Annotated in this window: 185 protein-coding genes, 1 tRNA gene, 2 pseudogenes and 1 riboswitch (2 of these 189 only partly in view); of the genes and pseudogenes, 96 read left to right on the top strand and 92 right to left on the bottom strand. The window is 66.7% G+C overall.

The window, feature by feature from the left end; genetic code table 11:
* The 12 genes from ACFFGN_RS02765 to ACFFGN_RS02710 all read left to right on the top strand — a co-directional run.
* On the top strand, positions 1-775 hold a 775-nt coding region (locus ACFFGN_RS02765), incomplete at its 5' end, for a hypothetical protein (protein ID WP_380043643.1).
* 4 nt (positions 776-779) lie between these two features.
* Positions 780-1,649: a phage tail family protein gene (locus ACFFGN_RS02760; RefSeq protein ID WP_380043642.1), complete on the top strand. Its 870-nt coding sequence runs from the start codon at positions 780-782 to the stop codon at positions 1,647-1,649.
* A gap of 13 nt (positions 1,650-1,662) precedes the next feature.
* Positions 1,663-2,697 carry a hypothetical protein gene (locus ACFFGN_RS02755; RefSeq protein ID WP_380043641.1) on the top strand — a complete coding sequence of 345 codons (1,035 nt, stop codon included), beginning with the start codon at positions 1,663-1,665 and terminating at the stop codon, positions 2,695-2,697.
* Positions 2,697-3,851, top strand: coding sequence for a hypothetical protein (locus tag ACFFGN_RS02750; RefSeq protein WP_380043640.1), 1,155 nt, complete (start codon positions 2,697-2,699; stop codon positions 3,849-3,851). The genes ACFFGN_RS02755 and ACFFGN_RS02750 overlap by 1 nt, the downstream gene beginning before the upstream one ends.
* Position 3,852: 1 nt before the next feature.
* Positions 3,853-4,386, top strand: coding sequence for a hypothetical protein (locus ACFFGN_RS02745; RefSeq protein ID WP_380043639.1), 534 nt, complete (start codon positions 3,853-3,855; stop codon positions 4,384-4,386).
* 3 nt (positions 4,387-4,389) lie between these two features.
* Positions 4,390-4,857, top strand: a complete 468-nt coding sequence (locus ACFFGN_RS02740; RefSeq protein ID WP_380043638.1) for a hypothetical protein — start codon at positions 4,390-4,392, stop codon at positions 4,855-4,857.
* A complete protein-coding gene (locus ACFFGN_RS02735; protein ID WP_380043637.1) occupies positions 4,854-5,312 on the top strand; it encodes a hypothetical protein in 459 nt (152 codons plus the stop codon). Before ACFFGN_RS02740 ends, ACFFGN_RS02735 begins: the two co-directional genes overlap by 4 nt.
* A gap of 71 nt (positions 5,313-5,383) precedes the next feature.
* Positions 5,384-6,184, top strand: a complete 801-nt coding sequence (locus ACFFGN_RS02730; RefSeq protein ID WP_380043636.1) for a hypothetical protein — start codon at positions 5,384-5,386, stop codon at positions 6,182-6,184.
* A 20-nt stretch (positions 6,185-6,204) separates the two neighbouring features.
* Positions 6,205-7,053, top strand: coding sequence for a hypothetical protein (locus ACFFGN_RS02725; RefSeq protein ID WP_380043635.1), 849 nt, complete (start codon positions 6,205-6,207; stop codon positions 7,051-7,053).
* 20 nt (positions 7,054-7,073) lie between these two features.
* Positions 7,074-7,574 carry a glycoside hydrolase family 19 protein gene (locus ACFFGN_RS02720; protein WP_380043634.1) on the top strand — a complete coding sequence of 167 codons (501 nt, stop codon included), beginning with the start codon at positions 7,074-7,076 and terminating at the stop codon, positions 7,572-7,574.
* Between the two features lie 34 nt (positions 7,575-7,608).
* Complete coding sequence (locus ACFFGN_RS02715; RefSeq protein WP_380043633.1) at positions 7,609-7,908, top strand: hypothetical protein; 300 nt, start codon at positions 7,609-7,611, stop codon at positions 7,906-7,908.
* Positions 7,908-8,060, top strand: coding sequence for a hypothetical protein (locus ACFFGN_RS02710; protein WP_380043632.1), 153 nt, complete (start codon positions 7,908-7,910; stop codon positions 8,058-8,060). Before ACFFGN_RS02715 ends, ACFFGN_RS02710 begins: the two co-directional genes overlap by 1 nt.
* Positions 8,061-8,139: 79 nt before the next feature.
* Here the strand turns inward: ACFFGN_RS02710 and ACFFGN_RS02705 are convergent, their stop codons facing one another.
* Together ACFFGN_RS02705 and ACFFGN_RS02700 are read right to left on the bottom strand one after the other, a co-directional pair.
* Positions 8,140-8,340, bottom strand: coding sequence for a hypothetical protein (locus ACFFGN_RS02705; RefSeq protein ID WP_380043631.1), 201 nt, complete (start codon positions 8,338-8,340; stop codon positions 8,140-8,142).
* 413 nt (positions 8,341-8,753) lie between these two features.
* The gene (locus ACFFGN_RS02700; RefSeq protein ID WP_380043630.1) at positions 8,754-8,993 is read right to left on the bottom strand and encodes a hypothetical protein; all 240 of its coding nucleotides are present in this window, start codon (positions 8,991-8,993) and stop codon (positions 8,754-8,756) included.
* Positions 8,994-9,248: 255 nt separating this feature from the next.
* On the opposite strand from ACFFGN_RS02700, the gene ACFFGN_RS02695 reads away from it, so the two are divergent.
* Positions 9,249-10,472, top strand: a complete 1,224-nt coding sequence (locus tag ACFFGN_RS02695) for a helix-turn-helix domain-containing protein (protein WP_380043629.1) — start codon at positions 9,249-9,251, stop codon at positions 10,470-10,472.
* A gap of 149 nt (positions 10,473-10,621) precedes the next feature.
* Here ACFFGN_RS02695 and ACFFGN_RS02690 read toward each other — a convergent pair whose 3' ends face one another.
* On the bottom strand, positions 10,622-11,104 hold the full coding sequence (locus ACFFGN_RS02690) for a GNAT family N-acetyltransferase (RefSeq protein ID WP_380043628.1): 483 nt from the start codon (positions 11,102-11,104) through the stop codon (positions 10,622-10,624).
* 56 nt (positions 11,105-11,160) lie between these two features.
* Between ACFFGN_RS02690 and ACFFGN_RS02685 the strand changes: the two genes are divergently transcribed.
* The gene (locus ACFFGN_RS02685) at positions 11,161-11,730 is read left to right on the top strand and encodes a TetR/AcrR family transcriptional regulator (RefSeq protein WP_380043627.1); all 570 of its coding nucleotides are present in this window, start codon (positions 11,161-11,163) and stop codon (positions 11,728-11,730) included.
* Here ACFFGN_RS02685 and ACFFGN_RS02680 read toward each other — a convergent pair.
* The 10 genes from ACFFGN_RS02680 to nagZ all read right to left on the bottom strand — a co-directional run bounded on the left by ACFFGN_RS02680 (position 11,716) and on the right by nagZ (position 27,997).
* On the bottom strand, positions 11,716-13,152 hold the full coding sequence (locus tag ACFFGN_RS02680) for an RNB domain-containing ribonuclease (protein ID WP_380043626.1): 1,437 nt from the start codon (positions 13,150-13,152) through the stop codon (positions 11,716-11,718). The genes ACFFGN_RS02685 and ACFFGN_RS02680 overlap by 15 nt on opposite strands.
* Before the next feature lie 51 nt (positions 13,153-13,203).
* Positions 13,204-14,334: a bifunctional RNase H/acid phosphatase gene (locus ACFFGN_RS02675; RefSeq protein ID WP_380043625.1), complete on the bottom strand. Its 1,131-nt coding sequence runs from the start codon at positions 14,332-14,334 to the stop codon at positions 13,204-13,206.
* Positions 14,331-15,035: a zinc ribbon domain-containing protein gene (locus tag ACFFGN_RS02670; RefSeq protein ID WP_446685161.1), complete on the bottom strand. Its 705-nt coding sequence runs from the start codon at positions 15,033-15,035 to the stop codon at positions 14,331-14,333. Before ACFFGN_RS02670 ends, ACFFGN_RS02675 begins: the two co-directional genes overlap by 4 nt.
* 86 nt (positions 15,036-15,121) lie before the next feature.
* Entirely contained in the window at positions 15,122-16,264 is a 1,143-nt protein-coding gene (locus ACFFGN_RS02665) for a Nif3-like dinuclear metal center hexameric protein (protein ID WP_446685159.1), read from the bottom strand.
* A gap of 221 nt (positions 16,265-16,485) precedes the next feature.
* Positions 16,486-16,647 (bottom strand): hypothetical protein, encoded by a 162-nt coding sequence (locus tag ACFFGN_RS02660; protein ID WP_380043622.1) that lies wholly within the window; start codon positions 16,645-16,647, stop codon positions 16,486-16,488.
* Positions 16,648-17,392: 745 nt separating this feature from the next.
* Complete coding sequence (locus tag ACFFGN_RS02655; protein ID WP_380043621.1) at positions 17,393-18,517, bottom strand: alkaline phosphatase PhoX; 1,125 nt, start codon at positions 18,515-18,517, stop codon at positions 17,393-17,395.
* 231 nt (positions 18,518-18,748) lie between these two features.
* Positions 18,749-19,111, bottom strand: coding sequence for a Nif3-like dinuclear metal center hexameric protein (locus ACFFGN_RS02650; protein WP_380043655.1), 363 nt, complete (start codon positions 19,109-19,111; stop codon positions 18,749-18,751).
* Positions 19,112-19,407: 296 nt separating this feature from the next.
* A complete protein-coding gene (locus ACFFGN_RS02645) occupies positions 19,408-19,728 on the bottom strand; it encodes a hypothetical protein (protein WP_380043620.1) in 321 nt (106 codons plus the stop codon).
* A 21-nt stretch (positions 19,729-19,749) separates the two neighbouring features.
* Positions 19,750-26,355, bottom strand: coding sequence for an RHS repeat-associated core domain-containing protein (locus ACFFGN_RS02640; RefSeq protein ID WP_380043619.1), 6,606 nt, complete (start codon positions 26,353-26,355; stop codon positions 19,750-19,752).
* Positions 26,356-26,551: 196 nt separating this feature from the next.
* Positions 26,552-27,997, bottom strand: coding sequence for a beta-N-acetylhexosaminidase (gene nagZ / locus ACFFGN_RS02635; protein ID WP_380043618.1), 1,446 nt, complete (start codon positions 27,995-27,997; stop codon positions 26,552-26,554).
* Positions 27,998-28,275: 278 nt separating this feature from the next.
* On the opposite strand from nagZ, the gene ACFFGN_RS02630 reads away from it, so the two are divergent.
* The 4 genes from ACFFGN_RS02630 (at position 28,276) to ACFFGN_RS02615 (ending at position 35,683) form a co-directional block, all read left to right on the top strand.
* Entirely contained in the window at positions 28,276-32,568 is a 4,293-nt protein-coding gene (locus ACFFGN_RS02630; RefSeq protein ID WP_380043617.1) for a glycoside hydrolase family 38 N-terminal domain-containing protein, read from the top strand.
* Positions 32,565-33,257, top strand: a complete 693-nt coding sequence (locus ACFFGN_RS02625) for a DUF7158 domain-containing protein (RefSeq protein WP_380043616.1) — start codon at positions 32,565-32,567, stop codon at positions 33,255-33,257. The genes ACFFGN_RS02630 and ACFFGN_RS02625 overlap by 4 nt, the downstream gene beginning before the upstream one ends.
* Before the next feature lie 8 nt (positions 33,258-33,265).
* Positions 33,266-34,180: an ROK family protein gene (locus ACFFGN_RS02620; RefSeq protein WP_380043615.1), complete on the top strand. Its 915-nt coding sequence runs from the start codon at positions 33,266-33,268 to the stop codon at positions 34,178-34,180.
* A gap of 825 nt (positions 34,181-35,005) precedes the next feature.
* On the top strand, positions 35,006-35,683 hold the full coding sequence (locus ACFFGN_RS02615) for a hypothetical protein (protein WP_380043614.1): 678 nt from the start codon (positions 35,006-35,008) through the stop codon (positions 35,681-35,683).
* Positions 35,684-35,854: 171 nt separating this feature from the next.
* Here ACFFGN_RS02615 and ACFFGN_RS02610 read toward each other — a convergent pair whose 3' ends face one another.
* The 4 genes from ACFFGN_RS02610 to ACFFGN_RS02595 all read right to left on the bottom strand — a co-directional run bounded on the left by ACFFGN_RS02610 (position 35,855) and on the right by ACFFGN_RS02595 (position 50,904).
* Positions 35,855-48,664, bottom strand: a complete 12,810-nt coding sequence (locus ACFFGN_RS02610; protein ID WP_380043613.1) for a non-ribosomal peptide synthetase — start codon at positions 48,662-48,664, stop codon at positions 35,855-35,857.
* 1,219 nt (positions 48,665-49,883) lie between these two features.
* Positions 49,884-49,955, bottom strand: a tRNA-Val gene (locus tag ACFFGN_RS02605).
* A gap of 35 nt (positions 49,956-49,990) precedes the next feature.
* Positions 49,991-50,452, bottom strand: coding sequence for a peroxiredoxin (locus ACFFGN_RS02600; RefSeq protein WP_380043612.1), 462 nt, complete (start codon positions 50,450-50,452; stop codon positions 49,991-49,993).
* A gap of 17 nt (positions 50,453-50,469) precedes the next feature.
* Positions 50,470-50,904, bottom strand: coding sequence for a DUF3052 domain-containing protein (locus ACFFGN_RS02595; protein WP_380043611.1), 435 nt, complete (start codon positions 50,902-50,904; stop codon positions 50,470-50,472).
* Between the two features lie 329 nt (positions 50,905-51,233).
* Here ACFFGN_RS02595 and aceE point away from each other — a divergent pair, with 329 nt between their 5' ends.
* The 3 genes from aceE (at position 51,234) to ACFFGN_RS02580 (ending at position 56,271) form a co-directional block, all read left to right on the top strand.
* Positions 51,234-53,963, top strand: a complete 2,730-nt coding sequence (gene aceE / locus ACFFGN_RS02590; protein ID WP_380043610.1) for a pyruvate dehydrogenase (acetyl-transferring), homodimeric type — start codon at positions 51,234-51,236, stop codon at positions 53,961-53,963.
* 145 nt (positions 53,964-54,108) lie between these two features.
* Positions 54,109-55,599: a peptide MFS transporter gene (locus ACFFGN_RS02585; RefSeq protein WP_380043609.1), complete on the top strand. Its 1,491-nt coding sequence runs from the start codon at positions 54,109-54,111 to the stop codon at positions 55,597-55,599.
* 39 nt (positions 55,600-55,638) lie between these two features.
* Positions 55,639-56,271: a hypothetical protein gene (locus tag ACFFGN_RS02580; protein WP_380043608.1), complete on the top strand. Its 633-nt coding sequence runs from the start codon at positions 55,639-55,641 to the stop codon at positions 56,269-56,271.
* Here the strand turns inward: ACFFGN_RS02580 and ACFFGN_RS02575 are convergent.
* From ACFFGN_RS02575 to ACFFGN_RS02565, 3 genes are all read right to left on the bottom strand, one after another.
* Complete coding sequence (locus ACFFGN_RS02575; RefSeq protein ID WP_380043607.1) at positions 56,223-57,197, bottom strand: winged helix-turn-helix domain-containing protein; 975 nt, start codon at positions 57,195-57,197, stop codon at positions 56,223-56,225. The genes ACFFGN_RS02580 and ACFFGN_RS02575 overlap by 49 nt on opposite strands.
* Positions 57,198-57,332: 135 nt before the next feature.
* Complete coding sequence (locus tag ACFFGN_RS02570) at positions 57,333-58,352, bottom strand: pirin family protein (RefSeq protein ID WP_380043606.1); 1,020 nt, start codon at positions 58,350-58,352, stop codon at positions 57,333-57,335.
* Positions 58,349-59,392, bottom strand: a complete 1,044-nt coding sequence (locus tag ACFFGN_RS02565) for a PHP domain-containing protein (protein WP_380043605.1) — start codon at positions 59,390-59,392, stop codon at positions 58,349-58,351. The genes ACFFGN_RS02570 and ACFFGN_RS02565 overlap by 4 nt, the downstream gene beginning before the upstream one ends.
* 367 nt (positions 59,393-59,759) lie before the next feature.
* Between ACFFGN_RS02565 and ACFFGN_RS02560 the strand changes: the two genes are divergently transcribed.
* The 6 genes from ACFFGN_RS02560 to ACFFGN_RS02535 all read left to right on the top strand — a co-directional run bounded on the left by ACFFGN_RS02560 (position 59,760) and on the right by ACFFGN_RS02535 (position 66,458).
* Entirely contained in the window at positions 59,760-61,037 is a 1,278-nt protein-coding gene (locus ACFFGN_RS02560) for a PucR family transcriptional regulator (protein WP_380043604.1), read from the top strand.
* Between the two features lie 78 nt (positions 61,038-61,115).
* Positions 61,116-62,309: an acyltransferase domain-containing protein gene (locus tag ACFFGN_RS02555; protein ID WP_380043603.1), complete on the top strand. Its 1,194-nt coding sequence runs from the start codon at positions 61,116-61,118 to the stop codon at positions 62,307-62,309.
* Entirely contained in the window at positions 62,306-63,304 is a 999-nt protein-coding gene (locus ACFFGN_RS02550; RefSeq protein ID WP_380043601.1) for a beta-ketoacyl-ACP synthase III, read from the top strand. The genes ACFFGN_RS02555 and ACFFGN_RS02550 overlap by 4 nt, the downstream gene beginning before the upstream one ends.
* 110 nt (positions 63,305-63,414) lie before the next feature.
* Positions 63,415-63,663: an acyl carrier protein gene (locus ACFFGN_RS02545; RefSeq protein WP_380043600.1), complete on the top strand. Its 249-nt coding sequence runs from the start codon at positions 63,415-63,417 to the stop codon at positions 63,661-63,663.
* A gap of 107 nt (positions 63,664-63,770) precedes the next feature.
* Positions 63,771-65,006: a beta-ketoacyl-[acyl-carrier-protein] synthase family protein gene (locus ACFFGN_RS02540; RefSeq protein ID WP_380043599.1), complete on the top strand. Its 1,236-nt coding sequence runs from the start codon at positions 63,771-63,773 to the stop codon at positions 65,004-65,006.
* 15 nt (positions 65,007-65,021) lie between these two features.
* The gene (locus ACFFGN_RS02535; protein WP_380043598.1) at positions 65,022-66,458 is read left to right on the top strand and encodes a carboxyl transferase domain-containing protein; all 1,437 of its coding nucleotides are present in this window, start codon (positions 65,022-65,024) and stop codon (positions 66,456-66,458) included.
* Between the two features lie 533 nt (positions 66,459-66,991).
* Here the strand turns inward: ACFFGN_RS02535 and ACFFGN_RS02530 are convergent.
* The 4 genes from ACFFGN_RS02530 to ACFFGN_RS02515 form a co-directional block, all read right to left on the bottom strand.
* A complete protein-coding gene (locus tag ACFFGN_RS02530; protein WP_380043597.1) occupies positions 66,992-67,489 on the bottom strand; it encodes a DUF3145 domain-containing protein in 498 nt (165 codons plus the stop codon).
* Between the two features lie 398 nt (positions 67,490-67,887).
* A complete protein-coding gene (locus ACFFGN_RS02525) occupies positions 67,888-68,841 on the bottom strand; it encodes a VWA domain-containing protein (protein ID WP_380043596.1) in 954 nt (317 codons plus the stop codon).
* Entirely contained in the window at positions 68,841-69,836 is a 996-nt protein-coding gene (locus ACFFGN_RS02520; RefSeq protein ID WP_380043595.1) for a DUF58 domain-containing protein, read from the bottom strand. Before ACFFGN_RS02520 ends, ACFFGN_RS02525 begins: the two co-directional genes overlap by 1 nt.
* Position 69,837: 1 nt before the next feature.
* Positions 69,838-70,872 carry an AAA family ATPase gene (locus ACFFGN_RS02515; RefSeq protein ID WP_380043594.1) on the bottom strand — a complete coding sequence of 345 codons (1,035 nt, stop codon included), beginning with the start codon at positions 70,870-70,872 and terminating at the stop codon, positions 69,838-69,840.
* A 197-nt stretch (positions 70,873-71,069) separates the two neighbouring features.
* On the opposite strand from ACFFGN_RS02515, the gene ACFFGN_RS02510 reads away from it, so the two are divergent.
* Positions 71,070-71,927 carry a hypothetical protein gene (locus tag ACFFGN_RS02510; RefSeq protein ID WP_380043593.1) on the top strand — a complete coding sequence of 286 codons (858 nt, stop codon included), beginning with the start codon at positions 71,070-71,072 and terminating at the stop codon, positions 71,925-71,927.
* A gap of 101 nt (positions 71,928-72,028) precedes the next feature.
* On the opposite strand, the gene ACFFGN_RS02505 is transcribed toward ACFFGN_RS02510, so the two are convergent.
* The 11 genes from ACFFGN_RS02505 to ACFFGN_RS02455 all read right to left on the bottom strand — a co-directional run bounded on the left by ACFFGN_RS02505 (position 72,029) and on the right by ACFFGN_RS02455 (position 83,877).
* Positions 72,029-72,277 carry a CBU_0592 family membrane protein gene (locus tag ACFFGN_RS02505; RefSeq protein WP_380043592.1) on the bottom strand — a complete coding sequence of 83 codons (249 nt, stop codon included), beginning with the start codon at positions 72,275-72,277 and terminating at the stop codon, positions 72,029-72,031.
* A 22-nt stretch (positions 72,278-72,299) separates the two neighbouring features.
* Positions 72,300-72,368: riboswitch (guanidine-III (ykkC-III) riboswitch) on the bottom strand.
* Between the two features lie 102 nt (positions 72,369-72,470).
* Positions 72,471-74,738 carry a right-handed parallel beta-helix repeat-containing protein gene (locus ACFFGN_RS02500; protein WP_380043591.1) on the bottom strand — a complete coding sequence of 756 codons (2,268 nt, stop codon included), beginning with the start codon at positions 74,736-74,738 and terminating at the stop codon, positions 72,471-72,473.
* Positions 74,739-74,871: 133 nt separating this feature from the next.
* Positions 74,872-75,717, bottom strand: coding sequence for an aldo/keto reductase (locus tag ACFFGN_RS02495; protein ID WP_380043590.1), 846 nt, complete (start codon positions 75,715-75,717; stop codon positions 74,872-74,874).
* 164 nt (positions 75,718-75,881) lie between these two features.
* Positions 75,882-76,073, bottom strand: a complete 192-nt coding sequence (locus ACFFGN_RS02490; protein ID WP_380043589.1) for a hypothetical protein — start codon at positions 76,071-76,073, stop codon at positions 75,882-75,884.
* 66 nt (positions 76,074-76,139) lie between these two features.
* Entirely contained in the window at positions 76,140-76,760 is a 621-nt protein-coding gene (locus ACFFGN_RS02485) for a hypothetical protein (RefSeq protein WP_380043588.1), read from the bottom strand.
* Positions 76,761-76,783: 23 nt separating this feature from the next.
* Positions 76,784-77,257, bottom strand: coding sequence for a hypothetical protein (locus ACFFGN_RS02480; RefSeq protein WP_380043587.1), 474 nt, complete (start codon positions 77,255-77,257; stop codon positions 76,784-76,786).
* A gap of 142 nt (positions 77,258-77,399) precedes the next feature.
* Positions 77,400-78,497 carry a lactonase family protein gene (locus ACFFGN_RS02475; protein WP_380043586.1) on the bottom strand — a complete coding sequence of 366 codons (1,098 nt, stop codon included), beginning with the start codon at positions 78,495-78,497 and terminating at the stop codon, positions 77,400-77,402.
* An 85-nt stretch (positions 78,498-78,582) separates the two neighbouring features.
* Positions 78,583-80,175 (bottom strand): CocE/NonD family hydrolase, encoded by a 1,593-nt coding sequence (locus ACFFGN_RS02470; protein WP_380043585.1) that lies wholly within the window; start codon positions 80,173-80,175, stop codon positions 78,583-78,585.
* Positions 80,176-80,308: 133 nt separating this feature from the next.
* The gene (locus ACFFGN_RS02465; protein WP_380043584.1) at positions 80,309-81,223 is read right to left on the bottom strand and encodes an oxidoreductase; all 915 of its coding nucleotides are present in this window, start codon (positions 81,221-81,223) and stop codon (positions 80,309-80,311) included.
* A 71-nt stretch (positions 81,224-81,294) separates the two neighbouring features.
* Positions 81,295-82,785 (bottom strand): M36 family metallopeptidase, encoded by a 1,491-nt coding sequence (locus tag ACFFGN_RS02460; protein ID WP_380043583.1) that lies wholly within the window; start codon positions 82,783-82,785, stop codon positions 81,295-81,297.
* 138 nt (positions 82,786-82,923) lie between these two features.
* Positions 82,924-83,877, bottom strand: a complete 954-nt coding sequence (locus tag ACFFGN_RS02455; RefSeq protein ID WP_380043582.1) for a helix-turn-helix transcriptional regulator — start codon at positions 83,875-83,877, stop codon at positions 82,924-82,926.
* Positions 83,878-83,940: 63 nt separating this feature from the next.
* Here ACFFGN_RS02455 and ACFFGN_RS02450 point away from each other — a divergent pair, with 63 nt between their 5' ends.
* The 3 genes from ACFFGN_RS02450 to ACFFGN_RS02440 are packed head-to-tail and all read left to right on the top strand — an operon-like array spanning position 83,941 to position 87,507.
* Positions 83,941-85,191, top strand: coding sequence for an epoxide hydrolase family protein (locus ACFFGN_RS02450; protein WP_380043581.1), 1,251 nt, complete (start codon positions 83,941-83,943; stop codon positions 85,189-85,191).
* 13 nt (positions 85,192-85,204) lie between these two features.
* Positions 85,205-86,302 (top strand): winged helix DNA-binding domain-containing protein, encoded by a 1,098-nt coding sequence (locus ACFFGN_RS02445; RefSeq protein ID WP_380043580.1) that lies wholly within the window; start codon positions 85,205-85,207, stop codon positions 86,300-86,302.
* The gene (locus ACFFGN_RS02440; RefSeq protein WP_380043579.1) at positions 86,299-87,507 is read left to right on the top strand and encodes a winged helix DNA-binding domain-containing protein; all 1,209 of its coding nucleotides are present in this window, start codon (positions 86,299-86,301) and stop codon (positions 87,505-87,507) included. The genes ACFFGN_RS02445 and ACFFGN_RS02440 overlap by 4 nt, the downstream gene beginning before the upstream one ends.
* Positions 87,508-87,666: 159 nt before the next feature.
* On the opposite strand, the gene ACFFGN_RS02435 is transcribed toward ACFFGN_RS02440, so the two are convergent.
* The 8 genes from ACFFGN_RS02435 to ACFFGN_RS02400 all read right to left on the bottom strand — a co-directional run bounded on the left by ACFFGN_RS02435 (position 87,667) and on the right by ACFFGN_RS02400 (position 98,074).
* Complete coding sequence (locus ACFFGN_RS02435) at positions 87,667-88,491, bottom strand: M48 family metalloprotease (RefSeq protein WP_380043578.1); 825 nt, start codon at positions 88,489-88,491, stop codon at positions 87,667-87,669.
* Positions 88,492-88,804: 313 nt separating this feature from the next.
* Positions 88,805-89,950, bottom strand: coding sequence for a VldE C-terminal domain-containing protein (locus tag ACFFGN_RS02430; RefSeq protein WP_380043577.1), 1,146 nt, complete (start codon positions 89,948-89,950; stop codon positions 88,805-88,807).
* An 18-nt stretch (positions 89,951-89,968) separates the two neighbouring features.
* On the bottom strand, positions 89,969-90,847 hold the full coding sequence (locus tag ACFFGN_RS02425) for a hypothetical protein (RefSeq protein WP_380043576.1): 879 nt from the start codon (positions 90,845-90,847) through the stop codon (positions 89,969-89,971).
* Between the two features lie 4 nt (positions 90,848-90,851).
* Positions 90,852-92,879 carry a hypothetical protein gene (locus ACFFGN_RS02420; RefSeq protein ID WP_380043575.1) on the bottom strand — a complete coding sequence of 676 codons (2,028 nt, stop codon included), beginning with the start codon at positions 92,877-92,879 and terminating at the stop codon, positions 90,852-90,854.
* Positions 92,876-96,028 (bottom strand): ATP-binding protein, encoded by a 3,153-nt coding sequence (locus ACFFGN_RS02415; protein ID WP_380043574.1) that lies wholly within the window; start codon positions 96,026-96,028, stop codon positions 92,876-92,878. The genes ACFFGN_RS02420 and ACFFGN_RS02415 overlap by 4 nt, the downstream gene beginning before the upstream one ends.
* Complete coding sequence (locus ACFFGN_RS02410) at positions 96,028-96,585, bottom strand: hypothetical protein (protein WP_380043573.1); 558 nt, start codon at positions 96,583-96,585, stop codon at positions 96,028-96,030. The genes ACFFGN_RS02415 and ACFFGN_RS02410 overlap by 1 nt, the downstream gene beginning before the upstream one ends.
* On the bottom strand, positions 96,586-96,873 hold the full coding sequence (locus tag ACFFGN_RS02405; RefSeq protein WP_380043572.1) for a hypothetical protein: 288 nt from the start codon (positions 96,871-96,873) through the stop codon (positions 96,586-96,588). It lies immediately after the preceding gene.
* 25 nt (positions 96,874-96,898) lie between these two features.
* Positions 96,899-98,074: a hypothetical protein gene (locus tag ACFFGN_RS02400; protein WP_380043571.1), complete on the bottom strand. Its 1,176-nt coding sequence runs from the start codon at positions 98,072-98,074 to the stop codon at positions 96,899-96,901.
* Between the two features lie 485 nt (positions 98,075-98,559).
* Between ACFFGN_RS02400 and ACFFGN_RS02395 the strand changes: the two genes are divergently transcribed.
* Together ACFFGN_RS02395 and trxA are read left to right on the top strand one after the other, a co-directional pair.
* Positions 98,560-99,435, top strand: a complete 876-nt coding sequence (locus ACFFGN_RS02395; protein ID WP_380043570.1) for an aldo/keto reductase — start codon at positions 98,560-98,562, stop codon at positions 99,433-99,435.
* A 746-nt stretch (positions 99,436-100,181) separates the two neighbouring features.
* On the top strand, positions 100,182-100,607 hold the full coding sequence (gene trxA, locus ACFFGN_RS02390; protein ID WP_380043569.1) for a thioredoxin: 426 nt from the start codon (positions 100,182-100,184) through the stop codon (positions 100,605-100,607).
* An 83-nt stretch (positions 100,608-100,690) separates the two neighbouring features.
* Here the strand turns inward: trxA and ACFFGN_RS02385 are convergent, their stop codons facing one another.
* Complete coding sequence (locus tag ACFFGN_RS02385) at positions 100,691-102,343, bottom strand: phospholipase D family protein (protein ID WP_380043568.1); 1,653 nt, start codon at positions 102,341-102,343, stop codon at positions 100,691-100,693.
* Positions 102,344-102,526: 183 nt separating this feature from the next.
* A complete protein-coding gene (locus tag ACFFGN_RS02380; protein WP_380043567.1) occupies positions 102,527-103,789 on the bottom strand; it encodes an NAD(P)/FAD-dependent oxidoreductase in 1,263 nt (420 codons plus the stop codon).
* A 91-nt stretch (positions 103,790-103,880) separates the two neighbouring features.
* On the opposite strand from ACFFGN_RS02380, the gene ACFFGN_RS02375 reads away from it, so the two are divergent.
* Together ACFFGN_RS02375 and ACFFGN_RS02370 are read left to right on the top strand one after the other, a co-directional pair.
* A complete protein-coding gene (locus ACFFGN_RS02375) occupies positions 103,881-105,425 on the top strand; it encodes a helix-turn-helix domain-containing protein (RefSeq protein WP_380043566.1) in 1,545 nt (514 codons plus the stop codon).
* Between the two features lie 63 nt (positions 105,426-105,488).
* Positions 105,489-105,959: an SRPBCC family protein gene (locus ACFFGN_RS02370; protein WP_380043565.1), complete on the top strand. Its 471-nt coding sequence runs from the start codon at positions 105,489-105,491 to the stop codon at positions 105,957-105,959.
* 349 nt (positions 105,960-106,308) lie between these two features.
* Here the strand turns inward: ACFFGN_RS02370 and ACFFGN_RS02365 are convergent, their stop codons facing one another.
* From ACFFGN_RS02365 to ACFFGN_RS02350, 4 genes are all read right to left on the bottom strand, one after another.
* Positions 106,309-107,166, bottom strand: a complete 858-nt coding sequence (locus ACFFGN_RS02365; protein WP_380043564.1) for an endonuclease/exonuclease/phosphatase family protein — start codon at positions 107,164-107,166, stop codon at positions 106,309-106,311.
* A 199-nt stretch (positions 107,167-107,365) separates the two neighbouring features.
* Positions 107,366-108,379 carry an NAD(P)/FAD-dependent oxidoreductase gene (locus ACFFGN_RS02360; RefSeq protein WP_380043563.1) on the bottom strand — a complete coding sequence of 338 codons (1,014 nt, stop codon included), beginning with the start codon at positions 108,377-108,379 and terminating at the stop codon, positions 107,366-107,368.
* Positions 108,376-108,909 carry an isoprenylcysteine carboxyl methyltransferase family protein gene (locus tag ACFFGN_RS02355; protein WP_380043562.1) on the bottom strand — a complete coding sequence of 178 codons (534 nt, stop codon included), beginning with the start codon at positions 108,907-108,909 and terminating at the stop codon, positions 108,376-108,378. The genes ACFFGN_RS02360 and ACFFGN_RS02355 overlap by 4 nt, the downstream gene beginning before the upstream one ends.
* Position 108,910: 1 nt before the next feature.
* Entirely contained in the window at positions 108,911-109,963 is a 1,053-nt protein-coding gene (locus tag ACFFGN_RS02350; protein ID WP_380043561.1) for a type III polyketide synthase, read from the bottom strand.
* An 18-nt stretch (positions 109,964-109,981) separates the two neighbouring features.
* Here ACFFGN_RS02350 and ACFFGN_RS02345 point away from each other — a divergent pair, with 18 nt between their 5' ends.
* Positions 109,982-110,824, top strand: coding sequence for a UbiA family prenyltransferase (locus ACFFGN_RS02345; RefSeq protein ID WP_380043560.1), 843 nt, complete (start codon positions 109,982-109,984; stop codon positions 110,822-110,824).
* Between the two features lie 9 nt (positions 110,825-110,833).
* Here ACFFGN_RS02345 and ACFFGN_RS02340 read toward each other — a convergent pair whose 3' ends face one another.
* On the bottom strand, positions 110,834-111,715 hold the full coding sequence (locus tag ACFFGN_RS02340; protein WP_380043559.1) for a LysR family transcriptional regulator: 882 nt from the start codon (positions 111,713-111,715) through the stop codon (positions 110,834-110,836).
* Between the two features lie 167 nt (positions 111,716-111,882).
* Here ACFFGN_RS02340 and ACFFGN_RS02335 point away from each other — a divergent pair, with 167 nt between their 5' ends.
* The gene (locus ACFFGN_RS02335; protein WP_380043558.1) at positions 111,883-113,403 is read left to right on the top strand and encodes an MFS transporter; all 1,521 of its coding nucleotides are present in this window, start codon (positions 111,883-111,885) and stop codon (positions 113,401-113,403) included.
* A 47-nt stretch (positions 113,404-113,450) separates the two neighbouring features.
* Here ACFFGN_RS02335 and ACFFGN_RS02330 read toward each other — a convergent pair whose 3' ends face one another.
* On the bottom strand, positions 113,451-114,896 hold the full coding sequence (locus tag ACFFGN_RS02330; protein WP_380043557.1) for a lysyl oxidase family protein: 1,446 nt from the start codon (positions 114,894-114,896) through the stop codon (positions 113,451-113,453).
* A 348-nt stretch (positions 114,897-115,244) separates the two neighbouring features.
* On the opposite strand from ACFFGN_RS02330, the gene ACFFGN_RS02325 reads away from it, so the two are divergent.
* Positions 115,245-117,449 carry a fibronectin type III domain-containing protein gene (locus tag ACFFGN_RS02325; RefSeq protein WP_380043556.1) on the top strand — a complete coding sequence of 735 codons (2,205 nt, stop codon included), beginning with the start codon at positions 115,245-115,247 and terminating at the stop codon, positions 117,447-117,449.
* Positions 117,450-117,495: 46 nt separating this feature from the next.
* Here the strand turns inward: ACFFGN_RS02325 and ACFFGN_RS02320 are convergent, their stop codons facing one another.
* Complete coding sequence (locus ACFFGN_RS02320) at positions 117,496-118,269, bottom strand: SDR family NAD(P)-dependent oxidoreductase (RefSeq protein ID WP_380043555.1); 774 nt, start codon at positions 118,267-118,269, stop codon at positions 117,496-117,498.
* A gap of 174 nt (positions 118,270-118,443) precedes the next feature.
* Here ACFFGN_RS02320 and ACFFGN_RS02315 point away from each other — a divergent pair, with 174 nt between their 5' ends.
* The 3 genes from ACFFGN_RS02315 to ACFFGN_RS02305 all read left to right on the top strand — a co-directional run bounded on the left by ACFFGN_RS02315 (position 118,444) and on the right by ACFFGN_RS02305 (position 126,871).
* Positions 118,444-124,659: an RHS repeat domain-containing protein gene (locus ACFFGN_RS02315; RefSeq protein ID WP_380043554.1), complete on the top strand. Its 6,216-nt coding sequence runs from the start codon at positions 118,444-118,446 to the stop codon at positions 124,657-124,659.
* Positions 124,660-124,848: 189 nt separating this feature from the next.
* On the top strand, positions 124,849-126,051 hold the full coding sequence (locus ACFFGN_RS02310) for a hypothetical protein (RefSeq protein ID WP_380043553.1): 1,203 nt from the start codon (positions 124,849-124,851) through the stop codon (positions 126,049-126,051).
* 352 nt (positions 126,052-126,403) lie between these two features.
* A complete protein-coding gene (locus tag ACFFGN_RS02305) occupies positions 126,404-126,871 on the top strand; it encodes a YdcF family protein (RefSeq protein WP_380043552.1) in 468 nt (155 codons plus the stop codon).
* Here the strand turns inward: ACFFGN_RS02305 and ACFFGN_RS02300 are convergent.
* Entirely contained in the window at positions 126,773-128,827 is a 2,055-nt protein-coding gene (locus ACFFGN_RS02300) for a S41 family peptidase (protein ID WP_380043551.1), read from the bottom strand. The genes ACFFGN_RS02305 and ACFFGN_RS02300 overlap by 99 nt on opposite strands.
* A 157-nt stretch (positions 128,828-128,984) precedes the next feature.
* Between ACFFGN_RS02300 and ACFFGN_RS02295 the strand changes: the two genes are divergently transcribed.
* Both ACFFGN_RS02295 and ACFFGN_RS02290 read left to right on the top strand, forming a co-directional pair.
* The gene (locus tag ACFFGN_RS02295) at positions 128,985-129,485 is read left to right on the top strand and encodes a mycothiol transferase (protein ID WP_380043550.1); all 501 of its coding nucleotides are present in this window, start codon (positions 128,985-128,987) and stop codon (positions 129,483-129,485) included.
* Positions 129,486-129,488: 3 nt separating this feature from the next.
* Positions 129,489-129,935, top strand: coding sequence for a cupin domain-containing protein (locus ACFFGN_RS02290; protein ID WP_380043549.1), 447 nt, complete (start codon positions 129,489-129,491; stop codon positions 129,933-129,935).
* A 4-nt stretch (positions 129,936-129,939) separates the two neighbouring features.
* Here the strand turns inward: ACFFGN_RS02290 and ACFFGN_RS02285 are convergent, their stop codons facing one another.
* Positions 129,940-130,794 (bottom strand): helix-turn-helix transcriptional regulator, encoded by an 855-nt coding sequence (locus ACFFGN_RS02285; RefSeq protein WP_380043548.1) that lies wholly within the window; start codon positions 130,792-130,794, stop codon positions 129,940-129,942.
* A gap of 93 nt (positions 130,795-130,887) precedes the next feature.
* On the opposite strand from ACFFGN_RS02285, the gene ACFFGN_RS02280 reads away from it, so the two are divergent.
* The 3 genes from ACFFGN_RS02280 to ACFFGN_RS02270 all read left to right on the top strand — a co-directional run bounded on the left by ACFFGN_RS02280 (position 130,888) and on the right by ACFFGN_RS02270 (position 134,133).
* A complete protein-coding gene (locus ACFFGN_RS02280) occupies positions 130,888-131,643 on the top strand; it encodes a phytanoyl-CoA dioxygenase family protein (RefSeq protein ID WP_380043547.1) in 756 nt (251 codons plus the stop codon).
* 113 nt (positions 131,644-131,756) lie between these two features.
* Entirely contained in the window at positions 131,757-132,317 is a 561-nt protein-coding gene (locus tag ACFFGN_RS02275; protein ID WP_380043546.1) for a GNAT family N-acetyltransferase, read from the top strand.
* Positions 132,318-132,771: 454 nt separating this feature from the next.
* Positions 132,772-134,133 carry a glycosyl hydrolase family 18 protein gene (locus tag ACFFGN_RS02270; RefSeq protein ID WP_380043544.1) on the top strand — a complete coding sequence of 454 codons (1,362 nt, stop codon included), beginning with the start codon at positions 132,772-132,774 and terminating at the stop codon, positions 134,131-134,133.
* 60 nt (positions 134,134-134,193) lie between these two features.
* Here the strand turns inward: ACFFGN_RS02270 and ACFFGN_RS02265 are convergent, their stop codons facing one another.
* Positions 134,194-135,048, bottom strand: coding sequence for a class I SAM-dependent methyltransferase (locus ACFFGN_RS02265; protein ID WP_380043543.1), 855 nt, complete (start codon positions 135,046-135,048; stop codon positions 134,194-134,196).
* Positions 135,049-135,159: 111 nt separating this feature from the next.
* Between ACFFGN_RS02265 and ACFFGN_RS02260 the strand changes: the two genes are divergently transcribed.
* Positions 135,160-135,837, top strand: a complete 678-nt coding sequence (locus ACFFGN_RS02260) for a winged helix-turn-helix transcriptional regulator (protein ID WP_380043542.1) — start codon at positions 135,160-135,162, stop codon at positions 135,835-135,837.
* Between the two features lie 114 nt (positions 135,838-135,951).
* Here the strand turns inward: ACFFGN_RS02260 and ACFFGN_RS02255 are convergent, their stop codons facing one another.
* Positions 135,952-136,584, bottom strand: a complete 633-nt coding sequence (locus ACFFGN_RS02255) for an AMIN-like domain-containing (lipo)protein (protein ID WP_380043541.1) — start codon at positions 136,582-136,584, stop codon at positions 135,952-135,954.
* A gap of 192 nt (positions 136,585-136,776) precedes the next feature.
* Between ACFFGN_RS02255 and ACFFGN_RS02250 the strand changes: the two genes are divergently transcribed.
* The 6 genes from ACFFGN_RS02250 to ACFFGN_RS02225 all read left to right on the top strand — a co-directional run bounded on the left by ACFFGN_RS02250 (position 136,777) and on the right by ACFFGN_RS02225 (position 141,885).
* Positions 136,777-137,214: a VOC family protein gene (locus ACFFGN_RS02250; RefSeq protein ID WP_380043540.1), complete on the top strand. Its 438-nt coding sequence runs from the start codon at positions 136,777-136,779 to the stop codon at positions 137,212-137,214.
* 89 nt (positions 137,215-137,303) lie between these two features.
* A complete protein-coding gene (locus tag ACFFGN_RS02245; protein WP_380043539.1) occupies positions 137,304-137,903 on the top strand; it encodes a dihydrofolate reductase family protein in 600 nt (199 codons plus the stop codon).
* Positions 137,904-137,930: 27 nt separating this feature from the next.
* On the top strand, positions 137,931-138,770 hold the full coding sequence (locus tag ACFFGN_RS02240; protein WP_380043538.1) for an alpha/beta fold hydrolase: 840 nt from the start codon (positions 137,931-137,933) through the stop codon (positions 138,768-138,770).
* Positions 138,771-138,772: 2 nt separating this feature from the next.
* Positions 138,773-139,882, top strand: a complete 1,110-nt coding sequence (locus ACFFGN_RS02235) for an epoxide hydrolase family protein (protein ID WP_380043537.1) — start codon at positions 138,773-138,775, stop codon at positions 139,880-139,882.
* A 339-nt stretch (positions 139,883-140,221) separates the two neighbouring features.
* Positions 140,222-140,641, top strand: a complete 420-nt coding sequence (locus tag ACFFGN_RS02230) for a MarR family transcriptional regulator (RefSeq protein WP_380043536.1) — start codon at positions 140,222-140,224, stop codon at positions 140,639-140,641.
* Entirely contained in the window at positions 140,638-141,885 is a 1,248-nt protein-coding gene (locus tag ACFFGN_RS02225) for an epoxide hydrolase family protein (RefSeq protein ID WP_380043535.1), read from the top strand. The genes ACFFGN_RS02230 and ACFFGN_RS02225 overlap by 4 nt, the downstream gene beginning before the upstream one ends.
* Here ACFFGN_RS02225 and ACFFGN_RS02220 read toward each other — a convergent pair.
* Positions 141,873-142,436, bottom strand: a complete 564-nt coding sequence (locus ACFFGN_RS02220; protein WP_380043534.1) for a dihydrofolate reductase family protein — start codon at positions 142,434-142,436, stop codon at positions 141,873-141,875. The genes ACFFGN_RS02225 and ACFFGN_RS02220 overlap by 13 nt on opposite strands.
* A 143-nt stretch (positions 142,437-142,579) precedes the next feature.
* Positions 142,580-143,224 carry a winged helix-turn-helix transcriptional regulator gene (locus ACFFGN_RS02215; RefSeq protein ID WP_380043533.1) on the bottom strand — a complete coding sequence of 215 codons (645 nt, stop codon included), beginning with the start codon at positions 143,222-143,224 and terminating at the stop codon, positions 142,580-142,582.
* A 78-nt stretch (positions 143,225-143,302) separates the two neighbouring features.
* On the opposite strand from ACFFGN_RS02215, the gene ACFFGN_RS02210 reads away from it, so the two are divergent.
* Positions 143,303-143,707: a DUF1761 domain-containing protein gene (locus ACFFGN_RS02210; protein WP_380043532.1), complete on the top strand. Its 405-nt coding sequence runs from the start codon at positions 143,303-143,305 to the stop codon at positions 143,705-143,707.
* Between the two features lie 115 nt (positions 143,708-143,822).
* On the opposite strand, the gene ACFFGN_RS02205 is transcribed toward ACFFGN_RS02210, so the two are convergent.
* The 3 genes from ACFFGN_RS02205 to ACFFGN_RS02195 form a co-directional block, all read right to left on the bottom strand.
* A complete protein-coding gene (locus tag ACFFGN_RS02205) occupies positions 143,823-144,044 on the bottom strand; it encodes a hypothetical protein (protein ID WP_380043531.1) in 222 nt (73 codons plus the stop codon).
* Between the two features lie 279 nt (positions 144,045-144,323).
* Positions 144,324-145,037: an alpha/beta fold hydrolase gene (locus ACFFGN_RS02200; RefSeq protein ID WP_380043530.1), complete on the bottom strand. Its 714-nt coding sequence runs from the start codon at positions 145,035-145,037 to the stop codon at positions 144,324-144,326.
* A 161-nt stretch (positions 145,038-145,198) separates the two neighbouring features.
* Complete coding sequence (locus ACFFGN_RS02195; protein ID WP_380043529.1) at positions 145,199-145,720, bottom strand: hypothetical protein; 522 nt, start codon at positions 145,718-145,720, stop codon at positions 145,199-145,201.
* Positions 145,721-146,014: 294 nt separating this feature from the next.
* Between ACFFGN_RS02195 and ACFFGN_RS02190 the strand changes: the two genes are divergently transcribed.
* Entirely contained in the window at positions 146,015-146,212 is a 198-nt protein-coding gene (locus ACFFGN_RS02190; protein WP_380043528.1) for a hypothetical protein, read from the top strand.
* A 73-nt stretch (positions 146,213-146,285) separates the two neighbouring features.
* Here ACFFGN_RS02190 and ACFFGN_RS02185 read toward each other — a convergent pair whose 3' ends face one another.
* From ACFFGN_RS02185 to ACFFGN_RS02145, 9 genes are all read right to left on the bottom strand, one after another.
* The gene (locus ACFFGN_RS02185) at positions 146,286-147,074 is read right to left on the bottom strand and encodes a class I SAM-dependent methyltransferase (protein ID WP_380043527.1); all 789 of its coding nucleotides are present in this window, start codon (positions 147,072-147,074) and stop codon (positions 146,286-146,288) included.
* A gap of 446 nt (positions 147,075-147,520) precedes the next feature.
* Positions 147,521-148,729 (bottom strand): tyrosine-type recombinase/integrase, encoded by a 1,209-nt coding sequence (locus ACFFGN_RS02180; RefSeq protein ID WP_380043526.1) that lies wholly within the window; start codon positions 148,727-148,729, stop codon positions 147,521-147,523.
* Positions 148,730-148,986: 257 nt separating this feature from the next.
* Positions 148,987-149,166, bottom strand: coding sequence for a hypothetical protein (locus ACFFGN_RS02175; protein WP_380043525.1), 180 nt, complete (start codon positions 149,164-149,166; stop codon positions 148,987-148,989).
* Positions 149,163-149,666 (bottom strand): hypothetical protein, encoded by a 504-nt coding sequence (locus ACFFGN_RS02170; RefSeq protein ID WP_380043524.1) that lies wholly within the window; start codon positions 149,664-149,666, stop codon positions 149,163-149,165. Before ACFFGN_RS02170 ends, ACFFGN_RS02175 begins: the two co-directional genes overlap by 4 nt.
* Positions 149,666-150,043, bottom strand: a complete 378-nt coding sequence (locus ACFFGN_RS02165; protein WP_380043523.1) for a hypothetical protein — start codon at positions 150,041-150,043, stop codon at positions 149,666-149,668. The genes ACFFGN_RS02170 and ACFFGN_RS02165 overlap by 1 nt, the downstream gene beginning before the upstream one ends.
* Positions 150,044-150,119: 76 nt before the next feature.
* Entirely contained in the window at positions 150,120-150,449 is a 330-nt protein-coding gene (locus ACFFGN_RS02160) for a hypothetical protein (protein WP_380043522.1), read from the bottom strand.
* Between the two features lie 3 nt (positions 150,450-150,452).
* Positions 150,453-150,902 carry a hypothetical protein gene (locus ACFFGN_RS02155; RefSeq protein WP_380043521.1) on the bottom strand — a complete coding sequence of 150 codons (450 nt, stop codon included), beginning with the start codon at positions 150,900-150,902 and terminating at the stop codon, positions 150,453-150,455.
* Entirely contained in the window at positions 150,893-151,108 is a 216-nt protein-coding gene (locus tag ACFFGN_RS02150) for a hypothetical protein (RefSeq protein ID WP_380043520.1), read from the bottom strand. The genes ACFFGN_RS02155 and ACFFGN_RS02150 overlap by 10 nt, the downstream gene beginning before the upstream one ends.
* Complete coding sequence (locus ACFFGN_RS02145) at positions 151,105-151,239, bottom strand: hypothetical protein (RefSeq protein WP_380043519.1); 135 nt, start codon at positions 151,237-151,239, stop codon at positions 151,105-151,107. Before ACFFGN_RS02145 ends, ACFFGN_RS02150 begins: the two co-directional genes overlap by 4 nt.
* 170 nt (positions 151,240-151,409) lie before the next feature.
* On the opposite strand from ACFFGN_RS02145, the gene ACFFGN_RS02140 reads away from it, so the two are divergent.
* On the top strand, positions 151,410-151,733 hold the full coding sequence (locus ACFFGN_RS02140) for a hypothetical protein (RefSeq protein ID WP_380043518.1): 324 nt from the start codon (positions 151,410-151,412) through the stop codon (positions 151,731-151,733).
* A 51-nt stretch (positions 151,734-151,784) separates the two neighbouring features.
* Here the strand turns inward: ACFFGN_RS02140 and ACFFGN_RS02135 are convergent, their stop codons facing one another.
* From ACFFGN_RS02135 to ACFFGN_RS02085, 11 genes are all read right to left on the bottom strand, one after another.
* Positions 151,785-152,096, bottom strand: a complete 312-nt coding sequence (locus ACFFGN_RS02135) for a helix-turn-helix domain-containing protein (protein WP_380043517.1) — start codon at positions 152,094-152,096, stop codon at positions 151,785-151,787.
* 6 nt (positions 152,097-152,102) lie between these two features.
* Complete coding sequence (locus ACFFGN_RS02130; RefSeq protein ID WP_380043516.1) at positions 152,103-152,690, bottom strand: hypothetical protein; 588 nt, start codon at positions 152,688-152,690, stop codon at positions 152,103-152,105.
* Positions 152,687-153,091, bottom strand: a complete 405-nt coding sequence (locus tag ACFFGN_RS02125) for a hypothetical protein (protein WP_380043515.1) — start codon at positions 153,089-153,091, stop codon at positions 152,687-152,689. Before ACFFGN_RS02125 ends, ACFFGN_RS02130 begins: the two co-directional genes overlap by 4 nt.
* Before the next feature lie 226 nt (positions 153,092-153,317).
* On the bottom strand, positions 153,318-153,725 hold the full coding sequence (locus tag ACFFGN_RS02120) for a hypothetical protein (RefSeq protein WP_380043514.1): 408 nt from the start codon (positions 153,723-153,725) through the stop codon (positions 153,318-153,320).
* Positions 153,722-154,063: a hypothetical protein gene (locus tag ACFFGN_RS02115; RefSeq protein ID WP_380043513.1), complete on the bottom strand. Its 342-nt coding sequence runs from the start codon at positions 154,061-154,063 to the stop codon at positions 153,722-153,724. Before ACFFGN_RS02115 ends, ACFFGN_RS02120 begins: the two co-directional genes overlap by 4 nt.
* 23 nt (positions 154,064-154,086) lie before the next feature.
* Positions 154,087-154,488, bottom strand: a complete 402-nt coding sequence (locus ACFFGN_RS02110) for a hypothetical protein (RefSeq protein ID WP_380043512.1) — start codon at positions 154,486-154,488, stop codon at positions 154,087-154,089.
* Between the two features lie 245 nt (positions 154,489-154,733).
* Entirely contained in the window at positions 154,734-155,300 is a 567-nt protein-coding gene (locus ACFFGN_RS02105) for an antirestriction protein ArdA (RefSeq protein ID WP_380043510.1), read from the bottom strand.
* The gene (locus ACFFGN_RS02100; RefSeq protein ID WP_380043509.1) at positions 155,297-155,860 is read right to left on the bottom strand and encodes a hypothetical protein; all 564 of its coding nucleotides are present in this window, start codon (positions 155,858-155,860) and stop codon (positions 155,297-155,299) included. Before ACFFGN_RS02100 ends, ACFFGN_RS02105 begins: the two co-directional genes overlap by 4 nt.
* A gap of 26 nt (positions 155,861-155,886) precedes the next feature.
* Positions 155,887-156,585 carry a hypothetical protein gene (locus ACFFGN_RS02095; RefSeq protein WP_380043508.1) on the bottom strand — a complete coding sequence of 233 codons (699 nt, stop codon included), beginning with the start codon at positions 156,583-156,585 and terminating at the stop codon, positions 155,887-155,889.
* Between the two features lie 2,383 nt (positions 156,586-158,968).
* Positions 158,969-159,667 (bottom strand): DUF8453 domain-containing protein, encoded by a 699-nt coding sequence (locus ACFFGN_RS02090; protein WP_380043507.1) that lies wholly within the window; start codon positions 159,665-159,667, stop codon positions 158,969-158,971.
* Positions 159,664-160,206 carry a hypothetical protein gene (locus tag ACFFGN_RS02085; RefSeq protein WP_380043506.1) on the bottom strand — a complete coding sequence of 181 codons (543 nt, stop codon included), beginning with the start codon at positions 160,204-160,206 and terminating at the stop codon, positions 159,664-159,666. Before ACFFGN_RS02085 ends, ACFFGN_RS02090 begins: the two co-directional genes overlap by 4 nt.
* Positions 160,207-160,361: 155 nt before the next feature.
* On the opposite strand from ACFFGN_RS02085, the gene ACFFGN_RS02080 reads away from it, so the two are divergent.
* The 15 genes from ACFFGN_RS02080 to ACFFGN_RS02010 all read left to right on the top strand — a co-directional run bounded on the left by ACFFGN_RS02080 (position 160,362) and on the right by ACFFGN_RS02010 (position 172,225).
* Positions 160,362-160,799 (top strand): phage terminase small subunit, encoded by a 438-nt coding sequence (locus tag ACFFGN_RS02080; RefSeq protein ID WP_380043505.1) that lies wholly within the window; start codon positions 160,362-160,364, stop codon positions 160,797-160,799.
* A 68-nt stretch (positions 160,800-160,867) separates the two neighbouring features.
* Positions 160,868-161,536 (top strand): hypothetical protein, encoded by a 669-nt coding sequence (locus tag ACFFGN_RS02075; RefSeq protein ID WP_380043504.1) that lies wholly within the window; start codon positions 160,868-160,870, stop codon positions 161,534-161,536.
* Between the two features lie 285 nt (positions 161,537-161,821).
* Entirely contained in the window at positions 161,822-163,264 is a 1,443-nt protein-coding gene (locus ACFFGN_RS02070; RefSeq protein ID WP_380043503.1) for a terminase large subunit domain-containing protein, read from the top strand.
* A gap of 23 nt (positions 163,265-163,287) precedes the next feature.
* Positions 163,288-164,742, top strand: a complete 1,455-nt coding sequence (locus ACFFGN_RS02065; protein WP_380043654.1) for a phage portal protein — start codon at positions 163,288-163,290, stop codon at positions 164,740-164,742.
* A gap of 56 nt (positions 164,743-164,798) precedes the next feature.
* Complete coding sequence (locus tag ACFFGN_RS02060) at positions 164,799-165,794, top strand: VG15 protein (RefSeq protein WP_380043502.1); 996 nt, start codon at positions 164,799-164,801, stop codon at positions 165,792-165,794.
* On the top strand, positions 165,791-166,288 hold the full coding sequence (locus ACFFGN_RS02055) for a hypothetical protein (protein WP_380043501.1): 498 nt from the start codon (positions 165,791-165,793) through the stop codon (positions 166,286-166,288). Before ACFFGN_RS02060 ends, ACFFGN_RS02055 begins: the two co-directional genes overlap by 4 nt.
* Positions 166,289-166,308: 20 nt before the next feature.
* Positions 166,309-166,854: a hypothetical protein gene (locus ACFFGN_RS02050; RefSeq protein WP_380043500.1), complete on the top strand. Its 546-nt coding sequence runs from the start codon at positions 166,309-166,311 to the stop codon at positions 166,852-166,854.
* A 72-nt stretch (positions 166,855-166,926) separates the two neighbouring features.
* A complete protein-coding gene (locus tag ACFFGN_RS02045) occupies positions 166,927-167,982 on the top strand; it encodes a phage major capsid protein (protein ID WP_380043499.1) in 1,056 nt (351 codons plus the stop codon).
* A gap of 53 nt (positions 167,983-168,035) precedes the next feature.
* Positions 168,036-168,512: a hypothetical protein gene (locus ACFFGN_RS02040; protein ID WP_380043498.1), complete on the top strand. Its 477-nt coding sequence runs from the start codon at positions 168,036-168,038 to the stop codon at positions 168,510-168,512.
* Positions 168,509-168,844: a hypothetical protein gene (locus ACFFGN_RS02035; RefSeq protein WP_380043497.1), complete on the top strand. Its 336-nt coding sequence runs from the start codon at positions 168,509-168,511 to the stop codon at positions 168,842-168,844. Before ACFFGN_RS02040 ends, ACFFGN_RS02035 begins: the two co-directional genes overlap by 4 nt.
* Before the next feature lie 43 nt (positions 168,845-168,887).
* Positions 168,888-169,709, top strand: coding sequence for a hypothetical protein (locus tag ACFFGN_RS02030; protein ID WP_380043496.1), 822 nt, complete (start codon positions 168,888-168,890; stop codon positions 169,707-169,709).
* Between the two features lie 9 nt (positions 169,710-169,718).
* Positions 169,719-170,108, top strand: a complete 390-nt coding sequence (locus ACFFGN_RS02025; RefSeq protein WP_380043495.1) for a DUF5403 family protein — start codon at positions 169,719-169,721, stop codon at positions 170,106-170,108.
* Complete coding sequence (locus ACFFGN_RS02020) at positions 170,105-170,602, top strand: hypothetical protein (protein WP_380043494.1); 498 nt, start codon at positions 170,105-170,107, stop codon at positions 170,600-170,602. Before ACFFGN_RS02025 ends, ACFFGN_RS02020 begins: the two co-directional genes overlap by 4 nt.
* A gap of 15 nt (positions 170,603-170,617) precedes the next feature.
* Entirely contained in the window at positions 170,618-171,370 is a 753-nt protein-coding gene (locus ACFFGN_RS02015) for a phage tail tube protein (RefSeq protein WP_446685160.1), read from the top strand.
* A gap of 426 nt (positions 171,371-171,796) precedes the next feature.
* Complete coding sequence (locus ACFFGN_RS02010; protein WP_380043492.1) at positions 171,797-172,225, top strand: phage tail assembly protein; 429 nt, start codon at positions 171,797-171,799, stop codon at positions 172,223-172,225.
* Here ACFFGN_RS02010 and ACFFGN_RS02005 read toward each other — a convergent pair.
* Positions 172,192-172,419, bottom strand: coding sequence for a hypothetical protein (locus ACFFGN_RS02005; RefSeq protein ID WP_380043491.1), 228 nt, complete (start codon positions 172,417-172,419; stop codon positions 172,192-172,194). The two genes, ACFFGN_RS02010 and ACFFGN_RS02005, sit on opposite strands and share 34 nt — an antisense overlap.
* Positions 172,420-172,679: 260 nt before the next feature.
* On the opposite strand from ACFFGN_RS02005, the gene ACFFGN_RS02000 reads away from it, so the two are divergent.
* Positions 172,680-176,495: a phage tail protein gene (locus tag ACFFGN_RS02000; protein ID WP_380043490.1), complete on the top strand. Its 3,816-nt coding sequence runs from the start codon at positions 172,680-172,682 to the stop codon at positions 176,493-176,495.
* A gap of 126 nt (positions 176,496-176,621) precedes the next feature.
* Positions 176,622-177,914: a phage tail family protein gene (locus ACFFGN_RS01995; protein WP_380043489.1), complete on the top strand. Its 1,293-nt coding sequence runs from the start codon at positions 176,622-176,624 to the stop codon at positions 177,912-177,914.
* Between the two features lie 69 nt (positions 177,915-177,983).
* Here the strand turns inward: ACFFGN_RS01995 and ACFFGN_RS01990 are convergent, their stop codons facing one another.
* On the bottom strand, positions 177,984-178,718 hold the full coding sequence (locus tag ACFFGN_RS01990; protein ID WP_380043488.1) for a hypothetical protein: 735 nt from the start codon (positions 178,716-178,718) through the stop codon (positions 177,984-177,986).
* 95 nt (positions 178,719-178,813) lie between these two features.
* Between ACFFGN_RS01990 and ACFFGN_RS01985 the strand changes: the two genes are divergently transcribed.
* Complete coding sequence (locus tag ACFFGN_RS01985; RefSeq protein ID WP_380043487.1) at positions 178,814-180,325, top strand: siphovirus ReqiPepy6 Gp37-like family protein; 1,512 nt, start codon at positions 178,814-178,816, stop codon at positions 180,323-180,325.
* 24 nt (positions 180,326-180,349) lie between these two features.
* Here the strand turns inward: ACFFGN_RS01985 and ACFFGN_RS01980 are convergent, their stop codons facing one another.
* On the bottom strand, positions 180,350-180,925 hold the full coding sequence (locus ACFFGN_RS01980; protein ID WP_380043486.1) for a Swt1 family HEPN domain-containing protein: 576 nt from the start codon (positions 180,923-180,925) through the stop codon (positions 180,350-180,352).
* A gap of 3 nt (positions 180,926-180,928) precedes the next feature.
* The gene (locus tag ACFFGN_RS01975; protein ID WP_380043485.1) at positions 180,929-181,564 is read right to left on the bottom strand and encodes a DUF5343 domain-containing protein; all 636 of its coding nucleotides are present in this window, start codon (positions 181,562-181,564) and stop codon (positions 180,929-180,931) included.
* Between the two features lie 162 nt (positions 181,565-181,726).
* Between ACFFGN_RS01975 and ACFFGN_RS01970 the strand changes: the two genes are divergently transcribed.
* The 17 genes and pseudogenes from ACFFGN_RS01970 to ACFFGN_RS01890 all read left to right on the top strand — a co-directional run bounded on the left by ACFFGN_RS01970 (position 181,727) and on the right by ACFFGN_RS01890 (position 191,331).
* On the top strand, positions 181,727-182,758 hold the full coding sequence (locus ACFFGN_RS01970; protein WP_380043484.1) for a hypothetical protein: 1,032 nt from the start codon (positions 181,727-181,729) through the stop codon (positions 182,756-182,758).
* Positions 182,755-183,132, top strand: coding sequence for a hypothetical protein (locus ACFFGN_RS01965; protein WP_380043483.1), 378 nt, complete (start codon positions 182,755-182,757; stop codon positions 183,130-183,132). The genes ACFFGN_RS01970 and ACFFGN_RS01965 overlap by 4 nt, the downstream gene beginning before the upstream one ends.
* Before the next feature lie 70 nt (positions 183,133-183,202).
* Positions 183,203-183,997 carry a M15 family metallopeptidase gene (locus ACFFGN_RS01960; RefSeq protein ID WP_380043482.1) on the top strand — a complete coding sequence of 265 codons (795 nt, stop codon included), beginning with the start codon at positions 183,203-183,205 and terminating at the stop codon, positions 183,995-183,997.
* A 54-nt stretch (positions 183,998-184,051) separates the two neighbouring features.
* Positions 184,052-184,294: a hypothetical protein gene (locus ACFFGN_RS01955; protein WP_380043481.1), complete on the top strand. Its 243-nt coding sequence runs from the start codon at positions 184,052-184,054 to the stop codon at positions 184,292-184,294.
* A gap of 131 nt (positions 184,295-184,425) precedes the next feature.
* Entirely contained in the window at positions 184,426-184,968 is a 543-nt protein-coding gene (locus ACFFGN_RS01950) for a hypothetical protein (RefSeq protein ID WP_380043480.1), read from the top strand.
* A 443-nt stretch (positions 184,969-185,411) separates the two neighbouring features.
* Positions 185,412-185,738: a hypothetical protein gene (locus ACFFGN_RS01945; protein WP_380043479.1), complete on the top strand. Its 327-nt coding sequence runs from the start codon at positions 185,412-185,414 to the stop codon at positions 185,736-185,738.
* A gap of 71 nt (positions 185,739-185,809) precedes the next feature.
* Positions 185,810-186,703, top strand: a complete 894-nt coding sequence (locus ACFFGN_RS01940) for a DnaJ-like cysteine-rich domain-containing protein (protein WP_380043478.1) — start codon at positions 185,810-185,812, stop codon at positions 186,701-186,703.
* An 83-nt stretch (positions 186,704-186,786) separates the two neighbouring features.
* Positions 186,787-187,278: a hypothetical protein gene (locus ACFFGN_RS01935; RefSeq protein ID WP_380043477.1), complete on the top strand. Its 492-nt coding sequence runs from the start codon at positions 186,787-186,789 to the stop codon at positions 187,276-187,278.
* Positions 187,279-187,393: 115 nt separating this feature from the next.
* Positions 187,394-187,771 carry a hypothetical protein gene (locus tag ACFFGN_RS01930; RefSeq protein ID WP_380043476.1) on the top strand — a complete coding sequence of 126 codons (378 nt, stop codon included), beginning with the start codon at positions 187,394-187,396 and terminating at the stop codon, positions 187,769-187,771.
* Positions 187,772-187,786: 15 nt separating this feature from the next.
* The gene (locus ACFFGN_RS01925) at positions 187,787-188,611 is read left to right on the top strand and encodes an AAA family ATPase (protein ID WP_380043475.1); all 825 of its coding nucleotides are present in this window, start codon (positions 187,787-187,789) and stop codon (positions 188,609-188,611) included.
* Positions 188,612-188,626: 15 nt separating this feature from the next.
* Positions 188,627-189,103, top strand: a complete 477-nt coding sequence (locus tag ACFFGN_RS01920; RefSeq protein ID WP_380043474.1) for a hypothetical protein — start codon at positions 188,627-188,629, stop codon at positions 189,101-189,103.
* Positions 189,104-189,105: 2 nt separating this feature from the next.
* The gene (locus tag ACFFGN_RS01915; RefSeq protein ID WP_380043473.1) at positions 189,106-189,306 is read left to right on the top strand and encodes a hypothetical protein; all 201 of its coding nucleotides are present in this window, start codon (positions 189,106-189,108) and stop codon (positions 189,304-189,306) included.
* Positions 189,303-189,491, top strand: a pseudogene (locus ACFFGN_RS01910) (CHC2 zinc finger domain-containing protein); the annotation flags it as partial. The gene ACFFGN_RS01915 and the pseudogene ACFFGN_RS01910, both read left to right, overlap by 4 nt.
* 25 nt (positions 189,492-189,516) lie before the next feature.
* On the top strand, positions 189,517-190,188 hold the full coding sequence (locus tag ACFFGN_RS01905; protein ID WP_380043472.1) for a hypothetical protein: 672 nt from the start codon (positions 189,517-189,519) through the stop codon (positions 190,186-190,188).
* Positions 190,185-190,580, top strand: a complete 396-nt coding sequence (locus ACFFGN_RS01900; RefSeq protein ID WP_380043471.1) for a hypothetical protein — start codon at positions 190,185-190,187, stop codon at positions 190,578-190,580. Before ACFFGN_RS01905 ends, ACFFGN_RS01900 begins: the two co-directional genes overlap by 4 nt.
* On the top strand, positions 190,577-190,927 hold the full coding sequence (locus ACFFGN_RS01895; protein WP_380043470.1) for a hypothetical protein: 351 nt from the start codon (positions 190,577-190,579) through the stop codon (positions 190,925-190,927). The genes ACFFGN_RS01900 and ACFFGN_RS01895 overlap by 4 nt, the downstream gene beginning before the upstream one ends.
* Entirely contained in the window at positions 190,924-191,331 is a 408-nt protein-coding gene (locus tag ACFFGN_RS01890) for a sigma factor-like helix-turn-helix DNA-binding protein (RefSeq protein WP_380043469.1), read from the top strand. The genes ACFFGN_RS01895 and ACFFGN_RS01890 overlap by 4 nt, the downstream gene beginning before the upstream one ends.
* Here the strand turns inward: ACFFGN_RS01890 and ACFFGN_RS01885 are convergent.
* The 3 genes from ACFFGN_RS01885 to ACFFGN_RS01875 form a co-directional block, all read right to left on the bottom strand.
* Positions 191,309-193,111: an AAA family ATPase gene (locus ACFFGN_RS01885; protein WP_380043468.1), complete on the bottom strand. Its 1,803-nt coding sequence runs from the start codon at positions 193,109-193,111 to the stop codon at positions 191,309-191,311. The genes ACFFGN_RS01890 and ACFFGN_RS01885 overlap by 23 nt on opposite strands.
* A gap of 218 nt (positions 193,112-193,329) precedes the next feature.
* Positions 193,330-193,782 (bottom strand): Imm1 family immunity protein, encoded by a 453-nt coding sequence (locus tag ACFFGN_RS01880; RefSeq protein WP_380043467.1) that lies wholly within the window; start codon positions 193,780-193,782, stop codon positions 193,330-193,332.
* On the bottom strand, positions 193,779-194,678 hold the full coding sequence (locus ACFFGN_RS01875) for a DddA-like double-stranded DNA deaminase toxin (RefSeq protein WP_380043466.1): 900 nt from the start codon (positions 194,676-194,678) through the stop codon (positions 193,779-193,781). The genes ACFFGN_RS01880 and ACFFGN_RS01875 overlap by 4 nt, the downstream gene beginning before the upstream one ends.
* Positions 194,679-194,943: 265 nt before the next feature.
* Between ACFFGN_RS01875 and ACFFGN_RS01870 the strand changes: the two genes are divergently transcribed.
* The gene (locus ACFFGN_RS01870; RefSeq protein WP_380043465.1) at positions 194,944-195,498 is read left to right on the top strand and encodes a hypothetical protein; all 555 of its coding nucleotides are present in this window, start codon (positions 194,944-194,946) and stop codon (positions 195,496-195,498) included.
* A gap of 47 nt (positions 195,499-195,545) precedes the next feature.
* Here the strand turns inward: ACFFGN_RS01870 and ACFFGN_RS01865 are convergent, their stop codons facing one another.
* Positions 195,546-196,007 (bottom strand): hypothetical protein, encoded by a 462-nt coding sequence (locus tag ACFFGN_RS01865; RefSeq protein ID WP_380043464.1) that lies wholly within the window; start codon positions 196,005-196,007, stop codon positions 195,546-195,548.
* A 259-nt stretch (positions 196,008-196,266) separates the two neighbouring features.
* Here ACFFGN_RS01865 and ACFFGN_RS01860 point away from each other — a divergent pair, with 259 nt between their 5' ends.
* Entirely contained in the window at positions 196,267-196,833 is a 567-nt protein-coding gene (locus ACFFGN_RS01860) for a bifunctional DNA primase/polymerase (protein WP_380043463.1), read from the top strand.
* A 142-nt stretch (positions 196,834-196,975) separates the two neighbouring features.
* Here ACFFGN_RS01860 and ACFFGN_RS01855 read toward each other — a convergent pair.
* Together ACFFGN_RS01855 and ACFFGN_RS01850 are read right to left on the bottom strand one after the other, a co-directional pair.
* Positions 196,976-197,449 (bottom strand): annotated as a pseudogene (locus ACFFGN_RS01855) (bifunctional DNA primase/polymerase); the annotation flags it as partial.
* 7 nt (positions 197,450-197,456) lie between these two features.
* The gene (locus ACFFGN_RS01850) at positions 197,457-198,329 is read right to left on the bottom strand and encodes a class I SAM-dependent methyltransferase (protein ID WP_380043462.1); all 873 of its coding nucleotides are present in this window, start codon (positions 198,327-198,329) and stop codon (positions 197,457-197,459) included.
* Between the two features lie 286 nt (positions 198,330-198,615).
* Here ACFFGN_RS01850 and ACFFGN_RS01845 point away from each other — a divergent pair, with 286 nt between their 5' ends.
* Positions 198,616-198,744 (top strand): hypothetical protein, encoded by a 129-nt coding sequence (locus ACFFGN_RS01845; RefSeq protein WP_380043460.1) that lies wholly within the window; start codon positions 198,616-198,618, stop codon positions 198,742-198,744.
* A 677-nt stretch (positions 198,745-199,421) separates the two neighbouring features.
* Here ACFFGN_RS01845 and ACFFGN_RS01840 read toward each other — a convergent pair.
* The gene (locus ACFFGN_RS01840; RefSeq protein ID WP_380043459.1) at positions 199,422-199,913 is read right to left on the bottom strand and encodes a hypothetical protein; all 492 of its coding nucleotides are present in this window, start codon (positions 199,911-199,913) and stop codon (positions 199,422-199,424) included.
* A gap of 521 nt (positions 199,914-200,434) precedes the next feature.
* Between ACFFGN_RS01840 and ACFFGN_RS01835 the strand changes: the two genes are divergently transcribed.
* Positions 200,435-201,813 carry the 5' portion of an NsdA family TPR-like regulatory protein gene (locus ACFFGN_RS01835; protein WP_380043458.1) on the top strand. 13 nt of this gene lie beyond the right edge of the window, so only the first 1,379 of its 1,392 coding nucleotides appear in the window; the start codon lies at positions 200,435-200,437; the stop codon falls past the right edge of the window.
* Positions 201,777-201,813 carry the 5' portion of an SAM-dependent methyltransferase gene (locus tag ACFFGN_RS01830; protein WP_380043457.1) on the top strand. Its footprint extends 518 nt past the window's final position, so only the first 37 of its 555 coding nucleotides appear in the window; it begins with the start codon at positions 201,777-201,779; the stop codon falls past the right edge of the window. Before ACFFGN_RS01835 ends, ACFFGN_RS01830 begins: the two co-directional genes overlap by 50 nt.

The following is a 201,813-nucleotide window of genomic DNA, read 5'->3' as shown; positions in this document are numbered from 1 at the left end:
CAAGGCCTCGGCCGACCAGCTCGCCAAGGCCGAGCGTGGCGTCAAGGACGCCATGGACCGGGTCGCGAAAGCCAGCGACGCGCAACGGGACGCGATCCAGGACCTCCTCGACCAGAAGCAGGCCGCGATCGACATGGCCCGCCAAATCTCCGAGGGCCTGCAGCAAGGCGGCAACATCGGCGACCTGTTCGGCCGGTCCGGAACCGCCAAGGGCACGCTGTTCGACCTGCAGCAGCAAGGCCGAGACGTGGCCCAGTTCGGGTCCCGGATCTCCCGGCTGCGCGCGGCCGGGCTGGACGAGGACCTGATCCAGCAGCTGATCGGCAAGGGCGCCACTGAGGGCGGCGAGGCAGCCCAGTCGATCCTCGACGCAGGCAAGGGCATGGTCGACGCGTTGAACAAGGCGCAGGCCGAGCTGGAAAAGCAGGCCAACGCGATCGGCGCGAACTCGGCTGACGTGCTGTACGGCAAGACGATCCCGAAGCTGCAGGCCCGCGCGAAGGGCGGCCCGACCGCGCCGTACACCGACTACCTGGTGGGCGAGGAAGGCCCGGAGGTGCTGCGCATGGGGCGCCGCCCAGGCTGGGTGATCCCGAACCAGTCCAAGCAGTACATCCGCGGCTGGGCCGGCTCGAACAGCGGCGGCGGTGGTGGCGTGACCCGCATCGTCGAGAACCACCAGACACTCGAGTTCCACGGCATGTCCATGAACGAAGCGGACCGGATCGCTCAGCGCGCCAACAGCAAGCTGCAGCTCATGGGGAAGACGTGGTGATCTGATGCCGTACCCCGACGAACGAGAGATCCACCTGCCAGGCGGCATCATCCTCAACGGCGGCCCCAACGCCGACGGTGTCGAGTTCACCCTCGCCACCCTCGACGGATGGGGCTCGCCCGGCGGGACAGGAGGCGGCCAGCAACGCTCCGGCGCCCACGGCCGCACCGCCCCCAAGCAGTGGCTGAAACCGCGGGTGATGACCGCGACCGGGCTGATTAAGGCCCCGACGCATCTACTCAGGCAGCAGGCCGAGCATCAACTCGAAGGTGTCCTCGGCCTCGACCTGTTCGACCTCACCGTGGTCGACGCCATCCCGTTGAAGGTCCAGGCCCAACGCGTCGGCGACATGTCCCGCAGCGACGACACCGACCTGCGCACCACGTGGCAGGCCGAACTCGAAGCCCCGGACCCGCGCCGGTACGGCGTGACCCCGAAGTCGCTGCTGTTGTCGTTGCCGCAGTCCATGGGCGGGAACACGTGGCCGGGCGAGACGTGGCCGGAGACGTTCCTGGGGTCGACTGTGTCCGGCGACGGCGGCGCCGACAACGACGGCAACATCACCGCGCCAGTCACGGTCCGGTTCACCGGCCCGTTGGTGGTCCCGCAGCTCCTGAACGTCACCACTGGCCAGTCGGTGTCGTATGTCGCGACGCTCGCGGCCGGGGAGTTCGTCGACATCTACATGACGACGCCGATGGTCGCGCTGCTCATGGGCACCGCCGACCGCACGGGCTACGTGTCGACCGCCGGCGGTGGACCGTGGGGACTCCAGGGCGCCGTCGGCGAGCAGACCGGCCAGAACCACATCGCGTTCCGTGCCGCCTCAGGCACAGGCACTGCCCTCTTGCAGTGGTCGGACACATTCCAATGAAGGGGACGGGCCGATGAAGGACGTCATCGCGATCACGTACGACGCAGGCACCGGCGGCCCGTCGCTCACCGCGCAAGAACGCCGCCAGATCGACAGTGCCCTGTTCCAGGGCGCGTCCGGCACCCGGGTGTTCTCCGGGATCCGTGGCGGCAACGTGTCCAACACGGGGTTCGCTGTCACGATCCAGCCACTCACCGCCGTGATCGAGGGCGCCACGTCCCCGACCACGCAGGGCGTCTACCGGGGTGCGTTCCCCGCCGGGTCCACCGAGCTCAGCAAAACCATCGCAGCCGCGCACGCCACCCTGCCACGCATCGACGCCCTTGACGTGAAGCTGTACGACCACGAGGCCGATGGGTCCGGGCTACGCGGCATCGACATTGTCCTGACCGCAGGCACCGCGAACGGGTCACCGTCCGCCCCGGCACTGACTGGCGCATCGATCCGGCTGGGCACATTCGCCGTACCGGCCGCGGGCGGCGGGAACCCCGTGTTCACCCCGAACCCGGCCCTGATCAAGTACGCCGCCGCCGGCGGCATCCTCACGGTCGCGCAACGGCCAGCGTTCGAAACGCAAGGCCTGCGGATCTACCGCACCGACGTCGACCGCACCGAGATCTGGACCGGGTCAGCGTGGCGCAATGAGCTCGCTGCTCCGTGGGTGGACTACAACCCGGTGATGTCGAGCCCCGGCGGGAACATGGCCATCAACAACGGTCAGCTGACCGGCCGGTGGCGCGACGAAGGCAACATGGCCGACTGGAAACTGAAACTGGTCCGCGGCTCCACCACCAACTTCGGCACCGGGGTCTACGCCTGGACGCTGCCGTTCAACGTCGCCGACTACGACACCGACGCCGGAACCGGGTACTACATCCTCGCCGCCGCGCCCGCCAACCGGATCCCCGTCCAGTGGTACACGGTTTCGTCGAACCAGGTCGGCGCTTCACGCACCACCGACGGTCTCCGGCTCGGTAACGGCACCATCGCCTGGGACACCGGCGCCATCATCGTCCTCAACGGCCGCTTCCAGAAGAACCAGCCCTGATGGTCACGCGCCCCCGCGCCGAGTACCGGTACTGGGCCTGCGATCTCACCACCGGCCGGAAACTGATCCAGGTCCCGGCCAAACCACAAGGTCCACTGCAGGAACGCCTGTCCATGGTGTCGTCGATGCAATTCACCGTCGACCTCGCCGAGTACGAGAACCTCGGTATTGACCCGCGCGCCATCGACTTCTTCGGCTGCACCCTGCCCTACCGGTCCATGCTGATCTGCGAACGCCAATACGACGGCGTCGACGGCAGCGACATCCCCTGGCACGGCATCATCACCTTCGTCGACGGCGGAAGCGACAGCGACGCCACCATCTCGGCCGCTACAGGCGGCGCCTACCTCGACGTCCGCCACGTGTCGACCCGCACCTACACCGGCCAGGTCGGCGAAACAGACGCCCAAATCCTCACCGACCTGGTCGGCACCGACGCCGGCGTGGAAGGCGTCAACTTCATCCTCGACGTCGAGGGCACGGCTCTGCGGGACCAGCGGTACCAGGAGTCGAACCGCACCACGGTGCTGCAGGCCGTGAACGGCCTAGCGAAACTCGAAGGCGGCCCCGAGTGGACCGTGCGCGCGTCGTGGCGCGACGAGAACCGGCAACACGTCGACCTCACCTTCTACGCCCGGCCCCGCATCGGCACCACCGCCATCAACACCGTGTTCGACTACCCCGGCGCTGTCCGCTCCTACCGCGACACCCTCGACTTCACCGCCGGTCACGGCGCGAACCACATCATCGGTGTCGGGTCCAGCGGCGTCGCGTCACCGCCCGCGAGGGACACCGCCGCCATCACCACCGGTGGCTACCCCCGGGTCGAGCACATCGCCCAGCAAGACGGCGCCGACAACGTCGTAGAGGTCACCGGCCTCGCCCGGGCCGAACTCGCGCGGATGCGCCGCGGCGAACGGATCCTGTCGCTGCAAATCGACGCCACCGCCGCACCGCAGGTGTACCGCGACTGGTGGCCAGGCGACGACGTCCGGTTCACCGTCTACGACGCCGACAGCGAAGGCCGCCCCGCCCCGTCATACCGGCACCCGAACGGCCACACCGAAACCATCCGCGTCATCGGCTTCGACCTCGACATCGCCAGCGACGTCCTGGTCCCGGTGCTGTGGTCCCCCTACGCGGAGGTGTCCTGAGATGGGTGTACCGACCAGCGACAACTCCCCCATGGGACGCATCAAAGCCTTGGAGCAGCAGGTCAAACGGCTGCTGCTGCAGTTCCCTGACCAGTTCGACCCCGACGACCAGGTCCACGACGCGCAGGGCAACCTGGTCATGGGCAGCGACATCGACGCCGGCGTCGGTTTGCTGCGGCCCCGCCTGGCCTGGTCCACATCCACACCGGCATCAGCGACCGTGGTCACGTCCACCACATGGGTTGAGGCCTACACGGTGACCGGTCGCCGGCAGAACAACCGTCTCGAGATCAGGCTGTCCGCGGCAGCGTCCGGTTCAGGTGTGACCGGGCAGGTCCGCGCCATCATCGCCGGGACCGCGACGGTGCTGCCGGACACCCTGACTGAAGTTCCGGACGGTGACACGGTCACTCCCTTCTGGGTGATCGACGTGCCTGGGGCGTACGACGAATGGGTCTCGATCGAGGTCCAGGCGCAACGCACGTCGGTGAGCGGCAGCATCACCGTGCGGCCCTACGGCGCCCAGGGGGACTAGCCCATGTCACTGCAAGACTTCGCGGCCAGGCTAGCCAGAACCGAGATCCCCTGGTGGCTGGCCCGCACGATGTCGGCCGTGTTGGCGCTCCACACCATCGTCTGCGGCCTCGACTACATCAACACCCCCACCGGTGCTATCTGGTTGCCGTCGCTGACGATCGTGGAAGAGATCGCGACACTGCGCGCGTGGGGCATCGTGTTCCTCGTCGCCGGCATCACGCTGGCCATCGGACTTATCGCCCGCCTGCACCTGATCGTTTGGGTCGGCCATCTCCTCGGCGCGGGGCTGTTCTTCGCCTTCACCATCGCAAGCGCTCAAGCAGTCTGGATGTATTTCCACAGCCCCGCCGTGGACACCCAAGGCTGGATCCTTCGTGCGGTCACCCAGTCGCTCCTGGGCCTGACGGGTCACCTGATCCTGCTCTACATCAGGAAGGGCCCTGTGCCCAGGAAGGCAGTCGAGCGGTGATCCCGTCCCTGATCGCGGCCATGGAGGTCACGACCACCACGCTCGCCGCACCCACCGGCGGACTCGCATTGGTCGCCACCCTCCTCGCGTACGCCGCCAAGCAGTACAAGGAAGGCCGGCAGATCGATGTCGACGGCTACAAAAAGCGAGCCGATGAAGCCGAAGCGCGTGAGACCGGTACCGAGGCTGAACTTCGCACCGACATTCAGGAACTGAGGGGTGAGGTCGAGGGGCTGCGCAAAGAGCTGCGCGAGGCGGCCAAGGCCCGCGATAACGAGTTCCGGGAAATGCAGGATGCCCACGCGTCCGAGGTCCGGCAGATGCGGCAACTGCATGCTTCCGAGATCAAGGCGCTCGAGCGGCTGCTCGACGAGGAACGTCGGCGTACGTACGTGCTCCGGATGGCGCTCGCCGACCACAACATCCCCCTGCCGGAGGGCGTTGATCCGACGTGAATGCAAAGACCCGCAGCGCTGTCCGCTACGGGCTGGGGGCGCTGGCTGTTTTTGTCCTTACCTTCGGGTACATGTTCGCTCAGCTGTTCAACCTGACTGGTCAGGTGAGCGAAACCGGTGACACTGCAGCACGTGCGCTGAATGTCGCGTCCTCTGCGCAGCTGCAGGCTCGGGAGAACGAGAAGGCGCTCGCCAGGGCCAACCGGGACCTCGTCGCCGCAGGTAAGCAGCCCGTCCCGGTGCCAACGGTCACGGTCCAACCGCCTGCGGCGGGTGACCGGTTGACCGTTGAAGACCTGGCCACGATCCGCCTGGTCGCGGCCGAGGAAGTAGCCCGGGCCAAGTCGCCGATCAGCCAGGCTGAGATCACGCAGATCGCGCGGGTGGCGGCAACGCTGGTGCCGAAACCGAAGGACGGCAAATCGGTCACCGCCGAGGACGTGGCGCCGCTGATCACTGTCGCGGTCGCGACGTACTGCGCCAACGACCGGTGCACCGGCAAACGCGGCGACGACGGCACTGACGGCACGAAAGGCGCCGACGGTGTGGACGGAATAGACGGGGCACCCGGCAAAGACGCCCCGAAAGTCACCGACGAACAGCTGCGCCCTCTCATTGCCGCGTCACTGGCCAGCTACTGCGCCCAGGAAAGCAAGCCTTGCCGTGGCCAGGACGGCCGAGACGGCACCGACGGCAAGGACGGCAAAGACGCCCCGCCTCCCGTCAGCATCGCCGACACCGACTGTGTCGGCGACGACGCCGCATCGTACTGGCGGATCCACTACACCAACGGCACCGAAGGCACCGCACGCGGCCCCTGCCGCATCGGCCCGGAATCCCCGGCGCCCACGAACGCCCGCAGAACCAAATAGCCCCCTGAGGGAGCCTACTCATGGCCAAGTCCCGCATCTACCCACCCGCCGACCGCACAAAGCAGTGGTGGGAGACGAAGTTTGACCGGGTCACCATGCCCGGAATAGACAAGCTCCTGCTGCACACGACCGAGTCTGGCAAGTCCTGGCCGTCGTACACCAACGACGGCGTCTCCGGCAGCAACGCGCCGACGCTGACGTACAACCCGTGGGTCGCGGCCAAGGACCGGTGGCGGCAACACAACTTCCTGAACCGCTCCGCGCGGGCACTGCGCGACTCGGCCAACACGACCGTCCGAGAGAACCGCGACAGCGTCGTGCAGGTCGAGATCGTCGCCTACTGCGACCCCAAGTCGTACAAAGTGCACGGCTACTCCGTGCACGACATGCCCGCCGACGCCTGGGAAGACCTCGGCGAACTTCTCGCCTTCCTGCACAAGGAGTGGGGCGTCCCCATCGTCGCGGCCGGCGAGTGGCTGACCTACCCCGCTTCCGGCCGGGCCGACTCCCCCATCCGGATGTCCGGCCCCGAGTACGACCGGTTCCGCGGGATGCTCGGCCACCAGCACGCCTCGGGCAACACCCACGGCGACCCCGGCATCACCAACGCTGAGGTCGACCGCATGATCACCGTCGCCAAACGGCTCACCGCGAAACCCACCACCACCCCACCACCCGTAGGAGACGACGACATGGAACTCACCGACACCCTCGGCATGAACGACTACCAGGGACGGCCGCTCACTGTCGCGCAGGCGCTGCGCGAGGCCCACGCCGTGTTCGAGATGCTCCGCGAAGGCGGTGCCCTGAACGCTCAACTCGACCGCATCGAGGCCGACACCGACGACGGCACCGCGGGAAAAGCCTGACCGTCGCTGACCTGCAGGCGATGTTCGGGGCCCGCGTCCGGCGCCCCGAACTCGTAGCCGTGGGACTCCCCGGCCTGCTGGCGGCGATGGAGCAAGGCCAGATCAACACCCCGCGCAGGGTCGCGGCGTTCCTCGCAACCCTCTCGCACGAGTCGTACCACGAGTACAACATCCGCGAAATCGGCGACACCCGCACCTACGGCGGGCGGGGTTACATCCAGTTGACCGGCGTCTACAACTACACCGAAGCAGGTGAAGACCTCGGCGTAGACCTGATCGCTGATCCAGATGCGGCCATGTCGCTGCAGTGGTCCGCAAGAATCGCCGTCTGGTACTGGACCGTGGCCCGGCCCCGCTGCAACGAGTACGCCGACACGCTCCAGTTCGGGAAGATCTGCGCCGCGATCGGCTACCCCCTCGGCAACGGCTCCGAAGACACACGCCGTACCGACTCGTTCAAGAGCGCCCTGCGCTACCTGACCGGCGCCGTGCCGGACGGCATCACCATCAACCGCAAGTAGCCGGCCACCTGGCCGAGAACGGAGGGCGGCCCCGATGGCTGCTACCCAGACGAAGTACCCGTGGCGCGCAATGGCCCGGACGGTCTTCCAGGCCGCGGTCGGTCTCGCCGTGCTCGCGCCAGTGATCTACTCGGCCGCCGCCCAAAGCGACCCCGCGCAAGCCGGCGGCTGGGTCGGCGTCGCGCTGGTCATCTCGGCCGCCATCACGCGCGTGATGGCGATCCCTGGCGTGAACGAGTTCCTGCAGACGTACCTGCCGTTCCTCGCCGCCGAGCCGAAGTCTGCCGTCGAGACACCTGACGGCGCGCACGACGTGACGAGCGGGGACCTGTGATGGTCGCCGTCTACCTCGTGTTCCTGATCCTTGGCGCGGCCTGCTTCGCTGGCGCGTTCTTCGGCCTCGGCGGCCGGTTGAACCTGCTGGCGGCTGGGCTCTTGTGCTGGATTCTCGTACCGATCGTGCAGACCATGAACGCCATGGGCTAGCGCCTACCAGGCTCCAACACGAATAGCGCCCCACCTCTTCGGAGGTGGGGCGCTATTCGTGCGTTCGGCGACTTGCGTGTCAGTCCCGGTCGTCGTAGATCGGATGGCCACGTTGGGGGCCCTGTTCCTCGACTGCCCTATCGCTGTAGCTCACACTGGCTACCTCGTGCTGGCACGGCACCAGCACCACGAAACTGTCGACCGCGATCAGCCGCTCGACCCGGGCTAGGCATTCGGGGCATCGCACGTCGTACGGGTTGCGGATGATCAGGTCCTGCACTGAGGGGCTCCCTGCAATCAGTCGGCGTACGCGAAGGACCCGGCGAGGTCAGAGGTTTTGTGACGATGAGACCTTGCACAATGGCCTCACCCCTCGACCCCGCCGGGCCTCGAATGACTCCCACCCCGGCGCATAACCGAGGCCGCTACATCGAGAGCCACCCGCTTTCGGGGCGGCCAGGGCGCCGAGACCGGGGGGAACCGTCCTCGGGGACGGCACTGATGCCTCGGCGCCCTGACCTGATGGTGGTGGAGGCAGGTTCCCTGCTGTGAGGCGAAGGACACCTGGTAGGGGCCAGAAACCTGCGCTCCACCGGTGGATCGGCCAGGGCACCGGGTCAGGGGACACACGCCCGTCTCATCCTCAGGTGGGAGATGAGACGGAAGCGCAGTAACACCGGCGCCCTGACCTGTCTACGGGGTGAGCGTCTGCCAGAGACGCTCGGCCGGCGGCGCCGGCAGGTCACGCGGCAACACCACGGGCAGCGGGTCGTTGGTGACTCGGCACCCGGCGAACCTGCGGCTCATCGCTGCGGCGTACCGCTCCGCGAGCGGGGCGAGTGCGGTGTAGTCGGCGATGGTGTGTTCGCCGAACCAGACCCGTATGCGACGGCGCTCGGTACTGGCCTGGTCCGGCTGCTCGATTTCGTCCATTACTTCTTCCCCACCTCGGGCTCGATGAGCTCACCGTCGAGGCGATGGGTGCGACGCAGCCAGCCTGCGAACAGGCGACGTTGCGGGGGCGGGCAGCGGCGGACGGCTGCCTGGATTTCGGCCTCCGTCAGTGCTGGAGGCGCGGTGCCCTCGTGAACTAGCGTGTGCATCTAAGTCCCCACTCGATGACGCTCAGTTGCGGTTCCGTCTGTTGTGGATACCGCCTTGGTTTGATCCTCCCGCTGTGCTTCACTCGTGAGTGACAAGGAAGTGACAAAAATTGTGGGGAGTTCCCTGATGAATCAGCCAAGCGTCGCCGCACGCGTCAAAACCCTCCGGAAACTGCGAGGCCTGACGCAAGAACAGCTGGCGGCCGCCTCGAGTTTCTCGGTCTCCCTCGTACGACAGGTGGAGCGGGGAACCGTGCCGGCCTCGGCCCAGTTCGTGGCCGCCGCAGCTAAAGCCCTCGGCGTCACACCGCCCTACCTGTGGGGCACCGAGCAGCGCGAGATCGAGGACCAGCCCAGCGTCGAAGACGCAGGCATCGCGGCCCTACGACGCGCAATCGACGCATTCGACGACCCACGGCCTGAGGGCGACCCACTGCCGCTGCCCTTCATCAACGACCGCTTGACCATCGTGGCCGGCGACGTGTTCCGCCTGAAGTACGGCGAGGCGGCCACCGAGCTGTCGAGCCTGCTGCACCACCTGTACGTGCACACCGGCGATCCGGACCCCGACCGGGTCCTCGCGTACGCCTACCTCCACGACGCCTACCGACTGGCCGCGTCGGTGGCCGGCCGTTTCCGGCAGGCGGACCTCGCCGCGATCGCGAGCGAACGCCACGTTCAGCTTGCTCCGCTGACCGGCGACCCTGCCCGGATCGCGGTGTCGGCATTCCACCGGTCGTCCCGCCACTTGCAGTCGGGCGACTACGCGGCCGGTCTGCGCCTCCTGGACCGTGCCCGCACCGACCTGGGCGACGACCCGGCCAGCAAGGGCGTGCGTGCCCAGATCGACCTGCGCTCCGGGGTGCTGTCCGCGCGAGGCGGCGACCGTTCGCAGGCTGACGAGTACATCCAGGACGCGCGGGCCATGATCGAAGAGGGCGCGGAGACGGTTCCGTTCCACGGCATTGACGCCTCAGCGACCAACGTGGCCGCGCACTACTGCGCGGCGCCGGTGGAATCGGGCGACCCCGACGGCTCGGTGCAACGTGGCGCCGAGATCAACCTTGTTGATCCGAACCGGCCAGAGCGGGTGGGCCACCACCACATGACCCTCGCGCTGGCGAACGCGCAGAACAACAACCGGCAGCAGGCCGTCTCCGAGCTCAACGCGGCGCGCCACGCTGACCCGGTGAACAGCCGCCGCCACCCGGTGATGCGCGAGACCATCCTCGCCATCGCGGAGAACGCCCGCGCGGTGCCGGGCGACCTGCCGGAACTAGCCCGCTGGGCTGGTGTCGAGGGCATCTAGCCAGGTGCGCTGACGGAACAGCGACGGAACAGGCCTCCTTTCTCAGGCGTGAGAGAGGGGGCCTGTCATGTATCCGGCTTAAAGGCCGGCCCGCTCACCCACCCACCGCGGCCCGCGACGAACCCCGGCCGCCTCGAGGCTCCCGCCCGCTAAGCCGTCAGGTCCAGTTCGTAGAAGAGATCAACAACCGGCGTGCCCAGGGTGTCGTTGGGGTGTTTGGCCGTCAGGGTGAAGCCGCGGTCGGTGTAGATCTTCTGGGCGACTACCTGCTGGTCGGTGGTCCAGAGTTTCATTCGGCGGTAGCCGGCGGAACGGGCGAATTCGAGGCACGCGTCGACCAGGCGGGCGCCTAGGCCGTGACCGCGGCCGGCCGGGTGGACCAGCAGGACACGGAGTTTGGCCGTTTCGTCGTCGTCGCCTCGCACGCAGAGCACGCAGCCCACCCGCTGGCCGTCGAGTTCGGCGATCCAGCCGGCCTCGCGTTCCGGGTCGTGGCGCGCGAACGAGGCCATCACCTCCAGGACCACCGCCTCGAAACGGCCGTCGAAGCCGAACTCGCGGGCGTAGAGCTCGCCGTGCGCCTGAACCACCCAGCCGAGGTCTCCAGGGCGGCCGATCCGCCGGATCTGCATCTCTTCCTCCGAACGTCTTACTGACACACTCGTTTCAGTGAGGTAAGAATAGCCTTGTGACGACGACCGGAACACCCCCGTCCGCCCGGGAGACCGAACTGCTCGAGCGGGCCTATGCCTACTCGCTCGAACACGGCCTCGCGGATCTGTCCCTGCGCCCGCTCGCCGCGGCGATCGGGTCGAGTCCGCGCGTGCTGTTGTTCTTGTTCGGCAGCAAGGACGGCCTGATCCGCGCTCTGCTCAACCGGGCCCGCGCCGACGAACTCGCGCTGCTCGACCGCATCACCGGTCAGCAGCTCGCGCCCGGCCTGGAGGTGGTCGCGCGCGAACTGTGGAAGTGGCTCTCGGCGCCGGAGCGCCGGGCCTTGATGCAGCTGTGGGTCGAGGCGTACGGGCGATCGCTGGTGGACCCGGACGGGCCGTGGGCGGACTACGCGCGTACGTCGGTAGAGGTCTGGCTCGAACTCCTCGCCAAGGCACAACCCGCAGCGGAGCGTCGTACGGCCCGGGGGCGCGCACGACGTACCGCAGTGCTGGCGATGTTGCGCGGCGGGCTGCTCGACCTGCTCGCGACCGGCGACCTCAAACGAACCACCGCCGCTGTAGAAGCCCTACTGGACCAGTGAGAAGGCGACTAGGCGCTTGGCGATGTCGGCCTCGGTGAGCCTTACCCGCACCGGCTGGCCGAGCGGCAGCGGGTTGTCCCCGGTGACCCTGCCCTCGACCGCCACATCGGACAGTACGACGATGCCGCGGCGCGAATCTCGCTCGTCCACGTCCGTGATGACACCGTCGAACTCCTGGCCGACCTGGTCCGCGACCAGGCCCGCCTCGACCATGCCGACGATGGCGCGTTCGTAGGCGTTGGCCTTGCGGTCGCACTCCTCCATGATCTTGGGCAGGTCGTTCATCGACTCGCGCACCCACGCGGGCACTTCCTCACCGGCGCACAGCGCGAGGCAGATCTCCCCCGTCCAGCGATCCACCAGCCGGCGCAGCGGTGCCGTGACGTGGGCGTACGGCGCCTTCATCGCGGCGTGCTCGGGCTGTTCCGGCACGGTATCCGCGAACGCGGTATAGCCCGCGCCCCGGAACAACACCGTGCAGGCGGCCAGCATCGCCGCGTGCGCCGGGATCTTCGCGTCGAGCGTGTGAATGAACTCCGCGTACGACATGCCGTCCGGCCACGGGATGCTGAGGGCCTTCGCCGTGTTCTCCAGGCGATGCCGTACGCCGTCCTGGGAATCCGGCAGCGTACGGAGAATGCCGATCTTGCCGTTCATCATCAAGTGCGCGGCGGCCATGCCGGTGAGCAGGGAGATCTGCGCGTTCCAGCCCTCGACCGGAAGTTGCGCGCGGAATTCGAGGGTCCATTCGCCGTTGCTCGTGACAACTTCCTGGTCCGGGATGGGCAGGTTGACGCCGCCACGCTCGCGTTCGCGCTGTTCCCGCAGCAGGCCGACCTCGCGCAGCAGTTGCAGCGATTCCGGCGCCGTACCGGCGTCCAGGTCCTTCTGCACCCCGGCGTAGTTCAGCTTGGCGCGCGACCGGACCAGTGCGCGCCGTACGTCGACCTCGGTGCCTTCGCCACTTGAATCCACCTGCAGCGTCCACAACAACGCCGGCACGACCTTGTCCGGCAACAGCGAGGCAGCGCCTTCGGACAGCTCCGGCGGGTGCAACGGCGTCCGCTTGTCCGGCGCGTAGAGGGTCTCCCCGCGCTTGCGGGCCTCCACGTCGATCGGATCGCCCGGCTGGACCCACGCGGCTACGTCGGCGATCGCGTAGTGCACGGTGAAACCGTCCCCGGCACGCTCGATGTGCAACGCCTGATCCAGGTCCATCGAGTCCGGCGGATCGATCGTGACGAACTCGATGTCGGTCCGATCCAGCTCAGGCAACCGTGGGTTCGCCGCGGCCCGTACGGCGGCCTCGACCACCTCCGCCGGGAACTCGGCCGGTACCTCGAGCTCCCGCCTGATCGCCTGCAAGGACGCGCGGAACACCTCGGGAACTTCCTCGGCGAAATGCACCTTCTGCAACGGCACGCGCGTCCTCCGTCCATCCAGCGACCCGGCCTCGTTGCCGGGCTGCTGTGGTCAGACTAGCGAGGGGATGGTGTTGAAGCTTTTAAGGGAGGCGAGGCCGTCGGCGTACCAGTGGATCTCGGTGATGGTCGCGGGGCGCAGCTCCATCCGGAACAGGGACGACATCGGGGCCTGCAGCACCGCCCGCACCATCAGCTTGATCGGGGTCACGTGGGTCACCACGATCACGGTCTTGCCCGGATACGTCGACAGGATGCCGTCGCGCGCGGCGCGGATCCGGCGTCCGCACATCTCGAACGACTCCCCGTTCGGCGGCGATACCGCGGTCGAGGCGAGCCACGAGTTCATCTGCTCCGGCCACTTCTGCTGCACCTCGGCAAAGGTGTAACCGTCCCAGTCACCGAACGAGCACTCGCGCCATTCGTCCGCCACGGCCACCTCGAGATCGAGCGCGGCCCCGAGCGCAGCCGCCGTCTCACGGGTCCGGCGCATCGGCGAACTGACGATCGCGTCGATCTTGGCCACCCGGGACAGGTACGCCGCGGCGGCTCGGGCCTGCGCCTGACCGTTCGGGCTCAGACCCGGGTCATCCCCGCCCGAACCCGAGAACCGCTTGTCGACCGTGTGCGGCGTCTCGCCGTGGCGCAGGAAGATGACCTGCGTCGGCGGTTCGGTCTGGCTGCCCCATCCCTGCAGGGCCTTCTGCAGATCCGACGGCTCCTCGTCGACCGCTTTCGCGGGTGCCACCTCGCTAGGGCGCAGCGGCACGGTCTTACCGTCGAGGGCCATGTTCGCGAGGGCGTCGGCGGCGGAGTTCTGCGCGCGCGGCACCCAGGTCCACTCGGTGCCGAGCGGCGCCAGCGACTGGGCCTTCGCGGCCAGCGGCTTCATGTCCGGGTGCTTGACCTTCCAGCGCCCGGCCATCTGCTCGACCACCAGCTTGGAGTCCATCCGGACCTCGATCGAGGCGTCCGGCGCGTACTCCCGGGCCAGTTCGAGCCCGGCGATCAACCCGCTGTACTCCGCGACGTTGTTGGTCGCGATACCGATCGTCACCCCGGCCTGGGCGATCACCTCGCCGGTGGCCGGGTCACGCACCAGCGCGCCGTACGCCGCGGGGCCGGGGTTGCCCCGGGAACCACCGTCGGCCTCGACGATGACGTGGTCGGGCACTCCACTCACTGCGCGGTCTCTCCGGTCCGTACGAGGATCCGCCCGCACTCCTCACAACGCACCACCGAGTCGGCCGGTGCGGCCTTGATCCGGTTCAGGTCGGACGGCGTGAGCTCCATCCGGCAGCCCATACAGCGCTTGCCGACGAGCGGCGCCGCGCCGATACCGCCGTTGCGCTCGCGCAGCTTCTCGTACGTCGTGACGAGCTCGACGGGCAGTTCCGCCGACACCTTGGCCCGCTCATCGCCAAGCGAGGCACGCTGCTCGTCAAGTTCCTTGAAGGCGTCGTCCCGGGCGGTCTCCAGCTCGGCCTGACGCCCGGCGAACGCCTGCGCACGGATCCGCAGCTCGTTCTGCACGGCCTCGGCCGCCTCCAGCCGCTCCATCACCTCGAGCTCGGCGTCCTCCAGGTCGGAGATCCGGCGGTCGAGCGAAACGATCTCGTGCTGCAGGCTCTCCAGGTCGCGCGGCGAACCGACCTGACCGGAGTCCATCCGCTGCTGGTTGCGGCTCCGGCGCAGCTTGACCTGCTCGACATCGGAGTCGGCCTTCTTCTGCTCGCGCTGCAGGTCGCTGACCTCGGTCTCGGCCGCGACGAGCTCGGAGTCGACCACGCTCTTCTCCTTGCCGAGCTCGGCCAGGGTGGCCAGCTCGGGCAGGACCTTGCGCTTGTGGGCGACCTGATCCAGCTGCAGGTCGAGATCCTGCAGGTCCAGTAACCGGCGTTGGACAGCGGGCTCGGCGTTCAGGGTCGGCTCCTAGTGGTCTGCATTGTGCGTTCAGTTGTTACTCCGCGTCAGAGCCTCAGGTCCCAGGCGTCCGTGCAGAGGGTGGAGATGTGAGTGTCTACGCTACTGCCCCCCGCCGCCAGCGCCGAGGTCAGGAGGCGTTCGGCGTCCACGAGCCACGGCCATTCGCTCGCCCAGTGCGCCACATCCACCAGCGCCGGCCCTTCGTCGTACGCCCGCGCCTCGGTCGCCGGGTGGTGCCGCAGATCGGCCGTCACGTACGCGTCGACCCCGGCCGCGCGGACCCGGGCGAACTCCGAATCCCCCGCGCCGCCGACCACCGCGACCGACTCGATCAACCGCTCTGGATCACCCGAGACCCGTACGCCGTGCTCGGTCCGGGGCAACCGCGTGGCGACCCGCGCTGCGAATTCCCGCAGCGGCAGCGGCTCGTCCAGTACGCCGACGCGCCCGCCGCCGCGTTGCCCGGGCAGTTCCGCGAGTTCCAGTACGTCGAACGCGGGCTCCTCGTACGAATGGGCGGCCCGCAGCGCCTCGACCACCTGGCGCCGGCGATACCGCGGCAGCACCATCTCGATCCGAGTCTCCGCGACCCGCTCGATCCGGCCCACCTCACCCACGGTCGGGTTAGCTCCGTCGAGCGGCCGGAAGGTACCTTCGCCCGTCGCGGTCCACGCAGCCCGGTCGTAGTCCCCGATCGTCCCAGCCCCGGCAGCGGTCAACGCGTCGATCATCGCGTCGGCCTCCGCCACCGGAACCTGAACGCCGATCTTGTCCATCGGATCAACCGGCATCGCATTGAGCGGTCTCGTCTCGGTGAGTCCGAGGGCGTTCGCGAGGGCGTCACTCACACCGGGATTCGCGTTGTCGGCGTTGGTATGACACACGTGCAGGGCCGTCCCGGACCGAATCAGGTCATGCACAACCCGCCCCTTCGGCGTGGTCGCCGCGACACTACTCACGCCCTTCAGATATAGCGGGTGATGCGTCACCAGCAGGTCAAACTCCCCCGCAATAGCCTCATCCACCACCACCCGCATCGGATCCACCGCAAACAGCACCCGCTTCACCGGCTGCCCGGGATCCCCCGTCACCAACCCCACCGCATCCCAGCTCTCAGCCCACGACGGGTCGTAGAGGCGGTCCAGCACGGCCAGCACATCAGCAAGAGTCGGCGTCACCCGTCCCATCCTGCCAACCCCTCACCTCGAACCACCGCAAGGCCCTACCGGTCAGCTGAAATGCTTCGCCACGATGTCGGTTACGAGCGGCCGGGGTCCCAAGTGCTTACGCACGGCCTTGACCGCTATCGCGCAGTTGATGTTTGGATCCGCCTTTAGTCGCCGCTGGACCTCTCGAGTTCCAGTAGGCGCTTGTACTGGCTTGTACGGTTCGCAACTCCCAGGACCAACTAGTCCGCGCAGGCGCCTGCAGCGGGAACATCCGGTTCACCGGGCTTGTAGATCAGCGGATGCTGCGCAGGAACTCGGGTAGGCGCTGGGCCGGCTAGCAGCTTCATGAGCGCCAGCACGATCTTGGCGCCCTCAACGCACGTCGTCGCACGCAATGTCACCTGACGCATGCTCACTCGCCGTTAGGTGCGACGGGGCATGCGTCTCCACTCGCGAGTCGGGGCGAGTCGGGGCGAGCCGTCGCGAGTCGGGGCGAGTCGGGGCGCGGTTCGTTGCGAGTGGTCGCGTGTGCGTTGCGTCCGCTCGCGGAGGCAGGGGTTTCCCGGTGGTCACTCGTCCCCCTGATGAGTCGCGAATTGTCAGGCGGCTATCAAGGGGGCGGGTGAGGTATGGCCGGTCGACTCAGGTGGTTCCGTACCGCTCCGCGCCGGGACCGCGTCAGCACGCCGGCCTCGCGTCAGCACGCCGGGCTGGCGCGACATTCTGGGTTCGCGCGGCGTGGCCCCGGGTTCGCGCGGGGTTGTCGCGGTCACTGAACGAGGTGGAACCCGTGGCGGGGTCGAGGTCGACGGTGGTAAAGGTGGCTCCGGCAGTCGAGGAGGCCCCGAGGGTCGGCTACCGAGTTTTGGTGCGGCTACCCGGCTGCAACCGGGTAGCCGCACACGAACTCGGTAGTGGGCACACCACAACCCGGTAGCCGCCCTACAACCCGGTAGCCGGCCCGGACACACGCCCTACAGAGGCCGCCCTAGGGACCGCTCGACGGATCCAGCTAAGCCAAAGGCGAACCGGGCCGAACCAGCGACCTCCGGCGGACAGACGGGGCCGAAACGGGCGCGAAAAACGAGGCGCCCACGGGATCGGGCGGCAAGTGTGGATGTCCTCGCCGACCTCAGCTCATCACTGTCAGCGGGTGGTGCGGAAGGGGCCGGTGACCTCGTAGGTGATACCGCCGCTGCTCGAGCCGGTGGTGCCGCGCTGCGACGAGAAGTACATGCGGTTACCGGCGGGGTTGAAGGCGACGCCGCACAGTTCCGAGCCGGACTGGCCGGTCACCCGGAGGAAGGGCGCCACCACGTCGTTCGGGGTGATGACACAGATCTCCATGTTGCCGCCGTCCTCGGCGACGTACAGGTCACCGACGGCGGTACCGGTGATGTTGTCGACACCGGTCAGCGGCGGGTTGCTGGTCAGGTTGTCGTCGTACGCGATCGCGATGGTGTTGTTCACCGCGTTGTAGGCCCAGACGCGGTTGTCGCCCTTGGTGGTGAAGAAGCAGGTGCCGTTGCGGTAGTAGCAACCTTCGCCGCCGTTGAAGATCTTCATGCCGGACACCTGCCGGCGGGTGGCGGTCGGGCTGCCGTCGGGGTCGGGAACCGTGACCCAGGACAGCGCTCCGCCGGACTCGCGGAGTACCTGCAGGGTGCCGGCGGACAGGTCGCCCCAGGTGGTCGGGACGAACCGGTAGAACCCGCCGTCGGACACGTCCTCGGTGAGGTACACGACCCGCCGGTCGGGATCGACCGCGGCGGCCTCGTGGGAGAAACGGCCCATCGCCGGACGGCGTACCGCGGCCTTGGTGCCGAGCGGGTCGGTCTCCCAGATGTAGCCCGTGCTGGTTTCCTCACCGGACAGCCAGGTGCCCCACGGGGTCGCGCCACCGGAGCAGTTGCGGGTGGTGCCGGACAGGATGCGGTACGCGCCGGTGATCGCTCCGCTGCTGTCGAACCGCAGAGCGCTCGCACCGCCGCTCCCGCTGCCCATCTCCGAGTTGGACACGTAGATCCAGCCGGTTCCGTTGGCAAAGCAGTCACCGCCGTCGGGCGCGCTGTGCCAGGTGTAGCTCGTACCGCTCACCACCCGGGTCGACCTGGCCAGCACCCGGCTGGTGAAACCCTGCGGCAGCATGATCCCGTTCGCGTCGGCGGCTCCCAGACCGCCGTACGGGCTGGGGCCGGTCTGGGCCGGAAACGCCAGCGCCTGCGGCGCCACGCTGAACCCGAAGGCGACCGAGGCCGACGAACCGATCACTGCCGCACGAAGAAACTCCGACGATCCACGACTGACTCCTCACAGTGACAAGAGCGGAGCCGACAGTGAACCGCGCCGACATGAACACCACCCGAAGCCCACTTGCCACCCACCCATACGGCGCCCATCCGCCGGGCAGCGCCCACGCCCGCGACGCCGTCCGCCGTGGCCGGGCATCGCCGCCCAACCGGACGAGGACAAGGGTTTCTCGAAGACACCACCGGTGGTGGGCTATCGCGCTCCGCACGCCTCCGCGACCGGAACGCCGGTCGTGTCCATCGGATCAACCGGCATCGCCCTGAGCCTCGTCCAGGTCAAACCGAGGGCGTCGCTGACACCGGGATTCGCGTGGTCGGCATAGGTATGACAAACGTGCAACGCCGTCCCAGACCGAATCAGGTCATGCACAACCCGCCCTTTCGGGGTGGTCGCCGCGACACTACTCACGCCCTTCAGATATAGCGGGTGATGCGTCACCAGCAGGTCAAACTCCCCCGCAATAGCCTCATCCACCACCCGCATCGGCTCCACCGCTAACAAGATCCGCGTCACAGGCTGGGCCAGGTCCCCGCCAGCAGCCCAACCGCATCCCAGCTCTCAGCACGACGGGTCGTAGAGGCGGTCCAGCACGGCCAGCACATCAGCAAGGGTCGGAATCACCCACCCCATCCTGCCAACCCCCACCCCAAACCCCACAGCCCCTCCCATCGACGGACTGCAACCACCGGCCACTCGCTGAGATGTGGCTCCGCGTTCACCTGGAGGCCTCGGGCGCCCGGCCAAGGGCCTTCAGAATCGAGTCGACGCACTCCCACAATCTTGATTTCCCATGACGTAGCGCCGGGTGACCGGACGGCACCTTTCACCGTCCGGCCACCCCTCTTAGGGACCTACTCCTCTTCAGCGCCCCGAGACACATCCCTTGCAGACCGGTTTCGCTTCCGCGTTTTGCGACTGCCAACTTGGACTGCATCGCCAAGCCGTTTGACATCAGCAAAGCTGACTTCGTCGCTCCGCTGATAGATGAATTCACCTACAGCGAAGAGTGCAAACCCGAGAGCGAACGGCCACGTTTGATCAATCAGCAGCCCGAAGAGCGCGACCGGACCTGCTGCAGCGCTGATCCACGCCGAATGCTTCCGGTGGGCCAAGGATTTCCAGCTGGCCCGAGCCAGCAGGAAGACACCTAGCCCAACGAGGAGGATGTCCATGATTCAACTCTCTTCAGGGGCCTAGTCGGTCCAGAGATGATTCCGCGAGGTCCACGCTCTATAAACACCATAGCTCTGGCGGGCAACCCGGAACACAGTCACTCTGCGCTGGTTTCTGTAAGCGTCCCTGAAACTGCTGAAGTCCATATTCCGCCGCCAACGGTACTTGACCCTCTTGCGATTGAATCGACGCGCACCGTACTTTCCGAACGAACGCACTGCCTTGAATCTGCCTGCGACAACGTCCAGAGCGCTGTTCTTGTAGAACCTTCGATCGCGAAGACCGTACTTCCTGTAATTACTGTGAATACTAATTCCGGCCGCCACTGCACCGATCACCGCACACGCGCCCGCGGTAGCGAAGACGCAGGCGCCGAAGGCAATGGTGCCGGCAATGCCCACCTTGTTCTTCCATGCCCACTTCCCGGCGTTCTTCGCGGCGTTCGTCACGCCATCCTTGATCTTTTTGAAGAAACGACCATCGACATCTTCGTTGTTGATGGGATCACTCGGGTAGGTATAGGCGTTGGCGTTGCCGCCGGCGACTGGGTCGATGCTGGTGAAGAGGCCGGTAACGCGGTTATAGAGGCGGACACCCATGAGGATGAGGCCTGCGCCTGAGACGGCCCGTTGTTTGGCGCCGAGCCAGCCGTAGTCGACGGTTCCTGTCTTGGCAGTGTTGTCTGCCGGGTTGCCATACTCGTCATAGCCATTCCAGCCTGCAATGGAGGTGGCGGAGCCTCCTCCAGCTGGCAGATCGACCGTGGTGACGACGTCGCCGCGGAAGTTGGCCAATGTCAGATCAGCAGCTCCCGCTTGATCCACGGTGAGGGAGAGGTCGTCGGCGATCAACTCCACATAACGCGTGGACTCGGTGCCGTTGGTTACCCAAGTCGGGTTGTCGCCGGTGTCGGTGTAGTGGCGGACCTTTTGGGTTGTGGTGGTGCCTGCGGTGATGGTTTCGACCGAGCGACGGTCGGCGGCGTCGAGGGTGAAGGTGGTGGTGGTTCCGCCCTGGGCGATCGATCGGGCCAGGTCGTTGTGGTAGTAGCCGAGGGTGATGTTGCCCCCGGCCGGGTTGGGCGCGTCGGACGCCGGCAGGGTGGTCGTACGACCCAGGCTGTCGTAGACGTACGTGCCGGAGCCCCCCGCACCCGTGACCGGGCGGTCGGCGCTGTCGTAGGCGCGAGTGACCGTGGTTCCGCCCGCATCCGTACAAGCCCCGTCCGGACCGCTCGTGGCGGTGGACTTAGTGAGACGGTTGTCGTTGCGGTCGAAGCCATAGGTGCGGGTCACGCACGGAGTGGCTGTCGGGTCGGTGATGTCAACGCCGGTCGCGGACGCGGTGCGGTCCTTGACCGAAGTGAGTCGTCCCGCGTTGTCGTAGGTGTAGCCGCGGTCGTACGGAACGGCATCGCCCGGGTCTGTTGCGGTACCACCCGTGAAGGCTGCACCGTCCGGCGTCCACTCGCGCGCTACCCGGCCGGTGACGTCGTTCTCGATGGACCAGGACAACCAAGGGCCGTTGGGCTCGATGGTTGTGCTGCCGTCTTCCGCAACTGTTGTGACCTGGCCGGTGTAGCGAAGGCCCGTCGGCTCTCCGGCGTTGTCGGACTCGTTGATCTGCGTGATACCACCGGGCAGCTTTTGCACAGTCATCGAGCCATCGGCGTCGTATGCGCCGGTGGACGACCAGGTCTTACCGCCGGTCGTGACCTCTACCTTGGTGGCCATACCCCGGCGTTCGGCGAGACCGTTGGCGTCGTTCCCGTCGTAGGTATAACGGGTGGTGCCGTTCGGATCGGTGACCGTGGCGGCTCGCCCGGCGGCGTCGTACACCGTGGTGGTGGCCACCTCGCCGTGGGGCTTGTAGCTGATCGGCCGGCCCCAGGCGTCGTACCCGGTGGTGATGGTGGTGGAGGTGCCATCAGCCGCGGTCGCGGTGATCGCCGTGGCAGCGCCCGTGACCGCGTCGTACGTGGTCTTCTTCGCTGTGTTCGGCGTCGAACTGCTCAGACCGGCGACGGTGGTCCTGGTCGTGTCGACGCGACCGTCAGGCTTGTACTCCGTGATGTTGGTGCGGGTAACCGGGCCGGACGTCTCGACCACGGTGGTCGGGGCGAGCAGGTAGGTGAACCCGGTGGTGGTTGTCGACGGCAACGAAGGTGTACCGGACGTCGGTGCGGCGGCCGGGTAGGTCTTGCAGCTTAGGCCTGCCCAGTGGGGCTTTGTGCCGCATTCTGGGAAGGTGCTGTTGGCGGCGGTCGTGTAGTAGACCGTTTTGGTGGTGCCGGCGTCGTTGCCGTTCGAGGCAGGCTGCCGGGACTCTATGACGCGGCCTTCGGCGTCGTAACGCGTGAGCTTGACGATGTCGCCGGCGCTGTTCGTGCCGTCGAGATCCACGTCGGTGATGGCCTTGCCGACCTGGCCTAGAGCCCAGCCGTCGGCGTCACCCGTGACCGGTGCGGCGTAGTCGGTCAACGACTGGCCGGTCACCTCCAGGTCCGTGCCCGTACCCGGATCGTTCACATAAGACGTGTCCGTCGTCGGGAGGCGGTACGGCAACGAGGTCGCAGGGTTGATGCCGTTGTTCGGCGCGTTCTGGTCGAACTTGGTGTGCGTGTGCGGGCGGACCCACGCGACGGACCCGTCCTTCAACGTGGCGTAGCGCGCCGGGCCGTAGGTGTCGGTCACGAGCGTGCCCGCCGGAGTGAGAACCGTATCCCCCGCAGCGTTCTTGATGTCCGGGTTGTACACGGTCAGCGTGGCGAGTTGGTCGACCGACGCACCCGCCGGGATCTGACCGTCGATGACCGCGCGAATGGCCGTTTCATCGAGCTGCCGGACGACGTTGCCCAGCTCGTTGTAGTCGCTGGAGGTGTACTGCCAACCACCAGCGCCGAACTTCGCGGTGTTGACCGTATAACCGGCCGCGTCGGTGTACTGCAGATCGGCGTACTGCCAGTCATCCGTACCCGGCGCACCCGTCAACGGGTGGTCCGGACCGAAGACCGCGAAGCCACGAGTCGGTGCGGCCTTCTGGTTCCAACGAGCCACCGAGGTGTCCGTCAGGTCAGGCAGACCAGCACCCGACAGCGGGATTTCGTAGACGTACTTGCCGAGCGTCGCGACGCCACCCGCCGGGTCACCGGCCGGACGGGCCCGGGTCACCGAGTCCAGCTTCTCGCGCTGGTCCACGGTCACGTAGTTGAACTCGAACGGCACCTGCCCCGGCTGCTTCATCGTCTTGACGGCATTCGACGCGGTGTAGGTGTATTCCGTCGACAGCCCCGAGCGCGGGTCCGTCACCTTGGTCAGCAAGGCGTTGACGTCGTAGGTGTAGGCGGCGACCTTGGTGGAGGTCATTCCGGCGCCACCCGTCTTGGCCGGATCGTAAATGTCGAGCCAGGCCTCACTCAGCCGGTACCGGCTCGCGCCGATCAGGATGTAGTTGAAGCGCAGCGCACGGCAGCCCGGGTTCATCCCCGTCAGCGGAGCCGCGGCGTTGTAGGCGCCACAGGTCACACCCGGCGCCGCCGGAGCGAGAATCCGGACAACCCGGCCATTCCCGTCGTACGAGAACGTCGTCTTGCCAGCGATTCCGGGCTCCGAGATGCCGGTGGCCCGGAACGAGGCGGCTGCCGTCGCGACCGGTGCCGCGCTGGGCGACCAGGTCGTGGTCGTGCCGTCGTCCTCGATGTAGGAGATCACGGTGTTGATGCCGGTGCCGGACACCTTCAGCCGCGAGCCGTCCTGCTCGGTCTCCTCGTCGACCGGAATCCAGTCACCAAGTTCGAACGCGGCGGTCGTACGACGTGCTGCCGTCGGCGATTCGTAGGTCAGCGCGGTGCCGTCACCGTCGAGCAGCGTGATCGTGCCGTCGATCTTGGTCGAGTCGATCACCTGCAATCCGGCGGCACCGGCATCGGCACCATCGAACTGCGCGATCCAGCCCTGACCGAAAGCTCCGTTGATCTGGTTGGTCGGCGTTTCGTAGGTCATGTGCGAACGCGAGATCGACAGATCACCGGTGTAGCCCGGTACGGAGATGTCGGTCCCGGACACGTTGAATTCGCCGGTCCACAGCGCCACCTGACCCGGGCCCGCGTCCGCGGTGGGGAAGCCGTCGCCGAAGGCGTGGGGCAGGCGCTGCACGGTGGTATCGGGCGACTGCGACCAGGTGCACTGCTCGGTCGAGCCGTACTTGAAGCAGACCTGGATGTCGAGCTTGACCGGCACCCGGTCGTTCAGCACCGTCGGCTCGATGACCGTAGTGCTCGGGTCGGAGTCGAGGAACGCGTCGGATTTGGCGTTGTCGGTGTTCCACAAGGTGTTGACCGCGACGCCACCGGCGCCGTTGTCCGTCACCGGGAGAACCGCGGCATCCTCGTTCCAGCCGACCAGGTCGTCGTTACCGCCGTATCCGGACACGCGCCACTTCACCCGTGCGGTCACCGTCGAGGCGGTTCCCCGCGGCGGGCCCGAGGCCGCGACGCGGATGTTGTCCGCGGTAGTGATGCGCGGCGTCGAGGTCGGCGAGGTCAGCGACGCGTCGCCCCAGCCGAACTTGTGCGTCTTGTTCGGCGACAGCTTCCCGGCCGGAGTCTGAGCCTGTACGACGATCGTGTGCAGGCCCGCCTTGCCCTTCGGGAAGGTCACGTTCCACTTGGCCACGGCCGGGTCGCTCGACGGAGTGATCCGGATCTGGCCCGGGGCGCCACCGGGCACGTTGGTCGCGGGCTGCTTGCCGTCGACGATCAGGCGAAGGTAGCCCGGAGCGTTGTACCCGGTGCCGGTCGCGGTGATCGTGCAGACGACGTCCGCGGTCGGCGCGGTGTCGTGCCATTTGTCGTACTGATCGTACGGCGGCGGGCAGCTCACCACCGGCTCCGCCGGAGTGAGGGCGCCGGTGCGCAGCCGCTGGTTGTAGTTGACCCACGGACCATCGACGCGGCCGTCGTTGGCCTTGGCACGGATGTACAGCAGCGTGTTGTCGGGCAGGTCCGTGGCCGGGCGGCAGCCTGCCGTCGTACCGGAGGCGTAGACCGAGGAGGTGCAGGTGCCCTTCAGGCTGAAGGTCGGGCCCGAACCGGTGTAGAACTCGAAGATGTACTTGAGCGTGTTGCCGTCGGGATCGGTGGCCTTGGTACGGACCCACGGCCGCAGGCTCGGCGAGTACAGCCACGAGGTGGTCTCACCCTCGGCGGCGTAGGCGACGGCCTCGCTGGGCTGAACCGTGTCGGGTGCGTTCGGCTTGCGGTTCCAGGTGAACGACACGAACGGGTCGGTGCCGGATTCGCTGGAGCCGAAGCGCTTCCAGTGGTTCACGTCCGACTCGTTGCCCGCCTTGAGGGCCAGGCCCTCCGTCGCGTCGCTTGAGGTGGCCCACTGCTTGGCCAGAGCGGTCATCGGAATGCTGATCCGGCCGGACGCGCAGGCGCTGGAGAATCCCTTCGCGACCGTTGCCGTACCCAGCACCGTGGTGCCGGTGACCGGCTGGTTGGTCCAGGTGGTCGACGTCGACGCCGGGTCCGCGGAGTGCACGTTGATCGCGGTCGGCGTACACGTCATCGCGCCGTACTGGAAGAGCGACAGATGAGCGCTGACGATGTCCTTGCCGGCGAACGGCGCGGTCGCGAAGTTCAGGAACGACCGCTCGATGTGCGTGCCGTTCTTGCCCGCGCGCAGGTCCACCCACGACGACAGGTCGCTGGTGACGCTCGTCTGCACGAACGTATCGAAGGTCGGGAGCGCGGTGACGGCCACGTACGTCGGGTCGACGGTCACCGGGAAGACCCGCGCCGGATCCAGCAGCCATTGCTTGTCGGGGGCAACGACCAGGGTCGCCTTACCCGGGGACACCTGCTCGACCGTCACCTTGACGATCGCCTTGTTCAGCGGGTCACCAGTGGCCTTGTTGACCGCCGAGTCCCACATGTACGCGACCGGAATGCGCGAGCGCACGACGTTCTTCGCGTCGACGAACTCGATCACGCCGTTCTTGCCCTGCCGTGCCGTCAGCCCCTTGGTCCGCAACGGGAAACGCCAGACCGGCGCCGTGGTGGGACGGGTCTTGACGATGACGTCGGTCTCGAAACCGCTGCGGCGCGCGTCCACCGTCAGGTCGATACCGGGCTCGACCTCGGCGTAGGTCGCCTTGGTTCCAGCGAGGCTCGGCTCGGGCAGCTTCCAGGGAGCCAGCCACTCGACCTGCCGGCCGGAACCCGCCACTGCCGAGGCGAAGACCCCGCCTGCCGCGGCGTTCCGCTGGCCCAGGCGCAGGTCCAGGCTGTGGCTCTTCGGTGCGATCAGGCCGTCCTGCTCCTTGGCCAGATTCAGGTCAACCGACTGCCAGTCACCTGACGCGTCCTTGAACCGCACGGGCGACATGTGCGTCTCGGTGGTCATCGTGCCGTCGGGGTTCGCCCAGGTCGTGGACGTCTCGGACCGCAGCGACTCCACCTCGACCTTGGCGCCCTGCGACCGCGCCGTCAGCGCCGCTGAAATGACGTCAGGCTTGGAGACTGCCTTCGGCGCGACAGGCGCCGCCTCCGCCGCGGGAACGGCGACGGCGGACGGCCCTTGCAGGGTTCCTGCCAGCAGGGCCATCGAGACGACCGCTGCCACAAACTTGGGAACTTTTCGTATCTGTGCGGGCTGTGGACGATCCAGCGCGAACATCGGGACCTGCTTCCTGCCGGCCCTGGGGGGACGGTAGCCGAGGACCTCGGAGTCATCGGCAGGCCGGCACCGCCCACATCGCGACCGTTTCAGGCGCTGTTACGAGAATTGCAGGTTCCTGCAAATCTCCTACTGCTCGGCCTCAGCGTGTTAATGCCTTGGCTACGGCTTCGAGGACTACGCGGTTGCGGCCGGAGGTGGTGACGGAGGCGGTGGCAGCGGGGACTAGGGCGCGGTCTTCGGGGATTCCGGTGCAGAGAACGAAGGCGTCGCGGGACTTGAGGATGTTCGCGAGGGCTTCGGCCATCCACGGCGTACGGACTGCGTCCTGGATCGCTACGACCAGCGCCCGGCCTTCCGAAGCCGCTAGGGCGGTTGCGAGGGCCTCGGGGTCGCTGTTCCGGAGTACGACGCCGTCAGAGCCTGGGGCAATTCCGGCGAACACCTCGGGCAGACCGCTGAAGTACGGGTTCCAGGCGGGGTGGAGGCCTTGCGTGAGGTCGATGACGTACGGCGTACCGCCGAGCGCGGGAAGCTCTTGACCGGCCAAGAGGCGTTCGGCCACTTCACGTACGGGTGCTCCATCCAGCCCGGGCAGCCGCTTCCGCCCGGCAAGATCCGCGGCAAGGCCGCGAACCCGTGCAGCCGCGTCGGCCAGGCGGGACGCGTCTAGACGGCCACTACCGACGGCCTCGACTAGATGAGCGGTGAGGCCTCTCGGGTCGGCATCACCGATTGCCACCATGGCGAGATCCGCGCCGGCCTGAATCGAGGCGACGGCCGCTTGCTCGATCGACTGGTGCTTGGTGATCGCCTGCATCTCCAGGGCGTCGGTGGTGATCACGCCGGTGAAACCGAGTTCCTCGCGCAGGAGGCCTGTGAGGATCCGGTGGGACATCGTCGCGGGCTTGTCGTCATACGCCGAGAACACGATGTGCGCGCTCATCACCACGTCGGCGCCGGCCGCGATCGTGGCGGCGAACGGAGCCAGTTCGACGGCCGTGACCTCCTCGATCGAACGGTCGACCCGCGGCAGCGCGAGGTGCGAGTCCACCGCGACGTCGCCGTGGCCGGGGAAATGCTTGGGGCAGGCGGCGATGCCCGCGTCGCGTACGCCCTCGACGAAGGCGACACCGTGACGCGAAACCACCTCGGCCGTCGTACCGAACGAGCGGGTCGAGATGATCGGGTTGGCGGGATTGCTGTTCACGTCGACCGAGGGCGCGAGCATCACGTCGATACCGAGTTCGGCCAGCGTGGCGGCGGCGTCGCGCGCCGAGGCCCGGGTCAGCGCGGGGTCGTCCACATCGCCGAGTGAGCGCGGCGACGCCAACGGCCAGGGGTTGGCCGGCGCGAGGTGGCTGAACTCGCCGCCCTCGTGATCGATCGCGATCAGCAGGTCCGGCCGCTCGGCTCGCAACGCAGTGGTCAGGGCGGAGACCTGGTCTGCGTTTTCGACGTTGCGGGTGAACAAGATCACCGCGCCCAGTCCGGCCGCGACTGCGCGGCGTAACTCAGCGGAGGCGGTCGTTCCGGTGAAGCCGACGATCAGGGCGCCCGCGGCGTCGCGGTCCAAGTGGTCACTCATAAGAAAACTCTCTCCTAAAGTCGGCCGCGCCGCCAGAGGCGTGCATCCGGCGGCGCGTCGCAGCGCCCTCAAGCCGTGCTGCAGTCGCTCCCGGTAAGCCCTGTCCGAGGTCGTCGAGGCTGACGTTGTCAGCTGGTTCGCGTACCGCCTGACGGGACGACGCCGGGTAGTCTCACGCGTGATTAGCAAGAAGTTCCGCAACTTACCTCTCGCTGTATTGGTCAGTTGCAGATAACGTTGTCTCGACCTAGCCCCGCTCTCGACGGAGCCACATCACCGTGACCGTGCAGATCACCCGCGTCTCCTCCCCCGAACTCTTTGTTGGCTCTGACAACGACCCGCGCCAGATTCTGCGGATCGAGCTGGACCGGCCGGCCGCCACGACCGCGCTCACCGTGCGTGTCGAAGGGCGCGATATCGCGGGCCACTTCGACCTGCCCGCCGGCGATGGCCCGGTCCGGCTGGAGGTTCCGCTGGACGTCGCCGACGGCCTGCGTACGGCGTACGGCTCGGCCGTCGACTGCACGGTGACCGTCGCGGACGCGGACGGCGCCGTCGTCGCGACCGACAGCGGTCAGGTCGTCATCGCCGAGCCCGGCTGGACGATGGTGATGGTCTCGCACTTCCACTACGACCCGGTCTGGTGGAACACCCAAGCGGCGTACACGACGAGCTGGGATCTCCAGGGCGCCGACGGGACCACCCGGCCGGTCTACACGCACAACGCGTTCTACCTGGTCGACGCGCATCTACGGCTGGCGCTGCGCGATCCGGCGTACTGCTTCGTGCTGTCGGAGCTGGACTACCTCAAGCCGTACTTCGACACGTTCCCCGAGCACCGGCAGGTACTACGCCGGCTGATCGCGGAAGGCCGGGTAGAGATCATCGGCGGCACGTACAACGAGCCGAACACGAACCTCACCGGCGCCGAAACCACCATTCGCAACATCGTCTACGGCATCGGCTACCAGCGGGACATCCTCGGCGGTGATCCCCAGAATGCCTGGCAGCTGGACGTATTCGGGCATGACCCGCAGTTCCCGGGATACCTCGCCAAGGCGGGTTTGACCGGTAGTGCCTGGGCGCGCGGGCCGCACCACCAGTGGGGACCGCTGCGGCAGGCGTGGGGTGATCCCAAGAGTGGAACCGCCGCGGTCATGCAGTTCGCCAGCGAGTTCGAGTGGATCAGCCCGAGTGGTGACGGCGTACTCACGCACTACATGCCGGACCACTACGGACCCGGCTGGGACATGCAGCACGCGCCTACTGTCGAGGCGGCGGGCGATACGGCGTACAACCTGTTCGTGACGCTCAAAAGCGTTGCGGCCACTAAGAACACCTTGTTGCCGGTAGGAGGCGATTACGCCCCGCCAAACAACTGGATCACGGCACTGCACCACGACTGGGCCGATCGCTATGCGTGGCCCAAGTTCGTCTGCGGCACCACTAAGCACTTCATGGACCGGGTGCGGGCCGAACTGGCAGAAGAAGGCCGCAAGCCTTCACCTCAGTCGCGGGACATGAACCCGATCTACACCGGCAAGGACGTCTCCTACATCGACACCAAGCAGGCCCAGCGTGCTGCCGAAGTAGCCGCTGTAGACGCTGAGAAGCTCGGGACCTTCGCAGACCTACTTGGGCTCGGTACGTACGCCGACGCCGCCTTGGACAAGGTCTGGCGGCAACTGGCGTACGGCGCCCACCACGACGCCATTACCGGCTCGGAGTCGGACCAGGTCTACATCGACCTCGTGACGGGTTGGCGCGAGGCGCACGACCTGTCGGCCGACGCGCGCGATGCCGCCCTGCAGGCTTTTGCAGCCCGTATCGACACTTCCGCTTTCGGCTCACAGGCTGTGGTGGTCACCAACACGCTCTCGTTCGACCGGACCGACCTGGTCACGGTCGCCGTGGATTCGCCGCTCGCGGTGCTCGACGAGAACGGCGCCGAGGTCCCGTCCGTACTGGAGGGTGGCTCGCTCACCTTCCTTGCGACGGACGTGCCGTCGATGGGCTGGCGCAGCTACCAGCTTGTTGCCGCCAGCAACGGTACGGCGAACTGGGACGCGGGTGACGCCGAAACCTCGGTGGGCAACGAGTTCTTCACCGTGACGGTCGACCCCGCGCGCGGTGGCGGAATTTCCAGCATCGTGGACAAGCGGACCGGCCGGGAGATGCTGACCGGCCTCGGCAACGAACTGCGGGTCTACGAGGAGTATCCGGACCACCCGCGGTTCGGCGAAGGCCCTTGGCACCTCACGCCGTCCGGCCCGGTGGTCGGGTCGTCCGCTCAGCCCGCGAAGGTGTTCACTCAGACGAGTCCGCTCGGTAGCCGGGTGGTCAGCCGCGGCGAGGTGGACGGCATCGCGTACGAATCGGTCGTCACCGCGTACGCCGGGCTCGACCGGATCGAGTTCACCACGCGGATCCTCGATCACGCCCAGTCCGACCGGTTGGTGCGGGTCAAGTTCCCGGCCGACGTGCCGGGCGCCCTGCCGCTGAGCGAGGTCGCCGGCGCGGTGGTGGGACGCGGGTTCGGCCTGATCGACGTGGACAGCGCGACCGCCCCCTGGACGCTGGACAACCCGGCGAACACCTGGTTCGGCCTCGGCACGACCGCGCGGATCGACCTGGTCGATGCCGCCGGCAATCAGGTGGGCACGCGCCCGATGGCCGTCGCCGAGATCGTCGTACCGGATGGGTCCGAGCCGTCGGACGTGCGCGAACTGGTGGTCGCGTTGGCCCGGGTGGGCGTGACTGCGACGACCTCGCTCGCGAGCGGGTCGCGGTACGGCTCACTGGCGGTCGACTCGAACCTGCCGGACCTCCGGATCCTCATCGGTACGCCGGAGAACAACCCGCTGATCGCATCGCTCGGCGCCCTGCTTGGTTCCTCGACTCGCGGCCCGGTGCTGGTTCCGCCGAAGACCGCGCTCGCCGAGGTGTGGCAACCGAACGCGGATGTGCGCGACGTCCGGGCCATTCCCGCGCTGGTGTTGCCGACCGAGGACGCCGTTCAGGCCGCGATCGACGGGCTTGCCGCTGCGCGCATCACCGCCTCGGTCTCAGGCGACGGCGTGGTCGAGGAGTTCGAGGACTACACCGTCGCGCTGCTGACGTACGGTCTGCCGGGCTTCGCAGTGGATGCCACTGGCGCCTTGCACGCGTCGCTGCTGCGCTCGTGTACGGGTTGGCCGTCGGGACTCTGGATCGACCCACCGCGCCGTACGACGCCGGATGGTTCGGCGTTCCAGTTGCAGCACTGGACGCACGAGTTCCGGTATGCCCTCGTCACGGGCGCGGGTGATTGGCGCTCGCTGCAGCTTCCGGCTCGGGGCCAGGAGTTCTCGTCACCGTTGCTCGCGGCAACCACTGACGCGCACCCGGGCGGATTGCCCGCGACGCATTCGTTGCTGCGGGTCTCCCCTGCGCGCGACGTCCTGCTGTCCACGGCAAAGCCCGCGGGCAACCCGATCGCCCACGGCGCCTCGCGGCCTTCGGATCCGCGCGACGGCGTGATGCTCCGGTTGATCGAGGCGACCGGCCTTGGCGCGACCGCCCGGGTGACCTCCGCGCTGCCGATCGCCGGCGCGGCCCACGCGGATCTGCTGGAGAACCGGGGCGCTCCGCTGGTTACGGCCGACGGCGCGCTGGAGGTGGAACTGGCCGGGTCCGCGGTCGACAGCTTCATCGTCGATCTCGCTTCCGTGGCCGATCTGCCTCGCGACGCCGCCGTACTCGGCCCTGCCGGCGAGGTGGCCCAGCCGTCGTACGCGCGGTACTGGCTGCACAACCGAGGCCCTGCGCAGATGGGATTCCTGCCGGTCAGCGTCTCCGTCTCGCCCACGCTCGCCACCACGGTCACGAATCCGGTCGACCTGACCCTGGTGATCACCAGCCAGTACGTCGACTCGGCCGTCGCGGGCCGGGTGGTTCTCGACCTACCGGACGGCTGGACCGTTGACCTGCAGGAACAGCGGATCAGCCTCGCCCCAGGTGGACACGTGAAGTTCGAGGCACGCGTCACTCCATCCGCGGATTGCGTGCCCGGGCAGTACTTCCTCGCCGCGCAGGTTCATACCGACACGGACGACCTCGCGGGTGGTGCCGGGGTCCAGGTGGTTGAGGATGTGGTCACGGTCTTCGTCGGCGACAGCCCGGAGGCCGACGCAACGATCGGCTTCGGCCGGCCGCCGGCGCAGGGGCCCGACCACGGATCCGGCGCCGTTGACGGTCGGCCCGGACGGGCGACGGGCCTCGAGATCGAGCCGTCGACGACGTCGATCCGCCTCGCGCCGGGCGAACGGACAACCCTCGATCTGACGCTGACGAACAACGCACGCTCGGAGATCCGCGCCGAGTTGCAACTGGCCTCGCCGTACGGGACGTGGTCCTGGTTGCCCGAACCCCTCCGGGCGGTCGTCGTACCATCCAGGTCGACGGTGGTCGTCCAGGTGCCGGTGGTCGCTCCGGCCGACGCCACTCCGGCGCATGCGTGGGTGATGCCGAAGGTGATGTGGTTCGGCCGCGCGCAGTACGCGCCAACCGTTCGGCTTGAGGTGACCGGGTGACGGCCGTGATCGCCCACGGGCACGGTCATGGCCATTCGTTGCCGGGGGCACCTGGTCACGGTCATTCGTTGCCGGAGGCACCTGAAGGTGTGATGGGCTATGTCAGCACAACGCCGGTCGACCGGGCTCTGCTGGACGAACGGATGGCCGCACTACGAGCCGGGGACGAGGCCGGCGTACTGCCTCGGGCCGAGACCCGCGACGGCCGCCAGCTCACCCGATGGGTCGCGCAGGTGGTTCTCACCGAGGAGCTGTGCGCCGACGAGCTCCGCCGCCGCGGCCACACCGACGCCGACGGGGCCACCGGTGGGCATGCGGGTGAAGACGCCAATGGAGACGCCGGTGGGGACGCCGGGCCGCTGGATGTGTCGACGGCGATCGCGATCGGGTCGATCACGGCCGCGGCGCTCGCCGGTTCGGCCGTCGTACGGCGGGTCGCGGAACTCGTGAGCGCGGACGTGCGCATACCCGCGGCGCAGCTCGCGTACGCCGCCGACATGCTCGGCGAGGAACCACCCGGCGACCCGGATGTGCCGACACGGCAGTGGCACGCCGATCTGCTCACCAGTGCCCGGCTGGAGGCGTTCTCGCGCTGGCTCAACAAGGCGCGGCACGAGCGCCTACAGCTGGTGCGCGGGCTGGAGCATCCCGGCGACAGCAATCAACCCGACAACCTGCATCGGCACTGAGGGGGACTGTGAACGACAAGACCGTGCTCGGTATCGATATCGGCGGTACCAAGCTGGCCGCCGCGATCGTCAGTACCGATGGCGAAATCCTCACTCAGAACCGCATCCCGACCCCGACAGGTGATGCCGACGAGATCTTCGCGGCGCTGCGCGAACTGATCGACACTGTTCGGGGCGACGCCTCCCCCGCGGCCGTCGGCATCGGCTCGGCCGGACCACTGGACCAGCAGCTCGGACTCGTCTCGCCGGTGAACATCGCCGGCTGGCGCAACTTCCCGCTGGTGGATCGCGTTCGCGCCCTGGTGGACGACGTACCGGTGACGCTCGGGGTGGACGGGCACTGCTTCGCGCTCGGCGAATTCTGGACCGGCGCCGGCCGGGGCGAACGCAACCTGCTCGGCATCGTCGTCTCAACCGGCGTCGGCGCGGGCATCGTGAACGACGGCCGGCCCCTGCTCGGCCAGTCCGGCAACGCGGCCCACCTCGGCCACATGGTGGTCGACCTCGACGGCGAACCGTGTGCATGCGGGTCGTTCGGCTGCGTCGAGACGTACGCGAGTGGTCCGCGCATGGTCGCCCGGGCCCAACGTCGCGGCTGGCGCCCGGGCGAATCCGTCGACGCCGCGGTGCTCTCCGCCGACGCTGCCGCAGGCAACGAACTCGCCCTGGCCGCCTTCGACGACGGCGCTCAGGCCCTCGCCGCGGGCATCGTCGCCACGGCGGTCACGGTCGACCTCACCACCGTAGTCATCGGCGGAGGTGTAGCCAAAGCCGGGCCGATCCTGTTCGACCCGGTCCAGCGCTGGGTCAAACGCTTCGCCCAACTGCCGTACGTCACCGACCTCTCGGTCCGCCCAGCCCAACTAGAAAACGCCGGCCTCCTAGGCGCCGCCCGCCTAGCCCTAAACACCCTCCACCCCTAACTCCTCCCCCCCGGCGTGTCGCCACCCCCATCATCGGACGCTAGTGACCAGGCGTGTCGCCCTTCATCGGACGCTTCTGACGAGGTCTCGGCGTGTCATCGGGCGCTTGTGACCGGGTGTGTCGCCGTTCATCGGACGCTTGTGACCGGGCGTGTCGCCGTTCATCGGGCGCTTGTGACCAGCCTCGGTCGGGCGCAGCGGCGCTCTGATGCTCAGGACACTCGCTCCTGCACTGATGGGCGCGGCCGCGAGCTCGGTTTCACGTTCGGGCCGCAGTTCGGGTAGGGCATGTTCGGACCGATGAACACCAAGAGGTGGGCCATATGCCGCACCGTGCGATGGCGAGGAGTGCAGCCAACCAGTCGCGAAATGGTCAGGAGCGTCCGATGAACGCCGACACGCCCGGTCACAAGCGCCCGATGACACGCCGGGGGCTGGTCAGAAGCGTCCGATGAAGGGCGACACGCCTGGTTAGAAGGGTCCGATGACACGCCGTCGGGCCCGGTCGACGGGTGGGTGGGCGGAAGTGAGGTTGTTTCGGCATTTGGGGTGCTTGGGAGAGGGCTTTCGTGAGCACTTTTGCGCAATTCACCCTCAGTTACCAAAAACCCTGTAACGCGGCGGCCCGCTTACGCGATGCAACCAATGGATGGGGTGGGGGCACCGTATCCGGACAATCAGGGGGACCTGCTTGTCAGGGATTGTCGATCCGTGGATGTGGCGAGGGAGACCTCGCCGCATCCACGGATTGTCGGACTATCCGCCAATCAGACAGCACGTCCACCCAGCGTCACTCGGGGCGCTTGAGCGCAGGGTAGGTAGGTCATGGACGTCCTTGTACTTCTGATCTTCGCCGGGTTCTTCGCCACGCTCACCGTGGCCGCGACGGCAAACGGCGGTCTGCTCCGCGCTTCCATGCGCAGAACCAAACTCTTCCAGGGCGTCGCGCTCGTCGCTGGAACCGTGCTGGTGCCGCTCGATCTTTCGGTCGCGGCCTACGGCACGATCGGTGGCGGACAGTCCACCTTGGCCGATATCGCCGCGCGTCTGCTGCTGCTGAACGTCGCCGCGTCGTGCGGAATCGCCGCGCTGCACAGCTACCTGCGCCGCCCGGGCTTCGCGTCCGAAGACGATATGGACCTGCCCACGCGCGGCCTAGCGTCGGGAAATGACGGGCGCGGCCTCGCGTCGGATCTGCCTGCGACCGGTGGCGTCGGTACGAACACGGTGGTCATGGCGCGCGTTTCGGCCACTGCTACGAATCACGTTTCGGCCCGCGCTACGGAACCGGCCTTACGGCTCGGCGTACTGGGTTGGGTTGGTCCGCTGGTGGCGCTGGTCGCGGTCGCCGGCATGGTGCTGCTCGACCAAATGCGGAACCACGCGGACATCGCGGCCGTCCGACCGGTCTGGGCCGTGTACTCGGTCCTGATCTGCGTCATCAGTGCCTACGCCCTGCTCCGGCAGCGCGCAAGGGGAGCGATCGATCCTCAGGAGGGATGAGGATCGACGCGGGTTCTGCACCGCGGACGGTGGATCGCCGGAGCCAGGCGGAGGGGCTCGGCACCGGATACCGGCCACCCGTCCGCGGTGCAGAACGCTAAACCGCAGAACGCAAAACCAGCCGTCCCGACCTCAGCCGGGCCGAGGACTCACCAGAACGTCCGACTACGGCTAGATGATGCCGCCGGGGCTGCGGGTCAACTCGTCCAGTACGTCGAGGAACGCGGCCCGCCAACCGTCGATCGTCTTCTCCTCGAACAGGTCCGTCGAGTACTCGAACCGCCCGCTGATCCCAGACGTGCCCGACGTGAGTACGACGTACAGCTCGGTGCGGGCCGTTCCGGGCGCCTCCAGCTGCTGCAGATCCGCTGACAGTCCGGGCAGTTCCACCCGCGGATGCGGCGTCGTCGCCACGGTGAACAACACCTGCGGCGATTCCACCGGACGCTCTGGATCGACCAGCCGGTAGACCTCGGCGAGGCCCAGCGCGTGATGGTCGAGCGCCTTGAACACCCGCGAACCGACCTGCGCGACCAGATCCGCGAATCGGATCTCCGTGCCCAGGCTCAACCGGACCAGCAGCGCCTCGCCCACCGGGCCGACGGTCTTCGCGTGCTCGGGACGAACCCGGCTCGGGCTCGACAACGCCACCACCAGGTCGCGTTCGCCGGACAGCCTGGCCATCCAGACGGCATACGCCGCGGTGAGTACGGATGCCCGGGTACTACCGAGCTTCTCCGCCACCCGGTCGAGCAGCATCACGGTCCGCTCGGGTACGTCGAACCGGACCGAGTCGCCATTGCCGGACAACCGCTCGGGCCTCGGCCGGTCGTACGGCAAGGCCAGTCGCAGCGGAGCGCCCGCCAGCTCCGTACGCCAGAACCGCTCGAGTTCCGTACGACGCGTTGACGCCTCGGCGAGCCGCCAGCGGGTGTAGTCGGTGTACGACGCGGCCGGGCCGAGCGGGTTCGGCATACCCGCAAGGACTTCGGCGTACAACGAGGACAGGTCCGACCAGATCAGCGCGGTGGACCAGGCATCCGTGACCAGGTGATGCACCACCAGCACGAGCACCCAACGGTCATCCGCCAGGCGGCCCAGGTGTGCGCGCCATAACGGTGCCTCGCCGGGTTCCAGGCCTTCGGACGCGAGCGCCTCGCTCCACGCTTCGCCGTCGTCGGTCGCCAGGCCGAGATCCTCGACCGGCAACCGGACCGGCACCTGGTCGAGCACTTCCTGTACGACGCCGCCCGGGCGGTCGACGAACCGGGTCCGCAGCGCGGGGTGGCGGTCGACCAGCATCCAGAAGGCGTGGTCGAGCGCTGCCGGGTCGAGCTTGCCGGCCAACAGGACGCGGTGCGCCACGTTGTAGACCGCGGGCCGCTCGCCCAGCTTGTGCAGATCGAGCAACCGGGCCTGCGTACTGCTCACGGGCGCCGAATCGACAACCACACTCGCGACGCCGTGTCCGTCCGACAACGCCCCGATCAGCAAACCGTCGCCGATCACCACGTCATCGTCGTCGTCATCGACAAGATCCGCCGCGGGCAACCCCGCCGCCAACGCCTCAGCCTCAACCGCTTCCGCCTCAGCCGACCGCACCTCTGCCGACTCCGTTCCAGCAGGTTGCACCTCAGCCATTTCTGTTCCGGCCGACTGCACCTCAGTCGATTCCGGGTCAGCCGCTTGCAGGTCAACTGCTTCGGTGTCAGCCGATTCCGCATCAACCGCCGCGCTCTCAGCCGCGTCGCCGGAGTCCACGTCCGCAGTGGAAGCCTCAGCCTCGGCCACCTCGGCCACTTCGGACCCCGACCGCCCGACGTCTCCGGTGGGCGCCTCGACGAGGGCCGGCTTCACCTCGCCTTGTTCAGCGCCGTTCAACTGGGCTTCGGAAACCTCGGTCCCGTTGACCATCAACTCCGACTCAGGCGTCACCTCACCACCCGCCGAATCGCCGGCAGCCGCCCCAGCGGCAGACGCAACGGCAGGCGGCGCAGCGGCGGGAGACGCAACGGCAGCAGCGGCCGCAGCAGCGTCACCAGCTGCGTCCGGAGCAGCGGCCTCAGTCGCGGCAGGACCAGCAGGAGCGGAGTCGGTGCGGGACGGCTTGGCACGGTTGCCCTTGGCGTTGAACTTCTTCGCCGGGGTCTTGCCGGTCGGCGCCGCGTTCTGCTCGACCGGGACCTCGATCTCGATCACCTCGATCGGCGGCGATACCACCTCCACCAACTCGTTGCCCTCAGCAACCGAGGCAGGATCGATCAACCCGGCCAACGTACGAATCGTCTGCGCCTGGAACAGCATCGCCACGTCCAGCCGCAAACCAACCGCGCGCATCCGCTCGACCAGCCGGACCGCGGCCATCGAGTTTCCGCCCAGCTCGAAGTACGAGCGATCCACCGGCACCTGGCGGGCACCCAGCTCCGCCGCCCAGATCTCCTGCAGCCCACGCTCGAGTGCGGTCCGCGGCTCACCATCACCCTCGACCGGTGAATCCCAAGCGGGCAAGGGCAAACGCGCGCGATCCAGCTTGCCACCCGGCGTCAACGGCAGGGCCTCGATCGGCATCAGCAAGGCCGGCACCAGGTACTCCGGCAGGACCTTGCGCAGTTCGCCGATAACCTCCGCCGGACCGGACACACCCTCCGCGAGCACGACGTACGCGATCAAGCAGGTCTCGCCCGCCGGGTCGTTGCCAACGACAACCACCGCATCCGTGACCTGCGGGAGTTCGGTCAGCACATGCTGGGTCTCCCCCGGCTCGACCCGATTGCCGCGGATCTTGACCTGGTCGTCCAGCCGACCGAGGTACTGCAGCGTGCCGTCCGGACGCCAGCGACCGAGATCGCGGGTGCGGTAGAGCCTCGCGCCGGGCTGTTCCGGGTCCGTCACGAAGGCGGCGGCGGTCTCGTCCGGCCGGCCGATGTAACCGCGGGCAACCGACGTACCACCCAAGTGGATCTCACCGACAGCGCCGACCGGCACCGGCCGGGACCGCTCGTCGAGCAACCGAACCAGCACGCCCTCGATCGGACGGCCGATGGCGGGACGATCCTCAGCGCCGTACACGGGCTGGGCCGTCGCGATGATCGAGGCCTCGGTCGGTCCGTACTCGTTGGAGAGCAGACAGTCCGGGTGCGAAGCGAAGAACTGGCGAACCTCGTCCGTGACGACCAGTTCCTCGCCCACCGAGACGATCTCGCGCAGACCGGGCAGCGACGGCCCGGTCGCGAGGAACCGGGTCAGCGGCGTGTAGGTCATGAACAGCCGCTCGACGCCGGCCTCGTTGATGACGGCCTCGATCGCCGCCGGGTCGAACCGCGATTCCTCGGGCAGCAGGACCAGCGCCGAGCCCGAGGCCAGCGTGGTGAACAGCTCCTGCACGCTCACGTCGAACCCGAACGACGTCCACTGCAACGTACGCAGGGCCGCGCGCTCGCGCTGGTAGTGCCGGATGACCGCGACCGGGCCGCGATGCGGTACGGCGACACCCTTCGGCCGACCGGTCGAGCCGGACGTATAGGCGCAGTACGCGATCCGGGCCGGATCAGCCGGTACGCCGGGGCCTTTGCCCGCGCGCGGGTCATCGCCCGCCGAGCCCTCCGAGCTCCCCGAGCTCCCCGAGCCCGCCGCATTCGCCGCGTTGGCCGGGAGCAGCCGCAGGCCGAGGCGATCCGCCAGCGCGGCGTCATCGCCGACCAGCGCGACCGCGCCCGCGTCGGCCGTCATGAAGGCCCAGCGCGCCTCGGGCAGGCCCGGGTCCAGCGGCAGGTAGGCTGCTCCGGCCTTGAGCACTGCCAGTACGGCGACGACCAGTTCGACGCCGCGGTCCTGGCGGATCGCCACCAGCTGGTCGGGCTCGACGCCGAGGTCGACCAACTGCCAGGCGATCGCGTTCGCGCGGCGATCGAGTTCGGCGTAGGTCAGTTCGCGCTCGCCGTCGAGCAGGGCGATCGCGTCGGGCGTCCGGGCGGCCTGCTCCTCGAACAACGTGTGCAGCCCGGCCGTGTCATCACTCGCCTGCGTGCCGGACCAGCGATCCAGTACGGCGCGATCCGCGGCGGTCGGCGCCGTCAGCACCGCGAGCGGGGTATCACCCGAACTCGTTGCCCTGCGCAACACGGCCTCGACGTACTCGAGCAGGCGGCGCACGGTCACCTCGTCGTACAAGGCGGTGCTGTACTCCGCGGTGCAGCGAATTCCGTCGGCGTGCTGCACCAGGTAGAGCGTCAGATCGAGCGGCGCGCGGTCAGCGGGCACGTCGACCACGGTGGCCCGCAAGCCGGGCGGATCGAACGCTACGTCCGGGGTGTGCCCGTACTCCACGAGCACCTGGAAGATCGGATTGCGCGCGGGATCGCGAACCGGGTTCAGCGCCTCGACCAGTTCGTCGAAGCCGGCGCCGGTGTGATCAACGGCCTCCATCGTTGCCTCGCGCACCCGAACGGCCAGGTCGGCCAAGGTCGGTTCGCCGGTCAGGTCCATCCGCAGCGGCACGGGCTCGATGAACAGGCCGACGAGTTCCTCGGTACCAGCCGGGCGGTTCGAGAGCGCCGTACCGATGACGAGGTCCTGCTGTCCGGCAAACCGGCCGAGCACGGCGCCAACGGCCGCGAGCAGGGTCATGAACGGCGTGACCCGGTTCTGCCGGCTGAAGGCGGCGACCTCTTCGCGCAAGCCGGCATCCAGCTCGTGCACCAGTGAGGCGCCTTCGACGGTTGCGTGGGACGGCCGCGGCCGGTCGGTCGGCAGCCGCAACGGGACCAGGTCGGACAGGGTTTCACGCCAGTAACCGAGGTCCTCGGCCTTGCGCGCGAGGTCCACCGAACGGCTAGCGGCGTACGCCGGATAGCTGGTCGTCAGCGCGGCCGGTTCGTCACCGCGGTAGTACGCGGCGAGGTCCTGCAGGAACACCTGGGTGGAGTACGAGTCGAAGACCAGGTGGTGGACCAGCAGGATCAGCAGATGCCGGTCATCGGCCAGCCGCACCAAACGGGCCCTGAGCAACGGGCCACCGGCGAGATCGAACGGCCCGGCCAGTTCGTCCAGCACGGCCCAGGCCGCATCGTCCTCATCATTGCCCTCGGCAACGGCCAACGGAAGCTCGACCCGGCTCGCGTGCACCTGCTGGGCGGGTGATCCCTCGAGGACCGGGAAGGACGTACGCAACGGGGCGTGCCGGTCCACCACTCGCTCGAACGCCCAGCGCAGGCGGCCGACGTCGAGCGGTCCGTCCAGGCGGATCACCTTGGACTCGTGGTACGCGTCGCGATCCGGGCGCAGTTGTTCGAGGAACCAGATCCCGCGCTGGCCCGGTGTGAGCGGCGCCTGCACCGGAGCCTCGTCCGCCGCCGGGCGCGAAACGACTGGTGCCACCGGCAACGATTCGGCCGGGGTTTCCGCCGTACGGCTTGACTGCGCGGGCGTCGCGCGGCCGAGCAACGTGAGCTGATCGCGCATCATGCCGGTGATCTGCTCGACCAGGGCCGCGGCGACCTTGAGCTGTTCGGTCATCAACGCGGCGATCGCCGGGTCCTCCGGGCCGATCGGCGCCGACTCGACCCGGGCCACCAGCTCGGCCAGGCCGTCTCCGAGCACGCTCAACGCGGTCTGGGCCTCGCTCACACCCGCAGGCAGAACCGAAGGCTCGGGTGCCGGCTCGGTGGTCGCCTCCGGCATCGAAGGCGGCGCGGCCGCGGCCACGGCGGTGGCCAGCCGGTGCGGGGTGTCGAGACCGCTGAACAGGTCCCGCACCTCCAGCTCGGCCGAGAAGCGCTGGCGGACCTCCTGGACCACCCGCAGCATCGACAGCGATTCCGCGCCGAGCTCCAGGAACGTGTGGTCCGAGGTGATGTCGAGCGGATCCAGCCCGAGCTGTTCCGCGGTCAGGTCGAGAATGATCTCGAGAGCCGACTGGTACCGCGCGGCGACCGCATCCGCGTCGGTCGGCGCCGGCGCGGGCTCGAACCCACCCGGTACGCCGCTGTCGAGGTCGATTCGCGTGGCGCGAGTGGCCGCGGCGGTCTCCACCTCGGTCCGCGCGGGCCTGGCGGGACGCCCGGCCTCCTCCACACGGTGGTTGATCTTGCGGAACGGGTACGGCGGGAGGGGAACGCGCCCGCTGGTCTCGAAGACCTTGTCCCAGTTGATCTCGGCGCCCTGGCGGTACAACTCGGCCAGCGCGTTCATCGTGGCGAGCACCGGGTCCTGGCCCAGCCGCTGGGTCGGGATCCACGTGCTGTTGGGCGCGATCCGGCGACCGGCCGGGCTGAGTACGGCGTCGGGGCCGAGCTCGAGGAACCGGCGGCAACCGGCTGCGGTCAACGCCTCCACGGCCGCACCGAACAGCACGGGCTCTCGCAACTGCCCCACCAGGTAGTCGACGTCGAGCACGGTGTCGGTCTCGAGCAGATCGCCGGACCAGGTGCTGACCATCGGCGTACGCAAAGGCCGCAGCGTCACCTCTGCCGCGACGGCGGCGAAGTCGCCCAGGATCGGGTCGAGCAACGAACTGTGGAACGCCCGATCCACGTCGATCCGCTGCCAGGCAACGTCTTCCAGCAGGTCGAGCTTTTCCGCGAGTTGGCCGACCACGACCTCCGCGCCGGTCAGCACGAACGAGTGCGGACCGTTGCCCGCGGCAATCTCCACGCCCGGGGTCTGAACGAGCTCACGCACACGATCCGCGTTGGCCCGTACGGCGACCATCGCGCCAGGCTCGGTGCCCTGCTGCAGCAACTTCCCGCGGCGCGTGGTGAGCCGGACGCCGTCCGGCACCGACAGGGCCCCGGCCACGCAGAGCGCGGCGTACTCCCCCACGCTGTGGCCGACCACCAGGGCCGGCTCCACGCCGAACGAGCGCCACAACTTGGCTAGAGCCACCTCGAAGGCGAATAGCGCGGGCTGCGCCGTCTCAGTCGGCCAGGCCTCGTCGGCGCCGTCGGACGACATGAGCAAGGCAAGAAGACTTCCACCCGTCTCATCGGCGTAGACCGCGTCGCACTCTTCCAAGGTCTTACGGAAGACCGGGAAGCGCGCAGCCAGGCCTGCGGCCATACCGCGCCTGGCGGCACCTTGACCGGTGAAGGCGAAGCCGAGAGGGCCCGGGCCGCCGCGCGGCAGTTCGCCCTGCTCGGGTCGTTCGAGCGCGGCCGCGAGGTCCTTGGCCGAGGAACCAGTCACCGCGAGGCGATACCGCAAGGCCGGACGACCCAGGGCCGCCGTGCCGGCGAGATCGATCAGGCGACGCTCGGGATGGGCCAGCAGGTCCTCGCGAACCAGGCCGGCGAGTTCCTCGAGGGCCTCGGGCTCGGCGGCCGACAAAGCCAGCACGACCGGACCGTCCGCGCCACGGCGAACCGCGGCCGGAGGCTCTTCGAGAATGACGTGGGCGCTGCTGCCGTCGTTGCCGACGGCATTCACTCCGGCGCGGAGCGGGCCTTCGCTCGCGGTCCACTCGACGGGCTCGCTGTCCGGGCTGCGGAAGGGACCAGCGAGGTCGGGGCCACCGCCGAGCGTCGGTACCAGCGTGCGGTGCTGCAGCATCAGCACGGTCTTGAGCAGACCCGCCATGCCGGCGGCGTTGTCCAGGTAGCCGATATTCGGCTGGACGGATCCCAACGTGCAGAAGGCGGTCTTGTCCGTACGCCGGCCGAGCGCTTCGGCCAGAGCGCGGTACTCCACCTCGTCGTCATCGGGCGCGCCGATGCCGTCCACCTCGATATAGCCGAGGGTGTCCGCGTCGAGCCCGGCCTGTTGCAGCGCCTGCTCGATCACCTCGATCCGGCTCTCCAGCGCGGGCGCGCCAGCACCCTCGTTGTTGACCGCAGAACCGCGGATGACCGCGTGAATGGTGTCGCCGTCGGCCAGCGCCTTGTCGAGCCGCTTCAGCAGTACTGCCGCGACACCGTGGCCCGCGACGGTTCCGCCGTACTCGTTGCTGCGGGCCCTTAAAGCGGTTGCCTGCGGCACCTGAACCGCGGCCGCACCGGCCAGCGCGAGGTCGGTATCACCGCTGCGCAAGGCCTGGCAGGCGAGATGTACCGCGACGAGGGAGGACGAACCAGCGGTCTGTACGCCGATGGCGGGACCGGTGAGACCGAGGCGATAGGCGACGCGGGTCGCCAGGAAGTCGGGCTGGGTGGCGCCCGAACCGGCGAACAGGCCGATCCGCCCACTGCCCGGACCGGCATAACCGCCATGCTCGAGCGCGTGCTGCGCCACCTCGAGGAAATGCCGCTGCGCCGGGTCGGTCAGCTCGGCCTCGCGCGGGCTGATCCCGAAGAACTCCGCATCAAACGCCTCCACCTCGGCCAACACCCCGCCCACGCCGTCCACCGGCGAGTCGGTACTGCCGGCCGCCGTGTCAGCGTCAGTGTCCGGGCCAGTGGTGCTGTCGATGGCGCTAGTGAGGTTCTGCCAGAACCGGTCGAGGCTAGTTGCTCCGGGCAACCGCGCAGCCATGCCGATGATCGCGATCGGATCGACAGCGACTGGCCGGGCTGCGCGCTCCACCGGGTCCATATTCAGCTGGGCGTGAAGGTAGTTGCCGAGAGCAAGTACAGTCGCGTGGTCGAACATGGCCGTCCGCGGGAACTCGAACCCAAGCTCCCGCTGCAACCGCCCATGCACCTGCACCATCGACACCGAGTCCACGCCAAGCTGATGCAACGGCGCCTGCACGTCGACGTCCTGCCCCAGCACGGCCCCGAACACCCGCGCCACGACCGCAACCGTCCCAGCGGATTCCTCGACAACGTCTCCGCCGCGAACGCCGCCCTGCGCCGCCACCTCCGACTCAGCCTTACCCGGTCGGCCGGCCTCGTCCTTCGCGGCGGACTCCGCAGCAGCCGACTTGTTCGACGCAGCAGACCCATACGGCGCGGTGATCCCGTTGACCACCGCCCCCGCGACCCCGTTCGAAGCCTTCCCCTTGGAGCCGTTCGCCTCATTGGGCACGGCGTTCCCATTGGGCGCGGCGTTCCCATTGGGCGCGGCGTTCCCATCGGGCGCAGCGTTCCCATCGGGCGCAGCGTTCCCATCGGGCGCAGCGTTCCCATCAGCTGCAGCGCTGCCCTGCGACGCGGCACTCCCCTGCGAGGCAGCACTCCCGTTAGGCGCGGTGCTCCCGTTAGGCGCGGTGCTCTGGCCGGACCCCTCGGCCGCCTTCGCGGCGATCCCGTCGTTTCCGGCCGCTTCCTCGGGCGCCGTACTCCCGTTCAACCCGGTCGACGCCGTGCTGCGGTTTGACGCGCTCGCCTCATTCGGCGCGGTGGCGCCGTTCGGGGCTGCGGTCCCGTTCGGCGCGGCGGTGCCGTTCGGGGCGCTCGTCCCGATCGGTGCGGGCTTGCTACTGGACTCGGCTGCAGCGCTCGATGGCGTCTTGCCATTCGAGTTGACTGTCCCGTTGGCCGAACCCACGAAGTCGGCCCCGGACACCACCGGAATCGACTGAATCACCGGCGCCGCGGACGCTACCTGCTGCCCACCACCCGCCGCCTTCTCACCGGCTCCAGCACCCTCGCCCGCGACGCCAGCACCAGTCGCCGCAGCCAACTCGACCTCAACAGCACCCTCACCACCGGCAGCACTCTCGCCCTGGGCCGCACTCTCACCCTGAGCGGCGCTCTCGGCGACGGCAACGGATGGCTCGACATCGCCTTCGGCGGTCACAACCTCCGCCTCGCTCGCCACGACGGCGCCTTCGGCGGAGTCCGCCGCACCAGCTTTGCTCGCGACGGCTGCAGCGGCTGCCGTGTCTGACTCGGTGGGTACGGCGGCGGTCTTGGTGCCGGCTTCCGCCTCGGGGTCGGCATCGCTTGCAGAGACGCTTCCGGCTGCGGGCGCGACTTCGCCGGCTGCGGCGGTGTCTACCTCCTCGGCGGCCGAGGTGGCGTTGGCGTCGCCGGCCGAGCTGGCGTTGGCGTCGCCGGCCGAATTGGTGTCGCCGGCCGAGTTTGCCTGAGTGGCCGCGTTTGCCTGAATGGCCGCGATGGTCTGCTTGGTCGAGTCGTTCTTGGCGGTCGGTTGTTCGGCGGACTCGGTGACGCTGGGGGCGTTTTGCTTAGAGCCGATAGCCGGTAGTACGACGGTCTGCTCGGACTCGGATTCGTCACCTTCGAGGAATTCGGCCTTGCCAGCTGGTTCGACGCCTTCGCCGCTCGTGCCGGACTCACTCGTCGCCTGCTCGTCGCGGTCATGCGTCGTGGCGGCCGTGGTCGTACCGGGCAGCGTGGGATCGCTGAGCTCCGCAGCGGCCTCGCTGGCCTCCACGTCCGCGTTGGGCACGTCGGCCTCCACGGCCGCGTTGGGTACGTCGGTCCCCGCGGCCGCGTTGGGCACGTCGGTCCCCACGGCCGCGTGGGGTATGTCGGCCGCGGACTCTTCGGCTGCGGGTCCGGCGCTCGCGTTGTCGGACGGTGCCGATTCGCTGGCGGCGCTTTGCTCGATCGAGGCTTCCTCGGCCGTAGCTGCGCCGGCGTCTTCGATGGCGTCGGCATCGGATGCCGCCCGCCCGGCGTCCTCCACGCCAGCAGACTTAGCGGCTTCCGACTGAGTGACGGCCGTTTGCTCGGCGGTGTCCGCGACGGCGGGATGTGGCGCGATTGCGGCTGCCGGGAGGTTGGGGCTGGTTGGCTCGACCGCCTCTCGCTCAGTAGCGGGCTGCTCGGCGACGGCCGGAGCGGCTGTCGGGCGGGTCGGGGCGACGGTGCGGCCGGGGTTTGCGGTCAGGGTGGGATCGGCGTTCGCCGCCGGGGTGTGGAGGGTGTGGATTGTGGGGGCCTGCGGGCGTTGCGCCTTGGCTGCCGGGGACTTCTGTTGGCGATCGGCCTTCACCCTCGGGAGGACGATCGTTGCGTCGCCCTCGTCCGCTCCACCCGGCTGTACGGCGGTCTCCTGGGCTTCAGCGGACTTGTCGGCCGTCAAGGCGTCAGTAGCGTCCGAAGGCGCCTGCTGATGGGTCTCCTGCGGAGTTCCCACAGAAGCAGCACCAAGCTCGTCCTCGGCATCAGCGTCCGTCACGGCACCACCGACCGGCCCGACACTCGCGTCCACGTCGACGCCACGGACCACCTCAGCGCCAGCGGTCGGCTCGGCGTTCAGAGTCGACTCGACGTCAGCGGTCGGCTCGGCGGAAGCGGTGGACTCGAGGTCAGCAGTCGGCTCGGCGGAAGCGGTCGGAGCCGGTTCGGCGGCGAGGGGCGTACTGGGGTCTTGGGTTGGGGTGGGGGGCAGGAGGGTGTTGTCGAGCCAGCGGTCGCGGAGGGTGGGGCGGAGGAGCTTGCCGCCGGTGGTGAGGGGGAAACGATGGCGAGGTACGGGGACTACCTCGGCCGGAAGGCCTAGGCGTTCGAAGAGAACCGCCTGGACGGCGTCCGTCGTACTGGCGGCTGGTTCGGTCTCTGTGGCGTAGAAGACGACCAGGCGGTCCGTACCCAGGGCGGCGTCGGGGATGCCGCATGCGGCGACGAGGCCCGGCTGCACGCCGTCCACTGTCGCGGCGAGGGCCTCGATGTCCTGGGCCTGGTGGTTCTGGCCGTTGATGATGATGCGGTCGCTGTCCCGGCCGGTGATGACCACCTGGCCGCCGGTCATGAAGGCCTGGTCGCCGGTGGCGAGCCACTTGCGCGCGGGCCAGTTTCCGATCGGGAACGCCGCGCGGTCGGCCTGGGGGTCACTGAGGTAGCCAGGAGTCACCCGGGCCGAGGCGACCTGCAGCTCGCCGACCCAGCCTTCGGGCAGTACGCGGCCGTTGGCCCCGACGATCCGCACGGTCACACCCGGCGCGGGCGCACCAGCCGAAACCAGGCTCAGCGCGGGCGGTGCCGTCGTACCGGAGCGGTGGGCGACGGTGACCGGGGCCGTGGCCGGGACGCGGTTGTCGAGCCACTCCACGGTGCCGCCCGGGCCGATCCGGACGCGGTGCACGTTCGCGGCGAGGCCCGGCCGGGCGAAGGTGATACCGGTGACCGTCTCGGTCATGCCCCAGGACGGTACGAACGTCTCCGGCACGATCCCGAACCGGCTGGTGACCCGCAGGAACTCGGCCACCACCGGCACGGTGATCTGCTCGCCACCACTCACCAGCGAGCGCAGCGTCGACAGGTCCCAGTGCCGGTCGGGATCGGCCTGCACGGCGGCGGTGACGAGGCGGTACGCGAAGTTCGGCGCCCACGAGTGGTTCACCCGGTGCGCCGCCATCAGGTCGAACCAGCGCAGCGGATCGGCCAGCACCCAGTTGGTCGAGGCGTGGATATTCGTACAGCCGATGAACACCGGCAGCAGGTGGTAGAGCAGGAAGGCGCCGCTGTGATCGAGCGGCAGCCAGTTCAGCGTGATCTGGCCGGGCCGGATCGGCAGCATAGCCGGCGTGCCCGCGGCGAACTCCACCAGGCCGCGATGCGTCAGCTGGATCACCTTCGGCGCGCCCGTCGTACCGGACGACATCATCAGTACGGCGACCTCGTCCGGCGCGGGCCGGTGGAACTCCGTGGCGGGCTCATGCCCGGCGAGCGCGTCCGGGTCGAGCACCAGCAGGCCGAGATCCGTCGGCAGATCCGACGGCCGGCCGATCAGAACGGGATTGCCGAGTACGGCGGCGATCCGGCGCAACCGCTCCCGGCCCTCACCGGCGGAGTCGCCGGCGATCGCGGGTGAGGCCAGCAGCGGGCGGATACCACCGAGGCTGCAGGCCCAGAACGACGCGAGGAAGCCGATCGGCTCGGTGCAGTGCACGATCGCGGCGTCACCCGGGGCCACGCCGTTCGCGCGCAGGCCGGACAGGATGCGCGCGGCCAGTTCCAGCAGGATCGGGTTGTCCAGGCGCGTCGAACGGCCGTCGGGTCCCACCTCGACGACGCCGGCCTCGGGAAAGTTGCGGGCGGCGTGCACGAGTGCCGACGGAAGGTCGCGCGGGTATCCGGCCGGAATCATCAACGCCGGACCCGAGCTGATCGCTGATCGCTCCACGGTGCTCCTCATCGCGGCCTCACCCCCAGCCACCGGGCGACCGGCGTACCACGGACACGTGCCTCCCCAACGGATGGACCAGGCGAGAAGTCACGCCCAGCCCCACGACAGAACCGGCCCCGTCTGTTCGCCCAGGCCTCACGCCAAGACAACGAGCGTGAACCTTATCAGTCAGCAGACTCGGCTCTCGAAACCGTCGGACCACCCTGTCCGAACCTCATTCGTCAAGGTGTTAACTCAGGCGAATGCGGCCCGACCGAGACCGGATCAATGGCCCACCGCACCACACCCGCGGCCCCCGGAAAAGGCCCATCGGTCTCCCCCGCCGACTTCTTACCAAGATTTGGTAAGCGATCCGCCGCCTGCCGCTCCAACGAGCGAAGGCCCCCGCGACTACCGGACGCCACCCAAGGCCCCCGCGCGGTCGCCGGGCATCGTGCGAGGCGTACGCCTTGCGGCTTTCAGCGCGAGTCATGCACTGCTCTGGCGTGCGGCCCGTTCCGGGCTGAAAATTGGGGCGGGTGGCCGTGGACTCCGTGTCGCTGTGGTTCGTTTGGGGCGGGTGGCCGTGGACTCCGTGTCGCTGTGGTTCGTTTGGGCCGTCTTGCGAGTGGTCGTGCCGGTGCTCAATGGGGCTGCCGGGTTGTGGTGTGGCTACCTGGTTGCAGCCGGGTAGCCGGCACAAAACTCGGTAGTGGGCTCGCGGGAAGCCGGTAGCCGCGCTGAAACCCGGTAGTCAGGCCCAGCGGAGGCAGCGCGGTGGGGGTGGTGGCCGAAGGGTTCCCGCGAGTGGTCGCGTGTGCGCCCCTAGCCGGGCGCCCGGCACCCACACACCAACCGCGCGGCTTCCCCGGCCCTGGCTAGCGGCTTTCAGCGCGACTAACGGCTTTCCGCAAGCCTGCTACCAGGTTTTGTACCGACTACCCGGCTGCAACCAGGTAGCCACACCACAATCCGGCACCCGCGCAAAACCCGGCACCAGACGCTCCGAGCCACCCAAAGCACAACTGGTCGAATCCGGTGTCGAATCGCGACGGTCAACCCATGAGACGGGCGGTCAACCCACCGAGTCTTGGACGTTGACCTGCCATCTCGCAGGTCAACCACCACGATTCCTCGGCGATCGACCCGCATTGGAACCGCGCCAGCAGGGACCGCGGACGAGGGGCCGCGGTACGGAAGGGCCGCGGTACGACGGCCGGAGTGGCCGTGGGTGCGGTGGAAGTGGAGGTGGGCGCAGAGGGGATCGAACCCCCGACATCTTCCTTGTAAGGGAAGCGCTCTACCGCTGAGCTATGCGCCCGTTTCGCCGTTCCGGGAAGAACAGCGCGCCGAAGTCTAACCGAGGCCGGAGCCCAGTGCGGCCAGGGCCTCGGCATAGTCGTTCAAGTCGCGTGGTTGCGGGATCGGGTTCACCACCGACCAGCGGATCAGGCCGGCCTGGTCGATCACGAAGGTGCCGCGAACCGAGCAACCCCGGTCCGCGTCGAACACGCCGTACGACGACGCGACCGCGCCGTGCGGCCAGAAGTCGCTGAGCAGGCTGAAGCCGAGCCGTTCGGTGTCGGCGAAGATCCGCAGGCTGTACATGGCGTCACACGACACGCCCAGCACGACGGCATCACCCGACTCGAACAGCTCGGGATTGTCCCGGATCGCGCCCAGCTCGCCCGTGCACGGGCCGCTGAACGCGTACGGATAGAACACCAGGACGACGTTCGACCGCCCCCGATAGGAGGAGAGCCGGATTTCCTCGCCGTGCTGATCGCGCAGCACGAAGTCCGGCGCCTCGCTGCCCACCTGGGGGATGGTCGCGGTCACCGCTTGGTGCGCGGCGACTTCGGCATCACCAGCTTGGTCGCGGACCAGTCACCGGTCACGCTCAGGCTGCTGGTGGTGGCAAGGCCCGCGGAGGGCGCCGCCTCGGCGATGTCACTGGCGTCGACGTACCCGTCCCGGCCGACCTTGGGCGTCATCAGCCAGACCACACCACCGGCCTTCAGGTCGGTCAGGGCGTTCAGCAGGCCGTCGAACAGGTCGCCGTCTTCTTCTCGCCACCAGAGCAGGACGACGTCGACAACGTCTTCCGTGTCGTCGCCCACGAGGGCTTCGCCGGTGATGTCGCTGATGGCGGCGCGGAACGCGTCGTCACAGTCGTCGTCGTAGCCGAGTTCCTGCACGATCATGCCGCTCTCGAAGCCAAGGCGGCTAGCCAGGCCCTCGCCGTCCGCGTGGTCCGCGGTCGCGCTCACGTGTCCTCCTCCGTGTACCCGGTGTTCCGGGCTTAGGCGTCAGTAGCAGTAGTCCATCGTGGCCTACCGCGTCGCGCAAGTATGCACGAGGGCCACCTTCCGTGTCCGGTACCCGCGCGCCGCGGTGTGGATAACGTGTCCGGTATGTGAGGCCCACGGGTGGGTGGCGTCCGGAAAAACCGTCCTGGGCCGGAACAGAACCTGAGTCTTGGGGACGCAAAGTAGAACGGACTCCGGACAGGTGACAGGATTGCCGAGAGGACCGACCTAGAGAACGGCAGGACACCGTGGCTTCCGGACACGAACCACCAGCCATCATCACCGAGGGGATGCCCACCCAGCTTCCCGACATCGACCCCGACGAAACACGCGAGTGGGTCGAATCACTGGACGCCGTGCTGGACGAGCGCGGCAAGTCCCGGGCGCGTTACCTCATGCTCAAGCTGATCGAGCGTGCGCGCGAGCGGCAGGTCGGCGTGCCGGCCCTGCGCAGCACCGACTACATCAACTCGATCCCACCGGAGCGCGAACCCTGGTTCCCCGGTGACGAGCACATCGAGCGGCGGATCCGCGCGTTCATCCGCTGGAACGCCGCCGTGATGGTGAGCAAGGCCAACCGCAAGGGCCTGGAGGTCGGCGGTCACATCGCCACCTACCAGTCGGCCGCCAGCCTGTACGAGGTCGGTTTCAACCACTTCTTCCGCGGCAAGGACCACCCGGGCGGTGGCGACCAGGTCTTCATCCAGGGCCACGCCTCCCCCGGTATCTACGCGCGCGCCTTCCTCGAGGGCCGGCTGACGACCGACCAGCTGGACGGTTTCCGCCAGGAGGTCAGCCGCGGTCCGCACCAGGGCCTGTCGTCGTACCCGCACCCCCGGCTGATGCCGGACTTCTGGGAGTACCCGACGGTCTCGATGGGTCTGGCCGCGCTGGACTCGATCTACCAGGCGCGCTTCAACCGGTACCTGCACCACCGCGGCATCAAGGACACCAGCCAGCAGCACACCTGGGCGTTCCTCGGCGACGGCGAAATGGGCGAGCCGGAGTCGCTCGGCGCGATCGGCCTGGCCGCGCGCGAGGAGCTCGACAACCTCACGTTCGTCATCAACTGCAACCTGCAGCAGCTCGACGGGCCCGTGCGCGGTAACGGCAAGGTCATCCAGGAGCTCGAGGCCTTCTTCCGTGGCGCCGGCTGGAACGTCGTCAAGGTGATCTGGGGCCGCGAGTGGGACAACCTGCTCGCGCAGGACCACGACGGTGTGCTCGTCAACAAGATGAACACCACGCCCGACGGTCAGTTCCAGACCTACGCGGTGGAGTCCGGGGAGTACATCCGGAACAACTTCTTCGGTGGTGACCAGCGACTCCAGGCGATGGTGCGCAACCTGTCCGACGAGGACCTGCGCAGGCTGCCGCGTGGTGGTCACGACTACCGCAAGGTGTATGCCGCCTTCAAGACCGCCTCCGAGCACGTCGGCCAGCCGACCGTGATCCTGGCCCAGACCGTCAAGGGCTGGACGATCGAGTCCCTGGAGGGCAAGAACGCCACCCACCAGATGAAGAAGCTCACCTCGAACGACCTGAAGGCCTTCCGCGACCGGCTCTACCTGCCGATCGAGGACAAGGACCTCGAGGACGCGTACAACCCGCCGTACTTCCACCCTGGCAAGGACTCGCCGGAGTACCAGTACATGATCGAGCGGCGCCAGCAGCTCGGCGGGTTCCTGCCCGAGCGGCGGGTCAAGCCCAAGACGCTGAAGCTGCCCGGCGACGACGTCTACAAGCCGCTCAGCAAGGGCAACGAGAAGACCCCGGTCGCCACCACGATGGCGCTGGTCCGGCTGTTCCGCGACCTGATGAAGGACCCGGAGATCGGGCACCGGATCGTACCGATCGCGCCCGACGAGTACCGCACCTTCGGCATGGACTCGATGTTCCCGACGGCGAAGATCTACTCGCCGCACGGCCAGACCTACGAGGCGGTCGACCGCAACCTGCTGCTGGCCTACAAGGAGTCCGAGAAGGGCCAGCTGCTGCACGAGGGCATCAGCGAGGCCGGCGCGATGGGCTCGATGATCGCCGCCGGTACGGCGTATGCCACCCACGGCGAGCCGATGATCCCGTTCTACATCTTCTATTCGATGTTCGGGTTCCAGCGCACCGGCGACAGCCTGTGGGCGTTCGGCGACCAGCTCGGCCGGGGCTTCCTGATCGGCGCCACCGCGGGCCGTACGACGCTGACCGGTGAGGGCCTGCAGCACGCTGACGGGCACTCGCCGCTGCTCGCCTCGACGAACCCGGCCGTCGTGCACTACGACCCGGCCTTCGCCTACGAGGTCGCGCACATCGTCAAGGACGGCCTGCGCCGGATGTACGGCTACGGGCTGGACAAGGACAAGCCGTACGGCGAGGACGTGTTCTTCTACCTCACCGTGTACAACGAGCCCGTGGCCCAGCCGGCCGAACCGGCGGACCTGGACGTGGCCTCGCTGCTCAAGGGCATGTACCGCTTCGCGGAGTACCCGACGGCCGCCGGAGACGACGTGCCGCGGGTGCAGCTGCTGGGCTCCGGCGTGGCGCTGCCGTGGATCCGCAAGGCACAGCAGATCCTCGCCGAGGAGTACTCGGTCGCCGCCGACATCTGGTCGGTGACGTCGTGGAACGAGCTGCGCCGGGACGCCGTCGCCGCCGAGCAGTACAACCTGCTGCACCCGGACGAGGACGAGCGCGTCCCGTTCGTCACCCAGCAGCTGAAGGACACCAAGGGCCCGGTCGTCGCGGTGAGCGACTTCATGCGCTCGGTGCAGGACCAGATCTCCCGCTGGGTCCCGAACGACTACACCTCGCTCGGTACCGACGGCTGGGGTCTGGCCGACACCCGCGCGGCCGCCCGTCGCCACTTCCAGGTGGACGCCGAGTCGATCGTCGTCGCGGCCCTGGAGATCCTGGCCAAGCGCGGTGACGTCAAGCGCGAGGTGGCCGCCGAGGCCGCTCGCAAGTACCGCATCGACGACCCGACCGCGGTCGCCGGCGTAAAGCAGGAAGGCGCCGGCGCCTAACCCGGTACCTGACAGCGGCCGTTCACCCTCGCGGTGGGCGGCCGCTGTGTTTTCCAGGCTCATTTCGGACCCGGTGAATGGTTGACGGACGCAACCAACTACGGTCGAGGGGATTTGTCGGGTCCTCACGGGGAGTATGCGCGCTGTGTCTTCGAGTAATCAGGTCACGTCCGAAAAGACCTTCTTCGGTCATCCCCGTGGCCTGGCGACACTGTTCACCACGGAACTGTGGGAGCGGTTCAGCTACTACGGGATGCGCGCCATCCTGCTGCTGTACCTGACTGACCAGGCGCACGGCCTCGGGCTCGGCCAGTCGCTGGGCGAGGCGGTCGTCTCGATCTACGGCGCCTCGGTCTACCTGCTGTCAGTGCTCGGCGGCTGGTTCGCCGACCGGGTGATCGGCGCCCGCAAGACCGTGCTGTACGGCGGTGCCATCATCGTGGCGGGCCACCTGTCGCTCACCCTGCCGGCCCACGCCACGGCGTACCTCGGTATCGCTTTGGTTGCCCTGGGCACCGGTCTGCTGAAGCCGAACGTGTCCACCATGGTCGGCAACCTGTACGAGCGCGACGACACCCGCCGCGATTCGGCGTTCTCGATCTTCTACATGGGCATCAACATCGGCTCGTTCAGCGCGCCGTTCGTGGTGGGCTTCCTGCGCGAGCACTTCGGCTTCCACGTGGCCTTCGGCGCGGCCGCGGTCGGTATGACGCTGGCCTTGTTCTCGTACGTGCTCGGCCGCCGTACGTTGCAGGGCCGCGGCGACACCCCGCCGAATCCGCTCACCGCCGCCGACCGGCCGGGCATGATCCGGGTCGTGCTCGCGGTGGCCATTCTGCTCGGCGCGGTCTTCACCTGGTCGGCCTGGCGGTCCGGTGGCGTCGGCCCGAAACCGGTCGTGGACGCGATCTCCTACCTGTGCTTCCTGGCGCCGATCGCCTACTTCACGATGTTGCTGCGCAGTCCGCTGGTCACGCCGGTCGAGCGCCGGCGGGTCCGCGCGTACATCCCGCTGTTCATCGCCGCGATGCTGTTCTTCATGGTGTTCGAGCAGGCCGCGACCACGCTGACCTCGTTCGCCGCCAACCGGACCGAGCTCTCGGTCTTCGGCCTCGGCATCACGCCCGAGTTCTTCCAGTCGGTGAACCCGTTCTCGATCATCGTGCTCGCGCCGGTGTTCGCGGTGGTGTGGATCAAGCTCGGCGATCGCGGACCGGGCATCGGCCACAAGTTCGCGACCGGTCTGCTGCTCGCGGGCATCTCCTTCGGCGTGATGGCGCTGGCCTCGTCCGTCGCCGGTGAAGGCCTGGCGTCGCCGCTGTGGCTGGTGCTGGTGTACGTGATCCAGACGCTGGGCGAGTTGTTCCTGTCGCCGGTGGGCCTGGCCGCGACGACTCTGCTGGCGCCGAAGGCCTTCAACAGCCAGATGATGGCGCTGTGGTTCCTCGCGCCGGCCGCGGGTCAGGCCATCACGGCACAGCTCGTGCAGGCGACCGAGGGCGCGTCCGATACGGCGTACTTCGGTGGGCTGGCCATCGTCACCGTCGCCGTTGCGATCGTGCTGTACTTCCTCTCGCCGTGGATCCGGCGCCACGCGGATCAACGCGACCAGCGAGGGATCACGGTCACCCACTAGAGGGAGGCCCGCGCGGGCCGAACTGGCGATGCTCGAACCATGACCGAACATCCCGTACCGCGCTGGGCCGATCGTCTCGCCCACGCCATTGTGTTGATGACCCTGCCGTCCGGCCTGTGGCGGATCGGCCTGGCCCTCGGCTTCTCGATGGGCGCGCTCGATCTGCAGGGCAATCCGGTGCACGTCGAAGGCTGGGGCATTCCGTACGTGCTGGGACTCAGCGTGCTGGCCGAGGCGCTCGCGTTGCTGTCGTTCGGCCTGGTTCGCCCGTGGGGTGAGGTGGTGCCGCGGTGGATCCCGTGGCTGGGAGGGCGCCGCGTGGCGCCGTACGCGGCGGTGATTCCGGCGGCGTTGGGGTCGATCGCGTTGATGCTGGTCTGGGGGTATGGCTTCCGGAATCTGTTCGCCGGAATCGAACTTCCGTTCGCGAACGACTGGTGGGCCGCGCTGATGATCGCGTGCTACGCGCCGTTGCTGTTGTGGGGTCCGGCGCTGGCCGTACTCACCTGGGCCTACCACCGCCGCCGCTCGGCTCCTGATCGCGCCGGCTCCGGCGGTGAGCGGCGCGCGGCTGGTCGCTTCGGCTCCGGCGGTGAGCGGCGCGCGGCTGGTCGCTCGGGTGGTCAGGCCATTGTTGTTGACAGGGAGCGGCCGAGATCGCTGCAGGTGTAGACGGTCAGCTGGTCCTCCGGGCGACTGACCGCCAGACCGGCCTCCTGCAGCACCTGGAGGTCGGTCGTGACCTCGGTCAGCGACAGCCCCAGTCGGTCCGCGACCTCGCCGGCCGTCAGCGGCGTGTCCAGTACGGCGAGCACCCGCGCCCGCGCCTCCCCCATCAGCTGCACCAACTGCGGGGACGGTCCGGCCCGCCAGAACCCGACCGGGACCTTCGTCTGGTACCACATGAACAGCGGCATCCCGGGCCGGACCAGGAACGCGGGCGACCCGGCCAAGAAGACACTCGGCGCCATCGACAGACCCGCGGCGGCGATGCTGAAGTCCACGTCGCAGCGATTGTCCATCTCCAGCTCGCCGTCGTTCCAGCGCAGCTTCGGATGGATCTCGGCGAACATCTGGGCCGGCCCGTACTCCGCCAGCGTCCGGACCCGCTCGGCGATGTCGGCCTCCAGCAGCGCACGCAGCTGCGGCCAGGCCGGTTCGATCGCGAGGTGCCACCAGGCGTTCAAGGCCTCGACAAACTCGGGCAGGTACCGCTCGGGATCGTCGTAGATGCGCTTGCCGAGACCGGTCAGCGGCGTCCGGACGTGGGTCTGCTCGAGATCGGCCCGCAACACCTCAGCCGGCGTCTCCGCCAGGGCGGTCAGCTCGCCATGGAACTCGACCGGTCCGTCGGGTGGTGCCGGGGTGAGGAAATCCGGGATCCAGGTGCCGATCCGGATCAGCGCGTCGAGCATCTGGCGGTACGGCTCGAAGTCCTCTGCCCGGTCGATCTGCCGCGCGGTTCGCACCCAGGGCAGGTGCACGGCATGGCCGGCCGGGTCCTGCAGAATCCATCGACTGGTCACCGTCTCCCACAACGGGGAGATCGCGAACCGGGTGGTGGCGAGGTCGTCGGGACCGAGCCGGGTGATCAGCACCGCCCAAGGTTAACGGCCGCGCGGATGCGCATTAACCATTGGCATCAGCGTCGAAACGCGCGAGGAAATCGATAACTCACGCGTTATGGCCGACCGCCACCGGATGGCGTGGGGATCCGGTGGCCGACGGTCGCGTCAGCGGGACCGGCCGCGTGGCTTCAGCTCGGTGGCGGGCAAACCGGGCGCGGGCAGCGGATCGCCCGGATATCCGGGCACCTTGGCGAACCGATCGTTGCCCCCGGCATCGATCGACGCCTGCCAGTCGGCCCGGGCCGCGACGATGTCGGCATGGGACCGGCCGATGAAGTTCCACCACATCACCAGCCGCTCCTCGAACGGCGCACCACCCAGCAGCAGACAGCGCGATCCTTCGATCTCCATCGAAAGGTCATCCGCGAGCGCTACGGAGGAACGCCCTGCGCCGAGATAGACCATCTCGCCGTGAGCAGCCGTCAGCTCGCCGATCCGCAGCCGCCCCGCGACCACCAGTACGCCGTACTCGTACTCAGGGGTGAGCGGCAGCGCCAGCGCCTGGCCCGGATCGATCGTGAGGTCCGCCCCGACCAATGGCGTGTACGACGGTGCCGGCGAAGTGACTCCCGCGACCGTACCGAGCAAGACCGTCGCCCGGGCGCCGTCGAACCGCGCGACGGGCAGATCGACGTACTGCGCGAAGGCCGGTGGCACCGTCGTACGGGCCTCGTCGGGCAGGGCCACCCACAGCTGGGCGCCATGCAGCGTGGCCGGGCCGTCCGGCACGGAGACCTCGGAATGCGCGATGCCGTTGCCCGAGGTCATGATGTTGAGCTCACCCGGGCGGACGATGGCGTGCGATCCGACGCTGTCGCGGTGCTCGATCTCGCCCTCGAACAACCAGCTGACCGTCTGCAGGCCCGTATGCGGATGCGGCGGTACGAGCATGCCCGTCGCGCCGGGGGCGTCGTACGAGTCGACGCGCGCGGTCAGGTCGTCCGGGCCGTAGTGGTCGACGAAGCACCAGGCGCCGATCATGCGGCGGGTCTTGTTCGGCAGCAGGCGGCGGACCTCGGTACTCCGGCCGAGCACGACCTTGCGTGGTTCGAGGAACTCCAGCGCGGTTTCGACGGCCTCGGCGCCGCAGGCCGACTCGGCCGGATCGGTCTCGATATTGCTCATGCCGCGGCCCACTGCAGCAGGGTCTCCGCGCCCCAGGTGTTGATCACCCGGTCCGAGGTGACGCCGCATTCCTCGGCCCGCTCGCAGCCGTAGACCTGCCAGTCGAGTTGGCCCGGCGCATGCGCGTCCGTGTCGATCGAGAACAGGCAACCGGTTTCGACCGCCATCGACAGCAACCGCCTCGGCGGATCGAGTCGCTCCGGGCGCGAGTTGATCTCCACCGCCGTACCGAACTGGCGGCAGGCCTCGAACACCACGTCGGCCTCGAACTCCGACTCCGGCCGCTTGCCGCGATTCCCGGTGATGAGCCGGCCGGTGCAATGGCCGAGCACGTCGACATGGGGATTCGCGATGGCCCGCACCATTCGCTCGGTCATCGGCCCCGAGGCCATCCGCAACTTGGAATGCACGCTAGCCACGACCAGGTCGAGCCGCTCGAGGATGTCGTCATCGCAGTCGAGCGAGCCGTCGTCGAGGATGTCGACCTCGATCCCGTTGAGGATGCGAAAGCCCTCCAGCTCGTTCTCGAGTTCGGCGTTGAGCTTGGCGACCACGTCGAGCTGTTCCAACCGCCTGGCCCGGCTCAAGCCGTTCGCGACGGTCAACCTGGGCGAGTGGTCGGTCAGCACCATGTAGTCGTGCCCGAGCCGCTTCGCCGTACGCGCCATCTCCTCGATCGGGCTGCCGCCGTCGGACCAGTCCGAATGCAGGTGCAGATCCGCCTTCAACGCGGCCCGCAACGTCTTACCGCCTTCGGTCAGACTGGCCGCGCCCGACTCCAGCTTCGTCAGGTACGCCGGGGTCTGGCCGTCCAGCGCCGCCACGATGACGGCCTCGGTCTTCGGCCCGATCCCGGCCAGTTCGGTCATCGTCCCGGCCCGATGGCGAGCCCGGATCTCCACCACGGGCAACGCCGCGATCGTGTCCGCCGCCTGCCGATAGGCCCGCACCCGGTACGTCGGCTGCCGGTCCCGCTCGAGGTAGTACGCGATCGACCGCAACGCGTCGACCGCCGCCGCCACACCCGCCTTGTCCACCATCCCCCCATCATGCCGCCTCCCACCCCCATTCCCCCCGCCCGCTGCACGAATCGCCCACCCGTTCCCCGCCGCCCATCCAACCCGCCACCTCCGGCCACCCCGAGAGAACCGCAGGCTGTGGAAAACCCTGCGACGGTCGGACGCCGCAAACCGCGTCCGACCGTGGCAAGAGAATCCACAGGGGGGCGGTGGAGGCGTACGGCGCGGGCTGGAGTGGCCCAGCGGAGACCGCAGGCTGTGGAAAACCCTGCGACGGTCGGACGCCGCAAACCACGTCCGACCGTCACAACAAAATCCACAGGGGGGCGGTGGGGGCGTACGGCGCCGGACAGGGTGGTTCGTGGGGGTGGGGACGTATGGTCGGGGGGTGGCGCGGCGGGTGGTTGGTGAGGGTGAGGCCGGTTCCAAGACACGGCGGAGGCGGCGTGCGGCGGAGGAGGTCGCGCATCAGGCGCGGGCCGACCGGCTGCAGGGGGCGACCGGGGCGCTGTCGACCGCCGCGACGGCCGCGATGGACGAGAAGCTGCCGTGGTTCCGGCAGTTGTCGGCGCAGGACCGTTCTTGGATCGGGCTGGTCGCGCAGTCGGGTATCACCGCTTTCGTGGACTGGTTCCACGACCCGGACGCGCATTCGTCGATGCCGACGCGGATGTTCGGATCAGCCCCGCGGGAGTTCACCCGGGTCATCTCGTTGCATCAGACCGTCGACCTGGTTCGTACCACCATCGAGATGATCGAGAACACGATCGGCGACATCCTGCCGCCGGACGACGTACCGGTCGTGCGCGAGGCGATCCACCGGTACGCACGGGAAGTGGCGTTCGCGGCGGCGACGGTTTACGCGCAGGCGGCGGAGATGCGGGGCGCGTGGGACGCCCGGCTCGAGGCCCTGGTGGTCGACTCGGTGATTCGCGGTGAGGCGGACGAATCCGTGCGATCGAGGGCTTCGGCGCTGGGCTGGACCGGGTCGTCGATGGGCCCGCACGCGAGTGGTCAGGGCTCGTCGCAGGTGGCGGTCGTGGTGGGCCGTGCGCCCGATTCGGACAGCGGTAACACCAACGTCGCGGATGCCGTGCGGCACGCGGCTCGCCAGCACGGCGTGGACGCGTTGTGCGCGATGCAGGGCGACCGGCTGGTGATAGTACTCGGGGGTACGAACAAACCTGTCGAGATCGTACAAAAGCTGGCTGATCGCTTCGGGCCTGGTCCGATCGTTGTCGGGCCGGTGGTGAAGGACCTGATGTCGGCCGTGACGTCGGCCCGGGCCGCCGTCGCCGGACTGCGCGCGGCGCCCGCGTGGCCGGACGCGCCCCGGCCGGTTCAGGCCGACGAACTGCTGCCGGAACGGTCGTTATCGGGTGACGGTCACGCACGGCGACAACTGGCCGCTGATGTGTACGGGCCTTTGACCATTGGTGACGGAGTGTTGTTGGACACAGTGTCGAGATACCTGAACACCGGTGGTTCTATCGAGGCGACGGCCCGTGAGATGTTCATCCATCCGAATACCGTCCGGTACAGGCTGCGCCGCGCGGGCGAGATCACCGGCTACTCGCCGACGAACCCCCGAGACGCTTTTACACTGCGTGTCGCACTCGCGCTGGGCAGACTGCTGGCACCGGATACAACGAGCCCCGTTTTGTAGGATAGTGACAAAACAGGCCCGGCAGAATTCGTGCGCATTCCAGGCCCACGAAGCGCCGGGCTCAGGGAGAGTTGTTACGTGCTCGTCATCGTCGCGCCTGGTCAAGGCGCCCAGACCCCAGGATTCCTCGAACCGTGGCTGGCCGACCCCGCCTTCGCCAGCCGGCTGGACTGGCTGTCCGCGGTCGCCGGGATCGACCTCGCCCACTACGGCACGAAGGCCGACGCGGACACGATCCGCGACACCGCGATCGCGCAGCCGCTACTGGTCGCGTCCAGCCTGCTGGCGGCGCTCGCCGTGTTCCCGCATCCGTCCGACGCCTTCCGCACCATGGGTGCTGCCGCCGGCCACAGCGTCGGTGAGATCGCCGCCGCCGTCGGTGTCGGCGTACTGAGCGCCGAGCAGGCGATGGTGCTGGTCCGCGAGCGTGGCAAGGCGATGGCCGCTGCCGCGAAGCAGACCGCGACCTCGATGACCGCGGTGCTCGGTGGCGACCGCGACGAGGTACTGGCCAAGATCGCCGAACACGGCCTCGTCGCCGCGAACGACAACGGCCCCGGCCAGGTCGTCGCCGCCGGTACGGTCGAGCAGCTCGCCGCCTTCAGCGCGGACGGTCCGGCCAAGGCCCGGCTGATTCCGCTGTCCGTGGCCGGCGCCTTCCACACCGAGCACATGGAACCGGCCGTGCAGGTGCTCGGGCACTACGCCCAGGCCATCACCACGCACGACCCGCGCTCGCGGCTGATCTCGAACCGCGACGGCCAGATCGTGCACGACGGCCGCGAGGTGTTGCATCGCCTGGTCAAGCAGGTCAGCGCGCCGGTTCGCTGGGACCTGTGCATGCAGACCATGGCCGATCTCAATGTCACCGGCATTCTCGAGATGCCCCCCGCGGGCACGCTGACGGGTATCGCGAAGCGCGCGCTCAAGGGTGTCGAGACCTTCGCGCTGAAGACGCCGGACCAGCTGGATGACGCCCGCGCGTTCGTCGAGAAGCACGGCAGTCCGTCCGAGATCGACGCCTCGCCGACGTGGCGGCTGCTGGTCTCGCCGATGAAGGGCATCTTCACCCGCGGTGAGCAGGAGCGCCGCGAGACCGGCGACGTGGTCGAACCCGGCGAGACCGTCGCGATCGTGAAGAGCCTGCGCGACTCGCTCGAGGTCAAGGCGCCGCACGGCGGCATCGTGGTCGAGTGGCTCGTCGAAGAGGGCGACCCGGTCTCCCCCGGTCAACCGCTCGTCCGACTACACCCCCAGGCAGGCAGCCGATGACCGGCACGATCACGTCCACGAACGGCGCGCAGCACGCGGCGATTCTCGGCATGGGCGCCTACCGCCCGCGCCGGGTGGTCAGCAACGCCGAGATCCTCGAGCACATCGATTCGTCCGACGAGTGGATCCAGACCCGTTCCGGGATCAAGGAACGGCGCTGGGCCGAGCCGGACGAGACCGTGCTGATGATGTCGGTATCGGCCGCGAAGGAGGCGCTGACCGACTCGGGGATCGATCCGGCCCAGATCGGCTGCGTCATCGTCGCCACCGTCACGCATCTCTACCAGACCCCCGCGATCGCGACCCAGATCGCCGTCGCGGTCGGTGCGCCGACGGCCGCCGCCTTCGACGTTTCGGCCGCCTGCGCCGGATTCTGCTACGGCGTCGCGCTGGGCAACGACCTGGTCCGCGCCGGCTCCGCGCCGTACGTGCTGGTGATCGGGGTCGAGCGGCTCAGCGACATCACCGATCCCACCGACCGCGGTACGGCGTTCATCTTCGCCGACGGCGCGGGTGCGGCCGTGATCGGGCCTTCCGACCAGACGGGTATCGGCCCGGTCGTGTGGGGCTCCGACGGCACCCAGCACCACGTGATCGCGCAGAAGGAGTCCTGGCAGGAGGCGGCCGCCAGCGCGAACTGGCCGAACCTCACGATGGAGGGCAACCCGGTCTTCCGCTGGGCGTCGTACGAGATGGCCAAGGTGGCTCAGCAGGCGCTCGACGTGGCCGGGGTCAAGGTCGAGGACCTCGACGCGTTCGTGCCGCACCAGGCGAACAACCGGATCACCGACGCGATGATCCGCGCGCTGAAACTACCCGAGCATGTCCTGGTCGCGCGGGACGTCGTTCGCCAGGGCAATACCTCGGCCGCCTCGGTACCGCTCGCGATCGACGCGATGCGCGAGTCCGGCGAGCTCAAGAGCGGTGATACCGCCCTCATCATCGGCTTCGGCGCCGGGCTGGTGTACGCCGCCCAGGTGATCCGGATGCCGTAGTCCGCTTGCCTTAGGCAATCATGTTGTCCGTCCCGGCTCAGGTGGACCGGGACGGCGCACGGCCCCTCCACCAGCACTTGTCAGTAGTAAATCCGAAAGGGAATGCACAGATGGCCAGCACCGAAGAGATCCGTTCCAGCCTTGCCGACATCGTGAACGAGATCGCCGGCATCCCGGTCGAGGACGTCCAGCTGGACAAGTCCTTCACCGACGACCTCGACGTCGACTCGCTCTCCATGGTGGAGGTCGTTGTCGCGGCCGAGGAGAAGTTCGACGTGAAGATCCCCGACGAAGAGGTCAAGAACCTGAAGACCGTCGGCGACGCGGTCGCGTTCATCGAGCGCGCCCAGAACGGCTGATTCAGCCCTAGCTGTGCTGGCGGTGGTGGCTCGCCGGACCTCGGGTCCGGCGGGCCGCAGCCGCCTATCCGTTGCTCGCCATCAACCAGTCGAAGGATGAGGTAACCATGTCGAAGACCCGAGTCGTCGTCACCGGGCTCGGAGCGTCGACCCCGGTCGGGGGCGACGTCCCCAGCACCTGGGACGCACTGCTGGCCGGCCGGTCCGGAGCCAAGCGGCTCACCGCCGACTGGGTGGACGAACTGGCCGTGCAGATCGCGGCACCGGCCCTCGTCGAACCGACCGAGAAGCTCGAGCGCGTCAAGGCCCGCCGCCTCGACCGCAACGCCCAGTTCGCCGTTGTCGCCGCGAACGAGGCCTGGGCCGACTCCGGCCTGGACGGCTCCGACCTGCCCAAGGAACGTCTCGGCGTGGCGATCGCCTCCGGTATCGGCGGCCTGCTCACCACGCTGGCGAACTACGACGCGCTGAAGAACAGCCCGCGCCGGGTCTCGCCGCTGGCCATCCCGATGCTGATGCCGAACTCCGCCGCCGCGAACGTGAGCCTGACGCTCGGCGCCCGCGCCGGTGTGCACACCCCCGTCTCGGCCTGCGCCTCCGGCAACGAGGCCATCTCGCTCGCCGCCGACCAGATCCGCCTTGGCCGCGCCGACGTCGTGATCGCCGGTGGTACCGAAGGCTCGATCACCGCGCTGCCGCTGGCCGCGTTCAGCCAAATGATGGCGCTGAGCAAGCGGAACGACGAGCCCGAGCGCGCCTCGCGGCCGTGGGACCTCGACCGGGACGGCTTCCTGCTCGGCGAAGGCGCCGGCATTCTCGTCCTTGAGTCGTACGAGCACGCCGTCGCGCGTGGCGCCCGGATCTACGCCGAGTTCGCCGGCGCCGGCCTGACCGCCGACGGCCACGACATCGCGCAGCCCGAGCCGACCGGTGCCGGGGCCACCCGCGCCATCCAGCGGGCCCTGCTCGAGGGTGACCTCGCGGCCGGCGACATCGTGCACATCAACGCGCACGCGACCTCCACCCCGCAAGGCGATATCGCCGAGTCGCTGGCCATCCGGGCCGCCCTCGGCAGCGCCGCCGACCGGGCCGTGGCGACCGCGCCGAAGTCGATGTTCGGCCACCTGCTCGGTGCCGCCGGCGCGGTTGAGTCGATCGCGACCGTGCTGGCCATTCACCACCGGGTGGTACCGCCGACGATCAACCTGGACAAGCCGGACGACGCGATCAACCTGGACATCGCGACCGAGCAGCGCAAGCTGGGCGACGGGGACATCGCCGCGCTGAACAACTCCTTCGGTTTCGGCGGCCACAACGTCGCGCTGGCCTTCAAGTCCCTCTGATTCGGGAGATCCTCGATGACCACAGCCCCCGCCGCCCCCGCGAAACCCGTCAAGCTACCGCGCGAACAGGACCCGCGTAATCCGGTCACCCGGCTTACCAACCTGCTGGACGAGGGCTCGCTGGAGCTGATCACCCCGGACAACCTGTCGGGCATGTTGGCCGTCCGTGGCACGATCCACGGCGCCCGGGTGATCGCGTTCTGCTCCGACGCCACCGTGATGGGTGGCGCGATGGGCGACGAGGGCTGTGACGTCGTGGTGCAGGCCTACCAGGCCGCCCGCGCCGAGGAACTACCGATCATCGGCCTGTGGCACTCCGGTGGTGCCCGGCTGGCCGAGGGCGTGCTCAGCCTGCATGCCGTCGGCAAGATCTTCTACGAGATGACCCAGGCCTCGGGCAAGATCCCGCAGATCTCGGTTGTTCTCGGCCCGGCTGCGGGTGGCGCGGCGTACGGGCCCGCGCTGACCGACATCGTCATCCTCGGGCCCGAAGGCCGGATCTTCGTGACCGGCCCGGACGTGGTCCGCTCGGTCACCGGCGAGGACGTCGACATGCTGCGCCTCGGTGGTCCAGAGCCGCACGGCCGCCGCTCGGGCGTCGTGCACATCACCACCGATTCCGAGGCCGCCGCCATCGCGGAGGCGCGTCGGCTGGCTGACCTGTTCGGGAACCAGGGCGTCGTCTCGCCCGACGTGCCCGATACCGATCTGTCCGGACTGCTGCCGGAATCGGCCCGCCGGGCGTACGACGTACACCCGCTGGTCGGCGGCGTACTGGACGAGGGTTCCGGCGTCGAGTTGCACCAGCGCTGGGCGCCGAACATCGTCACCACGATGGGCCGCCTCGGCGGACGTACCGTCGGAGTGATCGCGAACAACCCGCTCCGCCTGGGTGGTTGTCTCGACGCGTTATCGGCCGAGAAAGCCTCGCGGTTCGTGCGGATGTGCGACGCGTTCGGCGTACCGCTGGTGGTACTCGTGGATGTGCCGGGCTATCTGCCGGGGGTCGGGCAGGAGTGGGATGGCGTCGTACGACGTGGGGCGAAGCTGCTGCACGCTTTCGCGGAGGCGGTCGTACCGCGGGTGACGCTGGTGACTCGGAAGACCTACGGCGGCGCGTATATCGCGATGAACGCTCGCTCACTGGGGGCCACTCGGGTGTTCGCGTGGCCGCGGGCTGAGGTTGCCGTGATGGGGGCGGTGGCGGCGGTACGGATTCTGCATCGGCGAAAGCTGGCCGAGGTCGCGCCGGAACTCCGCGCCCAGGTCGAAGCGGAACTGGCCGCGGAGCACGAGAAGATCGCCGGTGGTATCCAGCGCGCCCAGGAGATCGGCGTGGTAGACGAGATCGTTGAGCCGTCCGGCACCCGCTCGGCGCTTGCCGCGGCTATCGCGACGGCCGAGGCAACCAACGGCCGGCGGCGCGGGTTGCACGGAAATATCCCGCTGTAAGGCCTTCCGGCTTCGGTGGTTCGAGAGTTTCGGAATCACCTGCGGTGACGCTGCGCGCCGGGCCCTGCCGTCCCGGTTCGGCGCCGGGTTTGCCGTCACTTTGGCCGGGTGGTTGGCGGCGAGGTGGTCCAGACGGTCGACTGCCGGCTTTTTGCACGACTACCTGGCTGCAACCGGGTAGCGGCCATAAAAGTCGGCAGCGGGCACACCAAAACCCGGCGCTCGCGCAGAAACCCGGCATCCAGCCTGTCGAGGCCAGCCGTAGCAGGACTCATCGGCCCGAGACGACCGGACCAACGGAGCTGCAGGAAAAGGCGAAAGCGGGATCCGTGGGGGATCCCGCTTTCGCTTTCAGGTGGTGCGGCCGCTGTGGTCGGTCACCGGGGTGTCCCTGCACCCGGTAGCCCAGCGGCCACGGCCCCTCCCGCCCTAGTGATTAGTAAGACTCGCCAGGTCCGGGAAAAGTTGCGCCGGTTCTTTAACTCTTTGGAAGTTCTCAGGAATCGCGGCGATCCGCCTGCGTTGCGTGATCACTAGACCACTTGGTGCAGCCAGCGAACCGGTGCACCGTCGCCGGCGTAGCGGAACGGCTCGAGTTCGTCGTCCCAAGGCCGACCGAGCAAACGATCGATTTCGTCGTGCAGATCGACCTCGCCCGTTGCAGCCTTGAGCATCGCGGCTTTCAGGCGGTCCTCCGGCACCATGATGTCGCCGTGTACGCCGGTGGTCGCGTGGAAGATGCCGAGAGTCGGGGTGAACGAATAGCGCTCGCCTTCGTTACCGCCCGCTGGTTCCTCGGTCACCTCGAAGCGAAGTTTGGCCCAGCCGCGCAACGCGGACGCCAACTTCGACGCGGTTCCGGACTCGGCCTGCCAGGACAGTTCGGAGCGATAGTTGCCCTGGGCAGCTGGTTGGGGCGTCCAGTCGAGTTTGACGGGCACGCCGAGTACGCCGCCGGCCGCCCACTCGACATGTGGGCACAGCGCTGACGGCACTGTGTGGACGTAAAGCACGCCACGGGTCGTCGCCACCGGGACCTCCTGTGTTCGAGGGGCGCCTTCCCCAGCGTTCTCGAACAACTCGTGTCTCGACAGACGACAGCTAGTACATCTTGCACCACCACTACCAACGACACCAGCAACCGGGCCGTTCCCGCACATCACGGTCCGGTTGCTACCCGCGGAATGGCCCGGTCTCCGTCAGCCAGTACCCCGCCCCAAACCCACGGGCCGCGGAACCCGGCCCTGAGATCAGGTGGGCGCCGGCATCCCGAGCAGCGCCAACGCCCGACGCCTCCCTGTGAACGACCAGTCCGTTGTCCGGATTGCAGACAGACCGGACCGCGCACGGCGCATGGACGTTGCCCTAGGCATCGACCTGGCCGCACCCGAACCGCCACTGCAACAAGCGGAATCAGCCGCGAACCGGCCTACGGGAAACGCGAGGCCATGGCTACGGCGGCGCCGGCGGTGGCGAGGGTGAACAGCATCGCGATACCGGCGAAGCGGGAGGTGACCTCCTTGTCGACCTCGTCGAAGCCGACCGAAGAGCCGATGTCCTTGTAGACGTCCTCGAGCTCACCCGCGGATTCGGCCGTGTAGGCCTCTCCCCCGGTGATCTCCGCGACGCTGCGCAGCTCGGCCCGGTCCGGGGGTACGCGCTGGCGGATGCCGTCCATCTCGATGAAGCCCGAGTCGGTACCGAAGGTGATCGTGTAGACCGGGGTGTTCTTCTCCTTGGCGGCCTGCGCCCCTTCCTGGGCCGTCCGCCCGACTGTCCGCTTCCCGTCGGACAGCAGCACGATCCTGGCCGGGGCCGGGTCGTTCGGGTGGTTCGGGTCCGGCGGGACCTGGGTGAGCGCCTGCAGCGAGGTGAAGATGCCCTCGCCGGTAGCGGTCGACTCGGCCAGCTCCAGGCCGTCGATCGACCTCTGCACGGTGGCTCGGTCGGTGGTCGGCGGCACGATGATGGACGCCGTACCGGCGAAGCTGACCAGGGAGATGTTGAACTTGGTCGGCAGCTGGTTCACGAAGTTCTTCGCGGAGCGCTTCGCGGCCTCGAGCCGGTTCGGGTCGACGTCGGTGGCCATCATCGACAGCGAGACGTCGATCGCGACCACGATGGTGGCCCGCTCGCGCGGCACCTTGACCTCGTCCTTGGGTTGGGCGAACGCGACGATGCAGGACGTCGCCGCGAGCAGCGCCATCACCACCGCGACGTGCCGGCGCCACTGCGGGCGGCGCGGCGCGACCCGGTCGAGCAGGGCGATGTTGGTGAAGCGAACGGCGTACTGCGCGCGGCGGTGCTGCAGCAGCAGGTAGGCCGCGATGACGATCGGGATCAGTAGCAGGAACCAGAGCCGTCCCGGTGAGATGAACTCCATCAGCGGGCCACTCCCTTCGGCGGTTGGTGCAGGCGCTGGGCCACCCGCCGGTAGGTCAGCACAAAACGCACGGTGTCGGCCACCCAGTCCCGGTCGGTGCGGAGCACAAGATGTCCTGCTCCTACCCTACGGAGTGCGGCGCGGGTCCGTTCCCGCTGGGCCAGCGCGGCGGCGGCGTACTCCTGCCGGACGCGGCGCTTGCGGGTGTCGATCTCGCGGATGGCGCCGGTCTCGGGATCGCCGATCATGACGACACCTACGTTCGGCAGTTCCATCTCGCGCGGGTCGACGATCTCCACCGCGAGCACCTGGTGCTGGACGGTGAGCTTGCGCATGGGGCGTTCCCAGGACGGTTCGAGCCGTTGGTCGGTCTCGCCGTCGTCCGGGGTGAGGAAGTCCGACACGATGACGCGCAGACCCCGTTTCCGCTGGGTCCGGGCCATCGACTCCAGCGCACCGGCCAGATCGCTGCGGGACTGGTGCTCCCCGGTGTCCTGCTCGGCCAGCAACGCGCGCAACAGGCCGTACAACGCGAGGCGACCCGAGCGGGCCGGCCACCGGCGCAGGGCCGAGTCGCGCAGCATCAGACCGCCGAACCGGTCGCCCAGGCGGTGCGTCAGGAACCCGACGGTGGCGACGGCCGCGACGGCCAGCTCGCGCTTCTCCAACTGCGACGTACCGAAGTCCATCGAGGCCGAGAGGTCCACCAGGGCCCAGGTTTCCAGCTCGCGGTCGGCGATCAGGTCCCGCACGTGCGGCATCGTCGTCCGCGCGGTGACAGCCCAGTCCATGCGCCGTACGTCGTCGCCGACCTGGTACTCGCGGGCCTCGGCCAGTTCGGTGCCCGGGCCGGGCAGCAGGCCGAGGTGCTCGCCGTGCAGGTATCCCTCCAGGCGGCGGACGACGGTCAGCTCGAGCCGGCGCAGCGCGCGCTCCGGAGCGAGCTGCGAGATCGTCATCGCCGCCCGGGGATCGCGGGACTTGTGCGGGCTCATATCAGACGAATTCGGGCCGGCCACCGGTCTCGGCGCCATCGCGCCAGACCGGCTGGGGCGGCGGCACGGTGGCGAGAATGCGTTCGACAACGGCGCGCGGGTCGATGTTGTCGGCAACGGCGTCGAAGGTCAGGCCGAGCCGGTGACCCATCACGTCCAGCGCGACGGACTGGATGTCACTGGGCAGCAGGTAGTCGCGGCCGTGGATCAGGGCGAGCGCCCGGCCGGCCGAGACCAGGCCGAGGGTGGCGCGCGGACTGACGCCGAGCTCGATGATCGGGGCCAGGTCGGGCAGGTGGAAGTCGGCCGGGGTGCGGGTCGCCATCACCAGACGGACCGCATACTCCGCGACGAGGTTGTGCACGAAGACCTTCTCGGCCGAGCGCTGCAGCTCCATGATCGTCTCGGGCCGCAGCACCTGGCGGGACTCGGGCGGGTCGACGCTCATCCGGCGCAGGATCTCGAACTCCTCGTGCCCACGCGGATGCGGTACGTCGATCTTGACCAGGAACCGGTCGCGCTGCGCCTCGGGCAGCGGGTAGACGCCCTCGGACTCGATCGGGTTCTGCGTCGCGATCACGATGAACGGCTTCGGCATCGGGAAGGTCTGGCCGCCGATCGAGACCTGGCGCTCGGCCATCAGCTCGAGCATCGCGGACTGGACCTTGGCCGGGGCCCGGTTCACCTCGTCCGCGAGCACGAAGTTCACGAACGTCGGGCCGAGCTCGATGTCGAAGGTCTCCCGGGTCTGCCGGTAGATCCGGGTACCGACGATGTCGGACGGCACCAGGTCGGGCGTGAACTGGATCCGCGCGAACGTGCCACCGACCACCTGGGCGAAGGTCCGCACCGCCAGCGTCTTCGCGACCCCGGGCACGCCTTCGAGCAGACAGTGCCCCTTGGCCAGCAGGGACACCATCAACGACTCGACCATGTGCTCCTGGCCGACGATGACGCGCTTGACCTCGTTGATGGCTTCGCCGACCAACTGGGACTGCTGGGCCACCGACCCTGCCAGAGCCGTGGTTTCAGTCATAGAACGTCGTCCTTCCGCGGTCCATCCAGGACCGGTGCATTCGCGGGAACCTGCCGCCATTCCATCAGATGCCCGGGTCCGGTGACGACTTCTCCCACCCGCGAGCCCGTGCCGCTGGTCCCCATCCTGCCTCCTGCCGCAAACCCGACGTCGTGCCGGGCGGGCGCTGCTACCACCGATGTGGTGGGATTGTCCCGATGACCGCGACCGAGTCCCGCCCCGCCGTACCCGCGCAGGAGGTCCCGACCGCGCTGCCGCTGCAGCCGGAGGACCCACCCCGCGTCGGGGATTTCTGGCTGCGCGGACGACTGTCGGTCACCCCGGCCGGGTTCCTGTACGCCGCCCGCAACGAGGACGGCAAGCACGCGGTCGTCGCGATGATGGCCGAGGGTTCGGCCGACGACGCCGCGGCGCGCGAGCGGTTCCAGCGCGCGGTCGACCAGGTGCCGGCCGACCTGATCGTCGGGCGGAACACCGAGGACGACGACGATCTCGCGCTCTGGGCGGCGATCGGCCCGGTCGTCGCGGACAATGGCAGCAGTTCGAGCGCGGACTCCCGGGCCATCGCCGAACGGCACGGCGGCGAGATCCTGTCCGCCGTACTGATGGACCGCATTCCGCACATCGGCAAGCTGCGCGGACCCGACTTCCGGCACTACTGGGAGTCGCGGCGCCGGCCCGGCCTGTTCCGGCTGTGGCCGCTGCCCTGGCCGGCCGCCCTGAAGTCCGCCTCGTGGTTGGCGATCTTGCTGTCGCTGGTGACGATGCTGGTACTGATGCTGGCCGCGCTGCTGATCGCCTGGTTGTTGTTCAAGGACAAGCCGAACGTCGATCCCGAGCCGCTGATCCCGCCGCCGAGCAGCACGGTGACGGTCACGATCACGCCGACAACGCCGCCGCCGGCGAGTCCCTCGCCGACCGGGACCGGCAGCCCGACACCGAGCGGCAGCCCGACCACCAGCAGTTCGCCGACCCCTGGCGGTACGGAAGGCACGATCCCGACCAACGTGCCCAGCTCCGGCACCGTGCCCACCAACCCGGCCGACCGCTACTGACGCTCGCGCGCTTCGGGTTCTGCAGCCCCGCTCTGCCCTGAGCTAGGGCGCGTGGGGTTTGCGGCTTAGCGCTAGGCCGCGTCGGGTTTTGCTGCTCTGCGCTAGGCCGCGTGGGGTTTGCGGAGTACGGCGATCAGGCCGAACAGGCTGACGACCGCCCAGCTGCCCTCCAGCAGCAGAAAGCCCCAGGACTGATGCATCCCGGCCAGTACGGCGAGAATGGCCGACCCGATCAGGTTCAGCAGCTGGTAGGTCCGCGTGCGTTGCTCGAGGCGCCCGGCCTGGGAGGCGGCAAAAGCGGCCAGGATGGTCAGGGCACCGGCGATCTCGATGACGTCGACGAGCTGCATGGGACGACCCCCTCCTCAGGGGCAGGCGTCGTCTTGACCGTTCCGGGTACGGCGCCATCTCGTCCGGGACACCACCTCAACGCGGCGCCACCCCCACGATAGCAACTCGTACGCCGTTGCCGCCGCGGGGCAGCTCTCCACCCCACCTTTGCGTTCGATCGTCGGAACGAACGCAAAGGTGGGGTGGACTGGTTTACAAGGAGTTGCGGATGGCGGTGGCCTTGGTCATCCAAGAGGTGGCAGTGGCAGCAGGGATCTTCTTGCCGGACTGGGACTTGACCTCGAGGATGAAGGCATTGAGGAACACCTTGGCGGCCGGCTTGTGGCCTTGTTTCAGGGCCAGCCGGGCCAGGTCCAGCTTGAGCACGAGACTTGCCTCCAGCCACGACGGCAGGTTCTTCGCCTTGACCTCGGCGATGAGGTCCTTGATCTTCGCATCCGGTGAGGCCGGCGCCTCGACGATCTCGAGCGCGCCCGCGTCGCAGTTCGGCCCAGCCGGACGGCTCTGCGTGCGCTGGTCCTGGGTGATCGGGCAGTTCGCCACCGGCACCCGGCCGCCCAGCGGGCTCGTTGCCGCTGGCAATCGAGTGAGCCGGCCACTGTTCAGCGCCAGCGGCCCGAGCTGTGGGTCGGCAGCCGTCACCAGGTCCGAGGCAACACTCCCGCACGTCGCGTCGCGCAGAACAGAGAAACCTTCGGAGACGCCACCGAACACACCACCGATACCCGCGCACGACGTACCGGTGATCGGCAGCACCAGAGCGCTGCGGGAGACTCGCACGGTCGCCGAAGGCACCGCCGCGATGTGCGCGCCGGTGGTCGCGGTGCCGTCGGCCATCGTGACGTGAGTCAGCTTCACCAGCGTTGCCGTGGTCACCGCCAAACCGCCGCCGGTCGCTGCCGTGTTGTGGCTGAAGGTGCTGTTGACAGCGTCCGCGGCGATGGCTGAGACGCGAACGCCACCGCCGGCACCAGTGGCGGTGTTGCCGGCGACGGTGGTCCGATCGAGGCGCAGCACCTCGGACGCGACGTCGAGGCCACCGCCGTTCGCGCCCGCGTTTGCACTGACCTCGAGATCGGTGAAGTCGGCGGAGTACGACATGCCGAGCTTGAGTCCGCCGCCGTCGCCCGTCGCGGTGTTCTCGCTCAGGGCCGAACCGCTGTGCACGAAGGCCGTCGCCGCATGGGCGTACACACCGCCACCCATGCCTCCCGCGGTGTTGCCGCGGACCTCGGTCGCGTCCAGCGTCAGATCGTACGGCCCGGTGGCGTCGGTGTAGTTGAGGCCGCCGCCGTTACCCGTGGTCGAGTTGTTGCGCAGGGCACCGAGGTGGCCGCGGAACTTGCCGATAGCAACATGTACGCCGCCACCGCCGCCGGTCGACTCGTTGTCCTCGACAACCACCTGGTCGAGAGCGGTGTCCGCCACCGACCCGCCCGGCTCGACGAGTACCGGAGTGACGGACAGTCCGCCGCCCGGGCCCACGCTGCGGTTTCCGCCGATCGTCGACTGGGCGATCGACACGCTCGCCGCGCCGACCCCATCGCGTTGGGAGACCGAGAAGTAGATTCCGCCAGAGGCGTCCACCGCGGTCTGGCCGTTGCCACTCACGGTGCTCTGCGTCATCGCCAGCGTGCCGCAGTTGACGCAACGCACGCCGCCGCGGCCGTTGTTCTGAATCGTGGAGGTGTCGATCGTGATCCGATTGCCTGGAAAGCCCTGCCCGGAGCTTCCGACCCCAATCCGGGTGTTGTTCGAGATCGTGGAGCCGACGACTTCGAGCGGATACCCGTCGACGGTCGAGATGCCCGATCCGGTGTTGTCGGTGATCGTGCTGTTGACCACCCGCATCGAGCAGTTGTCACACGTCAGCACAGTGCCGGTGTTGTGATGCAGCGAGCTGTCCGTGATCGCCACCCGGTACGGCGTCACGCCGTGGTCGAAGCTGGACCAGACCACGCTGCCCCCCGGCGAGAGCACGTTGCGGATCTCGACCGAGGTGAGCGCGAGTTCGCTCTCCGACCGGATCGCGGCACCCTCCAGGCCGGTCGCGGTGGTGTTCGGCCCGCCGTCGATGGTCAGGTCGATCAGTTCGAGCCGGCCGTCGTGATCGGAGCTATCGATGATCGCCGTCGCATCGCAGCTCTGCTCGATGACGGAGTCGTTGCCATCGACAACCAAGGTGTGATTGTCGGAATGAACGAGCGGCCCGGTGGCGCACTCGTCCAGCGTGTAGAGACCGGCCAGGGCCAGCACGATGGTGTCGTCGGCGCCGTTGGCGCCGGCGATCGTGAAGGCCTCACGCAGCGAGGTGAGTCCGTCACCGCCGTTCACGACATCGGCCGTCGTGGTCACGGTTATCGTCGCCGCGGAGGCCGGCAACGGCGCCGCCACCAGCCCTGCTCCGATCAGACCGGCCAGCACGGCCGCACGTACACATGACGCGGTAGAGCTCAGCATGTTTCCCCCCACAGGAACCCGAGAGGACTAGAATTGCCTACCGCCTCGGACCTGGCAAGGCTTGGTCTCCGGGCCGGGCCACTCGCCGGTGATCAGCCCCGGCCTACGTCGCCCGGCAACCGAACTCGTGCGGCTATTCCGTGCTGAGTAGGCCCTGGTCGGTGAGCTCGCGCCACAGATCGGGTGGTACCGGCTGGCGCACCAACGCCGCGTCGGCCCGGATCTCCGCCGGACTCGCCGCTCCGACCAGGATCGAGGTGACGCCGGGATGGCGCAGTGGGAAGGCTAGCGCGGCCTGCGGTAGGGAAACGGCGTACCGCTCGCAGACGGCCGCGATCCGCCGGCTTCGAATGAGGAGGTCCTGCCCGGCCGAGGCGTCAGCCTGTCCCGACAACAGGCCCGAACCGAACACTCCACCAGCGATCACGGCGACACCACGTTCGCGACACAGATGCACCAATGGCGCCGCCGACTGGTCGAGCAGCGTGTACCGCCCGGACAGCAGTACGGCGTCCAGGTCGGTCTCGCGTACCAGCGGAGCCACCTCGTCGGGTCTGCTCGTCACCACGCCGAAGGCCTTGATCGCGCCTTGGTCGCGGAGTTCGCGCAGCACCGGGTAGACCTTCTCCCAGCACGCCTCGTGCTCGTCCACAACGACCAGGTCGACCGCCTCCAGCGCGAACCGGTCGAGGCTTTCCGCGAGCGAACGCAACACGCCGTCGGCCGAGTAGTCGTACTGCAGTCTCCCGTCGACGACGAGTTCGGCTGCACCGAGGCCGTGGCGTGGTGCCGTGGCGAAAAAGCGGATACCCGCGCCGTACGCCGAATCGACCGTGGCGCGGGCGAGTACGTCTCCCTCGGGCTCGGGCAGTTGCCCGATCGGGCCCCCGCCGAAGCCGTAACGCGGCGGCCGGAAGCGCAACCACGAGCCACCCGTGGCGGTGGCTCGTGGGCCGGGCGGCCGGCCGGTTGCGGTCACCGGTCTCCTCCCCTGGTCGGGTCTGCGTCCCTTCCAGCATCAGGGAGGAGAGCGGGTACCGCATCTCGAACTACCTACCGGACGTGTACAAAGCGTTGACTTCTGCGGGCGTCAGGGCCCGATCAAACAGATGAACTTGATCGACTGTGCCGTCGAGTTCAGTTTCACCCAGGCGGATGCGTGTAGTTGCCTCCTGTGTTGAGCAGGTTGGCGCCGGTGTCGATGAATTGGCCGTTGCCGTTGAGCGCGACGCCGTTGCCGTTCTTGCCAGGCGGCGGAGGCGGCACGTTCGTACCGCTGCCGTCGGCCGAGCCGATGATGGCCTGGTTGACCGCACGGACCTGCGGCACGTCCATCTTGGTGACCTGACGGTCGTAGCTGAAGAAGCCGTTGAGTTCACCCTCGACGTCGGTGATCTGCGTCTAGACCGACGCGCTGATGCCGCACGTGTTGGCCGAGCGGATCACGTCACGCTGGTTCTCGACGTACCGGCGGGTGAGCGGCGCCTTGTCCGGCGTCATCTCGTAGGCGAAGCCGTCACCGAACCACATGTGGTCAGGCGTTTTCAGGCCGAATCCGCCGTGCTCACCGTCGACCGCGACCCGGTTCTCGTCCGGCGAAGGCGTTGCCGGGCCGAGGTAGGCGTGGTGGTCGACCATGTCGCCGCGGCCGGAATCGCCCTTGGAGTTGCAGCAATTGACGCCGGAATGCGCATTGACCAGACGGGACGGGTCCTGCGCCTTCACGGCGTCGGCGATCTGCCCGGTCTCCTCGCGGTTCCACTCGCCCCAGCCCTCGTTGAACGGGACCCACGCGGTGATCGAGGTGAAGCCCTTGTGCTCTTCGATCATCTCGCGCAACTCGGCCTTGAACTGCGCGCGCCACGGTTCCGGCATCGCGTCGGTCTTCGACGACGGCATGTCCTGCCAGACCATCAGCCCGAGCTTGTCGGCCCAGTAGAACCAGCGATCCGGCTCCACCTTGATGTGCTTGCGAACCGTGTTGAAGCCGAGCGCCTTGTGCTGCTCGAGGTCGAACCGCAACGCCTCGTCGGTTGGTGCCGTGTTCAGTCCGTCCGGCCAGAACCCCTGATCCAGCGTGGAAAGGTTGACAGGATCTTGCCGTTCAGCGTGAGCCGAAGCTTGCCGTCGGCCCCTTTCGCCTTACCGACCGAGCGCATACCGAAGTACGAGCCGACCTGGTCGACGGCCTTGCCGTTGTCGATCACCCGCACCTTCAACGTGTAGAGGAAAGGGTTGCCGGGCGACCAGAGCTTCGGATTCGGGACCGGCAGGCTGAGTTGGGTGTTGGCCTTGCCCCGCACCTTGCCGATCGCCTTGGTTCCGTCGTACGCCGTAGCCTCGACGTCAACGCCGGCCGGACCGTCCGTGTCCGCGGTCAGCCGAAGCGCCTGCCCGGGCACGTCGGGAGTGAGCTGCAGGCGTTCGATCGAGGCGGTGGCGAGAGCGGTCGCGGCCAGGGCTCCGGCAGCGGCCAGCGCGGTGACGCGCGAGCGCCACGGTCGGGTCGATCGCTTCATGGCACGTTCCTTCATCTGGGCGGAAAGCGTCAGCCGAAGCCCCAGCGCCCTCACGCCGTACGGCCCGCGCGGCCCACGCCGTATCACCGGCACAAGCCACACGGGCCACCCCAACTGCGGGATCAACTCCCCCACAGACCGGCTAAACCGGCAGCACGCAAACCGGCATCGGCGTCGCAGAAGTCGGGCCCGGCGTCAACAACCCCGTCTGCGCATCAACCTGGAACGACGCGATCCCGTTCGACCGCTGGTTCGCGACGAAGAGCAGCTTGCCCGTCGGGTCGAAGGCGAGATGCCGGGGCCAGTTGCCACCACACGAAGGCGTGGCGATACGCCGCAACGACGCTCCCTCGTTCTCCACCGCGAAGATCGCGACACTGTTGTGCCCGCGGTTGGTCAAGTACACGAACCGCCCGTCCGGCGACACGATCACCTCAGCCGGATAGTTCGTCGTACCAGCCGGAGCCGTCGGCTGGACCGCGCCCGGCGTGAGCCTGCCCGTGGTGCCGTCGTAGGCACAGACCACGATCGTGCTGTCGAGCTCGTTCGCCACATAGCCGAACCGCCCGCCCGGGTGGAACGCCATATGCCGGGGCCCAGCGCCATCCGCGAACCCCGCCTGCGACTTCAGCGAAAGCCGGCCGGTGGTGCTCAGCGTGTAGGTGTAGACCGAGTCGGTACCGAGATCGACCGCGAGCACGAACTTGCCGGCCGGATCGGCCAGCACCTGATGGGCGTGCGGCTCGCTGCCGGCGTGCTTCACCAGGTGGGTACGACTCCCCAGGCTGCCGTCGCTGCGCACCGGATGAACCGCGACATCTCCGGAGCTGTAGTTGGCGCTCAGCAGGAACTTGCCGCCAGCAACCAACGCCAGGTGGCAAGGCGCGGATCCACCCGTGGACTGGCGGTTCAGCACGCGCAGCCTGCCGGAGGTCTCGATCGCGATGGCCGTCACGCCGCCGCTCGTCTGCTCGTTCACCGCGTAGAGGAAGCGGCCGTTCCGGATCACGAACGACGGATCCGCCACACCCGTAAGCGATCCGGTCGAGGTGATCGCCCCGGTGGTGGTGTCGTAACTGGCGAGACCAAGCCCGCTGCCACCACCGGACTGCGACGTGTACGTCCCGACGTACATCGTCGAAGTGGCGCGATGACCAGCCCGCGCGATCTCAGCGTGGGTGAGACCGGCCGCGGCGGCGGCAGCGGTCAGACCAAGGAAACGACGGCGGCTCGTGACCATGGAAATCCTCCGAGTTGTGATCGTCCGACCACACACAGTGGCTTAGACGATCACAAATCGCAAGAGATACAACTGAGGTTGCATATCACGCAGCGATTGGTACCCGGAACCACGCGGGATCGCTCGCGGGCGAGGTGAACGTGACCGAGCTGCCGACCTTGCTCAAACCTCGATACCGCGGGTCGACCGTATCGAGCACAAGCACCAGCCGATGCCCAGCCGGAACCTCCCAGCTCGTGGCCTCCAGCCGGAAGTCGATCGTCTTCGGCTGACCGGGAACGGCGTCCACCAGGCCGTACGGCTTGTGCGCCATCAACGACCCGAAGCCGAGGGCGTCCACGTCATACAGATAGGCGAACAACGTGGTGTCGGCCGCGCTCGGCGTCACCGTGACATGGACCTGCGGCGAGCCGTTCACCACCGTCTTCGACGAGTACGTCGGCCCGGCCCAAACCCCTGCGAAACTGCGATCGACCAGCGGTGTCGCGACGCCCGTCGGGATCGACAACAACCCCTGCAAAGCCCCAGAAACAAGGACGATCCCGCTGTCCGCCACGGTTGGAACACCCGCGCCGATCCGGTTCGACCAACCGCTCACGGGCGCCCCGGCCAACCCGCCCGTGCGGCTCAACCCGGCCGGCTTCGTCAGGTACGACGTACGCGGGGTGCCGACGCTCGCCCAGTCGGGATAGCCGCGCCACGTTCCACGCTGGGACTTCAGCTGTACGGGCGGTTTCGCGTCGGCGCCGTTGGCCGCGCCGGTGAGGTGATGCCGCAGCCAGCCGGCCAGCTCGTCCCACGTCTCGTTCGGCAGGCCGATCGCGCCGGTCACCTCGGGGGTCGCGTGGTCGCCGTGGGCGAAATGCAACCGCTTCGGCACCGTCAGGCGAGTGAAGAAGTCGGTGTACTGCGTGGGCGGGAAGATCGAGTCCTCGAAGGCGTTCGCGAGGAACACCGCGGTGCCGTTCGCGTTGATCTTGTCCACCATCGTCGAGGCGGAACGGATCGGCGCGATGGCCTTGGCCTCCGCGATCGCGGCATCGATCTGGCCGGTGACGAATTTCTTTTGCAGTGAAGCCATTTCCGGTCCCGGCCGGCCCGTGATGTTGCCCAGCGCAAGCAACGCCGCGACCGCCTGGAAGTTCACCGTGTCGTGGGGATTCAGCGAGGCGATCAGATCGGCCCAGCCGCTCAACGCGCCGACGGCCTTGATCCGAGGATCACGCGCGGCGGCCAGCAGCGAGGCGCCCGCGCCGTACGAGATGCCGACCGCGGCGACGCGCGTGGTGTCCGCCGGAGTGTTGGTATCGGCCCAGTCGATGACGGCACTGACGTCCGCGATGGTCGGTGGCCCGGCGATGTCGATACCGCCTGCGGAGTCCCAAAAGCCGCGGCTGGAATACGAGATGACCTGGAATCCCGCCTTCGCGAGCTTGGCGCCCTGGCCGACGTACTCGACGTTCGGAACGCCCCAGCTCGACGGCATCACCACCAGCGGGAACGGACCGCTGCCCTGCCCGGTCGGCGTCAGCACCACCGCGCCGATCGCCGTACCGCTCCAGCCGGGAATGCGCTCGTACTGCACGGCGAAGCCCGCCGCCTGAGTGCGCGCGGTTGCGGGAGGCGCAACGCCGACGGAGGTGAGGACCAGCAGTAGAACGACGAGAACCCTGCGCATGGACAACCTCCGGCCGACGGGACCGCCTGAGCGATTACCGCAGAGTAGCCAGGGGGTTACCCGACTGTCACTAGTTCATTACCCATGAGTTCTACTGGCGGGTCATTCGGGCGGCCGGGTGCATAGGTCTCGATCAGGACGTCGGCAGATCGATCTCTGTGGCCTCGGCGGACCAGGACCACAGCCGGCGAGCCAGTTCAGGATCGCGAGCGGCCCGGGACGCCTGGACCACCTTGGGCTTGCCGCGCCACTCCATCAGGCGTGGGCCGATGAGTGAGCCCGGGGCGAGATCGCGCTTGGTGGCGGCGTACAGACTCGGCCAGGCGCCAGCCGCGGCTGACTGGGCTACGAGCCGGGTGCCGAGGCTGAGCACTCGGGCCTCGAGGTTGGCGCCGCCAAGGCGTGGACCGGACGACTGCAGCTCGGTCGCGGCGAAGCCGGGGTGAGCGCCGACGCTGGTCAACTGATCGCCGGCCCGCCGGTTCAGCTCGTACATGAACAGGAGGTTCGCCAGCTTGGACTTGCCGTAGGCGTCCCAGCGGCCGTAAGGCCCTTCGCCGCGTAGATCGCCCTCACTGATCCTCGGCACGGTCCGATGCATGAACGAGGTAACCGTCACCACTCGCGGCCCGGGCGCCTTAACCAGCAACGGCATCAGTCGCAGCGTGAGCGCGAAATGCCCGAGGTGGTTCGTACCAACCTGCAATTCGAACCCGTCGGCGGTCCGGCGCAGAGGCGTGGCCATGACGCCTGCGTTGTTGATCAGCAGGTCGAGCTGCTCGTACGACGCAATGGCCTTCTCGGCGGCAGCACGAACACTAGTGAGGTCTGCCAGGTCGAGATCCAGTACGTCCGGCTGGCGGCCGGTCTCGCTGCTGAGGCGTCGAGCGGCCTCAGCGACCCGATCGGGGTTGCGCCCGGCGATGACCACTTCAGCGCCCTTACGCAACAGGGCGAGTGCGGTCTGGTAGCCCAACCCACTCGTGGCGCCCGTGACCAGGGCACGCCGTCCGGTCAGATCCGGTATCAGCCCAACGCTCCACCTCATGCCCGTCAGCCTATCCACAGACGTTCGAAAGGCCCGCGCCGAGCGGCACGGGCCCTTCGTCGTACAGGTGACTACAGGATCTTGCGGGCCTTGAAGGCGGTGGTCACCTTCTCGGCGGCCGCCTTGCCATAGAGCAGGCGGGCGGACTGCACGGTGACGCGGGCGGCGTCAGCCATCGAAGTGTCCGGGGCGTAGAAGAACGTGCCCTGGAGGATCACCTTGTTGGCCTTGTCGCGGCCGAGTGCGCCGTGGATATCCCACAACGCGTGCGACCAGATCTCACCGTCGGCGTGTACCTGGCCGACCAGGTCGTCCATGGTCTTGCCGGTGTCGGTACGGCGCAGGCAGTGCGGCTCCTCGGTCGTGTACGAGGTGGCGTCCCAGTCCATGACGCACGGCAGGTCGAACCCGCGGCTGACCGGCACGGACATCGTCACGGCCCAGTAGTCGCCGAAGCCCTCGCCCATCGCTCCGGCCTGTAGCGACTCGCCGTACCCGGGCACGATGTCGTCCTGGATGGCGTGGCCGTACTCGTGCCAGATGACCTCCGCGTCCTCGGCGTCGTCGACACCGCCCGAGCCCATCGTGATGGTGTCGGTGGACGGGTCGTAGAACGAGTTGTCGCCGGTGAACGTGTTGATCTCGAAGTCCTGGGACGCGTTGTTCACCTCGGTAAAGCCGAGCTTGTGGATGTACTCCTGGGTCTGGTTGACGTGGTAGTACGCCATTACCTGCTCGAAGCGGTCGTCGTCGCGCTCGTACAGGAACCGGTGGTTCGCGCTCTGGGCGACGCCACCCTCGGCGGCGACGATGCGCACATACTTGCCCTCGAGCTTGCCGTTGCCGTCGAGGTTGCGCAGGATCACGGCCTTGTGGGCGGGGAAGAGCTCGTCGGTGCTCGCGTCGTCGGCGTCCTGCAGCTTGCCGTTGCGCTCGCTCACGACCGGGTTCGGGTCGAACACAACGCCACGGCCATCGGCGTTGCGGGTGATCACCTTGGACTCGACCGTCGCGCCGGACTTGGCGTCGACCAGCGTGCGGGTCACGCCCTCGACCGAGCGGGACGTGACGTTCCAGACCAGGCGGGCGTCCTTACCGCCAACCACGGCGAGCTGGGCGGTGCCGTTTGTGGCGGTCGGGACAAGCGTGGCGTTCTTGCCGCCGTTGCCGCGGCTACGGGCGGCCCGAGCGGCTACGGCCGCATTAGCCGTCTTGGTGGCGGTAGCGGCCGGAACCTTCGCGGTGGTCGACAAGTTGCTCGGGATGGCGTCGCGGCCGTCCTTGATCGAAGTGACCTTGCCGGCCTTGTCGACGTGCCGGGCGAGATAGCCGCCGATCACGGGCAAGCCGTTGTAGGTCTGCTGGTACCAGTAGTGCTTGCCAAGCAGAGAAGTCTTGGTCCGGATCAGCTCCAGTGCCTGACCGGTGTTCGCGGTTGCCGAGGTCTCCTGACCCGCCGATGCCGCCCCCGCGGCGCTGGTCAGGGACAACCCCAGGCTGACGACAACGAAGCCGGCTGAGGCGGCCGCGATCGCCTTACGGCGATACACGCTCTTCGCCATGCTCTTTCCCTCCAAAAGATTGACGAACGTGTCCGTATGACTACGAACCGTTCGGACCCTAGTTCGCCAAGCACCTCCGGGGGAAGCAAGATCTGTTGCCAATTTCCGACGGTTACACGTCGGCAAGGGAAAACCTGCCTACTGGGCTGCCTGCGTGAATCGGTCCGCGATGGCCCGTACTGCGCCTTTGAGCTCGGTCGGCTCGATCACGTCAAAGTGGACCCCTAGGAGCGCCAGGTAGCCCGCCGACATCTCCAAGTTGTCCGAGCCGGTCGCCAACTCGCAGGTGTTCTCGTCGATCGCCGTGAAGTCCCCGACGTACATCGGGACACGCGCGCTCATCTCCTCCTTGGACGCGTGCAGCCTCACCCGAATCCGGTAGCGCCAGGATGCGGTCGAGACCCCCTTACCGACGTACGCCGCCAGGTCCTCGGCCGGAGGCTCTCGCGGCGAAAAGCGCGGGCCAGTCGGCGTACGCGGCTTGATCCGGTCTACGCGGTACGTACGCCAGCCATCCCGGTCCAAGTCCCAGGCGACGAGGTACCAGCGTCGGCCGCGCGTAACCAGGCGGTGCGGCTCAGTGCTTCGTAAGGTCGGCTTGCCCGCGTGATCCAAATAGTCGAACCGCAAGCGCTCGTGGTCGCGGCAAGCGCCCGCCAGCTGCACGAGCAGGGCCGGGTCGACGGTAGGGCCTGAGCCGGGTGTAGCCACGATGAACCGCTGCAGAGCGTCCACCCGGTGTCGAAGGCGCGAGGGCAGTACTTGCTCCAACTTGGCGAGAGCCCGTACTGAGGTCTCCTCGATCCCGCTGACCGAGAAGTTGGCCGCCGAGCGTAGACCCACGGCAACTGCGACGGCCTCTTCGTCGTCTAGGAGAAGTGGCGGCAGCGCCGAGCCGGCTCCGAGCCGGTAGCCGCCTGTAGTACCCGTACTGGCGTTGACCGGGTAGCCGAGCTCGCGGAGCTTGTCGACGTCCCGACGGACCGTACGGGTACTAACGCCCATCCGGTCCGCAAGGTCGTACCCGCTCCACTCGCGGTGTAGCTGCAGGAGCGAGAGCAGTTTCAGGAGTCTTGCCGAGGTTTCCAGCATGAATCTGATCTTGGCAGACCTTTAGGACAGAAGTTGACCGCAAGTGCTCCTAATGTCTTCGACATGACGATCAACGAGTTCCACCTCAACGTTCCGCAGACCGCCCTCGACGACCTGGCCGACCGCCTCGACGCGACTCGCTGGCCGACGGCCGAGCACGGCTGGAGCCGCGGCGTGCCGGTGTCGTACCTCAAGGAGCTGGCGGAGTACTGGCGGAACGGCTTCGACTGGCGCAAGCAGGAAGCCGAGCTGAACGCGCTACCGCACTACACAACCGAGATCGAAGGCCAGACGTTCCACTTTCTGCACGTGAAGTCGGAACTGTCCGACGCGATGCCGCTGCTGCTGCTGCACGGCTGGCCGGGGTCGTTCGTGGACTTCCTGCAGGTGATCCGGCCGTTGACGGCCGCCGGTTTCGACCTGGTGATTCCTTCCCTGCCCGGTTTCGGCTTCTCGACCGGGGGCGCCGGCTGGAGCCTCGCCCGGACCGTACCGGCGCTCGCGGAGCTGATGACCCGCCTCGGCTACGAGCGGTTCGGCGTACAGGGTGGTGACGTCGGCGCCGGCATCGCCGGCATGATGCCGATGATGGCGCCCGGCCGGGTGATCGGGGTCCACCTGAACGGGCCGGACGCGTTCCCGAACCCGACGGTCGACCAGCTCCGCGCGCTGGAAGGCCTGACCGAGGTCGAGGAGGACCGGCGCCGTCGGTTGATCGACTTCCACACCTCCGGGCGGGCGTACCTCGATCTGATGATGAGCCGGCCGTCGACGTTGTCCTTCGGCCTGACGGACTCCCCGGTCGCGCAGCTGGCGTGGATCGTCGAGAAGTACCAGGCGTGGACGGATCCGGCCAAGCCGCGGCCCGAGGACGCCGTACCGCTGGACCAGTTGCTCACCAACGTGACGCTGTACTGGCTGAACCAGCTGGGCGAGTCGTCGGCGCACTTCGTCTACGAGAGCATGAACGCCGGGTTCGACTTCGAGGCGCTGGCTTCTTCGTCTGACTCGGGTGATTCGGCTGCTTCGGGTGGTTGGGATGCTTCGGACGCTGGTGCGGCCTCGGACGCCGGTGCGGCTTCGGGCGGCTGGGATGCTTCGGATGCTTCTTCGGGTGGTTGGGAGATGCCGGTGACGCCGACGGGGATCGCGGTGTTCGCGGGCGATACGAGCATCCGGCAGCTGGTGGACCCGGCGGGCGCGATCTCGCACTGGTCGGACTACAACACCGGCGGGCACTTCCCGGCGATGGAGGTTCCGGACCTGCTGGTCGCGGATGTGACCTCGTTCTTCGCTCCGCTGCGCCAGGTTTGAGAGGCTGACACCCATGCCGACCCTCAGCCTCCGCGCTCTCAACCGCGCCACCTTGCAGCGGCAATGGTTGCTCGAGCGGCAGGACCGTACCGCCCTGGAAACGATCGAGCACCTGCTAGGCATGCAGGCACAGCTCCCCCTTGCGCCGTACGTCGGCCTGTGGACCCGGTTGAACGGGTTCAAGCCGCAGGAGCTGGTGGACCTGCTCGAAGGCCGTCAGGCGGTACGCGGTTCGATGATGCGGGCAACGATCCACCTGATGTCGAGCCGGGATTTCCTCGGCATCCGGCCGCTGGTCCAGCCCTGCATGGATCGCGAGATCTACCAGAACCAGTCGTACGGCCGGAAGCGGCTCGAAGGCCTCGACATGAACGCCGTGGTCGCGGCCGGCGCTGCTTTGATGGCCGAGTCACCGCGGACAGCGGTCGAACTGCGGGAGGCCCTCGGCCCGATGTGGCCCGACCGCGAACCACCTTCGCTCGCGCACGCCGTACGTTGCCTGCTGCCCACGATCCAGATCCCGCCGCGCGGAATCTGGGGCAAGGGCGGCCACCCGACCATGTCGACGGCCGAACTCTGGCTCGGCCAGTCGACCGAGGCCATGCCGATCGACGACGTGGTACTGCGGTATTTCCAGGCCTACGGTCCGGCGAGCGTGCTCGACGTCCAGGCCTGGTCGGGCCTGACCCGGCTCGGCGAGGTGGTCGAGCGGCTCCGCCCGCAGTTGCGCACGTACACCGCTCCGGATGGCCGGGAGCTGTTCGATCTGGCGTCCGCGTCGCTGCCGGACGAGGATGTGCCGGCGCCGGCGCGCTTCCTGCCGGAGTTCGACAACGTTTTGCTGGCGCACGCGGACCGGACCCGGTTCATCGACGACACCCTGCGCGGGCGGTTGCTGATCGAGGAGCGAATGAGCCGGGGCGCCGTACTGTACGACGGTCGCGTCGCCGCGTTGTGGAAACTGGTCCGCACCGGCCGCGACAAGGGACTGGAGGTCGAGGCCGTGACGCCGTTGTCCGCCGACGCGACCGCCTCGATCGAGGCCGAAGGCAACGAACTGCTCGATTTCGCCTTACCTGGTTCACCGTTGCGATTTGTGCCCGTGCCATGACCGAACGCCTGAGCCTGCGCCAGCTGAACCGCGCGCTGCTGCAACGTCAGGGCCTGCTGGAGCGGAGTTCCGGCTCCGCCCTCGAGACGATCGATCACCTCGTCGGCATGCAATCGCAAGCACCCCTCGCGCCGTACGTCGGTCTGTGGTCGAGGTTGTCGTCGTTCACCCCGGACGAACTGGTCGACCTGATGAACTCCCGCGAGGTGGTACGGATCGTGCTGATGCGCGGCACGATCCACCTCGTCAAGGCCGACGACGCCCTGGCCATCCGTCCGCTCGTGGCCGAGGTAATGCAGCGCGGCCTCGCGGCGAACAAACCCGCCGCGGCCGCTGCGGCGGCTGTACCTTCGCTCCTAGAGGTTGCCGAGCGCCTGCTCTCGTCTACCCCGATGAACCCGAGCCAACTGGCGGCGGCCCTGGAAGCCGAGTTCCCCGGCCACGACGCCGCCCTACTCTCCCGAGCCGTGCGAGACCTCCTACCCTGCGTACAAGTCCCACCCCGAGGCCTCTGGCGCAAAGCCGGCCAACCAACCCTCACCCCCACCACCACCTGGCTAGGCCGTACTCCCCCACCCCAGACGCCGCCGCGCCCGTCGTCGTCCCCTTCGACGCCGTCTCCCCCGGCGCCGTCTCCCTCCCCGTCTTCCCTGACGTCGTCGTCTCTGTTGGCGCCGGCTCCCCTGACCATCGACGACCTGGTACTCCGCTACCTAACCGCCTTCGGCCCTGCCAGCGTGCTCGACGCTCAAGCCTGGTCGGGCCTTACCCGGCTCGGCGAGGTCTTCGACCGCCTCCGGCCCCAACTCCGCACCTACCTATCACCGGAAGGCCGCGAACTCTTCGACCTGGCCTCGATCTCCCTACCCGACGAGGACACCCCGGTCGACGTACGTTTCATCGCCGAGTTCGACAACCTCCTGCTGTCTCACGCCGACCGCACCCGCATCATCCGCGACGAACACCGCCGCGAAATCATCACCATCAACGGCATAGTCCGAGGCACCATCCTCGTCGACGGCTTCGTCACCGCCTGGTGGAAAGCCACCCTCACCCGCCCCACCGCCACCCTCCACATAACCCCCCTCCCCAACACCCCGCCCCTCCCCCACCCCGCCACCAACACCGCAGCCACCACCCTCCTAAACTTCCTAGCCCCCCAAACCCCCACCCACACCATCACCTTCCACCCCCAAGCCACCTAAGTCCCGACTGCTGCGCGTTGACGACCCTCACGAAGTAGCTCAAGGTGTCCTGCTGCGGGACCTTTGTAGCTGGTCCTAAGAGCGCGAAGGTGTAGGTCAGCGGCTTCGCATGCTGTCGACGGCTCAGGCACGAGCCCTCGAGGACGACGTCCTAGGCGCCTATCTCCTCTGTTGGTAAAGCTCAAGCGCCCTGATCCGATCAGATACGGAACTCTGGACGCTGGACAGCCACTCGAACTGGCCGGCATTGGCGCGCTTCTGCTGACCCGCTTGCCACCCGTACAACACCTCGATCATTCGTTGGCCATACCCAAGGTCGGCCGCGGCTCTGTCAGCCACTCGCTCATTCCATCGCCTGAGAACGACAAAGATCAGGGGGGTGAAGAGCGGCAGGAGGAAGGCCAGAGGCACGAGCAGACTGTCGTAGAAGACGAGCGAGATAAGGACCAGTCCGAGATATGCCACCAGAAAAAACCCGACCAAGGTGCAGCCGACTGCAGGTATTGTCCGGCTCAGCTTGAGCAGAAGGCGCACCACCAACGCGATGGTGCGAGCGGGTAGGGAGTACCAGTTCGCAAGGCGCGCGAGCCACGTACTTCCCCTCGGATGAGTCATCAATTCGCGGGCCAAGACGGCCTCCAGATGACTTGGCGGCAAGGCGTAGAGCGCCCAACGGCTAACCGCGACCGTATAGCCGCCCGTATTGATCGCACTGGCTTGGTCGGTCTCTTCGATCAGAAGGACGTACCGCGGGCCCATCACACCAGCGCGCGCCGCCGCGAACATCCACGACGGGGCCATCCGCTCAAGTTCGACGAGCGTGGGCTGACGCGCACCGAAAAAGACGCGTGCCAGATAGCCGTCGATTGGCGGCCAAAGCACCGCGAGGCCAGACAGGGCCCAAAGACTGATGACTACCCAGGTGCCGCCTTCAAGATCCATGAACTGGCACAGCCAGTAGATGACGATGAAGCTCAGAAGCACCCAAATCAATCCTGAGACCAACTCGAAAGCCAGTAGTCCGGCTGAGCCGGGAACAGACGCGCGGCGCATCAGTTCACGGGACGGCGGGGTAGTTTGCGGTTCTCCCGGCCGGGGACCAGACGAACTACCAGGAGGCCCTTGTGGGGCGGGGCGGACAGTGTGACTCGTAGGCGGTTCAAGTGACGGCTGGCCCGGCGGAGCTTGATCCGGTCGGTTCTCACTACCCACACTGTCGTCTTTCTCAGACTCTGACATCAGTCTCCACACCTAGGCACGTCCGCCACTTTCCTCGACTCGTCATAGCATCTCTCGGTTAGTACAGGGATACATGCACATGGTCGAAGTGCCCGCCTGTCGCATCGGCTGTGTCGTAGAGTCCACCGCCTCCGTCATAGGCTTTCCATTTGCCCGTTCGCGCGCTCCAGATCTGGCCGTACCAAATCACGTACTTCACACCTGTCTGACCGGCAGTAGTCACCGACCAGTTCGCGATTCGGTCGCCCGCAGTCCGCGCCGGCGGAGAACGGCGCGCATCAGCGCCGACCATCAGGTCGCATGCACGCCCTCGAGGATGGTCGCTTCGGGGATTCCAGAGATGAGCGTCCCAGCAAGTCATGCTCAAATTCGGCAACTCCGCGCGGGCTCGCTTCACCCAAAGGGCGGTTCGAGGCGTGATCCGTCCAGAGGTCGTTGGATCATCCACCGTGGCACTCTGAACAGGCCAAACGCCGTTGACCGGCTTACCGGCATGGAGGCTTTGCCCGTCGCAATCATCGAGGGTCGAGACACCGCCGCCGGTTTCTCCGCTCGGCTTTGCCCCGGATCTTCCGGCATAGGGATCGCCGGCCCGCATCAAATCGATGCCCGCTTGCTCGGCTATCGCCTTAGCTGTGCGCTCATGACGTGCATAAGCGTCTGGGAAGGCAGATACCTGCACCGCCTGCGCGGCCTCTGTGTAGGACATGGATGGCCAGTTGTCGATGTCGACCAAACCGGGCGGCTCTGGTGGCTTCGCTCCACCGAAAAACGCTTCCGCCGCGTAGATCGGGTCGAGGATCTGCTCGCGGCTACCCCAGCCGACCGAAGGACGTTGCTGAAAGAGGCCGAGCGAGTCCCGGTCGCCGTAGTTGATGTTCTGTAACTGGGACTCCTGCAACGCAGTCATAAGCGCCACCAGCGTTGCCTTTCCGGGCAAGCCACGGGCAACAGCGACCTGATCGATGATTTTGGCAAACGCGACCTGTTGGGTACGGAGACTGCCATTGATCTGCGGATCATCGACGTTTCCAGGCCAAGCCGGGGGGCAGCTTGCGACGGTTTTTTCTCCGCCGACACCGAACGGCGCCATCATGGTGAAGGCAAGCAGGCCAACCATCGCACCGGCCGCGGCCAGCTTGACCGCGAAACTTCTCGTCGCGACCAGCCCGACGGCACGACCGAGGTCACGTTCGTCGAACATCAGATGCCCCCTCCCCCGTCACGGTCCCGTGCCCCCATTGATTTCACTGATGACCCACTTGCCTTCTTGTGGGATAAGCGTGACCAGCAAGGGCAACTTGATTCGATCCGGGTTCTTGCCGGTGATGTCAATCGTGACAGTTACCAGCCGACTAATGCGCGTCGGCGTGTCGACCGGCGCTGAACCCGGTCGAGGAGCCGTTACCGGCGCACTGATCACGGATGACTTCCCGCCGTCCAGACGAAGGCTGTCGTAGGTCGGATCACCTCCGGTGACGAGACTCTCAGCAACTTCCGCAGTGACGTACGGTTCCACCTTTCCAACAAGCTGCGCATACGTTTCGGCCACCGGATTCCGCGTATAAAACGTGTGGGCCCAGAGATTGGTGACATGGCTGGCGACGGTGGTCGCTTGCGCCGACGGGCGTTCAGTGAGAATTGGCGGCACTGAGAGGGTGGGGCTCGACGTGGGCGTTGCGGTAGCAGCCTGGGTCGGTTCAGCGGATGGCTCTGTGAGATCGACCGGCGCCGAAGGAGTCAACAGCCCTACCGGCGCTTGCTGGTCATTGCCACGTCCCAGCAGCTTCGGCAGTCCCCCACCAAGGCCAAGAATCACCACAGCCAGGAGAACAACCGCGACGATCACCACGACCGGGCTGGAAGGCTCCGCCTGTCGTTGATTCCTCAGCCAGGCCGCACGTTGAGCCTGATCGTCTTGACGCCATGCCCGCATGGCGCGTCGGCGTTCCCTTCGGCTGAGGCCGGTTAGCTCGTCGGGATACTCGTAGTCAGCCCGGGCCAGGTCGCGCCAGCTGGCCGGTTCGCGTGGACCCTGCTGACGCTGGTGCTGCCCTTCTTCACGGGCGCCGTCGTCCCTGTCGCTTCGATCTGGTGACATCGCTTCACCTGCGGGTCGGCACAAGAACGGTCACGCCGTCCTTGGTCACGGACGAATAGTCACGGAACCGGCGCTGGGACGACTGCGACGATCTTCTCCTGTCCCGGTGAAGTTTCGGCGGACCATCCCGCAAGCTTGCTGAGTAGGTATGGCCGCGCGGTTCATATCTCGCGGCGACATCCTGAGCGCCACTGCTCTGCCTGACGTGGCGCCCCTTCTGTGCTTCCTTCTTGCTGACGGATGCGGCACTGCCCGACTTGCTGACGGATGCAGCACCGCCCGATGCCGGTTGAGCGATCACACCACGCGCCGCGGCGCCGCGTTCACGACCGAAGCCACCTTTGCCGGTGGCGCCAACGGAGCCAACCGCCCCCAGTGAGATTGAGCGAGGAGCCTGACCGTTGCCGCTGCCGTCCTTTACCCCGCCCCCTAGCCGCCGCAGGCCAGGGGCTCCGCTACCGGCTCCAGCTGAGGACTCAATCGCCCGCTTGTCCGAACCTGTGCCCAGCTCGTGGGCAGGTCGCCCGGCACCAATGATCCGGCCGCCGCCCGGCGCAGGTGACTGCCGGTAGACGCGGACACTGGATACGCGCTCTGCCTGCCCAGCCGCGTCCGATCTTTCATGGCGCCGGTCCGGTCCGATCGTCGGGCTAGCTGCCCTGCTGCCGACGGCGCCCATGATCCGTCGCACCGCGCTCATCGCGCCGCGGCGGGCCACGCCACCCATCACCATGCTCCCGACGCCGGGGCGCATCATCGTCGTCAGACTCTCGAACAATCGCCTCAGGCGGAACCCAGCTACCAAGATCGCGATAGCAAGCCCGCTCACCGGAAGCCAACCAATCACATCGGTCAGGCTGAAGATCGCTGTGACGAGTGTGAGAGTCACCGAAAAGACCAGCATCGCCAGAAAAGACTGAAGGACGAGACCGAGCAGGGCTTCGAACCAGTTCATACCCCATTGCCGTGGACGGCCGGGAATGATCCACATGCACGCGAAGAACACGCCGATGACCAGTAGCAGGAGGCAGCCGACGAACGCCATCAGAGCTGTGAAGGCCAGCGTTACAGTCAGGGCGGCGAACAGTGTTGCGGCGATAGCACCCAAGGTGAGTACGCCAACCCGTCCGAACGGATTATCCCCCTTCGCCCACTTCACGGTGGCAGCGTCGTCGCTACCTTCGGCCTTGCTCATCTCATCGTCGATGTACTTTTTCCGCGCGTCTCCGTCCGTGCCTCGTTCCAAGATCGCCTTCCCGTATCTCTCACAGGCAGCAAGCGACCCGAACTCAGCAACGCACCACGGCGTGACAGCGAATGCCCGCCAAGTGGCATCGCCCGACTTCCTCAGCAAGGTGTCGCGTTCGGTGCCAGAGAAGCTCGGTTCTGGCCAGCTGATCGGCATCTTGACTGTCTCACCCAGCGCACCTGTCGACGTGTTCACAACGGTGTCCGAACCGAACTGTCGCGCTCCGTCCACACTGTTCAGCCACAGCGATGGGGCCACCGCAAAGCTGGTCGCCAGAACACCCGCAGCGAAAACCCAAATCAGCTGGCCCATCGCGCTACCGCTGGAACGCCTCTGCGCATACGCGGCCACAGCCCCGAACGCCAAGGCAGACGGCAAGAGCCACCCAATCAAGTCGGCGTTGATCGCACCGATCGCGGTCGTCGCAGTCTCGGTCAATGGCTTGATGTCAGTGAACGAGAAGAGCCACCATCCAACGGCGATCGCGCCCCGCGTGATCGCGATGATGTACATCATGACCATGTGCGCGTAGCCGTTGAAGACCCCGTCAAGCGGATCCCGCAGGCTCGTCTCGAAGTCCAGCCCGTAAACCATGGGACTGTACTGCTCAAAGAGCGTACGCGTATCGCCGTGGGTCAGGTCGGGGGTGGGGAGGAGGTCGGCGAAGCCGGTGGGGGTGGTGGGTTGGGGGTCGCCTTCGGCGGCTAGGGCTAGTTGGGTGGTGGCGATGAAGGAGATGGCCAGGACGAAGAGGGATTTTCGTGCACGGCGCGCCCATCTCATGCGACGTGCTCCTTCTTTCCGGAGCCCTTGCGGTTGGTCGGGTGGTCGTCCGGGTCGTTGTCGTCGTCCTCGTCGTCGAGGTCTTCGTCGTCCAGGTCGTCTTCGTCGGAGGTGATGTTCTCGTCGTAGACGCCGTACATGGCCTCGTTGTAGGCCGGGTCGGCTTCCTGGTCGTAGAACTCGTCGTCGGTTACGCCGAAGCGGGCTGCCTGGGCGGTCGCGGCGGGCATGGGCTCGGCGATCGGGGCCGCGTGGTGGGCCACCTGAGCCTGCGGGTCGGCATGCGGGTAGGCACCGCCCTGGTTGGAGAGGCCCGCCCGGCCGTGCACGCCAGCGTCGTGAGCCGGAAAAGCTGCCTGCCCCGGGGTACCCGCCTGACCGGCGACACCTGACTGACCCGCAAAACCTGTCTGGCCGGCAGAACCTGCCTGCGCGGGAAGGCCTGGCTGGGCGGGGAGGCCTGATTGGCCGCGGGCGGCTGTTGGGTCGATGGTGCCGGGCTGGGTCGGGGCGGGGGGAGGGCCGGCGTGGGCGCCGACGGTGGGGTTGCCGTTGGCGTGGGCGGCTGACTCGGCTTGCACCTGGGCCAAAGCGTGGAGTGCCGCTTGGGCCTCGAGTTCGTCGTCCTCGAGGTCGGTCTCGAACGGGTCGAGGTCCGGTTCGACGAATGCGGCCGGGGCCGGGGTGTTGGCGTGCTCGCTGGTCGGGGTGGTGCGGAGCAGGTCGGCGACGCGCTGGCTCGGGATGTCGATCTGTACGGTCGCCACCTCGTCCCAGCGGTCCCGCATGATGCAGTGGCCGTGGCGGATCGACTTGCCGTTGCCGGCTGTGTTGATACCACGGACCAGAGTTTGGTACGGCGCGGTCTGCGGGCGGCCGAGCAGTTCGAGCAGGGAGTCGACCTGTTCCCGCGACCGCAGGCTGAACGCGAACAAGGTGGTGATCTGCTCAACCAGGCCGGGCAGTTTCGAGATCGAGGCCGGGTCCTGCGTGTCGAGCACCAGGGAGGCGCCGAGGGCACGGCCGACTCGGGCGATGTAGTCCAGGAACGAAGCGCCGTCGGGCGTCTTGGTCAGGAGATGGACCTCGGGCACGATGACGACCTTCGAGCGGCCGCGGAACTCCCGGCGCCCGGTGGTACGGATCATCCAGGCGAGGCAGCCGCGCAGGCACGCCATACCGACACGCTCGATCGGGGACCATGATTCCGGCGCCGACTCGGGCGAGGGCAGGGTGAGGCCCGGCATCTGCACTACCCAGAGGCCCGGGTTCGTCGTGAGGGACGACAGGCCGCTCGGCGGTCCGGCCACGACGCTGCCCAGGCCGGTTTCGACCAGGTCGCGCAGGGCGAATCCGACCATGCGGGTGTTCTCGTGCTCGTCGGCGCAAAGGCGCTGGATGACGCCCCACGACGACGGATCCGGCGACTGCAGCTCCGCACGGGTCGCTGCCATGACCGGAGCTTCCGCCGCGCCACGCAGGTGTTGCGGGAGCAGCAGCATCAACTGGGACGGCGCCTGCAGCAGCGCGTCGTCGGCCGGCAACACCCGCAGGAGGTCGGCCGCGCCGGAGAACCGCGCGGTGATCTCGATGACCGCGGTTGGTACGCCGTACTCCGCGGCGACGGCGGAAACACCCGCGGCATCGCCCTTGAGGTCGAGCAGCGGAACCCACGCGCCGGCGAAAGCCGAGTCGAGGCCCGCCAGCATCGCGGCGGTGGTCTTGCCTCGACCGGATCGACCGAGGAACAGCGAAGTCGTCGCGTCACCGAGCGCCGAACCGGCCGCCGCGTCGAAGCGGACCAGACCGGGTGTCGAACCGGTCAGGTAACCGATGGCCGGACCGGTGGCGTCGCCGACCGAGGCACCGCCCCAGAACCACGAACCGAAGAAGGCGGTGGACTCGCGGACGTGACCGAGATCCGGCACCCGAAGCTGGTCGCCGGGCAAGGATTCCAGCCAGAGATCGCGTTGTTCGTCGGCGCCGGCCGCGACGGTGATACCGCGGTCGGCGTAGTGCGCGATGACGGCATCGACGTACGTCTCGAGGTCCTCGCGGGTGTCCGCGCTGACGAGCAGCCGTGGGTGGTCCTCGACCAGGGTCAGGCCGCTGCGGTTGATGTCGCGTTTGACCTCACGCATCACCCGCTCGGTCTCGACGATCTCGTCGGCGGTCTCCTCGGCGGTGCCCTTCGCGGCTGAGCGGCGTTGTTCCTTCGCGCTCTTACGGGTCTCGTCGACGAGGTGACGGGCCGTTTTCTTGGTCAGCACGCGGAAGCGGACCGAGGCCTCGACCGTCACGTCGATCTCGTCGCCGTCGTCGTCGATCGCCTTGATCTCGCTCAAGGTACGGAGCCACTCGCCGTTGCCGGGCGTCTCCAGTTCCTCGGGGAAGTCGGTCATCGCGAGAACGGTGGTGTACGCCGAGATCTGGCCGCGGGCGTCGTAAATGCGCAAGTGGTCGGTATACGGCACGACGCGGCCGGAGGTCAGCCGGGCCAGCGAGGCGCCGGTGATCAGTCCGCGCTTCGGGGCCGCGATGGCGCCACGGTGCATCTCACGGCTGACGAGCCAGGAGATCACCTCGGCCGGAGCGGCGTGGGCCCGCCACACGGTGCTGGCGAGCTGGCGGCCGAGTTTGCGGACACGCTCGTCGAGGTGAGCCAGTTCGCGAGCGCTGACGCGCCAGGACGTCGTACCGAGGGCGTCGCTGATCGCGCCGCGGACCTGCGCCGTCGCACGCGGGTCACGGTCGCTGAGGTGGACGCCGAGGGCGACGTACCGCTCGGGCATGCGCATTTCGTCGATGCGGTCCGCGCGGGTCTGCGCCCAGGCGTCGTGGTCGCCGAGCCGGTAGTGGCCGTCGACGCTGTCGAGGTAGTCGCGCCCAGTCGAGCGACCCCAGACCACCTTGAGGTGGCAAAGCCGATCGCCGAGGATCGTGGCGGCAGCGCTGACGGCGGCGTCGAGAGCCGCGTCCTGCTCGGCCTCGGTGGCCAGGTCGGTGTTCGCGACGGAGATGAGGTACCACGCCTCGGCGTGCCGCTCGCTCACCAGCAGACCGTCGGCGATGGCAACCAGCCGTGGCGGCGGCAAACCGCGATCTCGCCCGATACCGACCAGATTCAGCAGCTTGTCAGCGATCTTCATCAGTGCCTCTTCCCCGTGGTCCGGCGCCGAACCCGATCGAGCTGGTCCGTCCCCAGTAGACGGGCCCGCTGGTTCACCGTGATGTCCGCCCCGGCGCGGACTCTCGGGTCGTGCACGACGACTTCCTCTCGCTCCCATTCAGGAGTGACGCGCGCCTTGGCCAGGTTGGCCACCTTCTGCGTGGCGACCCGCTCCCGCCAGGGCAGGTACTCGCTCTTGTCCGCCGCGCGGGCGCCCAGCCCGATGATCGGCCGGTGCGCGCGCAGGGCGTAGCGCACCGCGAGGGCCCACTCGGTCACCCGGCGGCGGCGCTCGTGGAACTTGCCCGGGCGCCAGCCGAACGCGGTGATCACGAACGGTGGCACGATGTAGAAGCTGATCGTGGTCTTGCCCGGAACCCCGAGAATCGGGACCAGTAGCAGGACCCAGGCCAGCACGATCACGGCGCCGAAGATGATCATCCGGCGCCGGGCACCCTCTCCGAGGTCGATGCCCAGCAGGTCGTACTGCCGGGTCTCGATCTCGAAGTGATGGGTGAGGGTACGGCCGACGCGCATTCAGCTACCCCCGGACACCAGAGTCCAGAAGCCCTTCAGCACGTTGATCGTCTGGTTGTTGGCGTAGATCAGCCCGCCGACCAGTACACCCGCGGCGATGTGGCCGAACAGCTCGCCCCACTCGCGCTTGAAGTAGTGCCCGATCGAGCGCAGTACCAGAATCGCGATGAAGATGTTCCCCGCGATGACGAGAACCCAGTCCTTGAAGTCCGCGCCCGTCGGGACGTTGCTGTCGGCGAGTGGCGCAGCGAGCTCCACCACGCTCGCGACCAGTTGGTGAGTCATCATTGCGGTATCTCCCTTGTAACCGTGGTCATCCGACGGCAGCCACTTGCCATCGTTGCGCTCCGTCCGCGGCGACTGTGCGCCGCAACGTGAGCGAGTAGGTCTGGTCGAGGGTGGTGTCCCCCGAACCGGACCAGGTGACAGCGGCCGTCGCGTGACGTTCGTTGTCGTCTCCGGTGAAGACCTGCCAGTCGGTCAGTTCTTTCAGTTTGACCGTTCCGTTGAGGCTGCGGATCGACGCGCCGGGCGCCGTCACCGCCGCCACCTTGGCGTCGGACTCCCCATACGCGCCGAAGAACGCCTTGGCGTCGTTCAGCGTGACGGCGGTCAGGTCGTCATCGGGCACACCTGCGTCGGGCAGGTTGTCGGGCAGCGCGGCCGGCTCGTCCGCAACGTACGTCGGGGGGCCACTGACGACCACCCTGGACGCCGTACGGGCGACTGGGATCGAGATGCGCTGCCAAGTCGGTTTGCCGCGGACGAAGGCCCGTCCGTTGCGGGTGAACGGCACCACCATCACACGCACGTCGACCTGGGCGACGACACCGCCGGGATCGACGGTGACCTCCCCCGGGTACGCCGCGGCGGCGGCCTGCCGGCCCCGGCCGTTCCAGCCGACGCGCTCGTCCAGCCCGGTGGCCAGGTCGCGCTTGATCGCGGCCGGACGGGTGTCCGGGTTGAGCTCGTCCCAGGACAGGTAGGACATCGCGAACCTTGTGCCGACGGCGCGCGCCTCGTCCTTGGGATACGTCGACTCGGCGGTGGTCGCGGGCGGGGCGGTCGTGTTCGGCCGGATCCACGAGCGCACGCCACTGATCGCCGCGAGCAGCAGTACGACGACCACGAGGCCGCGCAGGAACCGCCGGGCCCAGGTCGTGAACGAGGACTCCGGCTCGGTGGCCCATGGCGTCTGGCGGTTGTCGCCGGCGCCGGGCGCGCCACGGTGTTGCGGGGCCCGGTGTGCATGCGGCTGTGGGTTCGGCTGCTGGTGTGGCCCGACCGGTCCGGGGGCTGGTTGGCCCGTCGGTGACTGGTTGGGCGTAGGCCGGCGCGGAGGTGCCATCACGCCGCCGGTGGGCGGTTGCGTGGGACCAGCACCGCGGTACGGCCCTGGGGCCCCCTTGGCCTGGCGGGGCGGCAACGGCGCCGGCGCACCCGGGTGGGTCCACCAATCGCCCTCGACGTCATCCGGACGACCATTCACCGGGCCATTCGAGCGCCGTGCGTCCGACCAGTGCTCACCCTTTGGCGGCAAGTTCAACAGGCTGCGCCACCAACTCATCTCTCCCCGCCCCTCAAAAAGCAGTTGTGCGGACAGTAGCCGGGAGGATACGGCAAGCAATTGTCCACTGGGAGTCCTGGGACCAGGATCTGGCCCCCTCATCGCCCCCGGGGGTCATACCGTTACGCGAGGTCGCGTCAGCGGCACACCCCTGGGACGGGAGTGACGTCTTCGGTGCCCTTGCCATAGTTCCTCTCCTATGCCTGCTCACATCTCCAGGCCCGCGCAACCATGCCATACGACTCCGACAGTCTTCGAAAATGCGTGCGAACAACATGGTAAAGAACGACACAACCGATCACACAGCGTGACCATTCTCGGGTGTGTCGTCCCTGTGGATAACCCTCTCATCTGTCCGAGGTGAAGGCTAGGCTCGCGGTGATAAACACGCTCGGAGGAGGGTCACGATGGAGAAACGACGGCTTGGCCGCCTGGGCCACGAGAGCTCGGTGCTGATCTACGGAGCCGCTTCGCTGGGCGCGGTGGACCAGGATCGCGCGGACGCCTCGATCCAGGAGGCGCTGGACGCCGGCATCAATCACTTCGACGTCGCGGCGGACTACGGCGACGCCGAGCTCCGGCTGGGGCCATGGATGCCACGGATCCGCGACGACATCTTCCTCGCCACCAAGACCGGTCGGCGGTCCGCCGAGGAGGCCTGGACGGAGATCAATCGTTCGCTCGAACGGCTGCAGACCGATCACGTCGACCTGATCCAGATGCACGCGGTTTGCGATCTGGAGAACCTGGACCTCGTCACCGGCAAGGGCGGTTCGCTGGAGGCCGCGATCCGGGCCAAGGAGGAGGGCCTCGCGCGGGCGATCGGTATCACCGGTCATACCGACGCGGCGCCGAGCGTGCACACCGAAGCGCTGCGGCGGTTCGACTTCGACAGCGTGCTCACACCGCTGAACTATCGCCTCTCGGCAGATCCCGAATATGCCGAGGCGTACCAAGCGCTGGTCGCGGCCGTGCAGGCCTCGGATGCCGCCCTGATGACGATCAAGATGATCGCCCGGCGTAACTGGCGCGAGGGCGAAGAAAAGACGTACGACACTTGGTATGCGCCGTTCGACGAGCAGCGCTACGTCACCGCCGCGACCGCTTGGCTGCTCAACGGCCATCCGGAGATAACCGGCCTGGCCACCGCGGGCGAAACCCGCCTGCTCCGCCAGATGGTCACCGCCGAACGCGAACGCGCCACCCTGAGCGCACAAGACGCCGCCGCCATCCTCGAGGAGGTCCAGGACTACTCATCCCCCTTCATATCCATGCCCTTCTAACGCCACTACCCACCCAAAACCGCGTACACCTCCCAGGTGCTGGGCGGACCGGTGTAGGCGTGGCGCCGCCTGGTTGGGCACTGCTCCACCTTGCCGCGCCCTACGCCCGGTACGAAACGGGCAGCGAAGGGCAGTGAGGGGCATTTAGGCGCGTACCCGTAGGACGGCTGGCAGTCGGCGGGAAGCAACGCCGGACCGGGTGGACGCGTTCTGCCGCTGGCCGGGACGCCTCGGCCTGCACGCCCAGGCGCCCACCGAGGACCATCCACGCCTTTGACCGCCTCGCCGCGTCAGGTGCTTCGCCGCGTCACGTGCTTGACGCGGGATGTGCTTAGCCGCGTGGCGTGCCTCGCCGCGTCAGGGGGTTGGCCACGTGGCGTGCTTCGCCGCGTCACATGCTTCGCGGCGGCAGCTCGTCGCGCTCTTCGTCCATCATTCGTTCATCTGGACCGATGGGCCAGGCGTGTGGGCGGCAGCGACGTACTCTGCCTGCTTCGCCGCGTCAGATGCTTCGCCGCGTCAGGTGGTTCGCCACGTGGCGTGCTTCGCGGCGTTACGTGCTTGGCCGGGTTACGTGGGTGGGTGCGCTCGCATGGGTGACACCTGCCCGGCGCGTCGCGCGAGCCCTTGGGGCGGGGTGGCGGGTGCGGGCGTGGGAGGGTGGGGGACGGAGCTGCTGGGAACATCTGGTTGGGCGGTTCTGTTGTAGAGCAGGAAAGACTTTTCATCCGAGTGCGGAGGTCGTAGTGGCAACGGTCGAGGTATCCCAGCAGAACTTCGACGAGGTCGTCAGTAAAGACGGCATCGTCCTGGTCGACTTCTGGGCGGAGTGGTGTGGGCCGTGTCGCCAGTTCGGCCCGATCTTCGAGAAGGCGTCGGAGGCTAATCCCGACATCACCTTCGGCAAGGTTGATACCGAGGCGCAGCCCGAGTTGGCGCAGGCGTTCGAGATCCGGTCGATTCCGACGCTGATGGCGGTGCGGGATGGCGTGGTGCTGTATTCGCAGGCCGGTGCGCTGCCGGAGGCGGCTCTGACCGACCTGATCGGCCAGGTACGCGCGGTCGATATGGACGAGGTCCGCGCTCAGATCGCGGCGAGCGAGGACGGCCACGATCACGATGGCCATGACCACGCCGGTCACGGTCATGGGCACGAGGGTCACCAGCACTGAGCTAGGTGACACCCAGAAGCACTAGTACGTACAAGACTCCCCGGACGCCCACGCGCGGTCCGGGGAGTCTTGTAGTTGTTGGGTCAGAACTTGTTGTGGCGGCGGAGCGAGCGGGGGCGGCCGTCGGGGTCGTAGATGAGGCGGAACAAGGGCTTGGCCCAGAGGGACTGGAAGCGGCTGACGGGTTGGGGTTCGTGGCGGCGGATTTGACCGGGTGGGCGGGGGCCTTGGCGGTTGGAGGCGTACCAGGCGTCCAGGTCGTCGGCGCATTGGCGCCAGCGTTCGAAGGCTTGGATCGGGTCGATCAGGGTGCGGTCGGAGCGGGCGCCTGGGTCGTCCAGGAGGCCGAGGTGTTCGGTCCAGACGTCCAGGCGCAGTTCGCGGGGTAGCAGCCGGGGTTCGTTCGCGCCGATCGAGGCGTCCGAGGTCGAGATTGGTGGCGAGGAAAGCGGGGTCGCGGGGGTGGGGTCTAGGACGGCGCAGGTTAGTTCGCTGTCGTTGGTCCAGGAGCGGCGGCTGAAGTTGTCGGAGCCGCAGGTGAACCAGATGTCGTCGACCACGCAGAGTTTGGCGTGTACGTAGATCGGTACGCCCTCGGCGTTCTCCAGGTTGTAGATGCCTACCCGGTCAGGCGCGACCGCCTGCAACCTGCGTAGCGCCTCGGATTGGCCATAGCGGGCGGGTGGTCCGGCGAGGCGGCTGTCGTCGTCGGGATAGCGCGGGACTACCGCGATCACGCGGAGGTCGGGCGCCCGTTCGAGAGCGTCGCAGATTCCCTTCGCGACCAGGCCGGACCACAGGTACTGGTCTTCCACATAGATCAGGCGGCTAGCCAGGCTGAAGGCCTTCATGTACGCGCGAGCCACACTCCGCTCCCCCTCGGGGGCGAACGGATAACCCGGGTGCTTGTGGCCGTACGTGCGGAGGACCTGAACGGCGTGCGGCCCGACCGGCGGTGGATCCGGGAAGGTCTCGGACAGTTTCTCCGGATGGCGCGGCATTCGGGCCAGGCGCTGGATGATGGCCCGGTACGGCGTACGCCGGTCGAGGGGGTGTCCGTCGTCCCAGCGTTCGATGAACGTGCGGAGCAGATCGCCGACAACCGGCCCGCGCAACTCGAGGGCGGCGTCGTGCCAGGGGGCGCGTTCGCCGTACCGGGGGTCCATCGGCGCGGTTTGCGGATCGCCTTGGTGGTTCTCGTCGTCGCGGCGTCCGTGGCTGAGGTCGATTCCACCGACAAACGCCACGTCGCGTTCGGATTCGCCGCGATGCCGGATGACGAACAGCTTCTGGTGGTGCGATGCGAGGCGGCGGATGCGCTGATCGAGCAGTACTTCGGCGCCGGCCTCGTTCAGTTCGGTTCCGAAGCGCTGGTTCTCCTGCGCGTTGAACCGTACGTGGTCGGAGTGCGAACGCCAGAGCAGGCCGCGGACCTCCACGCCGGAGCGGGCCAGGTCGCACAGCACGTCACCGATGGTCGGGCCGTCGGGTAGCAGGCGCTCGTCGGCGTCACCGCGCCAGTCGGTGAAGTAGACCTGGTCGCCGGATTCGAGCGCGCACAGTTCCTCGTGCAGCCGGCGGAAATACGTCGAGCCATGGAGCAGCGGCCGTACCAAGTTGCCTTCAGCCCACGACTTGTTCGGCTGGCCCAGCTGGTCGATCTCGGTCCCCGGGTTGCCCCGCTCCTCCGGCAGGAGGAACCAACGGCGCAACGCGGCATCGGTGACAGTCCCCACCAATCACCGGTAACCGCCGCCAAACCCAGCAGCGCCAACCACCCGCGACCCCAGCGCCACCCGCACAAACAAGAGCAGGTCAACGGACGAGACTCCCCGGGCCCCGCAGGGGCGGGTCCGGGGAGTCTCATCGGTTCGGCGCATCCGGATCGGGGCAACCGGACGCGCCACCCGCGCGCTGTGTTACCGCAGCGGGTCGAAGGGGGCCAGCTCGGCAGGGCGCCGGCCCGTGGTGATGGTCTCGGCGAGTAGCTGACCGGTGACCGGTCCGAGGGTGATACCCCACATGCCGTGACCGCCCGCGGCGAAGACCCGCGGGGACGCCGTGGCACCGATGAGCGGCAGACCATCCGGCGTGCAAGGACGCGGACCGACCCACTCGTCGGTCCGGGCGTCGAGATCGGCATCGCGCAGCAGCGGACGGGCCGCGTCGACGATGGCTTCGATCCGGCGCGGATCCATGGCGGCCTCGGGCCGCTTGAACTCCATCATGCCGGCGATCCGGAGGCGGTCGCCGAGCGGCGTGCAGGCCACCCGCTGAGCCGGGAAGTACACGGGCCCGGCCGGAACGTGGTCGATCGGCACGCTGAAGCTGTAGCCGCGACCGGCCTGCACGACCGTCTTCACGCCAAACCGGCGGGCCAGGCCGCCGAGCCAGGCGCCGGTGGCCAGCACCACGGCGTCGTACGACGCGCTGGCGCCGTCGGCGAGCACGACCCGCACGTCGCGGATGCCGTCGGCGACGTCGGCCACGTTCGCGTTGGAGACGATGTCGCCGCCACGTTCGACGACGGACTCGGCCAGCATCCGGACGTACTCACCGGGATTGATGAAGCGCTGGTCGTGCAGCCGGATGGCGGCGCCGATCTCGTCGGACAGCGACGGCTCGATCTCGCGGGCGTCGTCACCGGTGATGGCCTCGAACTCGATGCCCTGACCGGCCGCGTGGATGTGCTCGATCTCCTCGAGCAGTACGGCGCGCTCGGCGTCGGTGCGATACGCGGCGAGGAAGGACTTCGCCTCGTAGGTCTGGGCCTCGACCCCGGCCTCGCCGAGCGCGTCGAACGCGGCCAGGGCGATCCGGTTGATCGGAACCAGCGACTCCATCGAAGTCTTCCACCGGGCGGCGGTGCTGTTCCGGGCGAAACGGGTGAGAAAGGACAACAGCCTCGGGTTCGCGCTGGGGGGCACGTACACCGGTGAGGAGGGGCTGAGGACCGCCCGTACGCCGTACTTGAGCACCGCCGGCTCCGGCAGAGGTGTCGCCAGCCCAGGAGTCAGCCAGCCCGCGTTGCCCCAGGAGGCACCAGCGCCGACACCCTCGCGATCGAGGACCGTGACGTGGATACCGCGCTCCTGGAGGAACCATGCGGTGGACAGACCGACCATGCCGGCGCCGATGACGGCGACGCGCTCGGGGACCTGGACTTGAGGGGCAGCGACCATGCATTGATGGTGCGGCCGGTTCCCAGTCGCTGTCATGGTGTGATCGCACCACTGGTGGCGCGAATGATTGTGCTGTGCGCACAATAACTTCATGATCAACGCACCCGACCTGATCACCGCCATCGGTACGGCGCTGTTCCAGGTGGTCGTCTCCGGCAAGGGAGAAGCCGAGGTCAGGGATGTGTTCCTGGCTGATCCGCAGGAGCCGGCTACTGGCCAGCGAGGCGATCTAGTGCTCGGGCTCGGCCTTCGCAACGTCGAGGAGGCGAAGGAGCTGATCGAGCGTTGTGCGGCTGGAAACGCCTCGGGGGTCGTGATCCGCTCGGGCCTCGCTGAGCACGAGGAAGTCGCCGAGACGGCTGAACGCTGGTTACTCACGCTGGTGGCGCTCCGGCCCGGTGTGTCCTGGGCACACCTCGTCTGGCTGCTCCGTGGGGTTATCGACCGGGCGGCGGCTCCGGACTCCCCTGTCGCCGGGGACGCCGGGGTGCACCAGGAGCTCTTCACGCTGGCCGACGCGGCTGCGGCCATCGTGGACGCGCCTGTCACGATCGAGGACAATCAGTCGCGCGTACTGGCGTACTCCTCCGGGCAGGACCTTACGGACCCCACTCGCATCTCGACCATCGTCGGACGCCGGGTACCGCCCGAGATCATCACGCACTACCGGGCGCGAGGGGTCTTCCGCCAACTCGCCAAGGCGACCGAGCCGTTCCTAGTGCCCGAGGGGCCGAATATCCGGCCACGGCTGGTTGTACCGGTTCGAGCCGGTGGCGAGTGGCTCGGCTCGATCTGGGCGATTGTGAACGGCCCGGTCAGCGCAGAGGCCACCAATGAACTCAGCCACGCTGCGTCCGTACTGGCGCTCCACCTGCTTCGCTTGCGGGCCCAGGCGGACGTGGCCCGTCGTAGTGCGATCGACCGGCTCCGAACGCTTCTACGCCAGTTCTCCCCCGACAGCACTCCCGACCTCCGGCTAGCGCCGCAGCCGTGGCGAGTGGTCGCACTCGGACTACCCGCCGGGTACGACGTACCACAGGAGCTGGACCTTTGGGACACCACAGGTCGTCGTGCCGGGTGGAACGAGCCGTCGCTGGCAGACCTCGACGGCGTCGTACTAGCGGTTGTAAGCGACGGAGATGGTCCGGGGTCCTGGAAGTGGCTACGCAAGCTAGTAGCCGAACTAGCCAAGGAACAGCCCGGCACGATCGCAGCGGCAGGCGGTATCGCCCGGAGCCACGCCGACCTCCCAACTTCGCGAGCGCAGGCCGTAGAGCTTCTGGACCTCGTACGTCGTGAGGAGGTTCCCGGCCCGGCTCTACGCGTTGAGCAGGCGTGGCACGCGTTGACCGTGCACCGGGCGGTTGGCGCGCTCGACACCACCCAAATGGACGGGCCGCTCGCCACCTTGCTGACGCACGACGTCGCGCAGAACACCGACTACGTGGCGACACTGGCCGCATGGCTGGCTTATCCCGGGCAACCGCAGCAGGCTGCTCGTGAGTTGCACCTCCATACGAACACCTTGCGGCACCGGATGAAGCGCATCGGCGAGATCACCCGCCTGGACCTGGCCAACCCGCGAGAGCGGCTGGCGCTGCAGTTGCAGATCGAGGCGGTGCGGACCGCCCACTGAGGTGGTCTACCGAGTAGTCTGCGGCGAATGCCTGACCCGTCCGCCAACGGAGCAGAACTTTCCATGAGCGAGCTTGTCCGGACCCGGAACGACATCGTCGTCGCGCGGGCCCCGCATGACACCTACTTCTTCATCACGATGCCACGCAACGTGCAGCGGGTGCATCCGCTCACCGTGCACATGCGCGGCGCCGCGGACCACTCGTGCGAGGCCGGGGAACGGATCACCGAGGTGGTGATGGCCGGTGGCGAGATGTTCTCGGCCGACTGGGTGGTCACCGAGGCCGACTGGGGCGTGCGCTGGACGGTGGTCACCGAACGGTACGGGTGGCGCGGTGTCAGCGCACGGGTGAGTTACGAGTTCGGCGAGGTACCGGCCGGAACGCGGCTGACCCGCGAGATGACGGTCGAGTTCGCCGCCGGGCATCAGGAATGCCGCGCCTTCCGGGCCCGCATCAGCGACGCGTCGGTACAGGAGCAGTTCCTGCGTAACGTCAAGACCGCCCTCGAACAACGGTCCGTCGCCCTCGCCTGAGCAGCCGCACCAGCCAGGGACAGTGCTGGGCTGAGAACGCCTTGCACGAAGATTCACATTCCGGCAACAGACAGGCAACATCGGGCTGGCAGGGTTGTACCCATCAGCCCACCGGGTCGCACCGGTGGCGGGTGACCCCGGCTTTCACCAGGATGCCGGGTGCACCTCGGGCCCCGGCTTTCACCAGGATGCCGGGTCCTCAGCGCCGCGGCCCGGCGTCCCTCGAGGACGCCGGGCCGTGCTGCGCTACCCGAAGGTCGCCGCGATACGTCTTGGATCCAGGCCGTATTCCGACGAATGAAGACAAAAGGGGTAGGCCGCCGGCGACAAGTTCCAGGTCGCAAAAGCCTCAGCCGAAGGTGTAAGCCGCCGAGACCAGCGGGTGATCCGACCAGTTGCGCTCCTCGAAGGTCCGGTCGATCTCCCAGCCGGCGAAGCTCACCGGTCCCGCACCGAAGATCCAGTCCACCGTCCGGTAGTTCGACGCCGGGCAGCTCCCGTCGGCGTTCGGCTTGTACCCGGTCGCCGCCTTCATGAGCGCGTTGGTGGTGAAGAAGCAGACAGCCTCGGTGTTCTCGTTGAAGTCGCCCGTGAACAGCACGTGGTTGTAGAAGCCCTTCAGCTCCCGCAACTTCGCCCGCTCCATATCGCGCAGGTGCTCACGCCAGGCCTCGTTCTCGGCTCCCGCCGGGTTGTGCACGTTCATCACGACCACGCGCTTGCCGCTGGTGTGTTCCAGCAGCACGATCGGCATGTGCAGGGCCCGTCGATCACCGACCTTGGCGTGCAACTGCCAGGCGTTCACGAGTCTCCAAGCGCTCTTCTTCCACATGATCGCGTTGCCGCCGTAGTTGCCACCGGCGTACACGCTGTTGGCGTCGGCGCGGAACAGGCCCCAGCCACCGTCGTTGCGGACCACGTCGGCCTGCGGCGACTCGAACTCCTGCAGCCCGACGATGCTCAGGCCCTTCGCCTCGATCCGGGTCAGCGACTCGCGCATCCGGACCCGGCCGTCGATGCCACCTGGTTCCGTCAGGTGCCAGCCCTTCACGTTGTAGCTGCCGACCCGGGCGACCGACGCGGCCATCGCGCTGGACCCCGACTCCCGGACCTCCCGGGCCTCGGCGGGTACGGCGAACAGGGCGGTCGCGGTCAGCGCCAGACAGGCGGTCAATGCGGGCACGATCCGGCCCGGTCGAAACTTCATCGGTACTTCCTCCTCATCGCTGCGGTCCCCCAGCACTAGCCAGCCACAGCAAGCCCCGGACGTCCCCGTTCTCGATCGAACCCGGTCAGGCCGCCACCACCGCCGACGCGAACCAGCCCAGGCCCGGTTCCAGCCCAGGCCCGGTTCCAGCCCAGGCCGGTTCCAGCACACGCAGGTTCCGGCGCAGGCCGAGATAGCCTCAGGCCAGCCGGTTGACGATGCTGGTGAACACGCCAGGAAGCCGTTCCGCCGCCGGCACGATCCTCGCCCCGATCACAGACCGGTTCCGCGCCCACAGCAGCGATCCGGTCAAGAACCGGCACTCCCAAGACGCCCGCCGCCACGCCAGTTCGTACGCCCGCGGCCGTCCCGCCCGTACGCATCGCACCAACTCGGCCGACGTCCGCAGAGCGACGGAAATCCCCTCACCCGTCAGGGCATCGACGTACCCGGCGGCATCCCCGACCAGCAGCACCCGCCCCGACACCCGCCGCCGTACCCGCTGGCGAAGCGGTCCCGCGCCCATCACCGGCCCGGCCGGATCCACCAGCCGCTTGCGCAACGTGGGAAAGGCCCGCAGCAGTTCGTCGTACGGCTTGCGCTCGGAGGTCAGTACGGCGACCCCGACGAGGTCGTGCGCCACCGGGGTCACGTAGGCCTCCCCGGTCGGTGACCAGTAAACCTCGACCAGATCGGTCCACGGTTCGATCGCGAAGTGCCGGCGCAATCCGTGCCGGGTGGATCCCCCGCGCGCGATCTCCAGTCCCAGCTTGCGGCGGATCGGCGAGTGCAGCCCGTCGGCCGCGGCGAGATAGCGGGCCTTGATCCCAGCGGCCTCGACGTGGTCCCGCGCCTGGTCGATCTCCTCGATCCGGCCGGGAATGACGGGGATCTCCAGCTGTTTCAGCCGTTCGCGGAACGCGGCCTGCAGCACGGTACGACGTACGCCGAGGCCGGGCCCGTCGCGGAAGAGGGCCTCGGCCTGGTGGCCTGCCGAGTCGAGATAGCGGATGCCGACGAAGGGACGCCCGGGTGGCTCGACACCGAGTTCGGCGAGTTCGTGCACCGCGCTGTGGGCGATACCTTCGCCGCAGGCCTTGTCGATCGGGCTGCGCCGAGGCTCAACGACCGCGACCTGGAGCCCGGCCAGCGCGGCCCGGATCGCCGTGGCGGCTCCGGCCGGACCAGCGCCCGCGACAAGTAGATCGATCACTTGGCCGCCGCGAGGGCTTGATCGAGTGCGGCTTCCTCGGTGCGGATGCGGACCGCCAGCAGCGGGATGTTCAGCACGGTGAAGACGATCGCGGTGATCCACGCGTTGTGCACCAGCGGCAGTGCGGCACCTTCGGCGACAACCGCCACGTAGTTCGGGTGGCGCATCCACTGGTACGGGCCCTTCGCGACCAGGCTCAGCCCTGGTACGACGATGACCCGGGTGTTCCACTGCCGCCCGAGTGTCGCGATGCACCACCAGCGCAGCGCCTGCGAGGCCAGCACGACCGCGATCATGATCCAGCCGAGCACCGGGGTGAACGGCCGGTCCGCCACGATCGCCTCGACCAGGCAACCCGCGAGCAGGCCGGTGTGCAGCACGACCATGAACGGGTAGTGCCCTCGGCCGGACTCCACCCCGCCCTGGCCGAAGCTCCATTTCGCGTTGCGCAGCGAGACGACCAGTTCGGCGACGCGTTCGAGGCCGACCAGGGCCACGAGCACGACGTACAGCAGCAGGGAGGTTTCCATGTCACCACTCCAGCAGAACGAGTTCGGAGCAGAATCCCGGGCCCATCGCGAGCATCAGTCCCGGCGTTCCCGGCTCCGGACCGGTCGCGATGGTGGCGCCGAGCACCTGCAGCACCGACGAGGACGAAAGGTTGCCGACGGCATCGAGTGACTGCCAGGTCAGATCGAGCGCGCCCGGCCGCAGCGCCAGGGTTTCCGCGACCGCCTCCAGCACCTTCGGCCCGCCGGGATGACAAACCCATGCGGCGATCTCGGGCACGCTCAGCCCGTGATCGGCGAGGAAAGCGGGTACGTCGCCGCCCAGGTACTTCCGCACCACGTCGGGCACCTCGGCTCCCAGCACCACGCGGAATCCACCCGCACCGACGTCCCAGCCCATCACCCGTTCGCTGTCCGGGTAGAGCCGGCTGCGCGTCGCCAGCACGGACGGACCTCGAGCCGCCGGGTGCTCCGCGCCGGTCATCACCACGGCCGTCGCGCCATCGCCGAACAGCGCGCCGGCGACCAGGTTCGGCATCGAAGCGTCGTCGCGTTGCAGCGTGAGCGAGCACAACTCGACCGACAGCAGTACGCCGACCTGGCCGGGCCAGGCCTTCAAGTAATCGTGGACCCGGGCCACACCGGCCGCGCCACCCACACACCCGAGGCCGAACAACGGCAACCGGCGCACGTCCTCGCGCAGCCCGAGCCGTGCCGCCACCCGGGCGTCGATCGACGGCGCCGCCAGCCCGGTGACGGTAGTGAACATCAGCAGGTCCACGTCCGCGACGGTCAGTCCGGCCTGGTCCAGCGCCGCCGCGACGGCCTCCGCGCCCAGGTCGACCGCGCTTGCGATCCACGCGTCGTTCGCCGCGCCGAAGTCCTTCAGCGCGATGAACTCCTCCAGCGGCAGGGCCAGATGGCGATAGGAGACCCCCGCGTTCGCGTGCACGCGTTTCAGCACGCCATGGCTGGCTCCGTCCGGCAGGCAGAGCGACGCGAAGGCATCGGTCAGCTCGTGCTGGGCGTAGCGATAAGGCGGCAGCGCGCCGTGGACCGCGGCTATGCGGGTCATCGTGGCATCGTATGTCCGGTGGCGGCGACAGGCGACGTGAAGCGTGCCCTCGGCGGCGTGGCGGGGCTGGCACGCGCGTGCCATCCCGGCCCGACGATCGCGGTGACCACTTTGGTGACCGTCGTGGCGGTCTCGGCCGGCCGCGATCCGTGGGGCTGCGTGCTCACCGGCGCCGCCGTTCTCACCGGCCAGCTGTCGATCGGCTGGAGCAACGACGCGGTCGACGCCGATCGCGACCGGGCCGTCGCCCGCGCCGACAAACCGATCGCGAGCGGCCAGGTCAGCCGCCGCGCGGTGTGGACCGCCGCCGGTATCGCCGCGGCCGCCTGCGTCCCGTTGTCGCTGGCCAGCGGACTGCTTGCCGGTACGGCGCACCTGCTCGGCATCATCGCGGGCTGGGCCTACAACCTCGGGCTGAAGTCGTCGGTCTTCTCCTGGATCCCGTACGCCGTGGCCTTCGGGTTGTTGCCGTCGTTCGTCACCCTCGGGACTGGTCCCGACCACGCGTGGGCGCCCTGGTGGGCGATGACCGCGACGGCCTTGCTCGGCATCGGCGCCCACCTGGCGAACGTCGTACCGGACCTGGCCGACGATCTCGCCACCGGAATCCGCGGCTGGCCGCAACGACTAGGCAATGCCGCCCGCCTGGTGGCTCCCCTGCCGCTGGCCATCGCGACGGTCCTGCTGGTGGTCGCTCCGGCAGGACCCGCGGGCGTGATCGGCTGGCTCACGCTCGGGGTTGTCGCCGCGTTGCTGGCCGTCATCGCGAGCTGGCCGAAGGCGCCGTTCCTGCTCACCATCGCGGTCGCGGCGATCGACATCGTGCTGCTGGTCGTCCGCGGCGACGCCCTCACCGGCTGATCCGGTCCGCTACGGGCTGACCGGGTCCAGCGGCTTGACCGCCGTGCCGAGGATGGCGGACGTCAAAGCCTCGGCCGGTTCCTTGGCCGCGCGGGGGTTCGTGATCAAGACCAGGTCGACCGGTGGCAGCTCGGGCAGTCCCGCGCTCGGCGGCGGCTCGATCAGGTCCGGCGGCATCAGGCTGCGCGCGAAGATCGCGATCCCCAGCCCGGCCCGCACCGCCGCGAGGACGCCGTTCACGCCTTTGACGATGCAGGTGATGCGGCACGCCCGGCCGGCCTGTTCAAGCGTCTGTACGCCGAGGGACCGGCTGAGGCTCGGTGCTTGGTAGGCGACGAGTGGGACCCGGTCCTCCGGTCCGATCCGGGTGCCCTCGATGCCGGCCCAGACGAGTGGGTCGCGCCGCACGAGCCGCCCGTAGGGTTCGTTGCCCGCGCCAACCGTGTGCTTGAGGTAGGCCAGGTCAAGATGGCCGGACTCGACCCGGCGCAGCAGATTCGGGCTCTGGGCAACGGTCAGCTCCAGGTCGATCCGCGGATAGAGCTGGCGGAAATCCCGCAGAATCCGGGGCAACGGCGTCAGCGCGAGATCGTCGGTCACGCCGAACCGCAACCGGCCGCGCAGTTCCGAACCGGTGAAGTAGCCGACGGCTTGTTCGTGCGCCGCGAGGATCGTGCGGGCGAACCCGGCCATCGCGTCACCGTCGGCCGTCAGCGTCACGGTCCGGGTGTCCCGCACGAACAACGGCCGGCCAACCGCCTGCTCCAGCTTGCGAATGTGCTGGCTCACCGTGGGCTGGCGAATGCCCAGTCGCTCGGCGGCCTGGGTGAAGCTGAGCGACTGCGCCACCGCGAGAAAGGTGCGCAACTGTTCCGGGTCATAGCTGGACATCGGCGCCTTTCATTGCGGGACGTTATAAGACTAATACCACTGATAGTCCTTCGAATTTGACCGGACAAGCGTCAGGGTAGGAGATGTCCCGCCGATACCGCCGCGGCGATACCGGAGCGGCGGTACCGGCGCGACACCAGGATTCATCGCCGATCGAGGGACTTGTCTTGACCACCCGGGCCACCGGAACCGTCCATCCCACCGACGACCACAGCCACCACCACGCCACCAGTTCGGCATCACGACCAGTACGACGCGAGACGTTCACCTCGCTGCGCATTCGCAACTTCCGGCTCTTCGCAGCCGGCCTCTTTGTCAGTTCGGCCGGTGGCTGGGTGCAGCGCATCGCCCAGGACTGGCTGGTGCTCACCCTCACCGGAAGCGCCACCGCGGTCGGAATCACCACCGCGCTGCAGTTCCTGCCGACGATCTTTCTCGGTCTGTTCGGCGGGCTCATCGCCGACCGCTTCCCCAAGCGCCGGATCCTGCTCGTCACCCAGAGCTCGATGGGCGCGCTGGCCGCCATCCTCGCCATGCTCGCGCTGACCGGCCGGGTCGAGGTGTGGCACGTCTATCTGCTGGCCCTCGGTCTCGGCATCGCCACTTCGGTGGACAACCCGAGCCGGCAGGCCTTTGTCAACGAGATGGTCGGCCGGGAGAACGTGCGCAACGCGATCAGCATGGTCTCGTCCACGTTCCAGCTCGGCGCCCTGATCGGACCGGCCATCGGCGGCGCGATGATCGGCGCGGTCGGTACCGGCTGGGCCTTCGCGGTCAACGCGGCCACCTATCTCGGCTCGATCACCGCGCTCGCCCTGATTCGCGAGAACGAGCTGCGCGGCCGGACCCCTCGTCGTACCGGCGTCTCGGTGCGACTGCGGGACGGCCTGACCTTCGTACGCAGCGAACCGGCGGTGCTCTGGCCCGTCGTACTCGTGGGCATCTTCGGCTTCTTCACGATGAGCCTGCCGGTGACGCTGGCGGCGTTCGCGGACTCGGTCTTCCATTCGGGCGCGGCGGGATACGGCCTGCTCAACTCGGTGGTGGCGCTGGGCGCTCTAGCCGGCGCGTTGATCTCGGCCCGGCGACGTCACGCACCCCGGCTCCGGAACCTCGTCACGGTCGCCGCGGCGCTCACCGTTACCGAGGTGGTTGCCGCGTTCGCGCCTTCGCAGTGGGCCTTTCTGCCGCTGCTGGTGGCGCTGGGCCTGGCCACGTTGATGTTCCTGAACGTCGCGCAGTCCATGGTCCAGCTGACCACGCCCGACGCGATGCGCGGTCGGGTGATGGGCGTTTACATGCTGGTATTCATCGGCGGTGGCGCCTTGGGCGGACCGGCCGTCGGCTGGATCGCCGAACACGCCGGGCCTCGGGTCAGCCTGCTGCTGGCCGGCCTGATCCCGGCGGCGGCCACCCTGCTGATCGCGGTGAAGCTGGCCCGGTCGAGCCGGCTGCGGCTGGTGCTTCGGCCGGTGGCAACGCGTTCACCCTGGCGGCAGCCGCCGTTGCGGCTGACGCTGGAGCCGAGCACGATCAAGCTCAACCAGCCGGCCTTCTCGCCGCGGCCATCCGCCCCTGTCAGTCGTACGGCGGTCACCCCCGACCGCTGCCGGCACGCCGACCGGCCAGGGGTGACCACCACGGCGCGAGGCCGTCTGCCGCAACGAAAGCGGACGACCCCGCGTTAGAGATGGGTGGCCCAGGCCGGAGCGGCGGCCTGGGCCCTCAGGTCAACTCAGCCGTTCCAGTTGACCAGGTCGTGCGCCGGCACCTGGACGGTCCGGGCGCCCTTCTTGCCGCCCAGGATCACCTTGCGCAACGCGTTGTTGTTGGTGGTGTTGGACTCGAAGAGACGCTTCTCCGGGTTGGCCAGCACCTGGATGTAGTACGTGCCGTTCGGCAGATTGGTGATGTCGAACGACTGCCCCGGGCGAGTCTGGTCGTAGGTGTCTCCAGCGCCTACGTCCAGCACCTCCCGGACCGCCACCGAGCTGTAGTCACCACAGGCGGTGTGCAGATCGGTGTTCATCGGGTGCCAGTTGGCGTTCTTCGCGAGCTGGTCGATCTGGTCGGTCGCGGCCAGGCAGAAGGCCTCTTTCTGGCTACGCACGATCTCGGTCTGGTTGGCCTTCAGCAGCCGGTAGCTGGCGAAGTCGGTGAAGTGCCAGTGGAAGTGACCGTCGCGCGGGTCCCACTCCATCGTGCCGGTCTTGGCGTGACCGACCTGCTGGCCCTTCTCGTTGTAGAAGTACTGGTAGGCGTCCATCAGGTCCTGGCCCTGACGGCGGTAACCGTCCAGCACCAGCGTCGACGGGCCCGCGTTGTAGACGGTCGCCGCGAACTGCATGAAGTCGTTCTTGGCGGTCGGCGTGCCCTCTTCGCCCTTGGAGATCCGGGCGCCCCACGCGGGCAGCGCGACCAGGTCCGGCTTCGGTCCGGCCGGCACGTTGTCCTTACCGACCGGTGCCTTGGCGTTCGGCTTGGGCTGCGGCTTGGCGGCCTCGATCCTGGCCTGCTGCCGGCGCTCGGCGGCGAGCTTGTCAGCGAGCTTGCCGTGCCCACCCGGAGGCGCCTTGCGCACGGTGATGTTGATCGTCGTGCTGGCCTGGTTCGCCGGAATGCCGAACATCGTCCGGTACTTCGGCGCGACCTCGACCTTGGCGGTGTACTTGCCCATCCAGAGCTTGATCTGCTGCGGCTCGGCGGGCCGCGCCGTCCAGCCGGACTGGATGCCCCAGACGTTGCTCACGGTGAAGCCGTTCGGCGAGCACTGCTCCGGGTACGGCGTCTTGTCCGGCGCGTCCGGGCGGGTGCGGGCCGAGTCGTAGCTGTTCGGGCAGAACGTCTGGCCACGGTCGACCAGCTTCTTGCCCGTGGCGTCGAAGATGGTCAGCCGGGTGAAGTTCGGCAGACCGAGGTAGTTCGTGGTCAGCCCGGCGGGCAGAGCCTTCGCCTTACCGTCGACGATCTGCTCGACCACGATCGGGTCCTTGAACGACTTGCGCTTGACCCGCAGCTCGAACGGCTTCGCACCGGCCACCAGATGCGTGCCGAGTTCGACGCTGACGCCGTCCTCGTAGCGATCCAGCACGATCGACTTCGACGCGGCGATGAGCTTGAGCGGCGGTTCGGCGGCAGCCGCGTCCTGGGCTGATCCGTTGGCCGGAGCGGCGGCCGCCATGGCGGTACCCCCGGCGAGAAGTGCGGCGAGACCGGCCGCCACGAAGGCGGCACGGCGGGACTGCGATTTGCTGGTGATAGTGATCCCCTCCAGATCAATGACGAGTCCGCGACCCCCGACGCGGACCCTGTATGCGAACTAGGACGCGGTGATCGGGGAGGTTGTTGGCGCCACACCGTTGCACTTGCGTCTCAGAACATTACGGACGTATTACTTGACGACAGAAATTAAATGGTCCTAGAGTCGCCCTACCGCGATCCGGATGCCGACCGCACTACCGTCCGGCTCCGCGGCGGGCCGGGAGCAACGTCTGCTCCCCGCCTCGGACAAAACGGAGGTATCGAGCGAATGCCCCACCTTTCCGCACGTTCCGGACCGAGCCGCCGCCTGCGCGCCGGTCTCGCCACGGCAGTAGCGGCGGCCCTGGTGCCGGCCGGCCTGACCGCCGCCCTACCGGCCACCGCGAGTGGCGTTCCTGCCGCATCGGCTCAGGTACAGCAGGCCGTCACCGCCCCGGCCCGCACCACGGCGACCGGCACCACTACGACCGGCACTACCGCGGCTGGCACAACCGCGGCCACCAGCGCCGTACCGGTCACCGGCGCCGCCACAGCCGCGCAAGCCGCCACGACAGCGGGTCGGCCGAAGGCGGCTGACAAGCCGTACATGGGCTGGAGCAGTTGGAGCCTGCAGTCCACCAACTATCCGGGCGTGAACCCGGACGGCCCGGGCAGCTTCATCACCGAGAAGAACATCCTGGCCCAGGCCAAGGCGATGGCCACGAAGCTCAAGCCGTTCGGCTACGAGTACATCAACATCGACGCCGGCTGGCAGCTCGGCGGCGACGAGTGGGGCCGCCCGGTCGCCAACACCAAGCGGTTCCCGCGCGGCATGAAGGCCGTCGGCGAGGACATTCACGCGCTCGGCCTGAAGTTCGGCATCTACACCGTGGTAGGCCTCGGCAAGGACGTCTACAACGAGGGCAACATGCCGATCTACGGCACTACGGACTGCTTCAGCCGCGACATCGTCTACCCGGACCTGCGCACCACCAACGGCTGGGACATGTCGTACAAGATCAACTACGCCAGCCCGTGCGCGCAGAAGTACGTTGACTCGATCGTGCAGACCTTCGCGGACTGGAAGGTCGACTTCATCAAGATGGACGGCGTCGGCCCGGGCTCGTTCCGCGGCGGCGAGAACTACGACAACCGCGAGGACGTCGAGGCCTGGTACCGGTCCGTGCAGAACTCCGGCCGCGAGATGCTCTACACGCTGTCGTGGTCGATGAGCCACAAGTACGTCGAGGACTGGAAGGCCAACTCCCACGGCTGGCGCATCGACACCGACGTGGAGTGCTACTGCGACACGATCGTGCGCTGGGACAGCTCGGTGAAACAGCGCTGGTGGGACGTCGTGCAGTGGATCGACGACACCGGCCCCGGCGCCTGGAACAACCTGGATGCGGTGATCGTCGGCAACGCCGAGATGGACGGCCTGACCGAAGCGGAACGCCAGAGCCACATGACGTTCTGGGCGATCCAGGCCGCGCCGCTGTACTCCGGTGACGACCTGACCAAGCTCGACGCGTACGGCTTGAAGTTGCTGACGAATCGCGAGGTGATCGCGATCAACCAGGCCGGCCGGCCCGCTCGTCCGCTCAGCCAGTCGTCGCTGCAGCAGACCTGGTACACCAAGAACGCCGACGGCAGCACCACCGTCGCGTTGTTCAACCTCGGCGATCAGCCCGCCACCGTGACGGGCAAGTTCGACGAGCTCGGCATCACCGGTTCGGCCAAGGTGCGCGACATCTGGGCCGGACAGAATCTCGGTTCGGTCAGCGGCCAGGTCAGTGCCACCCTGCCGGTGCACGGTTCCAAGCTGTACAAGATCACGCCGAACAACCCGCACACCCTGGCCAAGCCGTCCGGCGTGCAGGCCACTGACGTCAGCCGCACCACCGCTTCGCTCAGCTGGGACGCGAGCCCCGGCGCGACGTCGTACCGGGTGTACGCCGGTGGGCGCGAGCTGGCCCGGGTGACCGCGCCCAAGGCGACGGTGACCGGTCTGGCCCCGGCCACGGCGTACAAGTTCGAGGTGAAGGCCGTCAGCAACGGACGGTCCTCGGCCGCGAGCGCGCCGCTGGATCTGACCACCTCGAAGAACGGTGGACCGGTCAAGTACGAGGCCGAGGCCGACACCAACCCGCGCACCGGAAACGCCGGCGTCTCCGGCTGTGCCGCCTGTTCCGGCGGTAACAAGGTCGGCAACCTCGGTGGCGACGCCACGGTCACGTTGACCGACCTGACCGTGCCGGTGGCCGGGACCTACCTGCTGAAGATCGCCTATACCGATGGCGATTCGAGCCGGCAGGGCATTCTCACCGTGAACGACACCACGCCGTACTGGGTGAACTTCCACGGCACCGGTGACAACGACTGGGGCACACCGCAGACGACCGTTCAGCGCGTGGAACTCAAGGCCGGGGCGAACACCATCAAGGTGAGCAACCCGGGCGGTTATATGGCCGACATCGACTACATCATCGTCTAGCTCGGCAGAAGCGGGCCGGTTCCCGATGGAACCGGCCCGCTTTCCTTTAGATGGTCGAGGTTTTGGCGCCGTCCATCGGGATGATCGCGCCGGTGACGTAGCTGCTGAGCGGCGAGGCCAGGAACAGTACGACGTTCGCGACCTCGGCGGGTTCGGCCGGGCGGCCCATCGGGATCTCCGCGACCTGTTCGGCGAGTAGCTCCGCCTTCGGCCGGCCCGTCGCCCGGACGGCCGCCTCGAGCCCTTCGTCGACCCGGGCGGTGTTGGTCATGCCCGGGTTGATCACGTTCACCCGCACGCCCTGGGCAGCGTACGCCTGGGCGTAGCCGACCGACGCGAGCATCAAGGCCGCGTTCGCCGCTCCCCCGCCGATGTGCAGCGGATTGGCCTGCCGTCCGCCCTGGCCCACCACGTTCACGATGGCGCCGGAACCACGTTCGGCCATGCCGCGGATGACCGGATCGGTCGCGTGCATATACGTGAAGTACTTGGCGTCCATCGTCGCGTGCAGCGCCGCGCTGTCGAGTTCCGCGGGCGGCGTACGACGGGCCGCGCCCGCGCAGTTCACCAGGATGTCCACGCGGGGGATTGCTTCGAGCACGCGCCGGGCCGCCTCGGCGTCGGTCAGATCGACCGCCTCGACCTGGAGTTTGAGACCGAGGCCTTCCAGGTGCTTGCGGGCCGCCTCCAGATTGCCGGCATCGCGGGAAATACCGATCACCTCGGCGCCTTCGCGCGCGAGCGCCTCCGCGCAGGCCAGGCCGATGCCCTTGCTGGCGCCGGTCACCACGGCCGTTCTCCCGGTCAGTTGAAGATCCACAGTCACTCCTTCGGTTTCGTGCCGCCAGTCTGCCGAACCCCGGCCCGCTGCCCGCCGGCGGTTCAGTTTCTGGACCGTGCGCGCTGGTCCGGACCTTCGAGCGCCGTCGAAACCGTTGTAGCGCCACGACGCCTTCAACAAACTGACCTCACTCCCCCCAGTCCCGGAGGAACCATGACCACCGTGTTCCCGCCTGAGCATCCCCCGATTCCCCCAACCCGTCGCGGCCGCCGCGGCCTTCGCACTCTGGTCACCGGTATCACCGGCCTGGCCCTGGTCGCGATGCTGCACAGCCCAGCCGCCGAAGCCGCCTCGCAGGCCAAACCCGAGGACGAGACCTTCACTCCGCGTAAGGAGAAGTCCGTCAGCGGCGTGAACGCGCCGGTCATTCCGCGCAAACCCGATCCGGCCCTTGGCAAGGCCCTGCGCGGTACGCCGGCCGTGACCTGGCCGTCGGCGGCGAAGGTCACCGTCGCGCTGCCCGCCCCGGGCGCCACCGGAATCGCCTGGGACAAGGCCCTGAGCGGGACCAACCGCGCGGGGGCCACCGTGCAGGCGGGCTCACTGCCGATCCGGCTCGGTCCCACCGCCACGGCCAACAAGCAGGCTGCCGCCAAGCGCGCGGTGGACTCCCCAGGCAAGATGACGGTGGATCTGCTCGGGCGAAAGGGCGATCGCCTGCTCTTCCGGCTGAACCGGGCCGACGGTGTCGCCAAGGCCGCGCCGGTCGCACTGCGGCTGGACTACCGCTCGTTCGGTCAGGCGTACGGCGGTGACTGGAACAGCCGGCTCCGGGTCGTCCAGGTGCCGGAGTGTGCGCTCACCACGGACTGCGCGGGCAAACCGATCCCGACCCGCAACGACGGATCAGGCGAGCTGTCGGCCGACGTACCCGCGGCGGGTTTGTTCGCCGTCCAGGCTGGTCCGTCGGGATCGGCGGGCGACTTCAAGGCGTCGTCGCTGACCCCGGCCGCGAGCTGGCAGGTCGGTGGCCCGTCGGGTGACTTCACCTGGCGCTACCCGATGGAGACGCCGCCCAGCGTCGGTGGACCGACCACGGACCTTTCGCTGGACTACTCCTCCGGTGGTGTCGACGGCCGGACCTCGGCGACGAACAACCAGCCGTCCTGGGCCGGTGAAGGCTTCGAGTTCACCCCGGGCGGTTCGATCGAGCGCCGGTACGCGTCGTGCGCCTCGAAACCGGAACAGTCCGGCAACAACGGCACCCGGGCGGTCGGCGACCTGTGCTGGGCCACCGACAACGCGACGTTCTCACTGAACGGCAAGGGCGGTGAGCTGGTCCGTGACGACCAGACCGGCGCCTGGCGGCCGCGCGGTGACGACGGCACCAAGGTCGAGCGGCGTACCGGCGGCAACAACGGTGACAACGACGGCGAGTACTGGGTGATCACCAACGCCGACGGCACACGGTACTACTTCGGCCTGAACAAGTTGCCTGGTGCAACAAGCGCGGCGCAGGACACCAAGTCGGCCTGGACCGTACCGGTGTTCGGCAACCACAGCGGCGAGCCCTGCCACGCGGCGGCCTACGCCGACTCGCACTGCCAGCAGGGCTACCGGTGGAACCTCGACTATGTGGTGGACCGGCACGGCAACACGATGAGCCTGTTCTACGACATCGAGACCAACAACTACGCCCGCAACGGCACAGCCGGCTCGGTCAGCAACTACGTGCGCAACGGCAACGTCAAGCGGATCGAGTACGGCCAGCGCGATGGCGAGGTCTTCACCAAGCCCGCCGTCGGCCGGATCACCTTCAACACCGCGGATCGCTGCATCCCCGGTAGCGCCTGCACCACGAGCCAGCCGGCCACGTTCCCCGACACCCCGCTGGACCAGGCCTGCAACAGCACAACCGACTGCAACAACAAGTTCCACCCGACCTTCTGGACCCAGAAGCGGCTCGCAAGCGTCACCACCGAGGTCTGGCGTGGCACGGGCTTCACGCCGGTCGACTCCTGGACCCTGCGGCACACCTTCCCGGACCCGGGCGACGGCACCCGGCCGGGGCTGTGGCTGGAGGCGATCACCAACAGCGGTCACGTCGGTGGTTCGGTTTCGACGCCCGAGGTGAACTTCGACGGTATCCAGCTGCCGAACCGGGTAGCCGGTATCGACGGCATTCCCGCCATGAACTGGTGGCGCGTCTCCAAGGTGCAGTACGGCACCGGTGGCGAGCTTGCCGTCGTGTACTCGCCTCAGGACTGCAGCCTGCCGGGTAACGTGCCCGCGCCGGATACGAACGGCAAGAGGTGCCACCCGCTGCGGTGGACGCCGGAAGGCCAGGCAGAGCGGCAGGACTGGTTCAACAAGTTCGTCGTCCTGGAGGTCACCGAGTCGGACCGGGTCAGCGGACTCGAGCCGGTCAGTACCAAGGTCGAGTACCTGTCCCCGCCCGCCTGGCGGCACGACGACGAGGACGGCTTGGTCGAGATCGGCCGGAAGACCTGGTCGCAGTGGCGTGGCTACGAGCGGGTCAAGGTCACCAAGGGCCACGCGAACGGCCCGCAGACCGTCACCGAGCACAAGTACTTCCGTGGCATGGACGGCGACAAGCTATCCAACGGCACGCAGAAGGATGTCAAGGTCACCGACTCCACCGGAGCCCAGGTAGAGGACATCAACGCGCTGTCGGGCCAGTTGCGGGAGCAGATCACCTACAACGGCACCACGATGATCTCGCGCTCCATCACCGACCACTGGGTCTCCGCGCCGACGGCGACCCGGGTCCGGTCGTGGGGCACCACCCAGGCCTTCCAGGTCGAGGACCAGGCCACCCGGCAAGACGAGGCCATCGACGGTGGCTGGCGCAAGAGTTCCTCTAAGAACCTGTACGACGCCTCGGGCACTATGACCGCGGCAGTCGACTGGAACGACCTAGCCAACCCCAACGACGACACCTGCACGCGGTACGAATACGCCGCCAACGCGGCGGCAGGCATCAAGGAGCTCAAGGCCCGCGAGCACACCGTTTCAGTGGCGTGCGACCAGCCTTGGACCAAGGACGACGTGATCAGCGATGAGCGCGTCTACTACGACAACAGCTCTACCCCGGGTGGTACGCCGACCAAGGGCGACGCGACCAAGGGCGAGCGGCTGGCCGGTTTCGACGCCAGCGGCAATCCGACGTACCAGACGGTGTTCACGGCGGCGTACGACGCGGTGGGGCGGCAGACCCGGCACACCGACGCCTTGTCCCGGAACACCCTCACGGCGTACACCCCGGCTGACGCGGCTCCGCTCACCAAGGCCGTCGTTACCCAGCCGAACGGCCACACCAAGATCACCGAGTTCGACCCGGCCTGGGGCGAAGAGGTCGCCATCACCGAGGCGGACAACAAGCGCACGGAGATCGCGTACGACCCGCTCGGGCGGACGGACAAGGTCTGGCTGCCGGGACGGACTCGGACCGATACGCCCAACATGGAGTACGACTACGAGGTCAGGTCGGATGGGCCGGGTGTAGTCAGTACCAGGACCTTGCAGACCGACGGCAGCATCGAGACGTCGTACGAGCTGACGGACGGGTTGCTCCGGCCGCGGCAGAAGCAGGAAGCCGCACCGGGCGGTGGACGAGTTGTCACCGACTTCATCTACGACTCGCGCGGCCAGATCGTCAAGGAGAACGGGCAGTACTACAACGACGCGCCACCCGGCACCGAGGTGCTGCTGCCGCGCGAAGAGGAACTGCCCACGCAGAAGATCTTCGAGTACGACGGCGCGGGCCGGCCGACGGCCGAGATCTTCAAGTCGCAAGGCGTCGAGCTGTTCCGGACCACTCACGGCAACACGGCCAACCGGCACACGGTGACGCCGCCGTCGGGCGAACAGCCCGTCACGAAGATCACCGACGTGCAGGGCCGCCTGATCGAACAGCGCGCCTACACCGGTAGTACCGCCAGTGGCGAGTACGACGCCACGACGTACACGTACCACGATGCGGGCCAGCTGGCCTCGGTACGGGATCCGGCCGGCAACACCTGGAAGTTCGAGTACGACAAGCGTGGCCGCAAGATCAGCGAGACGGACCCGGACAAGGGCACAACCACCTACACGTACGACGACACCGACAAGGTGGCCACCAGCACCGACGCGCGGGGTAAGACCCTGGCCTACGCGTACGACGCTATCGGGCGGAAGACCGCCGTACACGAGGGTTCGTTGACCGGGCCGAAGCAGGCCGAGTGGGTGTACGACACGTTGGCGAAGGGCTCACCGTCCTCGGCGTCGCGTTTCGTGAACGGTCAGGCCTACACGACTCGCGTACTCGGGTACGACGCCGGTGGACGGTCTACCGGTATGGAGGTGACGCTGCCGGCCGCGGAAGGCGCTCTGGCAGGTACGTACACGGTGAAGAACACGTACAACGCCGACGGCGAGGTCGCGTCGACCGAACTGCCTGCAGCGGGCGGACTTCCTGCGGAGACCTTGACGTTCGGCTACAACGCGCAGGATCTACCAACCACTCTGACGGGCTTGTCGTCCTACGTCACCGGTACGTCGTACACGCCGTTCGGTGAGCTGGACACGGTCACTCTCAAGCAGGGCACCGGCAAGTGGATCCAGCAGAAGTACGAGTACGAGATCGGTACCAGGCGTTTGAGCCGGGTAGTGACTGACCGGGAGACCTCGCCGCGACGGATCTCCAGCGTCGAGTACGCGTACGACAAGACGGGCAACGTCAAGAAGATCACCGACACGCCTTCGTCGACGACGGGCGAGGCGGCTGACACCCAGTGCTTCAACTACGACCACTTGCGACGGCTTACCGGGGCTTGGACGCCTGGCAACGGCGACTGCGCCGCTACGCCGACTGCCTCCGCACTAGGCGGCCCAGCGCCGTACTGGCACTCGTGGACCTTCGACAAGGTGGGCAACCGTAAGTCGGAAACCCGCACCACTGCAGGCGGTAGCACCGTCAGCACCTACGAATACCCTGCAGCCGGTCAGGCCAAGCCGCACGCCTTGCAGAAGGTAACGACCACAGGGCCGGCTGGAACCACCACAAACACCTACGGGTACGACGCGAGCGGCAACCTGGCCAACCGCACTGTGGCGGGTGCAGGTGAGACCTTCACCTGGAACGCCGAGGGCGAGCTGGAGAAGGTGGTGAAGGGCGGGCAGACCACCGCCTTCGTCTACGACGCCGACGGCAACAGGATGCTCCGTCGCGACGCAAGCGGCACCACGTTGTACTTCGGCGACACGGAACTACTGCTGCAGCCGAGTGGCACCGTGACCGGTACGAGGTACTACAACCACGGCAAGCAGACCGTGGCCGTTCGCACCGAGGGCAAGCTCACCTGGCTCGGCTCGGACCACCACGGCACGCCCAACCTGGCCATCGACGCCGCGACCCAGACCTTCCAGCGGCGCCGGACCACCCCCTACGGCGAACTCCGGGGCGCGGCACCAACGGCCTGGCCCGGGCAGAAGGGATTTGTCGGCGGTACGAACGATCCGTCGACCGGGCTGGTCCACCTACAAGCGCGCGAGTACGACCCGACGACCGGGCGATTCATCTCGGTGGACCCGCTGGCCGATTTCGAGGATGCCCAGCAGCTGAACGGGTATTCCTACGCCAACAACAGCCCGGTGACCTACACCGACCCGGACGGGCAGTTCGCGTTCATCCCGATCATCATCCTCGCGGTCCGGCTGGTGCCGGTCGTGGTCCGGGTGGTGCGCGCGGTACCGGTGGTCGTGCGCACGGTGGCGCCGGTGGTCCGTACGGTGGCCACCCAGGTCGCGACCGGGCTCCGCGGGCTGTTCTCGAACCTGCTCTCGCGATTCACCACGGTGTTCCGGCAGTTCACCACCTGGGTGACGCGATTCCGCACACAGATCAAGCAGACGGTCGAAACCCAGCGCAAGGTGGTGCCACAGGTAACAAAAACGGTGAAGAAGGTGCCGGTGAAACAGCATCCGCACCGTGGCGCCGGACCACGCGCGAAGAAGCCCGCCTCGACCGGTAAGCACCGGCTGAAGTACGAGGTACGCAACGCCAAGTCGCCCAACAAACCACCGAAACACCAGTGGGCCACGCCGAAACAGGCCGAGGGGATGCGCCGCAAGCTCTTCGACACCCCGAAGGGCACGGTACGGCCGATCGAGCGTGGAGCCGGTCACAAGTACGGCCAGCTGGATCGCCGTACCGAGATGAAGATCGACCTGGCCGAGACCTTCGATCCGTGGAGCATGGAGGCCCGGACCGGAACGGCGTCGGAGCACCCGGCCAAGCACGCGGACGGAACACCGAAGTTCGGTGATACCAAGAAACCCGAGGAGTTCATGCCGGCCAGTCGCGGCAGCAAGGCCCGATTCGGCGCGGCCATGCTCGGGCGGTTGTTCCGCCAGATCTTTGGTTAATTCCAGCAGGCCTGCCCGGTGCCGAAACCGGGCAGGCTGACAGCATCGACGGCGAGCCTGACCGCTGGGGCAGGCTCGCCGTCCCTGCTTGCGGCCGGCACTTGCGGTTCGGGCCTGCGCTTCGGGCCTGTGCTGCGGGCTCGCCGTCTGGGGTCGCGGTGGGGCGGGGATGCCTGGACCATCGAGACCATGCGGATCAATCGCTTGCTTGTCGCGCTCGCGTTCCTGCTCACCGCCATCGCCCCACAGACCGGCCCGGCCCACGCCGCCGCCACCTTTCCCCGGATCGACGCATCCGGGTTCAACCTCACCGCCGGCGACACCTTCGCGACGTACGCCGCCCGCGTCGCCGCGCTCGAGACCAAACCTCAACTCGCGCCGGTCGGCGTTGCCGAGGTGCTGGCCTCGTCGAACCGCCAGGGCCGCGCGCTCTGCCATCCGACGTTCATCTCGGCCTCGCTCAATCCGCAGGGCTTCTGCTGGCAGGACGGCGAGGACGACGACCTCAACGTCTGGATCCCCCAGGGCGTCACCGGCTCGGGCGACGCCAATCCCGCCACCGGCACGGTCGGCGGCAAGCGTGTTGTGCTGGCCTCCTGGCACAACGCGGACGACACCGCGATCCGCATCTCGTTCCTGGACCTCGCGACGAACAAGTACCGGCACGTCCTGCTGGTCGAACCGACCTCCAACGGCAACTTCGCCGCCATCGCCGGACACGGCCACGGGCTGTTCTGGTCGGGCAACAAGCTGGTCGTCGCGACCGGTGGCGCCGTACTGCGGGTGTTCGACCTGACGCACATCTGGCGGACCGACACCTCCACCGGGGAGGTCGGCCTCGGCACGGACGGCAAGTTCCACGCCCGCTGGCACGCGTTCGCCCTGCCGCAACTCGGCGCGTACTGGTACCCGGGCGGTGGCTGCGCCAACACCACCGGCCTCAAACCGTGCTTCGCCAGCCTCGCGCTCGACCACAGCGGCACGGGCTCGTTCGTCGCGGTCGAGCACACCGTCCGCGGCGGCGGCCGGATCGTGCGCTGGCCCCTCAACACCGCGACCGGCCTACCGCGCGCGGGCACCGACGGCGCCGTACGGGCGATCGAGGCCTTCAACTCCCCGGTCTGGGGCATGCAGGGCGCAGTTGCCTCAGGCAACAAATTCGTCATCGCCGGGGTCTGTCCCGAATACGCCGGCAACATCGGCGACGGCGTCGACTACCCCAGCTGTCTGCACCGCGGCACCGGCGGCGTCTCCACCTCCACCTGGACCAAAGCCCCCAAGAACACCGAGAATCTCTCCCACTGGCCCGCCACCGGCCAACTCTGGCTCCTCAGCGAACAACTCCGCGAACGCGTAACCGTCCACCTCCCCGCCCCCACCGCATTCCCCTGACCCGCGCCCTCCGCACGCGGCGTGTCATCGGACCCTAGTGTCCTGAGTCGGAAGTTCGTGCTTCAGCTCCGGTGTCCAGGTGCGTGCATCGCAAGGCGGAGAAGCGGTCGCGATGCTCTAGCATCGTGGCCGTTTCTCCAACGCCGCGAGGTGCGTGCCTGGGCGCCGGAGATGTGCACGAACTTCCGACTCAGGACACTAGTTACCAGGCGTGTCGCCGTTCATCGGCCCTTGTGACCGACCCGTCCCCGCTGGCGTTCATGCGTCTGTATCAGCCCAGCCCACCCGCACCCTTCAGCGGCGACAGCGGGCGATTCCGACGAAGGAACGCTCCCCCACGCCAATCGGCCCCTTGCGACTGTCGAGGGGCGACGTCCTCGTGCTCCTCGGCAGCGCCGTACTGGCGTCGATCGTCATCACCGCCGACGCCTACCACCGCGGAATCACGCGGCACCTTCTCATCAGCGGCGGCATCGGCCATTCGACCGGCCACCTGCACCACGCGGTTCGCCGGCACTACCCAGCGATCGCGACCACCGGCCGCCCCGAGGCGCACGTCATCGCGGACATCCTGCACCAGGAGTACGCCGTACCGCCCGAGGCGATCGCCGTGGAAGACCGCTCCACCAACTGCGGCGAGAACGCGACGTACTCCCGTCGAATCACCGCCGGGCACGGCCACCCCCTTGTCCGCCCACCCGGCGCATCAGTCGGCGCCCGGTCAAAGGGTGAGGCGGCGGGAGGCCGTGTGGACGTTGCCGGTGTAGGCGTCGGCGCGGAGGATCTGGCCGCTGGTGACGCCGGCGATCTCGAGGGCTAGCGGTTCGGTGCCGAGGTCCTCGGAGGTGATCGGCCGGCCGTCGATGGCGAGGTCGACGCGATCGAGGCCGTCGGCCACCACTTCCACGGTCGCGGTGTCCCCGGTAAGACTGGCCGTCATCGTGAGGCGGCGTACCGGCATCGTGGACAGGAGCTTGCCGGCCGCGTCGAGCAGATCGGTGTTGTCGGCCAGCAGGTCGTCCCGGGTCACCTCGTGTACGGCGTCGGGGCGGACGCCGAGGTCCTCGACGGGCGTCCCGGACAGGTCGCCCACGCGCAGGGTGCGTCGGATCGAGACGCGCATGTTGGCGCCGTTCGGCAGCGGCTTGTACGGCGAGGAGCTGTCCGCGGGCGCGGGTTGTTGCAGCAAGGCGGCAAGCAGACTGTGCGTCCAGACGTTCGCGCCACCCGCGCCGGTGTTGTCGTCGACGCCCAGGATCTTGCCGATGCGGTGGTCCGCGAACCCGGCGGCGAAGATGTCCGTCGCGGAGTAGCACCGGGCGTCGGTGATCAGCACGACCGGACCGTGGTACGTCTGGCCCACCTCGTTCGCGCCCTCGACCGGCGTGATCGGCCGCGCCGCGGAGAACGCCGCGCCGGTCTCCGTCGCGAGGTCGAGCGAGTCGAACCACGGTCCGAGGTCGATCCCGACCGGGTCGTCCTTGTGCCGGCGGCAGATCCGCAGGTTGAGCGGCGTACAGATGAACTGGACCGGCTCAGGCGTGATCGGCCCGGGCGTCAGCGTCTGCAGAGTGAACTCGCTCGCGTAGATGTGCCCGCCACCGTTGTCGCGGACGTCGACGATCAGCCCGTTCTGCGGCAGTTCCGCGATCAGCCGGACGAACTCGTCACGGAACTCGACCGGGTCGTCCACGCTGAACGTGAAGATCCGGATGTGCCCGTACGTGCCGTGGGCGGTCGAAACCTCATGGGCGCGGAACACGCCGGGCATGGTCGTCGGCACGTCCGAGCTGTCCACCGCGGCCGGTTCGGCGTGCGCGGAGGCGTTCATCTGCTGCTCCAACCGCAACACCTCGGGCACGTACAGCAGCTTCTTGGCCCGGGCCTTCTCGTCGGAGTCCAGGTCGAGCGCCATCAGCGCGGCCGAAGCGTTGATCGCGTTGAGGTCGGCCATCGGCGGCGGGTTGTCGGTCACCTTCCACTGCTCGCGAAGCTCCTGCCCGGAGCCGTCCAGACCGCGATAGCTGAGGTTCACCCAGTCCTCGTCGGGCGGCGCCTGGATCACCAGCGGCCGCAGCGTGAGCGACTCCAGCCCACGGGCGAGATTGGCCGCCTCGTTGCTCCCGGCGAACTGGGCGCCGTTCAGCGCGACGGCGCGCGCGATCGGCGTACCGTTCCAGTGCGTCACCTCGGCGCCCGGACCGAACTGAGGCGCACTGAACCCCGCGACCACCTTCGTGATCAGGTAGCGCTCACTGCCGTTGTCGAAGCACTTCTCGATCATGAACGGCAGGTACGCCACCTTGCCCGCGAACGGCGCCGGCAGCAGGTAGTTGGTGTGCAGGTCCCGCACCGAGTGGAAGATGCTCGACATCTGCCGGTGGAACAACCACTCGGCTTCCATCGTCTGGCTGGTCTGGCGTTCCATTCGCGCCCGCATCACCCGCAGGCGCTGGATCGGATTGACCGAGTGCATCGCGGCCTTCAGCGGCAGGTGCACGTAGTTCTGCTCCAGCAGCACGATCGCCTGGTCCACCAGCAGCTTGCGCTGGTTCAGGTTCAGGCTGCCCGCGCTCGCCAGGAAGGCCGGCAACGAGGTCGTCGCGCCCGCGGCGACCTTCTTCGTCGTGACAGCCGTGGTCTTCTTCTTCGCGACACTCGGCTTCTTCTTGGCTGCGGCGGTCGGCTTCTTGGCCGCGGTGGTTGGCTTCTTGGCCGCGGCCGGCTTGCTGACAGCGGCGGTGGTCTTCTTTGCGGCGGTGGTTTTGCGCGGCATGACTCCCCCAAACACGATGGCGGCCCCTCCCCGAGCCGCATCTGTCCACGGTCCGCCGACCGTCACGGTATGTCAACGCGTCGTCGCCCAAGCGTTGCCAACCGGTCCGGCTAGGCTGGCAGCGCGACCCCGGAAAACTCCTGAAGGGAAGGCAGTAATGAACTCGCGCGAGGCTTTGATCGACGCGTTCGGCCGGCTCCAGGAAGAGATACACAGCGTGGTCGGTGAGCTCAGCGCCGACCAGCTCAGCGAGCGTCCACTCGGCAAGGGCAACTCGATCGCCTGGCTGGTCTGGCACCTCACCCGGATCCAGGACGATCACGTCGCGGCGGCCGCCGGCCACGACCAGGCGTACGTCGACCAGGGCTGGTCCGAACGCCTCGGCCTCCCGTTCGATCCGGCCGACACCGGCTACGGCCACGGTGACGCCGAAGTGGCCGCGGTCCAGGTGTCCGACGGCGCCCTGCTCACCGGGTACTACGACGCCGTGCACGCGCAGACCGTGGACTACCTGAAAGGTCTTTCCGACGACGACCTCGAACGCATCGTCGACCGGCACTGGGACCCGCCCGTCACCCTCGGCGTACGGCTGATCAGCGTGATCTCCGACGACCTCCAGCACATCGGCCAAGCCGCCTACGTCCGCGGCCTGCTCTAACCGATGGGCGAGCCCTTGCTCCGGCGACCGGACGAAGGCGAACTACTCGATGTCGCGGGCGTCCAGCACCTCTTCAAACTGACGGCCGAGCACACCGGCGGGCGGTTCGGCTTCGAGGAGTTCACGCTCGCGCCCGGGATCATCGGCGCGAAACCGCACGTGCACGAGATCCACGACGAGTACTTCTACGTGCTCGAAGGCGATCTCACCCTGCACAACGGCAGCGGCGAAACCACGGTGGGCCCGGGCCATCTGCTCGCGGCCTTGCGCGGCGATCCACACGGGTTCCGCAACGCCGGCGACACTGTCACGCGCGGCCTTTGCCTCTACACACCCGCCGGGTACGAGAACTACTTCCGCGAGGTCCACGCAGCCGTCGCAGCGGGTGAATCCATCACGGACGAACTATTAGCCGAGTTCCGGAGTCACCACCGCACTAGGTCTCTCTAGGCCCTCACGGGACGAACGCGCGCTGGGCCCGACGCCGGAAGGCACTGGGCGACAACGCGTGCGCAGCGACGAAACACCGCGTGAAGTACGACTGACTGCTGAAACCGCATCTAACGGCTATTGCCGACACAGTCTCGGTAGTAGTCGCTAGTAGCGCGCCAGCATGCTCCAGCCGCAGATCCATCACGAAGGCGGTAGGAGTCAGGCCGTACGACGTACGCATCGTGCGGGCCAGGTGAGCCGGTGAAACCGCGGCAAGTTCCTGCAGGCGCGGGACGCCGCCCCGCAGGTTCACCTCGTGCCGCATCGCCGTACAAGCTTTAGCCAGCCAATCCGGCGCGGGCCGCTCCAAGGACGCCGGACTGGGTACTTCCTCCGGAGACACCAAGGGCAACAGGTCGATCCAGAACTGCAGCAGGTCGAACACCCCGGGCCCGCGACCGAAACGCTCTAGAACCCGCTCGAACACCGCCAGTACCGCCCGACCGTCCTGGGTCCGGAACGTCACCGGGCCGCGCGCGGAGTCCCAACTCCGGCCCGGGTTGGCCCGAGTCAGGTCCAGAAACCCGTGCCACGCCGAACTCGGGAAGGCCACATTGATGAATTCGAGGCCCTCCACCCCGGTACCGGCGAAGGCGTGCCGATCCCGCGGCCGAACCAGTACGACGTCCCCGGCCGCGAGTGGCTCCGTACCGGTGTCGAGGAGGTGCTCCCCCGACCCCGCGACGACGCCCATCAGTTCGTGGAAGTCGGCATGCCCGTGCAGATCGGAATCCCGGGAGCGCGGGCCGAACCGCACCCGGGCCGCGTGATACGGCCGCCCCAGGGCTGACAGCTCGAAACGGAGTAGCTGGCTCACCTCAACAGATTACAAATCTGCGTTTCCCCGTTGCTATCGGCGCGCAGTCGGTCGCCCACAGGATGGAGGCCTCACAACGAAAGGGAACCCGCAATGACCAGCAGCTTCGAAGAGACCGGCTATGCCATTCACCGCGAGGTCATCGATCCCGCGCTGATCAAGGAAGTGCACGGGCATGTCGAGTGGCTGCAGGCGCGCCACCCCGACGTACGGCCTGAGCAGCTCGGGCACATCTACCTGCGCGACGATCCGTTCTGGGTGCGGCTGGTGAGCGACCCGCGGCTACTGCGAATCGCCGAGACATACATCGGGCCGGACATCGCGTTGTTCGCGTCGCACTACATCTCGAAACCGCCGTACTCGGGTCAGCCCGTGCTGTGGCACCAGGACGCGGCGTTCTGGCCGTTGAACCCGATGCGGGTGGTGACGCTCTGGCTCGCGGTCGACCACTCGACGCCCGAGAACGGCTGCGTCCGGCTGATCCCTGGTAGCCACCGGCAGGGCATTGCCGCGATGCGCGAGAACACCTCGGTCGAAAGCGTGCTGGGCAAGGAGATCGCGGTCGAGGTGGACGAACGCGAGGCCGTCGACATCGTGCTCGCGCCCGGCGATGTCGAGGTACACCACCCGAACATCGTGCACGGCAGCAACGCGAACACCTCGCCCCACCGGCGCTGCGGTCTCACCATCCGCTACATCCCGACGTCGACTCGCATCACCGATCCGGAACAGCCTTATCCGAGTGCGTTCCACCTGCAGGGCGAGCCGGGCGTGAACGCGTACCAGCCGCGGCCGGCGTACGTCGAAGGCCGCCACTATCCGTTCACGGGTAGCACCGACTGGACCTGAGCCTACCTACGGGCGCGGCCCGGGGCCGGCGGTCGTGCGGGGCCATGGTCCGGGGGTTCTTGATAGGTTCGGGCGGTTGCTGGAAGTGTCCGGCCGATCACCGAGGGGGAACTGTGCCGCGCGCCGCCGTCTACGAGCGCAAACTCGAGGCTTTCGGGACCATCACCGTCACACCGGTGGACCCGGCCGAGGACATCGACCTGATCCATGATTGGGTCAGCCAGGAACGGGCCCGCTTCTGGGGGATGGCCGACACCGGCCGCGAAGGCGTGCTGGAGATCTACGAGTTCCTCGACTCGCTACCGACCCACCACGCCTTTCTCCTGCACCGCGACGGCGTCCCCGTCGGACTGTTCCAGTCGTACCAGCCCGAGCACGACCCGATCTCGGAGTACTACGAGGTCCAGCCGGGCGACGTCGGCCTCCACCTGCTGATCGGAACCCCGGCCACTCCGCCGGAACCAGGCTTTACCGACGCCATCCTGCGCACCTTCATCGCGTTCCTCTTCGAAGATCCGCACGCGCAGCGCATCCTCGCCGAACCCGACGCTCGCAACGCGCAGGCCATCGCCCGCCTGGAGCGCACCGGATTCACCCTCGGCCCCGAGGTCACCCTGCCGGAGAAACCGGCCCGCCTGACCTTCCTGCCCCGCGCCACCTTCGAGACCGAGTAGCGCGGACATCCCAACGGAGTCAAAGTCATGGGATGTCCTGGTGAGAATTGTTCATAATTGCGCGGTGTGATGCCTTGACGACGGTGAGAGATCCGAGGTTCACTGTGTCTGACTTCGGTCAGATCTTTACGTATGTTCACCTTCGCCGTTCCGCCCCGGAAGGTGCCTCCAGATGACTACTGGCGTGTCCGCTGTCGCTCCCGACCCAGGAGCACCGCGGCAAAGCAGGGTGCTGCCACCCGGGTCACGAACCCGTCGGGTGGACCGGCCGGGCGGGCAGCGGGTGAAGTGAGGTCGCTCGTCACCGCCTGATCCAGCGCCGGCTGCCCCCATACCGGCGTGCGATCACTTCCGGAAGGAACCGCCCATGCACTCTTTTGCTTCATCTTGGTTTAAGCCGCGAACACGGTTCGGCGCCGCCGCTCTCGCCGTCACCACCGTCGCCGCCGGGCTGATGGCCGCTGCCGCTCCGGCCTCGTCGGCCAGCACGACCGCGGACACCGGCAGCACCGCCACCAACGCGGTCGCCGTACCGGCTGCTGCCGCCGCGTTGCCGAACGGCTTCCGCAGCGTCGGGTACATGCCGTCGTGGTCCGGCAGCGTCAACAGCATTCAGTACAGCAAGCTCACCCACATCAACTACGCCTTTGCGCTGCCGAACTCCAACGGCACGCTGCAGGCGATTCCCGACCCGGCGAAGCTCCAGTCGCTCGTGAGCCAAGGACACGCGAACGGCGTGAAGGTCTCGCTGGCGATCGGCGGCTGGAACGACGGCAACGACTCCGCGTTCGAAGCGCTGGCGGCTAACTCAGGTAGCCGCACCACCTTCGTGAACGCCGTGGTCAACGCGGTCAACCAGTACAACCTCGACGGTGTCGACATCGACTGGGAGTACCCCGACCCGGGTACGTCCGGCAACAACTTCACCGCGCTCATGCAGCAGTTGAGCACCGCCATGCACAGCCGGGGCAAGTTGCTCACCGCCGCCGTGGTGTCCGAAGGCACGACCGCCAACGGCGTACAGCCCGCGGTGTTCGGATACGTCGATTTCCTCAACATCATGGCGTACGACGGCGGCAGCCCGCATGCCAACTACGACTGGTCGATTGCCGCGGCCAACTTCTGGAAGTCGCGAGGACTTCCGGCCAGCAAGACCGTCTTGGGTGTTCCGTTCTACAGCCGGCCGAACTACCTGACGTACGCGCAGATCGTGGCGATGGACCCGGCCAACGCCAACCGGGACTGCGTCAGCGTGAACGGCGTACAGCAGTGCTACAACGGCATTCCGACGATCAAGCGCAAGACCCAGTGGGCATTGGCCAACGCCGGCGGCATCATGAACTGGGAGCTGTCGCAGGACACCACCGGCGCCACCTCCTTGGTCAGCGCGATCTACACCGCCGCGACGGGCACCACCCCGCCTCCCGGCGGTAAGACCGGGCCGATCAAGGGCCTCGCGGGCAAGTGTGTCGACGTGGCCGCGGCCAACAGCGCGAACGGCACCGCCGTCCAGCTGTACACCTGCAACGGCACCAACGCGCAGACCTGGACCGTCGGTACCGACGGCACCATCCGCGCGCTGGGCAAGTGCCTCGACGTCACCTCCGCCGGTACAGCGAACGGCACGCTGATCCAGCTCTGGGACTGCAACGGAACCGGCGCGCAGGGCTGGCAGGCGCAAACGAACGGCACGTTGCGGAACCCCGCGTCGGGTCGTTGCCTGGATGTCACCGGTGGATCGTCCGCCGACGGCACCCGCCTGCGGATCTGGGACTGCTCCGGCGCAGCCAACCAGCTCTGGACGCTACCCGCCTGAGTTGTTCTGAATCGGCCCCGGCAGCTCCCTTCGTGGGAGTTGCCGGGGCCCTTCAGTGGATCAGCGAGTCCCGGTCACGACCAACATCTCGCACGGGCCGGAGAAGCCGTCCGGGCCGTCGAACTGCGTGAGTTGCTCGGTGATCTCCTGCCACGCTTCCGCTCGTCCGGCGTCATCCAGCCGGGACAGCATCTGGTGGAGCGCACCGAACGACTCGCGCTCGAACCGGACGCACTCGGCCGCGCTCGGCAGCCGTACCGGCGACGGCACCCGCTGCACGGTGATGTCACTGAACCCGGCCTTGGCGAAGGTCTCCTCCGCGACGCCTGGACCACCCAGGCTGAACGGCCCCGGCTGACCGGGCACCGGCGGCGGGAGTTCGGCCCGGCGGCGGATGATGCCGACGGGAACCGAGAAGAAGCCGTTGCGATCCGGCGTGGAGTACACGACCGCGGAGAACCGGCCGCCTGGCCGCAGCGCCCGGTGGATCCCGGTCAACGCCGCGTGCTGGTCCGGGAAGTAGATGAGCCCGACTCGGGAGATCGCGGCGTCGTACCCGCTCTCTTCCAGGCTGGACAGGTCTTCGCCGTCGGCCTCCAGGGTTTCGACGTTCGAGATGCCGGCCTCGCTCGCGGACTTGGCGGCGTACTCGAGAATCGCGGGCGAGATGTCCGTCGCGAGCACCTTGCCGCTCGGCCCGGCAAGCCGCGCGGCCGCCAGGGTCTGACCGCCGGCGCCCGCGGCGACATCCAGTACGCGATCACCTTCGCCGATGCCCGCGGCCGTGAGCATCGCCTCGGTGGCTCCGCCCAGCCAGTCCTCGATGGTCGGCCCCCATCGGTGCCACGCCTCGGCGGCTTCCTCCCACTGGGCGCGCGTGGTCTGCTTGAACACGATCGGGTCAAAGCTGGTCATGGTGTCCCTCCCTTTGCTGAGGTTTCCAGACCATCACTCGCCGATGGCGCTTCCTAGTACAGGTTCTGGACCTGGCTGGTACTAATCCTGGACCGGGCGCACACTGAGGTCGTGCGAGAGTACGCGCAGTATTGCCCCGTCGCGTTGGCCAGTGCCGTGCTGGCCGACCGCTGGATGCCGTTGATCGTGCGCGAGCTGATCCTCGGCAGCCGCCGGTTCAACGACATCGATCGCGGCCTGCCCGGCATCTCGCGGACCCTGCTCACGCAACGCCTGCAGCATCTGGAACGTAAGGGCGTGCTCGAACGGGTGCCGGTGGCCCGCGGTCACGAGTACCAGCTGACCCCGGCGGGCCGCGACCTCGAAGGCGTCATCATGGCGATCGGCGAATGGGCCGTGCGGTGGATGTTCACCGAGCCGGAACCACGTGACGTCGATCCGGTCACGCTGACCTGGTGGATGTCCCGGCGGCTCGACCGCGCGGAACTGCCGGCGGAGCGGGTGGTGATCGAGTTCGACTACCGCGGTGACGACCCGACCCGGATCTGGCTGCTGCTCGAACGCGAAGAGGCCTCGGTCTGCACCACCCATCCGGGCTTCAACTCCGACATCATCATCAGCACCCGGCCGGTGGACCTCATGCGCGTCTTCTCGGGCATCACCACGCTGGCGCAATCCGCGGCGGATGGCTCGATCGGTCTCGCCGGTCCCCCTCGGCTCCTGCGCGCGCTGCCCACATGGTTCCTCTGGAGCCCCTTCGCGCCCGCCGTACGCCAGCGTCTGGCCTGACCTGGTTGCCTCGACCAAGCGTCGTCTCAGCAACCGATGTCTTTGATTGCTTTGAGCAACGGGTAGGCCCGAAGGACCTGCCGGGGCGAGCGGCAGGTCCGAGGTCAACGAGGTCTACCAGGCGTGGGCGACGTCGAGCACGATCCGGCTGGTCGCACCCGGGCCCGCGATGGTGAAGACGCGGAACGGCAGTCGCGCCCGGACGCCGATCCCGATCGTCGTCTCGCCTTCGAAACTGCCCGCGGTCGCGAGCTGCCGCAGCGTGCGGTAACCGCTCACGTTGACCAGCTCGGTACGGTTCGCCGGCTTGTACGTCGCGCGCCCGGCATCGTCGTACGACGGCACTGTGAGGATGACCTCCAGCTTGGCGCCACCGCGCAGCGGCACGATCCGGCCCTCGCCGGGTGTCACCACGTTCTTCACGTAATGCGCGCGCAACCAGGACGGTTTGCCCTTCACGTCGAACACGACGCGATCGAAACAGGCATGCCGGCCGGCCCGGACGTTCGCCAGCACGCCGGCGCCGTGGAATCTGCCCACCTCGGGCAGCGAACCCCAATCCGTGGGGCACTTGGCGACCACCGCCGTCGTCGCGGATGCAGTCGTCGTGGATGCGGTCGTCATGCTGGCGTTGCCGGTGGAGCCGGCCAGTGCCGGCACGGCGATCGCGCCTGCCGGCACAGCGGCAACGGCCAGGACGGCGATGGTGGTGCGGATCGGCCTTCGAACGGTGTGAATGGACTTCATGATGTCCCCCCTTAGAGACACCTGTTAGATGCGCGAGTCCACCCCGAAGTTGACAGGATCCACCGCCGATTTTCCGCGCCGGTGCGACCTTCGCAGAGAAGAATGTGGCAAGCATGTCGAGAAGTGTGAGTGGGCTCCGCTCACCAGGTGACGGCACGGCCACCGGGCGGTGCCAGACGGAGGAGAACCGAGATGACCATCAAGCGAATGGACCACGTCGGCATTGTTGTCGAAGACCTTGCGGCCGCGACCGCGTTCTTCGTCGAGCTCGGGATGGAGCTGATTGGCCAAGGCCCCGCCGAGGGACCCTGGCTGGACGGCGTGAACGGCCTCGACGACGTACGCGTCGATGTCGCCTTCCTGCGCACCCCGGACGGCCACGGCCAGATCGAGCTGGCGTCGTTCCGCAACCCACTGGCCACCACCAGCGAGCCGAACGCGCCGGCGAACACGCTCGGCATTCGCAACGTCATGTTCGCGGTCGACGACATCGAGGAGACCGTGGCCCGGCTGAAGCCGCATGGCGGTGAACTCATCGGCCGGATCGAGCGCTACCAGGACAGCTATCTGCTCTGCTACCTACGCGGTCCGCAGGGCATCATCGTCGCCCTTGCCGAGGAGATCGGCTGATTCGCCAGAGCTATCTCGCCGGACCATGTCGAGCAGGGCGACGTGGCTCCGACGTACCGGCAACAACCACCGAGAAGTAGGAGAACCCCATGGGCAAGGTCACCACCGGCGCGACGATGTCCCTCGACGGCTTCATCGCCGGGCCGGGCGACACCGGCTTCGAGCTGCTGTTCCAGTGGTACGGAAATGGCGACGTCGAGATTCCGTCGGCCAGCCCCGAGGTGCCGTCGATCCGGATCTCCGCGGCGAGCGCCGAACTGATCAAGCCGGAATGGCAGAACACCGGCGCATTGCTTGTCGGGCGGCACCTCTACGACCTGACGAACGCCTGGGGCGGACGCCACCCGATGGACGTACCGACGGTGGTGCTCACGCACAAGCGACCCGAGAACCGTCCGGAGGACGACGAGAACTTCGTCTTCGTCACCGAGGGCATCGAGGCCGCGATCGCCAAGGCGAAGGAGCTGGCCGGCGACAAGAACGTCGGCGTCAACGGCGGACAAATGGCCCGCCAGTGCCTCGAGGCCGGGCTACTGGACGAGGTCGGCATCGAGCTGGTGCCGGTCCTGCTCGGCAGTGGAACGCCGTTGTTCGCGGAACTCGGCGCCACGCCGGTGCAGTTCGAAGGGCCCATTACCGTGGTCGAGGGAACCGGTGTCACGCACCTGCGCTACCGCGTCAAGAAGTAGCCACCACCACCGACAGAGAGTGCCACGATGATCGAGAAGGACCTTCAGCTCGCCGACGGCCGGACCCTGCGCATCTACGACACCGGCCCTGAAGACGGCTCGCGCGTCCCCGTGTTCTGGAATCACGGCACGCCGAACGTGGGAGCGCCGCCCGAGCCGCTGTTCGACGCGGCCGACCGGCTGGGCCTGCGCTGGGTCTCGTTCGATCGCCCGGGGTACGGCGGTTCAACCGTGGCACGCGGCCGTTCGGTGGCCTCGGTCGCACGCGATGCCGCCGCGGTCGCGGACGCACTCGGCATCGACCGTTTCGCCGTGGCCGGGTACTCCGGTGGTGGTACGTATGCGCTGGGAACCGCCGCGATTCTCGGCGAGCGGGTTCGCGCGGTGGTGACGCTCGCGGCGATCGCGCCGTACGGCGTTGAGGGGCTGGACTGGTTCAACGGCATGGTGCCGTCCTCGATCGCGGCGCTGGGCTGCGCGGCGGCAGGCGCCGACGTACGCGAGGCCCTGGATCGTGCGGAGTTCGACTACGACCCGGGGTTCACCGCCACCGACCTGCAACTGTTCGAAGGTCCGTGGGGCTGGCTCGGCAAGGTGGCCGGCCCGGGACTGGACGCCGGGCCGTACGGCCAGATCGACGACGACGCGTCGTACACCCATCCCTGGGGATGCGACCCGGCCGACATCACGGCCCCGGTTCTGCTGGTGCACGGCAGTGCTGACGGGATCATCCCTGCGAGCCATGCGTCCTGGTTGGCGGCGCACTGTCCGAACGCGACCCTGCGGGTGTGCGAAGGCGCGAGCCACTTCACGATCGTGGAACACGCCGAGTCGGGACTGGACTGGCTCGCGGCAGAACTCGCCTGACGATGCTCGACGACCTGCGCCCGTTCGCGATCGACGTACCGGAAAGCGCCCTCGCCGACCTTCGCCAGCGGCTCGCGGCCACTCGTTGGGCGCCTGGCTCCCGCGCTGAGCTGGAGGAGCTTGTGCGTTATTGGCAAAGCGATTACGACTGGTACGTGTGGCAGGCGAGGTTGAACCAGTACCCGCAGTACACGACGACGATCGACGGCACGACCGTGCACTTCCTGCACATTCGATCGCCCGAGCCGAACGCATTGCCGTTGATCCTCAGCCATGGCTGGCCCGGTTCGGTGGTGGAGTTCCTGGACGTGATCGGGCCGTTGACCGATCCGGCTTCACATGGGCTTTCGCGGGATATCGCCTTCGATCTGGTGATTCCCTCGCTGCCGGGATTCACCTGGTCGGGGCCGACGCCGGACGCCGGGTGGGGACCGCGGCGCATCGCGATGGCCTGGGCGACGTTGATGAAACGCCTCGGCTATCGGCGTTATGGTGCCGCGGGCAACGATTGGGGATCGCACATCGCGCCCGAACTCGGGCGGTTCGCCCCGCGCGCGGTGGTCGGCGTACACGTGACGCAGCTGTTCTGCTTCCCACCGGGCGAGTGGCTCGCCTATCCCCCAGGGCGCGAGCCGGATCGTCGTGGGTTGAGCCCGGATGACTTGGAAGCGCTTGAGGCGTTGAGAGCGTTGCAGAGGTCATCTGGTTCCTACGCTCACGTTCATGCGCAGAAGCCGGAAACTCTGGGGTACGGGCTTACCGATTCGCCCGTCGGGTTGCTCGCGTGGAACGGGCAGGCCATGGGTGATCTGGACCCGGAGACCCTGTTGACGCACGTTTCGGCGTACTGGCTGACCGGTACGGCGACGTCGGCGCTGCGGCTCTACGCCGAGTACCAGCGACAGGCGGTCGCGGAGACACCGACGACCGTGCCGCTCGCGCTGGCCCAGTTCCGGGACGACCTCCGCTCAATCCGCGCATACGCCGAACGCGACCACGCCAACATCGTCTCCTGGACCACCTACGACCAAGGCGGCCACTACGCCGCCCGTCAAACCCCCGACCTCTTCACCAACGACCTCCGCACCTTCTTCGCCAGCCTGAGTCGGTAAGCCTCGGCGGTCGATGTCTAGTTGCCCTAGGCAACGGGTTTTCCAGCGACCACGTAACCAGGATCGACGACCGCGATCTCGGCGAGGTCTGCCTGCACCCTTCCCACCGCCTCACCCTTCGGACCAGCATCGCGTTGCGCCTTGCATAAGTGACTTATATAGATGATTGACATAATCGCGCCATGGCTGCGAAATCGTCCGCGAGGGGTCTGGATGTTGAGGCGCTAGTGTCCTGAGTCGGAAGTTCGTGCTTCAGCTCCGGTGTCCAGGTGCCGCGAGGTGCGTGCCTGGGCGCCGGAGATGTGCACGAACTTCCGACTCAGGACACTAGGGCTCGCCATGGAGCAGTTCACGGCGATGTTCATACGGCTGGCCTCGGTGGAGCAGAGGAGCTTCACCCCCCTCGGCGTTCTGCACACACTCGCGGCGCGTGGGCCGATGCGGTTGACCGAGCTGACCGCTAGCGAGCGAGTCACGCAGCCGGCGATGACCCAGCTGGTTACCCGGCTAGAGCGAGACGGGCTCGCCGTAAGGTCGCCAGACCCCTCAGACCGCCGAGCCGTCCTCGTGCAGATCACGCCCGCCGGCGCCGCCACGGTCGAGGCCCGGCGGCAGCAGCGCATGAGCCGCCTGACTGCCCTGGTCGACCAGCTTGAACCGAGTCACCGGAAAGCACTCGCCGCCTCACTACCCGCCCTGCTCGAACTGGCTCGGCTGCAGGATCAGCCGAACCCCGCCCAGCAAGGAACCACCTCATGACCACGCCCCTCGCCCTCGAACCCACCCCGATCCACGTCGCCGACGAAGTGCTCGACGATCTGCGAACCCGTCTCGCCTTGACCCGTCCGCCGTTGGACGAGGACAACGCGGACTGGTCGTACGGCGTACCGGCTGGTTACCTCGATGAGCTGGTCACCTATTGGCGGGACAGCTACGACTGGCGCAAGACCGAGGCCGCGATCAACGCCTACGAGCACTACCAGGTGGAGGTCGGCGGAATCCCCGTGCATTTCATGCGCAAGCCGGGTCGCGGCCCGCGTCCGATCCCGTTGATCCTTTCGCACGGTTGGCCGTGGACGTTCTGGCATTGGTCGAAGGTGATCGACCCGCTCGCCGACCCGGCCGCATACGGCGGTGACCCCGGCGACGCGTTCGACGTGATCGTGCCGTCCCTGCCTGGGTTCGGATTCCCCGGGCCGCTTACCGGATTCCCGGACGTCAACTTCTGGAAGGTGGCCGACCTTTGGCACACCATCATGACCGAAACGCTGGGCTACAAGAAGTACGCCGCCGGCGGTTGCGATATCGGTGGGATCATCTCGAGCCAGCTCGGCCACAAGTACGCCGACGAGTTGTACGGCGTCCACATCGGTTCCGGCTTGCCGCTCGACTTCTTCAACGGGCCGCGCGCGTGGGACTTCGCGCGGAACCGGCCGCTCACCGGCGACGAGCCCGCCGCCGTACGTGCCCGCATCATCGAGATGGACCGGCGCTGGGCGTCCCACCTCGCCGTACACATGCTCGACGGCGCCACGTTGGCCCACGGGCTGAGCGACTCACCCGCGGGACTGCTCGCCTGGCTGCTGAAGCGGTGGACCGCCTGGAGCGACAACGGCGGAGACCTCGAATCCGTTTTCACCAAGGACGATCTACTCGCGCACGCCACGATCTACTGGGTGAACAACTCGATCGCCACGTCCATGCGGTACTACGCGAACGCCAACCGCTATCCGTGGGTTCCCGCGCATGACCGTACGCCGGTTGTGCAGGCGCCGGTCGGTCTGACCCTTGTCACGTACGAGAACCCGCCGGGTATCACCACCGCCGACGAGCGGATCCGGGCGTTCGAGTCCGGGCCGCAGGGCGCTTGGTTCAACCACGTGAACGTCAATGCCCATGAACATGGCGGCCACTTCATCCCCTGGGAGAACCCCGACGCGTGGGTGAGCGATCTGCGCCGTACCTTCCGCGATCGCAGCCCTTCGCGTTGTCAGACCTCGTAGCGCGTGAGGACTACGCCGTTCTGAAACGGGGTGGCCTCGACCAGCTTCAGGTTGCGTCGGTCCTCGAACAGGCGCGTCCCCTTGCCACGGGCGGCCGGGCACACCAGCATCCGAACCTCGTCAACAACACCGGCGTCCACCAGGGAACGCATGAGCGACAAGCTCCCCCATAGCCAGAGGTCCTTGCCAGCCTGCTGCTTGAGCTCCCCGATAGTAGCCACCGGATCCGGCGTCACGGTCGCGGCCGGGAAATCACCCCACGGCGCTTCCTGCAGCGTCGACGAAGCGACGTACTTGGTGAGGCTGTTGAGCTTCTTGCCGTACATGCCCTGGTCCTCGGCGTACGGCCAATAGCCCTTGGTCTGGTTGTAGGTGTTGGCGCCGAGGATCATCGTGTCGACCGAGTCGATGAAGCCCATCAGGTTGTTCTGGAAGGGATTGTCCGTGACCGTGTCGTCGAACGGCTCGCCCGCAACGAAGCTGAGGCCGCCGTCTTCCTCTGCCGCGATGTTGTCGACGGTGACCCACTGCTGAACTACGAGCTTTCGCATGGCTTTCCTCCGCTAGCTGGCGTTTAGGCGGCCACTTCGACCGCCCTCATCCTGTGAGCGGAGCCCGCACGCCGTTCTCGACACCATCTTCAAAAAAGTTTTCGCGCCTGCGATCCACCTTGCGTTACGCCGCGTCGAACCGTCTAACGCGTGGTGGGGAACGCTCTGCGGAGGGCATCGGCATCACCCTGGAGTCGTCCCGCGGCGACGGCCTGGTCGACCGTGAGCGCGCCGGCCGCCAGTCCGACCACAACGTCCGCCGCTGCCGTCAGGATCGTGTCCGGCCGGCGGTCGGGCTGGGCATCCGCGCGCGGACCGTTCTCATCGACATGTACGACGAGGAGAACGCCCTCGACCTCGAAGCCAACCTCGACCGCGGGCGCAGCGGTCACGCCTCGAAGCAGCCCCGGCAGCGCGAGCACCAGCCAGCGCGGCTGGAACGAGTCGTCGCCACGCCCGCTCGCCAGCAACGGCGCGCCCCACCTGCCAAGCGCCTCCATCGGCTCCCGAAGCTCCGCGCCCCACGGCGTCAGGGCATAGCGGACGCCCGTATCGCCAAGCTGCCGCTCGACGATCCCGTTCTCCTCAAGGCTCCGCAGCCGCTCGGCCAAGAGGTTGGTCGCGATCCCCACGAGGGATGCCTTCAGCTCGTTGTAGCGCTGCGGACCGGGAAGCAACTCGCGCACGATCAGCAGGTTCCAGCGGTCACCCACCACGTCCAACGCGCGGGCGAGTCCGCAGAACTGCCGGTAGGAGCGACCGCAAGGGCGCTTGACATTTTCTATCACGGTTGATTTTATCAATCACGCGGTCCCTGCGCCAGGCTTCGAATGGCCCTTCGAGGGCAGACGATCAAGGAGTTGTTTATGGAGATCAACTGGCTGGGCATCGTGCTCGCGATCGTGGCCGGCATGGCCGTCGCAAGCATCTGGTACGGCAAGGCCTTCCTCGCCACCTGGTGGAACCTGACCGGCATAACGCCCGAGCAGTCCAAGCAGGCCAGCCGACGGAACATGGTCCAGCTCCTGATCGCCAACACCGTGACCGCGATCGGCCTGGCAATCGCCATCGAAACCGCATTCGAGGCCGCCGACAACGATTCAGTCTGGCTAGCCCTGCTGGTGGCTCTCGTGGCGTGGCTGACCTTCTCGGCGACCACGCTCCTCCAGCACAACGCCTTCGAACTGAAGCCCCCGAAGCTGACCCTGCTCAACACCAGCTACCAACTAGCCCTCTTCCTAGCCATGTCCCTCCCCCTCGCCCTCCTCTGACGCCCACGCCAACGGTAGGCGTACAACGCGGCGATTCCCGGGGTGGTGCAAAGGAGATGCCACCCGAGCAAGCTTCGGTGGTCGGTCGCGCCCAAGCTCCTCGGCTGAGGTGGCGCTACTGCTCGGTGTCGGCGGTGCTGCTGGCCGGCGGCCGGTGCGGTGGCGCCAGCGGGATTCCCAGCTCGGCAGCCTTGGCCTCAATGGCCTGCCCACTTCGGCCAAGCCGCACCGCGATCAACCCAGTCGGGGTGTTCCCCTTGGCCAGCGCCCGCAGCTGCTCGATCTCGGCGTCCGACCACGCTCTACCGCCGCCATCGGTCGACTTCGTTTCTGCCATCGCCGCACTCCGATCTAGTTGCCCTACGCATCAAGTTCCCACATCGCCAGCCCCCAGATGCGCATTTACGCGAGATTGCGCGAACGAGTCCCGCGCATTAGTCGGTGCCTGGCCGAAGTGGAAGCCGTCGCGGATGCCTACTGGCCGAGGACTGGGCAGGTCTTCGTCAGGTACGCCGGACCGTGCGCTCGGACGGCGTCAGAAGCCCCGAGCGCCCCCACCTGGAACAGTTCCTTTGGACGGATTCGGCTGAGTGCGAGGCGGCAGGTGAATTGCTTGTCAGGTCAGGGTCTGGAGGACGGTTTGGGGGGATTCGACGTGGGCGTTGTGGCCTAGGGCGGCGAGCGTTAGGACCTTGTCGTGCAGGGCGTTGAGTTGGGCCTCGGTGTTCATGGGGTCGAGTTCGCCGCGGGCTAGCACGGTTTCGGCTTGGCTTTCGCGCAGGAGCGTCTCCATGTCCGGTGCTCCGACCCCGAACGTGCGGGAATCCATCGCCAGCCGCCATCGTCCGCCTTCGGACACGAGCCCATGGTCGACCTGAGGGTCGTCCGGTTCCACCAAACCCACGAGTCCTGATACTCGAAGGAATCGAGCCGCCGCTTCGGCCCTGGAGTCGAACCACGCCGTCGGTCGTTCAGCGAGGGCGGTAGCCTTGGCAAGTTCGTCGGCGCTCCACGCGACCTTGACACCAAGCGCCACCGCCCGATCCACCTGTACGCCGTACCGCCCGCTTGCCAAAGCTAGAGCGATCACTCCACCCAGCGAGTGGCCGACAGCCACTAACCCGTCCGAAGGAAGTTGTGGCGCCAGGGCGGCCGTCATCGAGTCAAAGCTGTACGACGACAGTGGCGGCGCTGACCCGTGTCCAGGAAGGTCCGGCGCCATCCACCGGCCGGGCCACGTGGCGTCGAGCAGATCTCCCCAGCCGTCCCAAACCCGCCCGGTCGCCCCGAGCCCGTGGATCAGTAGCAGCGTCTGGCGCCCACTTTTCATTGGACAAGCCTGACACGCCGCGACAGCCGAAGTAGGCGGCACGCGACTGGCAATCCTTGGCCAGCCTGCTACCGCCTGAGCCCGACTAGCTGCGGGAAGCCGCCTCAGCTGCCACCGCCCCGACTAGCTGCGGGGAGCCGCGTCTGCCGCCACAACCTCGTCTATGTGTACGGGTTGTCGAAGTACGCCGTACCGCCGCCAACGAACTCGCCTGCGGTTACGCCGTCCGCATCGCCGCCACCGCCGTCGCGCTCGCGGAGCATCACCCACACGCGGGCGATGCGCTTGGTGCTGGTGAAGGTGTACGAGGCACGGTGGATCACGCCGTTGTCGCAGCCGTTCGTGTCCGCGACGACGGCGCGGTCCGTACGGCTTCCGTCGCGGAACTGGATCCGGAGCAGCACGTAGGCGCCCTCGCCGTCGCCCCTCCGCCCGCTGGCGGTGTAGCGGCAGTAATCGATGACGTTCGTGTCCCGGAGTCTGATGGTGGTAGCCCCGGTGTAGCGCAGGTACGTCGTTGTCCGCGCGGCGCCGTCATTGTCATCGCTCGGCGCCTTGGTCGTCGACCGATTGGCGATCTTGTCGGCTGCATAAGCCGACGCCGGCATCACGACAGCGCCCCCGAGCGCCATCGCGCCCGCGAGTGCCATCGCCCCCACCGACCTGCCCATATTCCGGTTCATGTGTCCCTCCAAAGGTGCCGTCTATACGTCGAAACCACGTCTTTCCCCGCTGGAGTCAAGTCCAGCGGCGCGCGGCCAGCGCAAACCACTCCCACCGCCCCGGCCGGCAGGAGTTCGCAAAACGCAAGGCCACAGCAATTCAGCAGACGGCGCAGACCGATCCGTGGTTCCACTCCGAGAGGGTGAATTGCATCGGCCATGCGTCCTGGCCTGCCGGGCGGCCACGGACAAACTGGATTGATCTCGGCCGTGCTGCGGCTGGGAGTGACTTGCGGGACCGATAGCATCGCCGCCATGCACTACACGCCCATGGGTAGCCGCGTCATCGTCTGGTCAGCCGTGATCGGCTTGGTCTTCACCGTCGTCGGCCTCGTGCTGCGGCCGGTGAACATCGACTTTGCAGTAGGCGCGTTCCTGCTTGCCTTGGGAGGTTTCGGCCTGGCCGGCTACGGCCTGTGCGAACGCCTCGTCTTGCGCCTGTCGAGCCGCTAACACCAAGCGCGGGCAGCAACCGCCGAATGGCATTTCGTTGTCCACGGCCGTCTTGGCCGGTGCCGCGGCCGGATCAGCCCGGCTTGACCGCCAGGGTTGCGAAGTAGCTCGACATGTATTGGCCGGATGGGTTGGAGTGGTCCGGCGCTTCTGCGAAGCCGGTGATCACGAACCCCGCGCCGAGTTGCCCGCCGATCTGCTCGGTGAGGGTGTGACTGTATTCAAGAGCCGCATCCGCGCCGAATTTCGTCGCGCGTTCCTCAGCGGAGTACTGCGTGACATCGCTGTAGGGCAGCTTGTGTACGACAACCAACTCGCCGCGCGCATCGAGGGCCTCGTGGTCGAACAGATACACATCAGGGTTGAGGAACCCCGCGAGCAGAGTGCCGCCCGGTCGCAGGACGCGGAAGCACTCACGCCAGACCGGCGCCAGGTCGGGTACGAACAAGTTCGAGACCGGCTGAAACACGACGTCAAACGCTCCGTCACCGAAGGCGCTGAGATCGCGCATGTCGCCCAGGACCGTGCGCAACTCAAGTCCGTCGCGCGCCGCCACCATCTGGTCCTGACCGAGCTGACGGGGCGAGTTGTCGAACACCGTGACCCTCGCCCCCGCGGCGGCGAGGATCGGACCTTGCTGACCACCACCCGACGCCAGGCACAACACGTCCTTGCCAGTCAGGTCCGCCGGCAGCCAGGAACGGTCAACCGGCTCACGCCCAACGAGCACAATCGACCAGTCGCCCCTGCGAGCGCGCTCGACATCCTCAGCACTCACCGGCCGCGACCACTCGCTGCCCTCCTCGACGTACTTGTCCCAAGCTGCCCGATTATGAGCACCGGCATCGACAATCTCCTGCACGTTCAACTCCCTACAGCAGCAGTACCGACCGATCAGTGCCGCAAGCCAACACGACCGCCAGTGCAGGCTCAACGAAATCGGCGACCGCCGACGTGCCACCGGCCTCCGACGGCCAGCCAGACCACGGTGGCCTCTTCCGGTCCGTCTCAGCCGACCGATGCGGCGCTTGAGTCACGGAACGAGTCACGTACGTGCCGAGATCAGTGTGAGTATCCCGGGCAACCCTTTGACCTGCGGGTTCTTCGGTGGGGCGGGTGGGACTCGAACCCACGACCCAGGGATTCGCGGGCACTCACCTAACCTGGCATCATCATTGCTCATGATTCGCCTTATCTATAAGGCAAATCGACCCTGCTGGACTCGCCCGAGCATCAGCAGCGATCAGTGCGATTCAGGCGGGATCACGGCGTAGGTTGGTAACGCTGTTGGTAACGGAACTGCGAGGCTCAGAGGTGCGTGGCGATGTGCGATCGGTTGCCCATGAAGTCGCGCCCGAGGTAGACCTTGGCGGTCATCGAGGGGTCAGCGTGACCGAGCTGGTCGGCAATGTCGGATAGGGCGACACCGGCCTTGTCGAGCCTCGTCGCGACGGTGCGGCGGAACGTGTGGGAGATTGCCCAGCTCATTCCTGCGCCGTTCAGGATGACCCGGACGGCTTTGTTGGAGTTCGAGGCACTCCACTTGCGGTCATGATCCTTGGTGAAGCTCGGCGCGGCGAATACCAGCCCCTCGGTGCCGAGCCTCTCGGCCCTAGCCTGCATCCGGGCGGCTAGCCAATCCGGCAGAGGAACCATTCGCCTCGAACCGAGCGTCTTGGTTCCGTGGATATCGGCTTGCGAGTCCTGGATGTAGAGCTGGTCCCAGCGGATCGAGCGGGCCTCGTCGATCCGCACCCCGGTGCCGGCCATGAAGGCCAGCAGGTCAGCGACGGCTTCCCACTTGCGGACTGTTCTCGGATCGAGCCCCGGGCGCCGCGCGTACTCATCAGCGTAGGCGAGCACGATGTCCCGCTCTTCGGCGGTGAAGGCACGCTGGTGGTCTCGCTGGTCTTTGGCTGCCACGACCTTGGGTGTCTGTGACTTCACCTTACGGACCTGGAGCATCGCGTTGGACGTCAGTGGCCCTGCTTCGACAGCCATGCGGATGATGCCGCTGACGACACTCTTGGCTAGGTGGGCCGCGCCGGTGCCGTGGTTGTCGGCGACCTTTTGCAGGAACGCCAGCAGACGCTGTGGATCGTTGGCCTGACGGAGGGTGAGCCCTCGAATCGTTGATCCCTCCGCCTCGACGTAGCGGCGAAAGCCGCCCTTGTAATCCCTGACGGTGTTCTCGCTGAGCTTGGAGTCCGTGCGGGAAATCTGCTCGATCCAATACCGCCCTGCGGCGACCACGGTCATCGACGCCGTGATCGCGTTCTCGCCGCCCCTCAGGTGCTCCTCGATTGCCTGCTCGACAGCCTCAATCGCGGCGCGCTTAGTCTGACCGAAGCGGGAGATATCGACAGTCGTTCCGTCGTAGCCCTTGACCCGGCCGCGCGCCCGCCAGCGCCCCGCGCTTCTGGCGTTGGGGGCCCGCTTCCAAGAGCCAGCCGTGTCGCGCTTCTGTGGAACGGCCTCGATCTCGCCGTGCTCCCCGAGTCCTAACGAACGTGCCATCGTCCTCCTTTGCTTGGCTAGTCATTCCGCATTGGGTCACTCCGTTCCGGTCCCGACAGCGCTCCGCTTTTCGAATGCCTGAATGTCTTCCAGGCGATAGCGGATCAGCCCGCCGAGTCGCAGGTATCTGGGTCCTTTGGCATCGCTGCGCAGGTTGGCCAGGTGGCCTGTGGACACCAGCCACCGTTCGGCCAAGTCGATGGGTCGCAGATGTGCCGTCGTGTGATCGCACGGGTGCGCTGATGGCATGGCGCCTCCTAGTCCGTGAGCTGTGTTTCGTGTCCGCAGACCAGGCATTCGGCGTCGATGCAGTCGCGGAACCATGGGGTGGTGGTGTGCGGGGTGTCGTCACCGCAGTGAGCGCAGTACAGGTCGCGCTCGTCGACGCCGAGTGGTTCGGCCGGCTGATACCAGGCGGTGGTGACGCTGAGACTCACGCGTCACCACCGCTGGCTTGCCCGGTTTTCCAGATGAAGCCCCAGTCCGCGGGCGGTTCGGTGTCTGGGTGGTCTTTGAACCACTGCTGGCGGCGTTGCAGCTCACGCTCGGGCTCGGACCTCAAGGAGGCTTCTGCGGCTTCTCTGACCTGTTTGCGGGCCGCGTAGTAGGCGGCGGGCGTTCCGTGATGCACCGGCACGGTCCAGGCGCGGAACGTCTCGTGTGTCTGGGGCGAATAGGTGAGCGCGTAGGCGTCTTTGTCGGCCTGGTTCACGGTGGCGTACCAGCCGAGCGCGACCCGGTTCGAGGCCGCTTCGTCGGCATCGATGGGGCCGGTCTTCCAGTGGAGCTGTCCGACGACGGTGTACTTGGCTTTGGCTTCGAAGATCGCGAGCGCGGCTTCGAGGGCAGCTAGTGCCGCCGTGGCCATGTCGGCATGGTCCTTGTTGAGAACCGTGACCATTTTGGCGATATCGCGTTTGCCGATGCTCAAGGCCATCAGGCGCTGGCTCCGGCCATCCCTTCATCATCAACATCGGGCGGAGGTGCCGTAGCCGCTTCGGTATCCCGCTGGGTTGCGACGTGGTCGGCCATGCCGTCGCCGTCGACGATCAGCATCCGCCAGGGTGCGGGGACCCGCTCGCCGTTGGGTGTGTGCAGGCTGACCTCGTCCCAGGCCAGGTCGATCGCGTCGACAAGGGTTTGGGCGTCGCTGTAGGCGGTGGTGAGGTTGATCGAGGCGGTGATGCCGCCGTCGTCGGTGAACAGCCGCACGGCCTCGTTGGGGTGCCAGGCGGCGTGCTGGACGATCGTTGCGGCCACGGCCGGCGCGAAGGTGTACTGCAATTCGATGTACTTGCGGACGAGGTTGGTCAAACGCTTCTCCTTGGCGTTGCGGGATATGGAAACGGCCAGCCGGGTAAGGGCTGGCCGCCGTATGAGTCAGTGAGGGTCAGGATGTCCAGCGGGTGATCTGGTCGCGTTCGGCATCGGTGGGTGGGTCGAAGCCGATGAGCCAGGTCAGGGGTATCGAGATGAGGCTCTGGTCGACGGCGTGACGCAGGATCGCGGTGGTGTGGACGTGGTTGACGCTCCAGGCGAGGCCGAGCCAGTGGGCGGTGAGCCGCTTGGTGCGGTGCGGGATGCGGGTTTCGGGGTCGGCCCAGCCGGGCCGCCGGATGGTGACGGTGACGAGGCCGTCTGGATCGCAGGCCCGGGTTGCCTCGAATCCTGTTTCGGCTCGGCGGCGATGGCTCGGCAGCCTGGCTAGCGACCTAGGCACCGCTCACCAGCCTTCACCGCCATAAGTGCGGATCGGTTCGGGGCAGATGGTGCAGTCCTCGTCAGTGCAGTAGTCGGTGTTGTGGTGCTTGGCGGGGTCCCAGGGGCCAGCGGCTGGGTGGCGGTTCACGAACTGCCGTTCCAGCCAGGCGGCGCGGTCTTCGACCTCGAAGACGTTGGTCTTGAGCCCGATGTGTGCTGTCACGTCGTCGAGTGTGATCGGCATTGGCCCGTCCTGGTTGTGCACGATCGCGCCTTTGATGAGTTCGAATATCTGGATGCGGGCGTAGAACTCGGGGGCAAGTTCGGCAGTGATCACGGGGCCGATGCCGGTGAACATGGTGGCGAAGATCAGGGCTTCGGTGACTGGGTTCATCCGGGTGCCGGCCTCGGTGGTGATCGAGCAAACCTGTTCGCGGTTCTTGATTCTGGTGAGGTCGAAGTTCAGGCCCATGTGACTCCTTCCCCTTCTCGTAGTGCTGCTGCGAGGTGATCGAGCAGGTCGGTGGAGGTCTCGTTGAGGTCGGCTCGCCGCTCGTCGACCTTCGCGTTCAGGTTGAGACCGCTGGCGGCGGCGTCTTCCTCCAATTCGGCAAGGTCGGCGTACTCGCGCTGCAAGTCGTCGTAGCGGCCGAACAGCATCACCAGCTCGGGATTCATTGCGGCATCTCGGTTTCGGTGATGCTGATGTGCCGGTCGGTGATGGCCTCGCGGTAGTGGTCGGGTGAGATCAGGAACCGTGTTTCGGCGTCGCGTTCGGCAGCCTCCAGGCTGGCGGCCTCGAATCTCATCCGGAACTGGTGGACTTCGGTAATGTCGGCTTCGAAGTGCGGCAGAGGGAACCTCCTTGCGGTAGTAGTTGGGCAGGACGGGCGCGGCGATGGTGTTGCTGTACGTGCGTGCCATGCCGGCGCGAGCGTGCGAGAGCGTTGGCTGGTCTTCGAAACGGCATGATGTGCTTATGGGCATCAGCATTAACGTCCGCGAGTACACAGGAGCGCTGGTCGACTCTTGGGGAGACGACGGCACCGTTGCCGAGCTTTGCGAACTAGCGGCAGAACAGCCAGATAAGTACCCCTTGCTTTGGGGCGTCGATAGGTACGACGACACCTACTTCAACGCACGCCAGGCAGTGAGGATGTTGACAGAGCTCGAATTGCTATCGGGCCAGCCCGAGGCTGTGCGTTTTCGTGAAACGATCGTCCAAATACTGCGGGTTGTCTCATTGCTGGAACCGGCACCGCGACGCCCTCACCACCGACGCCTCCACTTCAGCGGTGACTAGTCGCAGTGGGCTATCGGGGAGCGAGCCTCACGTGGTCCGCTTGTAGGGCGGTCAGGGCCAAACAGCTTGGGCACCGCAGGTCTGGCAGACGAACCCGGCAGGTGGGAAGTCGTCGCAGGCGGTGCAGGTGACAGGGCTCAGCATCGTCTCGATCTCGACGCCGAGCCGGGTGGCTATGCGGTAGGCGTCATCGAGATGGATGCGCCGTTTACCGGACTCGAACCGGGACAGCGTGCTGGCTGTGTACAGCTTGGTGCCGGGGATGCGTTCGTTGATCGAGGCAGCCAAGGTGGCGAGGCTGTGGCCGCGGGCGGTACGGCGTTGCCGCATCCGCACTGCGAAGGTGCCTTCGGCATCGAGCATCCTGGTTCAGCCTTTCGCGGCGTGTTCCAGGTGGGTGGTGTAGGCCTCGAGTGCTGCCTGTTCGGCATGGTCGATGCCGTAGTACCCGTAGCAGTCCTCGACCATTTCCCAGGTCTCGCGGTAGTCGTCGTGATCGGCGAGCCGCGATCGCGGTTCGCCGTCTGAGTTGAGCCGGCCCCAGGCCGCACGTTCCTCGATCACGTAGCCGTAGACGTGGCCAGTAGCCCACTGGTGGTACGTCTCGGCGTCAGCCGCAGCGATCTCCTCTGCGCCGTCACCGAAGACGTGGGCGTCAATGTCGACGGTGCTGATCAGCGCGAAGTGGGTCGAGTCCGGCTGTACGTTGACTTGGCGGAAGCCGCGCACGCCCAGGAAGATCCGCGCGTACCGCTCAACCAGGTCGTAATCACGCCTGTACCGCTCCACTGCACGCCGCACATGCCGCCCCCAGCCGAAGGTGTCGTTGTGGTCGGTGTAGCGGTGATCGGCGCTGATGATGGCGGCTTCGATGAAGTCCGGGAAGTCGTTGTTGCCGTCGTACACGAGCCGGACCCGCAGTGTGTCGGACTCGCGCACCACCAGGTCGTCGCTCACCAGTCGTTGCCGCGTGTGCCGCGTCCGTTGCCCATGTACTTGGGGTCCCAGCAGGGCTGGTCCTCGTGGCAGACCGGCGAGGTCTTGGCCAGCTGGGCGAGCCGCTTGTAGACGGCCTTGGCGCGGTGGCGGCAGGCCTTGGACTTCACCGGCGTTACGCCGCATCGCTTGAAGGTGACGACGATCGGTGCGTAGGTCGTCTTCGAGCCGTCTGCCCATCGCACGAGGTATCCGCGCCGGTGGCTGCCGTAGACGCCGGTGAGCTGCTTGGTCACTGCTGCGGTGCTGGCCGCGGTGCTGTTGGCCGTCGCCGTGGTGGCGGTGGCGTCACCGCAGGCGGTGAATGCGGTGAGGCTCAGGCCGGCGGTGGCGATCAGGGTCGTGATGGTCTTCAGGTTCACGTGTAGTCCTCTCGGTTGATGCGGTTCAGGCGGTTACGGGCGGCGCGGTAGGTGCGACGGCGGACGGTTTCGGTTTTGGCCTGCGGGGTGTTCTTGCGGGTGGCGCGCTTCAAGGCGAAGAACTCCTTTCGTTGCTGATGGCAGGACTCAGCAGCACACGGAGCCAAAGGGCATGGCGGTGCGCTGAACGGTGTGCGGTGGTGGTCGGGCTATGTGCCCGGAAGGGTTAGTGCCGGGTGTAGCGGCAGCGCGCGCTGCGGCGGGGCTGGAACGGGTATGGGTCGCTGCACCAGGTCCAGGTCTCAGCAGGGCTACCCGGATCGGTCACGGGCTCGCTGTCGGTTGCGGGATCGTCCTGGTCGCAGTCATCGCCGCTTTCTGGCTCCTGGTCGCTGAATAGCGTGTAGTAGTGCAGCGGCTCGTCGCCGTCCGGATCACCGAACGCACCGTGGTAGAGAAACACGGTTGCTTCGTTGCCGTCGTCTTGGCTGGACGGGAACAGGTAGATGTACTCGGTCGTCCCGTCAGGCGAGGCGACCTCGAACCCGACCGCGTAGCCGTCAGACCAGGACGTGTAGACGTGTCCAGCCGGGTCGATGATCGCTGCGGCGGTCTGTTCATCGTGATTGGTCAAAGCCAGGCCTCGGTGGCCTCGATCGCGTGCTTCACATCGTGAGAGGTGTCGTTGCTTGTCAGGATCTCCACGTCGGCATCGACCTGGACGGCGTGGCCGCTGCCACCACCGACAAGAGCGATCAACGCGTCACCGTCCTCACTGGCCGACAGATGCGGTGCACGATGCTCGATCGCGTCCGCAATCTCGGTTCCGATCCGCCAGCCACCGTGGGCGTAGTTGTCGGCGAACACGTACGCCTCGAACTGTGCCGATGCCGTGACGCGAACCCGCATCACTGGTCGATCGTCGTAGCGCATCTCCGCATCCGGTGCCATCGGCAGTAACGTCAGCGCCATAGATCCTCCTTCATGGTCATGATTCAGGGGTGTCGACGAGCCCGTAAACGAAGGGACTCCTCGCAGTGCTGCTGATCGGATGTGGCGGCCTCGGCCAGTCGGTTTTCTGGGCCGTAGGTTTCCTGGAGGATCGCGCCAATCTCGTCCCAGTCGATCCGGTCGTCGTCCACGTGACTGGCCAGCCGTTCCGGCGCCTCGGCGTCTTCTCCCGTGTGGGCGGTCAGGATGTGACCGGCAACATCGCCGTCTCCCAGAGCCCCTAGAAGGTTCGCCAGGCTGTTCGCCTCGTCGCAGGTCATCCGGGTTGCCAATTCGTCAACCAGGAGAGTGGTGCCCCAGATGTCGCGGAACTCGTCCAGGGCATCGCCCAGGCCGGCCAGTCGAGCGAAGTGGTCAGCGAACTCGGTCATGCGGGTATTGCTCATCGCGTGCCTCCTTTTCAGTTGAGGTGTCGTCTCGCGGCTGTCATCGGGCACCGGCCAGGATCGCTATCACGGCCTCGGCACGCTCGACCGGTACACCGGTGGCGGTGATGTCCACTGCTGCGCCGTGTCGTAGCACTTTCGCGCGGCCGGAACCGGCTCGGCTGCTCCACGACACCGCGTGCGGGTCAGGTGTCACTGGATGCACTAGTGGTAGCGCCAGGAGCTGCTGGACCGCGACGAGGCGGTCAGACGGTGTCGAAGACATAGATTCCGCCGGCGGGTGCCGTGACGTCGTACAGGTCGTGGAACAACTGCCCGGCGGCCTCGTCCCAGTCGATGCAGTCTAGCGGCCACGACACGATGCCTGATGGGATCAAGCCGGATTCGCGGGCGTGGTCTTCGGCGTAGTCGGCGATGCTGTCCCACTGGCCGAGGTAGGCGGCTTCGCAAACCTCCAAGTCGACCGCGACCAGGTCATCGCCGGTGCATTGGGCGTAGCCGAGGACCGCGTCCAGTGGAACCCCGCAGTTGTCGACCTGTTCGCAGAACTCGGCCAGCTCTTGGGCCTGGAATGGTGAGCACTCACCGTTCAGCGGCAGACCTTCGTGGTCCATCACCCACCATTCCTCGTGCCGCGACACCCCGTCCCACGGGTCCTCAGGGACGAGCCGGGCTAGGTCGGCATGTGCCCTCGCCCGCCACTCAAGGGTGCTTGTGGTGTCGTCGGCGGTGATCGCGTCGACCCAGTCGCCCACCGATCGGCCCTGGCTGTAGCAGGCAACACAGCCCACCCATACGCGCGATTCAGTCACGCCGCATCACCGGCCGCTGCTTTCACAGGCGCATAGCTACAGTCGACCGGTCGGCCATGGTGAAACCCATGGCAGTGGATCTCACCGAGTACACGGTCAGGCGCGCTCAATCGGCGGCGCAGGTCGGCCTCGTCAGCATCGATCCGTGCCGCGTAGAGCGATTCGTAGTGCGGCTGGTCGTCGTAAGGTGAATCCAGGCTCGGGAAGGTGCGGTTCCATAACCGGCCTGCCAAGCCGTACCCGGCGCTGTTCAGCGGTGCCGCTAGGGCTGCTTCGAGCAACGCGCACAACATCTCGGCATCGGTCGCCAGACGCGTATCCGTACCGGCAGCGACACGTTCCAGCAGTTCACGGCAATGCGCGCTGAACGCACGGTGACGCCCGCCCAGTGGCGGCGTCGGCTGCAGCAAGCTCATCGAGTGCCACAACGTGTCTGCGCTGTCAGGGTGGCGGCGCATCGCGGCGCGGATCTCGTCTTCAGCCTCATCCAGTTGGTCGAACAGGCCAAAGATGGCCGCCGCGTCGGAGCCGAGGAGAGCCTTCATCGCGTCAACGTTCACAGCGGTTCCCCGGCTGCCCGGCGCGGTCACGCGGCAGCCAGTTCGGCGCGCAGCAGGCGGGCCAGCAGCGCGGCGGCGCGCTCCTTGAAGTCCGGCCAGCGGCCCGACACGGCCGACTCGCATTCGAAGTCGTAGGCGGGTAGCTGCTCGAACCACAGATCGGTCAACCGCTCATCGCTGACCTGCGCCAGGTCCCGGCCCGTGATCGCTTCGAACGGGTCCCTGATCTCGCTACGCAGATCGAACACACCGGCGTGATCCCAGACCTCGCGCTCGATCAGTTGCCCTACCTGCGACAGGTGCTCTTCGTCGTACACCGGGTACTCGTCACGCAACCGGGCAAACAGCTCCACCAGGTGCGCGGCGTCGTCGGTGTCGGCATCCACTGCGGCAGGTGACGCGATCAGTTCGCGATAGCCGTACTCGCCGACCATCCGCACGAACACCTGGCCATAGTCACGCAGCAATGCGCTGTGATTCGCACGCTGGACATCACTGCCGCCGTAGTCACTCCACCCGGTCTCCGGGACCAGATAGCCCACTAGGTAGCTGTCGTCGACCGGCTGGAAACACACCTGGTTCGGCCACAGCACGTCGCGATCCCACGCGGTATCGCCGTCCCATACCTCATCGAAGCCCACCGGCTTCCACGAGTTGCCGACCAACTGGCCGTACGTGTGCAGCGAACCGGTCGAATACACCGCAGTCAAGTCGTGTTTAGGCATAGCTCCGCCCTTCAAAAGGTCAACGAAACAAGGAAGAAAGTCAGATTGGCTTGGCATCATCAGCGGGCAGGGAGCCACCACACCCGAACCGCGAGAACACCCCCGTTGGAATCCTCGCGGTTTCGCCACACAGCACCCCTGTGTCAGAGGCTCTGCGCGCCGTTCTGAGGGTCGATCCGCCGCACTCGAACCGGGTGCTTCACACCATCAGTGAGACGCATCCTGTTGCGCAGCGAAGCTGCTTTGCGGATACGTGTTGGGCCGTGTGGGTGGCGGTTGTAGACAGGGTCAGTCATGGCAGAGCTCTCCTAGGGACTCGAACCCGATCGCAGTGATCGAGCAACCAATGAGGGCAATGCAGCGGCCCAGAACAGGCCAGAAGAGTTGCGAGGTACCTGCTGTCCGGTTCGACCGGTCTATCGCTTGACGCCGTGCACCAGCTGTCACCCGATGCACCTAACGCCTGCCCAGCAGGCCAACAAGAACCGCTAGTTAGCGGCTCACCCGGTCACGGTCGGGGCGTACTCGTGTCGCCACCATCACCGCCGTACTCCTGCGGTGGTGCTGGGTCACTATCGTTCCCCGTTCCCGTTCCGGGTGAGCCGCCGCTGTGCTCTCCGCAGGTATGCCCACGGGACTAGCAAGCACAGCTAGAAGTCTCATACGTCCGACCGATCATGCACACGCCATTACTGCGTGCTGCCAGGGATGCCGCTAGACCCTTTCGCTGCCACCGGCATACCGGATCAACAGCTACTCGCGCCGTGCACTGCCCTGCCCGTCTCGCAACGGGCACGGTTCACCGCCTCCCCACAATCCCAGTACTGCAAGGATTGTGAGCCATCACGCCGCGCTACTGGCGTGGTTCGGTATGAAGTTGTACCGGCATCCCAGCTCACCTACGGGCGACGACCGATAGTTTCCTGTTGGTGCTGCGGCTACATGAGCGAGTTGCGGTATCTGTACATCGGTGGCCAGTTAAGGATTCGCGGCCGGTCCTGTCTCGGACATATCCGTGACCGATGCACGAGGCAGCTCGCCCACTGCGCAACACCTTGTGCAGTGGAACTGTCGAGCGCTTCACCCGGCGAACCGTTCCGCCGGTGTCGCTGTGTTGCGGCGACAGACAGAACATTACCGCAGGAATGCACGCTTCGGCAATTCCCAAAGCGCTATTCGCTGCAATTCAGCGCAAGAGTGGGGGTACACCCCTTAATACGGGTAACGCGGCACCGGTGGTCCATAGCCTTTGCGCTCCCGCCACGGTTTGAGAGTCGTTTTGCGGCATTGAAATGCGCATTTCCGGAATTGATTGCAGTGCTTCAATACTGCATTGCGTATCACGTGCCGCTCTCGCCGCTTCGCTCTCAGCGGCATAGGGCCGGAGGCCCAACTACACCGCTCGCAGTTCGTGGTGTCGCCTGCATAGGTTTCTTCAGCTCGAAAGGGGCCGGCGGTGGCGATGGACACCAGGACGCCGTTGGCGGTGTCGCCGTTTGCCTGATGTGTCTCAGGCGGAAATAGACTAGCTATATTTCTATTCTCCCGATCAGTATCAGCGAATGCAGCACTCAGCCGGGACTTCTTTTGCTGGTCGCCATTAAAGCAAAGCTAGTTACACTTCTACTCTCCCGGTCAGCTTCGAGCTATGCAGCATCCTTGCGACTGTGACCTAGGACATGCGGCGCGAAGTACTGCATCCGGGGTTCCTGATCCGGAGAGTAGAGGTAGAGGGCCTTTCTCTCCGGCGCGACTTCACCTGGGCTCGGCAAGCTTTCCGCGGCGATGCTGCATTCTGGCCAGGTGATCCGGAGAGTAGAGCTAGTGGGATTGATCTTCCCTGCCCGACTTGGCCTGATGCCATGAACCTTCAGCAGACATGCTGCTTCCGGAGTTCCTGATCGGGAGAGTAGAAGTGGGGGCTTCTCCATAGTTTTGGTCCCGCGTCCGCAAGGCCGTCGCCGACGAGGCGTGGCTGGAACCGAACCCTTCATTGATCGGGGAGCGCGGGCGGGACCGCGCCACGTAACACCACAGCAGCCGTTGCCGGAGGTGATGAGCCCATGCCTGGATGGCAGAACTCAGATCGCCGGCAACGGCTGCCGTCGGATTGGCCGAGGCTCCGGGAGCGCCGGCTGCGCCATGACGGCTACCGCTGTACCCATCGCGACATCTACGGAGACCGCTGCGCCGAGCCTGCAACAGAGGTGGATCACGATCGCCCAGGTGACGATCACAGCCATGAGAACCTCCGCAGCCTGTGTCACTGGCACCACCAGAAGAAGTCTGGCCGAGAAGGTGCAGGTGCGAGTGCATCGGCGCGGCGCGACCAAAGTCGAAGGTTCAAAAGATCAGAAGTCCACCCTGGGCTCATGGCGTAGAACTACGCCTGTTCGTCTCGCTGCCGCTTGAGCTTCGACAACTCTTTCGGGATTAGCTTGAGGGCATTCGACACGTCCTTCAGGTTCCGCGACACCTCGGTGAGGGTTCCGCTGTTCCTGGCCGCGGTGGTCGCGAAATCGTTGAGATTCAAGACGTAGACCAACGGTTCCATGGGCCCGAAGGGACCAACTCCAGTGATGCGGACGGTATAGCTCCGCGGGATGTCCGAGTTGGCAGGATCAAAGATGGCCGTCGCCCTGTCCAGGGTCCAGCTCATCCGACGACCTGGCGGAATCGACGAGAACCTAGCGGGCATGTCAGGCATAGCAACGCCTCGTTCTACCTCAAGCGTCGACTTCAGTGCTGGATCGAACTCAACCTGAACATCCGTAGCGACAGTGGGGCCGGTGTTCTCCAAGTGAACATCCACGAGGGTCTTCGACACCGGATCCAGGAGGATGTCCGCGTACACGTAGGGCTGAAGCGAGTCCGTGTGGATCTTTCGTTGAAGCTCTGTTTGTTCCTTCGCGATCGACACCTGCTCCCTGGCTGCTTGGGCTTGGGCCTTGGCGGACTTCGCCTGCCAGACAGAAATCGCCACCGCGAGCATCGCGACGATTGCTGAGGCCACAGCTATCCATGCCGACGTCTCCAACGGCCACCAGCCACGCTCGGGCATTGCATCAGCAAGGATGTTCATGACACTTCTCGGTCCCTGGGGCCGCCCTTAGGGAGACGGAGCCAACCCACTGACCGCCCTGCCCGCTTGATTCCTAGCTCCTTCTTCATCGCCGCCATCAACTCGTCAAAGTGGTCAGGTTCGAGGGCGCGCGGAGGTAGTCCGTGGTCTGGATCCGGCGACTGGACCGGAGGTGAATGAGCAGCTCGCCAGAACACAGCAGTGAGGTCCGCTCCAGCATTTACCACCATCTGCTCCGTCAACTTGATCACCTCAGCGCTAGCAGACATCAGCTGCACAGCAGTGCCGACAGTTCGATGAGCCGATAAGGCCGCCTGGATCTTCTCGGTACTCGGCCAGTCTTTCGGATTATTGACCTTGGCGGCGCTCATGATCTCGATCACGGCGTTGGTGGCCTCCAGGAATTCTGGGTAGAGCCTGTGCCGTGCCGCTCGAAGCGCCTGCTCATTGCTCGTCTGAGCCTGCCGCAGGTGCATCACCCACTGGATGGCGAGCGTGGCGGCACTACCAGCGAGGAAGACGACAACCGATTCGGGCATGCGACAAGGTTCGCACTGGTACTGCCGTCGGGACCGCAAGCACTCGCCGTGTAGCGCGGGTATCGCGGAGGGCAGTTCCAGGGCATGCCGCCTATCCCATACCGATGAGAGCACACCAGACATCCATTCGATCGATCGCTAGGCGGAGGTGACCCGTGCCCGGACCGATCCCGAACCGCGAAAACGACCTCGCCCGCCCACGCCACCGCAAGGGCTCCGACCAGACACCAGTCACCAAAGGCCGGCTGCGCCCCACCCAGGCCCCCGATGCCGATCCAGCCTGGCACCCGATCGCGACCCGGCTGTTCGAGTCACTCAGCACCTCCGGGCAAGCCGACTTCTATCAGGACTCCGATTGGGCCTTCGCCTACTCACTGTGTGACGACCTGTCCTACTACAAGTCCGGCAACAAACGCTCCGGGCAGATGCTTCAGGCGATCTTGTCCGCCATGGACCGGCTCCTAGTCACCGAAGCAGACCGCCGCCGTGTCCGCATCGAGCTGCACGAGCCTGAGCCCGACACCACGCCAGCGCACCTGGTAGCGATCGCTGACTACAAGGCGGACCTCGGCGTCGTCGACGACGCGCCATGACCATCTGAACTGTCGGTAGGACCTGAAACACTCTCTGTAGTCGCCGTTGTTCACTACAGGGAGTTGCTTTGTCCAGTCGTTCCTATCGCTCAGGTACTGTCGCCGCCCTCATGTCGCTATCCCGCGGCGCGTGCTATTGGCCGACGTGCACACATCCGATCGTTCAGTTCGTCAACAGCGAGCCAGTCTTGCAGGTCCAGATCGCACACATCTTTGGCCTGAAACCCGGTAGTGCCCGGTTCAACACCGAGCTACCGGAGGCGTCAAGGAACCATTTTGTAAACCTAATTCTGTTGTGCGATGCCCATCACAAAACTATTGACAATCATGAGAACGAGTACCCGGTTGAGCTTCTGCTCCGGTGGAAGGGAGAGGCCGAGCAAGGAGACCAGCAAACCCTCGCTGCTGTTGGTGAACTCACCGAAGACGATCTCCAATCACTCATTTCCGAGCAGTTGGCCGTGCAGCTGGACAGGCTCGATACAGCAGTGGACCGCTTGGAGAGCCTCGACCGCGAGGCAGCAGCGTTGCTGCGTCCCCTGCTGAAGGAGCTCCGGGCCTCGCGCTTCAATCGACCGCTAGTAAGTGAAGGTACGGCGGAGATGCTCAGTATGTCGGCCGACCAATTGAGACACCTTGAGGGCTCGGCCGAAATGCTCTTCGATGCGGCAGAGCAACTGAAGAAGCTGCCGACCTGGACCAACAACCTCATCAGCGCCGCCGAGATGATCCGATGATGAACGCGTAACGCTGAGCTGCGCCGATGGATCGGTGCGAGTTACAACTAGACAGCCCCTGGCTGCACCGCGAGGGGGTGGTCAGTCCTGCCGGCTGCGCTCACCCCCTCGCAGATCGACGCACTCCAGCCCACCTATCTAGGCCCTACCTGGCAGACCAATTCCAACGGGTCGTGGCTGCTGCCGCGCACGACGCTCGGGTGGCAGATCGCCGGCTGGTGTGCCGAGTACCTGCTCGCTGAAGACGGCGGGCCGTGGAAGTTCACCAAAGAGCAGCTCCGGTTCGTGCTGTGGTGGTACGCCCTCGATGAGTCGGGCCGGTTCATTTACCGCAAGGGCGTTCTCCAGCGGATGAAGGGCTGGGGCAAAGATCCCCTGCTCGCTGTCCTGTGTCTCGTCGAGTTCGTGGGGCCGTCGCGGTTCTCCCATTGGGATGAAGACGGCGACCCGGTCGGCATCCCGCATCCGCAGGCCTGGGTGCAGGTCACCGCGGTGAACCAGTCGCAGACGACGAACACGATGTCGCTGATCCCGGCGTTGATGTCGGACCACTTCAAGGCGCACTACGGCATCAAGGAAGGCGCGGAGCTGATCCGCGCCAACAATGGCCGCCAGCACCTTCAAGCCGTTACCTCGTCGTACCGCGCCATCGAGGGCAAGCGCACCACCTTCGTTCTGCTGAACGAGACTCATCACTGGGTGGCCGGCAACAAGGGCCATCTGCTGTACGAGACGATCGATGGCAACGCCACCAAGAAGGATTCGCGCTACCTCGCGATCACCAACGCCTACCTGCCGGGCGAAGACTCGGTCGCGGAGCGGATGCGGGAGGCGCACGACAAGATCCTCGAAGGCCGCGCCGTCGACACCGGCTCGCTGTACGACTCGATCGAAGCGCATCCCGCGACGCCGTTGACGCCGGAAGCGTTGCTGATTGTGTTGCCGAAGATCCGCGGTGACGCGATCTGGCTGCGCCCCGAAACCATCATCCAGTCTGTTCTCGACACCACACTGTCGGCGGCACGGTCACGGCGGATGTGGCTGAACCAGATCGTCGCCGACCAGGACGCCATCTACGGTCCCGAACATTGGCGGGTACTCGAGGAACCAGACCTCATGTTGCTGCCTGGCGATGAGGTTGTGCTCGGGTTCGACGGGTCCAAGTCCCATGACGACACTGCCCTGGTCGCGATCCGTCTCGCCGACGCGGCGGCGTTCGTGCTCGGTCACTGGTACCGCCCCGATGGCCCGGCAGGCGACGGCTGGGAAGTGAATCGTCCCGAGGTGGACTCCGCGGTGCATGACGCGTTCGGTACCTACCGGGTGCAGGCGTTCTATGCCGATGTCGCCTATTGGGAGTCCTACATCGCCGAATGGTCCGAGACCTACGCCGAAGGCCTGGTCGTGAAACCGGACGGTTCACGCGATGGGGTGTCGTTCGACATGCGGTCCTCGCTGCAACGCGTCACCCGCGCTCACGAGCGCCTCGTCCGTTCGATCTTCGACGCCAAGCTGCGCCACGACGGCGACCTCGCCCTCAAGCGCCACGTCCTCAACGCGCGGCGCCGCGTCAACAACTACGGCCTGTCCTTCGGCAAGGAGTCCCGCGAATCGCCCCGCAAGGTCGACCTGTACGCCGCACTCCTGCTGGCCCATGAGGCGCTTCACGACGTACGCACCCGCGGCAAGAAGCTGCGCGCCCGAACCGGGCAGGGCTACTTCCTCTAACCACCTTCTGGAGGTGATGAGCACTGACCGAAGCCACCGAATCGATCGACACCGTCACCGCCAGCTCGGCCCGTGGTCTGGCAGTCCAGCTGCTCGGCATTCTGCACACCGACCGCGATCGCCTCGAACGCATCGACGACTACCTCCACGGCCGCCACGACGACCCGTACATGCCGCCCAACAGCGACGACGAATACCGGCTGCTCGCCCAACGAGCTGTGTCGAACTGGATGCCACTGCTGGTCGGCACCCCGGCCCAGGCGCTGTACGTGGACGACTTCCGCGCCGGCCGCGCAACACCGGGCCGGTTCGAGATGAACCACTGGCAGACCTCGCGACTCGATGCCCGCCAGTCCGCCGTCTACCGGGGCGCCCTCACCTATGGCCACGCGTTCACCTTGACTGAGCGCACCCGCAAAGGCGTGCGCTCCAAGGGCCTGTCGGCGCTGCGCACATCCGCAGTGTTCGAGGACCCGGCCAACGACGAAACCCCCTACGCAGCTCTGATTGTCACCCGGATGCCGACCAGCGCGACGCCGGGCCGAGCGCGGTTGTTCGACGGGTTGCGCGAATACGCGGTGTCGTTCAAGTCCTACACCGACGAACGCTCCATCCTCGTGTCCGGAGGCAAGCTGCACGGCGCCTCGGAGTGCCCAGTCACCCGGTTTGCCGCTGCGGTCGATTTGGAAGGCCGCACGGTCGGCGTGGTCGAGCCGATGATCCCGTTGCAAAACCGGATCAACCAGACCGTCTTCGATCTCCTGGTCGCGCAGACCTATGGGTCGGTGCAGGTCCGCACCGCCACTGGCATGGCGCCACCGGTTCGCCGGGACCCCGAAACCGGCGAACCGGTCCTGGATGCGAATGGGCAGCGCCAACCGATCCCCATGAACCACAACGCACGCCGGTTCCTGTTCGCCGAAGACCCAGACGTACGCTTCGGATCGCTCGACGCGACACCGCTTAATGGATTCATCGCCTCGATCGACATGTCCATCCGCCACCTGGCCGCCGTATCCCAGACTCCGCCGCATCACCTGCTCGGGCAGATCGCGAACCTGTCGGCCGAAGCACTGCTAGCGGCTGAGACCGCCTTGGCCCGGAAGATCACCGAGTTCCGTAATGCCTTCGGCGAATCCTGGGAACGGGTCTTCCGTCTGGCTGCGGAGCTCGACGGACGCACCGATTCGGCGGAGGACTACTCCGGTGAGGTGCTGTGGCGCGACATGGAACAGCGCTCGCTCGCGCAGGCATCGGATGCTCTCGGCAAGCTCGCGGAAGCGCTCGGCATTCCGAGGAAGGGGCTGTGGAAGCGAGTTCCTGGCGTCACCTCGGGCGAGATCTCCGAATGGGAGACCTTGGCCGAGGAAGAGAACGCCGATCTCCAGCTTGCCCAAGCGCTGCGCCGCGCCACCGGCAGCGGATTCGGGCCGGAGCTGGCACCCCAACTGCCCGGTGAACTACCCGCCGCCGCATGACGGCTCCGGCACGGCAGGCCGAGGCCGATCAGGTCGACGCCGCCTACCACGCGGCGTTGACCGCGGTCGGCATCCAGTCCCTGGCGGACGCGATCTCGCTGTGGAACCAGATGCCCGAAACCCGCCAGCCCGCCACCGCGGCGAACTGGCTGCGCACCGCGATCCGGCTCGTCATGACGCGACGCCGCTACTCCCGTGATCTGGCCCTGGCCTATTACCGGCTCGCCAGAGCGCTACGCACCGGCACCACCATCGCCAACCCCCGCAAACCCGAACCCCGCTACATCACTCTCGACGTACTCCGCGACGAGTTCATCGCCCTGGCCAATCCACAATCCACCCCGCCACCAGCGCCTGACGAGGCCGAACCGGCGCCTGATGAACCCAATCCCGTCGACGACAGCGATACGGAATCTGACAGCGACGATGCTGACCGGATACTGGTGGAAGAGATAGAGGAGCTGGAACGCGAACAGGCCCGGATCGAAGCTGAGGCCGAACGCGAAGCCGCCGAACTGCTACTCCAGCTCGGTCCGCTGAACCTCAACCGCAAGACCCACGACCTCGACACCAGCCAACCGGCCGATGTCGTCGACGAGCAACGAGACGACGCCCACCAACAGGCGGGTCGCCGCCAAGCCGCCACCTTGGAACGCCTTGTCATGAACGGGGGACGTTCCACCACCTGGAGCATCGCTGCCCGCGACAAACGTGCCCTGGGTTGGGCGCGGGTTTCGAAGTCAGGGACGCCGTGTGGGTGGTGCGCGATGTTGATCTCCCGCGGGGCGGTCTACCGCAGCGAACAGTCCGCGCTGTTCAGCGATGGCGACAAGTACCACGACAACTGCCACTGCGACACCGTCATCGTCTTCACTGCCGCCCAGTTCGAGTCACCTCGCTTCGATCTCAACCGCGAGTACGCCGAGCTATGGCCCGAGGTCACCAAGGGCCTCAACGGCAAAGCCGCACTCAAGGCCTGGCGGACCTTCATCCGCCGACAGCAACGCGCCCAGGCGGCGCAACCCACCAATGCCCAGGAGGCCGCCACATGACCACCCCCAACCCCAACACCGTGGCAACCATCGAGACCACCGCCGCACCATCTGCGACTGATACGCCGGGCCAGGAGCCGGCCGATCAGCTGCCCGAGTGGGTCCGGAAGCAGATCAGCGAGGCGAACGCCGAGGCCGCGAACTATCGCGTGAAGCTCCGCGAAGCGGAGAGCGCGTTGTCGAAGGCGAAGACCCCTGAAGACTTCGAAGCCGCTACCGCCGCGCTGAAGGAGCAAAACGTTGAGCTAGAACGCAAGGTCCTCATCAGCACCGTCGCAACCAAGCACCAGCTCCCCGCGGAGTTGGCCGAGCTGCTGCGCGGTGAGACCGAGGCCGAGCTGGCTGAGCATGCGAAGCGGCTGCAGAAGTACGCCGCACCCGCCGTACCGCCGGAGCTCGGTGGTGGACTCAACCCTCTCGACACCGATAGCGAGCCGAGCGACCCCGGCGAACTGGCTCGTAAGTATGGGCGCGGCCGGCGGCCGCGCCCATGAGCCCCGGCTAGCATCTTCGGATGCCTTTGATTCTCAGTGAGGGTGTCTTCATCGCGCTTGTCGCATTGGGTGGAACATTGGCCGGCGGCCTCGTCACCGCTCTAACCCAGCTACTCGTATCCCATGCGGGCGCAAAGGCTCAGGCTCAGTCCCAGTTAATGCAGGCCAAGCGCGACAACGCTGCTCGATGGCGCGACGAGAGGTACCTGGTGTACACAGAGTTCGCCCGTAAGGAGCGGGCGACGCAACTCGTGGTCGAGAATTACTCGGACGCATACATAGAGGATGAATCAGAGCCATCAGAGATATCGCGGAGAGAAGCCCAAGCCCTTGCGGCACTGGAAGACATCGACGCGACGCTCGCTAAGTTGACTATTTTGGCTGGCCCGGAGTTGTCACACATCGCAGCGCTTGCGGTACATCACCTCTGGAATGGCTATGACCAACCGGACACTGACGTGATATACAACCGCGAATCCAAAATTGAATATCAAGCACTTGTGCGAGCGATGCAGTCCGAGCTAGGAATCGATATCGCCTGGCCGAAAGACGTACTCAAGATCTAGACCAAACCATTAATGCCTCCGCGCTGAGCCCAACGCTCACCGTGGGGGCTTTTGCATGCCCAGGAGGGCTATTTGGCCGAACATCTCGTAGTCAAACCACAGAAGCTCGCCGCCGCAGCGGTCGGGTTCCTCGAACAAGAACTCCTCGTACCGCGGCTGTTCCAGAAAGAATCGATCGACCGGTTCAAGGGCGCCGAGGACGACACCGTTTCAGTGAAGGTCGAAGGCGTGCTGCCGTTCCACGACTACGCCTGGCGTAACGACCGGTCGCAGCCGATCAAGTTCGACGATTACAAGGAACGCAAGTTCCCCGTCACCTTCGGCGGCAACGTCTACTCCGGTGTCCGCTCCACCGACGAGCAGCTGGAATTCGACCTGTTCGGCTGGTCGAAGCTCCTGCGCCCGCAGGTCAAGGCCGTCGCGCGAGGTCTCGGGCGGCGTGCGGTGTCGCTGCTGACCAACCAGCAGTACAACGTGACGGTCGGCAACGCCGAGCGGAACCTGCGTGGCGCGATCGTTGAAGCCCGTCGCGTCCTCAACAAGTTCAACGTGCCCAACGAGAACCGGTACCTGCTCGTCGGCACTGATTTCGAGTCGGCACTGTTGAACGACGACAAGCTCAACCTTGCCCAGAACGTCGGCGACGACGAATCCGAATCCAGTCTGCGCAACGCGACCATCGGGCGCCGGTCAGGGTTCAACATCGTCGTTGATCAGACGATCCCGAGCGATGCGGCGTATGCGTTCGCGGGCGCGGGGTTCATCTTCCTCAACGCCGCACCTGAGGTGCCAGCCTCGGTGCCGTTCGGTGCCACGCAATCGTTCGAGGGGATCTCGATGCGGTGGATGCGTGACTACCACCCGGACTACTTCTGGGACCGCTCCATCGTCAACACCTACGCCGGGTTCCGCTCCATCACCGATGTCCTGGTCGGTTGGGATCCGGCCAAGGAAGCCGAGTTCGTGTCAGAGACCGAGTACTTCGTCCGCGGCATCAAGCTGCTGCTCGACGGCGCCTCGGACTACCCCGCAGCCGGCTCCGAGCTGGCCCGCATCACCGGCATCAGCGATGCGAAGGTCTGGACACCGACCGGCCCCAAGCCCGAGACGGACCCCGCCAACGCCTAACCAGCACCCGCCGGTCACGTATCCCGCGTGGCCGGCGGCCGAAGGGAGGCCGATTGGCTGAGCCCGAACCGCTCGTCACCATCACCGAACTCGCCGCACGACTGCCCTTCGAACTCGATGCCGACGAGACCCGCGAGGCCGAAGGCGCGATCGCGGACCTGTCCGACGACGCACGCCTCTACGGCAAACCCGGATGGCTCTCCCCGGCCGTCACACCGGTGCCGGTGAAGAACCTGATCCTCAAAGCCGCTGGCCGGCACATGAAGAACCACGACGGCTACACCACCTCCCGCGCCGGTGACGAGACCGTCGCCTGGACCGACCGCGGCCACGACGCCGGATCGGCCTACTTCACCGACCGCGAACTGAAGGCGCTGCGCGCGATGGCGAACCACACCGCCGGGCTGTACTCGGTCGAGATCATCGCCTGGCACCAGCCCCGACCACCTCAGCGACGCGAAGGCCTCGTCGCCACGCAGGAACCCAACCGGCCGTTCCCGCTCTTCAACCGCGACGACTCACCATGGTGAGCGCACAACGCCGACGCGGCCAGGTCGCGAAGGTGTGGAAGACCAAGATCGTCACCGACCGGCGCGGCAATCACACCCGCGGCGCCGACCCGGACAGTCCCCACATCGTGCGGGCCGCGTTCATCCCGCAACGCTCCGCGCGAGCCGAAGTACCCGGCCAGCAGCAGATCAACGTGACCCGCATGATCGTCGCCGCCCACCTGACCGACGTGGACCTGTGGTCACGCGTGGAGTGGAACGGCCGGCATTGGGACATTGTCACTCCCCCCGCCTACCACCACGGCACCCGGCACACCAGGCACTGGTCACTCGACATCCGCGAAAGGCCATAGGTATCTCATTGCTCACCCATCGCGAGTAATACACCCTTGAGAGATGGAGCAACAGGACGGTGAAGGATCTGGTTCGAGCGAGCGCCGTCGCCGCATCGTTCACCAAGCCGCAGACCTCGTGGGCGCCACCGCTGGTGCCGTCATCGGCGGCCTAACGGGGGACCCCGTTGGCGCCGGTCTCGGAGCAGCGGGTGGTTCGTTGGCAACTTCGGCTGTCACGGCAACCTTTGACGAGCTGATGCAGCGCAAGTTAAGTAGACGTGAGCAAGCGCGGCTCTCCACGGCTACCAAGGCAATCGTTGCGGTGATCGAAGCGAACCTGCGCTCAGGCCGTAGAGTTCGCGAGGACTGGTTCGCAACTGATCAAACGCCTTCGGCTGCCACCGAGATCGCGGAAGGAGCGCTCTACGCTGTCAGCCGTGAGCACCAGGAACGCAAAGTCCCCCTCATGGGACAGCTCGTTGGAAACCTCATCTTCACCCCTGAGGTCGATACGGCCTATGCGAACTATCTCGTCAAGCAGTTCGACGAGCTTACGTATCGCCAGTTGTGCCTACTAGCGCTTTTCAATCTCGACATCAAAGCGACTGGCAAGTACCCCCTGCGGCAGCAGCCAGCCGACGGAACCGCTGGTCACGAACCAGTTATCGGCGTGCTGCAGGAAGTCCTAGACCTCTATCGTCGAACGATGATCCAGCAAGTACGGCCCAGCGGAGGTAACGACATCCTCCTTACTGTCCATTCGATCAATCCGGACAAGATTCGGGTGGTCAGCGGGCCCGGTGGCTGGTTGACAGCGCTCATCGGTCTACCGGGCGCGATTCCTGCAAGTGACGTAAGCGCTGTCGCCCACCTACTGCGATAGAGAGGCTGATTGGCCAAGATCTACAACTCCGTCGGTGGCCGCAAGCTCACCAAACACCTCGCTGTTGAACCCGGCGTGCAGGCCGAACTGGATGCCCGCACGTTCGAGATCGCCGTGCGGGCCGAAGAGAAGCTGCTCGAACATCGCCTCGACGGCCACGCCGAAATCGATGTCGAGCAGGGCAAGGTCGACCACTACGTCGTGCTATCCGACGACCGCGGCGACAAGGCCGCACTGTCGATCGAGTACGGACGCAGGGCCTACACCACGACCCGCGAAGACGCTGACGGCAACGAGTTCGAAGTCGAAATCCCCGGCATGGACGGCTTGTTCATCCTGCACGAGGCCGCGAACCTGCCCATCAAACGCAGGCGCCCCATCAAGGTGAAACCCCAGTGACCGGTCTCCCCGACGCCGTACGCGCCCTGGCCGAACTATCGCCACTGGAAGACCTGATCCTCGCGATCCTTCAACCCCGGCTGACCGGCGTCGAGGTGAAAACGCTGATCCGCGCTGACCAGGACTTCCCACTCGTGCTGATCCGGCGCGGCGACAACTTCGGCACCTGGGCCGGCGACATGCGCTTCACCGACGCCGCCCAACTCAACGTCCACTGCTTCTGCGCAGACCCGGACGGCGACGAAGACGCCGCCATCTTGTCCGAAGCAGTCCGCGTCATCCTGCGCGACGCCTGGCTCACAAGCCTCGTCATCCCTGGCCGCGGACACCTGCTCCACCTGGAAATGCAATCTGCGCCCCGCCGCGCCACCGACTGGGCCACCGCCACCGGCCCTGTCCAGTACGCCGACCTCCCCACGGGCGTGCACCGCTACGAGACCCGGTTCAACGTCGCCATCCGCAAACCACGTACGCGCCCCTATCCCCCGCCATAGAACGGAGACCACGCCCTGGCGCTCAACGACAACGCCGTACTGTCCATCGGCAGCGGCAACTACTTCACCGCACCCCCCGCAACCCCGCTACCAACTGACCTCCGCGCACCCGGCGCACCGTGGGACTCGGTCGGACACACATCACTCGAAGACATCATGTCTGTCACCTCAGAAGGTGGCGAAGCAACGGTGCTCGGCACGTTGCAGAACAAGTCCTTGCGCACCCGCTATTCGGCGCGAACCGATACCATCGCGATCATCATCCAGCAGTTCGATGCTCCATCGCTGCGCCTGTACTACGGCGCGAACGCACCTACGCTCCCCAACGGCCTCATCGGGGTGCCAACCGATCCGATTCCGACAGTGTGCGCATGGACCGGCATCTATATCGACGGCGAGAACATCTTTGCCCTCTACGCACCGAAGGCCGAGATCTACCGCAATGACGACTTCGCCGCAGCCGACACCGAATCGCTGGCCGGCCTCCCCATCGGCGTGAAACCACTCGTGCACGGCACCAACACCTGGACCTACGCCATCACTCCACTCGGCACCATCGACATGGTGGAAGCCACCATCGCGACTGCCGGATCACCCGGCACGTACTCACCACCCGGGGCGATTCCGCCCGCAGATCTGGCCGAACTCCGCGCCGAGGTCACCGCCGCACCCGTCACGGCCTGGACAACCGGGCAGCGCGTCGTACTCGGAGACCAGTCCGACGCTCACTGGGATGGTGACTCGTGGGAGTCGGGACAGGCGGGCTAGAGACCAATGAATGATCCAGTCTCTTTTGTCTCTTGAACGTCCTTGTCTCCTATACTGTCATTTGACAAGGTGTCGCATAGCTGTTGACGCAGCTATACGACACCTCAGTCATCTGTCAGGAGCGGTACAACCTGATGATGGTTGCAATGACCGCGGTGGCCTGGACTGCGACGCGAATCCAGTTGATCAGGGCACCGCGGTCTCGCTTCTTACCGGACTCTTCCGGCGGTAGTTCCTTTTCCATAAGCCTCTCTTCACATGAGGTGTCGGTTGGGCCGAGTGGTCCGCTTCAAGGCGTGATGACCAGGTTTCGGCTCTGACGAAAAGCAATCCTGCACCACAGGACGACTTAAACAAACCCACGCAGCGCGATGGCCGACAGAAGTCCTACTTCGGTCCGGACTTTGTCCGGACCTCAGGCGTGAAATGTCCGCCTGGTCCGGCGATTGTCCCGTTTATGTCCCTGCGAAATCAACAATTTTCACTGACGCTTCAACCTTGTACGGAGAGTCCTTGTCGACATTCACGCTTGATGACATCCGCACTGCCGCGGAAAGGAAGTACGGCTCGACCGACATCGCCCTGACCGAGACGGAGACGCTGCGGCTACTGAACCCTCTGCGCCTGTCGAAGCAGAACCGCACTGCCTTGATCGCAACCCAGGAGAAGCTGTCCGACGAGGACGCCGACCAGGAGACGATCCTGGCGGACTGCATCCGCCTGATCGCAGATTCTGATGCGAAGGCGACGAAGTTGCTCGACGCCATCGACGGTGATCTGGCGATGTTGATGGAGGTTTTCGAGCGGTACTCGGCGGGTGTTCAGGTGGGGGAAGCCTCGGCCTCGCAGGACTGATCGACGACTACAGCGCCGGCCTGTATCCCGATCTGCTGTTCTACTACCGCGTCGACCTCACCGAGGTCATCGCTGGTCGGGGCCCGGCGCCGTCGCTCGTGAATCTCCTGATCCAGAGGCTGCCCGATACTTCCCTCACCGCTGCCCTCGCCGCCGGCGACCGTGCCCTGTTCGGCTGGGGCGTCGACCGTCACCTGACAGCTGATGTGTATGACGCGGTCAATCAGAACACCCGCGCCTCGGGCCGGTGGGGCAAACACAAGGCCCCCTCGATTCCGCCCTGGCCGCGCCCGAAAGCCAAGCCGTTGCCGAACCGGCAACGCCGTCGCGATTCAGGTCAGCGGGTGACGGTTCGGGAGCTGTACCGGCAGTTCACGCAACGCTGACCCAACTCGAGAGGGGGTGATGCCGTTTGGCCAGCCCTCAGGTGATCGGTCGTGTCGCGGTCAAGGTCATGCCGGACACCCGTGATTTCCGCGCTGATGCGCAGCGTGCGTTGAACCGGATCGAGAAGCAGCTCAAGATCACGATCCCGACCAAGGTCGACATTTCCGGTGCTGCCCGCGAGTTGCTGGGCGAGGTGCGCAAGATCAACCAGCGCAACCGTCTGTCCGATGCCCGCAAGATCCGCCTCTACACCACGATCTCGACCGATGGCATGAACGCCGAGATCACCAAGGCGTTGCGTGCACTGTCGGCGCGGGCGAACAACCGCAAGCTGAAGATCAAGACCGACCTCGTTGCCGCGACCGCGGTGGTGGAGTTGTCGAAGGAAGCTCTCGACCAGGTGAAGCGGGAGCTGGACGATTTCCGCAAACAGACCTCGCCGCTGAAGATCGCGGTCCATCCGGAGATCGCGGCCGGTGCGGTCTCGTTCGCCGAGAAGCGGCTGGCGTTGCTGTCCCGGCCGCGGCGGGTGCCGTTGCTGCCGTATGTGCAGTCCGGTGCCGCTGCCTCGGCGGCGACGGCGATCGCCGCGTTGTCGGGTGCGCGGGTGCTGTCGACGTATTTCGACCGCATCGCGCAGTCCCTGACCCGTCTGGACAAGTCGGTCCCGTTGATCGGGTCGCTGGCGCTGGCGGTCGCTGGCCTAGCGGGATGGTCGCTGTCGGCGGCGTCGAATCTGTTCGCATTGTCGTCGTCGCTGGCCCAGATCGCCGGGGCGGCGTTCACGTTGCCAGGCATCTTCACCGGCACCGCGATAGCTATCGGCACCGCTGTCGCGGTCTTGAAGGACTTCGACAGCGTCTTCCCCGATATTGACGACAAGCTCGGGAAGTTGCAGGACCGGATGTCGTCGAACTTCTGGGCCCTGGCCGAAGCGCCACTGCGGCGCCTGATCGACACCTTGCTCCCGCAATTCAGCACCGGCCTCATGGGCACGGCAACCGCGCTCGGCGGTTTCGCCGCCCAACTGGCGGCCTCGTTCACGACTGCCCTGGACGGGTTGATCGTGCCGATGTTCCGCGACCTTCAGGCGGCGATCGGCGTCGCCGCCATGGCAACAGGCGCTTATGCCGGCGTCGTCGCCACGCTCGGCGCAGTCGGCGCGGCTGCACTGCCACGCCTGGCGGGATGGTTCGCCGATATCGCCACCCGCTTCGACGCCTGGCTGTCCACTGCGGCACGGCTCGGGATGTTGCAGCAGTGGATCGACTCCGGTGTCACCGCCATCGCCGAGCTCGGCCGTGTCCTGGCCGGCACCGCATCGATTCTGGCCGGTGTCGCGAAGGCCGCTGAATTGGCCGGAGGGTCCGGTCTGGCTGAACTCGCCGACGGGTTGCAGCGGGTCGCGGCCACGGTCAACGGCCCGACCTTCCAGGCCGCCCTGGTCGGTGTCCTGGTCGCGGCACATGAGGCGATGAACGCGATCGCGACCCAGGCAGGGCCCGCGTTCGAGCAGGTCATGCTGCGCCTGGCCACCACGCTCACGAGCGTGTTGCCGATGGCGGGCCAGGCCATCGGCGGGCTCCTGGCGGGCGTGTTTTCGGCGCTGGACAACCCGGCGGTGATGGCCGGTGTGATCGCCATGTTCACCGGCATCTCCCACGGCCTGACCGATATCGCCCCGGCGATCGACCCAGCGGCGATCGCGCTGGGGTCGTTGATGAATGTGATCGGCACGCTGGCCTCGGTCATCGGTCCTGTTCTCGGTGTCGCGTTCGCGAACCTGGCGAGCGCGTTCACCTCGCTGGTGCCGGTGATCCAGCCGGTCATCACGACCTTAGGTGGCGGGCTCGCGGCGGCTCTGGTCGCGATCGCTCCCCTGGTGGGGCAGTTGGTCGCCGCGTTCGCCGGCCTGGTCGGTGGCAGCGTGCTGCCGGCCCTGTCGGGGATCATCGCGGCCCTAGTCCCGGCGCTGTCGAGTATTGGTGCCGCGATCGGCGCGCTGCTGCCGCTAGTAGCGGCGGTCCTCGGACCGGTGATCACCGGTATCGGGCAGTTGGTGGCTGCGGTGTTGCCACCAGTGGCTGAGGCATTCGGCCAGATCGCCACGGCGCTCGCGCCGGTGCTGCAACTGCTCGGCCAGCTCGTCGCGTTCCTCGTGCCGGTTCTGGTTCCGGTGTTGACGTTCCTCGCGGGCGTGATCCTGGATTCGATCGTCGGCGCGGTCCAAGGTGCTGCGAAGGTCATCACCGGTTTGGTGAAGATCCTGACCGGGCTGTGGAACTTCATCGCCGGAGTGTTCACCGGCAACTGGTCGCGGGCCTGGGAAGGCATCAAGCAGATCTTCTCCGGCCTCATCCAGGTGATCGTCGGCTTGTTCAAGATCGCGATCAACGTCGGCATCCTCGGCGTGCTCCGCAAGGGCCTGGCCCTGTTCAAGGGCCTGTGGTCTGCCGGGTGGGGCGCGGTGAAGACGTTGTTCACGTCGCTGTGGAACGGCATCAAGACCTACTACACCGGGGTCTGGGGCGCGATCCGCGAGATCACCCTCACGGTCCTCAATGCGGTGAAGTCCGCGGTCTTGTCCGGCCTGTCGTCGGTGGGTGGGTTCTTCGTGAGCCTGGGACGGTCGATAGGCACCACGGTGTCGTCGATCTGGTCCACCGTGCGCACCGGGTTCACCACCGGTGTCACCAACGCGGTGACGGTGGTGAAGGAGCTACCGAGCAAGGCAAAGGCGGCTCTGGCCGGTATCTCGGTGTACCTGGTGCAGGCCGGTGCGGATCTGGTCCGTGGCTTCATCAACGGGATCAAGTCACTGGCCGGCGCTGCTGCTGAGGCCGCGGGGAACATGGCGAGGGCGGCGATCGACAAGGCCAAGAACTTATTGAAGATCAACTCGCCGTCGAAGGTGTTCGCCCAGATCGGCCAGTACCTCGGCCAGGGCTTCATCATCGGCATCCTTGGCACCCGCCAGCAGGTCCTGTCCGCGGTGACGAAACTGTTCGGGCTAGTCAACAAGAGCGGGCGCAAACAGCTCGCCTCGTTCATCGCCACGACCGGCATGCGGCTGGTCGGCCTCGCCGGACTCAACGAACGGGTCGAGAAGAAGCTCAAGGCCGCCACCGAGCGGCTGGCTGATCTGCGGAAGGAGGCAGCTGACTACGCCGCGAGCATCCGCGACAAGGTGCTCGCCACCGGCGACATCACCAAAACCGAGGACTCGTCGTTCACCGGCATCGTCGATGCCCTCGTTGCCGCCAGGGACCGGGCCAAACAGTTCGCCGCAGTCCTGGCCCAGCTGAAGACCAATGGGTTGAACAAGACCGCGATCGATCAGATCGCCCAGGCCGGACCCGAAGCCGGCCTCGCCGCGGCGCAATCCATCCTCGCCGCAGGGAAGGCTGGGATTGGAAAGATCAACACCTTGCAAGGCCAGCTCGCCCAGGCCGCCGGCAAGGTCGGCGCCACCGCCGCCGACGCCATGTACGCCAGCGGTATCCGGGCGGCTGAGGGTCTGGTGAAGGGCTTGCAGGCCCAGCACAAGGTGATCGAGGCCCAAATGCTCGCGATCGCCCGCGCCATGGTCAACGTCATCAAGCACCACCTCAAGATCAAGTCCCCCTCGAAGGTGTTCACACGGCTCGGCGCCTTCGTCGGCCAGGGCTTCGCCGCAGGCATCACCTCCACCCAGGCAGCAGTCCAGACCGCCTTGCAATCACTGACCGCGCCACGGCCGACCGGACTGGTGGCCGCGGTCGACAGTGGCCTGCCAGGCGGTGGGGTGACGAAGGTCTTGAACTACTACGCCGCCCCCGGCAACTCACTCGACAGCGAAGAGGACTTGTTCGCAGCCACGAACCGAGCACGAGCAGGATGGTGATGCCCCATACCGGCACTGCAACTGGAATCCGGCGAAACCACCCTCAACCTCAACTCGGTCACCGAGACCGGCTACGGCATCGAAGCCCTAGCCGGTCTCACCGGCCTCGGCCTCGGCCCGGTCGCGGTGCAATGGCTCGAAGCCGCAGGCGACGGCTCCCAGTACCGTGGCGAACGCGCCCTGTCGCGTGACATCGACCTGCCGCTGTACCTGGCCGGCCGCAACCGGACCCACCTGAAAGGCCTGGTCGACCAGCTCGCCCTGGTCCTGGCCGGTGGGTGCGTGCTGCGGTTCATCGACGATGACGGCTCCACCTGGTTCACGACCGTGCACCGCGTCGGGGGCGGCGAGTACATCTACGGCACTGACACCAACGGCCACGACGACCTCCAGCTCGTCGTCACGTTACGTGCCCCCGAGCCGTACTGGACCTCGGGTGAGATCAGCAGTCATGCCGTGCGGCGCGACACCACCCACCGTGGCCTGATTCCGGCGTTGTCGCGGCTGCACCTCACGGCTGCCCAGTCCATGGGTGAAGTCACGTTCACCAACCCCGGCACCGCCGACGCCTACCCCACGTGGGACATCGTTGGACCCGGCAACAACTTCAAAGCCATCTCACCGCGCGGGGAACTGCTGCACTGGACCGGGACACTCGCGCTGGGCCAAAGGCTCACCATCGACACCCGCACCGGCAGTGTGAAAGACGGCAGTGGAGCGAACCGGTACGCCGAACTCGCCCCGGCACCCAAGCTGTGGCGCATCCCGCCCGGTGAATCGACCGCGACAGCAAGCATGGAAGGCACCGCCCCCGGCACCATCGCCCGCGTGGGATCCCCCCGCCTCAACCACGTCACCAACCCCAGCCTCGAAACCGGCCTCACCGGCTACACCGGCGCCGACGACGGCCCGCCTTCACCGCTACTCGAGCACGACACCGCCTTCGCCCTCAGCGGCAGCGCCAGTCTGCGCATCACCACGACACCGGATGCGATCCGGCCGCGAGCCGAACTCCCCGTCACCGGCCTGAGCATCGGCCAGTCCTACTGGGCCTGCGCCTCCACCTATCTACCCGCCGACACAGAACTGGACTCCAGGGCCTGGCTGAGCATCGCCGACCAGAGCGTGAGCACCAGCCAGACAGGCGCGTGGGTGAATCTCGAAGTGTCTTTCACCGCGACCGCGATCAGCCACACGCTGCGCCTGGGCGCACCCTTGGGTGCGCGGGTGTGGTGGGACCAGGTCTACGTCGGCACGACGCAGGGCTACTTCGACGGCTCCACCCCGAACAGCGACACCACCGAACACGAATGGACCGGCACCCCACACGAGTCCAGCAGCCGCGCCTGGACCATACAGATCGCCGGAGCGTCATGGATCAGATGCACCTGGCGGGCCCGCAAAACCATGCTCGTCTAGCACCGGAAGGGCAAGCCGTGTTACCACGCTCGATGAGTACCTATTGAAGAGATACGGCGCTACGCGGACTCATCCGCGCTTGTCTGCAAAAATCTCTTTCAACGTCTGGTAACGGTTCTCATTCCCGAGACTCTTCAAGCATTCTCGCCCAAAGCTAGTGCATTTGAATTTCGTTGCAACCGCGTTGGCATGCACCCCACCCACGGGCCGTTTGATCGATTCATCGACGAGGCCGTTGCGTTCAAGGACGGTCAATATCGGTCCTGACAAGTCACTTGCAGTGCTGAACCTCGGAGCGCCCAGGCCGCCGCTGAGATGCCAGTCGATGTCCCTAGCGGTCATCGACCGACGCTCCAACTCGGCAAGCACATGGACGTGAACAGGATCGAGGTCGACAAGCGCGCGAACGATCAGTGCTTCCTCGTCAACACGCGCAGCGTCCTGGAACCCGGTTGCCAGGCATCGCGCAAGTGCGCGGACCTTGTTCGCGTCACGCGCATCAGCGGCGCCGAGCAGGACATCGTGGAGTAGGCGTCGCTGTTGGTGATCAGCCTGCATGCTCTCAATCAGCTCTTGAGGAGTGACCCCGGCGAAGTCGGCGCCTTGATCAACGACGCTTTCGAGCTGCCTCTCCCTGAAAGCAATGACTTCTTTCCAGGCTCGCTGCACAAGTTGCGATAGGTGTGGTCCAGCCGCCGCACCTACGACGCCGCCTGTCGGCCCGCCGAGCATCGTTCCGAGGATCGCTGCCAAGCCGGTGCCGATGGCCTCTTGGCCGGGCGACGGCTGGTTGTCCTCTGCCATGAGGCAAGCGTGTCATCTCGCCTCAGCCATGGCCATGCCTGATCACCACTTGAGGACGGTGAACCGCGATACAGCTGTCCGATCTGACCGTCGAAGTGCGCGACAAGAGCCTGACCCGGCTCGGCCTGATCCGCCCCGAAGACCTCGATCTGGAATTCGAGGGGGTGCACAACAACGTCGGCACCTGGAAACTCGCCCTCGCCACCGAACATCCCCTCACCCACGCGCTGCGCCAGCCGGGCTCGGGGTTGATTGTCACCACACCGCGCGACGTGCTGTTTTCCGGACCGACGATCAAACCCGAAGCCTCCACCACCCCCGATGACCGCTGCGGTTCGGTGACGTTCGAAGGTGTCACCGACACCGTTGTGCTGGCCGACATGCTCGCCTGGCCCCAACCCAGCAACCCCAACGTCACCACCCAAGACACCGCCCAAGACACCCGTGTCGGGCCGGCCGAGACGCTGATGCACGCCTTCGTCAACGCCAACGCCGGACCCGGCGCACCCGAACCACGGCGCCATCCCCGACTTGTCATGGGCGCCAACCTCGGCCGCGGTCCCAGCTCGACCAAATCGGCGCGGTTCCCGGTGCTCGGCGAACTGCTGAGCGAACTCGCCGGCCCCGCCCGGCTCGGGTTCTGGGTCGTGCAGCGCGGGGACCGACTGGTGTTCGAGACGTCCGCGATGATCGACCGCACCGCCACGGTGCGCCTCGATGCCAGTAACGGCACCCTGGCCGGTCAACGCGTCGCGACCTCCGCGCCCGGAGTCACCAGGGTGATCGTGGCCGGGCAGGGCAAAGGCACCGACCGGCAGTTCCTGGCCGCCGACACAGCAGATTCGCGCGCCGCCGAAGCAGCCTGGGGGCGGCGGATCGAGCGGTTCGTCGACCAGCGCCAATCAGCTGACCCCAAGGAGCATCAGCAAGCCGCCGACGAGCTGCTGGCCGAGGAAGGCTTCACCGCCGTCACCGTGCAAGCCATTCCCCCGGAAGACTCCGGCAACGGTATGGGGTTTGGGACTGACTGGTTCCTCGGCGACCTGGTCACGGTAGTGATCGAGAACCAGGAGACGGTCGCCACCGTCACCGGAGTCATCGTGAAAGCCTCCAGCGACGGATTCCGTGTCGGTGCGGTCCTCGGTGACACCACCGGCTTCGACGCCTCAGCAGCCTTGGCACGGCGGGTTTCGGCCATCGAAGGCCGGGTGTCGAAACTGGAACGCAACACCGCCGCGCCGCCCGACGGCCCCGACGACACCGGCTGGATCGAGACCGGGCTCGTCGCGGCAGCGAACTGGGTCACCACCAATACCCGCTACCGCATCATCGACGGCCGCCTGGTCGAGATCCTTGGCCGCCTCACCTACGCCGGCCCCACCGTGACCCCGCCACCCAACGGCAACGTCACCGACATCCCCGTCATGACTGTCCCCCCGCTCATCAACCCCTCGCGTGGTGCACGCGTCGGCCACGGCCTCATCAACGGCGCCTCCGCGACGTTCGAGATCGCCAACAACCAGATCCGGCTGTCTGCGGTCGCAGGGCAGGCAGCCGTGCTGGGCAATGGCAACTCAGGCTCGTTTAGCTTCAGCTACCTCATCTGAGCCCGCAGTGAGACGTCGCCCGCTCTAAGATCCGACCTGGCGTGACCAGTCGCGAATATTTACACCGACTCGCTCAATATCCTCGATGCCCAGTTCACCGCTATGCATAATCACGTTTCGAGACTGCTCAACAGCCGAGAAGATAGCACTTGCCCATTCAGCGCGCGGTATGTGAGCCTCGAACAAGGGCAGGTTTTGCTGGATGATCGACGAAAGGTGACCCATTTCCGTATAGTCCAGCAAGTCGCCCCCTCGATTTCCGTGCCACTTAGTCTTTTGTTCTTCTTCATGGCGCCCCTCGGCCTTCTTTCGGATTCGCTCAGAAACACCCTGAACCCACCAGTCGTCACTGAATTCATCCACAAGGACTCGTCTAATGAAAGATCGCGCCAAACGTTCAAAAGCAGCTATCGCCACATAGACGAGGGCCATGCGATTAGCCTTTTCAACATCGACTGGATCAAGGAGTTCAAGAGAAAGCGCATTGGCAATCTCCTCATGGCCCTCTTCAACCGAGTACGCCGGCAGGGCGAGCCCTGTCGCTCCCACGGCCTGCACAGCCATGTCACCCCTGAAAACAAACGCGTAGACGTCGCTCATGAACTAACCGAGATGCTTTGTCAGGCTAGAGAAGAGCGCATCGTAGACAGCCGGATCGCGAGTCGCAGGCAAATGAACGTGGATGTCATAGGCTAGCCTAAGCGGGGGCTTTGAATGCACCTCTGGATTGCTCCCCACAGTTCTTTCAACCCGCTCCTTCACGACTTCATCAGGCGATGACTCACTCACAGCCTCGTCTCCACTTGCGGTGTCGGCATCGAAGTTTGCCAGGGCAGAGAAAGTTGCGAAAGTATTCGCCATCTTCCCCAGGACATCATCCTTATGCGCGCCTTGTGAGATAGTTTTCATCTTCGCACGCACGTCCGCTGAAGCCATCCGATTTGCATCGCGGTTGATTGCAAAGAGGTCCGAATAGGCTTCTCTCAATCCGCGAGCGAGGACGATCCCAGACTGGCTTGGATCCAGGAATTCGTGATAGGCGGACGTAGGCTGCCCGGCCTCCGTGAGCAACCCGAGAACCTTCAGCATCTTGATAATCAGCCGATCGGCGGCACTGGAGTACCCCAGATCCTGCAGAAACTTGACAGTAAATCGATCTGGCGCCTGCGCCTTTTTGATTGAATCCAGAATCGCGCCGACATTTTTGTATGAAGTCAGATATGAGCTAGGCAAAGCCACAGCATTCCCCTCCTACCCAATTCGCGTCCCCCCACTGGGCCCACGATGGTCGTGCCTGTCAGTGTGCACCCCAGCCGCCATGAACGGCAGCGCTCAGAAGCGAATAGACCTCAAGCAGTTACATAAGAACCGTTTTAATATCTGGAGCAGAAGCATTTGGCGGTGACCTCGTACCCGTTCGACAACCAAGACACCTCAGAGACCCAGTACAGCCACCTGTTCCGCGAACTCGCCGATACCGGCATCGCCGACACCCACGCCGGCACCGGCTTCAAAGTCGCCGCCGGGTCAGGCATGAGCATCACCATTCAGCCTGGTTTCGCGATCGTGCGCGGTCACGCGATCTCGTCGACCGCGGTCGAGACACTGTCCCTGCCCGCGCCAGCATCGAGTCCCCAAACTCACCTGATCGTGCTGAGGCTCAACCCGGCACTCAACGCGATCACCCTGGCTGTCGTTGCGGGAACACCGGGGACCGGGACACCGGCACTGACCCAAACCGATGCCGGGGTCTTCGAGTTCCCGCTCGCCAATGTGCCGGTCGCCGGTGGTGCGGTGAACGTCGACGGTGCCAGCATCGTCGACCGGCGCGAATTCCTCGGTGCCCGCGTAGGCGCCTGGACCACTGCCACCCGGCCCGCGAACCGGCGCAAGTACAAGATCGGGTTCAACGCGACCCTGGGCGGGTTCGAGTACTGGACCGGCACCGAGTGGCGCTATCTGGTTGAGCCGAACCTGCATGCCCGCGTTGCGGGGCTGGAGACCCAGCCGTATGCGATGAGGACCGGGCCGATGCGGGCCAACGCCATGCCGTCCTTCACCAGCGGCGCCTGGCACGACATCGACTGGCGCGAAGAACTCGGTGCCTCCGGCATTACCTTCCACGCGATCAGCGGCATCTTCACCATCTTGTCGACCGGCCGCTACCTCTACACCCTCACCATCACCTTCGATCACAACCGCAACGGTTCGCGCTACCTCCAGCTGCGCAACCACGCCAACGACGGCCTGTTCGCCTACGCCTCCATCCCCGCCAACCCCGGTGGATGGACCAGCCTCACCCTGACCGGCGAGCACCGGTTCACCGCCGGAACGAAACTCGTCGCCGCGCTCTACCAAGACTCCGGCGCCACCGTGCCGTTGGTCGAAGGTGGCGCCTACCAAAAGCTCGTTCTCCGCCGGATAGGAGCGTGACCCACACCATCCACCTCACCACCTGGCTCGCAGCCCTGAGCACCAGCGACCCGCAAACCCTTGTGTACACAGCGGTCACCGCCTTCGCCGGCGGCTCCTTTCTGGCCGGTGCAGTCGCCGCCTATTCGGCGAAGAAGAAGGCGCCGGCCGAGCGGGACTCCATCATCGTCACCGGCGCGCAAACCGCCGTCGTCGCCCTCGAAGCGGTTCTCGAAGCCGAGACCGCCCGCGCCAACCGTGCCGAGGCCGACCTTGAGCGGGAACGCGAGCGCCGTCTCGCGCTCGAAATCAAACTCGACGTTATCCAGGCCGCGCTCGACGAGGCCCGCAACGAGTTGCACGACTACATCACCGAACGCCCCGTCACCGCCTGAACCGCTCACAACGCCCGGCGCCCCTGGTGTCCGGGCGCTTCGCCATGCCCATCGACAGAACGGACCGCTCTTGCCTCTCAGCCAAAACGGCTACAGCGCCAACGACATCACCGCCACCTCCGTCCAGATCATCCCCGGAACCGTCCGCAAGATCCGCCTGCGCAAAGGCGACACCGGCTGGCTGCTTCGCCACTTCGCGGCCTGGTTCGACAAGCACATCGAAACCATCGACCACGACGGACAACTCGACGACTGGGGCTATGCCGAACGTCCCATTCGCGGCTCGAAGAAGACCCTCAGCAACCACGCCTCCGGCACCGCCATCGACCTCAACGCCCCCGAACACCCCCTCGGGGTCTGGAACACCTTCACGTCGGCACAAGAGACGAAAATCCGCCAGCAACTGAAGATCTACGAGGGCTGCATTCGCTGGGGCGGCGACTACAAGAACGGCCGCCCCGACGAAATGCACTTCGAGATCAACAAGCACGCCGCAGCCGTCACCAAGGTCGCTCGCAAACTGCGCGGCACCGGCGCCAATCCGAAACCGCCGGCACCGGGCAGCGACACCACGATCTCGCTGTGGTCAATGAACCACGCCCGCCAAGGCCTGGCGATGAACGGCACCACCCTTACCGATGTCCAGCAGTTCATGGCCTTCACCCGAGTCATCGAGCCCGCCACGAAAGATACCGAACAGGCCTGGCTGCGCGCCGTTCAAAGCGGCAACTGGGCCCGCGCCTCAGAGCTCTACGTCCACGCCGTGAAGGTCGTCCAAACCCACGCGCGCCTCACGCAAGACGGCATCTTCGGCCCGAAGACCGGCGCCTACCTGACCAAGCGAGGCGGGTGGACCATCACCTGAAACCCCCTCGAACCCACACACTGATCCGTTCTTCCTGAAAGGAACAAATCTCCAATGTTCAACGCCTCTACCCGCCGTGCGATCCGCACCGGCTTTGATGTTGCCCTAGGCACCCTTCTGGTGCTGACGGTAATTGTGCCGTCGCTGTCCGACTTCGGTGTGAGCTCAGATGACGAGGCGAAGGTGTTCGCTCTGGTCGTCGCGGCGACCGCGCTGGTGTCCAAGGTGCGCAACGCGCTGGAGGATCTGGGAGTGCTCCCGGCGGTACTGAAGGCCGACCCGAGCGGCGATGCCTGACAAGGAACGTAAAGTTTGGTTGCAGTAAGTGGCATCTCACTCGTTGAAACTTGACATGGCATGAGCGTGATCGGGAAAGTATCAGGTGACTGAACTTCCGGTCATGGATGGAAGGGAGGGCCCTCACACTCATGCCTGCCGATGCCCCGGCACTTCCTGGGGATTCCCCGGACAACCCCAGCGATGGCCAAGGCGACGACCGCGATGGCATCGAACTCCACCTGGGAAGCGAGCCGCCGGCAGACCGGCGGTCCCGGATTCAGAATCAGTCACAGGCTTTGCAATGGCTGCGCGACGGCAAATCGTTTGCCTGGATGAGCAGCGAACACGAGCGGCTCTATCACATCACCATTTCACATGGGACGTGGAGCAAACTCGCCCGCAAAAACGGCATCGTCCGGAATGTTAATAGCGATAGCTCGCTGATTCCTTGGAATGTGAAACCCGAGCATCGCGCGCATCACTACTACACGATGTTGCGTCTTGAGCGGCGCCGCAAAGCCGGGAAGCCTCTGAGCGAGAAGGACCAGACCGTCCTTCAGTACTACAAGAACGCCCGCCAGGCCGATGACCAGGTGATCGACTACGACCCCGACAGCGAACAGGGGTTTACCCATGTGCCGCGCCGGCCGGGAATCGACCGCGGGATGATCCGCGAACCCGGGCAGAACTAGTTATCACGTCAGCTATCTGACTCACCAGATCCGAGCCTGACCCTGCGAGTAGCACATTCACTTCGGCTGGCCAATACAGCCATTGGGATTTGCAGGAAGATGCAAATCGAGCATCCCGGAGTTTGCCGAACCGTTGATGTAGTGTTTAGCGCCTACCGGGGGGCCGCGTAGTTTTCGGAACGTCCACAAGGCCCCTCGTGAGAGCGCTTCACGAGGGGTCTTGTGCTGCTCGCGGAAGGTCGCCCCAGGCGTTGCACCGCCTGGGGCGACGGTGGGGGACAGAGGTCATCGGCATTGTCGGTGGCCGCCTTTAGTGTTCCTCACCTGGTGTTGCCGGCAGGTCGCGTGAAGCGATCGGCGGTCAGCTCTTCCACCGCTAACTGAATGGGTACACGACTGATCACGACGCGTAAACAAACGATCGAAGGAGGACCGGAAGCACGATGCCGACCGACGCGGAGCCCCCGCGTGTCTGGCCACCATCGCCGGCCGGCTCACGGGAGCTACCCATTCAGGACAAGGCGTTTCCCGCCACCATCACCTCCGGTGGCGTCACGCTCTACCTCGACGCCGAGGAAGACCTGTACTACCTCCAGGTCCCGCCCGGCGCCGAGCAAAAGGACATCGCCTCCCTGATGAGGCTGGCCTACAGCCAAGGGCTGGAACTCATCGACGACAGCGAAGACGACCTGTTCGACGGTCACCCCGTCGAGCAACTGATCCGCGAGGACGACTCTATTCGGCTCTACTTCTGGAAGGTGAGCGACTGAGCACACCCACGACCCATCCCGGCCTGCTTCGCCCCAGCGACACCAGCGCCCCCGCGACCGTCAACGCGGCGGTGCGCCGCACCAAAGACGGCCGCCCCTACATCTGGCGAGACTGCCCCAAGTGCAGCGCCAGCGGCACGCAGCCATCACAGAAGCGCCCCGGCCGCACCGTGCAATGCCCGGCCTGCCGTGGAGCCGGACGCACCGAGACCCCCTACAGCCGGGTCACCAGTTACATCGATGTCCTCGACGACAAGACCAAGCTCGCAGCCCGCGACAAACGCCTGGTGCTGCTCGGCGCCGCACAGCGCCCCGCCCTGCTCGCTGGCGCGGCCGATCGCGATCCCGACAACGCCGGTGACAAAGCCTGGCTTGATCGCCAAGCCGCCATCGCCTTCGCGACCGCGGGCGGCAACGCAAAAGCCGACCGCGGCACCTGGATGCACGGCCTGTCCGAGCGCGTCGACCAGAAACTCGAACTTCCCCCGGCCACCTCGTTCCACGACGTGCTCGACATGGACGCCTACCGCGCCACCACCCAGCCCGTCTACACAGCCGTGCTGCACTTGGAGCAGCTCATCGTGCTCGACGAACTCAAAGTCGCCGGCACGCCGGACCGAGTCATCACCTACTCCGGTCCCGGACCTGACGGCCAGCCGTTCACCGCGAACGTGATCGCCGATCTCAAGACCGGCTCGATCACCTGGACCGCGCTGAAGATCGCTATGCAGCTGGCCATCTACGCCCGTGGCCACCTCTACGACCCCGCGACCGGCCACCGGCAGCCCTTGCCCGACGTGAGCCACGACTGGGGCCTGGTTGTTCACCTGCCCGCCGGCAGCGCCATCTGCACCCTGCACTGGGCGAACCTCCAGCTCGGCTGGCAGGCCGTCCAGCTCGCCCGCCAGGTTCGGTCCATCCGCCGCCAAGGACTCGGCGCCCTCACCGCAGTCGTCACGAAATAGGAAACTATCAGTTGACGTTGCGGGTGTGCCCGCGTTAGGGTCTGACTCACCAGATCCCCACGAAACAAAGGATTCCAGCCACTGTGACCATCCCTCAGGCGCCCGTCGAGCTGACCTTGACCACTGGCGGCGCCGCCCATTCGACCCGCGTCCGGTTCACCGGCTCAGCCGAGTCGGTCCGCGCGGACCTGACGGCGTTCTTCAGACTCGAAGAAGTCTCAGCCAAGCGGGCGTCCCTGCATGAACTCGCCCACTCCGCGATCGGCACGCTCAGCGCCACCTCGGCCGCCGGCGCAGTGCTCGAAGCCAGCATCGAACCGGAGGACACCAGCGAAACCCGCAGCCACACCGCCGAGCCGGATAGGAAACTATCAGGCTATTCCGGTGGTGAGGCCCCCGAGGAATCGGCCTTGTCGCCGCTGCTGGCACAGATCGCTGCCGCGCATGATGTCGCCGAGCTGCGCCGGTTGTGGGCCGGCAATCAGGCTGCGTTCGCTGACGCGGAGCTGATGGCTGCCTGGAAAGCGCGCGGAAAAGCACTCACCACCGCGCAGCCCGAACCTCCGCCCTACTGATCGTTCACGGTCTTGTGTTCCCTACTGATCGGAGTATCACCTTTTGAACTGCCCTGCCCCGCTGTCGCGCCCGTCTGAGTTCAGCAACTCGCCGATTTTCGATCCGAAGAAGTACATGACCGAGTTGGCGTTGCTGGTCGAGCCGACCAGCGTTGAGCGTGACGTGCAGTCGGTCTACAAGAACCAGGTGCAGTACCGCGATGAGGTCACCGCGAACGTGACCTGCTTCGGTACCTCCGAAGCGTTGGAGACTCGGAGGCCGACCGCGGTTTACGAGAGCATCCGGATCGTGCACAAGATGCTCGCCTCCAGCCTCGACAACATCGTCGGTGGCGCCCTGGTCGGCGTCGTGCGCACGACCCAGACGAAGTCCGGCGAGGGTTATGTGTTCCGCGATCCCGACGACGAGACCTTCGGTCATGTCGCCGCTTATCACCAGGCCCGTGAAGCCGCCGCCGAACAGGCGATGGCCGACGCTCCGTCGTTCGACTGACGCGGCCCGCCGGTGATGACCGCGAAGCGGTCACTGACCCTGCATTCCCAAGCAGGCAAAGAGCTTCCGCGGATCGACGCGTTCGCTGACCTGTATCTCAAGGGCGTACGGCCTCGTCATGGTGACGTGATCATGATCGCTGGCCGGTCTGGAACGCAGAAGTCCGGCCTGGCGCTGTTCTGGACCGCGAACATGAATCTGCCCACGCTGTATTTCAGTGCGGACATGTCGCCGTTCACCGCCTCGACGCGTCTCGCGTCGCTGCTGGTGGGCGAGACGACCGGGCAAGTAGAGAAGGGTATGACCGGCCCTGGCCGGTCACGCTATCTCGACGCGCTCGCCGAATCGCAGATCAGTTTCGCGTTCGGCTCCCCGATCACCTGGACCCAGATTGACGAAGAGATCGATGCCTACGTTGAGCTGTGGAACGCCTATCCGCGGATTGTTGCCTTCGACAACCTCATGGATTTTCAGGGCGCACAGGCCGACTACCAAGAGCAGATGACAGTGATGCAAGGCATCACCGAACTCGCCCACTCCACCGGGATCACGCCGATCGTGATGCACCACGCATCCGACAAAGGCTGGGAAGCCAAAACGAACCCATGGAATCCCCCGTCCCGAGATCAGATCAAAGGCGGACTGTCGGAGAAGCCGTCCCTGTCGCTGTCGGTGGCGCTCGACCCCACCACGCTCGACTACCGCATCGCCTGCATCAAACAGCGCATGGGCCCCAGCGACCCGACCGCCAGCAGCTACGCCGTCTTGCGTGCCGAACCGGACAAGACCCGGTTCCACGCCCTGGGCACCCGGCTCCACCGAGCCAGCAGCGCCCGCTAACCGAAACGGAGATCCGTGAACAACCACAGCAACGAGCCCGCCAACCTCCTTGAGGCCGAGCGGGACTCGCGCCGGAACCTGAACCAGGCCAACCGGCGACGCGGTCGGCGCTGGGAGGCCGCGCTGCGCGATGGGCTGCGCTCCTACGGCTTTGATGCCGAGCGGCTGCGTGACACCGGCAACCGCGACGAGGGCGACTTGGTGGTGCGGATGTCGGGCAGTCATGTCGTCATCGAAGCCAAAGACACTGCCATGCGGGCCGGACCGTTCGTCGACGAAGCACACCTCGAAGCGAATCACTTCGCTGAGCACCGTGGCCTCGACGTCGACGACGTGGAAGGCATCGTCATCGTGAAGCGCCGGGGCCGCGGCTTCCGCAAGGCCTTCGTGCTCACTACCGTCGAGGACTACTTCCAGCTCCCCGAAGCACCGCTGCCCAAACCGGCCAGTGGTCCCGTACACCGCCTTGCCGGGGCCGGTGGCGCGGGGTGACCATGATGCAGCTCGATTCCGAGGTCTGCGGCGATATCGACTGCCTGATGTCCTATCTGGCCATCACCGAAGCGTTCATCGCTGACGGCGGCGACCCGGCAGACCTCGACGCCCTGGAGCACTACTTCACCGGCGACCCCTTTGACACCGACGACGAGCGCCTCACCGGCCTGTCGCGGCTGGCCGCACCCGATCCGCAGTGAGCACCGTCCGTCCGGACCTGGTCGCCGTCCTCGAGTACTACGGCGCCCAGGTCCGTCCGGGCCGCACCCGGCAAATGGTGTCGTGCCCACTCCACGCCGACCGCACCCCGTCGTGCTCCATCGACACCAGCAAGCAGCTATGGCACTGCCACTCCTGCGGATCGGGCGGCTCCAGCTTCGATCTCATCATGGCCAGGGAAGGACTCGACTTTGACCGAGCGAGAGCCTTTGCGGCCGCTCACCACATCACAACAACACCATCTGAACCAGGCCGTCGAGCGGTACCAGGCAGCGCTCACGCCCCAAGCACTCAGCTACCTGACCGAACAGCGCGGACTGACCGAGGAAACGATCCGTACCGCCCGCCTTGGCGTCGTCGCCACCCCTGACCCACTGCACGCCCGCTTCACCGGATGGCTCGCCATCCCCTACCTCGACCGCCACGGCCAGCCCCTCACCATCCGGTTCCGCTGCCTCGACGACCGCAAACACTCGTGCAAGAAGCTCGACCACGGCAAATACATGTCACTGCCCGAAGACCCAACCCGGCTCTACGGCATCGGCGCCATCCACACCGCCGGTGACGAAATCCACCTCACCGAAGGCGAAATCGACCGCCTCACGCTGACCCAGATCGGCCTGCCCGCCATCGGAGGCCCCGGCGCAGACTCCTGGACATCGCACCACCGCCGCATGCTCGCCGGCTTCTCCCGTATCTGGGTCTGGGCCGACCCCGACCCCGCCGGCGCCAGATTCCTGCGCACCGTCACCAAATTTCTGCACAACGCCGTCCCCGTCCCACTGCGCCACGACGTCAACGCCACCTACGTCGCCGCGGGCGCCGACGCCCTACTCGCACTCATCGCACCGGAGATCACGTGACCATCGCACCCGACACCACCGCACCCGGACCGGCCGAGCCCGAGGCAACGCCACGGCGGGGCCGAAAACCCTCGCCCTACACGGCCGCCTTCGACCTGGTCCGCGACGCGGTCAAGGCAGCCCACGACGACCACGGCCAACGCGATCACCCCCTGCACGGCGGACAGATTCCTGCCAAGGGCCGCACGCACTGGGCACACCAGGCCCAGCGGTGGAGCGACGCCAACGCCGCCCGCCACGATGCCGATCGCATGGGCTGGGACGGACTACTCGTGCACGACCTCTACACAGCCCTCGGTACCAGCGATCCCGCCGAACAGACCGCCGGCCTGGCCGAGCTGGCCGCGACCGCTATCCACGCCATCGCAGCCTTGGAGACCACGAACCGATGACCGCCACCCTCACCGTGCCCAGCGACACCGCCATCACCAAAGCATCAGCACAGCCCGACTGGACCTTCACCACAAACCCCGAAGCTCTGCGCGCCATCGAACACGCGGCCTACAGCATCGCCTTCAGCCCGAAATACCGCGACGCGATACAAGCCCAAGACCTCCACCAAGAAGCCTTGATCATGGTCGCCACCAACCCCGAACTCCACGGACCCATCGCCACCGGCCACATCGGAACCATGCACAGCAGACTCAAGCACGACCTCATCAACCACTGCGCCACCCCAGCACGGCGCCAAACCCTCACCGTCTCCTACGAACAACTCTGGGAAAGCTACAACGAATGACCTGCTCGAATCACCGACCGAGCCTGATGGTCCGCCGCCCCGACTACACCCGTCCCGTCATCGAATACCTCTTCGCAGCCCTGTTCGACCCCCACGCCGCCTACGGCAGCACCGCAGCACAGGCCCCACCACCCGACATGCCCCGCTCCACCCCGAACAAGGCCCGCAGCAACACCTACTACGCCCACCTCGCCGACGCACGCATCGCCTGGACCACCACGCCCCTCACCGACAAAGAACGCCGGGCGATCTTCCTCCGACACGTACTCGACTGGACCAACCACGACATCGCCCGCCACGAAGGCGTCACCCGCCAAACCATCGAGAAACGACTCTTCACCGGCATCGGCAAACTCGTTGCTACCCTCAACGGCGCCGTGTTCAGCGAGGCTCATTCTCACTAGCGGTTGTCAGGAGACTAGATACAAGTCTCGTGACATGTTCGCGGGCAGCCAGTTCCTTATGAGCTCCTGCCGATAGCGCGTCAGCGAGCCATCGCGGCCCCTTCGAAGTAGTGACGTCAGGCGCCAGGCGTTCAAGCTCTCCCTTCTCGACGCATTTGATTCCGATGGCTTCGAGTTCTAGGAGCAGCTTCTTGAGCTCCTGCCGCGACTGCCCTGTGAAGGCAGCAATACCGTGCTTCTTCACCTCATCCCACGGCGATTGCGTAGTTCGCATCAACGGAGCCAAGGAATCTCGAACTTCCTGAGTCCAGGGACTTCCTTGCTGACGTTCCAACTCGGCACTAATGAGCGCCAAGACCTGACCGCAGGTTGCACCGGTAGATCGTTTCTGCAGGTGTGCAGTCGACCGATCGTAGATAGGTTTTATATGACCCCAGTCGCCGCCCGCGGCTTCCACCAGGGCCTTCAGAAGAGAAGCGTCATTCAGGACGTCCAGATCAGGAGTGGCTACGACATCCACCCGAACCGCCCGGAGGGCAGACACCATTTTCGCCATCCCCGCCTTCCCGTTGGATGGAACAAAATGGACTTCATTAGCAGGTGCCACGAGTTCCACTTCGTCTTCCATATCATTTAGGGTAGCTGCGAAGAATTTGCAGTCAGGATCCGCCTCGGCGATTACTACGAGCCTGTGAAATACGCCATCAAGTACGTTGCTATACCGTAATACTGGATCCCGCCAGAGCTCCTTGAGCTCATCGGCGTGTAGCTGGAACGCCGTTGTTTCGTCGCCGCTGCGCTCTAGGCGAACGACCGAGACATCTACACCAGCATCGAGCAGGCCGGCTAGGAAGTTCTTGTCATGCGTCGCCACAATGACTTGCACCTGCTTGTCTTTCGCAACGTTAGCCAATATTCTCCCCGCTTCGAACGCCTGCGGAGGATGCAAGAACGCTTCCGGCTCATCGACGATGATTACGGGATAGGCTCCCACCATCACAGGAAGCAGCAGTCCCAGGAGACTCTTCATGCCATCGCCCTGATCAAAGAGATTGGGAAGCTTGCTTAGTTCAGCCGTGTATTCGGTGGAGACGGCATCGATTGGGGGCGGAGGCGATGAAACTGCGCCAACGCGGAGGCGTGTCTCCATACTAAGCCGATCAAGCACCAAGGGTTGCCGAAAGACTCTTTCGCTAAGCTCGCTGAACTCTCGCAACAGCTCAGCATCATCCTGGAGAAAGTGAAGCGGATGCGCCGGGTGCATTGAGATGTCTCTTCGTTGAGCAGTTCCCTGGACCATCCCAAGTCGACGGGCCGCATCAGAATAGTGAACAAGCCACGGCCACACTCCGCCAACTGTATTAGCGCCATAGTCGGCCCAATACATGCCAGCCGAGTCGACCGCAATTAGATTTCCATCTCCAACGTGCGTGAACCCGGTGCCCGAAGACTGACTCGAAACGAACCTTGAGTGCACACCGAGCCAAGCGGCCAGGTCCGCAGAAGTGCCGCGCTTACGCAGATCGATGCCCTTGACAACGGTCTTCGGAGCCGCAGGGATCCCGCTGGCATCACCAATGAATTCCAGCAACTGCATAAGCGTCGCCGATTTCCCAACATTATTTCCGCCAACTAGAGCGGTGACTCCATTACTAGTCGGGAACACATCTGTGGCACCGATCTTGATCCGTCCGACGCTGAATGAAAAATTCCCTGCGTCGCCTCCTAGGAGGTTGGGCGTAACGAAGGACTCCCACTTCAGGCGCTCGTCGGCAGACATGCCTTCATCATCCACCTACTGAACACCAATGCAAGTGCGTCAGCGAGCGCACGACTGGACCCCTGTGACCTCCTCACAGTTGCCCACAGATTGCGTGAAAGTCGACCAGCTCACGTGCGCCCCTCGGGGGCACGTCTGCACATGACCAAGACATGCGGCAACACTGGATGCGCTGCCGCAAGCAAGCCGACGCAAAAGCGAACCGACGAGCCGTGACACTAGTCGCGCAGATCTTCTGGCCATCGCACCCAGGTCACCGAGGTGGGCCGGTCACCAGTGACGAGTAGCTCTTTCACCGCTACCCGCACTGCCTCGATCGGCAGCTCGGAGTCGAGCGGGAAGTGCATCGGGTTGCCCATGTACTCATAGACCACCACATCGTTGGTTGCGGCACCGGACGCTGCATACCAGAAGCCGTCATCTCCATCGACGCTGCCCGAGTAGCGCAGGCTACCGACCTGGCGATCGGCATCCAGGCCGACACGTAGCTCGTGGTCGGGATGCCCGTGAGCAGTCAGTGATCGGCCCTCGTGGTACAGCGCAGCAATCGTGTACTCGAAGCTCTCGCCCAACACCGCGTCGATCAGCTCATCCACCTCGCGGTCGGTCGTGACGCGAACCGGTGAGTCGCCGTGGCCGTGCTTGTAGTACGCCTTGATTCCGTTGCTCACGGCAGATCCCCCTGGTCTGTAGTCGGTGCTTCCGGGTACGTCTTCCGGAAGTTATTAGGGCCAAAGACGGTCAGCCTGGCGCCTGGTGGAAGAAAGTATTTCAGGTTCTTGTCGCAGCTGACCGGACCTTCGCACGGCCAGTTGTTGATCACGATGAACTCGTCGGTCAGGTTCTCATCCCGCATCCGCATGGCGAACTTCACCTCGACATGGGAACTGAGGATGAACGCCTCACGAGGGATCGGACTATCCGCGGCATTCACCAGCTCTTCAGCAGGACCGCTGAACCGATCCACGCCACTGCTCAAGTCATGCTCGTTGCCAAGGTCATCGATCCAAATGCCAAGAGTTTTCGACCCCTTGGTCCTCTTCGGAAGGCGCTCAATGATCTCCCGAGTGATGCCACCCCCCAGGTCACGGCCTCGCTCCCTCTCGGCACCCGAACCGCTCACCTCCCCCGGATTCAGCTCGCTGCGCTGCGAGCCAGCACCATCGCCGCTACCCACCGTTGCGGGCCGAGGGCCAGGCTTGCCCTTGTCGGGTCGGCCTTTAGCATCCTCACGGCCAACTGAGCTTCCAGCATTGGCGTCCCGAGCACCGCTCGGTGTCTGCGGGTCTTGCCGCCCAGCGCCACCACCAACCGCCGCTTCGGCCCAAGTCCGCCCGATCCCAGCCGCCCGGGCCGACAGCTGCGCAGCCTGGCCGCAGTCATTCGCGGCCTGCTGAAGATACTCAGCCGCAGCAGCAGCCTCAGGCAACATCACCGCAAGCTCGGCGACCTCTGCCGCCAACTGCTGGCACTCTGCTGCTGCAGCACCGAGTTCGCCGGCCATACGCGGGTTCGCGTCGAGGTAGTCGATGAGTCCCTGGGCGATCCGCTCAAGGTCCGAAGGCATAGCAAGAATTCTAGTCGGGTCAGCCCATTTGCGGCTGCACTGTTGCCCGCCTCATCTGAAGCCGCATCACATATTCGCCGTCAAGCGGCCGGGGCGGCACTTGGAGTTCCACCTGCAAACCGTCATCGGCAGGCCAACACGCCACGGAGCCTTCAGCAGCCTCACTGACGCCACGCAGTCTTCCCACGGCTCGATCTCATCAACCAAGTAACAAGCTAACTGAATACGCTGTGGCGACTACCGCTCGTCGGGCAGTATGGGAGGCATGGATCTCGTGGAGAAACTTCCGTTGCCTTTCACTCCACCTTTCGCAGTGGTGGCTCCAACGCGTCCGTTCGATAAGGCCTGGATCGAGCTGTGGCAGCAAGTTGGGGGAATCGGGAGCGGTAGTCCGCTGCGTGAGGTCATAGTCGCCGCTGGAGATATCGAGTCGGCTGACGGTCCGGCGCTGAGTCTCAGCACTCTGCCGAAGCTGGGCGACCACCGGCCCACGGAGGCTGAACCGTATAGCCACGGTCCGGCCGGCAGCTTGCCCGACGCAGTGATGTCGGCGGTGCTGGCTGCGGTCAACCTCAGCCCTGGGATTGATGATGAGGAGCGCAATGGTGCGCTGTCTGGCGTGGCGGGCTTCGTCGATGACTTATCGAACTCTGGCTGGGACCCGGTGAAGCTCCGCCTCGACGGCCTCGACACAGTCTTTCAGGCACGGTCTCTGCTAGATGTATGGATCGCGGTTGCAGACTTGCCCTCGACCACGGTCGCCCTGGCGGGGCGCAATGTCAGATTGGCCGACATCGAGCTAGTCAGCGTCCGCCGTTAACGCACACGGTGCGCTCGCGAGCAAGCGAGCGCACCGTGGCAATGGGCCTATACCGTGATTGTCACGTAGAAAACCTTCTGGCAGTAGGTCACCCGATTATCGGCATCCGTCAGCGCAACGTAGACGGTGCCTTTCTTGTCAATGGGCCCGAGGTGGAGCTCGATTGTGAAGTTCGAACCCGAGTAGCTTGACGCATTGTGCTTCTCGACGTGATTGCCACTTCTATCGTCCCAACCGACCACCGCGAGTCCATATCCGGTGAACCACCGCCTTAGGTCCACCCCGACGATTCGCAGTTCGACGTGGGTGCTGTCGAGACGATATTGGTTAGTGATCCGGAAGGAATCGCCACACTGTGGTGGCGGCGGAAAAATCCCTACTGCCGACAGCTCTTGCGCCGCGGGAGACACCCGAGCGACCGCCGTGGTGGAACCAATTGACAACGCGAACATAAGGGCGAGCAGCAGACCTGCTGCCCTGCGGATGGCCGAAGGTGCGAGAGTTCGCATAACTTCCTCCCCAGTTGGTGTAGCGAACCGAAGCGCACATCGTTGCAGTGAGTAGGGCTGTCGTCACGATGTGCGCGCAAAGCTTGCAGGTTCCTGCAGCCAATGGCGCCGAGCGGTAGGAACCAGTCAAGAGGTAGCAGGGCGACCTCCAGCCATGGGTGGCCTGCTAACGGAATGTCATGTCCCGACCAGGTTGGGATCGCCGGAGGAGCGGCAGTCTCGTTGACCAGGTGGCCCCCTCCCGGAACGGTAGGGAGCCATGCGTGATGATGATGCAGAATCGGAGGTGGCACAGCGGATGTTTCGTCGTAAGAACCTTCTGCAAGACACTGCGCTGGCGTGCGTCGAGCGAGGTATTCCTGTCCAGGCAGGCACGGCCGACGGTCTACCGGCTGCTTCAGGCTGGCTCACTGACGTAGCCGAGGTGCGAGCGACCTGGTCGGTTGCCGACCCGCCGAACATCTTGGCGTGTTCGTCTGATTCAGTCGCAATTTGGCGGTTGCCTCGTGTGGCTGGCGCATACGGGAAGCGGCTGTACGAGCAGCAGCGGCCCGACGTATGGCCACCGACGATGAAGTTGCCAGACGGTGACTGGATCACGTGCACCCTTCCGCCGGAAGACGATCTAGGGCCACTCGCGACGGGAGTCAAGTACTTGTCTCCGGGCACGCCCGTGTTGATCCCGCCATCGCGGAACGCCGCAGGCAGAAGGCTGCGCTGGGACGGTTCAGACTTTCCTGTCCATCCACTGCCGAGCGCCGAGGCGGTGCTGTCGATGGTGCTGCTCGCCGAGCACGAGCACCGCGAGCTGCACGGTGGCATTTGAGCCGCACTCATTCGATTGCCGCATCAACGAGTGGCGGCATCCCCGGGCGCTGCTGGCCGGTGTCGCCGAGCCCGGCGAAGACGCGATCGAACGCGTCCATCCGTCGATGTGGCTGCCAGTGCGTCTGATACGGCTGAACCAGCCACCGACTCTGCCCGGTGGTCTCGATCCGGGTTCCAGGAGCTGCGATCCACCCGCTGCTTCCGGAATGTAGAACACCGCCACTGGCTGCCACCAACTCATACCGCAGCGATCCACACTCCAGGTAGAAGTGCCATCGCCGTCCACGTGGCGCCATCGCTGTAGGGCATGTCGTTCTGATCTGCTGGTGCAACACCGCACCGAGCGAGGCAGGAACGTCAACGACGTCGAACCACGCGGTCACCAGCGCGATATCCCAGCCGTGCTCACGCCAGGTCGCGCCAACCTCAACCGGATCTGTCGAGGCCAGATCAGTGACCGGGTGCGGCTCCACGCAGGAACCAGTTCTGCAAGGGCATCGTCCGTCCCGCGGTACTGCCAACGGCGAGACCGGCCAGCCGTGCTCGGCGTAGCGAATCGCCTCTTCACGTTTCTGGCGCGCTCGCCTCGCCAGCCAACGTACGTACCGATTCATCAGTCACTCACTCACGTGATCCGATCGCGAGGAACAACGAACTCGCCGGCACCAACTCCGGATACTCATCCGCGATCCGCGCGCACTCCAGCGCAGTCGTGAGTGGGTCAGTCTCAGTCAGCGTTGCCGGCAACTCGCTTCCTTTGAAATGCGCGTCCAGCGCGACCGTGAGCCAGCCGCCGGGTCCGGTCAGGCCGTGGACGGTGACCCGGGTAAGACCCACACCGTTCAGCTCGGTCCGTAGCTGAGGCAAGCTGTGGTAAAACGTGTGTGCCATTCGCTCGTTCGCACCGCTGAACCCCGTCTTGAGGATTCCCTCAACGATCTCGCCGCGCTGTAGGAGCGTGTTGGCGAGCGCAGCACCAATTAGATTGGCGGCCCGGTTGATCGCTATAACCGCGAGGACACCGCCTGGCTTAAGAACACGGACGGCCTCACGAAGAGCAAGCCGTCGGTCGGTCGCCTCGACCAGGTGGTACATCGGTCCGGCCAGTAACGCGGCATCGAAGGTCTCGTTCTCCCATGGCAGGCGGCGCGCGTCGCCGATCACTGCCGGAACACCAGCGGCCTTCGCTTGGTCGATGTGGCGCTGCACCGGGTCGAGCAGAGCGACGCTGTAGCCCTGGTCCTGCATCCACCGTGCGTGCACGCCAGGGCCACCACCGATATCAGCAACTCGAGCAGGCGTAGCCGGTAGGTGCTGCGCCAGGTAGTCATGCAAACGTGCACGCTCCAGGTTGCCCTTGAGCGTGCTGCTCAGCCGTTGAGACTCGTCCCACCGCTCCGTGTAGTGACTCAAAATTTCACCGGCGACCGGCGAAACGCCCGGCTGCTCGCCGCTACGAATGGTCGTAGGCATCGCAGAAACATGCTCGGACATAGGGGATTCCTTTCCAGTTCACTTGGTGTAGGACGCCCAAGGGGCGGGAGCATCTGAGCGGGAAGCCCTAGCGATCTGTCGTTGTGAGGCGATGTCCACCTGAGTGAGGGCTGAACCGCCAGGGCTTCCCGGTCTAGGCGCGGACGAATACGGGCGCAGCGACCGGCGCCTGCACCACGCGCAAGCGTGGTGTGCCGTCGGCGTCAGGCGCAGCGACCTCACATCCGCCCGCCGTTCATGGCCGCGACCTAGTCGCGGCAATTACGGGAGAGATCGCGTCAGCCACATGGATGACGACACTAAGGTCGTCTTCCAACTGGGCGATCCGCTGATCGACTCGCTCACCAAGGTCACCGAGTGCTGGCACTACAACGCCCGCCGCCCGGTACCTGGTGATCGCGGCCACGAGGTTTGAGAAGCCTGCCGTGGCAGTGGCTCGCCGGTCGAAGTAGGTGACACCGAGCATCAGGCTCGACCTCGCAGCGAAGGCCGAAAGTTGAGCCTCGACCGCGATCCGTTCCGCTTCGCCCCCAGTAGGTGTAAGTAGCGCGTAGCCAAGGACTAACGGCTTCAGCCTCGTGACTTCCCCCATGACCGAGTCTCTCTTCTCTAATCGCAGTGACAACTGGAACGGTGTTGCTTGCTCCCGCCGCACCCCAAGGACGAAGGGCAACGCACAACTTCCGCGCGGGCCCGCCAAACCCAATACCGACAGGACGACATAGCTGTGACAAGTGAAGGACCGCCCTGTCAGTACGGGCCACGGCATGGCGCTGCTCGCCCAGCGGCCAGCTGTGTCCACGTCCGAGGTTGGGTAGACCTCGGAGTCCGTGGTTGGTGTCCCGCTGCCCCGCTCCGGTGGGCCAGCATCGAGGCAGCGGGACGTCCTGCCGAGGGCGTTGCGGTCCCTCGGAGGTGGAACGGCGCGTGGGCGCAGACCTCGGGCAGTACGCCCACGCGCCGGATCAGGGAGTGCCTCGGCGCCGCGCAACGAGGGTGGTCGGTCGGTACCGAGGCACTCAAGCAGGCGGCCGGCGCAGCACGGCGTGACGCCGCCCCGCGTTGCCAGTGACCGCATCGGCCACCTGCCGCTCATGGGACCCCACCCGGCTCACGCTGCCCCCGAGCAGGCGCCTCCGAGGGCAGCGGAGCCAACCGAGAACCGCGCATGAGGCTCTCGGAGTGGATCGACGAGCGGGACGCAGTACGTCGGCTACGCGTCCGCTCGCGGGCTTTGATGGGAGTCCCGACGCGCTGCCTCAAGGTGGTGAGCAGCGCACCGGGACTCCGGGAAAGGGGCCGACTCTGCGATGAGGAGTCGCAGGCGATCGATCGCGCCAGCCCCTGGTCAAAAGACGGATCAGCAACAGCAATCGCGACACCGGCGTCGGTGAACTCCGCCACCACGCGGTCCGGATCGCCGAGCGGGTCCAGGTGCAGCAGCGACGGCACGGCGACCAGACGAACATCGTCCAGCTCTAGCGCCGCCCGAAGCGCTTCCAGCCCGATCGAGCCGGTCTCAACCGAGTCGCTGAAGATCCCGCCCAGCTCAAGCCCATGCATCTCGGCGAACTCGGTGAACATCGTGAGCACAGCCGCTCGTTCTTTCGCGGTCATCATGAAGTGCTGCCGGTAGTAGCAATGAAGCGTCTTCTGTCCCATGAGATCCCCCCGATCGATAGGTGGTCCGTGATCTTGGGCTGTACACAAAGAGGGCGGGGCAAGCGCCGTCCTGGTCAGCTCGTACTCACCGATTTCTGAACCAGCTCGTTTGTTACCCGCAGTGACTGGTACCGCTGGCGCATCCCGGCCTCGTACCGCTCTGCCGCCGCTGGAGTGGAGCAGACCTTCTGAGCGACGACGTTCTCGCCGAACCAGACACGGACGTGGTGCCTCGTGCGGATTCGTGAAGCCATGTCACTGCCCGCCCGTTCTGCGGTAATCATTTTCAAATTCGCCTCCGTCCTCGTGATTGTGAAGGGCCAGCGGCCCACCGCTTCTCGACACATCGAGCGAACCATCCGCTACGGTGAGTTGGCATCGGCTTAGGGCAGTGGGTGTGGTGAAAGTGGTGAACGGCCGCACCTGTTTTGGTGCTGGGGAGGATGACCGTGGCAAGGGAGCGACAGCGCAACGTCAAGCTGGCCGCCTTGATCGAGGAGGCCAACTGGACGCATGCGCAGGTTGCAATCGCCTTCGGACGGGTCGCTTACGAGCGTGGGGCAACCGAGTTCGCGAGCATCGGCCGATCGCACGTCTCGAAGTGGATCGCTGGCTACACGCCGTCCGGCTTAGCTCCGGCGATACTGGCCGAGGCCCTCACTCGTCAGCTGCGCCGAACCGTTACGCCTGATGAGATTGGCCTCACAGCGTCGTCGACGCCGCCAGGTATCGATTGGAATGCGGATACGCTTTCGACGTTGGTCGATCTCGGGAGAGGCACCTTGGATGTCGAGCGCAGATCGATTCTGCGAGCCGCTGGCTATTCCGTCGCTGCCCTTGCTGTGCCAGGAGAGGCCTGGTGGGGCCAGGCACCTCTGACAAAGGCATCCAATGCAGGTAGCCGGATCGTCGGGTCAGGTGATCTGGAGGCGGTCAGGGAGACCGTCCAGCTCTTCACTCGAATCGATCAACGGCGGGGTGGCGGGCACGCCAAGGCAGCCGTCGTGCAGTATCTGGCGTCCGACGTTGCTAGTTACCTCAACGGGACCTACACCGATGAAACGATCCGTCGCGGCATGTTCTCTACGGCTGGCGAACTTGCCTACCTGGTCGGCTGGATGGCATTCGACAACAGCGAACATGCCATCGCGCAGCGGTACTTCACAGTCGGAGCAAAACTTGCAGCCGAAGCCCGCGACCCGGCGCTCGCCGGCCACATCCTGCGCGCCATGGCTCACCAAGCAGTCGACTTAGGCCATCATCGCGAAGCCGTTCACGTCGCAGAGGCCTCGATCGCGGGCAGCCGCTACCAGGAAGCCAGCCCCCGGGAAAGGGCGCTGCTCGGCGTAGTCCATGCCAGAGCATTGGCAGCGGACGGTCAAAAGTCTCAGGCCGCGCGGGCGCTTCTGCGCGCTGAGGATGACCTGCGGTCCGCCACGCCAGATGACGACGAGCCCGGCAGGGTCTTCTTCTTCGGTGAAGCAAGCCTGGCGCACGAGACAGCCTGCACGCTTCGCGATCTCGGCGATGTTCAAGGATCAATCAAGGAGTTCCGTAGGAGCGTTCGGACGCGGAAGGCCGCAACCTTCACCCGCACCCACGCTGTCACCCTCGGCTATCTCGGTGCCGTGCAGGCCAAGTCCGGCGCAATCGACGAGGCCTGCGGTACCTGGTCGGAAGCCCTGAACGTGATGGACGGCATCCACTCGGGTCGCGCGCTGCAAGCCGTACGCGACATGCGCTCTGGCCTCTCGAATTATCGCGCCAAAGGCATCCGCACGGTCAATGAACTGGACCAGCGCGCTGCCCGATACCTCGCCAC

This window comes from Kribbella deserti, assembly GCF_042434725.1.
Classification (GTDB): Bacteria; Actinomycetota; Actinomycetes; order Propionibacteriales; family Kribbellaceae; genus Kribbella; species Kribbella deserti.
The sequence above is the reverse complement of the archived record's forward strand: the minus strand, read 5'-3'. Positions and strand labels throughout refer to the sequence as shown.

Bases quoted from the DNA above. Each gene is read 5' to 3' on its own strand.
- ACFFGN_RS02760 (WP_380043642.1), top strand. From the start codon at position 780: ATGCCGTACCCCGACGAACGAGAGATCCACCTGCCAGGCGGCATCATC.
- ACFFGN_RS02755 (WP_380043641.1), top strand. From the start codon at position 1,663: ATGAAGGACGTCATCGCGATCACGTACGACGCAGGCACCGGCGGCCCG.
- ACFFGN_RS02750 (WP_380043640.1), top strand. From the start codon at position 2,697: ATGGTCACGCGCCCCCGCGCCGAGTACCGGTACTGGGCCTGCGATCTC.
- ACFFGN_RS02745 (WP_380043639.1), top strand. From the start codon at position 3,853: ATGGGTGTACCGACCAGCGACAACTCCCCCATGGGACGCATCAAAGCC.
- ACFFGN_RS02740 (WP_380043638.1), top strand. From the start codon at position 4,390: ATGTCACTGCAAGACTTCGCGGCCAGGCTAGCCAGAACCGAGATCCCC.
- ACFFGN_RS02730 (WP_380043636.1), top strand. From the start codon at position 5,384: ATGTTCGCTCAGCTGTTCAACCTGACTGGTCAGGTGAGCGAAACCGGT.
- ACFFGN_RS02725 (WP_380043635.1), top strand. From the start codon at position 6,205: ATGGCCAAGTCCCGCATCTACCCACCCGCCGACCGCACAAAGCAGTGG.
- ACFFGN_RS02720 (WP_380043634.1), top strand. From the start codon at position 7,074: ATGTTCGGGGCCCGCGTCCGGCGCCCCGAACTCGTAGCCGTGGGACTC.
- ACFFGN_RS02715 (WP_380043633.1), top strand. From the start codon at position 7,609: ATGGCTGCTACCCAGACGAAGTACCCGTGGCGCGCAATGGCCCGGACG.
- ACFFGN_RS02710 (WP_380043632.1), top strand. From the start codon at position 7,908: ATGGTCGCCGTCTACCTCGTGTTCCTGATCCTTGGCGCGGCCTGCTTC.
- ACFFGN_RS02700 (WP_380043630.1), bottom strand. From the start codon at position 8,993: ATGGACGAAATCGAGCAGCCGGACCAGGCCAGTACCGAGCGCCGTCGC.
- ACFFGN_RS02690 (WP_380043628.1), bottom strand. From the start codon at position 11,104: ATGCAGATCCGGCGGATCGGCCGCCCTGGAGACCTCGGCTGGGTGGTT.
- ACFFGN_RS02665 (WP_446685159.1), bottom strand. From the start codon at position 16,264: ATGGGACGGGTGACGCCGACTCTTGCTGATGTGCTGGCCGTGCTGGAC.
- ACFFGN_RS02645 (WP_380043620.1), bottom strand. From the start codon at position 19,728: ATGGACATCCTCCTCGTTGGGCTAGGTGTCTTCCTGCTGGCTCGGGCC.
- nagZ (WP_380043618.1), bottom strand. From the start codon at position 27,997: ATGAGTGACCACTTGGACCGCGACGCCGCGGGCGCCCTGATCGTCGGC.
- ACFFGN_RS02615 (WP_380043614.1), top strand. From the start codon at position 35,006: ATGGACGTCCTTGTACTTCTGATCTTCGCCGGGTTCTTCGCCACGCTC.
- ACFFGN_RS02610 (WP_380043613.1), bottom strand. From the start codon at position 48,664: ATGAGGAGCACCGTGGAGCGATCAGCGATCAGCTCGGGTCCGGCGTTG.
- aceE (WP_380043610.1), top strand. From the start codon at position 51,234: ATGCCCACCCAGCTTCCCGACATCGACCCCGACGAAACACGCGAGTGG.
- ACFFGN_RS02580 (WP_380043608.1), top strand. From the start codon at position 55,639: ATGACCGAACATCCCGTACCGCGCTGGGCCGATCGTCTCGCCCACGCC.
- ACFFGN_RS02570 (WP_380043606.1), bottom strand. From the start codon at position 58,352: ATGAGCAATATCGAGACCGATCCGGCCGAGTCGGCCTGCGGCGCCGAG.
- ACFFGN_RS02565 (WP_380043605.1), bottom strand. From the start codon at position 59,392: ATGGTGGACAAGGCGGGTGTGGCGGCGGCGGTCGACGCGTTGCGGTCG.
- ACFFGN_RS02550 (WP_380043601.1), top strand. From the start codon at position 62,306: ATGACCGGCACGATCACGTCCACGAACGGCGCGCAGCACGCGGCGATT.
- ACFFGN_RS02545 (WP_380043600.1), top strand. From the start codon at position 63,415: ATGGCCAGCACCGAAGAGATCCGTTCCAGCCTTGCCGACATCGTGAAC.
- ACFFGN_RS02540 (WP_380043599.1), top strand. From the start codon at position 63,771: ATGTCGAAGACCCGAGTCGTCGTCACCGGGCTCGGAGCGTCGACCCCG.
- ACFFGN_RS02535 (WP_380043598.1), top strand. From the start codon at position 65,022: ATGACCACAGCCCCCGCCGCCCCCGCGAAACCCGTCAAGCTACCGCGC.
- ACFFGN_RS02525 (WP_380043596.1), bottom strand. From the start codon at position 68,841: ATGGAGTTCATCTCACCGGGACGGCTCTGGTTCCTGCTACTGATCCCG.
- ACFFGN_RS02520 (WP_380043595.1), bottom strand. From the start codon at position 69,836: ATGAGCCCGCACAAGTCCCGCGATCCCCGGGCGGCGATGACGATCTCG.
- ACFFGN_RS02515 (WP_380043594.1), bottom strand. From the start codon at position 70,872: ATGACTGAAACCACGGCTCTGGCAGGGTCGGTGGCCCAGCAGTCCCAG.
- ACFFGN_RS02510 (WP_380043593.1), top strand. From the start codon at position 71,070: ATGACCGCGACCGAGTCCCGCCCCGCCGTACCCGCGCAGGAGGTCCCG.
- ACFFGN_RS02505 (WP_380043592.1), bottom strand. From the start codon at position 72,277: ATGCAGCTCGTCGACGTCATCGAGATCGCCGGTGCCCTGACCATCCTG.
- ACFFGN_RS02500 (WP_380043591.1), bottom strand. From the start codon at position 74,738: ATGCTGAGCTCTACCGCGTCATGTGTACGTGCGGCCGTGCTGGCCGGT.
- ACFFGN_RS02490 (WP_380043589.1), bottom strand. From the start codon at position 76,073: ATGGACGTGCCGCAGGTCCGTGCGGTCAACCAGGCCATCATCGGCTCG.
- ACFFGN_RS02480 (WP_380043587.1), bottom strand. From the start codon at position 77,257: ATGAAGCGATCGACCCGACCGTGGCGCTCGCGCGTCACCGCGCTGGCC.
- ACFFGN_RS02475 (WP_380043586.1), bottom strand. From the start codon at position 78,497: ATGGTCACGAGCCGCCGTCGTTTCCTTGGTCTGACCGCTGCCGCCGCC.
- ACFFGN_RS02470 (WP_380043585.1), bottom strand. From the start codon at position 80,175: ATGCGCAGGGTTCTCGTCGTTCTACTGCTGGTCCTCACCTCCGTCGGC.
- ACFFGN_RS02465 (WP_380043584.1), bottom strand. From the start codon at position 81,223: ATGAGGTGGAGCGTTGGGCTGATACCGGATCTGACCGGACGGCGTGCC.
- ACFFGN_RS02460 (WP_380043583.1), bottom strand. From the start codon at position 82,785: ATGGCGAAGAGCGTGTATCGCCGTAAGGCGATCGCGGCCGCCTCAGCC.
- ACFFGN_RS02455 (WP_380043582.1), bottom strand. From the start codon at position 83,877: ATGCTGGAAACCTCGGCAAGACTCCTGAAACTGCTCTCGCTCCTGCAG.
- ACFFGN_RS02450 (WP_380043581.1), top strand. From the start codon at position 83,941: ATGACGATCAACGAGTTCCACCTCAACGTTCCGCAGACCGCCCTCGAC.
- ACFFGN_RS02445 (WP_380043580.1), top strand. From the start codon at position 85,205: ATGCCGACCCTCAGCCTCCGCGCTCTCAACCGCGCCACCTTGCAGCGG.
- ACFFGN_RS02440 (WP_380043579.1), top strand. From the start codon at position 86,299: ATGACCGAACGCCTGAGCCTGCGCCAGCTGAACCGCGCGCTGCTGCAA.
- ACFFGN_RS02430 (WP_380043577.1), bottom strand. From the start codon at position 89,950: ATGTTCGACGAACGTGACCTCGGTCGTGCCGTCGGGCTGGTCGCGACG.
- ACFFGN_RS02425 (WP_380043576.1), bottom strand. From the start codon at position 90,847: ATGTCACCAGATCGAAGCGACAGGGACGACGGCGCCCGTGAAGAAGGG.
- ACFFGN_RS02420 (WP_380043575.1), bottom strand. From the start codon at position 92,879: ATGAGATGGGCGCGCCGTGCACGAAAATCCCTCTTCGTCCTGGCCATC.
- ACFFGN_RS02415 (WP_380043574.1), bottom strand. From the start codon at position 96,028: ATGAAGATCGCTGACAAGCTGCTGAATCTGGTCGGTATCGGGCGAGAT.
- ACFFGN_RS02410 (WP_380043573.1), bottom strand. From the start codon at position 96,585: ATGCGCGTCGGCCGTACCCTCACCCATCACTTCGAGATCGAGACCCGG.
- ACFFGN_RS02405 (WP_380043572.1), bottom strand. From the start codon at position 96,873: ATGATGACTCACCAACTGGTCGCGAGCGTGGTGGAGCTCGCTGCGCCA.
- ACFFGN_RS02395 (WP_380043570.1), top strand. From the start codon at position 98,560: ATGGAGAAACGACGGCTTGGCCGCCTGGGCCACGAGAGCTCGGTGCTG.
- ACFFGN_RS02380 (WP_380043567.1), bottom strand. From the start codon at position 103,789: ATGGTCGCTGCCCCTCAAGTCCAGGTCCCCGAGCGCGTCGCCGTCATC.
- ACFFGN_RS02375 (WP_380043566.1), top strand. From the start codon at position 103,881: ATGATCAACGCACCCGACCTGATCACCGCCATCGGTACGGCGCTGTTC.
- ACFFGN_RS02370 (WP_380043565.1), top strand. From the start codon at position 105,489: ATGAGCGAGCTTGTCCGGACCCGGAACGACATCGTCGTCGCGCGGGCC.
- ACFFGN_RS02365 (WP_380043564.1), bottom strand. From the start codon at position 107,166: ATGAAGTTTCGACCGGGCCGGATCGTGCCCGCATTGACCGCCTGTCTG.
- ACFFGN_RS02355 (WP_380043562.1), bottom strand. From the start codon at position 108,909: ATGGAAACCTCCCTGCTGCTGTACGTCGTGCTCGTGGCCCTGGTCGGC.
- ACFFGN_RS02350 (WP_380043561.1), bottom strand. From the start codon at position 109,963: ATGACCCGCATAGCCGCGGTCCACGGCGCGCTGCCGCCTTATCGCTAC.
- ACFFGN_RS02340 (WP_380043559.1), bottom strand. From the start codon at position 111,715: ATGTCCAGCTATGACCCGGAACAGTTGCGCACCTTTCTCGCGGTGGCG.
- ACFFGN_RS02330 (WP_380043557.1), bottom strand. From the start codon at position 114,896: ATGGCGGCCGCCGCTCCGGCCAACGGATCAGCCCAGGACGCGGCTGCC.
- ACFFGN_RS02325 (WP_380043556.1), top strand. From the start codon at position 115,245: ATGCCCCACCTTTCCGCACGTTCCGGACCGAGCCGCCGCCTGCGCGCC.
- ACFFGN_RS02315 (WP_380043554.1), top strand. From the start codon at position 118,444: ATGACCACCGTGTTCCCGCCTGAGCATCCCCCGATTCCCCCAACCCGT.
- ACFFGN_RS02310 (WP_380043553.1), top strand. From the start codon at position 124,849: ATGCGGATCAATCGCTTGCTTGTCGCGCTCGCGTTCCTGCTCACCGCC.
- ACFFGN_RS02300 (WP_380043551.1), bottom strand. From the start codon at position 128,827: ATGCCGCGCAAAACCACCGCCGCAAAGAAGACCACCGCCGCTGTCAGC.
- ACFFGN_RS02295 (WP_380043550.1), top strand. From the start codon at position 128,985: ATGAACTCGCGCGAGGCTTTGATCGACGCGTTCGGCCGGCTCCAGGAA.
- ACFFGN_RS02290 (WP_380043549.1), top strand. From the start codon at position 129,489: ATGGGCGAGCCCTTGCTCCGGCGACCGGACGAAGGCGAACTACTCGAT.
- ACFFGN_RS02280 (WP_380043547.1), top strand. From the start codon at position 130,888: ATGACCAGCAGCTTCGAAGAGACCGGCTATGCCATTCACCGCGAGGTC.
- ACFFGN_RS02270 (WP_380043544.1), top strand. From the start codon at position 132,772: ATGGCCGCTGCCGCTCCGGCCTCGTCGGCCAGCACGACCGCGGACACC.
- ACFFGN_RS02265 (WP_380043543.1), bottom strand. From the start codon at position 135,048: ATGACCAGCTTTGACCCGATCGTGTTCAAGCAGACCACGCGCGCCCAG.
- ACFFGN_RS02255 (WP_380043541.1), bottom strand. From the start codon at position 136,584: ATGAAGTCCATTCACACCGTTCGAAGGCCGATCCGCACCACCATCGCC.
- ACFFGN_RS02250 (WP_380043540.1), top strand. From the start codon at position 136,777: ATGACCATCAAGCGAATGGACCACGTCGGCATTGTTGTCGAAGACCTT.
- ACFFGN_RS02245 (WP_380043539.1), top strand. From the start codon at position 137,304: ATGGGCAAGGTCACCACCGGCGCGACGATGTCCCTCGACGGCTTCATC.
- ACFFGN_RS02240 (WP_380043538.1), top strand. From the start codon at position 137,931: ATGATCGAGAAGGACCTTCAGCTCGCCGACGGCCGGACCCTGCGCATC.
- ACFFGN_RS02235 (WP_380043537.1), top strand. From the start codon at position 138,773: ATGCTCGACGACCTGCGCCCGTTCGCGATCGACGTACCGGAAAGCGCC.
- ACFFGN_RS02230 (WP_380043536.1), top strand. From the start codon at position 140,222: ATGGAGCAGTTCACGGCGATGTTCATACGGCTGGCCTCGGTGGAGCAG.
- ACFFGN_RS02225 (WP_380043535.1), top strand. From the start codon at position 140,638: ATGACCACGCCCCTCGCCCTCGAACCCACCCCGATCCACGTCGCCGAC.
- ACFFGN_RS02220 (WP_380043534.1), bottom strand. From the start codon at position 142,436: ATGCGAAAGCTCGTAGTTCAGCAGTGGGTCACCGTCGACAACATCGCG.
- ACFFGN_RS02210 (WP_380043532.1), top strand. From the start codon at position 143,303: ATGGAGATCAACTGGCTGGGCATCGTGCTCGCGATCGTGGCCGGCATG.
- ACFFGN_RS02205 (WP_380043531.1), bottom strand. From the start codon at position 144,044: ATGGCAGAAACGAAGTCGACCGATGGCGGCGGTAGAGCGTGGTCGGAC.
- ACFFGN_RS02200 (WP_380043530.1), bottom strand. From the start codon at position 145,037: ATGAAAAGTGGGCGCCAGACGCTGCTACTGATCCACGGGCTCGGGGCG.
- ACFFGN_RS02195 (WP_380043529.1), bottom strand. From the start codon at position 145,720: ATGAACCGGAATATGGGCAGGTCGGTGGGGGCGATGGCACTCGCGGGC.
- ACFFGN_RS02190 (WP_380043528.1), top strand. From the start codon at position 146,015: ATGCACTACACGCCCATGGGTAGCCGCGTCATCGTCTGGTCAGCCGTG.
- ACFFGN_RS02180 (WP_380043526.1), bottom strand. From the start codon at position 148,729: ATGGCACGTTCGTTAGGACTCGGGGAGCACGGCGAGATCGAGGCCGTT.
- ACFFGN_RS02170 (WP_380043524.1), bottom strand. From the start codon at position 149,666: ATGGCCTTGAGCATCGGCAAACGCGATATCGCCAAAATGGTCACGGTT.
- ACFFGN_RS02155 (WP_380043521.1), bottom strand. From the start codon at position 150,902: ATGGGCCTGAACTTCGACCTCACCAGAATCAAGAACCGCGAACAGGTT.
- ACFFGN_RS02150 (WP_380043520.1), bottom strand. From the start codon at position 151,108: ATGAATCCCGAGCTGGTGATGCTGTTCGGCCGCTACGACGACTTGCAG.
- ACFFGN_RS02145 (WP_380043519.1), bottom strand. From the start codon at position 151,239: ATGAGATTCGAGGCCGCCAGCCTGGAGGCTGCCGAACGCGACGCCGAA.
- ACFFGN_RS02140 (WP_380043518.1), top strand. From the start codon at position 151,410: ATGGGCATCAGCATTAACGTCCGCGAGTACACAGGAGCGCTGGTCGAC.
- ACFFGN_RS02135 (WP_380043517.1), bottom strand. From the start codon at position 152,096: ATGCTCGATGCCGAAGGCACCTTCGCAGTGCGGATGCGGCAACGCCGT.
- ACFFGN_RS02115 (WP_380043513.1), bottom strand. From the start codon at position 154,063: ATGGCGCTGACGTTACTGCCGATGGCACCGGATGCGGAGATGCGCTAC.
- ACFFGN_RS02110 (WP_380043512.1), bottom strand. From the start codon at position 154,488: ATGAGCAATACCCGCATGACCGAGTTCGCTGACCACTTCGCTCGACTG.
- ACFFGN_RS02095 (WP_380043508.1), bottom strand. From the start codon at position 156,585: ATGCCTAAACACGACTTGACTGCGGTGTATTCGACCGGTTCGCTGCAC.
- ACFFGN_RS02090 (WP_380043507.1), bottom strand. From the start codon at position 159,667: ATGAACATCCTTGCTGATGCAATGCCCGAGCGTGGCTGGTGGCCGTTG.
- ACFFGN_RS02085 (WP_380043506.1), bottom strand. From the start codon at position 160,206: ATGCCCGAATCGGTTGTCGTCTTCCTCGCTGGTAGTGCCGCCACGCTC.
- ACFFGN_RS02055 (WP_380043501.1), top strand. From the start codon at position 165,791: ATGACCACCCCCAACCCCAACACCGTGGCAACCATCGAGACCACCGCC.
- ACFFGN_RS02050 (WP_380043500.1), top strand. From the start codon at position 166,309: ATGCCTTTGATTCTCAGTGAGGGTGTCTTCATCGCGCTTGTCGCATTG.
- ACFFGN_RS02030 (WP_380043496.1), top strand. From the start codon at position 168,888: ATGGAGCAACAGGACGGTGAAGGATCTGGTTCGAGCGAGCGCCGTCGC.
- ACFFGN_RS02010 (WP_380043492.1), top strand. From the start codon at position 171,797: ATGTCCGCCTGGTCCGGCGATTGTCCCGTTTATGTCCCTGCGAAATCA.
- ACFFGN_RS02000 (WP_380043490.1), top strand. From the start codon at position 172,680: ATGCCGGACACCCGTGATTTCCGCGCTGATGCGCAGCGTGCGTTGAAC.
- ACFFGN_RS01990 (WP_380043488.1), bottom strand. From the start codon at position 178,718: ATGGCAGAGGACAACCAGCCGTCGCCCGGCCAAGAGGCCATCGGCACC.
- ACFFGN_RS01980 (WP_380043486.1), bottom strand. From the start codon at position 180,925: ATGAGCGACGTCTACGCGTTTGTTTTCAGGGGTGACATGGCTGTGCAG.
- ACFFGN_RS01955 (WP_380043481.1), top strand. From the start codon at position 184,052: ATGTTCAACGCCTCTACCCGCCGTGCGATCCGCACCGGCTTTGATGTT.
- ACFFGN_RS01950 (WP_380043480.1), top strand. From the start codon at position 184,426: ATGCCTGCCGATGCCCCGGCACTTCCTGGGGATTCCCCGGACAACCCC.
- ACFFGN_RS01945 (WP_380043479.1), top strand. From the start codon at position 185,412: ATGCCGACCGACGCGGAGCCCCCGCGTGTCTGGCCACCATCGCCGGCC.
- ACFFGN_RS01930 (WP_380043476.1), top strand. From the start codon at position 187,394: ATGACCGAGTTGGCGTTGCTGGTCGAGCCGACCAGCGTTGAGCGTGAC.
- ACFFGN_RS01925 (WP_380043475.1), top strand. From the start codon at position 187,787: ATGACCGCGAAGCGGTCACTGACCCTGCATTCCCAAGCAGGCAAAGAG.
- ACFFGN_RS01915 (WP_380043473.1), top strand. From the start codon at position 189,106: ATGATGCAGCTCGATTCCGAGGTCTGCGGCGATATCGACTGCCTGATG.
- ACFFGN_RS01895 (WP_380043470.1), top strand. From the start codon at position 190,577: ATGACCGCCACCCTCACCGTGCCCAGCGACACCGCCATCACCAAAGCA.
- ACFFGN_RS01890 (WP_380043469.1), top strand. From the start codon at position 190,924: ATGACCTGCTCGAATCACCGACCGAGCCTGATGGTCCGCCGCCCCGAC.
- ACFFGN_RS01885 (WP_380043468.1), bottom strand. From the start codon at position 193,111: ATGTCTGCCGACGAGCGCCTGAAGTGGGAGTCCTTCGTTACGCCCAAC.
- ACFFGN_RS01875 (WP_380043466.1), bottom strand. From the start codon at position 194,678: ATGCCTTCGGACCTTGAGCGGATCGCCCAGGGACTCATCGACTACCTC.
- ACFFGN_RS01870 (WP_380043465.1), top strand. From the start codon at position 194,944: ATGGATCTCGTGGAGAAACTTCCGTTGCCTTTCACTCCACCTTTCGCA.
- ACFFGN_RS01865 (WP_380043464.1), bottom strand. From the start codon at position 196,007: ATGCGAACTCTCGCACCTTCGGCCATCCGCAGGGCAGCAGGTCTGCTG.
- ACFFGN_RS01860 (WP_380043463.1), top strand. From the start codon at position 196,267: ATGCGTGATGATGATGCAGAATCGGAGGTGGCACAGCGGATGTTTCGT.
- ACFFGN_RS01850 (WP_380043462.1), bottom strand. From the start codon at position 198,329: ATGTCCGAGCATGTTTCTGCGATGCCTACGACCATTCGTAGCGGCGAG.
- ACFFGN_RS01845 (WP_380043460.1), top strand. From the start codon at position 198,616: ATGGATGACGACACTAAGGTCGTCTTCCAACTGGGCGATCCGCTGATC.
- ACFFGN_RS01840 (WP_380043459.1), bottom strand. From the start codon at position 199,913: ATGTTCACCGAGTTCGCCGAGATGCATGGGCTTGAGCTGGGCGGGATC.